The sequence below is a fragment of the Bacillus sp. jun7 genome, from assembly GCF_051034795.1.
In the GTDB taxonomy this organism is placed as follows: domain Bacteria; phylum Bacillota; class Bacilli; order Bacillales; family Bacillaceae; genus Bacillus; species Bacillus velezensis.
The window spans coordinates 1084927-1311804 of record NZ_CP093219.1 but is presented as its reverse complement, the minus strand read 5'-3'; the positions used below and the strand labels follow the sequence as shown (position 1 = coordinate 1311804).

The following is a 226878-nucleotide window of genomic DNA, read 5'->3' as shown; positions in this document are numbered from 1 at the left end:
GATGCTCAAATTACTCATAATATAGTAATTAATGTAAAGGAGTGATCAAAATGGCGAATCAGAAGAAGAAAACCTTGCCGCCGCAGCATCAAAACCGGCAGCCGGGCTTTGAATATGTAATGGACCCACGCCCCGTTTTTGACAAACCGAAAGCGGAGAAAAAACTTGAAGGGAAAACGGCGATCATCACGGGCGGAGACAGCGGGATCGGCCGCGCCGTATCCGTTTTATTCGCAAAGGAAGGCGCTAATGTGGTCATCGTTTACTTTGATGAGCATCAGGATGCCGAAGAGACGAAGCAATATGTAGAAAAAGAAGGGGCGAAGTGTCTGCTGATCGCAGGGGATGTCGGCGACGAAGCCTTTTGCAACGATGTCATCCGCCAGGCGGGCCAAGCCTTTCCTTCCATTGACATCCTGGTCAACAACGCGGGTGAGCAGCACGTGCAGCCGGGGATTGAGAAAATCACGAGCCACCAGCTCATCAGAACGTTTCAGACGAATATTTTTTCAATGTTTTACTTGACGAAAGCCGCGCTCCCTCACCTGAAAAGAGGAAGTTCAATCATTAATACGGCCTCCATTACCGCCTATAAAGGCCACAAAACATTGATTGACTATTCAGCGACAAAAGGGGCGATCGTCACGTTTACAAGATCTCTTTCCCAATCTCTTGTCACTCAGGGCATCAGGGTAAACGCAGTGGCGCCGGGGCCGATCTGGACGCCGCTGATCCCGGCGAGCTTCTCGGCGAAGGAAGTGGAAGTCTTCGGCTCAGACGTGCCGATGCAGCGCCCGGGAGAGCCTGTTGAAGTGGCGCCGAGCTATTTGTACTTAGCAAGCGATGATTCTTCCTATGTCACGGGACAGACGATTCATGTGAACGGCGGCACCATCGTAAACGGATAATGTAAAAAAAGCCAATCCATATGGATTGGCTTATTCACTCTGTTTGAGAGCGGCATATTCTTTTGAAAGCGTGAGGAACGCTTCTTTATTTTTATCATCAAGCGCCTTATTAATCTGCATTGTCAGCATGGCAATCCGGCGTTTATACAAGGATTCATCAAGCACCATTTGAATGTAAATATCGGCCATTGTCACATCGAATTCGTTTGCTTTTTCCGTGTTGCGGGACTTCATGAGCTCAGTGTACGACTTTTTCTCTTTCATAAAGAATCCCCCCAATGCCTTTTTTATAGTATATGGATAACGGCCGGAAAAATCAATTAATTTTTATAATCTTTAGACAACTAATACTTGGAAATATATCGACATATCCTGCAAATTGACGAAAAAACGAAAATGATCATTGTATAAATGAGGTGAAATGAAAAAGAAAAATAATATTTAAATAGTAATTTAAGACTAAATTACAGCTTTAAAAGGTGATTTTTAGCTATATTCAAAAAAAACCTGTCGTTTTCCAATGACAGATGATAGATTATTAGTATAAATTTTCAAGAAAAGGATTGGAGGCTGCACATCATGTGCCAGAAAACACACGCACCCTTAGAAAGCTACGAAGTAAATCGTTCAACCATCGCTGTTTTGCCTGAGGAAATAGACGGTAAAATGGGGTCGAAGGTCATTGAAAAAGACTGCATTCTGTATGTCAGCATGAAGCCGATTCACATCATCGACAGAAGCTGCCGCTACTTTGGCTCCAGCTATGCCGGGAGAAAAGCGGGAACATATGAAGCGATTAAAATTTCTCACAAGCCGCCGATTATGGTGGACCCTTCAAATCACATCTTTTTATTCCCTACACTTTCTTCTGCAAGGCCTCAATGCGGCTGGATATCTCATGTGCACGTTAAAGATTTTCAACCGACGGCATTTGATGACACAGCGGTCACGTTCTCAAACGGCAAAACGATGGAACTGGAAGTATCCTATCATTCTTTTGAAAATCAGGTTTACAGAACCGCCTATCTCAGAACCACTTTTCAGGACAGGATGGGCAGTCATATCCCGAAGCGGCAGGAATTCATGCTGTATCCGAAAGAAGAGCGGACAAGAATGATCTACGACTTTATTTTGCGGGAGCTGGGGGAGAGATATTAGAGAAAGCTGTGATGTGAAGGGACGGGCCCTTTCCTTTTGGGAAGGGCTTCGATTTACATGCCCGGATAGAGTTGTATCGTGTCCGTCTGTTGGCTATGATGATGTAAAGAGTAATGATAATTCATTTTAGGAGAGATGGGCATGGATGTGTTTGCAAAATATGTATCAGAAATCGATAACCCGGATCACCGTCTCAAAGCAGAGGAAATTTTGTCGTGGACGGCTGACCAATTTCCGAACTTAGAAGCGCAGATCAAGTGGAACAAACCGACATTTACCGATCACGGCACCTATATCATTATGTTTGCCGCGGCAAAAAATCATTTGAGCATTTTACCTGAAAAAGAGACGATGGAGCATTTTGCCGATGACATCGCCCAAGCCGGGTACAGCGCTTCTTCACGCCTGTTCAGAATTCGGTGGACTGATCCGGTGCACTATGATCTGCTTAAGAAGATCATCGAATTTAACATCAAAGAAAAAGCTGAAAATCCGGGGTTTTGGCGTTAGCGGACGTGATGTTGAAGGAGGAAGACATGGACGTTTTCAAAGACTATTTATCAAGTATCGACAGCCCTGACCATCGTCTGCGAATGGAGGAAATCCTGTCGTGGACGTCTGAGCAATTCCCGGGTTTAACACCGCAGATCAAGTGGAACACGCCGATGTTTACCGATCACGGCACGTTTATTATCGGCTTTGCGGCAGCAAAGCATCATGTAAGTGTTTCTCCCGAAGAAGCTGGAATTGCGCATTTTGCCGACGACATTGCCCGTGCCGGCTACAGCGCTACTTCCCGTTTGTTCAGAATTCAATGGACTGAACCGGTGTATTATGAGCTGCTTGAACGCATGATTCAATTTAATATCAAGGATAAGGCGGACTGCTCAGCGTTTTGGCGGAAATAATGAAAGAAATGTTAAAAAAACAACCCTGAGGAGGGCTGTTTTTTTATTAAACGTAATCCGAAAAATAAGGGATTTGCGTATCCGGCAGACCCTTACGAAACGCACGATGACAGAAATCGTGCGTTCAAAATTCTTTATTTGACGACAGACATGCTGACGCTGCTGCCTGACACTGTCAATTTGGCAAAATCCTGTGTATCAATCACAGGTGTGACTGCTTTATTGTCGATCGTGATGTTCGTAAAGGCTGTCGAGAAGTTTGATTTGATGTAAGGGCGCTGATCCTCTGATGTGACCGCGACGGTGGCGAGCGCTTTCCATTTTGAGACAGAGCCTACATTGGTTTGGGCGAGTTCTGAGATGATGCGGCCGGTGTATCCGTCATTATTCGTGCCCCAATATGTGGCGCGGGTATTGCCGTTCAGATTTTTGTAAATGGTCAGCTGTACGGTGCTGCCGGGCCGGAAGCCTTTCGTATAAGTGAATTGGCTTTCTCCTTCCAGATACCGGACCTGGCCTTGTCCCTTTGAACCGACTTTCATGATCGGTTTCCATACATGATAGGTGTCACTGTACTGAAGCCCGATATCAGCCTCTGTGCCTCCGGTAAATCCTGAGTAAATATAGGCTGTCCCATTTGACACCTGAATCGAGCTTGGAAGCTGAATTTTCGTGACGAGAACTGAGCCCGTGCTGTTCAGATAGGCCCTTCCGCCGATTCCTTTACTGAGCTGGGACGCCGCTTCCGCCGTATTGGGACTGATCACCCCCGGAATATCCGCCGTACATGCGCCGAATAGAACGGCTGTAGTGAGAACACCCGCAACAAGCCCTTTTTTCATCATCATTTCTCCTCCTATCATCATAGTCAGATAGCGCTATCAATTCATATTATAAAAGGTTTTGGGAAAAATTCCATAAAAGATATACGGGCGGACGTAAATTAAAACTATTTTCCTATTTATCTTGTAAATGGAGATTATTTGAACTATGATATGTTCAGTCATACAACATGATTCAGGAAAGGGGATAGGATAGAAATGAAAAAGACGGCAGCTGTGCTTTTGTCTTTCGGCCTGGTGTTCGGTTGTTCATACGGAGCGGGGCAGACGGCAGAAGCGAAAACAAAGGTAAAAACGTATCAAAACTGTAAGGCGCTGAATAAGGTGTATAAGGGCGGCGTGGCCAAATCGTCGAAAGTGAAAAACAAGGGCGGCAGAACAAAGTACAAGCCGTATGTATCAAAAGCGCTTTATAATGCAAATAAAAGACTTGACCGGGATAAAGACTATATCGCATGTGAGAAATAAAAAAACAAGCCTCTTTAAAGAGGCTTGTTTTTTTAAACGGATTCGGCGGTGACGGCGGTTCCGTATCCGATTAATTCGGATGTGTTCTGTCCTGCGGTCAGTTCGAACCGCAGGCCGACGATGGCGTTCGCTCCGAGCTGCTCCGCCTCTCTGATCAGCCGCTCTTTCACCGCTTTTTTGGAGTCTTCCAGCATTTCGGTATAGCTTTTCAATTCGCCGCCGACGACAGATTTTAAGCCTGCAAGCAAATCTTTTCCGATGTGACGGGACTGGACGATACTGCTTGTCACCAAGCCTTTTACTTCCGTAATCTGTTTTCCGGCGACGGTTTCGGTCGTTGTCATGATCATGCGGCTTTCCCCCTTCATGTGTCTTACCGCTATTTTATCATTAAGCCGCCTTTTCGGCTGCGCTGATTTGTTTTTTTCTGACTGCGGCGCTGACGGCAAACATGACGGCAATGTTCAGAACCAGCGCGATGATGCCTGTATTCATATCCTTAACGATCTGCGGAAGAAACGGAAAGAGGGTTCCGACGGTTGATTCGGTCAGCGTAATGAAGGCCACTGTTCCGACCCCGGCCGTTATGCCGGCAAAAGCGCCGTGGCTTGTGATGAAACGCCGCTTCGGCAGGCTGAATAAGAGGGCGGGGAAAAGCTGGGTGACAAGGCTGTAGCCCATTAAAAGCAAGGTGACGATGGTATTTCCGCCTTTCAGCGTAAAATATACGGAAATCAGCGCGATAACGGGTACGGCGTATTTTGCGAGCCGTGAGACTTTTTCGTCAGTCGTGCCGGGCAGAATGGCTTTGTACACATTTTTGGCGAACAGCGTGCTTGAGGCCATTAATATCATTGAACCGGGTACAAGCGCCGTCAGGATGCCCGCCGATCCGATCAGCCCGACAAACCAGGGATCAAAGGTTTTCACAGACAGCTTTAATAAGGCGAGATCCGTGTCCGCCCCTTTTAAACCGGGCACCTGCAGAATCGCCGCAAATCCGGTAAAGATGACAAACAGCAGGACGAGCTGATAAAGAGGCATGATGATCGCGTTTTTCCGAAACACCCGCGGATGCTCCGCCGAATAGGAAGCGGCAAAGGTATGAGGCCACATATAAAAGCCGAGGGCGGTCAGCAAAACCGTTGAGCTGAACCAGGAAACGCTCTGTCCGGTTTCCGGCAGCGTGAGAAAACCGGGTTTTGCGGCGTCAATTTGTTTGAACATCTCCGTAAACCCGCCGTAATAATGAATGGGCAGATAAATACCTAAATACAGGACGATGCCTAAAATCATGATATCTTTGACGACGGATATCCACGCTGAACCGTGGATTCCTGAAATCATCACATAAATCGTGATGGAGACAGCGCCGATCCAGACAGCGGCGGAGGGCGGAATCTGTCCGTATGACGTTGCTGAAACAATTAATCCGAGCCCTTTCAGCTGCAGGACGAGATAGGGGATGAGGGATGCGATGCCGACGAGCGATACGAGAATGCCGAGGAGCGGGCTGTTGTATTTTGAAATAAAAAAATCTGATTGCGACATCAGTTTGTGTTGTTTGGCGTAAGTCCACACGGCTGGCAGAAGCCAATATGACAAAATGTAGGCAAGACAGCCGTACGCGATAATATAAAAGGCCGGGCCTCCTTTTCCGTAAGCCCATCCGCTTCCGCCGAGGAATGTAAAGGTCGTGTATATTTCTCCCGCCATTAATAAAAAGACAAACATCGTGCCGAAGCCGCGTCCGCCCACCGTCCATTGTTCAAGGTCCATATGTTTTCCTTTTCGGGCCCGGATTCCGAGATATACACAAAACAGGAGCACGGCGGCCATTACGGGAAATGCTGCGTTCATTCCGTCTCACCCGCCTTGTTTTCTTTGTCCAATTTGTAAACGGCGGCCATCAGAACGGAAGTCAGCACCGCCCAGATGACGACATATGCGAGAATGAAAGGCATTCCGAAAACATAAGGCGTCACCCGGTTGGCAAATGGAATGCCGGCGAGAATTCCGAAAAAGGGCAGGGCGGCGAGAACATGAATCAGTTTCATAACATTCCTCCTTTTCATTGAAAACAGCGTGTCCCGATTATAAAGAAAATCATGTCGAATGTATAGTGTGAATAGTCTGAATTTTATTTTTTGAAAAGGAAAAGCAGGCCCGGCTGCTTTTTAAATGGTCGCAAGAGACAGGTAATATTCCAATAAGGCGGTGACCTGTTCCCGTATTCTCGGGTTGAAATAACGGTGTTTTTCTTCATAGCCGTTAATGGTGCATATATAAAGCGTAAATGCTTCGTCTCTTTCCGCTTCGTATATTTTAATTTTACGCTTTCTTAACTCTTTTCGAACATCACTCAAATCCTTTTGTGCTAATTTTAAAGAGCAGCTGATAAGCTGTTTATAGGGTTGTTTTAATTTGAACGGGCACGAATCAAGCGCTTCGAGGTCCCGGTTCAGGATGGCGGCCGCCATGGGAAGAAACAGCCCTTTTTCGATGAGATCGCGGGTGCCGCTCCGAATGTCAGGCATAAATACTCCTTCTTTCTTAAAAAAGAGAACGTTTGTTCTTATTTTATACTCGCTTACACGATATTTCAAGACGGAAAATCTCGTAAACATTTTCGTTTTTTGGAGATAATGTGTAGAATAAGGATAGACAAACTCGTTAAGGAGTATAAACGTTGGAGCATTTTTTATCATATTTGACTGAGGAACAGCTGACGGAATGGTTCCAAAGCTATAGAGCTTTCGGCCCGGCGGCTGCGGCTGCACTGCCTTTTATTGAAGCGTTTCTTCCGTTTTTGCCGCTTGTTGTATTTGTGGTGGCGAATACGAATGCATTTGGTTTGTGGGAAGGTTTTTTTCTGTCGTGGCTCGGGTCTGCGGCAGGATCGATGCTGATGTTTTATGCCGTCCGCCGTTTCGGACAGAAAAGAGCTTTCGGTTTCATCCGCAGGCATCAGACCATAAGGCGGATGATGCTCTGGGTTGAGCGGCACGGTTTCGGTCCGCTGTTTATTTTACTTTGCTTCCCCTTTACGCCGTCCGCTGCGGTTCATATCGTTGCCGGTCTGTCACGGGTGGGGGCGCTGCAGTTTATATCAGCAGCCGCTATGGGGAAAATGGTCATGATCTTTATGATCAGCTTTATCGGGTATGATCTTCACGCACTCATGACACAGCCTTTCAGGATGGCGGGCGCCATAACGGTGATCGCGGTGCTGTGGTATGCCGGAAAGCATATCGAACGGCGTTTACAGACGAGAATCAGTCAGCATGAGAAAGACGGAGGGAGACAGGAATCTTGAAAAAACGATTTTGGTTTATAGCCGGCGTGCTTATCGTTGTTTTGGCCATACAATTAAAGAATGCCATTTTTATTGATTATAAAGTCGAAGGAATCAGCATGAATCCGACCTTTAAACAAGGAAATGAGCTGATGGTCAACAAGTTTTCCCATCGTTACAAAACGATCCGCCGTTTCGATATTGTCCTGTTTAAAGGCCCGCACCGCAAAGTGCTGATCAAACGAGTCATCGGGCTCCCCGGCGAGTCAATCGCATACAGGGAGGATCAGCTGTATGTGAATGGAAAACGGGTGGCGGAACCGTTTTTAAAACCGTTAAAGTCATCATTGTCCGCCGGGAGCCATGTGACCGGTGATTATACGCTGAAGGAAACGACCGGGCGCAAAAGCATACCGAAGGGACAATACTTTGTTATTGGCGACAACCGCATATACAGCCTCGACAGCCGTCATTTCGGTCCGATTAAGGATAAAGACATTGTCGGAGTCATCAGTGAATCAGACGCCAAGTGAACGGCGTCTTTTTTTCGGAAATGATTGTCAAAAAGCAGAGAAAAGACTATAATGAAAATTGTTACGCACGAAACAAAAAAGAGGCGTTTTATTTTTGGTGATATTGTTACGTGTGTAACAAAAAATATGAAAGAGGACTGATGAGATGAAAACACAGACTGCCATTATCGGGGGAGGTCCGGTCGGGCTTATGCTTGCATCAGAACTGGCGCTGGCCGGAGTGAAAACGACTGTCATTGAACGATTGAAGAAGACGGTGCCATATTCCAAAGCGCTTATCATGCATCCGCGCACACTTGAACTTTTTGCCATGAGGGGCATATTGGAACGCTTTTTGGAAAAAGGGACGAAGGTGTCTTCCGGCCATTTTTCCATGCTGGATACACGGCTGGATTTTTCTCGGCTGGATACGAAGCAGAATTATTCGTTAATGCTGCCTCAGGCAGAAACGGAGCGGATTTTGGAGGAGTATGCATCAAGTCTCGGCACAGACATCATCCGCGGGGCGGAAGCGGTGGCTGTCACCCAGACGGATGACGGAGTGGAGACGGTGTTCCGGGACGAAAGCGGTATCCGCACTCTTCACAGCTTTTATGCAGCGGGTACAGACGGAGCGGGGAGCATTGTCAGGAAACAGGCGGGCATCGCTTTTTCGGGCACTGATGCCGACTTAACAGGAACCCTTTGTGATGCCGCTTTGAAACATCCGCCCGAATCTTCCTTTTTGTCAACGTGCCGCCTGGAGGGATCGGTTGTGATTGTCCCTCTTACGGACGGACTTTTCCGCGTCCTGATCGTTTCTCCGCACGCTCCGCAAAAGCGGAAGGAAGAGCCGGTCACTGAAAATGAGCTGAAAGAAGACCTGCGGCGGATATGCGGCACTGATTTCGGATTGAGTGATCCGGTATGGATGTCGCGGTTCGGCAATGCCGAGCGTCAGGCCGAACAATACCGCTCCGGCCGGATTTTTGTGGCCGGGGATGCGGCGCACATTCATTTTCCCGCAGGCGGCCAAGGCCTGAATACGGGGCTTCAGGATGCCTTCAACCTCGGCTGGAAGCTGGCGGCGCAAATGAAGGGAAAAGCGGCGCCTCATCTTCTGGACAGCTATCATCAGGAAAGGCACAGCACAGGAAAAGAAGTGTTGCACAATATAAAAACCCAGATAAAGCTCATGGATTTTACCGAGTCGGGTATGGCATTAAGAGAAACGATGACCGCTTTGCTGGATTTTCAGGAGTCCAACCGTTTATTGGCGGGAAAAGTATCCGCGCTTGATCTGCATTATGAACCGGATGCGGAGCTGCCGCCGCATACCCTGAACGGAAAACGCCTGCCGGATATCGAATTGACCCTTCATGACGGGCGGCCGGCCCGGCTGTATGATTTTCTTCATAAGGGCGCCTTTGTGCTTCTGTCATTAAGAGGGAGCATTCCCGCCGGTATTGATACGGACAGCGTGGCTGCTGTCAGGGCGGAGCTTGCTGAAACACGTGCCGATTGGGATGATGTTCACACCGTTTTAATCCGGCCGGACGGCCACGCGGCATGGGCAGCCGGAGGCTCGGGACGCGAAGCGGAAGAAGCCGTTCTGGCCGGTTTGGAGAGATGGGGGTTCATCTGATACCCTTTTATGCGCCTATGTGATTGTTTCTTGTGTAACAAAACGTTATAGTAAAAGAAACAATCAATACGGAAGGGTGACTCAGCAGTTGGACAGAAGACAGCCAGACCATGCAAAACACATGATTCTTGAAGGGCTGACAGATATTTTTCACGAGCAGGAGAGGTGTCAGGAGGACATCAGGGCGTCGTTGGCCGGACGGATGGACGAACTCCGTGAAGAAAACGGGAAAAAATTACAGCTGACCTTGACGGAAATTCACATTTTGTCGTGTATCGGAGATCATGAACCGATCAATGTCACGTCAATAGCGGAAAAAATGAAGACGACAAAGCCGACCGTGTCGAGAAGCTGCGCGAAGTTTTTGGAAGCCGGCTTTCTGCGCAGAACCCGGCTGAGCGACAATAAAAAAGAAGTCTATTTCCGGCTGACTCCTGCCGGGAAAGAGCTGCATTCCCTTCATCATGAATATCATGAATTGATAAAAAAGCGGCTCTTGGCGTTTTTAGACCGCTATACAGATGAAGAACTGTTATTTGCTGAACGGCTGTTCCGTGATCTTTCAGCAAACTGGCGGTCTGTAAATGGCGGCGGAGAGCTGTTCAAATAAAAAACACGCATATGAGGGACTGACCCCTGTTTTTGAGACAGGGATCAAAACACCTTCATACAGCCAATTGCCGATATTGTATCGGCGATTGGCTGTTTAGTTTCGTTTGAATACGAATATTGTTATAATAATGAATGTATTCTATGGCAGTGCGTTCTACGATGGTCGTCGTAGTTCGATCAATGCTGTTAAGATAGAACGTTTCAGACTTTAGTGAGGAATGAAACGATTCGATGGAGGCATTATCAGCGGGCGTCCCTTTGCGGGACATGCTCATGGTAATGCCTTTTGTTTTAACAGCTTTCTGATACTCATAAGATGTATAAACAGAACCTTGGTCACTATGTAACACGCAGTTCTCTGGCAGTGCGGGCAGCTGATCAAGTGTGTGTAAGACAAAGTCTGTGTCCTGTCTATCGCCAATTGTAAAAGCAATCACTTCTCCATTGTATAAATCCAATATACTGGAAAGATACAATTGTTTCTGCCCATAAGGCAAATATGTGATATCCGTTACTAGCTTTTCCAGAGGGCGTTCAGACTGAAAGTTTCGATCCAATATATTCTCGGCCACGGCATATGGCTGCCCATCTTTCTTGCGCTTTTTCACCTTAACCCGGCATTGCCACTGATTCTTCTGCATAATGCGCTGAACCGTTTTATGATTCACACGCATTCCCTTTTTTAATATGGCTGTGATTTTCCGATAGCCATATCGAAACTTGTGTTCTCGGCACAACGTGCCGATTTGTTTTTCTAAATGGTATTTAGGGTTATCTTTCATCAGATTCTTCTTCCAACGATAATAAGATGCTCGTGAGATACCTAAATGAATACAGATATCCTGTATGGTCATTGTGCCGCGCAATGCTTCTACAAGCTCGACTGGCGTTTCGCTATCAGCTTCCTTTCCAATTCGTTGCACTTTTTTAAAACTTCATTCTGTTGTCTCAGATAACGATTTTCTGCCTGCAGTTTCTCTAATTCGGAAGAATACTCCGGGCCTTTTCCGTAAGTGTATTGCTTTCCGACAGGCTGTTCGAATCGATGTGTATCCCCAGTCTTATGCCATCTAACCCATGTCTGAACCTGTGTCTTATTCTTAATATTCAATTCCTGCATGATCTCTTTCATAGGCACGCCTGCCAATCTCATTTCTACAGCCTTCTGTTTCACTTCAACCGGATAACTCACTCTTGTCCCCATAGAAAAAACACCTCCAAGTCTAATTTCGGCTAACAATCATCCGTTTTCAAACTTGAAGGTGTTTTTTGTTTGTCTCATCTTATGGGGTCAGTCCCATGAATGCGTGTTTTTTTATTCGGATCATGTTCCTCTTTCTGCCCGGCCTCTTTCGCCGTGTGCCCGTTTCAGCTGAGAAAGGTGGTGCAGCAGCCGATAGAAGGGCGGAAGCATGGCGATGACGAGAACGATCCGGATGACCTGAACCGCGACGACGAAAGTCGAGTCTTCGTGCAGGGTGATCGAAGTCGCCGCCATCTCGGCGATCCCTCCGGGAGAAAAGGCGAGAACAGATGTAATCATGGAGATGCCCGTTAATTTAGAAACCGCAACCGCGCTCAGAATCATGGCGGCGATTAATCCGACCGAAGAAATAAATCCGACGGTCAGCACTCTCGTCACGCCGGTGAACATGCTTTTGTACATTTTTGATCCGATTATGGCGCCGAGAAAAATTTGTGACAGCTGGTTCGCTTCCGGCGGCCACCAGGCCAGCATGTCTTTGCCTGCCAAGGCGGACACGCCGATTTCCGCAGCAGCAACGCCGATCATGCTGCCGAGCAGCCAAGGGGCGGGAAATTTCAGCCGTTTTGCGCCTTTGCTTGCAAGCCAGGCAGCCAAAATAAATCCGGCCGTTAACAAGACGGGAATAAGGCCCGGGTGTGAAGCTCCTGCCGAAACGGCTCCGGCTGATGTCTGAGCCGTACCGTTTTGTTTGGTAAATAAGAAAATGACGAGAAACGGTATTGTCATGACGACCAAAAGGACGCGCGTCAGCTGAATAAGGCTTACAATCGCGGTGTTTGCGCCGACTTCCTGGGCGATACCGGGCATGGCGGATAAACCGCCCGGCGCCGTGCCTACAAAGCTTGTCATCATGTCCGTCCGGCTGAACCGAAAGAGCGCATATCCGGAAACAAGCGCCATCACGATAGAGAAAATCAGCATGAAGCCTACCGGAAGCCAATGCTCCCGTAAAACCGACAGAACGGACAGGTTCAGTTTCTGGCCGAGTTCGATGCCGAGGATCATTTGTCCCGCCGCAAGCCATCTGCGGTGAATCCCTCTTCTGTCAGGCGCCATGAACAGCCAGCGGGGCCTCGTCATGGAGAGGATGCAGCCGGCGGCCAGCGTTCCGAGCATCCAGGCGATCGACATCCCTGTAAGCGAAAGAAGAAACCCCCCTGCCGCACTGATGAGAATAAACCAGATATCCGTAAGGAGATGTTTGTCTTTCTTCAATGAAAACCCTTCTTCCTGAAACATTCATATTAAATTGTTAAGCTCGTTAACCTTACTATTACTATAGTATAGATTTTGAGATAAATAAATAATGAATTATTTCTCATAATCCATTCATTTTTCTTATCACAAACATAAAAAAAGCTCCGGAGATGGGTGAGTGCACCCTACTCCGAAACCTCGCCCGCTTTTCCTTTCCACACAAAGGTCAATCCCAGACCGAGAAATAAAACCACACCTGCGAACAGAAACGGGAAGTGAATATTCATATCAAATAAAATACCGCCCAGAGCCGGGCCGAAAATGGTGCCCAAACTCGTGTATGTTGAGTTCATACCGGCAACAAACCCCTGCTGATTTCCTGCGATTTTCGATAAATAAGTAGTCAGTGCCGGGCGCAGTAAATCAAACGCAAGGAAAATGATGCAGGTGACAGCGAGCACGGGCAAAAATCCTGACATCACCGTAGAAACGAAAGCCAGCACAGCGCCGATGATCAGACAAAGCTGAATGACTTTTTTCTCCCCGAGGAAGTTGACAAGTCTGCCGAATGCGAGCACTTGAATGAGGACCGCCACAATGGAGCTGAACGTAATAATAATGGCGATATCCTTTGGAGTGAAGCCGAATTTATGGTTTGTAAATAAGCTGAATACCGTTTCGTACGCCGACAGCCCGAATGCCAAAACAAAGACGATGATAAAGGCGATCAAGTAGCTTGGATGAATCGACTTTTTCAAATCTTTTAAGAAGGTTGATTCTTTGACGCTTTCCATCTGCTTTGCGCGTTCTTCTTTAGTTAACGGCTCTTCCAGCATAAAGACAGAGGAAATCACTGCGATAAATGCAATTCCCGCCGCAAAGAAAAACGGCATTCGAACGCCGTGATCGGCAATAAATCCTCCTATGCCGGGCCCGATGATAAACCCTGTGCTGATGGCGGCAGATACATAGCCCATCGCCTTCGATCTTTCCTGCACCGTCGTAATATCTGCGACATACGCTGTAACAGCGGGCATGATAAAAGCGGCACTGATGCCCCCCAGCACCCTTGCGAAATATAAAATGGAGACATGTGTGCCCAATCCGAAGGTCAGTTCGGATAATGCGAACAAAAACAGTCCGGCGAGAATCATGATTTTTCTGCCGAAGCGGTCAACCCATCTCCCCGCAATGGGGGATGCAATTAATTGCGCGACGGCGAAGGCAGCGACAAGGTATCCCATTGTGCTGCCCGTCAAGTGCATCACATTCATAAACAGCGGCATAACGGGAATGATCAATCCGATGCCTAAAAACGCAATAAATATGTTGCTTAATAAGATGATGAGTACAGCCTTTTGTTCTCTGATCGGTTTTTGCATGTTGTTTCTCCTTTGTCAGCTGTCATTCTGTTTATCAGCGCTGATCGACCCGTGAATAAACGCGGAGATGGCTTCTTTTTGCAATTCGATTCTTTGCTGAATGGTATCGTTTTTATATAGCACATCTAAACCGTAGAAGACGGATAGCAGGATTTTCACTTTTGATTCGACATGATGAATGGACCAGCTGCCGTCTTGATTTCCCTCTTCTAAGATCTCCCTCATCACATCGTCATATTCAATATCAATTTTGTTGAGCCGCTTTACGACCTCCTCTGACGTAAACGCACTCGCATAAAACTCTTCACTTGCTCTCATAAGCGGGTAATTAATGCTCATCCGGCTGAGCAGCTCCGCAAAGCCCGCCAGTTTTTCGGCAGCATCTTTCAGATCAGCTTCCATTTCCCTCCACGTCTCGATCATCACGCGGTGATCCTCTTCCATGATATGAAGAAACAGAAACTCTTTTCCTTTAAAATGGTGATATAGATTGCCTTTACTGATTTCGGCCGCCTCTAAAATATCCCGAATCGATGTTTCTGAATATCCTTTTTTTGCAAATAAGTCACGCGAAGCGGATACGAGCCTGTTCTTCGTCTTTTCGCTCTTTCCGGCACCGCCTTTTGTATTTGTCACTTCACACAGATCCTTTCCGCCTCATTCATATCGTTGTCCCGGCAAAGCGGGGCTCGGTTCGTTTAAAACCGACCAGTTGGTTTATTTTATTATAAAGGGTTTTTGCTGATTATACAATGAAGAAGTTATCCATTGTTTAGAGGGAGTATAAAAACGGCTCGAAAAGTAAACCCCATTCTCTCATGTTGAAAGAACGGGGTTTGTCGTCTATGACTCCCGGCGGGGGAGCGTCTGAATCGTTATTTTCCGGTATTTACCTCGGTGTAGCTTGTGTTCGGCGCGTTTGATACCGGGTGGAAAGGAGAGTGGGCCATATCGTATAAAAACCAGACGGCATGACGCTGCTCGTCAAATGCCGTGCGGGCAAATAACCGTTTCGCTTCCGGATGCACGGCTCTATCGGATGCCTGTAAATAAAAATCATTCGTTTTCTGCTCATCATAAAACGCCGCCCTCAGTCCTTCTCTGTATGTGTGCGGACAATGCTCCGTCTGTTTCGGCGTCAACTGTTTTCCGGTAATTGACGTATACAGTGAAGAGAAAGCGTGCATGTGGCGCACTTCTTCCTCTCTGATATGTTCGATTCGTCTTCTGATTTCTGCGGTCGGCGCTTTTTCGGCTAATATTGAGTAGCAAATCACAGCGCTGTATTCACCGTTTATGGATTTTACCAGATCCTTTATAAGCACAGAATCGTCACTGCAGATGGCTGTATAATGAAAAAAATTCTCGTGCATTGGACTCACCCCCGGATGTTTATAGGGTATTATACGGCGGCAGCCCGTGACATGTGCGGATGTCATTTTTATTCTTGATCCAGCGGCGATGTAATATGGTCGTCGTATGTGTCGACAAAAAGCCGGCCGTTGCTTCCGCGCACAGCGTATACGACGTCTTCCGGTTTGAGGTTTCTCTTATCCAATTCTTCTCTCAGCCATTTTTCCGATACGTGGTTTTCTTCCAGATTTTTCATCACCAGCCGGCCGTCCATAATCAGCTCAACGGCAAAGTTCTTTTCATGTCCGGCAAAGATGCCGAGATCCTGTCTTGTAACGGGCGCAAATTCCGGTTTGACCTCCACTGACATGCTGCCGTTTGTTTCAATGATGGCAGTCTGAACCTGAGAAATGTCAAATACATCATTTTCACGAAGCTGCTGGTTCAAGTAGTCGAGGGTATAGCGCATCTTTTTCATATTATGCTCAAGTATTTTTCCGTTTTGAATGATAATGGTCGGTTTGCCTGCAAAGAAACCCCTGGCAGTTCTGTTTTTCATAGAAAGATATGCGACAAGATAAATGATAACCACAAAAATCGTGTAAGCACTGACAGTAAAATGAATCGGCAGTTTTGTATTAAACGACAGATTGGCTGTGATGGCGCCGAGCGAGATGGCCGCAATGAAATCAAAAAGCGTCATCTGTGAAATGGTTTGTTTTCCGAGTATACGGGCGCCGATAAACAGAATGCTGAACGACAGAATCGTTCGCACAATCACTTCGGGATATTCTGACATCATATTTAATCCTTTTTTTCTTTAATTTGGTCAAAAACGATATGTTTTAAAACAGTCATCCCGTTTTTACCAGCAGATGAGATTGGTCATTTTCGTCAACTTTCGATAAAATGTAGAAAGATAAAAAGAGAGGGGTCTTCTAATTTGGGTGTTGAGTTTTTAGTAGGCAGATCGGGGAGTGGGAAAACGAGGCTGATTATCGACAGCATTCAAGATGAACTGCGCCGGGAGCCGTTCGGGAAACCGATCATTTTTCTAGTCCCGGATCAAATGACGTTTTTAATGGAATATGAGCTTGCTAAAACGCCGGATATCGGAGGCATGATACGCGCTCAAGTGTTCAGTTTTTCGCGTTTGGCGTGGCGCGTGCTTCAGCATACCGGGGGCATGAACCGTCCGTTTGTGACGACGACGGGTGTGCAGATGCTTTTAAGGAAACTGATTGAAGAACATAAGCACGATTTTAAAGTGTATCAAAAAGCGAGTGACAAAGCCGGATTCACTGAGCAGGTGGAACGGATGCTGACAGAGTTTAAGCGATACTGTATTGAGCCTGAAGACGTCCGCCGCATGGCGGAAAGCGGAACGGCGTCAGAGTATCGCGGAGAGCGGATGTTGTCTGAAAAACTTCATGATTTAGGGATTTTATATCAGCAGATGGAAAGAAGCCTCGCCGGACACTATTTGCATTCAGAGGACTATTTGACGCTGCTCGCTCAGCAGATTCCTTTGGCGGACGTTGTAAAAGGCGCCCGTGTTTACGTCGACGGATTCTATCAATTTACGCCGCAGGAATTAAGGGTGCTGGAGCAGCTGATCATGCATGCTGAACATGTCACATTCTCGCTGACGGCGGACAGCCCTTCGGCGGAACAGGCACCGGATGAGCTCGATCTGTTCAGAATGACGGGAAGCACATACTATAAGCTTTATCAGACGGCAAAGGAATTGAATGCCGATATTTCCTGCAAGGAACTGCATGGCACGAAGCGGCATCGGCATGTGCCGGAGCTTGCCTGTATAGAGTCGCAGTACGATGTGCGTCCCGCCGCGGCGTATACCGGCGGACAGGAAGCTTTTACCGTCATGCAGGCGCAAAACAGAAGAGCTGAGCTTGAAGGTATTGCCCGGGAAATTCAATCACTTGTCCGGGACGGAGGATACCGGTACAAAGATATGGCGATTCTCATCCGTCAGCCGGAAGATTATAAAGATTTGCTGAAGGAAGTGTTTGCCGATTACGGGCTTCCTTATTTTATTGACGGAAAAGCTTCTATGCAGCATCACCCGCTTATTGAATTCATCCGTTCAAGCCTGGATGTCGTGAAGGGGAACTGGAGATATGAAGCGGTGTTCCGCTGTGCGAAAACCGAACTGTTATTCCCGCTTGATCAGCCGGAGCAGAAAATAAGAGAGCAGGTTGATCAGCTTGAAAACTACTGTATCGCCTACGGCATTAAAGGGGAGCGCTGGACGAGCGGCGAGCGGTTTGTATACAGGCGCTTCGTATCGCTCGATGAGGATTTCGCGCAGACAGATCAGGAAATAGAGATGGAGCACATGCTGAATGAGACGAAAGAGTGGATGGCCGCGCCCCTTGTCCGGCTTCAAAACCGGATGAAAAAGGCGAAAACGGTTCAAAGCATGGCGGAGGCTCTTTATCTCTTTTTGGAAGATACCGATGTTCCCCTGAAGCTGGACCGAAAAAGGCAGCGGGCCGAAGAGGCCGGAAACATGATCGAAGCGCAGCAGCACGGCCAGGCGTGGGATGCCGTTATCCAGCTTCTCGAGGAGTTTGCCGGCATGATGGGTGAAGATGAAATATCTTTGGCGCTGTTCCAGCAAATGCTTGAAACGGGAACGGAATCGCTTCATTTTTCTTTAATTCCTCCTGCGCTTGACCAAGTATTTGTAGGGAATATGGATCTCTCAAGAATGTACGGCACGTCCTGCACATTCGTCGTCGGGGCCAATGACGGCGTTCTTCCGGCGCGCCCGGATGAAAACGGCGTGCTGTCTGATGATGACCGGGAGTGGCTGAAAGCGGTCGGAGTGGAGCTGTCTTCCGCGGGGCGTGAGCGGCTGCTTGATGAGCATTTTCTCATCTATATGGCGCTGTCGAGTCCGGCTGACCGTCTTTATGTGTCATACCCGATTGCCGATGCGGAAGGAAAAACGCTCCTGCCGTCAATCGTTGTAAACAGGCTTGGCGAGCTGTTTCCCGATCATCAGGAAAAGCTGTCAGCGGCTGATCCCGAGCAGGTAAGCGAAGAAGAGCAGCTTCAGTATCTCGTCAATAAACAGGTGGCTCAGACATATACGGCAAGTCAGCTCAGGCTGTGGACAAGAGAGTACGAGATCAGTGACGTATGGTGGAGCGCATACAATGTGCTGATGAAAGAGTCTGATCACCGGCGTGCGAAAAAGCTGTTTTCAAGCCTGTTTTTCCGCAATGAGGCGAAGCGTCTTGAACGGCCTGTTTCGCGCCAGCTTTACGGCGAGCATATTAAAGGAAGCGTCTCCCGGATGGAGGCGTTTAATGCCTGCCAGTTCTCTCATTTTGCATCTCACGGGCTTCAATTAAAAGAGCGGCAGTTTTTCAAGCTGGAAGCGCCGGATATCGGCCAGCTGTTTCACTCCAGCCTGAAGCTGATTTCAGACCGGCTTCGTGAGCAGAAGCTGGAATGGCGCGATCTGACGAAAGATCAGTGCCGGAATTTCTCCTATGAAGCGGTGGAACGGCTTGCGCCAAAGCTGCAAAAAGAGATTCTGCTCAGCTCAAACAGACACTTTTATGTGAAGGAAAAACTGCAGAAGATCGTCACGCGTGTTTCAGGCATATTAAGCGAGCATGCGAAGGCGAGCGGTTTCGTCCCGGTCGGTCTTGAACTCGGTTTCGGCGGAAGCGGGCCGCTGCCTCCGCTCACTTTCACGCTGAAAAACGGCTGTACGATGGAACTCGTCGGACGGATCGACCGCGTGGATAAAGCGGAAAGCTCAAAAGGCCTGCTGCTGAGAATCGTTGATTATAAATCAAGCGACAGGGGGCTTGATCTGGCTGAGGTGTATTACGGGCTCGCTCTGCAAATGCTCACATATCTTGACTTATCGATTACACATTCCGCGGATTGGCTCGGCATGAAAGCGACACCGGCAGGCGTTTTGTATTTCCATATTCATGATCCGATGATTCAGGCCAGTCTGCCGATGGGGCTTGATGAAATCGAGCAGGAAATTTTCAAGAAATTTAAAATGAAAGGCCTTCTCCTCGGTGACCGGGAGGCGATCAGCCTGATGGACACGACTTTGGAGGAAGGGCGTTCAAATATCGTCAATGCCGGTTTGAAAAAGGACGGGTCTTTAAGATCCGACTCAGCCGCGGTCAGCGAACAGGACTTTCATCTGCTGACAGACCATGTGCGGCGGACATTTGAACAGGCGGGCGAAGCGATAACGGACGGGCTTGTGTCCATTACCCCGTATAAGCTGAAAGATAAGACGCCTTGTACGTATTGTGCGTTTCAATCGGTGTGCCAGTTTGATGAGTCGCTTAAGGAAAATGAATACCGCAGCCTGAAAGCGGAAAAAGACGGCACCATACTGGATTGGCTGAAGAAGGAGGCGGATGATGATGCAAATTCCTAAACCGAAAGACAGCATATGGACGGATGACCAATGGAGCGCCATCGTTTCTTCCGGCCGCGATATTCTGGTCGCTGCCGCAGCCGGATCAGGTAAAACGGCCGTGCTCGTGGAACGGATGATCAGAAAGATAACCGCGGAGGAAGATCCGGTTGATGTTGACAGGCTCCTTGTGGTGACCTTTACAAACGCCTCAGCAGCGGAGATGAAGCATCGGATCGCTGAAGCATTAGAAAAAGAGCTCGCCAAAAATCCGGGATCTCTGCATATCAGACGGCAGCTCTCTCTATTAAACCGGGCGAGCATTTCGACGCTTCACTCTTTCTGTCTGCAAGTGCTTAAAAAATATTATTATATGATTGATCTTGACCCCGGTTTTCGGATGGCTGACCAGACGGAAGGCGAATTGCTCGGAGACGAAGTGCTTGATGAGCTGTTTGAAGATGAATACGCAAAAGGGAATCAGGCGTTTTTTGAGCTTGCGGACAGATATACGACAGACAGGCATGATCTGGATCTTCAAGACCTTGTCAAACGGGTGTACGAGTATTCCCGGTCGCATCCTGACCCGGAAGCGTGGCTGCAAAGCTTTGTCCGCCTGTATGACGTGACGGAAGAAAGCAAAATAGAAGAGCTTCCGTTTTACCAGTATGTGAGAGAAGATGCGGAAATGGCGCTCTTCGGGGCAAAACAAAAGCTTGAGAAGGCGCTTGAACTGACAAAAGCGCCCGGCGGGCCGGCGCCGCGTGCTGATCATTTTCTGGATGACCTTCAGCAGATAGAAGAGCTGATCAGCTGCCGGCATGACTTCGATGCGCTGTATGAACGGGTTCCCGCAGTCTCATTTAAGCGGGCGAAGGCGGTAAAGGGTGATGAATTTGACAAAGCGCTTTTGGACGAAGCGACCGATTTGCGAAACGGCGCGAAGAAACTGATCGAAAAGGTAAAGACAGATTACTTTACAAGAAGTCCGCAAGATCACTTAAAGAGTTTAGCAGATATGAAGTCTGTCATCGAAACGCTCGTTCAGCTCGTGATATCGTACGGAAAACGATTTGAAGCGGCGAAACAAGAAAAATCAATTATTGATTTCTCAGATTTGGAACATTACTGCCTGGCGATTTTAACTGCGGTTGATGAAGAAGGCAGGCGGGTGCCGAGCGAAGCGGCCGTTTATTATCAAGACCAGTTTCATGAAGTTCTGGTTGATGAATATCAAGATACCAATCTTGTGCAGGAGTCTATCCTGCAGCTTGTTAAAAGCGGGGATGAAGAGGCGGGAAATCTGTTTATGGTAGGCGACGTCAAACAATCGATCTACCGTTTCAGACTTGCTGAGCCGCTGCTGTTTCTCGGGAAATATAAAAGGTTCACAGAAAGCGGGGAAGGCGCGGGGCAGAAAATTGACCTGAACCAAAATTTCCGCAGCCGTTCCGATATTTTGGACAGTACGAATTTCTTGTTTAAGCAGCTGATGGGCGGAAAAATCGGCGAAGTGGACTACGATGAACAGGCGGCATTGAAGCTCGGCGCATCGTATCCGCCGAATGACGCGGCAAAAACGGAACTGCTGCTGATTGACAGCGCTGATGACGCAGGCAGCTCCGAGGATGCCGAAGACTTTGAAACCGTGCATTGGGAAGCGAAAGCGATAGCCGGGGAGATCCGAAAGCTTGTCTCATCTCCGTTTAAGGTCTATGACGGGAAAACAAAAACACACCGGAATATCCAGTACCGGGATATCGTGATTTTGCTGCGCTCCATGCCGTGGGCGCCGCAATTAATGGAAGAGCTGAAAAACCAGGGCATTCCGGTGTACGCCAATTTGACGTCGGGTTACTTTGAAGCCGTGGAGGTGGCTGCGGCGCTTTCAGTCTTGAAGGTGATTGATAATCCGTATCAGGATATTCCGCTTGCTTCCGTGCTGCGCTCGCCCATCGTCGGCTGTGACGAAAATGAACTTGCGCTGATACGCCTTGAAAAGAAAAAAGCGCCGTTTTATGAAGCGCTGAAAGCATATATAGCGAACGGTGACAGGCATGATGAACTGTATCAAAAACTGAGAACCTTTTATGACAGTCTGCAAAAGTGGCGGTCATTTTCGACGAATCATTCGGTGTCTGAGCTGATTTGGGAAGTATACCGCGATACCGGATATTTTGACTATGCAGGCGGCATGCCCGGCGGAAAGCAGCGTCAGGCCAATCTGCGCGTCTTGTATGACCGGGCGCGCTCGTACGAAGCGACGGCGTTCCGCGGGTTATTCCGCTTTTTGCGGTTCATTGAACGGATGCAGGAGCGCGGCGATGATCTGGGGACGGCCCGGGCGCTCAGCGAGCAGGAGGATGTCGTTCGGCTGATGACGATCCACAGCAGCAAAGGACTTGAATTCCCCGTCGTTTTCACCGCCGGACTCGGCAGAAGTTTTAATATGATGGATCTCAACAAATCATACCTGCTTGATAAAGAGCTCGGTTTCGGCACGAAGTACATTCATCCGGAACTCAGAATCAGCTATCCGACTCTGCCGCTTGTGGCGATGAAGAAAAAGATGCGCAGAGAGCTCTTATCCGAAGAATTGCGCGTATTGTATGTGGCGCTGACCAGAGCGAAGGAAAAGCTGTTTCTCGTCGGTTCCTGCAAAAAACGGGAAAAACAGCTGGCCAAATGGCAGGCGCAAGCAGACCGGGCCGATTGGCTTCTTTCTGAATTCGACCGCTATCAGGCGTCATCTTATTTGGACTTTATCGGGCCGGCGCTCATCCGCCACCGTGACATGGAGGCGCACAGGACGCCGGGACTTTCATCGTCTGAGGATATCGCGCGCGACCCGTCGCGTTTTCACATCCGGATGCTGCAGCAAAGTGAATTGCTGGAAGAGAATCCAAAAGAACGTGCTGAAGAAAAGAGCAAACGTCTCAAAGCGATTCAGCAGGGCGAGCCGATTCCTGGTTCGTTTTCATTTGATGATCAGGCGCGCCGTCTGCTTGAATGGGAATATCCGTACCGAGAGCTGACGGCTATCAGAACGAAGCAGTCAGTTTCTGAGCTGAAGAGAAAGCAAGAATACGAGGATGAATACAGCGGCCGCTCTCTCATCAAACCGTCAGGAGACACGCTTTTATACAGGCGTCCCGGTTTTATGATGAAAAAAGGGCTGACAGCCGCCGAAAAAGGAACGGCGATGCATACGGTGATGCAGCACATACCGCTGACGCACGTGCCGACTGCCGAAGAAGCGGAGCGGACGGTCCGGATGCTTTACGAAAAAGAGCTGCTGACAGAAGAGCAGCAGGAAGCTATTGATATAGAAGAAATTGTTCAGTTTTTCGGAACTGAAATCGGGAAAGACCTTCTCGGGGCGCTGCGGATTGACCGGGAAGTGCCGTTCAGTATGGCGCTTCCGGCCGGCGAGGTGTACAAGGATGCCGAAACGGCCGGTGAACCGCTGCTCGTGCAGGGGATTATTGACTGCCTCTACGAAACGGCGGACGGTCTCTATTTGCTGGACTATAAAACAGATCGGATAGAGGGGAAATTCCGGAACGGATTTGAAGGCGCGGCTCCGATTCTGCAAAAAAGGTATGAAACACAAATCGAATTGTATACAAAAGCGGTTGAACAAATTACAAAAACGAAAGTGAAAGGGCGTGCGCTCTATTTCTTCGATGGAGGTCACGTTCTTACACTGTAACAAGATCCGAAGCTCCTTTTTGGAGCGGATCTTTTTTTCTATCAAAAAGTGAGGTGAATGCGGTATGCGCATTTTACATACAGCTGACTGGCACCTCGGCAAAACGCTGGAAGGCAGAAGCCGGCTGAGCGAGCAGGCCGAGGTATTGGAAGAGCTGAATACCATTGTCAAGGAAGAAAACATTGATGCGGTCATTATGGCGGGGGATGTATTTGATACGGTCAACCCGCCTGCGCTCGCTGAACAATTGTATTATGAAAGTCTTTCCGCGCTTTCTGACGGCGGAAAACGACCGGTCGTCGTCATTGCCGGAAACCATGACAATCCCGACAGGCTGGCGGCGGCTTCTCCGTTAACAAATGAGCGCGGCATTCATTTAATCGGCTATCCGCGGACAGAACCCGTGCATATTGAGGTGCCGTCGGCGGACGAGCTGTTAGCCGTAGCCGCGCTGGCATATCCGTCAGAGGCGAGATTAAACGAAGTGCTTTCTGATACGTTTGAGGAAAAGCTTCTTCGCGATCATTACGATGTGAAAATCAGAGAGGCGTTTGCTCACATGTGCGGACTGTGCCGGGACGATGCCGTGAAAATCGCGGCGAGCCACATTTATGTCGCGGGGGGAAATCAGACCGATTCAGAGCGTCCGATTGAAGTCGGGGGCGCTTACACAGTTGCCGCTGACAGCCTGCCGGCTGATGCGGCTTACGTGGCTCTCGGCCATCTCCACCGTCCGCAAACGATCAAGCGCGCCAAGACGGCTGCCCGTTATTCAGGCTCTCCGCTCGCATACAGCTTTTCGGAAGCCGGTTATGCCAAATCGGTGACGGTGGTAGAAGCGAAGCCCGGCGGAGAAGCGAAGTGGGAAGAGATTTTCCTGTCTTCCGGTAAACCGCTCGTCAAATGGAAAGCGCAGGGGCTGGGCGAGGTTCACGGCTGGCTTGATGAAGGGCGTGACCGGAATGCCTGGATCGACCTTGATATCCATTTGACGGATCAGCTTTCTCTCGAGGAAATTCATCGGCTGAGAAAGGCGCATCCCGGTTTTATCCATATCAGGCCGGTTTTTGAAGAAAAAGAGACCGAAAATGACCGGATTGAAGTGAAACACACATCAATTGAGGATCGATTTAAGAAGTTTTATGAAAAACAAACGGGCGGCGGCGTGCCGGATGAGGAGATGGTCAAGCTGTTTTTAGAGCTTGCGTCAGCAGATGATGAGGAGGATGCGACATGAAGCCGATTCTGTTAACGATAAAAGGGCTCCACAGCTTCAGGGAGGAACAGACCATTGATTTTGCCGGACTGTCAGGAGCCGGGGTGTTCGGGATTTTCGGGCCGACCGGAAGCGGAAAATCGTCGATCCTTGATGCCATGACACTCGCTTTATACGGAAAAGTGGAGCGCGCCGCAAATAATACGCACGGCATTCTGAATCATGCCGAAGATCAGCTCGCCGTCTCATTTACATTCGCGCTTCAATCCGGCCACCGGGTTTCCTACAAGGTCGAGCGCGTTTTTAAGAGAACGGATGAAACGAAAGTAAAAACCGCCCTCTGCCGGCTGATTGAAATCAAAGATGAACAAACGGTGCTGGCCGATAAAGCGAATGAAGTGAACAAAAAGGTAGAGGAGCTTCTTGGCCTGACCATTGACGACTTTACAAGAGCCGTCGTGCTGCCGCAAGGAAAGTTTGCCGAGTTTCTGTCGCTTAAAGGCGCGGAAAGAAGACATATGCTCCAGCGCCTGTTTAATCTGGAACAGTACGGGGACAGGCTTGTCAAAAAATTGCGGCGGCGGGCGCAGGAAGCGGCAGCGAAAAAAAATGAAATGCTGGCCGAACAATCCGGCCTCGGAGACGCAGGAGAAGATGCGCTGAAGCAGGCTGAACAGCAGTTTCACGAAGCGAACGAACGGCTTGAAGCAGCTGAGAAGAAACGGGTCCGGGCAAAAGAGCGTTTTGAAAATCACCAGGAAATTTGGAACTTGCAGACAGAGAGAGATGAATATGAGCGCCGGGAGAAAAAGCTTGAGGAAAGACGCCCGTACATCACGGATTTGACTGAGCGTCTTAAAGAGGCGGAAACAGCTCTCGCCCTTGAGCCGTACGCAGACCGCTGCACCGAAGCCGTCCGCCGGAAGCAGCGCGCCGAACAGGAACACGAACTGGCCAAACGGAAATCAGAGGCGGAAACCGTTTCATTTACCCGGCAAAATGAAGCCTATGAAGCATGGCGGGCCCATAAGGCCGAACAGGAGCCGAAGCTTGTCAAGGAAGAAGAGCTGTATCAAAGACTTTTAGCCATTGAACAAAAACTGCTTGAAGCGAAAAAAGAAGCGGAAAAAACAAATGCGGAGCACAGCAAAAAAGAGGAAGAATACGAAGCCGCCTCGAAACAGCTGGCCGCAGTGAAAGACCGCCTGACCCGCGGCCAAAACAGGCAGAATGAGCTGAAAGAAGAGCTGAAAGCAGTTCAAGTGACCGCCGATGAACGGAAAAAATGCCAGACCGCAGCACAGCTGGCGGCAGGCTTTCAGCAGACACAGGAACAAATCACGAAAGAACGGGCCAATCTGACAACGCAGCTGAAAAACGTGGAGAAGCTCAACGGAGAAAGCGAGTCGCTCACAGAGAAAGCGAAAACGGAAGAGGAAGACATTACGCGCTCTTATCAAACGCTGCAAACCGTTTACCATATGGTCTGTGAAACGGAACGTTCACTGAAAGCCGCAGCCGAACGGGCTGAAAAAACGCAAGCCGATCTCCGCAGGCGCTCAGAGGAAGCGAGAACGGCTGCATTAACAAAAGAATTATCGGAAAAACTGATCGAAGGAAAGCCTTGTCCTGTATGCGGCTCGACGCAGCATGACCGCCCGCGTTCCGCTCATGAAACATTCTCGCCTGATACCGCTGTGCAGGAACATTTGCAGCAGGTGGAAGCACTGCTTTCTGAGGCGGCGGCTCTTTCTCAGGAAGTGCTGACAGCCAAGGTTGCATTAGAAGAACAGTCGGGGCGTTTTACCGAAGAATGTCCGTTTCTGCAAAGCGCCCGGGTTCCGGAGCTGGAAGCCGCTTCTTCCATCAGCGGACGCCCGCTTGATGAAGCGTTCAGCGCCGTCCGCTTGGAATGGAAACAAATGAAACAGGATATGCTGTCGGTAAAAGAGAAGGTCACAAGACTGATCAGCGCGCATCAGCAGACGGTAAAACAAGCTGAGCAGCTTGCCGAACGAATCCGCTACGAGGAAAAAGAAGCCGACCGTCTCAGACATTCATTAGAAGAGCTTGAATCGCTGTCAGAAAGCCGATTGAATCAGTACAACGAAGTCTGCGGTGATATTCCGCCAAACCGGATTGACGCCTGGCAGGCTTCGATAGATGAGAAGGACAGGCAGGCAGAAGAATGTGAGAAGCGCATTGAAACAAGCATCGCATTCCTCAAGGAACATGAAGAGGAGAAAGAACGCCTGCAGGAGATGAAGCATCGGCTTGAACGGGAACGGCTCGAGCTTCACTATGCGTCTGAGCGCCTGCAGCAGGTGATTGACGGATATGAACAAGAGCTCGGAACAGCAGCTGAAGAAACATCAATTTCCGCAAAGCTTGAAGCGGTGCGGCAGGAATTACAGCTGTTAAAATCAAAAGAACAGTCCCTATTCGATGCGCTGAAGCAGGCGCAGCAATCACTGAATGATGCAAAAGGCAGGGAATCAGGGAGTCTCATGTCACTCAGGGATGCTGAGACCTCCCTTGAGAAAGCGCAAAACGACTGGCGCGTGAGGTCAAAAGACACCGGGTTTACCGAGCCGGACCAAGTTAAAAAAAGTCTGCTTCCGCAAGGGCGTGCAGAGGAAATGAAAAAAGAAATTGATGAGTTTCTGGACACCTCAAAACAGCTATCGGCAAATATCAGCCGTGTTACTGATAAATTAGCCGAGCGCCGGATATCGGAGGAAGAATGGACAGCATCGGTTTCTCTGCTGAAGCAGGCAGAGGCTGAGTCAGGCGCCGCCATGGAGGAAAAAGGGGCACAGGCAAAAGCCTTCGCGGTTATGCAAAAACAGCATAAGCGCTTTAAAGAAATTGAAGCCGAGCTGAAAAGCTGGCAGACACAGATTGACAGGCTTGATAAGCTCCAGTCTGTATGTAAAGGCAATACATTCGTCGAATTTTTAGCGGAAGAACAGCTGGAAAGCGTGGCTCGGGACGCCTCTGCCCGTCTCGGAGCGCTGACAAGGCAGCGGTATGCCATATTAGTCGATTCAGAAGGCGGTTTCGTCATGCGTGATGACGCGAACGGAGGCGTCAAACGGCCCGTATCAAGCCTTTCCGGCGGGGAGACGTTTCTGACATCGCTGTCGCTTGCGCTTGCCTTGTCCGCCCAGATTCAGCTGCGGGGGCAATACCCGCTGCAATTCTTTTTCTTAGATGAAGGATTCGGGACTCTTGACCAAGGGCTCTTAGACACCGTTGTCACAGCGCTCGAAAAGCTGCAATCGGACAACTTATCCGTCGGAGTGATCAGCCATGTGCAGGAGCTGAGAGCGCGTCTGCCGAAAAAATTAATCGTTCATCCGTCCGAACCGGGCGGGAAAGGCACCCGGGTCACATTGGAGATCATGTAGAAAGGAGAAGGAATTATGGCCGATTCTGCCGAGGGCACATGTGAATTATGCGGCCGCCATCATGTGCGGCTGACGGAGCACCACTTAACGCCTAAGGAAGAAGGCGGGACATTCCTTCCGACCGCAATGCTCTGCATCCCTTGTCATAAACAGATTCACGCGCTCTATACGAATCAGGAGCTTGCGGCAAGGCTCGCGGGAATAGAAGAGCTGCGGCGTGACCCGAAACTCGCGCGGTTTGTGAAATGGATCAGAAAACAGCCGCCGGAAAAGCTTGTAAAAACAAAAAAAGCAAATGAACGAAAATAACGCTGAACCAAAAGCAGCCCTCTTCTGAAAGAGCGGCTGCTTTTTAGGCGTTTCCGACCACATTTTGATCGCTGACATCGGGGTCTATATAGTTTGTCGCATTGACAACGTTGTTTAATAACAGGAAATCTCCGGTATTGCCTGCTCCCGAACCGAGCGCAGATTTAGAAGAGCTTTTTGGAGAAAGGTAAAAGGAATCACCAAAGTTTACGACTCCGCCCGATATGGAATTGATAGCTATAGGTCCGGTAATTGCTGGCATAAACGACACCCTTTATAGAAGTCTCACCGTCATTATATGTCAGAGCTGCTGTGATTGTGAGCTTGGCGTGAAGATCTGCCTAATATGTTTCAGCCGCGAATCTCCCAGAACGATCGACGTCGATCCGATTTGAACCACGGACGCTGACGATACCCCTTGAACTTTCACATTCCTTACTCGAATTGAAGGGTTTTCATGGCAGAATGCGCTTTGGACTCCTGTTTCCGGTAACGGCATGACGGCCGGCTGCCGAAAGATCTGGTATTCTTTTTTGTTAAATGAGCCTTCATCATCTCTGTATACAGCAAGACTACGCTGATCGGCCAATACTTTGATCCGCATATTGATTTCATTCGTATCGCCTGCTTGAAAGACACTCGCAATCCCGACTGAATTGATTTTGGCGTTTCGGAGGCGTGAAATGCGCTTTAACATTATTCCGGCGCCAGCGGCACATAAGGCCCGATAATAAGAGATTCCGGAGGCGTGTCAAAGATGGAGGACAGATAGACGGAATCGGTGTCGCCGATTAATAATAAGGAAGAACTGGATACACCGGTAGACCGGATGTCGCCGACTTCAATATTCCGGTTAATCACTGTAAAAATCATGACGGATCATCACCTTTCATTTCACCAGGTATGTGTTTAATAAAGTGCTCGACGGCCCTGACAATATCACGCTTCACATGTTCGGCAATCTGCTCGGCATATTGCGCGGGCGCCGTATTTTCTTCTTTCGGGACATGGGACAGATAATACTGAATCCGGCTGTCCATCTGCTTTCTGATATCTTCAATAATATGATATTTGTTCGCTTCGTCCAGCCTGCTCTCATACTGAGTTTCGAGCTGCTCTAAAAGCGCGGGGATTTCTTCATTCAGGTACATATCGACGTTTTGACGGATTTGCTGCATTTGCTGGCCCGCCTGTTCCTGCTGCATCATTCCGACCTGCGGAGATGTCTGGCCGACTTCGAAGTTTTGCACGGCATTCGGATCAGTCGGATTCAACCCGATATTCAGCGTTCCTTCCAGCCGTTCAATTTTCAGCTGATCAAATTTATACTCGAGCCGATCGATTCTTGTAGATGGCTGCTGCTTCAGCGTTGAAATTTCATTTTGGAATTCTTTCAGCTGCCGTTCGAGCTCCTGAATCTGCTGCGCCTGCTGCTGGACGAAAGAATTTAAATTCTGCAGGTAGGATGAAACGGATTGATCATACATGACATTCACCTCGCGTCTCGTTTCCTTCATTAAAACTACCGGCTTGGCGGCTGGAGCGGTACAAATGATGAGGTGCCGGGACCTCCCCCTGTTGTTACAGCCTGCTGCCCCGCGGTGACAGGCGGCGCCGGCTCAACATAACTCCCTGTGTTGTACAGATTGGAAAGAGATTTAATTGAACCGGCGCTTCCGATTTGCAGTATGGAGGAATTGCTGACAGATTCTACACGCATGTAATTGATATGGATCGACTGATTGACGTAAAAATTCATACGGCGCCTCCTTTATGCGTTTCCTGCCATCGGCTGATCGATTACATCATTATCGTACACATTCGTTGAATTCCTGTAATTCGTCAGTGTGAGATTGTCTCCGGTATTGAAGCTGCCCGCTCCGGCAAATGTCTTAACCTCTGCTTTTGGAGAAATGGTGATGCAGTCGCCAATATGAACGACTCCGCTCGTACCGACGGCATTAATTTTAAACGCTCCGACAATTGCGGGCATACGAGCACATCCTTTTCGTGAAGATTTTCATGACTGCACTCCAGGAGCTTATCTGGGCTGCCTGCCTAAAATAGCTTATGACAAATGCACATTTTTGTGAGCGGAAAAAACTTTAGACGTAAAAACACCGGCGCTTTACGCATGCCGGGTCTTATACATAAATGATACAGATTTATATACATATCACGTTTATGAGAAAGCCTCTTTTTTTTCGCGGCCGTGCTGAATCTGTGCGGCCGGGTTCGGCCCGCTGTCTTTCGTTTGTTGGATGAGCCCGCCCCGGCACCCGTTTAAAAGGCTGTCCAGCTCCTGGCTGCACCTGATGGTCTCCGTCGCATTGATTCCGAATTTTTGCGCTGTCTCGAATAAAGTTAATCTTTTTTCTTCAATTTTGTTCATCGTGTGATCTCCAATTCTCGATTATTTTGGAAAACATAGGATGATAATAGTATAACCCATTTTGGCCAAGAAGGTTTTATTTCGTCAATATGACTAAAAAAGTGACAATTTTTGATACTCTTTTACACTTATTTTCAGCCTGTTTAAAAGAGGGATTTCCCGCCCGGAGGAAGAATACATAAAGGAATGCCAGATTTAAAAATGATGGGGGATTAACATGAAATTTGCGACAGGGGAACTGAACAGCCGGAAATTTGTCGGTCTGATTATTGATGATAACAAAATTTTAGATCTGCAAAAGGCTGAAAAAAAATTGTTTGAACTTGAGACGATTCCGGGTTCGCTGATCGAGTGCATTCAAAAAGGAGATAAGTTTGTCGCGCATGCCGGACAGCTTGCGGAATGGGCGAAAAAACCGAATGACGAATCGGGTTCATTTATGTATGCGCTGTCTGACGTAAAGCTTTGCGCGCCTATTCCGAGACCTTCAAAGAACGTGATCTGCATCGGGAAAAATTATCGTGATCATGCCGTTGAAATGGGGAGTGAGGCGGATATACCGGAGCATCCCATGGTTTTTACGAAAGCCCCGGCTGCCGTTACAGGACACGGAGAAACAGTGAACAGCCACTTGGATGTAACGGAGCAGCTTGATTATGAAGGGGAGCTTGCGGTAATCATATCAAAAAGCGGATCGCACATCTCCAAAGAACATGCGCTTGATCATATATTCGGCTATACAATTGTAAATGATATAACAGCGCGCGATCTGCAGAAAAAACATAAACAGTTTTTTATCGGCAAAAGCCTCGATACGACATGCCCGATGGGCCCGGTCATTGTACATAAGTCGGCCGTCAGCGATCCGCAAAGCCTGAAAGTTGAAACGCGGGTAAACGGTGAACTGCGCCAATCAGGATCAACGGGTGACATGATATTTCCGATAGCTGAATTAATCGAGACGCTGTCAAAAGGAATGACGCTTGAAGCCGGTGACATTATAGCGACGGGGACGCCGTCCGGTGTCGGAAAAGGATTTAAGCCGCCGAAATTTTTAAAGCCGGGGGACCGTATTGACATTACAATTGAACCGATCGGCACGCTGTCGAACCAAATCGGATAATTGTGTGTCTTTCGCACGATTGATAATGCTCCGAGAGGCCTGTTGTGGTACCATAAGTGAGGCAGATTGATCTGATAGGGGGAATTGAACATAATGACACATTGGCATATTACTTCATGGGTCGTTGCGCTTATCCTGGTGTTTGTCAGCTACGGGCTGTACGGTGCCGGAAAAGCGAAGGGCGCAAAAATTACGCATATGATTCTGCGCTTATTCTACATTATTATTATTCTGACCGGAGCTGAGCTTTTTGTCCGTTTTGCGAATTGGAACGGAGAGTACGCCGGAAAAATGCTGCTCGGCATCATTACCATCGGACTGATGGAAATGCTCGTCATCCGTAAGAAAAAAGGCAAATCAACCGGCGGACTGTGGATCGGTTTTATTATCGTGCTCGTCCTGACGGTGCTGCTCGGCCTTCACTTGCCGATCGGCTTTCACGTATTTTAATCAATCGCTTGAAAAACCCGGATGCATCCGGGTTTTTTTAGTTGCGCAACTGTGCCGCTGAATGAGAAATGCCGTGACAAGGGGATGGTGATGAGGCGAAGGAGATGTGAAGGATGCCAAAAGCATCAATCACTCTTGTTGCCGTAAAAGCTACGGCTGTGAAGGGTAAAAGCAAACGCCGGCCGTCAATCAGCGTGAAAAACAAAGCTGAATACATCAGGCGGCACCTATTTAAAAGGTGCCGCCTGTTTGTTACGCGGTGCCGTCTTGTTTTGCCGCAGAATACATAATGGAGCGCCGCCCGTCAGATGCCGTCCATTCAAATCTGTCGTGTTTACCCGGGCTGCCGCGGTGATGCTGCAGGGCGCATTGTGCGTCATCCGCCGAGAAGTAATAAAACGAAACGCCTTCACCGGAAAACAGCGCCTGATTGTAGGAAAATACGCAATCATATACAGACAGGCCGAACCCGTGCAGATGGCTGAGAAACAGCAGAAACGTTTCATCGTCCAGCGAATCGAGCAAGGTTAACAGCGGCCGTTTGACCGCTTTTTCATAACGGATTTCTTCCCCGCCGAGCAGGGGGATGGTGTCTGCGCCGATTTCGGCCGCACCGCCGCAAATCCGTGCCGGCTGCCATCGGCCGCCGCGTTTCATCAATACGGCTGCGTTTCCGAGACTGTCTGCAAGCAGGATATCGCCTTCATCGTTTTCGACGAGGCAGATGCCGTCCTCTATCATCAGTGTGCCGCGCCCCCATTTGTTTTTTTCTGAGAAAAGCTGTTTTCGTTTCATAACCGTGCCGGTCTCCTTTGTTTGTTTCTTCTCTTCCGTTCTTTCCAAATCAGGCTTGTCTCATACAAGTCTTAGTGGGACAAATCAACTATCAGCGTTTCTTTGCATAAACTGGGTAAAGTGCTGATAGAAACGAATTTGAAACCGACAGAAACGGGATTGGAGCTGATATCACATGTGTGGAATTGCGGGTTGGGTCGATTTTCAAAAGCAGCTCGTCCAAGAGAAACATATTATGAACAATATGATAGACACTCTTTCAAAACGAGGGCCTGATGATTCAAACGTCTGGGGAGAGCCCCATGTTTTATTCGGACATAAAAGACTTTCGGTCGTTGACATTGAAGGCGGCCGCCAGCCGATGGCCTGCACGCATCAAGAGGAAACGTACACCATCATTTATAATGGCGAGCTGTATAACACGGAGGAATTGCGGAAGGAGCTTCAGGCGAGGGGCCACCGTTTTGAGAGGACCTCTGATACAGAAGTGCTGCTGCACAGCTATATTGAGTGGCGGGAGGAGTGCGTGGACCGCTTGAACGGTATTTTCGCTTTTGCCATCTGGGATGAAAAGCGCAAGCGGCTGTTCGGGGCAAGAGACCGGCTCGGCGTCAAACCGTTTTTTTATAAAGAACACGGCTCTTCCTTTCTGTTTGGGTCGGAATTGAAAGCCATCCTTGCTCATCCTGATGTGAAAGCCCGCACAGACAGCGGCGGACTTGCGGAAGTATTCGGACTCGGGCCGTCCAGAACTCCGGGCTGCGGGGTGTTTAAAGGAATTTACGAGGTGCGTCCCGCCCATGCGTTCACTTTCTCAAAGGACGGTTTGTCCATATGGCGTTATTGGAATGTAAAGAGCGAAAAGCATACAGACAGCTTCGATGAAACCGCCGCTCACATTCGGTACTTATTTCAGGATGCAGTGACACGCCAGCTCGTATCTGACGTGCCGGTTTGCACGTTTTTATCAGGGGGGCTTGATTCGAGCGCGATAACCGCGATAGCCGCCGCTCATTTTGAGAAACAAGGAAGAGATCCCCTTCATACTTATTCAATTGATTATGAGGAGAACAGCAAATTTTTTAAAGCGAGCGCCTTTCAGCCGAATGATGACGGCCCGTGGATCGATAAAATGACAAATGCATTCGGCACACAGCATCATAAGTGCGTGATTACGCAGGATCAGCTGGTTGAACATCTGGAGGAATCCGTTCTCGTCAGAGACCTGCCGGGCATGGCTGATGTTGATTCATCGCTATTATGGTTCTGCCGGGAAATTAAAAAAGATTTTGTCGTGAGTCTTTCCGGAGAATGCGCGGACGAAATTTTCGGCGGATATCCGTGGTTTCACACCGCGGCAGAAGAAGACGGATTTCCTTGGATGAGGTCGACTGAGGAGAGGATCACGCTCTTGGATGAAAAGTGGCAAAAACGGCTGAATCTTAGAGAATACGTGAATGCGAGATATGAAGAAACCATTGCGGAAACGCCGCTGTTAGACGGTGAGACGGGAACAGATAAAGCGAGACGGCAGCTGTTCTACTTAAATATGCTTTGGTTTATGACCAATCTGCTCGACCGCAAAGACCGCATGAGCATGGGCGCAAGTCTTGAAGTACGGGTGCCGTTCGCCGACCACAGACTTGTGGAATACGTTTGGAATATTCCTTGGGAAATGAAAATGCATGGCAGCCGGGAAAAAGGCATTTTGCGGAAAGCGCTTGAAGGACTGCTTCCTGAAGATATTTTGTACCGCAAAAAAAGCCCTTATCCGAAAACGCATCACCCGAAATACACGCAGGGGGTCACAGAATGGCTGAAAACGATTTTGCAACAGAAAGATTCCGTGCTTCACACCCTGCTTGACAGAAAGAAGCTGGAAATGCTGCTGGAGACAGAAGGTTCATCTTTTCAGGTGCCGTGGTTCGGCCAGCTGATGAAAGGCCCGCAGCTGATCGCCCATCTTGCCCAGATCCATACATGGTTTGAGGCGTACCGTATCGATATAGAAGAATAACAGTGCCGCGACCGGTTTCCGCTGAAGGATATCGGTCTTTTTATTGTGAAACATATGGTACACTAAAAAACAGAGGAGTGATACCATGACCGAATACGAAACATGCGCCCAGCTTGCCGAGGCGCACTTTCCTTTATATAAACGGACTTTCTCATCCCTGCCGCCAAAAAACAGGCGGGCCGCATGGGCGGTGCTTGCTTTGTTTCACGAAGCTGATCGGCTCGATGTGCAGGAACTTGGGGGATTTGAACAGGCGGCACAAGACTTTCTGAACGGGGCACGCGCCGACGGCTTTTTGTGGGAGGCGCTCACCGATGTGCGGCAGCAATTTGCGCTTGAAGAAGAGCCGTTGCGTGAGTTTATCGCCGGCCACATCTCTGACAGAGAAAAAGTAACGTATCAAGAGTTTGATGACCTGCTGATGTACGCGGGCCAAACAGGCGGAGCCCTCGGCCTGCTTCTGCTGCCGGTTTGCGCGCGCCGGAACCAAGAGAAACTCCGCCATGCAGCCGTTTCATTAGGAGCAGCCATTCAGCTGACCCGGGTGCTTCTGGGGGTCCATACGGATGAGCGGGCGAAAAAGCGTCTCCCGCGCCAGGTGATGAAGCAATTCGGCTATACGGAAGAAGAGCTGGAGAGCCGTACCGTCAACAAAGCTTTTATGAATGTATGGGAGTACATCGCATTCGAGGCCGAGGCGTATTTCGAGGAGGCGTCTGAAGAGCTGGAGCTGTTTCCGTTATACTCAAGGCCTGCCGTTACCGGTTTGCTGGCACATTACCGGTCAGAGCTCGGTGACATGAGAAAACGGCTTTCGCAAGCATAAAAAAAACGCCCGGCTTCTTAACGAAGCTTCGGGCGTTTATGCAATCCCTTTTTGAATCCAAATCCGCGACCGCCATCTTCTGTACATAAGAATGCCTCTGACCCATTCATCCGCGATAAATGAAATCCAGATGCCCATAAGCCCCAATCCAAAATGGATGCCGAACAGATAAGCGAGAGGCAGTCCGATACCCCACATGGAAATCATCGCCATGTAGACGGGGAATTTTGCATCTCCGGCAGCCCGCAGCGAGTTGATGATAATGACATTGAATGAACGGCCGGGCTCAAGAATGATCGTCATGGCGATCAGCATGCTCGCCGTCGCAATAATGTCAGGGCTGCTTGTGAAGATTCCGATCAGCTGCTTTGAAAACAAGGTCATGATCACGGATGTCAAAGCGGCAATGCCAAGCGCCCAGTACAGACTTTTCATGCAGCGGTCATAAGCGTCGTCAAACCGTTTGGCGCCGATATATCTGCCGATCAAAATCTGTGTGCCCTGGCTGATCGCCGTTCCGAACAGCAGGATAAACATGGTGATGTTTTGTGTATAAACCTTTGTTGTAAGCGCCTGAGCGCCCATAATGGCGATAAAATAAGTGACAACCATTTGTGAAATGTTGTAAGACAGCTGTTCGCCGGCAGACGGAATCCCGATTTTCAGGAGTTTCCGCAAGTGCTCTTTATGGACGTGAAAAATCTTTTGCCATGTCAGACCGAGTCCGATGCGTTTTTTGACGATCACAATCATCGCGATCAGCCCGATGATCCGCGCAAAGGACGTTGACATCGCAACACCGGCGACGCCTAACACCGGAAGGCCGAGCGGCCCGAAAATGACAAGAAAGTTTCCGGCAATATTTAAAATATTCATCCCGATCGTAACGAACATCGTATCCTTCGTATGACCGTAGCTTTTTAAAATGGCGCTGAACGTCATAATCAAAGCCTGAATGAAGGACAGCCCGCCGACCACCTGCAAAAAGACTTTGGCATCCGGCATCAATTCATTGGAAAGACCCATTACATGAAGCAGCGGAACGGCCGCAAAAAATATGGCGGCGCTGATGGCGAGACTGATGACAAAGTTCGCTCCTATTGATACATAAGCGACTTCCTGCGCCTCTTTTTTCTGTTTAGATCCTAAAAACTGTGAAATCACAATTGTCGTACCCGTTGCGATAAAGCTGAACATCACGATAATTAAATTTAAAATCTGATTGCTGACACCCACGGCCGCCACGCTGTTGTCAGAGTATTGGCTAAGCATAAGAGTGTCGGCGTTTCCCATAAACATATATAATGAAACCTCAATAAATATCGGCCAAGTCAGCGCGTATAATGAGAGTTTGTGATCAGAGGATTGTTTGAATGCAGCCCGTTTTAAAATCGCTTGTTTCATTTCTTATAACCCCTTTCCTGAAAAAATCAACGTTTAAAAGTGTACCTCCATTTTCTTATAATAAAAAGGGAGAGAAACGAAACTTCTTGCAAAAATCCGACTTAAAAAGGAGGGCCGGAAATATGTCCTTTCTCGAGTTCACAGTCCCTCCGTTCCCGGTCTTTATCGCTGCGGGAGAAGGAGTGTTCAAAAAAGGCGAAACCCATGTGAGACGGGTCTTCCCGGTGTTTGATCTGCTGTATGTAAAAGAAGGCGTCCTCTACATTACAGAAGACGAAAACGCCTTTTCCGTTGAAGCGGGAGAATATATTCTGCTTTCTCCCGGGCTTGAACATTACGGAACAAAAGGCAGTGAAGAAACGACATCTTATTCGTGGCTTCATTTTGAAGGAGCGGATTATGAGATGACGGAAACAACCGGGAACAACTGGTCGGAGCTGAGGCGAAAAAAAGGGAGCTTTGAAGAGCCGTCCCGCTACCGCCTGTCCCTGCCGCAAAAAGGGAAGGTGAGACGCCCGCAGTTTATGGCCGGGCAATTCAGTGTGCTGACAGATGACAGCGCCGAGAACTCCGACCTGCCGCTCAGAAAGCAGATTCTGTTTGAAGAGCTGCTGCTCCATCTTCAGAAAGAAGCGTTCCAAATCCCGTCCGCAAAGGAAAGAGTCGCATGGGAGGCCGCCCGGTACCTGCAGGAGCACTATCAGGAGAAAACAACCATCAAAGCGCTCTCTTCGGCTCTTCATTACAACCAAGACTACGTGACCCGCTGCATGCAGCAGGTGCTCGGCGTCACGCCCGGCCAGTATACGAACAAAGTCAGAATGACGGAGGCGAAACGTCTTTTGTCCGCAACCAATGACAAAATGGGGGCGATCGCGGACGCCATCGGCATGGAGGACCCAACCTATTTTTCCAAACTGTTTAAACAGATTGAAGGCATTTCGCCGCTTGAATACCGCAAATTCGTAAGCCGGAAAACGGACTGACCTAATACCAGAGAACAGAAGAGGGATCGGTAAGCATGAAAATGACAATTTACGACGTGGCCGAAAAAGCGGGCGTCTCCATCTCGACCGTCTCGCGGGTCATCAACAATACGGGGAGGATCAGTGACAAAACCCGCCGGATGGTGCTCCGTGTCATGGAGGAGATGGACTATCATCCGAATGTTCACGCATCCGCTTTGACGGGCAAAAAGACGAATATGATCGGCCTGATCACCCCGGACATTTCAAACCCGTTTTTCGGGGAACTGGCGAAAAGCATTGAAGACAGCGCCGGTGTACTTGGGTTTCATATCATTATCTGCAGCACCGATTATCAGCCTGAAAAAGAAACGAAGTATTTTTCGATGCTGCGGCAGAAGCAGGCGGACGGCATTATATTCGCGACGGGACTTGATCATGATGACAGCGTCACGGCGCTTGATGATATTGTGAAATCGGGCATCCCGCTTGCGATGATTACGCAGGATAAACCGCTCGCGCCGATGGACGTCGTCATTATCGATGACTTTCTCGGCGGCTATACGGCGGCTGAGCATCTCATATCTTTAGGCCATGAAAGAATCGCCTGTATCGTCGGAAACGGCTCGACCACGGGTGAAAGAGACAGAATCAAAGGTTTTCAAAAAGCGATGCGGGAAGCGGGGATGACACTAGATGAATCGCTGATCATACCGACGGAATATTCGCTGGAAAGCGGAAAACAGGCAGCGGGCGAGCTGTTTGACAGAGACCTTCCGACCGCCGTTTTCGCCTTTAATGATGTCTTGTCATGCGCGGCGATACAGGCGGCGCGCTCCCGGGGCATTCGAGTGCCGGAAGACTTGTCCGTCATCGGCTTTGACAATACCATTCTCGCTGAAATGACGGCACCGCCGCTCACGACGATTTCTCAGCCCATCCGCCAAATGGGGCGGCGTGTCGTTGAACTTCTCATTGATGAGATTCAAGGGAAGAAAAAAACAAAAAGCAAAATCATTTTATCTCCGGAACTCGTCATCAGGCATTCTACGGCACCGGTAAAAACGCGCCCTCAGCGATAAGGGCGTTTTTTTCTGTGAAAAACATTGTCAAACGAGCGAAAAGCATTGTAAAATTAAAACAGCTTTTGAGAAAGCGCTTGCGCAAATACTGCGGATTGCAAGCAAAGAAAGCCAACAGCTTGAGTTATAAATAAAGCGCTTTCAAAATAATAATTTCTGTTTAATAAGGGAAACCGCTTGCGCCATTGCGGCATGCGGCCTCAAGAAAAAAGGAGCGGTGATAGATGACAGATCAAGTCAGATGTGCGGTGCTGGGATTAGGACGATTAGGGTATTTTCATGCGAAGCATTTAGCCGGCGAAGTTCGGGGAGCCGAGCTTGCGGCCGTCTGTGACCCGATGAAGGGGAAGGCGGAAGCGTGTGCGAAAGAATTAGGAATCGCCAAATGGACGGAGAGCCCGTATGAACTGCTGGAAGATCACACGATTGACGCCGTCATCATTGTCACGCCGACAAGCACACATGCGGAAATGATCATGAAGGCTGCTGAAAACGGCAAGCACATCTTTGTTGAAAAGCCGCTCACCCTGAGTCTTGAGGAATCGATTAAAGTCATGAAAAAAATCGAAGAAACGGACGTCATCTGCCAGGTCGGTTTTATGAGGCGGTTTGATCCGGCATACGCCGACGCGAAAAGAAGAATCGACGCCGGGGAAATCGGCAGACCCATTTATTATAAAGGATTTACAAGAGATCAAGGCGCACCGCCCGCGGAATTTATCAAACATAGCGGAGGGCTTTTCATTGACTGCTCGATTCATGATTACGACATCGCGAGATATCTCATGAATGCCGAGGTTACGTCTGTGAGCGGGCACGGGAGGGTTTTAAAGCACCCGTTCATGGAGGAGTGCGGCGATGTCGATCAGGCATTAACGTATCTTGAGTTTGATTCAGGCGCGGCCGGCGATGTGGAGGCAAGCCGAAATTCTCCGTACGGCCATGACATCCGCGCCGAAATAATCGGGACGGCGGGAAGCATTTTAGTCGGCACGCTGCGGAACAGCCATGTCACCATTTTAACGGAGTCAGGCAGCAGCTACGAAATTATTCCGGATTTTCAAGCCCGCTTTAAAGACGCTTACCGTCTGGAGCTTGAGCACTTTGCCGAATGTGTGAAAAAAGGGGAAACGCCGATTGTGACAGACATCGATGCCGCGATTAACTTAGAAATCGGGATCGCCGCGACGGAATCTTTTAAAACCGGAAGGCCTGTAAAGCTTACACCGGGCGCCCCCAACTATGCCGGATTATGATAGATTCGAAGTGAAAAAGCAAAGGCACGGGAGGCCTTTGCTTTTTTATGATTCGTATGAGAAAAAAATGTAGTCAGTCGGCACGCCTTTATAGCCCATTTGGTGAAGCATCGCACTTATATTGCCGCGATGGTATGTGCCGTGATTCACAATATGCCGGATCACATCGGCATATGTCGTCTGGAGCGTTCCCATGCGCGGATGAGAAATGGAGATCGGGCCTTCCATGTTCTCCAAGTCTCTTAAAAATTCGCTGTATTCTTTGTCCAGTTCAGTCATTCTATGTTCAACCGCCTCAAAATCTCCGTCAAGCTTTTCAAATTGATCAAATTGCGAGACGATTTGTTCGTAAGTTTCTCCGTAAAGCACGTGAAGCCAAATGTAATCCGCCCGGTATATATGCACAAGCACGGCGTTCACAGTCGGAAAAACACTATCCAGTTTCTGCTGTAAGCTTGCCGCGGGCAGGCTCTTCAGATGCTGAATAACTTGCTCATTTGCCCATCTGTGGTAGTGATACAGCTTTAAAATGTCTGACATTCCAATTCCCCCTCTTCCTACCGGTACATTCAACATGACCTGGCCGAATTCCTTTTATCGAAACAAAAGCGCCGCAAAATAAAAAGCAGCACCCCACATCACCAATGCCGAGCATTGATTCAGGATGCCGAGGAGCCGGCCGCCTGTATCCGCCGTTTGGACGAGCCGTCCCGCGAATGCCAGTCCGGCGAACCATACCCAGGAAACCATGATACAAGCACCGGCAAACAGCCATTTATCAATTCCCGGATAGGCGGCGGAGCTTGTGCCGATGACACTGACAGTATCCAAAATCGCATGCGGGTTCAAAAGGGATACCATGGCGGCCGTGACCGCCTGTTTTTTTGCCGTGAAAACTGTTTTTTTCGCCTGTTCGGCCTGCGGTTTGCTTCTCCAAGTCTGCCAGCCTAAAAAACTGAGAAACAAAAAGCCGCCTATAAGCATGACGGTCTGAAAAACGGGAATCTCTGCAATAATCATTGACACGCCTGCGACGGCCGCGCTGATGAGAATCGTATCGCATACCGCCGCGGCAATCACTGCGGGAAACGCCTGCCACACATGTTTTTGCCAGGCTCCCTGCTGAAAAATAAACACGTTTTGCGCGCCCAATGGCAAAATAAGGCCGAAAGCGAGCATCACTCCGTGAAGAATGGCATTCATATCGTAAAACCCTCCAATCGTCAACTACATCTCATTGTAGCCGCACTGTGTGCTGATGTCTCCGGCCATTTGGCTGGTACTTGAACCAGCCAAATGTATAATAAATAAAGAAGGAGGGATGACGTATGAACAGCTGGCGTCCGGATCGGGAGTCGCACATACCGCTTTATCTCCAGATCGAACAGCATATAAAAGAAAAAATACTTCATGGCGAATGGACCATTGGCACGAAAATTCCCTCACAAAGAAAGCTCGCCGAGGAGCTTCAGGTCAACCGAAGCACAGTGACGGCAGCAGTTGATGAGTTAATCGCCCAAGGTCTTCTGGAAGGAAAAAGAGGGGGAGGCACAAAGGTCGTCAACAATACGTGGAGCATCATGGCAGCGGCTAAGCCCCTTGATTGGAGCACGTACGTTACATCGGGGAGTCATCAGCCGAATTCATCCTTGATTCAGGCCATTAATCAAAACGAGCCGCGTCCGGATCTGATCAGGCTGGGGACGGGTGAGCTGAGTCAACAGCTGCTGCCTGAGCAGGAGATGGCCGAACTGTTCCGTGAAGCGGGAACTAACATTTTTGCGCTCGGCTATGAAGAACCGAAGGGCAGCCTGCAGCTTCGGCAAAGCGTCGCGGAACATTTGAAAACAAAGGGGATTCACGCGTCCCCGGCATCCATCGTAATCGTCTCAGGGGCGCTGCAGGCGCTTCAGCTCATTTCAATCGGGCTGCTAAAACCAAACTCCGTCATGCTGGCTGAAAACCCGTCGTATCTCCATTCCCTGCGTGTGTTTCAATCAGCGGGCGTCAGGCTTAAGGGAGTGCCGATGGATGGGAGCGGAATCAAAACGGATCATCTTCCCGCTTACCGTCGGCAATACGAAGCGGGGCTGCTGTACACCATTCCGTCATTCCATAATCCGACCGGAACGGTAATGTCACTCAAGCGGCGGAAGGAACTCATCGCGCTTGCAAGAAATCACCGTCTGCCTGTCATTGAAGATGACGCATACGGTGATATATGGATCGATAAAGAACCGCCGCCTCCGTTAAAATCCATGGACGGTGAGGGGAATGTACTGTATATCGGCACGCTGTCAAAAACCGTAAGCCCGGGTCTGCGCATCGGATGGGTCGTCGCCCCTGAGCCGGTTGCAGACAGGCTCGCCGATATTAAAATGCAGACGGATTACGGCTCCAGCGCTTTATCTCAATGGGCGGCATGTCAATGGCTGTCAAGCGGCCGCTATGAAGAGCGTCTTTTGCGTCTCAGAAAGGAACTCAAAATCAGGAGAGATGCGGCATTGCGTTTTCTTGAAAGATACGCGGGAGATATTGCGGAGTGGCGTGTGCCGGAGGGGGGCTTTTATATTTGGGTCACCTTCCATAAAGCATTCACCGTTCAGACGCTTTTCATCCGTGCCTTGGAGGCCGGCGTGCTGATCAATCCGGGAGCTCTCTATCTTCCCGAAGACCGGCAAAGCCTGCGTCTTTCCTATTCGTACGCATCTTTACCGGACTTGGAAAAAGGCATTCAAACGATAGCGGACATTGCCCGCCGTTTCGTTTAATAAAAGATCACGTCACAATGGCGCCGAGCGCTTCTGCGAATGTAACGGCATGCGCCGGAGAGATGCGGCATCCTTTCAGCTTATCAAGCGAGACATGCAGATGATCAAATGTGCACGTGCTGATATCCATATTAAAAAGAGACGTGCCGATGAAGTTTGCGCCGTTCAAATCACAGACGTCAAGATCTGTGTATTCAAGAACGGCATCATTCCACTCACTTTCTGAAAGGCCGCACGAGTCAAAACGGACATGCTTCATATTGGAATAGCTGAAGGAGCTGTAATTTGCGAGGCAGTCTTCAAACCGTACATGACGCATGGCGGAATCCGCCAGATTCAAGCCGAGAAGTTTTGAATGCTGAAACGCCGTTCTATGGATGATGCTTCCGCTGAAATCAGCGTTTGAGACATCGCATTTGTCAAACAGGACATCCGTACATTCCATATGTCTGAAAGAGATATCCGTAAAAACGATGTTTCTGAAAATGACTTTTTCGGCACGCAGGCCGTCCAGTTTGCCGTTTACGATGCCGTTTTCAATGATGACTTCTTTGAGCTCCTCATCCTGAAGCGCTTCAGTGAAAGAAAGCACCGGCAATTCTTTCGGGATTTTCGGTTTTTGGATCGTATTCATCTCATACTCCCTTTTCTAAACATAATAGCTGAAATCGGCAATTGGCAGATATCGCTTTCTGCCTGCCATCCTTGCTGTTGCGTAATGTACAAAGGGTATTAAAAAAGCGGGAGGGCGTCAATAGTGTCGCATATAAAAGCAGACGTGACATTCAAGGTAATGCCCTTAGAGACATGTCCCCAAGGGCTTTTGTCTGTTTCAGGCGAGTTCTTTATACATGATCACATGCGGGCCGATGCCGGGTATGTCAAAGGGGCTGCCCGTGCTTTTCCAGCCGAGCTTCTCGTAATATCCCTTCACGTGACATCTGGCGTTGCACCAGACAAGCGCCGCCCCCATATCTGCCAGTTTTCGTTCCGCATAGGCGATTAACGTGCTTCCCGCTTTTTGCGTCCGGTATTCTTCAAGCGTCGCCATGCCGCGCAGCTGGTAGGCGGGCGCCGCCTGTAAAGCCTGCTGGTTCTGCGGGTAGAAAGAAGCGATGCTGATCAATGTCCCGTCGTAAAAACCTCCGAGATGAAATGCTCCTTTGACGCTGTCCTGATCATATTTACAATCCTCAATCGTCTGATGGGGGCGCAGCACGCTGTGTCTGATGGCGTATGTGTCTTCTGCGGTGATGGGTTTTACTTCAACCATAAAAAATCCTCCTTTGTTTGATTCTTTTTCTGTATCGTACCATGAAAAAGCCGCCTGTCATATCAGGCGGCCTCTTCCGCGTCAGTGCAAATATACATCAGCCCGCTTTTCATCCTTTTGCTTAATATAAGCTGCAAGCTCTGATGTCAAATCAGAACGGAGAAACGGGGTGATTAAATAAATTCCGTTAAACAGTTCGCACGCCGTGTCGAGAAGCGACTTGGCGATGGCGAGGCCTTCGGCTTTCTGCTTTTGCTTGTCTTCGCCGGCGAGCGCCATTTTTTCCCGGATGCTGTCTGACAGCTTAATGCCCGGGATCTCATGATGAATGAACTCTGCATTGCGGCTGCTCGTTAACGGCATAATTCCGATATACACCGGTGTTTTGAGGTGTTTCGTTTCATGATGAATGTCAATGAGCTGCTGCTCCGAGTAGACAGGCTGGGACACGAAGTAGTCAGCTCCGCACTCGATTTTTTTCTCCAGCCGTTTTACTGCTTTATCAAGATGGCGGACATTCGGATTAAATGCTCCGGCTACGGAAAAGTTCGTTTTCTTGCCGAGCGGTTTCCCTGATAAAGAAATGCCCTCGTTGAATTGCTTAATCAGCCTGATCAAGTCAAAGGACGTTAAATCATAGACGGAGGTAGCCCCCGGAAAGTCGCCGATTTTTGAAGGATCACCCGTGATGGCTAAAATGTCGGTGAGCCCGAGCGTATCCAGCCCCATTAAATGTGACTGAAGGCCGATGATGTTGCGGTCTCTGCATGTAATGTGAACGAGAGAACGGATATCAAGGCGTTCTTTCAGCAATGAACCGCAGGCGGCATTGCTGATCCGCGGTGTCGCCAATGAATTGTCGGCGAGCGTCAGCGCTTCTATGCCGGTTTCTTTTAATTCAGCCGCCGCTTGCAGAAATTTGTCAAAATTCAATTTTTTCGGCGGATCAAGCTCTACGATAATTGACCGTTTTTGAGCGGCGATTTCGTTTAAACCAGGCTCGGTCCGTTCATTCCGGACGGAGATGATTTCTTCTTCCCGTCTGATTTTCACTTCTTTATCAGTGACGGGAGAAAGTCCGCGGACCGCTTCAGCCATGGCTCTGATATGGTTTGGCGTCGTACCGCAGCAGCCGCCGATAATGCGCGCGCCCTGAGTGCGGAACTGTACGGCGCTCTCCCGGAAATAGGCATCGTCCGTATCATAAACAAGCCGGCCTTCTTCTAAAGACGGAAGGCTGCTGTTCGGATAGACCGATAAATAAGCGTCACGGAAAATCGGCACTTCGGTGAGCGCTTCAATCATGTGGTACGGGCCGAGCCTACAATTGATTCCCGTTATGTCAGCGCCGAGATCGGCAATTGACCTGAGGGCTTCCCGAAGCGGCGTTCCGTCCTGCAGCACGCCCTGTTCGTGCATGGATACGTTCAGCATAATCGGAAGTTCCGTTTCTTTTCTCGCTATCTTCAGCACTTCGCGCGCCTCTTCTAAATCATAGTATGTTTCCAGGAGCAGACCGTCCGGCTCTTCGTGAAGCAATAAATAAAGCTGCTCCCGAAAGCTGCGTTTAATCTCCTCCAGGCTGTAGGCGTTTTTGTTAAAGGTGCGGATGCCGCCCATCGTTCCCAATACATAAGCGCCGTCTGAGGAAGCGCGCGCGATTCTGACCGCCTCCTGATTGATTTTTTTCGTTTCATCCTCAAGTCCGTATCTTGAGAGCTTAATAAAATTCGCGCCGTACGTATTTGTCTGGATGATGTCTGCCCCGGCTTCGACGTAAGCCTTATGTATCCGCTTGATTTCCTCGGGCTTTGATACGTTCAGTTCCTCAAAACATCTGTCAATGCCGTAGGAATAGAGGAGAGTGCCCATCGCGCCGTCCCCGATTAAAATCCGTTCTTTTAAGTCTTGTAATAGTCCCATTGTTTGCCTCCTTCGTCACATTCAGCAAGGAAAAAAGAGAAATAAAAAAAGTCTTCTTAAGAAGAAGACTTTGTAATCATTTGTCTCTCTTCTTATCTTCCAAGCTGTTTTTAGCTTGCTGGATTTAGCACCTTGGTCATGGTTTGGGTTAAACCATTACACCGGTTGCTGAAGCGTCGTCGGGCCAGTCCCTCGGCTTCTCTTGATAAGAACGTTCATATAATTGTCATGGGTTTCCAAAACTTAACTGTGAAAATCCCTTTCTCCAAATTTACCGAAAATAGAGACAATAATCAATAGGAATCACATAATTTATCTAAAATTAATAAATTGAACGTCAATCGGCAGGTCTGCCCCGCGGACGGCTGCAATAATCTGCTGCAGATCATCTTTATTTTTTCCGGTGACGCGCACTTGGTCGTCCTGAATCTGCGACTTGACCTTCAAGCCGGAGTTTTTAATCACAGCGTTGATTTTTTTGGCGTTGTCTTTATCAATGCCCTGTACAAGCTTCGCGCGCTGGCGCACCGTGCCCCCTGAGGCATTTTCGATTTTGCCGTATTCAATGTTTTTCGTCGGCACGTCCCGTTTGATCAGCTTGCCGCTCAGCACATCTTTGAGCTGATTCAGTTTAAACTCGTCATCAGAAATCAGGACAAGTTCTTCCTTTTCTAAAGTTACATCGCTTTTCGATCCTTTAAAGTCATAGCGCGTGCCGATTTCTTTCAGCGTCATCTGAATCGCATTCTGCACTTCGGGAAATTCAACTTTGGATACAATATCAAAAGAACTTTCTTTTGCCATGAGAAAACCTCCTATAACATTTCACTTATGAGTTGATTATAGTAGAATAAAGAGAAATGTCCAACAGCATAAAGCATGAATTTATGCATATTGGAAAAAATGAGAAAAACATCAGCCCCATACGGGCGAATCAGGAAGGACGATAACATGAGACCAGGGCAGCAGCTCACGCTTAGTATAGATCACCAAACCGATTTCGGTTATTTTTTAACCGACGGCGAGGATACGGTTCTTTTACATAACAGTGAAATTACAGAGGATATTGAAGACAGAGATGAAGTGGACGTATTTATTTACGTCGATCATCAGGAAAGACTCGCGGCGACGATGAAAAAGCCGCTTATCAGCTTTTATGACTACGGATGGGTGGAAGTGACGGACGCTGTGGAGGATATGGGCGTATTCGTCGACGTCGGTCTGTCAAAAGACGCGCTCGTCGCAACGGAGCACCTGCCTCCGTACAAATCCGTCTGGCCGCAAAAAGGCGACAGACTGTATTGCATGCTGAAGGTGACAAGCCGCGGACGCATGTTTGCCAAGCCGGCGCCTGAGGATATCATCAGTGAATTATTTACGGATGCAGAGGAAGACGTCATGAATAAAGACCTGACAGGCACGGTGTACAGACTGATCGCATCAGGCTCTTTTCTGATAACCGATGAAGGCATCCGCGCGTTTATTCACCCTTCAGAAAGAAAAGAAGAGCCGAGACTCGGCAGCCGCGTGACGGGGCGTGTTATCGAGGTGAAGGAAGACGGCTCCGTCAACATGTCCCTGCTGCCGAGAAAGCAGGATGCGCTTTCGGTTGACGCGGAGGAGATTCTGACCTATCTGAGATCAAGAAACGGCGCGATGCCTTACGGAGACAAAAGCGATCCTGACGATATCCGCGAACGGTTTCATTTAAGCAAAGCCGCCTTTAAGCGGGCGCTCGGGCACCTGATGAAAAACGGCAAAGTGTATCAGAAAGACGGCTGGACATACGAAAAACAATAAATTTTCTGCAAAAACATCGGTGAACCAAAACCGGTGTTTTTTATTTTCTCAAAAGCTCCTATATCCCTCATTTGTTTATCACCCTGCCGAACATACATATTTTATTGAAATAAAATATTCTGACATCCGAACCGATATATAACTATAGAAAAAAACAAAAGGAGAGTTTCAATGAGAAAAATGGCGATATTTGCGGCTGTACTGCTGCTTGCGCTCAGCACGGCGGGATGTGCCGGCAAATCCGAGGAGACGGCGGCCGAAAAAACGAAAACAATCGGCATCATGCTGACAGACAACGGCCTCGGCGACCAATCATTTAATGATTCAGGCTTTCAAGGTTTGATGAAAGCAAGAGACGAGCTCGGCATCACATTTGATTACAGAGAAATAAAAGACACCGGTACGTACGAAAAAGGACTGACCCAGCTTGTCCGGGAAGGCAATGATGTTGTTGTGGGGCTCGGTTACAGCATGCAGGCGGATTTAGAAAAGGTCGCCAAAAAATATCCGAAGCAGCGGTTTGTGCTGATTGATTCCGTATCAGACCTGGATAATGTCACCTCCGTCACGTTTAAAGAGGATGAAGGAAGCTTCTTAGCCGGAGCGCTGGCGGCTATGACGAGCAAAACCGGCACGATCGGATTTATCGGCGGTTCAGATGCCGATGTCATTAAACGGTTTAAGAAAGGCTATCTGAAAGGCGCGGAATCAGTCAAACCGAACATCCGCGTGCTGTCGGAAATCAGCGGTACGTTTGATGATGATAAGCTCGGGAAGCGCATCGCCCAAAACATGATCCGAAAAAAAGCCGATGTCCTGTTTACGGCGGCCGGCTTCACGGGTGTCGGCGCACTGAAAGAAGCGGAGGCGCGAAAAGTATACGCCATCGGTGTTGACAGCGATCAATATTACACCGCCGAGCACGCCGTTATCTCTTCTTTAGTGAAAAACGTCGACCATGTCATCTATGAATTGGCGAAAGATTTAAAAGACAACAAGGAGATCAAAAGCGGTGAGATCGTTTACGGACTGAAGGAAAACGGCATGGACTTAGCCAAGATCAGAGTTGTCAAAAACGCAGGCGGGCTGACGAAAAAGATCACGGATATGAAAAACAGTCTGATTGAAAAAGGAGGCGATCTGAAGTGACATTACGGACAAGGCTGCTCGTTAACGCAGCCGTTACGATGATTTGCTTCGCCGCCGTCATCGGCTTTACCATCGTAAACATGATGAAGATTCAGGCTTCAAATGAAGATGAAGTGGACACGCTGTTAAACGTCCAGGAAGCAAAAGCTGACCTTAATACGTTAAAAGAAAGCATCACCGGCTATTCCTATACGCTCGCAGACGCCCAGAAAGAAGATGTACGAAGCTATATGAAAAGCAGCTCAGACAAACTGGCGGCGCTCAAAAAAACGATGAGGGACGATGCGGACAAAGCCGCTTATGACAAACTCGCCAAAAAATACGAATCATGGCAGGCGGAGGCGGACGCTGCCCTTGATTCGAAAAGCCCGGCTGAAGCGACAAGGACGGCGGCCCGCATCAACGGTCTCCTGAATGATATTTATATGCTGAATCTGAAAAGCCGGGATCACTATGAAGACATGCAGAAGCAGACGGCTGACCAGATTCAGTTTATCGTTTACAGCGCAGCCGTGCTGACCATCGTGATACTTGCCGTCACCGTCATATCTTCCATCAGGCTGACGAAGAGAATTGCAGGGCCGATCCGCCGCATGGCTGAAAATGCCCGCCGTATTGCAGGAGGGAACCTTGCTGTTGAAATGCTTGATTATAAAGGGAAGGACGAACTGAAAGAGCTGAATGACTCATTCGGAATGATGGCTGAACAGCTCCGCACCTTAATTCAGGCGATCGGAGAGGTCGGCCGTGAAGTCGAGACTTTTGCGGAAGGTTTGACGAAGGAAAACCAGACGCTGAAGGACATGACCGAGCAGGTGTCCGTATCGACGGAAGAAATGGCGCAAGGCTCCCAAACCATTTCAGAAGATCTGCAGCATGCGGTGCAATTCATTGAACAAATGGATGATCATTCAAAGGCGAACGCCGAACGTTCAAAACAAACGACGAGAAGCAGCGAAGAGACGATTGCTGCGGTGGCTGCGGGGCGAGGTGCTTTAGCCGAGACCAAGCAAGCCATTGATAAAAGCAATGAGACATCAAAAGAGATTTCCGAAGCCGCCGATCTCTTCATAGAGCATGCGGCAGGCATCAGTATGATGGCGCAGACCGTTTCCGACATTGCGGGCCAGACCAATCTGCTGTCCTTAAACGCCGCAATCGAGGCGGCCAGAGCAGGCGAGGCCGGAAAAGGATTTGCCGTCGTTGCCGAGGAGATAAGGAAGCTCGCAGACGGATCAGCCAAAGCGACCGCGCAGATTTTCGATATGGTAAAGCAAATTGAAGACGGCATCACATCCATTACCGGAGCTGTCACGACCGGCGTCGCTTTGGCGGACAGACAGCAGGAGCTGATGGAGAAAACGTCAGAATCATTCGCCCATATTGAACAAAAAGCCGCCCATATTAAGGCGGAGCTTACTCAATTGGACGGAGGGATCATCGAATCGAAACAGCTTGGTGAGCAAGTGCTGCATCATGCCGAAAGCATCAGCGCCGTCGTTCAGGAAACGGCTGCAGGAAGCGAAGAGATTTCTGCCTCCGCGCTTGAGCAGCTGTCTTCTTTTCATAAAATGGCGGAAAGCGTCAATAATCTGGTGAGCCTGACAGAGCGGTTAAACGATCAGGTCCGCCGGTTTACTTTGTAACGGACATCCGTGCGCAAAAAACAGCCCTCTTTCTTCTAAGACAAGAGGGCTGTTTTGCTTTTACAGATGGTCCGGTTTTTTGGAATTCTGGTTTTTTCCCGCCTGCCGGTTTTTTTCGGCAAGCCGGTTCTTTTTCTGATTTACGGCGTTATTGTCCAACGGTTTTTTGTCATCATCTTTCATGCGGCAAAGCCTCCCTTCTGTCCGTTAGGATGCCCGCCCGCATTGAAATTATGGCTTCAGGAAAAAAATCGCGAGCGTGCCCGGCCCGGAGTGGGCGCCGATCGCAGAGCCGATTGAATGAAGAATGATCTCTTTCGGATGGAACGCTTCTTCAATCATTTCCTTCATCCCAATCGCCGTCTCTTCATTATCTGCATAGCTGATTCCCACGGTTTGATCTGCCCAATCGCCGCCTTCTTCCTTCATCATTTCTATAATCCGTTTAAACAGTTTCTTCTGTCCGCGCAATTTTTCGAGCGGCACGAGCCTGCCGTCATCCACATGCAGAATCGGTTTGATGTTCAAAAGCCCCCCGACAAAAGCGGACGTTTTTGAAATTCTGCCGCCCCGCGCGAGATAGGCGACGTCATCGACCGTAAATATATGTTTCATCCGTGCGCAAAAGTTCTTTACAGACGTTTCGATTTCTTGTATTGTATTCCCGTTAACACAGAGTGTTTGCGCGTGCATCACTGCGAGGCCGCAGCCCAGTGAAGCGCATTTGGAATCTACAATCCGTAAATCAAAATCGGGAAATTCCTCTTTTACTTCATTGGCGATCATTACGGCCGTCTGATAGGTGCCGGAAAGACCTGAGGAAAAGGCGATGTATATCGCCGGTTCTCCCAGTTCCGCGTATTGTAAAAATACTTTTTTTATCGTATCCGGTGATGCCTGGGATGTTTTCGGAACTTTCCCGTCCCGCATCGCTTGAAAGATATGATCCGCCTGAATGGTGACCGCGTCCTCATATTCGTTTCCGTCAAGTGTTACGTGCAGCGGAATGAACCCGATCCGGTTTTCTTCAATATAAGATTTCGGCAGGTCAGAGGCGCTGTCAGCAATAAGGTGAACTGTCATCATAATTCCCTTCTTTCCGGTTGGTGAGAGTATGCCAACTATATCATATAAATTTGGCAAAATAGTGTTCAAAACTTTATTTTAAGGGAAAAGCTAATAATGAAAATGAGCGGAGGAGCAAGCCATGGTACTAGAACAAGTAAAAAAATTAGCAATCGTCGTCATCGGCGCGTTTCTGTATGCGGCGGGACTGAATTTATTCCTGATACCGGCGAATGTATATGCCAGCGGTTTTACCGGTGTCGCCCAGCTGCTGTCAAGCGTCGTTGATCAATACGCCCCCTTTTATATTTCGACAGGAGTTCTCATGTTCCTCTTAAACATTCCCATCGGTGTGTTAGGGTGGCTGAAAGTCGGCAGATCATTCACCGTATACAGCATATTAAGCGTAGCGCTGACGTCCGTCTTTATGGGGATTCTCCCGGAAATGAGACTGTCACACGATATTCTTCTGAATACCGTATTCGGAGGAGTCATCTCAGCTATCGGCATCGGTTTAACGCTGAAATTCGGCGCTTCGACAGGCGGTCTTGATATCGTGTCGATGGTGCTGGCCAAATGGAAGGATAAACCGGTCGGCACATATTTCTTCATTTTGAACGGGATTATCATTTTGACGGCAGGATTATTGCAAGGATGGGAGAAAGCATTATATACCCTTGTCGCTCTGTATGTCACAACAAGGGTGATTGACGCCATTCACACGCGCCACATGAAACTGACCGCCATGATCGTTACAAAAAAAGCTGATGAAATCAAAGAAGCGATTTACGGGAAAATGGTCCGAGGCATTACGACGGTGCCGGCAAAAGGCGCTTACACAAACGAACAGAAAGAAATGATGATCATCGTCATCACGCGGTACGAATTGTATGACCTTGAGAAAATCGTGAAAGAAGTCGACCCGAAAGCCTTCACAAACATCGTGCAAACGACGGGGATCTTTGGTTTCTTCAGAAAAGACTGATAGGAGCGGATAGAATGAAGTGGCTGTTTGGCCTGTTATTACCGGTCATTTTATTGATCGGATGCAGCAGTCAATCCGGGCAGAAGGAGCCCGCTGAGGAGGTATCCGGAGAGATGAATGAACAGCAAGCGGAATTAGCCGTAAATCCTGTGCAGACAGATCAGCAGATCGAATTTCAAATGTCTTTAAAAAACAAAAGCGAAAGCCCGATCGATTTCACATTCAGCTCAGGGCAGAAATTCGAACTGACCGTACATGACCAACATCACAAAGAACTGTACCGCTATTCCAAAGACAAAATGTTTACTCAGGCGTTTCAGACCGTGACCTTAATGCCGAATGAAACGTATGACTTTTCAGATGTGTGGAAGAACGTGCCCGGTCCGGGAACATACACGGTGACGGTGACGTTTTTAGGGAAGTCCGATCAGATCGGAAAAAGACTGAAAACGGTAAAAACATTTGAAGTAAAATAAAAAAGCGGCGCCCTCATCTCAAACGGGGCGCCTTTTTTTATTGCAATTTCTCCAGCTGATCCTGAAATTGGTGCAGCTGCTGACGTTCTGCATCCGTCGAATTGGCGTACGCGGAAGACACGGCATTTTTGGCGCGTGAGACAGCTTTTTCCTGGTCGCCGTCCTCGAAACCGTTAGCAATCATGACGGCCTGCTGGACAAATGACTTGGCTTGAGAAAACAGTTCGTTTCTCATTAAAAGTCAACCTGCCTTTCAGCCGAATCTTTTGCTGCATCATGCTGTGCTTCCTCTAATGTAGACCGATATGGAAATCTTGCGTCATGAAGACTGACAGAGTCCTTGCCTTGCTGAATAAACCGTTTTGATTTGTTTCGTTTACCCATTGCAATGTCCCCCTTCCATATTTAGACGAGATGAGTCGTCTGTTTTAGTATGGGCGGAAGGCTTTGTGTTATGAGCGGGAAAACCTCACAGGGAGAAATAGGATTTTAAAAATTCGGCGATTCCGTCCGCTTCATTTGAACCCGTGACGCGATCGGCGGCCTGTTTGACTTCATCCGTGCCGTTTCCCATCGCTACGCCGCACCCGGCAAATCGGAGCATTTCAAGATCGTTGTCTTCGTCGCCGAACGCGATGATCCGTTCTCTCGGCACTTGGTAATAGTCGCTGATTTTCTTCAGGCCGACCGCTTTATTCATCCCGTGTTTAATAATTTCAATCACATGCCAAGGAGCCGCCCATCTTCTGTGGTCAATGACCTCGGCGTGCACATCAGATAAATGCGCGCGTATGTCCGCGACGTCCTCTTCCTTCGCGTGAATCAATACGGACGTCACATCCTCTTGGACCGTTTCGCGCAGATCGCCGAATGTGACATTCGCCGTATTCATATGAAACGCCTCAATTAAATGCTCATCATGATAGTGGAAGTACACATCATCAATGATCTCAGCGAGCACATTATGTATTTGATAGGTCTCTGTAAGTTCGGCAAGCTGTCTGACCACATCGACAGATAGAGACGTGTGGTAGCGTCCCCATGACTCGTCTTTCGGGTGGTGGACAAACGCTCCGTTAAAATTGACAATCGGCGTTGTCAGCCCAAGCTCGTCATAATACATCGAACTGGAACGGAAAGGGCGGCCGGTTGAGATGCAGACATGATGGCCCGCTTCTTTCAGCGTCTGAATCGTCCGTGCCGTTTCAGGGGAAATGGTTTTATCATCTTTTAATAAGGTTCCATCCAGATCTAAGGCGATGAGGTAAGGTTTTGTCTCCATAAATAACTCCTTTTGTCATATAATTTGCTGTTTTTCTCTTATGTACAGTGTAGCTTTTTACCATCTTTATTGTCTACATGTTACACTTATGATTATGGTTATCCTAAGGAGGGAGTCAACGTGATTCTTATTGATCATCAAACTGTATCAGGCATTCCGTTTTTACATATTGTAAAAGAAGAAAATCGGGACCATCCCGCTCCCCTTGTTTTCTTTATTCACGGTTTTACAAGCGCGAAGGAGCATAATCTTCATTTCGCTTACCTGCTTGCTGAAAAGGGTTTCAGAGCCGTGCTGCCGGAAGCTCTTTACCACGGTGAACGCGCTGAACAGCTGTCAGCAGAAGAGCTCGCCGTCCATTTTTGGGACATTGTCTTAAATGAAATCGAGGAGCTTGACGTGCTGAAAAAGGATTTTGAAGCGCGCGGTCTGATTGAAGACGGGCGGATCGGTCTTGCGGGGACGTCAATGGGCGGAATTACGACATTCGGCGCGATGGCCGCGTATGATTGGGTCAAAGCCGGCGTCAGTCTGATGGGAAGCCCGAACTATACGGCATTTTTTCAGCAGCAGATTGACCACATTCAAAAGCAGGACATCGACATTGACGTCACAAAAGAACAGGTCGACGAACTGTTTGCGCGGCTCAAACCGTTCGATCTCAGTCTGGAACCGGAAAAACTCCGCAGCCGCCCGCTGCTGTTCTGGCACGGCGTTCAAGACAAAGTCGTTCCGTATGCACCGACCCGCGGCTTTTATGAAACGATTAAACCTCATTACAGCAGCCGGCCTGACCATCTTCAGTTTCTGAAAGACGAACGGGCTGATCATAAAGTCCCGAGATACGCCGTTTTAGAAACCGTCGCCTGGTTCGATAAGCATTTATAAAGCACAAAGGTGTTAACAATACCCGCTTTTACGTTATACTGAGGAAAAAGGAGTGATGGAACGTGGAAGAAGCATTAAAAGAAAACATCATGGGCGCCTTGGAGCAGGTTGTTGACCCTGAGCTCGGCGTCGATATCGTCAATCTCGGTCTTGTATACGACGTTGATATGGATGACAACGGCCTGACGCACGTTACGATGACACTGACATCAATGGGGTGCCCGCTCGCTCCGATCATCGTCGACGAGGTGAAAAAAGCGCTCGCCGACATTCCGGATGTAAAAGAGACGGAAGTCCACATCGTCTGGAATCCGCCGTGGACAAGAGACAAAATGTCACGCTACGCAAAAATCGCATTAGGGATTCAGTAATAAGAAAATGCACCTCGGATTTTAGGTACATCCTAAAGTTTGGAGGTGCTTTTCTTTTGTCTGCATATAAGCGACGGTGAGGGCTTGTTTTGGATCGCAAACAAAATCCTCATATATAAAATTTCATATGAGGTTTATCTTTTTTGTAATAGGACAGTCTGTCCTGGAGTGTACCTGTGTGGAATTCAAATTTATGTCCATCGGGATCAGTAAAATAAATTGACTTTTGATCTTGCTTATCCCTAGGACGCCCATTTAATATATTTACATTTAGATTTTTTAACCTTTGATGTATTGCATCAAAATCTTTTGGGTCAATTGTAAAGGCTGTATGCGTATAGGATTTATGTATTTCATTTCTTGGTATATCCGCCTCTAAGTTAAGTGCAAGCCAAAGCCCGTTCAGATCAAAATATGCTGTCTTTTGTCCTTTAACCAGAAGTTGTGCATGAAATACTTTCTCATAAAATTCTATTGATTTTTCCAAATCTGAAACAGAAAAAAGAAGATGATTGATCCCTTTTATGTTCATTTTCCCCACCTCATTTAACATCTTTGTTTTAAACAATCCCTTTGGTAATACATCTGCATATATATCGATTATATACTGACTAAAAATCATTTTTAGGGTTTTCTGTGTATTTTTTATGCCCGGTGTTTTCCGGATGACCGTTTTGAACTGTACTAAACATGATTCTGCCGGGGCCCGTTTTGTCTGCTTTGTCGCTGCAGACCGGCGTGCGGAAAGAAGGGCAAGTCACTAAAAAAACCAAGTTTCCCGCCATTCGGGGGTTTTTGCGGTATCGGGTTAAAAAGGAAAAAAACGGACGGAGGCATGATATAATAGACCGGCTGCATGCGAGGGAGGAACCCATGAAGAAAAAATTACTTCTCATTATCCTTAGCATTCTTGTTTATACGGCGCTGTTCGCTGTTTCCGCCTTTCACAAAGAGCCGGAGCGGCAGGCAGGGACAATGACGGATGTCAGCCGTCTCATGCCCGTGAAAATTAAGCAGACGGTCAAAGGAAAAGAGAAAGAAACATTGGTCGAAACGATTAAGGAAGCAAAGAGAAAGCATCTGAAGATCTCAATCGCAGGCGCCCAGCACTCAATGGGCGGCCAGACGTATTATGAAGACGGTATCGTTCTCGACATGACGGGCTACAACAAAATACTCGGTCTCGACCGAAAGAAAAAAATCATCAGAGTGCAGGCGGGAGCGACGTGGAATGATATTCAGCGCTATGTCAATCCGTACGGGCTCGCGGTAAAAGTCATGCAATCGCAAAACATTTTTACGATCGGGGGCTCACTGAGCGCCAACGCCCACGGCCGGGATATCCGGTACGGTTCGCTGATTGATACGGTCAAATCGTTTCATCTTTTAAAGGCGGACGGCAAAGTCATCACCGTTACTCCGAAAGATGACCTGTTTTCAGCCGTCATCGGCGGCTACGGCCTGTTCGGGGTCATCCTTGACGCGGATATTGAGCTGACGGATGATGAGCTTTATGAAATGAAAACGAAACGCATGAACGCTGATACATACAGTCAATATTTTACGCAGCATGTTCAGCGCAACCCCGCCGTGCGCATGCATCTCGCGCGGATCGCAACAGGGGATAAAGGCTTTTTACACGATATGTATGTGACTGATTACACACTCTCAGACAACCAGAAAGAATTAAAGCGGCACAATGAACTGAAAGAAGATGAGCATCCGGCGCTGACGAAATTCGCGCTCGGCCTCTCCCGCCGGTATGACTGGGGAAGAAATTGGTTCTGGTCCACCCAGCAGTCTTATTTTCTCAGCCAAAACGGCGTGAAAGTCTCCAGGAACAATGTCATGCGGTCAGAATCGAAGTTTTTGGAATATGAAAACACGGACAACACCGACGTGCTTCAAGAATACTTCGTGCCCGTCGGCGAATTTGCGCCGTACATTCATGATTTACGCAAGACGCTGTCACATGAAGAGCTCAATCTCGTAAATATTACGATCCGCTACGTGCAAAAAAATGAAAAAGCCGATCTGTCATACGCAAAGGAAGACATGTTTTCACTCGTTCTTTTAATCAATGAAGGGTTTTCAAAAGACAGCCAGGCGAGTACAGCGCGGATTGTCAGAAAAATGACGGATACGGCATTGTGCCACCGCGGCAGTTATTATCTGCCGTATATGCTGTATCAAACGAAAGAGCAGATGCGCGAGGCATATCCGAAAAGCGATACGTTCTTTCGGAAAAAACACAAATATGATCCCGATGACTTGTTTATGAATTATTTTTATCAGAGGTACAAATCATGAAACACAACCATTTAAAATGGCTGATCCTGTCTCAGAGCAGTGTCTTTTTTGCCGGCAGCCTGATCTTTCCGTTTTATATTTTATTTATTAAAAACATCGGTTCCAGCTACACGCAATTCGGTCTCTCATACGGCTTGTTCGGCCTGAGCGGCGCATTGATTCATCCGCTGCTCGGCCGGCTGTCGGCAAGACTGGATCCCCGCTGGTTCCTGATGGCGAATTCGTGGGGGATGGCGGTGCTTCTTCTGACGCTCCCGCATATTACCGGCGTGCACCAGGTTTATGTTGTGCAGGTGCTTTTGGGCCTCTTCGGCGCCATGCAAAAACACGGCGAGAAAATCATGATCGCCGATTACACCGACGGCGGGGAGCGGGGGAAAAAAGTCGGCAGCTATCATTTCTGGACGGCCGTATTTTCCGCTGCCGCCATTATTCTCGGCGGGTTTCTCGCTGATTTCTTTACGGTTTATATTATTTTTTACGCCAGCTCCGTGCAGTTTTTTATAAGCGGGCTGATGATGCTGAAAAAAACAGACTGATCCGATCAGCCTGTTTTTCTTATGAAACCCCCTCGATCGAGAGGGGGTTTTTTGTCAGCGAAAACCGATGGAAAATGAATGAAAAAATATTAAATATACAATTGAATTAATTTTTATTCATGTTATAATGTTAAATAATTTCACAAAAACCAAGAAGGTGAACCCGTTGAAAATAGGTATTATAGGCGCGACTGGTTATGGAGGCGCCGAACTTGTCAGGATTCTTAACCATCACCCTTATACAGAAGATTGTATATTATATTCATCGAGCGACGAAGGGAAAGAATATGCCGCTTCATATCCGCATTTGAGGAATATAGCGTCACAATCACTTCAGCCGCTTCATATAGAAACGATTCGAAACGAAATTGATGTCATGTTTATAGCCGCGCCGCCCGGCGTTTCCGGAGAGTGGTCGCCCAAGCTGGCGGAGGCGGGCATCCCGGTCATTGATCTATCCGGTGATCTGCGGATTCAAAACCCGGCCGTGTATGAAAAGTGGTATAAGCGGAAGGCCGCGCCGAAAGGAACGCTTCAAAGCGCGGTTTACGGTTTAGCCGAACTGCAAAAAGAAGAGATTCAGACTGCTAAGCTGATTGCCAATCCGGGATGTTTTCCGACGGCTGTGCTGCTCGGGCTCGCCCCGCTGGCGAAAAATAAGCTTTTACAAGATTCATTTCTGATTGTTGATGCGAAAACAGGCGTATCCGGTGCCGGCCGAAAAGCATCCATGGGCACTCATTATTCTGAGCTGAATGATAATTTCAAAATTTATAAGGTTAATGAGCATCAGCATACTCCGGAAATTGAACAGCAATTGGCGGCATGGCAGCCCGGCACAGGCCCGATCACGTTTTCCGCTCATTTGGCGCCGATGACAAGGGGCATTATGGCGACGATGTACACGGAGGCCCCTCCGGGTATGTCTGCTGCACAGGTAAGAGAATTGTATTCCGAATTCTACAAAGATTCATATTTTGTCAGAATCAGGCCGGAAGGTGAATTTCCGGCGACGAAAGAGGTATACGGCAGCAATTTTTGTGATATCAGTGTCACCGTGGATGAGAGAACAAACCGTGCCACCATCGTTTCTGTCATAGATAATCTGATGAAAGGCGCCGCAGGGCAGGCGGTTCAAAATTTAAATATCATGAATGGCTGGCAGGAAGAAACGGGACTTACGATGACGCCAGTCTATCCATAGAACGAAAGAGGGATTCGAAAATATGATTCAGCTGAGTGAGGAAATCACGAAAATAAAAGGCGGCGTATCCTCGCCGAAAGGGTTTGAGGCAAAGGGCGTCCACTGCGGTCTGCGCTATTCAAAAAAAGATCTCGGAGCGATTATCAGCGAAGCGCCTGCAGTCAGTGCGGCGGTATATACGCAGAGCCATTTTCAGGCAGCGCCCTTGAAAGTGACGCAAGAGAGCTTAAAAAAAGAGGCCGTGCTTCAGGCGGTTATCGTCAACAGCGCGATTGCCAATGCCTGTACGGGAGACCAAGGATTAAAGGACGCCTATGAAATGCGGGACGGCTTCGCGAGCCAGCTCGGCATTGAGCCGGAGCTTGTTGCGGTTTCGTCAACCGGGGTGATCGGCGAGCTTTTAGACATGAAAAAAATTCAGGCGGGCATTGAACAGCTCGGTCAAGCGCCGTCAGTGTCCGGAGCATTTGAAGAAGCCATTTTGACGACGGATACAGTGACGAAACAGACGTGTTATGAACTGGTGATCGGCGGAGACATCATCACGATCGGCGGAGCGGCGAAAGGCTCCGGCATGATCCACCCCAACATGGCGACAATGCTCGGCTTTGTCACAACGGACGCGGCCGTGGAAGAACAGGCGCTCAAAAACGCGCTCAGAGAGATTACGGATGTTTCATTTAACCAAATCACCGTTGACGGAGAAACATCGACGAATGACATGGTGCTTGTGATGGCGAACGGCTGCGCGGGGAATGATTGCCTGACGGAGCAGCACCCTGACTGGCCGGCATTTAAAAAGGGGTTAAAGCTTGTATGCGAAGACCTTGCCAAAGATATTGCCAGAGACGGTGAAGGAGCGACGAAATTAATTGAAGCCAGAGTCGAAGGCGCGAAAAATAACCTTGAGGCGAATATTATCGCCAAAAAAATCGTCGGCTCAAGCCTTGTGAAGACCGCCGTTTACGGCACTGACGCCAACTGGGGGCGTATCATCGGCGCCATCGGGCACAGTGCGGCAAGTGTAACGGCCGAACAAGTGGAAGTTTTCCTCGGCGGTCAGTGTCTGTTTAAACACAACGAACCTCAGCCGTTTTCGGAAACTGATGCCAAGGAGTACTTATCAGGTGATGAAATTACGATTGCAGTCCGCCTGCAGGAAGGCTCCGGCAGCGGCCGGGCATGGGGCTGTGACTTAACCTATGATTATATCAAAATCAATGCGAGCTATCGCACATAGCAAAGGGGAGCGGCATGAAGAAAACCATCGTTTTTAAGTGCGGCGGAAGCGTAATCCGCGAGTTATCCGCCGATTTTTTTCAAAATGTAAAAGAGCTTATGCAATCGGGCTGGAACCTTGCCGTCGTGCATGGAGGCGGCCCGGACATTTCAAGAATGCTGAAAACATTGCAGATTGAAACGGAATTTGTCGATGGACAGCGGAAAACGACCAAACCGGTGCTGGAAACAGCGGAAATGGTCTTGTCAGGGACGATCAATAAATTTTTCGTAACCGAACTCGCGAAAAACGGGCTGAAAGCCGCGGGAATATCAGGAAAGGACGGCGGTCTCCTTCAAGCATCTTACCTTAATCAAGACAAATACGGAGAAGTCGGCGAAATACAAAAAACCGATCCGTCAATCATTCACGCATTAATGAATGAAGGCATCATTCCCGTTATCGCTCCGCTTTCCATGACAAGTGATTTCGAAACGCTGAACGTCAATGCAGACGCCGCGGCATCGGCCGTCGCTTCAGCCTTACACGCCGATAAACTTTTATTTGTCACGGATGTCGAAGGAATTATGGACGGAGAGAACAGGCTGGATACTTTGACGCCGCAAGAGATTCAGGCCCTCATCGATGACGGCGTGATTTCAGGAGGGATGATTCCGAAGGTAAACTCGGCATTATCGGCACTGAGTGAAGATGTAGCGGAAGTGATGATCGTAAACGGAAAAGGAGCGTTTTTCACCAATCAAGTCTTCCGAGGAACAAAAATCGTCAAAGAAAAGGAGAGCGTGTCATGAGCAGCCTATTTCAAACCTACAGCCGCTGGCCTATCGATATTAAAAAAGCGAAAGGGACAATCGCAGAGGATGAAAACGGAAAAACGTATCTCGATTTTATTCAGGGCATCGCCGTTTCCAATCTCGGCCATTGTCATGATGCGGTGACAGAAGCGGTGAAAGAACAGCTTGACAGCGTATGGCACGTTTCCAATCTGTTTGAAAATGATCTTCAGGAAAAAGCCGCGGCAAAGCTTGCCGGACATAGCGAGGGGGATCTCGTTTTCTTCTGCAACAGCGGAGCCGAAGCGAATGAAGGCGCCATTAAACTTGCCCGTAAAGCAACGGGAAAGACAAAAATCGTAACATTCCATCAATCCTTTCACGGACGGACCTATGCGGGGATGGCCGCCACCGGACAAGACAAAATCAAGACCGGTTTCGGACCGATGCTTCAAGGCTTTCACTATCTTCCGTTCAATGATCCGTCGGCATTCAGCACGCTTTCAAAAGAGGATGATATCGCCGCCGTCATGCTTGAGACGGTGCAGGGAGAAGGGGGAGTCAATCCCGCCGATCGGGAATTCATCGAAGCCTTACAGACATTTTGCAAAGACAAACAGGCGCTGCTTATCGCAGACGAGATTCAAACCGGAATCGGCCGGACGGGCAAGGCATTCGGCTATGAGCATTTCGGCATTTCCCCGGACATTATCACTGCTGCGAAAGGGCTTGGAAACGGTTTTCCCGTCGGAGCCGTGATCGGCAAAAAGAAGCTTGGCGACGCCTTTACGCCGGGTACGCATGGTACGACTTTCGGCGGCAATAAGCTCGCCATGGCAGCTGTGAAAGCAACTTTGGACATTGTGTTTCAGCCGGACTTTCTCCAGGCGGCGGCAGACAAAGGCTCTTTTTTAAAAGCGCAGCTGAACCGTGAACTGACAGGGCCTTTTGTAAAAGAAATCCGCGGAAAAGGGTTATTAATCGGCATTGAATGCGCAGGTCCCGTGTCCGGCATCATCGGAGATCTGCAGGAACGCGGGCTTCTCGTGCTTCCGGCCGGACCGAATGTCATCAGGCTGCTCCCGCCGCTTACGGTTTCTGAAGAAGAAATGCTGTCGGCCGTCAGTATGCTGAAAGCAGCGATCGAAGCGCATTCGGCAGTGAAACGGTAATTTTTTTCGATATAAAGGTATAAAAATTCATATTTTTAATTAATTAATCATCAAGAGGTGGGCTTTAGATGAAAGGCTATTTAGTATTGGAAGACGGAACATCATTCGGCGGTGAACTTGAAAAAGAGGCCCGCTGTGTTGGCGAAGCTGTTTTTTTCACCGGAATGACGGGCTATCAGGAAGTGCTTACAGACCCGTCATATAAGGGTCAGATCATCGTCTTTACGTATCCGCTGATCGGAAACTACGGAATTAATGAAAAAGACCTTGAAAGTAAAATTCCACAAGTCAAGGCTGTTGCCGTCTATGAAGCGTGTGAACATTTTTCTCACCATGAAGCAGTCTCAAGCTTGAGAGAGTATTTAAATAAATGGAACATCCCGCTCTTAACCGAAGTGGACACACGGGCCGTCGTCAAAGCCATCCGCTCCGGCGGCACGATGAACGCTGCTGTGTCAACAGCAGGAGAAATTCCCGCAGCATCCGGAACACAAAATCCGGCGGAGCTGGCGCAGTCTGAAGACATCACTTCAATGGGGAACGGAGACCGGCATATTGCGCTGATTGATTTCGGTTATAAAAAATCAATCGCCTCGTCACTTGTAAAGCGCGGCTGTAAAGTAACGGTCATTCCGTATCAGCAGATGGATGCCGTTTATGACATTCAGCCTGACGGAATCGTGCTCTCAAACGGCCCGGGCGACCCGAAAGCGATTGCGCCGTACATGAACCGGATTACATCTTTACTCAGTGATTTCCCTGCACTCGGCATTTGCCTCGGGCATCAGCTGATTGCCCTGGCTTTCGGAGGAAATACGTATAAGCTGCCGTTCGGCCACAGGGGTGCCAACCATCCCGTCATTGACCGGAAAACGAAACGGGTGTTTATGACAAGCCAGAACCACAGCTATGTCGTCGATGAAGCGTCAATTGACGAAAACGAACTATCGATCAGATTTCATCATGTCAATGATACATCAGTGGAAGGGCTCATTCATAAGCGCCTTCCCGTATTAAGCGTCCAGTTCCACCCTGAAGCTCACCCCGGACCGGCTGAGAGCGAGTGGATATTTGATGAATTTCTAGAGAAAGTGATACCAGCAAGGAGAGAAATCGCTCATGCCTAAAGATACAACCATTTCCAGCATATTAGTCATCGGCTCCGGCCCCATCATCATCGGCCAGGCGGCAGAATTTGATTATTCAGGAACGCAGGGCTGCATGGCTCTGAAAGAAGAAGGATACCGCGTTATTCTAGTCAATAACAACCCGGCAACAATTATGACGGATGAGGCGTTTGCCGATGAAATATATTTTGAACCGCTCACAACCGACAGCATCGAGGCCATTATTGAAAAAGAAAAACCCGACGGTCTGCTTGCCAATTTGGGCGGCCAGACGGCATTGAATTTAGCCGTTAAGCTTGAAGAAGCAGGCGTGCTGAAGAAGCATCACGTCAAGCTCTTAGGAACATCGGTGGAAACCATTCAAAAAGGCGAAGACCGGGAGCAGTTCCGCGCTCTGATGAAAGAGCTCGACCAGCCCGTTCCGGAAAGCGAAATCGTCGATAACGAAGAAGACGCCCTCCGCTTCGCTGAGTCTATCGGATTTCCGGTTATTCTGAGACCGGCGTACACGTTAGGCGGAAAGGGAGGCGGAATCGCGAAAACGAAAGAAGCGTTTCAGACGCTTATTAAACAGGCGCTGTTAGCAAGCCCGATCAGCCAATGCCTCGTCGAAAAAAGCATCGCCGGATTTAAAGAAATCGAATATGAGGTCATGCGCGACAGCAATCATACATGCATCACCGTCTGCAATATGGAAAACATCGATCCCGTCGGCGTGCATACAGGAGACTCTATCGTCGTCGCACCGTCCCAGACGTTAACGGATGAAGAATATCAGATGCTGCGTTCCGCAAGCCTGGCGATTATTTCGGCGCTGGATGTGGTCGGCGGCTGCAACATTCAATTTGCGCTGGATCCGTTCAGCAAACAGTACTATGTCATTGAAGTGAACCCGCGTGTCAGCCGTTCATCGGCCCTCGCGTCAAAAGCAACCGGCTACCCGATTGCCAAAATGGCGGCGAAACTTGCCGTCGGTTATACGCTCGACGAACTGAAAAATCCGCTGACGGGCTCTACTTATGCAAGCTTTGAACCGGCGCTTGATTATGTCATCGTCAAATTCCCGCGCTGGCCGTTTGATAAATTTAAACATGCCGACCGCACGCTCGGAACGAAGATGAAAGCGACGGGAGAGGTCATGGCGATCGAAAGAAATATGGAAGCGGCCATTCAAAAAGCGGCGGCCTCCCTTGAGCTGAAAACGATCGGCACCCGCCTGCCTGAACTCGGCGGCTGTACGATCAATCAGCTGTGGGAATTAGCGGTAACGCCGGATGACCGGAGATTTTTCGTCGTCATGGAACTGTTAAGCCGCGGTGAAACGATAGAAGATATCCATGCCAAAACGAAAATTGACCCGTTTTTTCTCCATGTATTCCGAAATATCATCACATTGGAAAACAAGCTGATGGAAGAAGGGGATCATCTGTCTGTCCCGCTTTTAAAGCAGGCGAAGGTAAAAGGCTTCACGGATGTCATGATCGCATCTCTCACGGGAAAAACGGAAGAAGACATCCGTGCTCTCAGAAAGAAATCAGGCATCGTCCCGTCGTTTAAAATCGTAGATACATGCGCCGCTGAATTTGATGCCAAGACGAATTATTTCTACTCCACCTACCTTGGGGAAAGCGACGGAGATGTCAGCCGAAAAGAGAAAAAACGCGCTCTCATCATCGGCTCAGGCCCGATCCGCATCGGTCAGGGAGTGGAATTTGATTACAGCGCCGTCCACGGCGTCCTGACCCTGCAAAAGCTGGGGTATGAAACGATTATGATCAATAACAATCCGGAAACAGTAAGCACGGATTATGAAATCGCCGACCGGCTTTACTTTGAACCGCTGACGACAGAACATATTTTAAACGTGGCGGAACATGAAAACATTGATTTTGCCATCGTCCAGTTTGGGGGACAGACCGCGATCAATGCCGCTGAACCGCTGGAAAAAGCGGGCATTCCGCTGCTCGGAACATCCTTTGAAACCCTTGATGCGCTGGAGGATCGGGATCTGTTTTATCAGCTGCTTGATGATCTTGGCCTCAAACATGCCAAAGGCGAAACGGCTTATTCAAAAGAAGAAGCAACGGAAAAAGCAAGCCGAATCGGCTACCCCGTGCTGATCCGTCCGTCTTATGTCATCGGGGGGATGGGCATGATCATCGTTCATTCAGAAGCGCAAATGTCAGAGCTCCTGGAAAAAGAAGCGGGCATGCCGTACCCGATTTTGATTGATCAGTACATTACAGGAAAAGAATTGGAGATCGATCTGATTTCCGACGGACATGAAGTATTCGTGCCGACTTACACAGAGCACATTGAACGGGCCGGCGTCCATTCGGGCGACAGTTTTGCGATTCTTCCGGGTCCGTCTGTCACACCTGATATGCAGCGGAATATAAAAGAGGCCGCCGAAAAAATCGCGGTAAAACTGGCTTTTAAAGGCATTATGAACATTCAGTTTGTCATTGATGACAAAGGGGATATTCTCGTTCTTGAAGTGAATCCCCGGGCAAGCCGCACGGTTCCTGTCGTGTCTAAGGTGATGGGGGTGCCGATGATCCCGCTTGCCGCCAGATTGCTGGCCGGCGCTTCCCTTAAAGACATCAAGCCCGAGGTTCAAAATCAGCACGGAACTGCAGTGAAATTCCCGGTTTTTTCTTCTCACGCCATTCAGGATGTGGACGTAAAGCCCGGGCCGGAAATGAAGTCGACCGGAGAAGGCATGTGTGTCGCGTTTGACGCAGAAAGCGCACTGAAAAAAATCTACGCGCACGTCTGGGAGAAAAAAGGCAGCATCTATCTGGAAGGCTGTGATGCGGAATTGGAACGTCAGGCTCAAGAGGCGGGATTTACCGTATGCAAAGATGCGTTCCCGGCATGGGCAGAGCGAAAGGATAAAGCGGTCCACATCAATTTCAATCACTCTGAAGAAGCGCGTAAACAACGGATTGAAGCCATGACGCACGGTGTGACGGTCTTTACTGAACCGGAAACCGTAAAGGCATTTTTAGCAAGCGGCTCCGGCAAACCTCAGCCTGTATCGCTCAAAGATCTTTATCAAAAGGAAGTGGCATCATGCACACAATAAAAGCGGAACACACATTAACCCATTTGTACGGCAAAGATTTTCTTTCATTAAAAGATATCAGCCCGTCAGACATCAATGCGCTTTTGACAGAAGCTTCATTATTAAAACAACATCCGATACAGCCGATTTTCCAAGGGAAAACATTGGCGATGATTTTTGAAAAATCTTCAACCCGCACACGTGTGTCTTTTGAAGCGGGAATGGCCCAGCTCGGAGGAACGGGACTATTTCTTTCAAGCAGCGACCTGCAGCTTGGGCGGGGGGAGACGGTCGCGGATACGGCGAAGGTGCTGTCCGGCTTCGTTGATGCCATTATGATCCGCACCTTTGAGCATGAAAAAGTCGAAGAGCTTGCTGAGCATGCAGACATTCCCGTCATAAACGGGCTGACCGACCGGTATCACCCGTGTCAGGCACTCGCGGATCTGTTAACGATACAAGAAATAAAAGGAAAATTAAAAGGAGTAAAAGTCGCCTATATTGGTGACGGAAATAATGTCGCGCATTCACTTATGATCGGCTGCGCAAAAATGGGCTGTGACATTGCGGTTGCTTCGCCGAAAGGCTATGAAGCAGAGGAAGAGGCGGTGAATGCCGCGAGAGAAGCGGCGGCTGTTTCCGGAGCGAAAATCACCCTTACCGAAAATCCGCAGGAAGCGGTGCGGGATGCAGACGTGATTTACTCTGACGTCTTCACGAGCATGGGGCAGGAGGAAGAGACGCAGCAGCGGCTGAATGTGTTTGCACCGTATCAAGTCAACGCCTCACTCGTCAGTCTCGCCAAACCCGACTATACATTTTTGCATTGCCTGCCGGCGCATCGGGAAGAAGAGGTCACGTCCGAGATTATCGACGGTCCGAACTCGGCGGTATTCCAGCAGGCGGAAAACCGGCTTCACGCGCAAAAAGCGCTCCTGAAAGCTCTTCTTTACAAACAGGATGAACAAAAAAACCGCTGAATCTCATTCAGCGGTTTTTGATATTTCTCCGCATACAAGCGCATACTACATAAAAAAGAAAAAGGAGGAAATGACGTGGGACAGCAGCATCAATTCCGACCGGGACAAAAAGCGCCGAATAACGGTGTGTACGTTGAAATCGGCGAAACGGGAAGCATGGTCAAAAACCCGCAAAAAATCAAGCTTACGGTGGGAGAAATGTTCCCTGAAACTTCAAACCACAACAGATTGTGGACGTACCAACGAAAACCGTGAACACAAAAAAACCTGCTGAATAGCAGGTTTTTTTATTTAATGCTGGTTTGCATCCTGTTTGACAGGCATGATCTCCGCAAGAACAAAGACTAGCACCGCAATAACCACGGCAATAACGGATGATTGCTTGAAATTGTACGCCGCGCTGTTCATGGAGGCGATCAAATAACAGGCCATATGTGTTAAAAGGAACGTCCAAATAAAACCGATAACTAACCGCACGTTTCCACCTCGTCCTTCATTTTATTCTACGTTGTATCATACCATACATAAAGCGCGGGCGGAAGGTCATTTTCTCATCAAAAAGCGCGCCTGAAACTGACATGTGCCCGCCTGTCCGGCCGTCTGACGGAAAATTCGGTTCCCGTGCTTGGGATAATAGCCAAAACATAGCAGCAAATAGGAGTTTATCCGATCCGTTTTCATTCTTCTTACATATGATAGCCAATAGAGAGATTAGGAGTAAAAGGAGGCGGGCAGGCATGGGGATAACGGAAAGATTTTTCCAATTCGGATCTGAGCTGAACGTCATCCATCTGCCGTATCGGCCGAACGGCTTCTGTGTCTTTATTCTGGGGGACAGAACCCACTTTGTCAGCCGGGACTCAAGCTTTTGGCTCGAACATGAAGGGAGAAACCGGCTGTTAAATACGCTGCTTGACAGAGGGTACACCATTTTCAACAGCAATTTATACGGACGGCATTGGGGTTCGGAAAAAGCCGCCCTTTACGCCAGACAGCTGATTCATTATGTGCTGAAACAAGAAACCCTCAATCCGAAAATACATTTGCTCGCAGAAGGCATGGGCGCCCTCATCGCCGATCAATTGCTGCAGTCTTCACCGGAGCATATCCGTTCAGCCGCAATGTTAGATCCTTGTCTTGATCTTCAAGCCCATTTTGAATCAGAGAAAGAAAATAAGTTTTTTTATAAGCAGTTTCTGAGGGAAACGGCACAAAGCTTCGGTGTTTCTGAAAAAGAGGCAAGCTCACTGAGCTATCAGACCATTACCGGCTGCCGCACCCGCGTGCCGGTACATATATGGCAAAGAACGACCGGAGCGCCGTACCCGTACACCCTGCATGCGAACGCGTATAAAGAAGCCCGGGAAAAGACCGGAAGCAAGACTGATATCACGTATCACCTGCTTGAGAACCCTGCACGTATTTACAGAGCCATCTGCCGGTTTTTCCGCAGTCATGAAAAAGACCTGTAATGAATAGAATACAACAGCCATCTCTTTTCAGAGGGCTGTTTGGCTTGTGTGTGAATGAAAAACCGGAAAGGCGGCAGATGTGATGAAAACAGCGCTGATCATTGGAGCAGATGAATTTCTCGGCCTTTCATTGTGCGAACGGTTGATGGATGAGGGTGTGCACGTTGATGTCATTTTGGCAGAACCGGAGGACAAAACGAGGCAGCTGTATTTAGAAGAACGTTTAATGTGGCTCGCGAGAAACGGGCTTTTTCAAATAATAGATGAAATAGGTGAAAAGGAATACGATCGTATCTGCGTTCAATACGGGAGCGGGTGTCTGCCCGAAGAAAGGGCTGAGCCTTTATATTGGATTGTTTACAGTGAGGATCAAGGAGACTGGGAAAAAAACGGTCAGCGGGATACGGCAAAAGCGATTATCCTTCCTCCCCTTTACGGTCCGTGGACGGAAGAAAAAGAAGATGGCGAAAGCAGGATCTTTTTAGAAGACGCGGTCTGCGGGCTGATGAATAAGCTGGAGGCTGACGGCACAGAAGACGAAATTCAGATTATTACCCTGGAAATAAAAGAAAAAACGCAAAAAACAGAAGCGGAAGAAAAAATTAAAGAATGGAAAAGACAATTTTCATCAATATTCGACATTTTTTAAGAAATACCTTCCATGTTATGTGTATTACCGCTACAATAAACGTATATTAATTATATATGTTATGAGTTTGAAAAGGGGTTGAACATGGCTTGATCACCAGGCTTGTCATGATCTTTTCTGTCCTCCTTTTATTGAGCGGATGCGCACAAACTCCGTTTAAAGGAAAAATTGAGAAGGTCGGAATGCTTTTTCCCGATACCATCAGTGACTTGGTATGGGGTACAAAAGGTTACAAAGGTTTATTAGCGATACAATCTGAATTTAACGTTGACGTTTATTATAAAGAAAATATCAGATCCGATGAAGATATTTTAAAAGCGATAGATGATTTTCATAAAAAAGGAGTCAATCTTTTATACGGGCACGGAAATGAATACGAGGAAATCTTCAATATGATCAGCAAGGATTATCCCGACATGGAATTCGTCGTCGCAAACGGAACGGCGAAAAGCGATAATGTCACAAGCGTTCACCTTATGGGAGAAGCAATGGGCTTTTTCGGGGGAATGACGGCCGCCCATATGTCAAAAACCAATGAGGTAGGTGTCATCGCCTCCTTTCTGTGGCAGCCTGAAGTAGACGGCTTTATCAAAGGGGCGAAATATGAAAAGCCTGATATCACCGTCAATACTGAATTTACGGACCACTGGGATAACGGCAATGAAGCGCTGCATCTTTACGAGAAGTTAAAAGCGGAAGGCACGGATGTTGTATATCCGGCCGGAGACGGGTATAATGTTCCTGTCATTCAGCAAATCAAAAAAGACGGGCTTTACGCCATCGGCTATGTCGCCGAGCAATCGAATCTCGGCAAAAACACGGTGCTGACAAGCACGGTGCAAAACGTAGATAAAGCCTATACATTAATTGCCGAGCAATATAATAAAGGTACGCTCAAGAGCGGAGATCACGACTTTGATTTCAGGGAAGGAGTCGTTGAAATGGGGACGTTCAGCCCGCTGGTGGACAAAGCGTTTCAAGACAAAATCTCAGACCTTGTCAAAACGTATAACCAAACAAATGAACTGCCGTCAAATGAATAGAGGTGGATACACATGCAGCATGAAAAGTCTCTTGAATTTATGCAGATCGCGATGAAATACCTGCCGGAAGCAAAGGCGGAGCTTGAGAAATCCGGCATAGATCTGTCTATGGAAATGATTCAGCCGTTTATGGACCTGTTTACATCGGTCATGGCGGAAGCGTATGAGCTTGGCAGATCTGATGCCGGGGAGCTGAATAAATAAAGAGAGCCACTTTTTCATGAAGTGGCTTTTCACATGATTTTTTTCTTTATGGCGGACACCATCGGCGCAAAGTCTTTAAATACGGGCTTTAATTGATCCAGGGAGTTCATGATGGACCCCAGCTGATTCAACACGTGGTTGTAATCGATCTCTTCTTCGTTTTCAGCCTGAGGCTGCTCCGGGTTTTCTTCCGGCTCTTTATCCCGGTCTCTGGAATCGCCGAACATCATTTTGGAGAAAATATCCATAGTGAAGCCTCCTTTCGTCTTCCTTTTATTCTATGAGGAGCAGCGTCCGATAGTTTAGACGAATATATTGCCAACAGAAAAAAAATAGGGTAGAATTAGTACCTGATACTAATAATTGATCATAACTAATTAGTTTTAAATTCATTATAAAAAAGGAGTCTTTTCCAATGAAAGCTGGAATTCTTGGCGTCGGCCGTTACATCCCGGAAAAAGTGCTGACAAATCATGATCTTGAACAAATGGTAGATACATCGGACGAGTGGATTCGTACGAGAACAGGTATAGAAGAAAGAAGAATTGCCGCGGAAGATATGTATTCATCCGGCATGGCCGCCGAGGCTGCTCAAAAAGCGCTTGATCAGGCCGGCATTTCCGCAGAGGAGCTTGATATGATCCTCGTGGCGACGGTTACTCCTGACCAGTCTTTCCCGACCGTTTCCTGTATGATACAAGAGAAGCTCGGGGCAAAAAAAGCGTGCGCGATGGATATCAGCGCCGCATGTGCGGGTTTTATGTACGGTATCGTAACCGCCAAACAATTCATTGAATCGCAAACATACAAACATGTCCTCGTGGTCGGCGTGGAAAAGCTCTCAAGCATTACCGACTGGGACGACCGTAATACGGCTGTGCTGTTCGGAGACGGAGCCGGAGCGGCGGTCATCGGACCGGTCAGCGACGACAGAGGCATACTGTCATTTGAGCTCGGAGCAGACGGTACAGGCGGTCAGCACTTGTACTTAGATGAAAAAGGGCATACAATCATGCATGGAAGAGAAGTATTCAAATTCGCCGTCCGGCAAATGGGTGAATCGAGTGTAAATGTTATTGAAAAAGCCGGCCTCTCCAAAGAGGACGTAGACTTTTTGATTCCGCATCAGGCAAACATCCGCATCATGGAAGCGGCACGGGAACGTTTGGAGCTTCCGGTTGAAAAGATGTCTAAAACAGTCCATAAATATGGAAACACATCCGCAGCATCCATTCCGATTTCATTAGTAGAGGAACTGGAAGCAGGCAAAATTAAAGACGGCGATGTCATCGTCATGGTCGGTTTCGGCGGAGGATTGACATGGGGCGCCATAGCAATACGCTGGGGACGATAAAAAAAGGTGAGGTGCACACAAGATGAGTAAAAAAAGAGTAGTCGTTACAGGGCTTGGAGCCTTGTCTCCGCTTGGAAACGACGCCGAAACAAGCTGGAAAAATGCAATCGGCGGCGTATCCGGAATCGGACCGATCACACGTGTGGAATCGGACGAGTATCCGGCGAAAGTAGCTGCTGAACTGAAAGATTTCAATATTGAAAATCACATGGATAAAAAAGAAGCGCGAAAAATGGACCGCTTCACGCAATATGCAGTCGTAGCCGCGAAAATGGCCGTTCAAGATGCCGGTCTGAACATCACAGACGAGATCGCGCCGAGAGTCGGCGTTTGGGTCGGATCCGGAATCGGCGGTCTTGAAACGCTTGAATCCCAATTCGAAATCTTCCTGACAAAAGGGCCGAGAAGGGTCAGCCCGTTCTTTGTTCCGATGATGATTCCGGATATGGCGACAGGCCAAATCTCAATCGCTCTCGGAGCAAAAGGAGTCAACTCCTGTACGGTGACGGCATGTGCGACGGGAACGAACTCTATCGGTGACGCGTTTAAAGTCATTCAGCGCGGCGATGCCGATGCGATGATTACGGGCGGAACGGAAGCGCCGCTGACAAGAATGTCATTTGCGGGCTTCAGCGCAAACAAAGCCCTTTCTACAAATCCTGATCCGAAGACGGCAAGCCGCCCGTTTGATAAAAACCGTGACGGCTTTGTCATGGGAGAAGGCGCGGGGATCGTCGTGCTTGAAGAGCTTGAGCATGCCCTTGCCCGCGGTGCGAAAATTTACGGGGAAATTGTCGGCTACGGCTCAACGGGTGACGCCTACCACATTACCGCGCCTGCCCAAGACGGGGAAGGCGGTGCGAGAGCGATGCAGGAAGCAATCAAAGATGCGGGCATCAAGCCTGAAGAAATTGATTACATCAACGCTCACGGCACAAGCACGTACTACAATGATAAATACGAGACAAAAGCCATTAAGACCGTTTTCGGTGATCATGCGTACAAGCTTGCCGTCAGTTCGACAAAATCAATGACGGGTCATTTGTTAGGCGCTGCCGGAGGAATTGAAGCAATCTTCTCCGTCATGGCAATTAAAGACGGCATTATCCCGCCGACGATTAACATTGAAACACCTGATGAAGAGTGTGATTTAGATTATGTACCGGACAAAGCGCGCGAGCAGGATGTCAACATCGTCCTCAGCAACTCGCTCGGTTTCGGCGGACATAATGCCACTTTGATCTTTAAAAAATATCAATAATACAGTTTTTGACCGGCTGCCTGAAAAAGGTGGCCGGTTTTTTTGTGCGTGCATATGATAACAACAAGAGGAGGCGAACCGGTATGAGCGTCAAGCAGACATATCAATGGATGGAAAAGGCGGCATCCGTAAATGACCTGGCCCCGCATCTTTTGCCGCTTTTTTCAGGGGCCGATAAGAAAGAGTGGAAGCCGATACTCGGGATGCTGCAAAACCATGGCATGTTCCGCCATCTGAAGGACGGTGTTAGGACCAGTAAACGGCTGAAAGAAAAAGGATGCTACAGCCATATTCAAAAGGAGGAAGCCTATTTAAAGGAGAAGTGGAACGGGCCGGACGTGCCGATCGTAGTTTTGCCCGTCGATGAACGAAACCGGAAAATCCGTCAGGAATTCGGATCAAAATCCGGTCTGGCCTTTCGGGACAAAATGTTCCTCTTTCTATCGTCGGATAGTTCCAATTCAGCTGTATCCGCCCTTATGACACATGAATATAATCACGTCTGCCGGTTAGAACATGTGACAAAGGACGAAAAAGATGAGACATTTCTTGATACAATCATGATGGAGGGGCTGGCAGAATATGCTGTATATGAGCGGTTCGGCTCAAGTCTTACGGCGGAATGGACGTCCTACTATACGCCTGAGCAGCTTGATTTTTTGTTTGAAAAAAGAGTCAAGCCGAACCTCCGCTTAACGAGAGACAGCAGAATGTTTTCCCAGCTGTTATACGGAAAAGGATACTTCCCCTCAATGCTCGGCTATGCTGTCGGATTCAATATAGTAAAAAAATATTTAACCGATCATCAAAAAACAGTAAAAGAAGCATTGGCCATCCCTTCAAAAACCTTTCTGGAAGCAACGCTTTAATAGATTAAAAGAATGGAAATTATTTAAGGATATTACATTTATCCTAAAAAATTCTTGCTTTTGTAATAATGATGTAATAATATACAACTATAAAATTTTTCGACTATTCTATATTTTGTGATAGCGAAACGTATGTTTCCCTCTGCTTCAGCGGAATGAGAAAGGGGCGTATCATGAGCACACTATTAGAAGTGAATAATTTAAAGACCTATTTTTTCAGAAAGAAACAGCCGATCCCCGCAGTCGACGGGGTTGATTTTCACATTAACAAAGGCGAAACCGTCGCTCTTGTAGGAGAATCCGGCTCGGGCAAAAGCATCACCTCGCTTTCTATTATGGGACTTGTCCAAAGCTCGGGCGGAAAAATTATGGACGGCTCGATTAAGCTGGAAGGCAGGGACCTGGCCTCCTTCACCGAAAACGAATATTGCAAAATCCGCGGAAATGACGTCTCTATGATCTTTCAGGAGCCCATGACTTCCCTGAATCCGGTGCTGACCATCGGCGAACAAATTACCGAAGTGCTCGAATACCATAAAAAAATGAATAAAAGAGAAGCGGCTAAAAAAGCCGTCGAGCTTCTGGAACTCGTCGGATTCTCCAGAGCGGAACAAGTAATGAAAGAATATCCGCACCGTCTTTCCGGAGGGATGAGACAGAGGGTGATGATCGCCATTGCGCTCAGCTGCAATCCGAAGCTTCTGATCGCTGATGAGCCGACGACGGCGCTTGATGTGACGATACAAGCCCAAGTATTGGAGCTGATGAAAGACCTCTGCAAAAAATTCGATACTTCCATTCTGCTGATCACTCATGATTTAGGTGTGGTTTCCGAAGCCGCCGACAGGGTGATCGTTATGTATTGCGGACAAGTCGTAGAGAGTGCGAGTGTGGAGGACTTATTTTTAAACCCTCTTCATCCGTATACCGAAGGGCTGTTAAACTCCATACCGGTGATAGATGGAGAGATTGATACATTAAAAGCGATCAAAGGCAGTGTCCCGACACCGGATAATCTTCCGGAAGGCTGCCGATTCGCCCCGAGGTGTTCAAAAGCGATGGACAAATGCAAAACAGGGCAGCCGGAGCTGATAACGCATGAAAGCGGCCGTTCTGTAAGATGTTTTTTATATGAGGAAGAGGGTGCCCAATCAAAATGACAGCTGCAGGCCAAGAAACGATTTTAGAGCTGAAAGACGTAAAAAAATATTTCCCGATCCGCTCCGGTTTTTTTCAAAGGAAAGTCGGTGATATAAAGGCTGTTGACGGCGTTTCTTTTTCACTGAAGCGCGGGGAGACGCTCGGCATCGTCGGTGAATCAGGATGCGGCAAATCAACGGCGGGAAGGACGATGATCCGTTTATACAAGCCGACAGACGGCCGGATTCTTTTTAAGGGTCAGGATATCTCCGGCTTATCTGAAGAAAAGCTGAGAAAAAGCGTCCGCAAAAACATCCAGATGGTCTTCCAAGATCCCTTCGCATCCCTTAACCCAAGGAAAACGCTGCGTTCCATTATTAAAGAGCCGTTCCAGACTCACCATATGTACAGCATGAGCGAGCGGAACGAGCGAGTGGAGGAGCTGCTGGCGAAAGTCGGCCTTCACCCGAGCTTTGCAAACCGCTATCCGCACGAATTTTCCGGAGGCCAGCGCCAGCGGATCGGGATTGCGCGGGCTCTGACGTTGAATCCCGAGCTGATTATTGCGGATGAACCCGTTTCCGCACTCGATGTCTCCATTCAGGCCCAGGTCATCAATCTGATGGAGGAACTGCAGGATGAATTCAACCTGACCTATTTGTTTATTTCTCATGATTTGAGTGTTGTCCGCCATATCAGCGACAGAGTCGGCGTCATGTATCTGGGAAAAATGATGGAGCTGACCGATAAACACGAGCTGTACGGCAATCCGCTTCACCCTTATACGCAAGCGCTTTTGTCTTCAGTGCCCGTCACGAGAAAAAAAGACGCCGTCAAGCGGGAACGAATCATCCTGAAAGGAGAACTGCCAAGCCCGGCAAACCCGCCGAAAGGCTGCGTGTTCCACACGCGGTGCCCGATGGCCAAACCGATCTGCAAGGAACAAATCCCGGCATTTGAAGAAGCCGCTCCCGGCCATTACGTCGCCTGCCATTTATATGCCTGAAATGACAAGCATCGAGAGGGGGTATGCCGGATTACATAACCAGTTTGCTGCATATATATCACAAAGGGGGAATTGATATGAAATTACGTAAAAGCGCACTGATGATGCTAAGTGTTTTTATGGCGCTCGCCATCTTCCTGTCAGCCTGCTCCGGCTCAAAATCCACAAGCACCGAATCCAAACCGGCAGGAAAACCGCAAAAAGGCGGAGATTTGGTTGTCGGGTCAACCGGGGAACCCACACTTTTTAATCCACTTTATTCTACCGATGTTGCAAGTTCTGATATTGAAGGAATGCTTTACAGCACATTATTAAAAACGGATGAAAAATTAAACGTCAAGCCGTCGCTGGCTGAAAAAGTAACAGAAGCTGACGGGGGATTAACGTATGATGTAAAACTGAAAAAAGGCGTTAAATTCCATGATGGAAAAGAGCTGACGGCCGATGATGTTGTTTTCACTTACAGCATCCCTCTTAACAAGGATTACAACGGTGAGCGTGGCTCGGGTTTTGAGTCCCTTAAATCCGTAACGAAAAAAGGAAAATATGAAATTCAGTTTAAAATGAAGAAAAAAGATGCCTATTTCTATAATGTCGTTCTCGACAGTTACGGCATTTTACCAAAACATATATTGGGTAAGGTGCCGGTTGCAGATCTGGGAGAGAATGAATTTAACCGTAAAAATCCAATCGGCTCCGGTCCGTTTAAGTTTGTTGAGTGGAAAAAAGGCGAGTATGTCAAACTGGAAGCAAATGATGATTACTTTGGCGGCAGACCTTACCTTGATACAGTGACAGTCAAAACAATTCCTGATTCTAACGCGGCCGTGGCCCAGTTAAAAGCGGGAGATATTGATTTCTTCGCTGTTCCGGGCACAGATTTTGATACGGTTAAAACGTTTGGAAACGTGAAGGTCAAATCTGATCTTGGCTTAAACTACAGCTATATCGGCTGGAATGAGAAAAAAGAGCTTTTTAAGGACAAAAAAGTGCGTCAGGCATTGACTTACGCTCTTGACAGGCAGGCAATGGTGGATCAAGTGCTGAACGGAGACGGTAAGGTAGCGGATGTTCCTGAGAGTCCGCTGTCATGGAATTATCCGAAGTCTAAAGTGCCGACATTTGATTATAACCCGAAAAAAGCAAAGCAGCTGCTAAAAGAAGCCGGATGGGAAGACCATGACGGTGACGGCTACCTTGATAAAGACGGAAAAAAATTCTCATTTGAAATTAAAACGAATCAAGGCAATAAAATTCGTGAAGATTTAGCTGTTGTCGTTCAGCAGCAATTAAAAGAAGTGGGAATCGAGGCTAAACCGCGAATTGTTGAATTCAGTGCGTTAATCGAACAGACAAGTGCCCCTAATTGGGATTATGACGCTCTTCTTCTCGGATGGAGTCTTGCAACGTTCCCGGATCAATTCTCTATCTTCCATTCAAGCCAATCGAAAAACGGGCTGAATAATATCTGGTATAAAAACCCGAAAGTCGATAAGCTGCTTGAAGAAGCGAAGACAATTACAGACAGAAAAGAATACCAAAAGAAGTATGAAGAGATATACAAATTGATTGCTGAAGATCAGCCGTACAGCTTCTTATTCTATTACAATTACCACAGAGCGATGCCGAATAATTTACAAGGCTATGTATTCCACCCTAAAAATGACTTGTACAATATTGAAAAATGGTGGCTGGATCAAAAATAGCAAAAGCCCTGGAGAGGGAAGGAGGTTCCTTTCCTCTCTTATCCTATTTAAAAAGGGGACAAGAATATGGTTACATATATTTTACGGCGAACATTAATGTCCTTGCCGATTCTCTTAGGCATTACAATTTTGTCGTTTGCCATCATGAAAGCAGCGCCGGGAGACCCGATGTCACTTATGATGGACCCTACAATCAGTCAAGCGGACAGGGCGAAATTCATTGAAAAATACGGGTTGAATGATCCGGAACCTGTTCAATATGTGAAATGGCTGGGGAATATGCTGCAAGGGGATTTTGGGACTTCTATCGTCAAGAAAGGCACTCCGGTTTCTGAACTTATCTTATCCCGCTTACCGAATACGATTGTGCTTATGCTTTTCTCAACCCTTGTCGCTCTTCTGATTTCTATTCCATTTGGTGTTCTGTCAGCGAAACGTCCTTATTCAAAATTGGATTACGGGATAACTGTTACTTCATTTTTAGGGCTTGCCATTCCGAATTTTTGGTTCGGTTTGATTTTAATCATGGTTTTATCTGTAAATCTGGGGTGGTTTCCCACTGGCGGAGTAAGCACTTTGAATGCTGACTTTAACATATTTGACCGATTGCATCACTTGATTCTGCCTGCTTTTGTGCTCGCCACGGCAGACATGGCAGGGATAACGAGATACACAAGATCCAGTATGCTTGATGTGTTAAAACAGGATTATATAAGAACGGCGCGTGCGAAAGGATTCCGAGATAATAAAGTGATTTTTAAACACGGTTTGAGAAACGGACTTCTTCCTGTCATCACTATTTTTGGTTTGATGATACCGTCATTTATCGGGGGAGCGGTAGTGGTAGAACAGATTTTTACTTGGCCGGGTCTCGGCAAATTGTTTATTGATTCAGCCTTTTCACGGGATTATCCGGTTATCATGGCCATGACGGTCATTTCAGCTGTTTTGGTTGTAGTGGGGAATTTAATTGCGGACATCTTATATGCGCTGGTTGATCCCCGCATTGAATATTAACAAAGAGAGGTGAGAGGTCAAATGTTACAGCCAAATACCGGCACACCCCCCAGCGATGTGAAATTAAAGGAAAATATTCAATCTAAACCGGAAACCATGACGAAGATTTTTTTCGAAAAGTTCTTTCAAAATAAACTAGCTGTAATCGGAGCCGTTATATTAACCATCATTATCTTGTCAGCTTTATTCGCTTCGGTAATCGCTCCTTACTCTCCGGAGAGTCAATCTCTCATCAATCGTTTGAAGCCGCCGAGCTTAAAACATCTAATGGGAACTGATAAATTCGGAAGAGACATCTTTACGAGGGTTCTGTACGGGGCGCGCGTCTCCTTGCTTGTCGGATTCGCTTCTGTGATCGGCGCGATTACAATCGGGACAGTTGTCGGAGCCGTTGCCGGATATTTTAAAGGGTTTGTCGATGCCGTTCTCATGAGAACCGTTGATATCGTATTATCCATACCTGATATATTTTTGCTAATTACACTTGTTACGATTTTTCAGCCCGGAATGGATAAATTAATTTTAATTTTCTCCCTTACAGGCTGGACAACAACGGCACGCCTTGTCCGAGGAGAGTTTTTATCGCTTCGTTCCAGAGAGTTTGTATTAGCTGCAAAGACGATCGGTACAAAAAACCATCACATCATCTTTTCTCATATACTGCCGAATGCGCTCGGACCGATTATCGTCTCAGCCACATTAAAGGTGGGAACGGTTATTTTGGCGGAATCTACATTAAGTTATCTCGGTTTCGGGATTCAGCCGCCGATCGCAAGCTGGGGCAATATGCTTCAGGATGCACAGAACTTTACGCTTATGATACAGGCTTGGTGGTACCCGTTATTCCCGGGTTTGTTGATCCTTCTTACCGTATTGTGCTTCAACTTTGTCGGAGACGGGCTGCGTGATGCGCTTGATCCGAAAAATGTGAAATGATCTCCCGGACGAACGGGAGATTTTTTGTTGCAATGCATTCGGAAATCCAGCTCCGTAAAACGGAAATCTCATATTGAAATGGAATAATTTATCTATCCCTTGCCTATACTGTGGACAACAGTTTTTATAAAGTGAGGGGTCGAATATGTTATTTCTTCATGATGTATGGGTTAATTGGTTTGAAGGGGAAGAAAACGGCTACAATGTATGCCATTTTCACGAATGGCGGAAGGAAGACACGGTTGAGCTTTTGGATCAGACGCCGCTGCTCAGAGTGCCGTCAGTATTATTTCATTACATAGAAAACGACTTATCAGAGCTTCCGAAAGAGCTGCTTGACCAAGTCCACCAGAAGTCATACGTGCGAAAAAATCATGAGCGGACAAAGCTGGAGTACTGTTTTGTCGTGACAGACGGGATCGGCATCATTGCCGTGGATACGATCGGGTATACCATTCCGGTCAGAAAGAGCCGCCTGATTCCGAGACAGGAGCAGCTTGTTTATGAAATGGTAAAGGATGTAGAACCGGAATCGTTTCAATTTGAGCCGTCGCAATTGGAGTCTTCAAAGGAATATCACATTTTGTCATTGGCGCCGGAGCATGTCAGAGGTCTGACGAGAAAAGAGCGGCAGATCAAGCAGCTGATGTTTATGGCGCTCGACCAGCTGAAAGGGCTGAAAAACCGTGCGGAAATTGTGTATTGGTACACGGAATGGAATCCGCATATGTATGAGCAGATCAAACGGATGAGTTTTGAAGAGATCTGGGACATGCTTTACAATGAAACAATTGAAGGCTGGTCGGATAAACATCTTGCGTTCTGTGAAAATTTGATTAAAGGGCAGCCGTTTTTCGAAAAGCTTTGGGAAATGGAACAGGAATCAAAAGTGAACTAAAAAAAGAGGCGGGGATTCTCCCGCCTCTTTTTTTATCTTCTTTTCCGTCCGAGACCCATGGCGTTTTCCATTTTCTTCACCATTTTGCCGGCCGTTTTGTTTGCGCGCGCCGCTCCTTCGTCGAGAATGCGGTCAAGCTCGTCGCTCTCAATTAATTCACGGTAGCGCTCTTGGATCGGTGTCAATGCGCCGATAACGACTTCGGCTAAATCGCTTTTGAATTCACCGTACCCTTTGCCTTCATATTTAGCTTCTAATTCTTCAATTGATGTGTTTCCTAAAATAGAATAGATCGTCAAAAGATTAGAAACGCCCGGTTTGTTTTCTTTATCATACTTTACAATGCCTTCAGAATCAGTCACGGCGCTCTTGATTTTCTTCTCGAGCTGCTTCGGCTCATCAAGCAGCGTGATGAATGCCTTTTGGTTCGGATCTGATTTGCTCATTTTTTTGAGCGGATCAGCCAGTGACATGATGCGCGCGCCTGATTCAGGAATTTTCACCTCAGGAATCGTGAAGATGTCATTGTATTTTTTATTAAAGCGTTCCGCCAGGTTGCGGGTCAGTTCAAGATGCTGTTTTTGGTCTTCTCCGACCGGAACAAGGTCCGTTCCGTACAGTAAAATATCGCCGGCCATCAGCGGCGGATAGGTTAACAGTCCGGACACGACGGCTTCTTTGCCCTTTGACTTATCCTTAAATTGCGTCATCCGCTCAAGCTCGCCGATATATGCGACGCATTGGAGCATCCACCCCGCCTGGGCATGAGCGGGAACTTCCGACTGGATAAAGAGGGTCGCTTTCTCGGGATCAAGTCCGACGGCCAGGTAAAGAGCCGCGAGATTGCGGATGTTCTTCCGCAGTTCAAGCCGATCCTGCGGAACCGTAATCGCATGCTGATCGACAATACAGAAGTAGCCGTTGTAGTCATGCTGCAAATCAACAAATTGCTTCATTGCGCCGATGTAGTTGCCGAGGGTAACGGAACCGCTCGGCTGAATGCCTGAAAAAATCGTTTTCTTCATAGTTCTTACCTCATTTCTTAAAACATAATAAAAAAAGCCCATTCTTCCCGTAGAAAAAAGGGACGAATGAACCGTGGTGCCACCCTGATTATTCCATTACAATGGAATCGCTCGAGACGTTGGTAACGGAGGCTGCTCCGGCTGGGCCTACTAACGTTCGGTCAGCTGCTCAGAAGTCCATTCCACATCGCCCGTTACCTGCTCCCAGCACCGCAGACTCTCTTCAAACGGATGAAAATGTGTACTACTCTTCATCATCGCAATCACAACAAATGTATTTGATTGATCTATTATAAATCAATTATAGCCAAATGTCATCAGAGGAATACAAGCTTATTTCCAGTTTGCTTTAGGGGTGGAAATCCTCAAAAAGAACTGAAAATGCTTAAATGATAACGTATATCAACATTTCGTATAACGAATATTATATGTAAAAAGCAAGATGAACTGGAAATTACATTAAAAAAATTTAGTTAGGTCATGCTTTAAACTATAGAAGTGTATCACCTTTTTGACAGAAAAACTGACCAAATTTAAATATTTTAAATTGAGAAAATAGTATTGCAATAAATTATTCATTTCATTATAATGAACTTGTTCACTCTATTGTTACAGCTTCTTTACATAAAATAATCAGAAAAGACGGAACACAATTAAAGTTTAGAAAAATATTAAGTTATTTTGTCTGATATTTCTGAGTATTTAGTAGTAAAGGCTGAAAAATTTGATTAGGGGGTTAGTGCATGAAAAAGCGTTGGTCTATTGTAGGTTTGATGCTTATCTTCTCGCTTGTATTAAGTGCGTGCGGCGGATTCAGCGGCGGATCAGGCGGCGGTAAAAAAGACACCAAAGGACAGACTTCACTTAATATCAATATTAAAACCGAGCCGTTCTCACTGCATCCGGGTTTAGCGAATGATTCCGTGTCAGGAGGCGTAATCCGACAGACTTTTGAAGGATTGACACGCGTAAACTCCAAAGGTGAGCCTGAAGAAGGAATGGCATCTAAAATTGAAACAAGCAAAGACGGAAAGACCTATACATTTACGATTCGTGACGGTGCGAAATGGTCTAACGGCGACCCGGTGACGGCGCAGGATTTTGAATATGCATGGAAATGGGCGCTTGACCCGAACAACGAATCACAATACGCTTATCAGCTCTACTACATCAAAGGCGCTGAAGCTGCCAATACAGGAAAAGGCAAGATTGATGATGTAGGCGTAAAAGCCGTAAATGACAAAACATTAAAGGTTGAACTGAATAACCCGACACCTTATTTCACGCAATTAACTTCATTCTATACGTATATGCCGATCAACAAGAAAATCGCGGAAAAACATAAAAACTGGAATACAAATGCGGGCGAAAATTATGTGTCAAACGGCCCGTTCAAAATGACGGCCTGGAAACACAGCGGTTCCATCACGCTCGAAAAGAACGATCAATATTGGGATAAAGACGCTGTGAAATTGAAGAAAATCAATATGGTGATGATTAACAATAACAACACCGAACTGAAAAAATTCCAGGCCGGTGAGCTTGACTGGGCAGGAATGCCGCTCGGCCAGCTTCCGACTGAATCTCTGCCGACATTGAAAAAAGACGGATCTCTTCACGTTGAACCGATCGCAGGCGTGTATTGGTACAAATTCAACACAGAAGAGAAACCGCTGAACAATGTCAACATCCGTAAAGCCCTTGCTTATGCGATCGACCGCTCGTCCATCGTGAAAAATGTAACGCAGGGCGAACAAATCCCGGCCATGGCTGCGGTGCCGCCGTCAATGAAGGGATTCAAGGATAACACAAATTGATACGTCTATCATTTTTATCACGCATGATCTCGGCGTTGTCGCCAATGTCGCCGACCGGGTCGCCGTCATGTACGCGGGTCAGGTCGTCGAATCGGGCACGGTGGATGAAATCTTTTATGATCCGCGCCATCCGTATACGTGGGGGCTGCTTGCTTCAATGCCCAGTCTGGACAGCACCGATCAGGAAAAACTGACGGCCATCCCGGGCACGCCGCCTGATCTGACGAATCCTCCGAAAGGGGATGCATTTGCGCTCCGCAGTTCATATGCGATGAAAATTGACTTTGAACAGGAACCGCCGATGTATAAAGTGTCTGATACGCATTTTGTGAAATCGTGGCTTCTGCATCCTGATGCGCCTAAGGTCGAGCTGCCTGAAGCGGTGAAGGCTAAAATCCGTCAGCTTCCGAATACGTATCAACATCCTGTTTTAATGAAGGAAGGTGAAAAAAATGACTGAGAAACTTCTCGAAATCAAACACTTAAAACAGCATTTTTTCACGCAGAAAGGAACGGTAAAAGCCGTAGATGATTTGTCATTTGATATTTATAAAGGTGAAACGCTCGGCCTTGTCGGAGAATCGGGCTGCGGTAAATCAACGACGGGCCGCAGTATTATCCGGCTGTATGAGGCAACCGGAGGGGAAGTTCTCTTTAACGGGGAAAATGTCCATGGGAAAAAATCCCGCAAGAAGCTGCTGGAGTTTAACCGGAAAATGCAGATGATTTTCCAGGATCCGTACGCATCTTTAAATCCGAGAATGACAGTCGCCGACATTATTGCCGAGGGAATAGATATTCACCGCCTGGCAAAAACGAAAAAAGAGCGGATGCAGCGGGTTCACGAACTGCTGGAAACGGTCGGTTTAAATAAAGAGCACGCCAACCGCTACCCGCATGAATTTTCGGGCGGACAGCGGCAGCGTATCGGAATCGCCAGAGCGCTGGCGGTTGATCCGGAGTTTATCATCGCGGATGAACCGATTTCGGCGCTTGATGTCTCTATTCAGGCGCAAGTCGTCAATTTAATGAAAGAATTGCAGAAAGAAAAAGGGCTCACTTACCTGTTTATCGCCCATGATTTATCAATGGTTAAATACATCAGCGACCGCATCGGCGTCATGTATTTCGGAAAATTGGTGGAGCTTGCGCCGGCGGATGAGCTTTACGAAAACCCGCTTCACCCATATACGAAATCATTACTGTCCGCTATCCCGCTTCCTGATCCGGACTATGAAAGAAATCGCGTGCGAAAGAAATACGATCCGGCAGTTCATCAGCTCCAAGAAGGAGAAAAAATGGAATTTAGAGAAGTGAAACCGGGACATTTTGTCATGTGCACAGAAGCTGAATTTAAAACCTATCTATAAACGTATCATCCTCCAAGACTCAGTCTTGGAGGATTTTTTTGCGCACATTCAAGTTTATTAAGCCTGCTCCCGTTTTTCTATAATGGAAAAAAAGGGGGAGATCAGTATGAAAACCATTTTGTGCGCCATTTGTGCGGGACTGTTTATCAGTGCAGCCGCTTATCCGGCCCGCGCCGCTGTGAAAGAGGAGCAGCCGCTTGTAAAAATAGCGCTGGCTGAAAAAGAACTGCCGAAATCAAATGCACGGTTCGCTTATCCGTCAGGGCTGCATTTTTCACATCCTGATAAGGTGCGGGGCATTTACGTCACAGGACATTCAGCGGGAGGAAGCAAATTCGGGGAGCTGACAGACTTTGTGGACAAAACGGAGCTCAATACAATGGTGATTGATGTCAAGGACGACAACGGAAACCTCACCTTTAAGCCGGACGGCCATTCTGAGTATGCCAAAATCGCCAAGCCGTACATCAAAGACCCAAAAAAGATGATGAAAAAGCTGGAGGAAAAAAAGATTTATCCGATCGCGCGTATTGTCGTATTTAAAGACAGCGAACTCGCGAACAAAAAGCCCGAGTGGTCCTTTAAAGAAAAAAACGGAAGTGTCTGGAAAAACGGCCGCGGAGAATCGTTCGTCAATCCGTTTATGAAAGAAGTATGGGATTACAATGTAAAGATTGCAAAACAAGCCGTAAAGATGGGGTTTCAAGAAATTCAGTTTGATTATGTCCGTTTTCCTGAAGGATTTGAAAAACGTGATGACGAACTGACATACGGACACGGCGATTACGGGAAAACAGCAGACAGCAATGTGCAAAAACGCGTTCACGCCGTCACCGATTTTGTCGGTTATGCGAAGAAAAAACTCAAGCCGTACGGCGCGGATGTGTCGGTTGATATTTTCGGCTATTCAGCCACGCTGCCGGAAGCGCCTGGTATCGGCCAGAATTTCAGCAAAATTTCAGACCAGGTCGATGTCATTTCATCCATGATTTATCCGAGCCATTGGACAAGCTATTTCGGCATTGATAAACCGGATCTTGAGCCTTACAATGTCGTCAAAGAATATGCGAAGGTGGAAAATAAAAAGCTGTCTAAGCTGAAACACCGGCCTGTATCGCGTCCGTGGCTTCAGGATTTCACGGCATCATATCTCGGCAGCGGAAATTATCAAAAGTACGGGAAACGCCAGGTGGAAGACCAGGTTAAAGCGCTGCATGATGAAGGAATTGACGAATTTTTATTGTGGGACGCGGCAAACCGTTATACCAAAAACGCCGATTACACACCATTTTAAAAAAATTGAAACCATGTTAAGGGATCACACGTCTTAATAGATGTAAGATTGTTTAAACAATCGGAAATGGGGTATATCTAAAAGTGTGAAGACAACGAACCCATAAGGAGCAAATGAATGAACTGGTACGAAAAGCTGAGTGAATATTTTCCGATTGAAGAAATGAAATCAAAAGCGCATATGGAAGCTCTGTTAAAGGAGCAAAGCGATGTTTATCATAAAGAAGAGGGGCAGTACCACGTGCTGATGTATGCGGAATTTGACTCTTTCATCTTTATTGATTACCTGTTTGTGTCAAAGAAATCCAGAGGACAAGGCCTCGGAAGCAAGCTGATCGGCAGACTGAAAAAGAAGAACAAGCCGATTCTGCTTGAGGTGGAGCCTGTTGACGAGGATGACACGGATACACAGAAACGCTTGCGTTTTTATCAAAGAGAGCATTTCAAGCACGCGCAGTCAATCGGGTATCGGCGCCGGTCATTGGCTACGAATGAAGTGAACAAAATGGAGATTCTGTACTGGTCACCTAAGACGGAATCAGAAGAAGAAATATTTGAAGCGATGAAACAGACATATGAAAACATTCACACTTATAAAGATGAAAAATGGTACGGAGAATCATACGAAAAAACGGATGAAGTTCTCAAAGTCATTGATGAGAAAAAACAAAAAAACATTTTCGATCAGCTGAGCTAATTGAGAATGGGGAAAAATCCGCCATCCGTAAATTTGCCGGATTGACACATTTTTTTCTCAGGAGACTGTTCACACTTACTTTTTTATAGTATAATACCTATAAAGATTCCTTTTTTAAAGTCATTTCAATTTGAGAATACAAACATGTTCATCCTACTAATTAGAGGAGTGAAGATTAATGGTTACATTATACACATCACCTAGCTGTACGTCATGCAGAAAAGCAAGAGCTTGGCTTGAAGAGCACGAGATTCCGTTTGTAGAAAGAAACATTTTCTCCGAGCCGTTATCAATTGATGAGATCAAGCAGATTCTGCGTATGACTGAAGACGGTACGGATGAAATTATCTCTACCCGTTCTAAAGTATTCCAGAAACTGAACGTAAATGTTGAATCTATGCCGCTTCAAGACTTATATACTTTGATCAATGAGCATCCGGGACTGCTCCGCCGTCCGATCATCATTGATGAAAAACGTCTGCAAGTCGGCTATAACGAAGATGAAATCAGACGATTCCTGCCAAGAAAAGTGCGTTCTTTCCAATTAAGAGAAGCACAGCGTCTTGCTAACTGATATAAGCTTACGATAAGCATGGAAAAAGCCCAAAACCATCGCGGTTTGGGCTTTTTGTTATTTTTCAGTCTGCTGGTAAATCATACTGGCGAGGATAACAAAAACGACGGTCAAAATCGGCAGCATCATCTGTATCATGCCGTGTTCTGCCATGAAAAATGACAGCTTGCTGTCTCCGGCAATCATTTCACCGCCGGTAAATGCGAGAAGGCCGCTCCCGGCATACATCAATAAAGGCATTTTTTCCATGGCGGCATGAACGAGCTTACTGCCCCAAATAATAATCGGCACCGAGATGAAGAGACCGATCACTACAAGTGTCAGCTCACCGTGAGAAGCGCCGGCTACTGCGATGACATTGTCAAGCGACATAAAGATATCAGCCAGAACGATTGTGCGGATGGCTTTCCAAAGAGAAGAACTGCTTTTCACATGCTGCGCATCTTTCTTCTCAATCAGAAGCTGATAGCCGAGATACAATAAAAATACCCCGCCTGCGCATTGTAAAAAAGGAACATTCAATAAATAGACCGCAGCGCTCGTCAGAACGATTCTCAAGACGACTGCGATAAATGTTCCGAAGATGATCGCTTGCTGTCTTTGTTTATGGGCCAGATTCCGGCTGGCCATCGCGATGACGACGGCATTGTCACCGCCGAGAATAAGGTCAATCCCGATAATAAGCAGAAGGGACAGCAGGTAATCGTGCGGCATGGTAACACCTCGCTTATAGATCGATTGCTTGTACAGCTAATATATGAAGCAGTGCGCTATTTATGATGGGAACCGGGAGAAAGCCTGTTTTTCAGTGTGAAAATGCTTTTTTATTTCTTTTATAACTGTTTTATCATAAAATAGAAATATAAAGAATTTGCGCTGTCTTCTATAAGGTTAAGATGTGGACGGAATGGGTAAAGTGTAGTAAAGTACTATTCATCGGGAGCTTAGATGTCCCTTCAACATCTTATAAAGAAGGGAAGGTTGGCAAAATGGAAATAGAAAGAATTAATGAGCATACTGTAAAATTTTATATGTCTTATGGTGATATTGAAGATCGCGGTTTTGACAGAGAAGAAATCTGGTACAATCGCGAGCGCAGTGAAGAACTGTTCTGGGAAGTCATGGATGAAGTGCATGATGAAGAGGAATTCGCTGTCGAGGGTCCTCTTTGGATTCAGGTTCAGGCATTGGACAAAGGACTGGAAATAATCGTAACAAAAGCCCAGCTTTCCAAGGACGGACAAAAACTCGAACTGCCGATCCCGGAAGATAAAAAACAAGAGCCGGCAGATGAAAATCTCGATGCTTTACTTGATGATTTCCAGAAAGAAGAGCAGGCCGAGAGCCGGGAAGATAAGGAGCAAAAGCTTCAGTTCACTTTGCGGTTCGATGATTTTGAGGATCTCATCTCGCTATCAAAATTGAATCTTAACGGAATCAAAACGACCTTGTATTCGTTTGAAGACCGATATTATTTATATGCAGATTTTTATGAGCAAACTGATGAAGAGGTTGAAAATCAGCTAAGCATCCTGTTGGAGTACGCGCACGAATCATCAGTCAGCATTCACCGTCTTGAAGAATACGGCAAATTGGTGATCGCTGATCATGCGTTATATACAATAAAAAAACACTTTGCATCATAACAAACCGATTTCTCTCAGCAGAAATCGGTTTTTTTTGTTCTGAATGACAGGATGAACGGCTGAAAACCGTATAACGGCTCTCATCCGCAAACAGGATTATGCCTTCTTCCTGCTGAATACAACAAGATTCAGGAAAGGAGAAGATGCAACATGTTCAGTGCTGTGACTGCCGACGGACGGCTCATTCAGCTGGCCGGAAGCTATTCAAAGGAAAAAGCGGCCGAGCTGAGAAAGAAACGCTGGTTCTGCCCCGTTTGCAAAAGTGAGCTTGATATCAAACTGGGACGGGAGAAACTGCCGCACTTCGCTCATAAAAAAAGCAGGCTGTGTCCCGGGGAATCCGAACCTGAAAGCGAATACCATCTGGAAGGAAAAAGACAGCTTTTTCTCTGGCTGAAGACACAAGGGTGCAGTGTCAGCCTGGAACCGTATCTGACTTCCGCTGGACAGCGGCCTGACTTGACGGCAGAAAGCGGAGAAGAAAGGCTGGCTTTTGAATTTCAATGTGCGAACCTTTCGGCGGACTCTTTAAAGAGCCGGACGGCAGGCCTGAAAAACGCCGGGTACCGGCCGGTCTGGATCATCGGGGCAAAACGGTTAAAACGGATGGCCGCGCAATTTTTCCGGCTTTCTGCTTTTCACTGGCAGTTCTTTGAAGTCAATTCATTTTCCTCCTTAATGTTTTACTGCCCCGACGCCCGCTCCTTTTACAGGCTGCATTCCATCACTCCGTTTTACACCGGCTATTCTTATGCCGGCTTAACCACAATCCCTCTTCACAAAGCAAACCTGAAAGACATTTGTCATCCGGAAGGGCGGCACAGCGTCAGACTTCCCTCGTGGGGGCGTGCCGTTGCCGGCTTCCGCAGCAAAAGCGGGCGGTTTTTATCAGAAGATGCCGGTCTTATCCGGCGTCTTTTTTACGAAAGACATCAGGTTGCATTTCCATTTCTCCCCTCTGAAGTGTTTATTCCCGTTTCAGCGGGCTTTGTGTTTGCAAGTCCCGTTTTTGTGTGGCAGGGCCATTTATACTTGCGGCTTGCGGAACTTTTTGAAAAAGGCGCTCCGATCCGATTATCCGGCATGGTTCATGATTTACGGCAAAAAATCAGGCATAAGGAGATCCGGATGCGGTATGGTTCACAAGACAGCCTTATCGGAATGGCGGTAAAACAATATGCTGATTTCTTATGCTTGCAGGATTTTTTAAGGGAAATTGAGAATGAAGTATATATGCCCTCATCTCAGCAGAAGCGCCCTCAAACGGCAGAAGAGCTGCGCCGGCGGGACCTGCTCTTTTTTGGGGAATGAGAATGCTTCATTTCGTTCACCCTAACGTCAAGGTGGTGGCGAATGTGAGGGGCGTACAAGCATTTTGTTTTCGTTTTTTCACTGTATTATTGGTATGCTCGGTCTTATATGCCGCATATGATTTGACAAAAGGCAGTGAAAAGCCGGAAGATAATCACAACACAAGTTTTTGGAGAAACAATCGTTTTTTCAATTGGCTTGAAGTAAAGAAAACGAGGGGGATCACCATGACTGAGGAAAATAAAGCAGCACAGCTGCCTGACAGAAGTGAAGTAAAGGCAGAGCATACATGGAGACTAGAGGATATTTTTCCTAGTGATGAGGCCTGGAATAAAGAATTTCAAGCAGTTAAAGAATTAATTCCGAATTTATCTTCTTTTAAAGGCACGCTTGCTCATTCGGCTGATAATTTATACGCGGCGCTTACGGCACAGGATGAAGTGACGAACCGCCTTGGGAAACTTTATGCATACGCACATATGCGCTCAGACCAGGATACGGGAAATTCTTTCTACCAAGGGCTGAACGACAAAGCCGCAAGCCTGTATTCTCAGGCTGCCAGCGCGACTGCTTACATTGAACCGGAAATTCTGGCGATTCAGGAGGACAAGCTGCACCAGTTTATTCTGGAAAAAGAGGAGCTTAAGCTTTACTCCCATGCAATTGAGGAAATTACAAAACAGCGTCCGCACGTGCTGAGCGAACAAGAAGAGGCCCTGCTTGCGGAAGCCTCAGAAGCGCTGTCGTCACCTTCCAATACATTCAGCGTTTTAAATAACGCAGATATTACGTTTCCGTCGATTAAGGATGAAAACGGCAAGGAAACTCAAATCACACACGGCAACTTTATTAATTTCCTGGAAAGCAGCAATCGTGAAGTCCGCAAAAACGCATTTGAAGCCGTATATAAAACATACGGACAGTATAAAAACACGATGGCGACTACACTCAGCGGCACTGTGAAAAAAGATAATTTTTACGCCCGTGTGAAAAAATATAAATCAGCACGGGAAGCGGCTTTATCCAATAACAGCATTCCTGAAGAGGTTTACGATAACCTTATCAAAACGATCAATAAACATCTTCCGTTATTACACCGTTACATTGACCTGCGGAAAAAGGTGCTCGGCCTTGATGAAGTCCATATTTATGACCTGTACACACCGCTTGTAAAAGATTCGGGAATGAAGGTCACATATGAGGAAGCGAAAGATTATATGCTCAAAGGACTTGCTCCGCTGGGCGAGGAATACGCGTCTATTTTAAAAGAAGGACTTGAAAACCGCTGGGTCGATGTATACGAAAACAAAGGAAAACGCAGCGGTGCTTATTCGTCCGGTACATACGGCACGAATCCGTACATCTTGATGAACTGGCATGACAATGTCAATAATCTGTTTACGCTCGTTCACGAGTTCGGCCATTCCGTGCACAGCTACTATACGAGAAAATATCAGCCGTATCCGTACGGTAACTACAGCATTTTTGTCGCTGAAGTCGCTTCTACGACTAATGAAGCGCTGCTCGGTGAATATATGCTGAACAGCTTAAAGGATGAAAAACAGCGTCTGTACCTGCTCAACCACATGCTTGAAGGGTTCAGAGGCACAGTGTTCAGACAGACGATGTTCGCTGAATTTGAGCATCTGATTCATACGAAAGCGCAGGAAGGCGAGCCGCTAACGCCTGAACTGCTGAACGAACTTTATTATGATCTGAATAAAAAGTATTTCGGTGACAACATGGTGATTGATAAAGAAATCAGTCTGGAATGGTCAAGAATTCCGCATTTCTATTACAATTATTATGTGTATCAATATGCGACAGGCTACAGTGCGGCCCAAGCGTTGAGCAGCCAGATCTTAAAAGAAGGCAAGCCTGCGGTGGAGCGCTATACCGAATTCTTAAAAGCGGGAAGCTCGGAATATCCGATCGACATACTGAAAAAAGCGGGAGTCGATATGACATCGCCTGAACCGATCGAGGCGGCCTGCAAAATGTTTGAAGAGAAACTGAATGAAATGGAAGAGCTTCTTTCGAAAGTGAACCCTTCGTAATTCAAAAAAGCCTGTGCATTAAATGCGCAGGCTTTTTCTAAAACCCCTTAAACGTTTTTCGGTGATTCAGCCGGTACAGGGCAAACAATATGGACAGAAACAGCAGTGGAGATGTAATGTAAATCGGCAGCATGTGCATCATGGCCAGCAGGTTTAAAAAGAAGAAAAACACAATCATTCCGATGATCAATACGGTGCGGAGCATTGATTTCCCTCCTTGTTTATGATTGATATATTCTATGAAAACAAGCAGTCAGTTATGTTTTGTGACAAAAATATGAACATTAATCTTATGGCTTGTCAAAACTCGACAAGATTTGATATGATAAGGATGTGAAATTGATCACAAACAAACATTACCCCTTTGTTTGACCGTGAAAAATTTCTCCCATCCCCTTTGTTGTCGTTAAGACATATGAAACCGCGCTTATCCCGGCGCGGTTTCTTTATTTGCACAAAAAAAGCCGGCTCCGTAAGGAATCAGCTTTTTTTAATGGTCACAACAGGTGACATCCTCCTGGGTTCCGGCCAGAGATTTCCAAAACAGACCGTGCTTTGCTTCCACTCTGGCGACCTTTTTGGCGAATGCCAGTTTTTTCATTTCTTTTTCAACTTCTTCTAGACTCAAATCATAAACGAGTGCGATTTCTTTCGATGCGACAAACCGGAAATATTCAATGAAACATTCCAAAGGCGGCGTTTCAGAAGGCTTCGGTTCATCCCCGAGCATTTCGAATAAGATCTCTTCGTATACGTCATAAGAATAGTTGCCGGGAACCTTCAGCCCTTCATCATCATGCAGGCTGTTAAAGAACGTCAATGTCGGGTTGACGGTGACGTCCATTTCCGCCGCGATTTTCATATCGCACTGAAGCGCTTTTACCGCGCTTTGCGAATGGAGGTCGCGCTTGAATTCTTCAACATCCAATTTCGTCTTTTCAGCAATTTCTAAAAGAACGTCTTCATCCGTAATATTCTGCTTGGAGACAAACAGGCTTTCCTGCATGCTGCGGAGAAACAGAATGCCCGCTTTTCTTCCCTGCAGTTCGGCCGCTTTTAAAGCGAGTGCGGCAAGGTAGGGCGATGCAAGAGGCTGATCCTGCTCAAGCCAAAGGCTTCCGTCACAGGGCATCCCGGAACGGTTCGCAATTTTTTCCCAAGCTTCGGCAAGAAGGTGTTTTTTCCGCTTTTGCTTATTCAGCGATGTAATGCTCGCGGAAACAATGATCCGCAGGGTGAAAAAACGTCCGTATTTGATTTTTAATTTTTTTATGGCGGGCTCCAGCGACCAGCATTCAGGACATAAAGGGTCGACAAACATGTAAATTTCGAGCGGTTTTTTTGGATGTCCGTGGCAATGGGCGAAGTATTGCTCATGCTGATAATTCGTCAATATGATCGATCCTCCGCTTCTGACTGGTTTACCATATGCCTGGCCGTCAGTTCCAGACGCCCGTACAGAAATTCACGAATATCGCCCTCCAGCCCGACCTGATCCATCGCTTTGCTCATACAGCTTAGCCACGCATCAGCCCTCTCATCCGTAATCGGAAAGGGGAGATGCCTTGCCCTGAGCATGGGATGTCCGTGCTCTTCAGTATAAAGAGGAGGTCCGCCCAAATACTGGGTTAAAAATTGCTTTTGTTTTCTGGCCGTTTCAGTCAAATCACTTGGAAATATCGGCTTCAGCAAGGGATGAGACGAGACACGCTCATAAAAAGTATCAACAAGTTGCGATAGAAGTTCCTCTCCAATCGCTTCATATGGTGCGTTAAACGATTGTCCCATGTTGACTACTCCTTTATATGGCTAATAGGAATCATAATTCCCATTGCGAATTTATCTTTCAGTTTTACTATCTTCAGTTACTGTATATTTTAGCAATAACATTTTATTTCTACAAACAAAGTGCCTTTCTGTCAGGCGCTTGTATTTCATATCATATCACATCGCCTTCATTCATGTGTAAGATTTCACTCCGCAAAAAAACCAGAGGGCGAAGGAAGCCTCTCTGGTTTACGCGTAATACTGCCGGGTTATGTTTTTGACATATTGCTGTGTTTCCTTAAACGGCGGGATGCCTCCGTACCGATCTACGTTGCCGGGGCCTGCGTTGTAGGCGGCTAACGCGAGAGATACATTTCCGTCGTATTTCGTGAGCATCTGCTTTAAGTACTTTGTGCCGCCCTCAGCGTTCTGGACGGGATCAAGCGGGTTTGACACCCCGAGTGATTCTGCCGTGGAAGGCATGAGCTGCATCAGTCCCATTGCCCCCGCACCGCTGACAGCTTTCGGATTAAAGCCTGATTCCTGTTTAATAACCGCGCGGATCAGCTTTTCGTCCACTCCGTATTTTTCGGCTGCTTTCTGAATGGCGCTGTCTATTGAAAAGTTTCCGGTGCTGATGTCAGAAGCCGCATTCGGAGACTTTATGCTCGGGGAAACGGTCTGTGAAGCTGCCGCGGAACCGGATGAAACCGGAATTCTCGGTGAATATGAAGCGTGAGCGGTCCGCACACCGTTTAAAATCCCTGATTCCGGCTGCTGCCGGACGGCTGTGTCCGTATACTGGCTGAGCAGCGCGCTGAAATTGGCAAGCGGGCTTTCTGAAGATTGTCCGCCTGAATCCGTGCTTGTATGAGAGATTGATTGCAGCGCCATTGACTGCAGCTGGAGAAGGGCCGCCCAATTCGTTATATTCACTGTGTCATTCCACCTTTTTTTGTTTCTGTTCATAAAAACGCTGGATTTTATTTTTCGTGATCCGCTCTGGGATGCCGAATTGCTTGAGCAATTGTTCAAACGCCCGTTTTCCTTCATCCCAGTCAGCAGCCTCGAATTCCAATTCAAAGTCTTCTTTCTCTAAATATCGGCTGTGATCTAAAATGATTAAGCCTTTTTCTGATTCTTTTTCCGCGCGTGCGGTCGACAGCGTTCCGAAGCAGCAAATGTGTTCTGAACGGATTCCTAGACCGTCCAGCTGCCGTTTGACGGGGCCATCCGGAATCTTGAAGACGTCAAGATCCGGTGCCGCCGCAAGCTGTTGGTGCGTTTCCAGCAGACCGACCGCGGCAGGTTCTTTTAAAGTCAGAACGAACGAGCCGTCTTTTTCTCGGATGCGGAGTGCTGATTTTTTTTGTTTCAGGGAAAAATCTTTCGTGTCGAAATAATGATTGACCTGCTGTTTAAAATCATGTTTTTTCATGCAGAGTGCTTCACTCAGCTTCAAAAATTCTGATTTTGTCAGCAGGTTTTTGAATTCAATTTCTATTTCTTGGGTCATGACAGTCTTCCTTTCAGGACGAAAAATTGTATAATTCCCATTATCTCTTTAGAGGTTACGTTTATCAATATCGACCTTGATATGATAAAATAAATGCTGTACTTTGTTAAAAAAGGAGAACATTATGCAAAAGAGAATTGAAATCCAGAATGCATCATTAACAGAAGACGCGCTCCGCTTGAAGTGCGGAGAAGACTTAAGCGGAGCGGAACGCAAAGCCTCAGGTCAAATGCTTGTTGATTCCGATCACTTTGCTTTTGTATACATACTTGAATCAGCTGACTCTTTTGAATATGTCATTATAAAAGAACATATCTGGCCGGATCTGAAAGAAGCCTTAGACCAAAGAAAACCGGCGGTCCTTGAGGCCGGCGGAAAAACGGTTGAACTTTCAGGGCTGCATGAAGAACTCGATTATCTTCTTGAAAATATTAAAGATAATGCAAACTACGGAGATATGGAAGAAAAAGTGAAAAGCGTATTTCTTTAGAACAGGTTCGGAATTGGGGGATGTACGATGGATGACAAACAATGGGAGCAATTTCTAGCGCCATACCGCCAGGCTGTTGAAGAATTAAAGGTGAAGCTGAAAGGCGTCAGAACCCTTTATGAGTATGAAGATGACCACTCACCGATTGAGTTTGTGACAGGCCGCGTGAAGCCGGTGGCGAGCATACTTGAAAAAGCGAGACGAAAAAGCATACCGCTTCATCAGATTGAAACGATGCAGGATATCGCGGGGCTGCGTATTATGTGCCAATTTGTCGATGATATCCAGATCGTCAAAAATATGCTGTTTGCCAGAAAAGATTTTACCGTTGTCGATAAGCGGGATTACATAGCAGAGCATAAGGAAAGCGGATATCGGTCTTACCACCTTGTCGTTTTATATCCTTTACAAACAACGTCCGGAGAAAAGCACGTTCTTGTGGAAATACAGATTCGGACGCTTGCCATGAACTTTTGGGCAACCATTGAGCATTCACTGAATTACAAATACAGCGGGAACATTCCCGAAAAAGTGAAGCTGAGGCTGCAGCGGGCCTCAGAAGCCGCATCCCGGCTCGATGAAGAAATGTCAGAAATCCGCGGAGAAATCCAGGAAGCCCAAGCCGCGTTCTCGCGAAAGAAAAAAGCGGGAGACCGCCAGTAGGAAAGGAGGGGAATGGCATGAAATTTGCCGTTTCTTCAAAAGGAGACGAGGTTTCAGATACACTGAAAAGCAAAATACAGGCGTATTTACTCGATTTTGATATGACCTTGGATGAAAAAGAGCCGGAAATCGTTATTTCCGTCGGCGGTGACGGAACGCTTCTTTACGCATTTCACAGGTACAGCGACCGTCTTGATAAAACGGCTTTTGTCGGAGTTCACACGGGGCATTTGGGTTTTTATGCCGATTGGGTTCCGCAGGAGATAGAAAAGCTCGTTCTGGCCATTGCCAAAACGCCGTATCATACCGTGGAGTATCCCCTTCTTGAGGTGATTGTCACTTATCATGATGAAGAGCGTGAGGAGCGGTATCTGGCTTTGAACGAATGTACAATCAAAAGCATAGAAGGCAGTCTCGTCGCGGACGTGGAAATTAAAGGCCAGCTGTTTGAAACGTTCAGGGGAGACGGTTTATGTCTGTCCACGCCTTCCGGAAGCACGGCTTATAATAAGGCGTTAGGCGGCGCGATCATCCACCCTTCCATCAGGGCGATTCAGCTTGCCGAAATGGCATCTATCAACAACAGAGTGTTCAGGACTGTCGGTTCGCCGCTTTTGCTTCCCGATCATCATAACTGTGTCATCAAACCGAGAAACGACGTCGACTTTCAAGTCACAATTGATCATTTAACCTTGCTGCATAAGGATGTCAAGTCCATTCTATGCCGTGTGGCAAATGAAAAAGTCAGATTTGCAAGATTCCGCCCTTTTCCGTTTTGGAAAAGGGTGCAGGATTCCTTTATCGGAAAAGGCGAATAGAAAGAGGAAACGGATTGGACAACTTTTTTATCCAAAAGAACATGACTGCCCGGGAAGCCGGCATGACGGTAAAAGAATATACGGCGCAGCTCGGCATTTCAAAGCGGCTTCTCGCTGACATTAAATTCGGCGGGGGAGACCTGCTTGTGAACGGAGAGCATGTAACCGTCCGCACCGTGTTAGCGGAGGGAGACGTGCTTAAGATTGAATTTCCGAAGGAGCATGTGAGTGAAACGCTTTTGCCTGAGCCGGTTCCGCTTGATATTCTTTATGAAGATGACCATGTGCTTGTGGTCAATAAACAGCCGTATGTCTCCTCAATTCCATCAAGAGAACACCCGTCGGAAAGCATCGCTAACGGAGTGATCAGCCACTACCGAAAAAGCGGCGTGCCATCAACGGTTCATCTTGTCACCCGCCTTGACAGGGATACATCGGGGGCGATGCTCATTGCCAAACATCGGCTTTCCCATTCTCTTTTGTCGGCAGCGCAGAAAAAGGGGCTTGTCAGCAGGCGGTATCTCGCTGTCGTACACGGGATCATGCTGCAGAAGGAAGGAACGGTGGACGCGCCCATTGGAAGAAAACACGACAGTATTATTGAGCGGATGGTAACGCCGGATGGACAACGAGCGGTGACGCATTTTCAAACGGAAAAAGCGGGACATGCGTTTACGCTTGCAGCCCTGCGGCTGGAAACGGGGCGGACGCATCAAATCCGGGTGCACATGAGCTACCTCGGCCATCCGTTAGTCGGTGATACACTGTACGGCGGAAAAAATGAGGGAATTGCCCGGCAGGCTCTTCACAGTGAGCGGCTTTCATTCGTACACCCCATGACCGGAGAAACGCTCGTTTTTCACGCCCCGGTGCCTGACGATATGAAAACATTAATTGAACATATGTAAAGCCCGAACCGTTTATCGGTTTCGGGCCTTTTTCATGCCTGCCTGCCGTGATCCTCGCGAAATCGTGAAGCATCATAGGGCATTGAGCTTTCCACAGAGACGGTTTCATGCTCCGGAAAACGAAAGCCTGTCAGCTGATTGCCGAAGACGCAGCCTGTATCAATGTTGATCGTATGGTTGACGATCCGGGGGCGTTTTACCGGGGTATGGCCGTACACAACCCACGCTTTACCTTCATAGTCGGCAGCCCAGTCTCTTCTGACGGGTCTGCCGTCGGGATGCGTTTCACCCGTAATATCGCCGTACAGAACAAATTCTTTTACCTTACGCGAGTATTTACCGATATCGTCAGCTTTTATGCCGGCGTGAGCGACAACGAGATCGCCATTATGTAAAATATCATAAAGCGGCGCTGACTCATATAATCGGATAAATTGTCTGGAGACTTCCGTTCTGTCGGCGGGAGACAGCTCTTTCAGTTCGGCTGCCGTCGTTTCCAGTCCGTGCATCACTTTTACGGGGTTTCCTTTTAAGTAACGATACAGTTTGTTGCAATGATTTCCCGGGACATAACGGACGGTTCCTTTTTCATATGCTTTTGCCACAAAACGCATCACTTCTACGGATTTTGGGCCTCTGTCCGTTAAATCCCCTGCAAAGACAAGCGTCCTGCCTTCAGAATGGACGGGCGTTCCGTCTTTCACTTCATATCCGAGCTTTTGCATTAAGGCGATCATTTCGTCATAACATCCGTGTATATCGCTGATGATGTCATAAGCCATTCGTGTCAGCCTCCTTATTAACGGTTTTTTATTTATTATGGGGCTAATTCCTATACCTAATTACGCTGTTTTGGTACAAATTAAAAAAAGAATTGAAGAAATAAAGCCTTATCACTTTTTTTTCGCGTTCAGCCTTGTTAGAATATGCGTTATGTTTTTAAAAAAAGTAAGGTTTCGTCCGCTTAAAGCGGGCTTTTATAACCCTTGTTTTAAGGAGGTATTTACAAATGGAACACACATCAGTCGCATCTTTAGTCGTCGTTCTGATCGTCGCTTTTTTGACGCCGCTCCTTTTACATCGGTTTAAGCTCAGCATCCCCGTCGTCGTCGCGGAGATCATCATGGGGCTTATTATCGGAAAAAGCGGCCTGAATCTTGTCGTTCAGGGAGATACATGGCTGGAGACGCTGTCTGTTCTAGGCTTTATCTTTTTAATGTTTTTAAGCGGCTTGGAAATTGATTTTTCTTCATTTGAGAAAGGGAAGAAAAAACAATTCCTTCCGAACGGCAAGGAAGCGCCCAACACGTTTTCTGCCGCACTGATTATCTTTTTCGGCATCTTTATTTTATCATTGCTGCTGTCCTATGCCTTTGTATTAGCCGGTTTTATACAAAACGCATTTTTAATGACGCTTATTATTTCGACGATATCACTCGGTGTGGTGGTCCCGACTTTAAAGGAAGAACGGATCATGAACTCCAATATCGGCCAGATCATCCTGCTTGTCGCCGTTATCGCGGACTTGGCTACGATGATTCTGCTCGCTTTCTTCTCTTCTCTTTACGGAGAAGACAGCGGAAATATGTGGCTTCTGTTGATTCTCTTTGCCGCGGGGGTCGTGCTGTATTTCTTCGGCAGGATCTTTAAACACCGTTCATTTGTGCAGTCGATGTCTAAAGGCACCGTGCAGATCGGCACGAGAGCCATTTTCACACTGATTATCGTGCTTGTCGCTTTATCGGAATCTCTCGGGGCGGAAAATATTCTCGGCGCGTTTTTGGCAGGCGTTCTGGTATCGCTTCTGTCTCCGAATAAAGAAATGGTGGAACAGCTGGATTCCTTCGGCTACGGGTTTTTAATTCCGATCTTTTTCGTCATGGTCGGGGTGAAATTGGACATTTGGACGCTTTTCCAAGATCCGAAAACATTAACGATGATTCCGCTGCTTCTGCTTGCGCTGTTTATCAGCAAAATGTTCCCGGTGTTTTATTTAAAGAAATGGTACGACAAAAGAACCGTGTTTGCTTCGGGCTTTTTGCTGACGTCCACGCTGTCGCTTGTTATCGCGGCGGCTACGATCGGAGAAAGGCTCCACATTATCAGCGCCAATATGTCCGGCGCGCTGACTTTAGTTGCGGTTATTGCCAGCATCATCACGCCGATCGGCTTTAAGAAATTATTCAAACGGCAAAGCGCGCCGCAGGAAAAAAAGCGGATCACATTTATCGGTGCCAACCAAATGACGCTCCCGGTTACGCTGGAATTGCCAGAGGAGGAATATGAAGTACGGGTCGTCCATGTGTATCAGGAAAATGCCGGGGAAACGCTTGCGGAATCCGTTTTTTCGGTTGACACGATTTCTGATTACGAGCCCAGCACGCTTGAGTCGCACGGTATTTTTAAAACGGATATTCTTGTCGTGGCGACGGGAAATGAAGATGTGAACGCTGAAATCGCCTTACTAGCGAAAGAGAAAGGGACTGAGCGTATCATCGCAAGCGTCGGCTCGGTTGAGCATGAAACAAAACTGAAAGAAGAAGGCATCAGTATTTTTTCTATCCTTCTGTCTACAAAAACGCTGCTGCGCGCGTTAATTGAGGCGCCGGGCGTGATGAGCCTCCTGACGAATGAGGAGTCTTCGTTATATCAGATCAATCTGGAAAACCCGGCGTATAACGGCATCATTCTGCGGGAATTTCCGCTGATGGGCGATGTGATTTTCGTCCGGATTTTCAGAGGTGTGGACAGCATCGTTCCGCACGGAGACACGCGGCTGAAAACAGGAGACCGTCTCATCGTCACGGGCTCGCGCAACTACGTGTCGGAACTGAGAAAAATCCTTGAAGCTTGACCAAATTGCAATTCGTGATAATATAGAAGGCATAACAAATAAATCATTAATCGTATGACCACTAGGGGTGTCCTTCATAAGGGCTGAGATAAAAGTGAGACTTTTAGACCCTCATAACTTGAACAGGTTCAGACCTGCGTAGGGAAGTGGAGCGGTATTTTTTTGGGGTTCCTTTTATCCATTTAAATTCCAAACCACTTTTCCGATGCGGGAAAGTGGTTTTTTTATTTTATCAGGGGGGAAGACATGATGACATTTTCTGAAGAATGCAGACAGGCGGCTGCCGAATGGTGGGACGGAAGTTTTGTTCATCCGTTTGTAACGGGAATCGGTGACGGAAGCCTGCCGATTGACCGTTTCAGCTATTACGTGCTGCAAGATTCCTACTATTTGACGCATTTTGCAAAAGTTCAGGCATTCGGCGCCGCATATGCCGAAGACTTGTTTACGACGGGCAGGATGGCGGGCCACGCTCAAGGGACATATGAAGCGGAAATGGCGCTGCACCGCGAGTTTACGGAGCTTTTAGGGATTACGGAAGAAGAGCGTGCGGCATTTAAACCGGCACCGACCGCCTATTCTTATACGTCTCATATGTACAGATCGGTGATGAGCGGCAATTTTGGAGAAATATTAGCTGCGCTTCTGCCCTGTTATTGGCTTTATTATGAAGTCGGCGAACACTTAAAAGAGTGCAAACCGGAGCATCCGATTTATGAAAAATGGATCGGTACATACGGCGGAGACTGGTTCAGACAGCAGGTCGAAGAACAGATCAGCCGTTTTGACGAGATTGCTGAAAACAGCACAGAGGAAATCCGCGCGAAAATGAAAGAGAATTTTGTGATTTCAAGCTATTATGAATATCAATTTTGGGGAATGGCTTATCAAAAAGAAGGCTGGTCCGAGAAGGACGGAAAAGAGGTGGAATCCTTTGGAGCTGCACGCGGTAACTGATAATCGCAAACCCGTTGCCGAGCTGGCCGAGGATATTCTATCGATTCAGCGCGAAGTGAGCTTTATCCATATCCGTGAGCGGGATAAAACAGCGGGAGAGATCATGCAGCTTTTGTCCCTTTTGAAAAAGGGCGGTGCGGATAAGGACAAATTGATCATCAATGACAGGGCGGATATCGCGCTTTTTGCCAACATACACCGTGTTCAGCTTCCGTCCCGCAGCTTTTCCGTAAAGCAGGTGCGAAGCAGATTTCCCCATCTTCATATCGGACGTTCGGTTCATTCGCTGGAAGAAGCCATCCAAGCTGAAAAGGAAGATGCGGATTATGTGGTGTTCGGCCATATATTTGAAACCGAATGTAAACAAGGACTTGAAGCAAGAGGCATCAGCCTGCTTTCAGAGATCAAACGCACGCTTTCCATCCCCGTTATCGCAATCGGCGGAATGACACTGCAGACGATCGGACACACAAAGCAGGCGAAGCCGGACGGAATTGCCGTCATGTCAGGCATTTTCTCAGCTGAAAATCCCGAGGAGGCGGCAAAACGGTATGCACGTGCGGTAAGGGAGGCCGATTATGAAGAAGCACTATGATACGGCGGTGATCGGCGGCGGAATTATCGGGTGTGCCATTTCTTATGAGCTGGCGAAGACGCAGCAGAACGTTGTCTTGTTTGAAGCCGGAGAAGTCGGCCGAAAAACGACAAGCGCTGCCGCGGGAATGCTGGGCGCTCATGCGGAATGTGAAAACCGGGATGCGTTTTTTAATTTTGCCATGCACAGTCAAAGGCTGTATGAAGCGGCGGGGCAAGAGCTTGAGGAAGCTAGCGGCATTGACATCAGGCGCCATAACGGCGGAATGCTTAAACTGGCGTATACCGAAGAAGATATCGCCCGTTTACGGAAGATGGATGATCTGCCTTCCGTCACTTGGCTTTCAGCGGAAGATGCCCTTGAAAAAGAGCCTTACGCTTCAAAAGACATTCTCGGCGCAAGTTTTATAAAAGACGATGTCCATGTCGAACCGTACTATGTTTGCAAAGCGTATGCAAAAGGAGCGCGGCGCTATGGCGCTGACATATGTGAGCATACACAAGTCACTTCCGTAAAACGGGTGAACGGAGAATATTGCATCACAACGTCCGGCGGGGATGTTTATGCTGACAAAGTCGCAGTTGCAAGCGGTGTATGGAGCGGCCGGTTTTTCAGCCGGCTCGGCTTGGGACAGCCTTTTTTTCCTGTGAAAGGAGAATGCCTTTCCGTGTGGAATGACGATACCCCGCTGACCAAAACCCTTTACCATGATCATTGTTATGTCGTCCCGAGAAAAAGCGGCCGGCTTGTCATCGGCGCCACGATGAAACAGGGCGACTGGAGCGATACGCCTGACATCGGAGGAATTGAGGCCGTCATTGCAAAAGCGAAAACCATGCTTCCCGCTATCGAACATATGAAAATAGACCGGTTTTGGGCGGGGCTCAGGCCGGGAACAAGAGACGGCAAGCCGTTTATCGGGCAACACCCTGAAGACAGCGGCATCATCTTCGCCGCCGGCCATTTTCGGAACGGCATCCTGTTGGCGCCGGCAACGGCTGAAATGGTGCGGGATATGATCATGGAAAGACAGATTAAACAGGAATGGGAAGAAGCGTTTCGAATCGATCGCAAGGAGGCTGTTCATATATGATCCTTCAGCTGAACGGAAAACAAATTGATTGGAATCGAAAAGAGGGGACGGTTCAGGATTTGCTTGAATCGTACCAGCTTGACCAAAGAATCGTAGTTGTGGAGAGAAATAAAGAAATCATTGAAAAAAAGAATTATGAAAATACAAGTTTGTGTGACCGCGATGTCATAGAAATTGTCCATTTTGTAGGAGGCGGATGAGGATGTTAACAATAGGCGGAAAACAGTTTCGGTCAAGATTGCTGTTAGGAACGGGAAAATATCCGAGTTTTGAGATTCAGAAAGAGGCGGTGGCCGTCTCGGAATCAGATATTTTAACCTTTGCGGTGCGGCGGATGAACATCTTTGAAGAGTCTCAGCCTAACTTTCTCGAACAGCTTGATTTGTCTAAATACACGCTTCTGCCGAATACGGCCGGCGCCGCAACGGCTGAAGAGGCGGTCCGAATCGCAAGGCTTGCCAAAGCTTCAGGGCTTTGTGACATGATAAAAGTAGAAGTCATCGGATGCAGCCGGTCACTTTTGCCTGATCCGGTTGAAACGCTGAAAGCATCAGAACAGCTGCTCGAAGAGGGATTTATCGTGCTTCCGTATACGTCGGATGATGTCGTGCTCGCAAGACGTCTTGAGGAGCTCGGGGTGCATGCCATTATGCCGGGCGCTTCGCCGATCGGTTCCGGTCAGGGAATTTTAAATCCGCTGAATCTTTCTTTTATCATTGAACAGGCGAAGGTGCCGGTCATTGTCGATGCCGGCGTCGGATCTTCAAAAGACGCCGCCTACGCGATGGAGCTCGGGGCTGACGGCGTGCTGTTAAATACCGCTGTGTCAGGCGCAGATGATCCGGTCAAAATGGCCAGGGCGATGAAGCTTGCCGTAGAAGCGGGCCGTCTTTCTTATGAAGCCGGGAGAATTCCGGTGAAAGATTACGGAACTGCAAGCAGTCCGCGAGACGGTCTTCCGGTATGACGGACAGATATTCCAGACAGGAGCTGTTTCAGCCGATCGGTCCCACCGGCCAAGAGAAGCTCCGGTCGTCTCATGCCGTGATTATCGGCGCGGGTGCGCTTGGGACGGCAAGTGCGGAGATGCTTGTCAGAGCAGGGGTCGGGAAGGTAACGATCGCTGACAGAGATTATGTGGAGTGGAGTAATCTCCAGCGCCAGCAGCTTTATACCGAAGACGATGTCAGACAGGAAATGCCGAAAGCCGCGGCGGCTGAAAAACGGCTTCGGTCTATAAATAGCGATGTAGAGGTCGAGGGATTTGTCATGGATGTCACTGCGGAAAACGCACCCGGATTGATTCGTGATGCCTCCCTCATCGTGGATGCCGCCGACAACTTTGAAACGAGGCTGATTGTGAATGATGCGGCTGTGCAGAAAGGAATTCCCTTTCTGTACGGCGCCTGTGTCGGCAGCTACGGGCTCTCTTTTACCGTCATTCCCGGTGTCACGCCATGCCTTCACTGTCTGCTTGAGACATTGCCTTTAGGCGGTATGACATGCGATACGGCGGGAATCATCAGCCCGGCTGTATTGCAGACGGCCGTTTTTCAGGCAGCAGATGCGCTGAAGCTGTTAACGGGCGGATCTATCGAGCATGTTCTCCGTTCCTTTGATTTATGGAAAAATGAACGGTCAGAAATAAACGTCGCCCGTCTTAAATCGGCTGATTGCCCAAGCTGCGGCACAAACGATTTTCCGTTTTTATCCTATGAAAATCAGACAAAAGCGGCGGTTCTGTGCGGGCGGAACACGGTGCAGATCAGAACGGGGATTTCCGAACAGTTTGATCTGCAAAATCTTGCGGGACAGCTCAGACGGGCAGGGCTTGATGTTTCAGCCAACCCGTATTTAATTTCGTTTTGCACAGACAATTTCAAGATGGTACTGTTTCGTGACGGCAGAGCATTAATACACGGCACAAGTGATATCAGCAGAGCGAAATCTTTTTATCATAAATGGATCGGATAATGTGAAAGGAGCGAAAAACATCATGAGCATATGCAAAGCATTGACGATTGCCGGATCAGATTCAGGAGGCGGCGCCGGTATACAGGCGGATCTCAAAACCTTTCAGGAGCTCGGCGTTTTCGGGATGTCAGCCCTTACAGCGGTAACCGCCCAGAACACGTTGGGCGTTCACGGCATTTATCCGCTCACCCGGGAGGCGCTGGGCAGCCAGATTGACGCGGTGGCGGAAGATTTGCGGCCTGATGCTGTAAAAACAGGAATGCTGTGGAGCGCGGAAATGATTGCGGAAATTGCGGAAAAAACGGATCAGTACGGGCTTGATCATCTCATCACCGATCCCGTCATGATTGCCAAAGGAGGCGCTTCCCTGCTGCGTGAGGAATCTCAGGCCGCGTTAAAAGAGCTGTTAATTCCGCGCAGCTATGCGGTGACGCCGAATGTTCCGGAAGCTGAGGTATTGACGGGGATGGAAATCCGCACGTTTGAGGACCGGAAAAAAGCGGCCGAACGCCTTTGCAAGCTTGGGGCAAAGCATGTCATCATAAAAGGCGGACATCAGCCTGAACAGGGGAGAATCGTTGATTTATTATTTGACGGTTCGTCTTTTACCCAAATCAGCCACGCTTATATTGACACGAAACACACCCACGGAACAGGCTGCACGTTCGCAGCCGCGCTGACGGCAGAAACGGCAAAGGGGAAAAACATTCAGACCGCGTTTGAGACAGCTGTCAATTTTGTGCGGGAAGCCGTGGAACATACACTCGGCATCGGAGCGGGACACGGCCCGACCAATCATTTTGCCTTTAAAAGGAACAGTCTGCAGACGAGATAAAAAAGAGACCGCTTCAACATCCGCGGTCTTTTTCCCATGCTTTCAATCTGGACAAGGTTATGATATGATAAAAATTAAGATCAGGTACTAAAACTATGTCTTTAAGACGATTACAGGAGGCTTTATACATATGAATTTCTCACTTGAAGGCCGCAACATCGTTGTGATGGGCGTTGCCAATAAACGCAGTATCGCATGGGGAATCGCCCGTTCGCTGCATGAAGCCGGAGCGCGCCTCATTTTCACTTACGCGGGAGAGCGCTTGGAAAAATCAGTTCATGACCTTGCGGCTACATTAGAAAGAAATGATTCCATCATCCTTCCGTGTGATGTGACAAATGACGCTGAGATCGAAACTTGCTTTGCAAGCATTAAAGAGCAGGTCGGCGTGATTCACGGCATCGCGCACTGCATCGCGTTCGCAAACAAAGAAGAGCTTGTCGGCGAATATTTAAATACGAACCGCGAAGGATTCCTGCTTGCGCATAACATCAGTTCTTACTCTCTGACAGCGGTCGCAAAAGCGGCGCGCCCGATTATGACTGAAGGCGGAAGCATCGTTACACTCACTTACCTCGGCGGAGAGCGCGTCGTTTCAAACTATAACGTAATGGGTGTGGCAAAAGCGTCTCTTGATGCGAGCGTGAGATATTTAGCCGCTGACTTAGGAAAAGAAAACATCCGCGTCAACAGCATTTCAGCAGGGCCGATCCGTACGCTGTCTGCAAAAGGAATCAGTGATTTCAACTCTATCCTGAAAGAAATTGAAGAGCGCGCGCCGCTGCGCCGCACGACAACACCTGAAGAAGTGGGCGACACGGCTGCATTCTTGTTCAGTGACCTGTCAAGAGGCATCACGGGCGAAAATCTTCATGTTGATTCAGGATTCCATATTACCGCACGTTAAATAACAAGCAGTCCCTTTCAGGGATTGCTTTTTTCTTTCTTCTGATTTTAATCATTCCGTCATATAAATAAAACATGACAGAATCGGAGGGATGAAGATGTCAAAACAAAACAGAAACGCGGAAAAAAAACCGCTCATGTATATTGTTCAGGCGGATTATTCAGACACGCAATCATCAATGCAGGACATATTAATCAAAAAAAGGAAAGCGCCGCAGCCGCCGGAAGAAGAGCCGATGCATGGAAAGCGGGAGGAAGAATGTAAAACTCAGCCTGAAGGAGCAGTGGCTGTCGAACCAGAAAAGCAAGTACCTGAACAGCACAGCCGCTCAGAAGAAGCCGTTCAAGAAGTTCCGGCGCAAGCGGAGCAGGACACTGCCAAGCCTGAAGCCGCTAAAAAAGAGCCTGAAGCCGCTGAAAAAGAGCCTGAAGCGGTTCACAATGCCGCCCCAGAGGAAAAGGTCCCGCCAAAGCGCGTGAAAAAGCCGATGAGCAGAATGTCCATTCTTGAAAAAATTGATTTCTTAACGAAGCTGCCGCATAATATGCCGCGGACCCTTTGTCTGATAGAAGCCAACGGGAAAACCTACAGAGGCGTAATCGTCGGAAGAAAAAATAATGCGATCTTCCTGCGGACGACAAGCAACGGAGCGCCGGCAGAACTCGCAATAGACGATATCACCTCGCTGCATCCGCTTGGATTTTAACCATACAAAAAGCTGCCTGAATTCTTTAATCCGGCAGCTTATTTTTATGCTTTTTGATTTAAGAATGTGTGCGGTTGATCAGTCTCGGGTTCAGGCAATTGATGGCGCAGAAGCTATGGAGATCGACTTCAACGCAATAGTTCGTTTTTTCTAAACGGAATACATCGCAGAGAGAGTCTTTATCTGTAAAATCAAGAATGTGCTTATGCTCGTCAAAAGCAATAAGCAGGCTTAATGTGGCACAGCCGTCACAGACCCTTTCAACTCTGAAAAAAACGGTGTTAAAACACGGACCGTTATCCAACTCGCCGACATTTCCGAATGCGGTAAACGGTGATGATTTAGAAGTGAAAAGTACAAACGGCACTGTATCGCCTAATGAAAAACCCGGCGATAAAAGGTTGGAATAGCATCCGGCCGGGCAATCTTCCTCGACCGCATTTTGCAGGTCTTCAATATTTTCTACCGCTTCACGCACACAGTATGTTGTATGCTTGCTCATAATATCCCTCCTGACTTCACGTTTTATATACCGGATTAAACGATATCGGAGAGTCAGCCGCCCGGAAGTCCGGGCGGGCTGATGATTGCATCTGTAATAGAAGGTTGGAAGGGGATTCTTCTTTAGGAAAGATGCGAATCAATGACTATCCGTGATGCTTTTTCTCTTTGTGCGGCTCAGGCCGGTCAACAAGCTCCGGTGAAAGGCATTGAATGGCGCTGAAGCAGCTCAGATCAACTTCAATGCAAAAATCTGTTTTTTCTAAACCGAAGAAATCCGGGTCACAAGGATGGCAGACGCTGAGGGTGTCGCCGTGCACATCTACGGGGCGCAATACTGAAAGCGTTGCGCAGCAATCACATAGTCTTTCTACACGAAAGAAAATGGACTCAAAGCACTGGCTGTCATCCGCAAATCCTCCGACGTTCCCGAATGTGGAGAACAATCCGCCTTTTTTATCAAATACGAGAAACGGAATGGTGTCTTTACCTGCAATCGTCGGGCTCAAAAGATTCGTATAGCATCCAGTCGGGCATTGTTCTTCAACAGCCTCTTGTTCTGCTAAAATCTTCTCGACTGCATCGCATACACAACTTTCATCTCGGCCATGGTGTTTTCCGCAGCTCATGGATTTCAGCTCCTTCTTTTAGGGTATTTGACTTTTGTCTTTAACAACATATGTACGCGAGCCTCACTTGGTGTGGGTGAACGTCTATATATTCATCATATGCGGAGAAAATAAGAAAAAGCAGAGCATTTTTAGCTCTGCTTTTTCTTTTTAGAGGACGAGGGTGATGACTAAGACAGCAATCAGTAAATTTGTGGCTGTTGAGATCAACACTGCGATATCGGCATCTACTGTTGTCACGTTTACGCCGCGGGAGTTTTCGATGAGCAGTTTTTGACGGTTGATTTGTTTGTTAGCTGTTAGCTGCAATAAGTCTTGTGCGACCAATTCGGCGATGACTCCGTCAGCAATTGAAGTGAGAGTGGCCGTTACGACTGCTGCATTAATCGCTGTCATGACTGAAGCGACTGCTTGAACGTCTGTTGACGTCACGTTAATATCACAAGAGTCTCTGATAATAATCGCTTCTTCAGAAACTTGTTTGTTGAGATTCGCCTGAGCCAGGTCTTGGTCAAGGAAGGCATTATCTTCGCCAAATCCATGTCCGTTACAGCAAACATTACATCTTCTTCCTTCTTTTTCTTCTTTTTCTTCTCGCGGATGTTCGCATTCAGGATCAAGTGCAACCCAAGAGTATGGTCTGCTTTCCATATCTATTCCTCCTTTTCTTTTACTATTATTAAATGAGCCGGCCTCTTATTTTGACTCAGGCATCTATCCTGATAAAAATCACTATTTTTTAGTTATTGACCGGGATTTTGGCGTCTTTGCCGGAGCTGTTCGATTAATTGTTCTCTGCGGGTTTGCGGATTTGTCTGCTGTTCTTGCGCTTTTTCCTGCTCTTTTTTCTGTTTCTGGCTTTCAAGAAAAGCTTCTGTTTTCGCCTGCATGTCTTTGACTAATGCGATCAGCATTTCTTTTTCTTCATCAGGGATATCCCGCATTTTATCCTTTGTCACGCCGTGTTTTTTGAAGACATTGCTGACAAGCACCTTTAAAAGCGGATCCACTTCTGGTAGATTTTCGAGTTCTTTTTTTAATTTTTCGTTATCTGCCATTTGTTCTCACCTCTATTTAAATATTTGAAAAGAAAGGTTAAAGGATGTCTAGTTCAGCAAAAAGTATATTTAATAATTGAAACAAAATTTGTACAAAGGCCATGATATCGTCTGCTGTCAGTGTGATTTTAATATTGCGGCTGTTCAGGACTTGAATGACGGTCCTCTTTTTTATTTGGCAATCATCCAGGATCAGCAGTTCGGTTGCGATTTGGTCGGCTGTGTCTTCATCTGCGATCGCGAGCTGTGTCGCGAGGATAATCGCCGTAGTAACTGAGGCTTGTATAGAAAGAGCGGCCGTTATATGTGTTGTATCTATTGTGACATTTTCGCAATCAATCACTTCGATCGTCTGCTCGAATTCGTTGGATAATTGTTCGTATATTTGCGGTTGCAGTGTTTCGACTTTTTCTTCAAACGACATAACCTTCACTCCTTTCTCATTCATACTCTATATAATGCAAATGAAACGCCGAGCGGAATAAGAAAAACAACTAAACCGCACCTATTTTTTTACCGGACAAGGTGCGATTCATGAAGATCAGGGTTTTCGCATATGTATAAAGAGGTCAAGTTTTGAAAAGGAGTGAACAGGTGGTTATCAATTGGCTTTCATTTATTCTGTTATCGTTTGCCGTTTTCCGGCTGGCCAGGCTTTTCGTATTTGACACCATTATGGCACCGCTTCGGAGCCTTTTTCACGAGGAAAAAACAGAAACCGCACCCGACGGCACGACAGAAACCTACATTGTCATAAAAGGAAAAGGCATCAGGGCATTTATCGGTGAACTTCTCAGCTGCTACTGGTGTACGGGCGTATGGTGCGCCGCCTTTTTAATTGCGGCGCAGATTGTGATCCCCGAGGCCGCGCAATGGCTGATTTTGCTGTTAGCCATAGCCGGCGCGGCCGGGATCATTGAAGCTGCGGTTTCTCGTCTTCTGCAGGAATAAGGCGGTTCCACCAGCAACTTACCGTCACTTTCGGCATAAACTGGCATATATGACATAAGGAAAGGAAGGATCACCATGAATCAATCAAGCAAACCTTCCCAACACTCTCCATACAAATCAACTGTGCATCAGCCTTACGAAAAAAAAAATTAAGAAAAAAGGCTGCGGCTGCGGCCAAAAGAAAAAACCGAAATAGCCGTTTTCTAAAAAACCGGAGCTTCCGGTTTTTTTGTTTTTTGCCGAACGCCGGCCTCTGTCCGGCATAGATCATAGGAGGAGGGGATGTTATGAATATATTTGAATCATTCATAAACGGTAAATACCGCCGGCACAATCAAAATCAGCGGGAGCATGACAACTATATCTTATCTATTGAAAAACAGCTGTCTGAGTTTGATGAAGCGGGATCGCGCTTTGAGGAATGGATAGATGTGTTTGCCGCCGAAACAGAAGCGAAATTGAAGAAAAATGAGCATTCTCAATAAAATGAAATGAAATCCGCACCGGCCCTATGCATTTATCCAAGCCAAACAAGTCGGCTCACATAGAGTATAGAGAGTAAAGGAGGTGCTTAGATATGGGATTCGGATATGGCGGATTCGGCGGCGGCTACGGCGGTTATGGCGGCTGCGGCGGATACGGAGGCGGCTATGTCGGAGGCGGCTACGGCTCAACATTTGTTCTTGTTGTCGTATTGTTCATCCTTCTGATCATTGTCGGTGCATCCTTTTTTGGCTAAACCTTAGCAAGACCTTGGATAAGCGCGGGACCGTTCAGTCCCGTGCTTCCCTGATGTATGAAGGAGTATAGAGACGGGGCACTCGGAATTTTTTCCTTGTCTTACGGGCACATGTTCCGCTCTTTATTCATACAATATCGTATTACTCCACAAAAGGAGGCACACCATGGATAATCAATTTTTCAAAAATATTGAGAAGAAAACAGGCGTCAGCATGAAGGATGTCATGAACCTTGCAGGATCATTGCAAAATGCCAATTTCAAAGATGAAAACACGGTGAGAGGCGTCATTCAGAAGGTGTCCCAGCTGGCTAACAAGCGTGTTCCGAAAGAATTGGAAGATAAAATCGTTCAATCTATTACAAGCGGTAAAGAGAAACTTGATTTTGGCACCATTTCTAAAATGTTGAACAATAAATAGGCGTCAGCCGGCCTTGCTAAAAAGGCCTTTTTATGTGAGAAAAACCCGGCAGATCACTGCCGGGTTCTTTATATCCTGAGTGCGCTCCGTCTGTCCGTCCGAAGAAGGGGCTCGAGAAATCTTGAGCTGCGCGCTGTTTTTCCCCGCCTGTACGCGGGACAAGATACATATAAATGCTGCATGGCCCTTGTCATTGCGACATACAGAAGCCGTCTTTCTTCTTCGAGCGGAGCGGGATCGCCCTGTCTCGCCGTCTCAAGCGCGAAGTCATGGGGGATCGAGCCGTCAGCCGCGCCTAAAATATAGACCGTATTGAATTCAAGACCTTTAGAGCGGTGAATGGTCAGCAGTTCGACGCCGTTTTCATCGGTTTTCAGATTCTCAGCGGCGCGCATATGATCGACATGCGCAAGAAAATCGGGAATGGTTTTGAATTTTTTGGCGGCCACTTTGACATCCCTGAGATCATCAGAGCCTTTTTCCAGTTTGTTTCCCTCATTGCCCCGTTTTTTTAAATACTCGGAAAAACCCATTTTGCTTTCTGCAAAGGTGATGGCTTCAACCGGCTTCATTGTCCGGATGCTTGCGAAAAACGGAACGATCTGCTTGATCTTCCCTATTTGAAAAGGCTTCAGGTCAGGCAGTTTCGTCAGTGCCTTAATCATCGTGCAATCTTCCGTGATTGACAGCGCCTTTAACGTTTGCAGGGCGGATTGCTTTAAAAATAAGGCGGGCAGCAGGTCTTTCACCGCATCCGTATCATCTTCATTCTGACTCGCATATAAGTAGGCGAGGATCTGGCGTACGATTCTGCGGCTGTAGAACGTCTGCACGCCACGGTCGGCATGATAAGGAATCGATGATTGGTGCAGTCTTTCATAAATGGCCCGTCCGGCGCTGTTTGTCCGGTAAAGCACGGCGAAATCGTCAGGGCTCGCCCCGTTTTGAATCTTCTCTTTCATATCCGAAACGATCATGGTCGCTTCTTCTTCTTCATCGTAAGGATAAAATATCACGGGATTGTGAACGCCGTCTTTGACGGCAGAAAGTATTTTTTCATACCGTTTTTTATTTTTCTTTACGACGGCATGAGCGCTTGAGACGATCGGATGCGGCGAGCGGTAATTTGCCGTTAAGTAAATGGTCTTTGCTGCCGGATAATCCTTTTGAAAATCAAGAATGAAAGACGGGCTGCTGCCGCGGAACGCATAAATGGATTGGTCGTCATCACCCACGCAGCACAGGTTATTCTCCGGGCTTGCGATCATTTGCATAATGTTGTACTGGACAGGATTAATATCTTGAAACTCATCAATCAAAATATGAGAAAATCTGTTTTGGTACTGCGCGAGAATATCAGGCCGGCTTTGAAACAGTTCATAACAGCCTTGGGCCATGTCATCAAAATCAAATTGCCGTTTTTCCCGCTTCTGCCGTTCGTAATGTTCGTAGAGCCGGTACACTTTTTTCTCCCAGTCGTCCGCAAGCGGAATGGTCTCATGGGGGAGATACGTGTTTTTCCAGCAGCCGATAAGCTGTAGCGCCTGGTCGACGGGAAACTCTTTTTCATCCAAATTTTCTTCATAAAGCGCCTTTTTCACATATTGCTCTTTTTGCCACTCCATTTTTAAAAGCTGGCTGCCGTTCCATTTTGAAGAATCATAATGATAGAGTATTTTATAGAAAAAACTGTGGAATGTTCCGGTCACGAGACGGGAGACTTTTCCGGCTGCCAGCCCGTACTCATTCGCCATCCGCTCTTTCATTTCGGCGACGGCTTTTGTCGTAAAGGTCACAAGCAGCATATTCTCAGGTGAAATGCCGAGGTGTTCAATCATATGGGCGGCGCGGGCTGTCAGCACCCTCGTTTTTCCGCTTCCCGCTCCGGCGAGCACCAGCAGGGGCCCGTCCGTTTCAGTAACTGCCTTCATCTGTTCGCGGTTCAGGCCGATGCCGGGGAACAAAGATGTATCAGCCGCCTCGGATGTTGGTGAAAACGGTTCGGCCCCAGGCACTTTTTTCGGGCTTTTCCATTCTGAGACGATAGGTTTCGGATTCTCTGAAATCGCTTTTCCTTTCGGCAGGCGGAACATGCCTGCCTCCTTATACTCTTCTTTTTCTTTCTCCGCTTGTGGTTCCTCGGCCGCGCATGCTTTTTCACAGGCGATGAAGTCTCCCTTTTGCCGATGATAAAATGCCGGCTGTTCTAAAATCGAAAGCCGCATCAAGACGGGCTGGTCACAATGTGCGCAAAAAATATTTCCTTTCTGAGCTTCTTCAAAAAGGAATTGGTAATGTTCTCTAGAATATGTATGTAAATGTATCGTTCGGTTATTCAGTCGGGCGCATTTCAAAAAGGGGTCCTCCCATTAAAAGGTGTTCATCCATTTGATAGACAAAGAATATCATAACAAAAGAACCGCGTTTCAAAAAGTAAGATTAAGGGAAATAAAAAGCGAAGGGGAGGGGTACATATGATTTATGCAGGACGGATTCAAAACCAGCAGTATTCTCAATACGCAAACCGGGCAGCAGGTTATAAGCCTGATTACGCCGGTATTACAAAAGCGGCCGCCCTCGCCAATGACAGGGTGTACAGAGAGGTGGAGCGCCGCCAGGAAAACACCGCAGCCCAGCAAAGAAAGTGCATGAAGAAAAACGTAAGCGCTCTCTTTCCCGTCTGCCGCAAATCATGGGAAAAGGCCGGTTGATAAATCAATACGTGTGAAAAAGCCCGGAAATGTCCGGGTTTTTTTGAGCCGTATATATGAAAGATGCGGAAAGGAATGATTCAATTTGAGAAAGCTTTCATTATTAATTGCGGGGTTATTTCTATTCGGCCTCTTTACTGCCGGAATGAAACCGGCACACGCGGCGGAGAGCTCCGCAGCAAAAGATGTCACTCTTACACAGCTGGCGCCGCATGTCTGGATGCATACAAGCATCGGTACGGCAGACGGAAGTCCCGTCCCTGCGAACGGATTGCTTCTTGAAACTTCCAAAGGAATCGTACTGATTGATACTCCGTGGAATGACAGTCTCACAGAGCAATTAATGACAGAAATAAAACAGCGGTTTCCCGGCAAAAGGATGACCGATGCCATTGTGACACACGCCCATGACGATCGCATCGGCGGGCTGAACACACTGTACAAATACGGTGTAAAGGTGCACAGCACGAAGCTGACCGCCGACTTCGCCCGGCAGCAGGGATATCACCGGCCGCTCGGAGATTTGAAAAACGTGACAAAGCTGCAGTTTGGCGATATGAAAATTGAAACGTTTTATCCGGGAAAAGGGCATACGGAAGACAATATTACCGTCTGGCTGCCTGAGGATAAGCTCTTATTCGGCGGTTGTTTAATCAAGGCTTTAGAAACAAAGGAAATCGTGCCAACTCCGGGCTTTTATCCGGATCAGTGGCCGCGCGCCGTCCGCAAAGTCATGAAAAGATATCAGGACATCAGCATTGTCGTTCCGGGCCATGGCAGTCCGGGGGATGACCGTCTGCTGCCGCATACGATAAGCCTTCTGAAAGAAACGTAAAAAAGAAGACCGGCGCTCCCATTACGGAGTGCCGGCTTTTTTTATCTCTTCCTGATTTTCATAAAACTGAGGAAAGCAAGTGCAAGCGCCAAAACGGTATATCCCGCTATCGGCCAAATATGCTGATGAAAGGAAGAATAATCTCCGGATATGACTTCCTGGGCCAGCTCGATCGAGTGAACAAACGGTAAGGCATAAGCGATATGTTTGAATGTGTCACCGAGCAGGCTCACCTCCATCCAAGCTCCGCCCAGAAATTGCACGAGTGTAATATAAATCGTTCCGATACCTGAAATTTGTTTGTCCGTAAACACAGCCCCTAAACATAAACCGAAGAAAACGGACATCATCGCAATCGGCAGCAAGACAGCGATACCTGCGAGAAGATTCATCCACTCGGCGGATAAACCGGCAGCAGCAGCTGCGATAAAACAAATGATGATTTGTAAAATGGCTAACGGCAGCATCGGCATTGCGTAACCGATAACATAATCGGCTGTTTTTAAAGGGGAAGCAAACAAACGGGTCAAAAGGGCGGTCTGTTTGTCTTTTGCGATCAGCAATGCAGAGAACATCGTAAGGAAAGCGAAACCGAAAACAATGAGTCCGGGTGCTAAGTGCTGAATTTTAAAGGTATCAAGTGGCGCATTTTTTTCAATTGCCGTAAACAGAAACAATAGAATAACAGGCAGTGCGATTCCAAGGATAATAGACAGGGGGTCACGAAAAATCTCTTTGCGGTTGCGAATGGCGAAATCAAGCATAAAGACCCGCCTCTCCGTCACAAATCGCTAAAAAGGCATCTTCAAATGTGGCTGAATGAGTTTGTTTTTTCAGATCCTCCGCCGTGCCCAATGCTTTTAGAGTCCCATTTTCTAAAATGCAAATACGGTCTGCCAGGGCTTCAGCCTCTTCTAAATAGTGTGTTGTTAAAATAATCGTCATGTCTCCCTTTAATGTCTCAAGATTTTTCCACAACTCGCGGCGTGTACGGACGTCCAGCCCTAATGTCGGCTCATCTAAGAAATAAATATCCGGTTTTGTAATCATGCCCATTGCGATGCTGAGACGGCGCTGCATTCCTCCTGATAATGTTTTGGTTTTTGCTCTTTCTTTCTCTTTTAATTGAAACAATTCGAGCATCTCATCTGTTCTTTTTTTTGCTTCTTTTTTCGGAATTCCGTAGACTCCGGCTATAAACTCTAAGTTTTCCCGTACGGTTAGATGAGGAGCGATGGCTGTTTCCTGCGGGGACATATTCAATTTCGGTTTTATTTTATCCAAATCAGTCAAAATACTGTGTCCAAGCACTGATGCATCACCCTCATCCGGAGAAAGAAGTCCGCAAAGCATACTGATTAATGTCGTTTTTCCGGCTCCGTTCTCACCGAGTAAAGCGAAAAATTCCCCTTTCTCAACTGAGAACTCAAGACGGTCAACGGCGGCGGTTTCTTTATAATGTTTCGTTAATTGCTTCAGCTCAATCGCGTGCATTTACTCATCCTCGCTATCTGCGTCGATTTGCTTAGCGTTTAAAATATCTTTTGCAAACTCGAAAAAGAGTTCTTGTTTAACAAGTGCGATACCTTGCTGGTCATCCCCAAGCATAAGCAGTGAATCCCCCGGATTTATATCGAAAACATCTCTTGCTTCTTTAGGAATGACAATCTGTCCTTTTGTGCCCACTTTAACAGTCCCGAATATGTGTTTTCCTTTTGGTGCCGTCATGTTTATCCCTCCGAAATATGAATTGTATTTTTTGTATGAATTGTAATACTTAGTATACTAAACATACATTAACCTTCCATAAAATGCAATAAAATTCATGAAATGGTATGATTTTCATAAAAAAAGCACTCCTGCCATATCAACAGGAGTGCTTTTGATTTTATTGTTTGTATTCCTTTATCATTTCCAGATGGGGGATGCCCGCATCGAGAAATTCTTCGCCGGATGTGACGCGGTATCCTTGTTTTTCGTAAAACGGAACCGCCTGCGTCTGCGCATGTAAGATAAAGCTGCCGGCACCCTTGGCTGCAGCCGCTTTTTCAAGCGCCTGCATCATGATGGCCCCGACGCCTAAAGAACGATGGCTTTTCATTACGCAGATGCGCTCTAATTTTCCATGCCCGTCTTTCAAGCGCCATCTGCCGGCTCCGACCGGCTGGCCGCCGTCATATATGACTATATGCTCTGACGTGTCTTCGAATTGATCAATCTCTTCTTCTTCCGGAACGTGCTGTTCTTTCACAAAGACCTCTTTTCTGACGAAAAAAGCGTCGTTCAGCTGTTTTTCAGTTTTTACGATGATGGATTCCAAGCAGTTATTCTCCTCCGCCTAATAAAAATGTTTCGTACACAGTCCATGAGCCGTTATCCAGCTGATAGAGCAGGTGAAAACGGTCGATGACTTCTTCGTGGGAAATGTCTTGCATTTTCAGCTGTCCGAGTACGTCGGAATGTTCATCTGACGACAGCTTCTGGCCGACCGTGACATGCGGAACGAAGCTGTATTCCGGCTCGCCGGATAATGCTCCTGAGTAGCATTTCTCACTCAGAGATTTTAATTCCTCTGTCGGCTCTGCTTTCATATATATCACATTATTCACAGGAGAAAACGAGCTGTATTTTGTGATTTTCAGAACGAGCGGATGCGACTCTTTCGCCGTCTGTCTCAGCTGTGATACGACCTGCTCGATTTCCTGTTCTGTCGCTTCAAACGGATCTCTTACCGTCAGATGCGGCGGAATGAGCGCGTAGCTCGGGTCGTAGCGTTTCCGGTACGAATTTGCGAGATCCTGTAATTTTTTTGATGGAAATAAAACAATACCGTATTTCATGAAAGTTCCCTCCTTAAATGAATGGTTACAGCATTTTTTTCAGCGCCGGCGTGATGAGCGGCTGCCAATAGGTCCATTTATGATCCCCGTCGAAGGTTTCATACGTGTATTCGGACTGTTTGCTTTCCAGCAGCTGTTTGAGCTCTTCGTTCGGCGCGGTGAAATCAAGAACCTGGCCGTCCGTCGTGTGGACGGCGGTTTCTTTTTCTCCGATTTGATGATAAACGGAAATCTGTTTGAGATCCTCCGACTGCCGGACGGCATCCAGCACGTGCCCGTCAACATACGGAGACTGCAGGATGACGTTTCCAAACATGTTCGGATAGTCAATCGCCGTCATGAGCGAAACGGTTCCGCCGAGGGAATCCCCGATCATGGTGCGGCCGTATCCGACTTGATAAGTCGGGTATTCTTTGTCGATAAAAGGAACGAGCTCATTGGCGATAAACCGCTTATATGAGGCGAACTTAGAGCCTTCTGGATGGTATGTGTTTCTTCGCTCCCGCACATTTTTATAAGGGACGCCGATAATGATGCAGCGGTCAATTTCCCCTTTTGACATAAGCTCTTCCGCCTGACGCCCGATTCTCCCTAATCTGAAATAATCATGGCCGTCCTGAGCGATGACCGTATGATATTTATACAGGGGGGAGAAGGTGGCGGGCAGGTAGACCAAAACGGTCATTTCCTCTTCAAGCTCATGGGAGAAAAGTGTTTTCTCATGAATGATTCCGTTTTTTGATGCCACTTCGCATTCCTCCAGGCCGCTTCTTGTCTTGATGGTTTTTTCCTATTGTACCATGAATTATTAGAAATTTCTTTCTTCAGATGCACTTCTTGCGAGAGTTCAGATAAATAAAAAGTTGTTGAAATCCATTTTATAGTGCGTTAATATAGAACAATCAGAAAATACAAAACAATATTCTTATCACGAGAGGTGGAGGGACTGGCCCTTTGAAACCTCAGCAACCGGTTTGCTTTGCCGCGGGAAGGCAAAGTGCCAAGGTGCTAAATCCAGCAAGCGATTCACATGCTTGGAAGATAAGAGGAAGAGAAAAGCTCCTTCTTCTTATGAAGAGGGGGCTTTTTTATTTTTGAAAAAGGATGGTGCTTACTGATGACGCAGCATGTTGAAACAAAATTAGCCCAAATTGGAAATAGAAGCGAAGAAGCAACGGGAACGGTCAGTCCGCCGATTTATCTGTCCACCGCTTACCGCCATAGAGGAATAGGAGAATCTACAGGTTTTGATTACGTGCGCACGAAAAACCCGACACGCCAGCTCGTCGAAGACGCCATCGCCGTGTTGGAAAACGGTGCGAGAGGATTTGCTTTCAGCTCGGGAATGGCAGCCATTCAAACCATTATGGCTTTATTTAAAAGCGGGGATGAATTGATTGTATCCTCCGATTTATACGGAGGCACGTACCGTTTGTTTGAAAACGAATGGAGAAAATACGGCTTAAGCTTTATTTATGATGATTTCAGCGATGAAGACTGTTTACGCTCCAAAATAACGGAAAACACGAAAGCGGTATTTGTTGAAACGCCGACAAACCCGTTAATGCAGGAGGCGGACATTGAAAAAATCGCCCGGATTACGAAAGAAGCCGGCCTGCTTTTAATTGTGGATAATACGTTTTATACTCCGGTGCTCCAGCGCCCGCTTGAACTGGGAGCGGACATCGTCATTCACAGCGCCACAAAATATTTAGCCGGGCACAATGATCTCCTTGCCGGTCTGGCTGTCGTTAAGGATGAAGAGCTCGGCGACATCATGTTTAATCACCAAAATGCGATCGGCGCCGTTCTCCCGCCGTTTGATTCGTGGCTTTTAATGAGAGGGATGAAAACACTCGGACTCAGAATGCGCCGTCATGAAGAAAACGCCCGTGAACTTGCAGAATTTTTAGAACAGGAAGAAGAAATCGCCGACGTGTTATATCCCGGAAAAGGCGGAATGCTGTCTTTCAGGCTGCAAAAAGAGGAATGGGTCAATCCGTTTTTAAAGGCGCTGAAAACGATCTGTTTCGCAGAAAGTCTCGGCGGGGTGGAAAGTTTTATTACATACCCCGCGACACAGACGCACATGGACATTCCGGAAGATATCCGTATCGCAAACGGCGTCTGCAACCGCCTGCTGCGTTTTTCAGTGGGCATTGAACATGCAGAAGATTTGAAGCGGGATGTAAAGCAGGCATTACAGCAAGTAAAAGAGGGGGCCGTGTCATATGAGTAATCACAATTGGACGCTGGAAACCCAGCTCGTGCACAATCCATTTAAAACAGACGGAGCCACCGGAGCCGTCAGCGTGCCGATCCAGCATGCTTCGACATTCCATCAGTCTTCATTTGAAGAATTCGGGACATATGATTACAGCCGCTCCGGCACACCGACAAGAACAGCGCTTGAAGAAACGATCGCAGGTCTTGAAGGCGGAACGAGAGGTTTTGCTTTCAGCTCCGGTATGGCGGCGATTTCGACGGCATTTCTGCTCTTATCCCAAGGCGACCATGTCCTCGTCACGGAGGATGTGTACGGCGGAACATTCCGCATGGTGACTGAGGTATTGTCCCGTTTCGGAATCGAACATACCTTTGTCGATATGACGGACACAGAAGCGGTCGCCCGCGCCATCCGGCCGAACACGAAAGCCATTTATATGGAAACACCGTCAAACCCGACGCTCGGCATCACGGATATTAAGGGCGTCGTCAAACTGGCAAAGGATCACGGCTGTCTGACATACCTTGACAATACATTCATGACGCCTGCTCTGCAGCGTCCGCTTGATCTCGGTGTAGATATCGTGCTCCACAGCGCGACGAAATTTTTAAGCGGCCACAGTGACGTGCTGTCAGGCCTTGCTGCCGTAAAAGATGAAGAGCTCGGCAATCAGCTGTATAAGCTGCAAAACTCGTTTGGAGCGGTGCTCGGCGTTCAGGACTGCTGGCTCGTATTGAGAGGCTTAAAAACATTGCAGGTCAGGCTGGAAAAAGCGAGCCGGACGGCTGAACGGCTGGCTGCCTTTTTTGACGGGCACCCCGCCGTCAAAAACGTTTACTATCCCGGCCTTGCCGGACACCCGGGAGCCGATACCCATAAACGGCAAGCAAGCGGAGCGGGCGCCGTCCTGTCCTTTGAACTGGAAAGCAAAGAAGCCGTCAAAAAGCTGGTCGAAAACGTATCGCTTCCGGTATTTGCCGTCAGCCTCGGCGCTGTCGAGTCCATTCTCTCATACCCTGCAGCCATGTCGCATGCCGCCATGCCGAAAGCAGAGAGGGAGAAACGCGGCATCACAGACGGCCTTCTGCGCCTGAGCGTCGGAGTCGAAAACGCCGAAGATTTAGAACGCGACTTCGAACAGGCATTGAAAAAAATAACCCCCGCCCAAGTGAGATCATAAACGAAAAGGGCGCCGCCAATTGAGCGCCGCCCCTTTTTTTATTTTTGATAAAAAAAGTGTTGACGAACAGCTAAGCAGGATATATAATTATAAATGTCAGAGAGACAACAACATACCCAGCAACACATACATATCATGATTCCGTAGCTCAGCTGGGAGAGCGCTACCTTGACAGGGTAGAGGTCGCTGGTTCGAGCCCAGTCGGAATCATAGCCGAAACCCTTGCGTAGCAAGGGTTTTTTATTTTTTATATTTATTGGTTTTCTCACCACTAATCCATTTTGGGACGAAACTTTTTTGAGCTGATTTTGAAGTACATTCGCTGTATACTGCAAGGGAGATGGACATTGCCTTTAAGGTGGCGGTCTTTGCCGAAAATCGTTCTTCTGTATTGCGAAAGAAGTCTTGTTCATTACAAAGAAATTGGCACAGAAATTCTTTATTAATGAACAGTTAAAGTGACAATGATCAGCAGCTGGTTAATCCGGCTGCTTTTTTGTATTCGAAAAACAGAATATTTAGTTTGTATGATAAATGCAACGAAAGTCCGAAAAACATTCAAAATACAGGAAATGACGCATGCGGCCGCCAATGAAATCAGTTATATGACCGGTAACACTGTATCAAAAGCTATCATTTTGCCGTCGATAATAAAGAAATGATTCAGGGGATTCCGTTGGACCGGAATGCTTGGCATTCTGGCGACGGTACAAATGGAACCGTAAGTCTATCGGCGCTGAAATCTGCTACAGCAAGTCAGGCGGAGGGCGATATCAGGCAGCAGAGGTGATGGCAATTAAGTTTGTGGTTCAGTTACTTAAAGAGCGCGGCTGGGGCGTCGAAAGGATCAGGACTGGAACAGCAAATAATGCCCGCACCGGATTTTGTTTAAGGGACGCTGATCAGGGAAGGCGGCCAGTGCTGCAAGAATTAGAACGATTAAGCGGTGAAAAAGCATCTTCTCCTGCGAAAACAAAAACAAAGGCCAGCGGGGCGACGTACACCGTCAAGAAAGGTGATGCTCTTTCTGTAATTGCACAAAAAATAGGGGTAAGCATGGCGAACTTCCAGAAATGGAATAACATCATGGACCCGAATAAAATTAAAGTGGGTCAAGTGCTGAAGCTTACGGGATCATCCAGCGGCAAGAAATACGTTCGCACTCCTGATTATTCCAATTCGTGACGCGCCTATCTGAATAACAAAGTGCCGGTAAAAGGAAATGAGATCAATTTTCTTCGTCCTAAAAAATTGGCGGCCTTAAATACAAAATTCATGCGAACCCGCAAACGGACGCAACTGTAAAGTAAACTGGAAGAAGCATTGTTAAAATTAGAATAAGAAAAAGCTCCCTTTTTGAGGAGCTTTTCACATTTCACTTTTGTATGAATAAAATGAGGAGTGATATGATATGATATTCATAATAAGTGGAGGTGTTTATTTTGTATAAAAAAATATCTTCTTTATATAAACATATCTCTAATGAATTAAGCATGTTGAATTCTGAGCATAAAGAAAATAAAAAGGAAATTAAGAAATTTTCCCACGATATTCGCTCTTCACTAAATGCCAAGTCAAAGGAATTTGATTTAGCTAAGAGAAAAAGAGATGATCTATTTAAGGTTATTCGAAATAAATAGCAATTGGAGTAACTACAAAATCGCCTGATTCAATTATATTAAAGCTACTTAATAGAATTTCAAGCATTAAATTCGGAACCTCATTTATTTTATCTGGAGATATTGGTGGAAGTCCGCTTAAATTACCAGCATAAACTACATCCTTTTTGTTTATTATTCTTGCTAAGAATTTTACATTTTTACCGTTATTACCTCTGAATGATAACGCTTCTGGAGATTCGCGAAGATATTCTTTTTTTACAAGACCAATGTTTGTTTGTGATTTAATTATTGAATGACCGCCTAGGATTTTAGATGCGTACGAGCTAAGAATGTCAAGAGTTTTGTACATTGTTATTATAGAGCTTAGTTCTTTTCTCTTTTCAACAAGTTTTCGTGCTTCTTGTATTATATCTGGGTCTTGTTTTGTACCTTTGGATTTTTTAATGATTTTTTCTGCTTCTTCAATATTCTCTATTGATTGATTTTCCTCATACAGCATAAAAGTTTCTAATGCATCCGGATTTAATGCATTACTTAATAATTCAAAATCAAAAAATTTAAAAGGTCCCTCACCAAAATAGAGATCACCTTCATTTAGATCCTCTTGGTTACTCACAAGTAATTTTTCAGATTTAAGTTTTTCCAAAAGCAGGACTAAAGAATAATCGTGAAAAGATTTATTAAGAATGTCTTTATGTCCTTCCAACAAAGATTCAGAGTCTAAAAACATTGCATCAGATTTGCCGCCCATCTTACCATTCAGACCTATATTCACACCAGGAAGCCACCCAGTTCCACCACTAAAACTAAACCCTAAACTTCCATTATTGCCAGATGAATCTCTCGTTCCTGACGAAAGAGTTTTTTGAGTATCATCATGGTAAGAATAATCGGTTACTATTCCTTGATCAAGTTGGGCTAAAATTGAGTTCATTAGTTCAGTATCTAAATAAAGTATTTCTTTCATTATAATCCTCCTTTTTCAAGGATAATTATACCATAGGGTTTTTATGGAAGGGGGAGAATATTCAGTTATTAGATTTTGTACATAAAAAAGCCTGTCTCTGGGGGACTGACCCCATAAGATGAGACAAATAAAAACACCTTCAAGTTTGAATACGGATGATTGTTATCCGAAATTAGACTTGGAGGTGTTTTTTCTATGGGGACAAGAGTGAGTTATCCGGTTGAAGTGAAACAGAAGGCTGTAGAAATGAGATTGGCGGGAGTGCCTGTGAAGGAGATCATGCAGGAATTGAATATAAAGAATAAGACGCAGGTGCAGACATGGGTCAGGTGGTATAAAGCTGGGGACACACATCGATTCGAACAACCTGTCGGAAAGCAATATTCTTATGGAAAAGGTCCAGAGTATTCTTCCGAATTAGAGAAACTGCAGGCAGAAAATCGTTATCTGAGACAACAGAATGAAGTGTTAAAAAAGTACAACGAATTGGAAAGGAAGCTGATAGCGAAACGCCAGTCGAGCTTGTAGAAGCATTGCGCAGCACAATGACCATAAAGGATATCTGTATTCATTTAGGTATCTCACGAGCATCTTATTATCGTTGGAAGAAGAATCTGATGAAAGATAACCCTAAATACCATTTAGAAAAACAAATCGGCACGTTGTGCCGAGAACACAAGTATCGATATGGCTATCGGAAAATCACAGCCATATTAAAAAAGGGAATGCGTATGAATCATAAAACGGTTCAGCGCATTATGCAGAAGAATCAGTGGCAATGCCGGGTTAAGGTGAAAAAGCGCAAGAAGAATGGGCAGCCATATGCCGTGGCCGAGAATATATTGGATCGGAACTTTCAGTCTGATCGCCCTCTGGAAAAGCTAGTAACGGATATCACATATTTGCCTTATGGGCAGAAACAATTGTATCTTTCCAGTATATTGGATTTATACAATGGAGAAGTGATTGCTTTTACGATTGGCGATAGACAGGACACAGACTTTGTCTTACACACCCTTGATCAGCTGCCCGCACTGCCAGAGAACTGTGTGTTACATAGTGACCAAGGTTCTGTTTATACATCTTATGAGTATCAGAAAGCTGTTAAAACAAAAGGCATTACCATGAGCATGTCCCGCAAAGGGACGCCCGCTGATAATGCCTCCATCGAATCGTTTCATTCCTCACTAAAGTCTGAAACGTTCTACCTCGACAGGTTGGAAAGCACTTCGACGACCATCGTAGAACAAACTGTCGAAACCTATATACACTATTATAACAACATTCGTATTCAAACGAAACTAAACAACCAGCCGCCGGTCACATACCGACAGCTGGCGCTTAAAGGTGTTTTGATCCCTGTCTCAAAAACGGGGGTCAGTCCCTATAAGAGGGCTCTTTTTCTAACTATGTTGTTTTAAGGTGTTTTTTAATTTGTTCAGTGACTTGCTTAAGCCATTCTAATGGAGTTATATCATCTTCAGGAAAGTATATGCCATCCGCTGCTTCCTCTATAAATTCATTCTTGTCTTCTTCTGAATAATCACTATTTACAAACTCAGTTAGTGCTATTAAATCTCTTTCTTTTAGTTTTTGTGATGCTTCATTTAAATATTCATCAAGTGCATTTGCCGGAGACTCTATATCTTGGTGGAAATGTCCACCGAGAAATCTAAATACAGGATCAGAAACTTTAATTTCAATCATTGCTTACCACCACCAAGAATCGTTATCTTCAAATATAAGAGATGGTAAGTATATTATTCTATATAACTTTCTGCTATATCAATATCATTTGTCATTTTTAGGCCAGGGTATTTTTCATCTAATTTTCTAACAATCAATAAGGTCTTTACTTTGCAAACTTTCAGCTAAATCTTCAAATACCTCACTGACCCAATATAAATCTGCTTTATTACAATTTTCTAGATAGCTGATTGTATTTTCTTCGTTTTCTGAGAGCACTTCAATTATTTCATCCCAACTTTTTTGAATGCCATAGTCATCATTAAGATTAAGTTTTTTTCTTTTAATTAATATATCTTTCATTTTTTTCTCTAAATTCATATTGATTCTCTTAACTAAGAAGGGCTAATATTTTCATATTGCTTTTCCTATTGTTACATCTCCATCATGGAAAAATTCAATAACATAACCAGATTCGCTGAACATGAAGGTATCTGAACCTACAGCAGTTACATCATCAATTACGTTTAAGGCGTTGTCTAAGCTGGTTTTTACAGCTGGATAATCACCGTAAGCCCAAAGGAGAATAACAGTTTTATTATCTATTTTATTCTCAACTAACCATTCATCAATATCTTCAGCGTAATCAATAGATCTGTGATAAGTTACTTCATCCCATTTAATTCTTCCCCATGATGTGAAGGGGAAACTTTCGCCAAGTTGCTCATGATATTTACGTGTCTCAGAAATAGTGAGGACTTCTTTGTTATCTCCAAGAGCTTCTAGACATTCTTCGTATAAGGTCATATTAACACTTCCTATTTATTTAAATGTTTTAAAAGGGATTTATAAGTATCTTCGTTTCCGTTAAAAGGTATATAATATTTCTTTGCCTTATCTCCTTTTCCATTTCTATAATCCTCAACATTTATATGAGGTCCCTTTTCGGGATCATAATCTAATCTCCAAAGGACTTTATTATCTCCAGACATTCGGCCAGTAACTTTACCAAAGCCTGCGCTTTTAGATAAAGTACCTATAAAAGGTTTTGAATCTATTCCTAAATCACCAATTAGATTTAGCGCCTCATTTCTAGCTTGTTCATATGTGTCTACCTTTGGAAGCGCAACTTCTCTTGATTTTTTGGAAAGGCCTTTTTTAACTGTCTTGTTTTTTGATGACTTACCATTGATTGATTTAAAGAGTACACTATCTTTAGTGGAATCGGCTATTCTTTTTAGGAGTGGTGTATTCTTCACATTAATAGTATTCTCAGCATCTTGAAGGATTCCTTCTAATGCAGGAGTATACCGATTGACAGGAGATTTGTAAAACTGTTTTACAGACTTTCCGCCTTTCTTAATTGTGCCACCAGCTTTAGCAAGATCTTTCGAACCTGTTGAGACAGAGGACTTTCCGCCTTTCAATAACAGAAGACTTCCGCCCAGGTAAGTAACATAGTGCATCCGTGTATATGCATCCCCGTGAATCATCTTTTTATCCCAATCATCCTTCAATGTGTCAACCATACTTTGAAGGACACCTAGATAGTCATATTCCAGAACAGTATCCAGAACTTTTTGAGGATCTTTGTTTAAGTTGTCAATTGTCCAACCGATATTCCGTCCGAGTTGAAGTGCTCCTTCACTGGTATCCTTGGCAAGATCGTATAAACCAACAAGCAGACCTTTGGCGCCATCACCTATGATTTGCAATGCTTCTTTTCCGTTATCCATGAAAGCTTTACGCTGTTCCAGAAATGAAACAAATTCAAGCTGTTCAGGGGTGAGATTCTCATAGCCAACCTTTTTGGCGATTTCTAAGTATTCATCCGGGTCGGTTACGCCATCAGTCAGCTTTTTCTTCAGATCCTTGATTTCACGCTCTTTCGCTTCTTCCTTTTTAATCGTCAAATAAGCATCCGAATGTCTTGCGATATCGCCTTTTTTCTTATGGATGTCGCTTTCACGGTACGCTTTGGCGTTGTAGTGAAGCGGCGTGGCGCTTTTTCCTTTGCCCGTGGCATTTTGAAGTTGCTGAAAGTCGGCTTGGATAAACTGTTCGTTCGCTTCGGTTTCTGCGTATTCTTTCGTTAGATCGTGATCAAGCTTGCCGAGTTTATGTATGGTTTCGCTTCTTTTTTTGTCAGCTGAAGAGAGCTTCTGATCCGTGTTTTCGGTTGAAAACAGATCAAGCGAGATGATGTCTTCGATCTCTCCGAGGATGGAGCGCATGTCTTTTTTCTGCTCTTCCATAATCGCCTTTGATTTACTGAGGGCATGGGTGAGCTCGTGCTCTAGAAATGATTCCTCCACATGAGATCCGGAAAGACCTGCGTCTTCCACCTTGCCGGGAAGGCTTGTGAGAAATGCGATTTTCATGTCGATCAGATCAAGCCAGCTGTCTGTGACGCCGGCGTGGTCCTGGAAAAAGGCTTTGATGTTGTCGGCGCCCCGGCCTGAAAAGTCGCTGTCACCGAGGTCAGCCATACCTTGAAACGCTTTTTTTAGATTGACCATCTGGCCGCGCAGTTCTTTGTATTCACTCGCACGCTGTTTAGCAGCGGTCAACAAGCTGTTTGCTTCAAAAACTTTCATGACCATATCCTTTCTTTTGAAATTCTTTAACAAGATATTACCATGGAAGAATGAAGAAAAAGACAAATGAGTATTTCGAAAGAGGAAAATGATTAATATGACCTGAGTCTTTGTTCTTATCTTTGTGTTATTAAGCAATTGAGAAGAGCTTAAAAGTGATAGGCAGGTAGCAGCTTGGAATCACCCAGCGAGGTTGATCACTCTTTTGACTTCAGGAAAGCTCTAACCGGTTAAAAAGGTTGGAACAGTTGCATTGTTTTTGCTTCAACATGTACAAACACTCAAAAAAGAATTAGAAGCTAGTCGGAAAAAATACCGGCCGGCCGTATGATGAGTGAAGCCCTTCTCGTGATGAGGAGGGTTTTGTTTGTCATGCGTTTGCCACTTATTAACGAACGCAAGTTCGTTTTTGGACAAACTGAAACTTATTTGGAATAACATGAGAAAATTCTGACTAAAATGGTTTTAAATAATAATTAAAGCGTGTTTTAATAATTATTTAAAAAAATTTTGTGTGCTCAATGCATGATTTAAACGGTTTTCGTCAGGGTATACACAAAATAGAACAAACATTTCACTTGTAAACTGTAAGTGGCTGTAGTATATTAAGGCAAGATAAGCATAAATTTTCCACCTGTTTTCGATTGTGTTTTGTGGTATAATTTATGTTTTTGCTTGGAGGGATGATTATGGGTGTTAGGAGTTGGTTTGGTTTAGATGAACAGTTTTATCTTGAAAATGAGATAAATCATTGTTTAGATGAACTTTTGAATCAGTATCGACAAGCACTTCATAATTACTTTGGAATCGAACATTCGGAAAGCATCAAACAATTTCAAAGTAAGATTATGGCTAAAAGTTGGGAAAAACATCAAATAATGTTTATTGAATGGTTGTTTGATGAGGGTATCAAAGCTTTTGAAATATTGAATAGAGAAATTACTAATGACCCTCAACTTATTTCTTCTATAAAATATCAACTTTATGTCTTAGAGCCTGAGTTGGATAATGACTATCCTGATGATTTACGGGATTGCTTAATTTCTATACCGGATAGTATAAGCGAGTATTTTAGTTCATACGACGAAATATCGTCTGGTTATGAAACAATAGAAGAGATAAATGTAAAAGTTAAGAAGTTAATTCAAGAGCTTGTTTCAGTGGCAATTACAAATAAAGAACATTCTTACATGCATATTGATAATGTTAAGGCGACAAATATTGAAATATCTTTTAATAAAGAAATTCAACAAGAAAGCTCTCAAATGAAACAAGATTATATTAAGAGAGTGTGCCAACAAAATTATGGTAAAGAATATTTGGGTTCTGCATATCAAAAAGCAGAACCTTTTTTTTGGAGGGAAATAGGTATTTATGAATACAACCACAATTTACAAACAGTATGAGATAGCTTATAACAGTATTCAATTACAAAACGTACAACTCGAATCTCTAAATTGTATTAACCGAGGTATTGAAGAATTTGATGAAAATAGTGAGTTGGATTTGGAATTTTTCCGTAAAGTAGACCTAGAGAACGAAACAAAAGCAAAAATTAGTTTAAAAGCAATAGTAGGTTTTAAAGAAAAAGGTCCTTTCTTAATAGAGATGGTATATAGTGGTGAATGTACTTTACTAGATAATGATGAAATGCTCAATTTTAAAGACTACTGTGACAAACAAGTGGTGCCATTGTTGCTTCCGTACATAAGAGAGAATGTTTCTAATACTCTGATTAGAATGAGTTTGCCTAATTTTACTGTTCCTACAATAGATGTTGTTGCATCTTATATAAAAAATGAAGAGTCTACTAATCTTGATGAGGATTGACTTTGATGATAAAAGTAAAAACGGTTTCTTTCAAAAGAACAGATCATGATATGTCTCCATTTATGATGGATGCAGTAGAAAAGGTGGCAGATCATTTTAGTGTTCAAAGAGATAAAATATATGTTAAAGATTTTTTGCTGATTTTTAAAAGATCAAAGTTTTGGAAAGTTGACAATTTACAAGAAGATTTAAATATGTGGAAGAATAGTTTTATGAGAGATTATAAAGATAGAGTTAAGCTATCAGATATAATTGTAGATTCATTCATTCAATGTAAAACAAAAGATGAAATTGATAAATTACGAGGGGCTTTATTAGAAGCTATATTAATTGGTGCTAAAGGTGGATTCAATGGAATAGATTCTCGATCTGAAATGTCCCGAGGGTGGGGTGCTAGAGTCTTCTTACAAAAAAGTGAAAAAGGAGTAATTTATAACTGCACAGAACATAGAGAAGATACTTGTACTACTAGGTCAACCGTTGATTATGGTCAATGGAATGGATACCATGGTCAATTTTTTGAGTGTAAGGTTAGTCCGAAACGTATAGGTTGTAAAGAAGTAAGATACATGGAATTTCTAAAAAGTCAATTAAAATCTCATGATATTAGTCATGAAATTTTCTTTTTATGTGCAGAATCACAATTTAACGTTAAACTAAAATTAGAAGAGCATGGATTAGGCCCTTTATTTAAACCTTTAGGAAGAGAAGATATTAGTAATATGCTAGCGTAATTAAGTCCATTATTATGGGCTTTTTTATATTACCCACTTTTTCTACAATTTATCCCACTTCAATTCACCTTTTATCAATAAACATCTCACAGCTGCGCGAATATCCTCTTCGCTCTTTCCTGGTTTTCCTTTTCAATTGTTCAATGGAGGGATTTTTCCCAAAGCGGGTCATATTAAAAATAATCCGATACACTTTCCGTTCAAAATCGGTCATTGCAATTCAACTCCTGTAAGGATGATATACGAACGTAGATTCTGTTGTCAAAAAATCTGATTTGGGGACAGTTGGGGACGAATTGGGGACCAACTTGTTCATTTTTAGCCAAAACAGAAGATTTATTATCAGAAAGATTGGTCAGCAAACCTTATAAAATAAGGTTTCAAAATAAAACGTCCGTTCGTATCAGAAGATAATCACTACCTTGACAGGGTAGAGGTCGCTGGTTCGAGCCCAGTCGGAATCATCCACGGCGGTTAGAGGCGTTATATCAACGTTTCTAGCCGTTTTTTATTGCGTTGACTTAGTCGTATTAAGGCGCAGGGTAGCGGTTCTACCAACGACAAGGTAGCGGTTTTTATTTCGGTAACTTAACCGAAATGGAGGCGGTAGTATGTCCGCAAATAGAACAGGAAAACGCCTCAAAAAGGAACGTACTTTACGGAAGACTACGAGTAATCTCGATGTGCTCTACGGACTGAAGACAGTCTATCCTATTGAAAACATAGATAAAGCCCTTCTCATAAGAGAAGGGCTTTCTTTTATCTTGAGGGATTCAATGTGTTGTTTTATTTGTTCTGTAACTTGTTTAAGGCATTAGGAGGTCTACTATCAGGATTAGAGAGCCCTTTTTTTATTTTACTAATGTTTTTTGGATCACTCAGAACAGAACTATACTTTCCGACCTTTTCGGCAAGTGCTGTCTGACATGTTACTCAGATTTCACGCACTATATAAGCCCATCTCTTATGAGAAAGGCTTTCATATTTTGGTCTTCTGGGAAATTTGAATACCGGCTCGTAGAATAATGAATGTACTTAATCTTTGAATATCTCAGGAATTTTATTTCTCCATATTAATAATAGCTCTTTAAATTGGTCTGTTTCTATTGAGTTTTTATAAGGGTCATCGATCAAAAAAGGGTTTTCAACATCGGTAACATCTTTTTTTATCAATACACTTATCCCGTTTAAATCAATTTCAAAATCCTCATGTATCCCCTTTAAAACATTTTGAATGTATTCTATATACTCATCAGTTTGTTCTATTGTTGTAATATTTTCAATGAAGTCAGAGAAAAGACTGATTTCTTCTGGTAAAACTATTTTTATATCACCAAATGGATCTTTATCAAACCTGTATGAATATTTCATGTATCACGTTCACCTTTTAGATTATTTTTTATATAACGGATATGCTGTTGCTATTGTTCCGTCACTATTTAAATACATTTCAATTTTAATTCCTGTTGAAGTGATTCCCCTATACTTATTTGAACGTACTTGTTTTCTAGTATGATAAGCTTCGTCAATTGCTTTTAATACATCAGCGCGGTTCCATTCCCTTGGAAAGAAACTTGAATCCGCTATCTTTTTTACAGACCCGACTTCAACTTTCGCCATATACACTCCATTTTTGTCAGGTTTCTTTTCTGTACCTGGTATAATCTTCCCACCCATCATGCTTTCATGGTGGTAGCCAACTGCTTTACCGCGTTTATTAACTTCTCCATGATAAATATGTTTCATTGTACCGGCGGTATACTTGCTTTTTCCTGTACTAAAATTTGAAGTCACAGATTTACTGAGCTCACTCTCTTTTTGCTCTTCAATAATACTTTTCAACAAAGGCGTATTCTTCACATTGTGAGTATTTTCAATATCCTGTGCTATTCCGGCAAGCGCGGGTTGGTACTTATTTTTCGAAACGGAATTGATATAATTTTTTCCTTTTTCAATCCCGGTTTTTACATGTTTTGCAGCCGCTTTTTCACCGGCTTCCAAGACGTTATCCACTTTGGCGGCACCTGTTTTGGCGAGCTTGCTTGATACTTTTACAGCTGAGCCGGAACCTTTTAGTCCGACGATGCTCCCGATGGCGTAAGTGATGTAATGTGATCTAGAATACGCATCCCCGTTAACCATTTTATCATTCCATGAATCCACCAAGTTTGTCCATATGATTTTTGCGTAGGAGGGCGTGTTCAGCACAGTCGATATGGTTTTAGCGACTTTTTGTTCATCAGAGAGATGGTAAAAATCCCATGCGCCGACAGCGAGATCTTTGACGCCTGTTATGGTGTCTTTTCCCACATCATAAAGGCCGACGCCTATTCCTTTGACGATATCCCAAGCCGTTTCTCCGACTTCTTCTAGCTGTTTTGCTTGTTCGAGCTGCATCACATATTCCACCTGAGCGGGTTCAAGGTTTTCATAGCCGATCTTCTTCGCGATTTCCAAATACTCATCCGGATCGGTTACACCATCGGCCAGCTTTTTCTTCAGATCCTTGATTTCACGCTCTTTCGCCTCTTCCTTTTTAATCGTCAAATAAGCATCCGAATGTCTTGCAATCTCGCCTTTTTTCTTATGGATGTCGCTTTCACGGTATGCCTTGGCGTTGTAGTGAAGCGGCGTGGCGCTTTTTCCTTTGCCCGTGGCGTTTTGGAGCTGCTCAAAGTCGGCTTGGATGAACTGTTCGTTCGCTTCGGTTTCTGCGTATTCTTTCGTTAGATCGTGATCAAGCTTGCCGAGCTTATGTATCGTTTCGCTTCTTTTTTTGTCAGCTGAAGACAGCTTCTGATCTGTGCTTTCCGTTGAAAATAGATCAAGCGAGATGATGTCTTCGATCTCCCTGAGGATGGACCCCATGTCCTTTTTTTGCCCTTCCATAATCGCCTTTGATTTGCTGAGGGCGTGGGTGAGTTCATGCTCCAGAAATGATTCCTCCACATGCGAACTGGAAAGTCCGGCATCTTCGACCTTGCCGGGAAGGCTTGTGAGAAATGCGATTTTCATATCGATCAGATCAAGCCAGCTGTCTGTGACGCCGGCGTGGTCCTGGAAAAAGGCTTTGATGTTGTCGGCGCCCCGGCCTGAAAAGTCGCTGTCACCGAGGTCAGCCATACCTTGAAACGCTTTTTTTAGATTGACCATCTGGCCGCGCAGTTCTTTGTATTCACTCGCACGCTGTTTGGCGGCGGCGAGGAGGGTGGTTGCTTCGAAAACTCTCATGACCATATCCTTTCATACGAAATACTTTAACAAGATATTACCATGGAAGAATGAAGAAAAAGATCGCTGTGCGATTCAAAAGGGAAAAATGAATAGTTTGGCCTGAGTCTTTTTGCTTTTCCCTGAGTAATTAAACATTTAAGTAATGAGGGTTATCAGCTGGTAGCTTGCTTGGAATCACCCGGCAGCGTTTGAGGCCCCCTTGTTACTTTTGGAATGCTCAAGCCGATTAAAAAGGTTGGGACAGTCGCATTGTTTTTGCTCGGACATGTACAAGCTCTTAAAAAAGAATTAGAAGCCGGCCGGAAGAAGTATCGGCCGTATGATGAATGAATCCCTTCTCGTGACGAGGAGGGTTTTTGTTTTTAAGATGTATGGCCTGTCTGCTGGCATTTACGGGCCGAAAACAGCAACGAAACTTAAATCAGCATTGAAATAATAAAAGGCTGTTCTCTTTTGAAAGGAAGTCCTATGTTTGCCACTTAGTAATGAGGAGGTTTTTTAAAAAGATGTAAACATTTTCAAATCTTTCAATATATGATAATATCATCCTACAGAAAAAAAGACATACAGGCAGACCCGTACGTCAAAAAATAATTCATCTGTAGTTTATCATATTGCAGGGAGAAGTAAAATAATTATGTTCTACGGGTTGTCCTGAAAAGGAGGACCAAAATGACTAAAAGACCAGTAACAGTTTTGGGCTATGAATTATGTACACCTAAATTTACAGGAGAAAGTTGGGATGAAGATAGGTTCGATAATGAACTTTTTGAGACATATCTTAATTTAATTCTTGAAGTACCCCTAAAAGAAAGGGCCCTTAAGGTTAAGAAAGAAAATAAAATGATTAACCTTCTATCATTGAATCAGTCAGAAGATGCAGACTTTTTGGAAGGGGTTTTTTCTACAGCGAAATATGGTAAGGAGCAAACAATAATCGATGTACCAAATCAAGAAGAAGCTGGCATAAAAGAAAAAGATCATGGCGTACTAAATGAAGTTTATTTCCTTGTTCATAAAAAAACTGGATTATTTCTTATTGAGAAAGATTCAGAGGGAGTAGCAAGGGCTTCAATGATTAGGAGGTTTTTAAAGTTTCATAAAGAATTAATATATGACTATATCGCTAAATTTAATGCTCAATTCACTCCTATAAAAATCATGAAGTACAGCTTTATTAGAATAAATTCATTGCCGAGTAAAACATTTTTTGAAGAATTAGAAGAGTTTTCCACTATAAAGGATGCTTATTATTATAAAGATTTTGAGGCAGAAACAGGTAAAAAAAATAATGAAGCGGCTGACTTGTTTTATCACTACAAAGTCGCTAAAGAAGAAGGAGTAGAAGACATAACCCGTGTTAAAGTCTCCTTTGAGAATAAAGTTAAAAAGGGTTCTGTAAAACATGTAAAGAGTTTTTTTCAAAAGTTATACGAATCTCAAAATTATGATGGTATTGGTGTTAGTGGTCAACTGCGTTCCGGAAGACAAAGAACTATTGAATTGGAAAATATTCAAAAAGGGTATGACATCAGTGTGGAGCATCATGAAAATGGATCGCCTTCTCTTCAAGATTTATTTAACGAGATGGTTAAAAAATGTAAGAGAGATAATCCGATAGATTATAAGAAAGATATAGAACAATATAAGGGAGTGCTTATAAATGACAATGACACAGAGGAGGATCAGGCGGGTTAAAAAAGATAAAAGTGATAAATTAAACAGAGATTTGTGGGAAATAATTAAAGATTATAAGAGATACACAACAAAAAGCGAATGGAGATTTTATTTTATATCTATTTCTCTGACTTCATTAGTTATGTTTTCATTAATTGCGTGTTTTATTGACACTAATAAAAACCTTTTAAATTCAATTAATGAAATAACTACGGTTTCTCTGACGATTGTTGCAATATTGACAGGATTTAATACAACTTCTTTATCAGTTATTGCTTCAAGTAACAACAAGATTTTAAAATTTCTAAAGAGTAAAACATTAAAAAATAATGTATTAGATTCAAAAGACTCTATTTTAAAACAAATTTTAGTTTTCTTTTCATTTTCAATGATTTATGGACTCTTTATTTTGTTTATTGGAATCTTAATTATCTTGTTATTTAAATACTTATATAGTTTAGAAGAATTTCCGGAGTTTCTTGAGATGATGTTTGTTAAGGTGTCGGTACTATTATTTGGGTTCTTTTGGTTAGCTGCAATACTTTTCGCTTTAGTAACTTCTATAAGAAATGCTAGTTTGTTGTATAGGTATGTTCTTTTTATAGCTGATTATAACGAAGACAACTGATCAATTTTCCGCTGATCGATAACCTTTCGTTAAAATAGTTCATTTCGGTTTCAGTCCAATTGGAGTACGAACGACACGGCTCTTTTTTTAATTAGATTTGGGGACAGATGGGGACGAATTGGGGACCAACTTGTTCATTTTTAGCCAAAACAGAAGATTTATTATCAGAAAGACTGGCCAGCAAACCTCATAAAATAAGGTTTTAAAATAAAACGTCTGTTCGTATCAGAAGATAATCACTACCTTGACAGGGTAGAGGTCGCTGGTTCGAGCCCAGTCGGAATCATAGCCAAAACCCTTGCGTAGCAAGGGTTTTTTACTTTCTCTTAATATAGCCGGTTTATCAAATTCGCAAGTTGTTGGCAAACTGTTGGCGAACTTGATTTTTTGGCTCGAAATTTATTGTCCGTATCTCTTTTTAGGGTCAAAATTGTTGAAAAGTTCAGCTGGTGATGCCGTCAAGTAGATCCAAACCGCACTGTCGGTATTGCATTTCTATCCGGCCACAAACTTCGGTATCAATATAAAAAGGCCCTCTCATAAAATGGGGGCCTTCAGTGTTCTTTTAAATAGCTTCTTTTAGTTGTTCTATTACACTTTTCAACCATTCTATAGGTGGTAAGCCAATTGTCGGGAAATATATTTCTGCATTACACTTTATAATGTCTTCCTTTTCTTCTATAGTTAAATCGCTATTTAGAAACTCTTCGCAATACTTTACTGTAAATAGCAGACCTTCTTTACTAATTTCCTCAATAAATTCCTCTAAGGCATGCTCAGGGGATTGGATATCTTGATGAAATGTTGCACCTAAAAAATTTTCTAATTCATCTAAGAAATCATACCTTTCATCCATGATACTTCCTCTCTTTCTATTTGGTTGGATATCCTGTAAGGATAAAGTTACCGTTATTATCTTTTTTGAGTATAATTTTTGCGTTTGTAACGTTTTCTACTAGATCTGAATTTCTTGATACACTTCTGCCGATTATTTCTCCATCGCCCTTGTATCTTAACATTAATTTAGGTTTTTTAGGATCATCAATCCAATTTTCGATTTTCTTTATATTTTTTGGATCGTTTAAAACTGAATTAGCAATTCTTTCAGCGGTAGCCCTATCTTTAAAAGTAGATGAAGCTGTAATATGTGGGTTAGGATCAGTTTTCAGTCTTTCTATTAATTCTTTATCTGTTTTCCCAACATGTCTTTCTATAAGGTGTCCGCCTTTTGCTTCGTGAGCAGCTAAGCCACCGCCCGGTGCGAGAGGACTGCTGTCTCCTTGTTTAACACTATGTATGCCGTTATTGTCAGAAGTCACAGATTTACTGAGAACACTTTCTTTCTGATCTTCAATAATACTTTTCAATAAAGGCGTATTCTTCACATTGTGAGTATTTTCAATATCCTGTGCTATTCCGGCAAGCGCGGGTTCGTACTTGTTTTTCGAAACGGAATTAATATAGTCTTTTCCTTTTTCAATCCCGGTTTTCACATGTTTTGCAGCCGCTTTTTCACCGGCTTCCAAGACGTTATCCACTTTGGCGGCACCTGTTTTCGCGAGCTTGCTTGATACTTTTACAGCTGAGCCGGAACCTTTTAGTCCGACGATGCTCCCGATGGCGTAAGTGATGTAATGGGATCTTGAATACGCATCCCCGTTAACCATTTTATCATTCCATGAATCCGCCAGGTTTGTCCATATGATTTTTGCGTAGGAGGGCGTGTTCAATACAGCAGATATGGTTTTAGCGACTTTTTGTTCATCAGAGAGATGGTAAAAATCCCATGCGCCGACAGCGAGATCTTTGACGCCTGTTATGGTGTCTTTTCCCACATCATAAAGGCCGACGCCTATTCCTTTGACGATATCCCAAGCTGTTTCTCCGACTTCTTCGAGCTGTTTTGCTTGTTCGAGCTGCATCACATATTGCACCTGAGCGGGTTCAAGGTTTTCATAGCCGATCTTCTTCGCGATTTCCAAATACTCATCCGGATCGGTTACACCATCAGCCAGCTTTTTCTTCAGATCCTTGATTTCACGCTCTTTCGCCTCTTCCTTTTTAATCGTCAAATAAGCATCCGAATGTCTTGCAATCTCGCCTTTTTTCTTATGGATGTCGCTTTCACGGTACGCCTTGGCGTTGTAGTGAAGCGGCGTGGCGCTTTTTCCTTTGCCTGTGGCGTTTTGGAGCTGCTGAAAGTCGGCTTGGATGAACTGTTCGTTTGCTTTGGTTTCTGCGTATTCTTTCGTTAGATCGTGATCAAGCTTGCCGAGCTTATGTATCGTTTCGCTTCTTTTTTTGTCAGCTGAAGAGAGCTTCTGATCCGTGTTTTCGGTTGAAAACAGATCTAGCGAGATGATGTCTTCGATCTCTCCGAGGATGGAGCGCATGTCCTTTTTCTGCTCTTCCATAATCGCCTTTGATTTACTGAGGGCGTGGGTGAGCTCGTGCTCCAGAAATGATTCCTCCACATGCGAATTGGAAAGTCCGGCGTCTTCGACCTTGCCGGGAAGGCTTGTGAGAAATGCGATTTTCATATCGATCAGATCAAGCCAGCTGTCTGTGACGCCGGCGTGGTCCTTGAAAAAAGCTTTGATGTTATTTGCGCCCCGGCCTGAGAAATCATTGTCACCAAGATCAGCCATGCCTTGAAACGCTTTTTTCAGATTAACCATCTGGCCGCGCAGTTTTTTGTATTCACCCGCGCGCTGTTTGGCGGCGGCCAGGAGGGTGGTTGCTTCGAAAACTTTCATGACCATATCCTTTCATGCGAAATACTTCAACAAGATATTACCATGGAAGAATGAAGGAAAAGCCAAATAAGTATTTTGAAAGTGCAAAATGATTAATTTGTCCTGGGTAAATTTACTTATTTTAAGATCGGGAATTGGAGTAGAGTTAGCTTTGGGTTGAATCGGTTGTTAGAACATCATGTGACGCACCTCCTTTGAAAAGCATACACACATATTAGAGGGCTGAAATTCACCCGAATGAATTGGGATACGGCGGCCCAAACGGCTTTCCGCATGGAACCAACCTGGGCAACTGGTCAACAGCTTTAAAAACTTCATCTTAACAGGGAAGTGCGGCGGGCATTGGGAATATAAAGGAATATAGGCTTACAGCAATGAAGGATGTATGAAAATCCGTCAGACGGCGAAGGAAAGGCAATCTCCATGTGTTGTGACAGTTCGAATGCGGGTGTATGGAACTTCCCATTCATCCGAGTTATGTCAGAGGGACGAAAAGACTTTTTTTGAGGAGGAAGCGGAATGATTGAATTTACACGGCCATCGCCTATGAAGAAAACATGCACGATGCACCCGGGAAAGGAATCTGTCAGAGCGGTTTCGTTTACTGATTTTAACGGCAATTCTGTAACAGTAACCCTTTGTCAAATGTGTCTGGCTGAATTAAAAATGAAAGCCGCGACTGAATACAGGAGCATGACAGAGGAGCGGGCCAAACTGAATCGTTTCAAGATTGGTGATCATGTGTATTTAGAGCATTTGGGAGTCGTCAGCGAGATAAAAAACATGGAAGGCGTTCAAGTGGCAAACAGGACAGACGCAGACGGAGTCCGGAAGGCTACCCCTAAGGAAATCGCAGAATACAAAAAACAGGGGAAGCATTAATTAAAAAACTATTCAAGTCAATCATTCTATCAGCAGTACTTACGGAGAGCGGCGGCCGTTGCGCCGTCTGCCCGCCGCATGGTCCAGCTGGCAAAATGAATTCGGGTGGAGCGGCGGGGCGGCTCCGGCAAGAAATCAAACGCTGTATCACATGGGTTCTTCTCGAAATATCTGCCGGAAATTAAAATTTCAGCTGCTTTCCTAACTGTCACGGAAAACATCTCACAGGAAATATATTGACTTTCATCCTGTTTGTAATGTTAATTAGAAGATGTATACAAAAACATTATAATGAGGAGGTCTGGATGTGAAAAATAAAACGAGAATACAAGTTGGACTATGCATTGGACTTTTATGTTTAAGCTTTACCGGTTTCAATCCTTTATTCGGCTCAGCGCATGCTGAAGCGAAGTCTATAGAAAACACAAAAATGACAAGCTGTATAACGGATCAAAAATTTGTTCAGCTTGAGAAAAAATTTGATGCCAGGCTTGGGGTTTATGCGATTGATACGGGGTCAAACAAGACAATCGCCTATCGGCCGAATGAGCGGTTTGCTTACGCATCAACTTATAAAGTTCTGGCCGCGGCTGCTGTTCTGAAGAAAAGCTCAAATGAAAAACTTAATGCCATCATCCGCTACAGCAAAGACGATTTAGTTACATATTCTCCAATCACAGAAAAACACCTGGATACAGGCATGAGCCTGAAAGAAATCTCAGAAGCCGCTGTCCGTTACAGCGATAATACCGCCGGGAACCTATTACTGCAGCAGCTTGGCGGCCCTAAAGGTTTCGAAAAATCACTGAAACAGATTGGGGATCATGTAACGAAAGCGGATCGATTCGAGACGGATCTAAACTCTGCGATTCCCGGGGATCGTCGTGACACAAGCACAGCAAAGGCACTGGCAACCGATCTTAAAGCGTTCACTTTGGGTAACACTCTCACGACTGACAAGCGCACGATCTTAACGGATTGGATGCGGGGCAACGCTACCGGCGATGAACTGATTCGGGCAGGCGCTCCTGCAGGATGGGAAGTCGGCGATAAATCCGGAGCCGGAAGTTACGGGACGCGAAACGACATTGCCATCGTTTGGCCGCCTGACAGAGCTCCGATTGTTTTGGCAATCCTGTCAAACCGATTTACGGAAGATGCCGATTATCATAATGCTCTTATCGCTGAGGCTGCAAAAGTCGCTCTTCATGATCTTAAATAAACATTGCCGTTCATTTTTTATGAACGATTTTTTTATATGTTGAGAATGCGGTATGCCGGTTTCGATGTTATAATGTAAAGCCATAAAATGATGGGAAGAGGGGGAGTTTCGATGCATTACATAACGGCATGCTTAAAAATCATCAGCGATAAAGACCTTAATGAAATAATGAAGGAATTCAAAAAACTTGAGGAAGAAACGAACAAAGAAGAAGGCTGTATTCAGTTCCATGCTCATCCGCTTGAACCATCAGAACGCAAAATTATGCTTTGGGAGATTTGGGAAAACGAAGAAGCTGTTAAAGTCCATTTTACGAAAAAACACACAAAAGACGTTCAAAAACAAGAATTAACGGAAGTAGAATGGTTAATGAAAAGCAATGTGAATAAGTAAAAGGCTTTGTCTGTTGTTGGCCGACTCTGCCGGCAACAATCATCAGTTTCATTCATTAAAACCCTTGCTGCGCAAGGGTTTTTTACTTTGAAAAGTTCTTTATATCGCAGTCTTTTTATGGGTAAGGAACAGACTTGGAATGAAGATGGCCGCAAGGATGATGACGGATACTAAGAATCCGGCATGGTAGCCTTTTAAACTGTTCGGAATCGTTGGCTGCAATCCTTGTATGACAGTTGCGGTAACGGTTGCGATCACAGCTGACCCAAAGCTGGAACCGAGGTTTTCAATCATATGAATACCGACACCTGCTTCCGGAAGCCGTTTGCTGTCAAGACCTGTATAAGCGTCACTCATTAATGGGAGCATAATTCCTCCAAAACTGGTGCCGCGGATAAATAATACGACGGAAATCCAAATCATACTTGTGTTATCGGTGATAAAAATAAGGGGGATAGATCCGATCAGCGAAAGAACAAGACTGACCGTAACCACGTATTTCGCACCGATCTTATCAATCATTTTTCCGATCAGCGGACGAGTCACGAGCATTCCGACTCCTTGAGGGATTAAAGCGAGTGCTGCTCCGACTGCCGTGAACTGACGAATGTTTTGAAAAAACAGCGGAAGTATTAACATCGGCCCCATGATGGCAATATTCGCTAAGAACAACCCAATTGAAGAAGCTAAGAAGCTCTTGTTTGCAAACAAATTCATAGGCAGCACGGTTTGGTTTTTCTTGATCAGATTATATACAAGATAAATGACTGCTGAAACAAGACCGATGCCCGCCCATAAAATGGTGTCGCTATTGTTAAATGATGCATGATCCGCCGCTTTCGTAATACCGTACATCAATGCCGCGCTCATTAATGACAAATTGATAATCCCGAAAATATCGAGTTTACGATCTTTGTTGAATGGTTCAAAGTCTGGAATGGTTTTCATCATAAGCGGTGCGGCAATCAAAGTGATGAACACGTTGATGTAAAAAATCCAATGCCATGAAGCGCCTTGGACGATGAAGCCTCCGATGACAGGTCCTAAGATCGGGCCGAAGATCATAGGGGTGCTGACAATTGCCATCACTTTTCCCAGGTTTTCCGGACCTGCCGTTTTAACCAAGAGTGTTGACATAAGCGGAGTGATAATGCCGGCGCTGAATCCTTGAAGCAAACGGAAGAAGATGAAGCTGGAAACGTCACGGCTCATTCCCGCAAAAACAGAAATGACACCAAAGGCGATGACTGAGCCGATGAAGATTTTCTTACCGTTATATTTATTCATAAGCCAGCCGGATACGGGTACTGCAATCGCAAGTGCTAACATATAGCCTGTAACGGACCACTGAATGGTATCCAATGTTGTGTTGAAGTCTTTGGTCAGTTTGGCGATGGCGATGTTTACCATCGTAGAGTCAAGCATTGGAGCAATTGCTCCCAGTGCAATAGCCCAGGCGGCTGTGAGAACTTCTTTTGGCAGCCGAAGTTCCTTTCTTTTATGTGTTGACATATTATTCCCCTCTCAAAATTGCTGTATTTGTTTCCTTGTCAACAAAATAATAGAGTGATTTTGTTTCTTTGTCAACAATAAGAGGGATATAAAAAGGCAGCCCGTTTTCATGGAGCGGGGCTGCCTATGGTTTTATTCATATTTATTCCGATTTCATGTCTGCACCAAGTTTCTTTATTTCTGAATCCAAATGCCTGCTGTATGTTTCCACGAAGCTCAGCATTGTGTCAAATTGTTCATCGGTTACTTGTTCAAACACGATTTTGTCCCGTTCTTGAAACTCTTTGTGCAATTCCTCGTGAATTTTATAAATGACTTTTCCTTGCTCGGTAAGCCTGAAATAGATTTCTTTCTTGTTAAGCGGCTTCTGATAGCTTTCGATAAGGCCTTTGTTGATAAGCTTCTTCGTTAATTTACTTATAGCGCCTCTTGTCATATAAAGGGACTCCGCAAGTTTTGTCACATTGGCGTCTTCAATTTTTTCGATGAATTCGATGCAATGCACTTCAGAAGGTTTATGCCCCTTAAGGCTTTCTTCCATCTTCAGTCTATTCAGCCACACCATCTTGTTAAAAAAGTCCCTGAAATCCGTGAGGAGCTGTTCTTTTTTGTCCATGGCCCGTCCTCCTGCTTGGTGGTGCTTACACAATATTATAAAATGTTTGTTTCTTTTTCAACAATCGTAAAGTTATTATTTAGGAACTGAGAGATAGTGCGCAGAAATAAGAAGGAGGGGGAACAGAAGAAGTATTCTATTTAAAAAGCGGCTTTTTAACCGAAACGTGGTTTTTCGGGTATGTTTCTTTTCGTATTCGTTACTTGCTCTTTTTCATAACAGGCCAACTCTGCAGCCTTACAAAAAAGCAGGCTGCGAAAAGAGCCTGCTTTAGAATTGCATCAATCATTTTCCTGTTGCGGCGTCATGAAAAGCGTCAATTGCGGTTGTGTATTTCAAGACGTTTTTAGACACTTTGGCGGTTGCGCCTAATGGATACGCGTCTGACAGAACGCTGGAGTGAGCTTCGGGTTCCCAGTAAAATACGCCGGTTCCTTTGCCGTTCGGAACGGCTTTCACCAGTTTTATGGTGTCTTTTATGGTCCAGTAGGAATCTTTCGGATTATTTTCATCTCCGCCCAGTTCAACCACCATGACTTCCTTGTTATAGCGTGAGGCGATGTCATTCAAATTAGATGATAAATGGCCGGTGAGCTCCCAGTACGGCTTACCTTCCCAATAGGGATAGAACGAAACACCGATGATGTCGGTTTTTCCTCCGTTTTTAAAGAATTGATCAAACCACCATCTGAATAGGCTGTTGTCCGTGCCGTGTGCCAAATGGCTGATGACCTTGGTGGCCGGGCTGACGGATTTCACGGCGTCATAGCCTTTGTTCAGTAAGCCGGTCAATTTGCTGAAATCGCTCGTGCTGCCGTCGGGCAGTAAAATTCCTGAATTCATTTCATTTCCTACTTGCACCCAATCAGGGGAGATGCCGTGATTTTTAAGTTCTTTCATGACATCGTACGTATGGTTATACACGGCTGCCTGCAGCTGGCTGTTTGAATAGCCGGTCCATTGGTTCGGCTTGATCTGGTGGCCGGGATCAGCGAACACGTCACTGTAATGGAAGTCAACCATTACTTTCATTCCTAACGCTTTTGCCCTTTTGGCCGCCGCAAGTACGCCCGCTTTGTCACTATAGCCGAGCATGGTCCATGTTGTGCCGTCTTTCAGCCAATAATAGCTGCTTGGCGGATTCACAAACACTCTCAGTCTCACGGCATTTATTCCGTGATCTTTAAGGATCTGCAAGGCATCTTTCTGTTTCCCGCCGTCATCCAGCCAGCGTACACCTTCATCCTCCATTTGTTTCAGCCATCCTATATCAGCGCCATAGGCAAACGGGGCATCCGCTTTTGCTTTAGGAGACTTCTCAAAGAATGTAAAAGCAGTGAAAATGAGAGAAAGACAGATTGCGTTTACAAATACACGTTTCAATCGGTTTTTGAACATCACAATACCTCCTGATAAAAAAGATTGTTGATTGATTTCACTCTGAATGTTTCAGCTGCCATTCTCCAATAACGTCGTGAAACGCTGAAACGCCTGAATTCCTTCGGGTGTCATTTTAAAAACGCCTGCATCGGTCAGCGCGCGTAAAAATACATTCGCGGTTTCTTTTTGTAAAACAGCGGCTGCATTTTCCGGTGTCACGTCTTTATCCGCTTTGATGTTTTCAGCCCACGGAAGATGAATGTCCTTGATGTCATGAGGTTCATTCAGTAAATACTTTTTCACTTCTGCCAGCTCACCTTTCAGGCGGGGAGGTAAAACGGCGAGCCCCATCACTTCAATCAGACCGATATTTTCTTTTTTGATGTGATGGACATCCTGATGCGGGTGAAAAATGCCATCCGGATAATCTTCGGAGGTGCGGTTGTTTCTGAGAGCGAGATCGATTTCAAAATCCGTTCCCCTGCGTCTGGCAATCGGGGTGACGGTATTATGGGGTTCATTTGTCTTCGCGATGATGCTGACGGTTTCGTCTGAATATTCCTGCCACTTTTCAAAAACATACGCAGCGGCATCTGTCAGCAAATCCGGATCTTTTGCGCGAAGGCGGATCACTGATACCGGCCACTTTACGGCTTCGGCCTGAACGTCTGGAAAATGACGCAGATGAAAAGGGTAGAGGGAACCCGCTTTTGCCATCGGAAACTCATGGGCGCCGCCTTGATAATGATCGTGTGAAAGAATGGAACCTCCTACGATCGGCAAGTCTGCGTTTGATCCCGCAAAATAATGTGGGAAGATTTCCGTAATGGCCAGAAGCCTTCTGAAGCTGTCACAGCTGATGTTCATCGGCTTGTGCACGCTTGAAAGAAAGATGGCATGCTCGCTGTAATACGCATAAGGAGAGTATTGAAACCCCCACTGTTCTCCCGCTAAGTCAAGCCTGATGATGCGGTGGTTTGAACGGGCGGGGTGATGCGGTGTTCCGGCGTACCCCTCGTTTTCCATACAGAGCAGGCATTTCGGATACCGGTTTTCCGGACTGTTTTTTACCGCGGCGATGTCTTTGGGGTCTTTTTCCGGTTTTGATAGATTAATGGTGATGTCCAATTCCCCAAAAGGTGTTATTGAGCGGTACACGATATTTTTTCGAATGGCCCGCGTCTTAATATAGTCGTTGTTTTGGCTCAGTCGGTAAAAATAATCTGTTGCTTTTTTCGGGCAATCTGATAACAATTCGCTGAAGGCGGCATTGATCAGAGAAGGGGCCGGTGTGATCACGTCCATGATTCTGCTTCCCAGCATGTCTCTTTCAGCAGGCGTATCGTTTATGATTGACCGTTTTACCGCGTCTTTCACCATTTCGTCCACATAGTGAAGCCTGTTTTGTTTCTTGATATGTTTCGGTTCTGCATAATCCGTCAGTCCGAGCAGATCGAGAAGTCTGTTTCTTGTATAAATCACATCTGTTTCATTTATGTCGCCTAAGACAGTGCTTTCTTTCAGAAACCCTGCCACTGATTCAAAAACGTCAATGACCGCCGCCTCCATTTCATTTGTCCTTGTATCCGTTAGGATGATGCCGATGCCAATTCCATGCTGACGCAATGATTTCCGATATGTCCGTTTGTTTCGGATTCCAGCCGAGAATGTTCCGCGCTTTATCGCCGGAAGCGATGAGGGCGCTTGGATCACCGGGTCTTCTTGCGGCCGCTCTTACTTTTATGTCTCTTTCGGTCACTTGCCGGGCCGCTTCCGCCATTTCTGATACGGAAAACCCGCTGCTTGATCCTAAATTGAAAATGCCGCTGTCTCCGCCGTTTTGCAAATATTCCAGAGCGAGAATATGGGCATCGATTAAATCGGAAACATGAACATAATCGCGGATGCACGTGCCGTCTTTTGTATCATAGTCAGTGCCGAATATCAAAACCTCCTCGCGCTGACCGAGCGCCGTTTGTAAAAGGATAGGGATAAGGTGGGTTTCCGGATGATGATCTTCTCCGATGGAACCGTCCGTTTTCGCGCCGGCAACGTTAAAATACCGGAGCGAGACATATTTTATGCCGCAGGCGGTTTCACACCACTTCAGCATTTTTTCTGCCATGAGTTTTGATTCGCCGTATGCGCTTTCCGGCTTTTCCGGCATGTCTTCTGTGATGGGCGCTTTTTCAGGTTCGCCGTAAACAGCGGCGGATGAAGAAAACACAATGTGTTTCACCCCGAATTCCTGCATGGCCTCCAGCGTAATTTGCGTACCGTACACATTATTATTGAAATATGAAAGAGGGTCTTTCATTGATTCGCCGACAAGGGATTGAGCGGCAAAATGGAGAACGCCCGTTACGTTCTCCTTCGCAAACACAGAGCGAAGAAACGGTTTGTCACGGATATCTCCATGGTAAAAAACGGCTTTTTCATGAACGGCTTTCCGGTGGCCTGTCTGGAGATTATCCACAGCTATCGTTTTAAATCCTTTGTTTACTAATTGATCAACCGCATGAGAACCGATATAGCCGGCTCCGCCGAGAACGAGAATCGCCATGATTTATTTTCCCCTCCATTCAGCCGCGCCATCGCTTATATCCGCGATGTAGAAAGAAGCTTCAAGACCTGTCCTGCTGCGGTAGTGAGATGAAACGGCCCGGATAAAGCCGGCGGTTTCTTCACTTTCCACAATGGCTATGGCGCAGCCGCCGAACCCCGCGCCCGTCATCCGCGCTCCGAGTGCTCCTTCTTTCCAGGCTGCTTCAGCCAGCGCGTCTAATTCGTCACCGGTCACTTCGTAGTCATCACGTAAAGAACGGTGCGACGCATTCATCAGCTCCCCGAACGTTTTCAAATCATTCGATTTGAGAGCTTCCGCCGCTGAGAGGGTCCGCTCGTTTTCATTGACCGCGTGCCGGGCTCTTTTACGCAAAGTTTCACGGGAGAGAAGAGGTTCGAGTTCGTTGAATTCTTCTCCCGTCAATTCCGCAAGTGATGCGATATTTTGATATTGCCGCAGTTCCGTGAGAGCCGCGTCGCATTCGCTGCGGCGTTCATTATACTTTGAAGCCGCCAGCTCCCGGCGCTTGTTCGTATTCATAATGACGATTTTATATCCGTTAAAAGCAGCCGGAATCATTTCGTGCTCAAGCTTATCGCAGTTTAACAGAATGGCCATGTTCTTTTTGCCTTTTTGCACTGCGAATTGATCCATAATCCCTGAATTCACGCCGATAAATTCATTTTCGACTCTTTTTCCGATAAGCGCCAGTTCAGTATCGGAAACATCCAGGCTGAATAACTTTCTTAAAATGGAACCGGTTAACATTTCAATGGAAGCAGAGGAGCTTAAACCGGCTCCGTTTGGAATCGTACCGTGAAAAAGAATATCCATTCCGCTGTCTATTTGGCCGCCGGCTTCAAGAAGGTAATGGACCATCCCCTTCGGATAATTGGCCCAGCCGTCTTCTTTTTTGTATGCAGTGGCGGAAAGATCAAGGCAGACAATGCCGCTGTCAGGAAAGTTTTCTGAGTATAACCGGATCTGGTGATCTTCGCGTTTTGCGCATACGGCATATGTTCCGATCGTGATCGCGCATGGAAGAACGTGACCGCCTATATAATCCGTATGTTCCCCGATCAGGTTGATCCGGCCGGGTGCGAAAAACAGTTCTCCGTTACTTCTCTTGAAAATGTCTTCGAATCTTGATTTCAAAAGTTTGGCATCCATGGTAAACCTCCGATTCTATTTTGAGGTATGCTCCAGTATGAACTGAATGGCTTTTTGTGAATTTCTGGTGAGACTGATATATTCCGCTCCTTTCGTTGCGACGAGTTTCACATGCAGGCGGTCCGCATCTTCTTTAATGTCATCATAATAAGAGCCGACTTGCGGAGCCAAAATGATCATATCGAAGTCTTTCATGATGTCGTAATGGGATCCGTAGGCGCCTGCTGAGGCGGTGATCGGCACGTTGTATTCTTCGGCTCCTTCTGTCAGTGCGTTCGCAAGCATAGCGCTCGTTCCCGCTCCGGCGCACAGCACTAACACATTGGTGCCGTGTTCCAAGGCGGATGAGGATTCCTGAAAATTTGTGCTGATGACGGAAGCCGCGTCTTCTGAGGCGCCGGCTATTACGGGCTGTATCTCCCGGGATTTTTGCGGCGCGGTTTCAGGCTCGGTGTGTTGGGTTTCTTCCGCCGCTAATACTTTGTCATAAGCTTTACAGAATGGCAGGTATATCAGGAAATCGACAATGATTAATACAGCTGTCAGAACAAAAGCCGAGAGCCCCATGCCGGTTCCGAGAATCAAGCCGGCGGGCGCCGGGGTGGCCCACGGAAGAACATACATAAAACTGTTCATTCCGATGACATCCACGAAAAATTTAAACAGACAGACATTCACCATCGGCGTTACAACAAACGGAATGAAAAAATAAGGATTTAAAATGATCGGCGCAGCAAAGAGAAGAGGTTCGTTTACTGCGAAAGACACCGGAACTGCGGATGCTTTTCCGACTGCTTTCAATTGCTTGGATTTTGCGAAAAGCAGAAAGATAAACGGAACAACAAGGGTTGCGCCGGTTCCTCCCATTGTGCCGACGAAGTTCCCGAGTCCGACGGTCAGCACGTTGGACGCCTGCTCACCGGCATTATGAAGCTGCAGGTTCGCCTCCACATTTGCGTAAATAATAGCTGCGATGGCCGGCTCCACAATAGATGGTCCGTGAACGCCGACAAACCAGAACAGCGCCATCATTCCCCAAATGACACAAATCCCGAGATAACCGTCTGCGGCGGTAAAAAACGGCGATAAGAGAGAGGAGAGAGCCTCTGCAAAAGATACGTTCAGCGTATTCCTGATCAATAAATCAACGATCACCATGGCCAAAACGGAAAAAGCGAACGGAAAAACATCTTTAAATGTTTGTGAAATGGTACCCGGCACTTCTTTGGGCATTTTAATCGTAATATTTTTCAGCACGCAGAATCTGTAAACGTTCACCGTTATGAAAGCGGATACAAAAGCGGCTAAAAGACCTTTTGTGCCGAGATATTCCGTGGAGAACCCGCCGTCGATTTGAGTGACGCTTAAAATGAGAAACCCGACGACTGAAGCAAGCATCGCTGAAACGGGGTTGATCCCTTTGTTTTTCGGCATTTTTCGGTTTATTGATTCACTCAGGCACTTCGCACTTGTTGCCGCAACGATCAGGCCGAGGGTGCCCATTGAATAGTTATAAACTTTCCAAAGCCATTCAGAAACACTTTTAGGCCAAGTGAAACCCAACACTTCCGGCACAGCGGCGGTGAGGATGAAAATGCTGGCGAATAAAATAACCGGCATGGCAGTTAAGAAGCCGTCGCGGATCGCGCCTAAATAAATGTTTCTTGAGATTTTTTCAAAAAACGGTTTTCCCTTTTCGATTTGCTTGATGATACCGTTCATTTTTCCACTCCTTATCGGCGGCTTCGGTAGAGTTCTATAAAATCCTGAATAAGATCACGGAGCAAAAGGGTTGTCATCAAGTGGTCCTGACCGTGAACGAAAATAAACCCTAATTCCATGTCCTTGCCGTCAGCTTCTTCAGCTAACATTTTCGTTTGCGCATTGTGGGCGAGGGTTAAATTTTCATCGGCGCTTTTCAATGCTGCTTCCGTGTTTTCGAAGTTTCCGGCACGGACTTCTTTCAGGACTTTCAATAAAGTGCTTCTGGCGTCGCCGGCATAGGCGACGATTTCAAAACCGAGCATCTGCAATTCTTCCTTTGTCATGAAAAAACCTCCTAAAGATGGCACACATGATGAAAAGAGATTCTTTTCACCATGTATGATCGTTAAATGATTGTTTTTGTTTCACTTACAAGTTTGTACCAGTAGGCCGATTCTTTCGGATACCGTTTTTGGGTGTCGAAGTCGACGTAAAAAAGACCGTAACGTTTGTTGTAGCCGTTGGTCCATGAAAATAAATCCATTAAGGACCATAAGAAGTACCCCTTTACATTGACTCCGTCGGTAATCGCTTTACTGACGGCTTCTAAATATACTTTTAAATAGTCGATTCTTGCCTTATCCATAATGATGCCGTCTTCAAACTCATCTTTATAGCCCATGCCGTTTTCGGTAATGTAAATTTTGTTATATTGCGGATAGTCCCGTTTGATGCGCATCAGCATGTCATACATGCCTTCAGGATAAATGAGCCAGTCCCAATCGGTCCGCTTCAGGCCTTCTTTGTAAATTCGTTCGCCGATTCCTTTTACTTTATAGACCGAAGTGCCCTTATCGCCCGTTCCGTTATGGTGAATAACGGTTTCTCCGTCGTACGCTTTGACGAAATGGCATTGATAATGATTGATGCCGAGATAATCATTGCGCGTCGAGGCTTTTTTCATCACGTCAAAGTCACTGTCTGAAAACTCGTATGAAGCGCCGTTTGCCTCACAGATTTCATCCAGAGCACGCATGGTTTCCTCAGAATAATAGCCAAGGTAGGTGGCATCGAGGAGGAATCTCACTGATAACGCGTCATCCAGAAAACAGGCGTGGCGGTCTTCTTCTGTGCCGCTGGCGGGATATTTTGTTTCCAATGAGTGGACGACCCCGATTTCTCCCGGATAACCGCCGTCTTTAAAAAGATTGACGGTCATCGCATGCGCTACCATCATGTGATGGAGGCATTGAATGACTTTTGTGATATCACTTTTAATAGATGGCGGGAAAACCCCGAGTAAATACTGGTTGGTGGCTGTGGGATAAATTTCGTTAAACGTGCTCCAATATCTGATTTCGCTGAATTCTTTAAAGCAAAACTCCGCATAGCTGACGAACGCTTCTATTGCAGCGCGGTTGAGGAAATCTCCCTGATCAAATAATCCTTTCGGTGTATCGAAATGATGCAGCGTGACAAAAGGGGTGACGTTGCGTTTATGGCACTCTGAGAAAATACGATGATAGTAATCCACACCTTCCTGATTGATTTTGCCCGTGCCGTCGGGGAAAATTCTCGTCCAGGCTATAGAAAGGCGGATGCCGTTTATTCCGAATTTTTCACATAGTTTAATATCTTCCGGAAACTGGCGGTAAAAATCACTTGCCGGATCAGGGCTGAATCTTCCCTGTTTTTCAAGAAATTCATCCCAGGCCACAGGCCCTTTGCCGCCTTCTTTTGTGGCGCCTTCCGCTTGATATGCCGCAGTCGCTCCGCCGAAAATAAAGTCATGAGGTAATTTGAGCATTACTGAATCCTCCTTCGCCAATGTGTGAATTGTAGTTTGTTAATGTTTGTAATTGTTATCTTTTGTTTAATAGTAAACGCATACATTTTTGTTGTCAATAGCTTCATAAAGAAATAACATCTGTATTTATAGGGGTTATGTAAGTTTGTCGTTGTTTTTTATGTTGATTGTGTTGTTTATTAGTGTTTGTTTTTGTTGACCGGATTGCCGCAGTATGTTAGATTGTGTGTAAAGTTGAGGGGATGATTGAACATGTTAAAAAAAGAGCGGCTTTTAAAAATCATCGATATTGTAAACTCGCGGGGGTTTATTACGGTGAGTGATATTATCGATGAACTGGAAGTTTCTGATATGACAGTGAGAAGAGATCTGGACGAGCTGGATAAGGCCGGAAAAATCGTACGTATTCACGGAGGCGCACAGAGCATATCTTATTCCATTGATCACGAATTATCGCATAATGAAAAACTGGGTGTTCAAATGGAGGAGAAGGGGAAGATCGCGGAACTCGCAGCTTCCTATGTAAATGACGGCGATACCGTTTTTTTAGGGCCCGGCACGACGATTGAACTTTTAGCGAAACACCTGCTGCATAAGCGAATCAGGATTATCACAAACAACTATCCCGTATTTGATATTTTGAAACATGGCGACATTGCGGATACCATCCTGATTGGAGGCGACTTCCGAAAAAATACCGGTGCCTTCGTCGGCCCCATCGTGAACGGCAATCTGCAGAAATTCAATTTTACGAAGGCTTTCATCAGCGCCAACGGCATACATAATGATGAGATTTCTTCTTACAGCATTGAAGAAGGGGAAGCTCACCAAATCGCGCTGAATAATTCGCGGACGAAATTTTTGCTGGCGGATAATAAAAAATTCAACCGGGAAGATTTTTACGTGTTCTATAACTTGCACGATATGGACTATCTGATTACGGATGATAAAGTCATGAAAGATGTTCAAATTCATTACGAGCAATATGTAGATGTCAAAATCGCAAAAAAATAAAAAAGGCGGGCGGTTCGATGAAAGGGGTTATTTTTGATTTCAACGGCACGATGTTTCAAGATTCGCATCTGCACGAAAAAGCATGGTTTTTCATGGTGAAAAAATACGCGCCGAAAACCATTTCTGATGAAGACATTTTCGTTAACATTCACGGGAGAACAAACAGTGAAATCCTGACGTATTTTATTTCCGGCGATTTAACAAATGAAGAAATCAAGAAGCTGTCTTTTGAAAAAGAAGCCTACTACAGAGAATTATGCCTTGAAAACAAAGACGAGTTAAAGCTGACGAAGGGACTGACCGGCGTATTGAACCATCTGAAAAAATCGGAAACACCGATGACCATCGCCACGGCTACGGTAAAGGAAAATGTCGAGTTTTACTTTGACGTTTTTCATTTGGATCAGTGGTTTGATTTTGACAAAGTCACGTTTGATGACGGGAGCTTCCCGGGAAAACCGGCGCCGGATATTTTTCTCATCGCATCGGAAAAATTAGGCCTCAAACCTGAAGAATGCTTAGTCATTGAAGATGCCTTTTCGGGGCTCACAGCGGCGAAAAAAGCAGGTGCGGGCAAGATTATGGCCATTGACCCGCTCGGAAAAAACCGCGCGTTATTTGAAGAAAAACAGCTGGCGGGTGACGGGATACTGACAGACTTCACCTCGTTTTTTGAGGTGATTGCCGGACATTCGGTTTGAGAGATGCAGTTGGATTGAGAGTGCTTTATGTAAGATCTTTTGATGCTATATCCGAAAATTAGGATGTTAAAAAACGCTCCCTATTCATATATGCAACAGAAACCGAAGTTTTTGATGGGGTATTCTTTAGTTGGCGGTCAAACTAAAGAAGTGGTTCAAGGACATAACAGAAGGAGTGTGCTAAATGAATATATTTAGAATAAGAATCTGATTTGGATAGGTGGAATCGCAAAAAAATTTAGGAGCTTTGCAAAACATTTCAACAGCTGTTCTTAATAATAGGGTTTACAGTGTTGAAGGTAGAAAAAGTCCTATTTAGCAAGCCCTCTTTTTTAAAAAGAGGGCTTTTTTTATGAGGTGTCTATTCTTTTTCAGTTGCGCTTTTGTTTTTGTATAATGATTTTCTCATTGAAGGCGGCATTTTTGGATCAGAAAGGTGTTCGCCTTAATTGAAATATTGGCTGAATTTATAGATTCGCAGAGATAAGGGAGTCGTAAAAGATATGCCGTTTGCGGATTTCAGCCTGTCTTTTGAGAAGGATCATTCTTCAATGACGCTTATTTCCCCCGTGCCGAAAAAAAGTGAAACACGTTCTCCTCGCTTTTCATAGGTTTTGATAAGTCCTTCCTGCCCTTTAAGTTTCCAGCCTTTTTCGGCTATTTCCAATTGGTATAAACCGCTCGGACCTTCTTCTTCTTTTGCGAAACGGTATGTATAGTTTGAAACGTAATTTCCTTTTTCATATTCCTTTGTTTTAGTGTGCATAGCGAATAATGGCACCGGGAAATCAGGGTGAGAAACAGCTGCTTTATATCCTCCCAAAATAAATAAGCTAAATAACAATAATATAAAAAACCACAGAATATATTTCATAAAACCTCCTTATGTCAATTAGTCGGTGCATTTTAAAAAAAGATACACCGCATGATTGGGTTATAAAAGCGGGTAAGAAGATAAGGAAAGGAGAGAGACGGATGGAACTTGATTTTGTGATTCGTCTGGCGGTTGCGGGTCTGCTTGGGGCTCTTATTGGATTGGAGAGAGAATTCAGGGCAAAGGAAGCCGGTTTGAGGACGCATTTTTTAGTGGCCGTCGGCAGCGCCTTGATGATGATCGTTTCCAAATACGGCTTTTTTGATTTGTTATCCAACAGCCATACGTCCTTTGATCCGAGCCGGGTGGCGGCGCAGGTCGTCAGCGGCGTCGGATTTTTAGGAGCCGGCACGATTATTTTGCAGCGGCATGTCGTGCGGGGGCTTACGACGGCCGCGGGGATTTGGGCTACGTCGGGGATCGGGCTGACGATCGGGGCAGGTATGTATGTCATTGGCATCAGCGGCACGATTTTGGCGTTAATCGGGCTTGAACTGTTAAATTTTCTGTTTAAACCGGCGGCGCATTCTTTGTCTGTCAGTTTCAGGATTGAAGAGAAAGCCGTCATGCATGATATTTTAACTTCTCTTGAGGAAAAAGGAATTCTGATTACGTCCTATGAATTGAATAAGGCGGTGCTTGAAGTGAAGGGAAGGGTGAAAAGCAAAAGCGGGAAAGCAGCGGTAATGGAGAAAGTTCAAGCCCTCCCGTATATCCTGTCGGTCAAAGTTGAATAGCAGACAGGGAGAAGCCTCCTGTCTGCAGTCATTTCTTTTCAAACATTAATACCAAGGATAGAACGGGATATACGGCCGCGGATAGTATGGATACGGTCTGGGGAAATAATAAGGCGGCCGCGGGTAGTATGGATATGGTCTAGGGTAATAATAAGGCGGCCGCGGATAATGATATGGCACCCGTTCCTGGCTCTCGGCTGTGTATTCATGATCGAAAGGATCGTACAAGAGGAAAACCTCCTTTTCAAATGTTGGTTCCGTTTACCTTATTCCTGTATGCCCGGTACGGTGTATGTACAATGGGCAAAAAAAAAAGACGCCGGTTATCATCCGACATCTTTTTTACACTTTCACATCAATTGAATGTCCGGCAGTCGGGTGCTGGGACGGCAGCATTTTCACTGTTTCTTCCGCCGCAGTCTGTGCATGGCAGGACCGTTTTTGTTAAAGCGATATTTACATTCTGCGCCAGAGATGCCTGATGCATTGCGATTGATAACGCAGGGATATCCATAGCTTCCACCTCCTTATCCCTTCATATCGGCGGCGTGCTCCGATTATGAAGAGGGCTGGCGGTTTCTTTTTACGGCCCATTCTAAAAGTGCGGCAGCGCATACCCCGAGGGTATAGGCGAAAATGTCACTCCAGACAAATTGCCAGCCGAGGATCAGCCCGCCGAGCGTGCTGCTTCTGACCGCGTCAATCCACGGCGCGTGATACAGCTGGCTGCATTCAATCAGACAGCAAAACGAGAGGCTCAAAATTGCGGCTGTTTCCGTCCGGATGTGCCGAAATAAAAGCCCGAATCCTGTAAAAATCATGGCCGCCCACAAGGCATCTCCTAAATAAGCGTTTATGATGCCGGGTAATAGGGCGGTGATGTATGCGGTTCTGGACAGCAAACCGAGGGCGATGATAAAAACGGTACATATTCCGTATGTCAATGGATGTCTATTCACTTCACACTGTTCCCCTTTTTTTGTACTCCCATGTATTGTAAGGAACGACGGAGAAGCTGTCTATGAAAAAAACGGCCCGGGAGGCCGCTTTTTTGCGTTATCTGGCTTTTAGGTTGACATGATCTGCTCTTTGATCACTGCCGATGACGAAGCGGAGCTCATACTGCCCCGTATGGTAGACGTAATCTGTTTCGCCCGTTTCTGGCACTGTCAGGATTTTGTCAGCGCTGCCGATTTGTTTGCTTAAGACGTCAGGTGTGACGCTGCCGAGGTTTAAGCGCCGCTCGACCCCCGTTCCGCAATAGCGTATTTCCGAGATTTTTCCGTTTTTATGATAGGAAAATCCATACCCGGGGTTTCCCATGTTCCAGCTGTATAAATCAAATGGATTGCGGCTGTCTGCTTTTTGTTCCGGCTCGCCGATTTTATTGTAAACGTCCTGTCTTGTGCTTTGGTTGATTTTCAGGCCTTTCACATTTTGCGGCATTTCCCCTTTAAATGCCGATTGGTAAAGGCTGTTCACCAGTTCTTGTGCACGCTGGTTTTCCGTTTTTGAAGCGGCTGCGGCATGGACGGGCTGTGTATCCGAAAATGCTTCTGCTCCGAAAGCGCATCCCGTGAGCATCACTGCCGATAATCCCGTGACGAGTGTTTTTTTCTTCAACATGTGAACGCCTCCTTTTTACCGCTCATACCCGTATGTTTCCTGAGATAAACGAGATGTTTTAGTGAAAGGCCGGTTGGGAATCATAGAGGATGTATAGAGGGGTACAGAAAGGGGAAAGAAAATGGCTGATACAAAGAAAGTTACAATCAATGGGGTTGAAATGGAAGCGCCGGACGGCCAAACCGTTTTGCAGCTTTTGAACAATAGTTCAATTGACGTGCCGCACGTGTGTTATCACCCGAGTCTCGGGCCGATTGAAACGTGCGATACCTGTATCGTCAATGTTAACGGGGAACTGGTGCGTTCGTGTTCCGCGCAAATAAAGGACGGAGATGTCATTGATACGCTTTCGTCCGATGTAAAAAAAGCGCAGGTTATCGGCATGGACAACATTTTGCACAACCATGAATTGTACTGTACGGTCTGTGATTACAACAATGGGAGCTGCGAAATACATAATACCGTAAAGGAAATGAAAATCAATCATCAAAGCATTCCGTTCGATCAAAAACCGTATCCTAAAGATGAATCAAATCCGTTTTACCGATATGATCCCGATCAGTGCATTTTGTGCGGACGCTGCGTCGAAGCCTGTCAGGACGTACAGGTAACCGAAACCTTAAGCATTGATTGGGAGCGGAAACGCCCGCGGGTCATTTGGGATCAGGATGTGCCGATCAATGAATCATCATGTGTTTCCTGCGGACATTGTTCGACGGTATGTCCGTGCAATGCCATGATGGAAAAAGGCATGGAAGGCGAAGCTGGGTATTTAACAGGCATTAACCAAGAGACGCTTCGGCCGATGATTGATATCACAAAAGGCGTCGAAACCGGATACGGATCAATTTTAGCCATATCGGATATGGAATCGGCCATGCGGGATGAAAGAATCAAAAAAACGAAAACCGTATGCACATACTGCGGTGTCGGCTGCAGTTTTGATATATGGACGAAAGGAAGAGACATTTTAAAGGTCGAGCCTCAGGCTGAGGCGCCCGCAAATGGAATTTCGACGTGTGTGAAAGGGAAATTCGGCTGGGATTTCGTCAATAGTGAAAAGCGCCTTACCAAACCGCTTATCCGGGAAGGAGACTCGTTTCGGGAGGCGGAATGGGATGAAGCGCTGCAGCTGATCGCTGATAAATTTACCGATATAAAAGAACATTTCGGCCCGGACGCGCTTGCTTTTATCACATCTTCCAAGTGCACGAATGAAGAATCATACGTGATGCAGAAGCTTGCAAGAGCCGTTATCGGAACAAATAATGTCGACAACTGCTCACGCTACTGCCAGTCTCCCGCCACGGCCGGATTGTTCAGAACGGTCGGATACGGCGGCGATTCAGGATCAATTACAGATATAGAAAAAGCTGAGCTCGTGCTGATTATCGGTTCAAATACATCTGAGTCTCACCCCGTCTTGTCCACACGCATTAAACGTTCTCATAAGCTGCACGGGCAGAAGCTCGTCGTTGCTGACTTGCGAAAACACGAAATGGCCGAGCGCTCCGACGTGTTTTTCCAGCCGCGTGCCGGATCAGATATTGTCTGGCTGAATGCCGTATCGAAATATCTGCTTGATCACGATTTGGCGGATACTGCATTTCTGAAGGAGAGAGTGAACGGATTAGATGAATTCGTGAAAAGCCTTGAACCTTATACGATGGAATATGCGGAAAAACATACCGGTGTGGACAAGGATACCTTAATTAAAGTGGCCCGGATGATTCATGAAGCCAAAAGTGTATGCGCACTGTGGGCGATGGGGGTCACCCAGCATATCGGAGGAAGTGATACGAGCACGGCCATTTCCAACATGCTTCTTGTGACCGGAAATTACGGCAAGCCCGGCGCAGGCTCATATCCGCTTCGGGGCCATAATAACGTGCAGGGAGCCAGTGATTTCGGCAGTATGCCTGACAGCTTCCCCGGCTATGAAAAAGTAACGGATGAAAAAGCCCGCAAAAAGTATGAACAGGGCTGGGGAACAGACCTGCCGAAAGAAATCGGAATGACAAATCATGAAATGATCGAGGGCATCCACTCGGGAAAACTGAAGTGTATGTATGTAAAAGGGGAAGAAATGGGGCTTGTCGACTCCAATATCAACCATGTTCATGCCGCCTTTGAAAAGCTTGATTTCTTCGTTGTGCAGGATATTTTTCTCTCGCGGACGGCCGAGTTCGCCGATGTGGTGCTCCCGGCAAGCCCGAGTCTTGAAAAAGAAGGGACGTTTACGAATACGGAACGGAGGGTGCAGCGCCTTTACGAAGTGTTTGAACCGCTGGGCGATTCAAAGCCTGATTGGCAGATCATTACGGACATCGCCAACCGGCTGGGCGCTGATTGGCGCTATGAACATCCGGCAGACATTATGGAAGAAGCGGCAATGCTTTCGCCGCTCTACGCAGGCGTCACTTACGAACGTCTCGAAGGCTACAATTCACTGCAATGGCCGGTAGCAGCGGACGGAACCGATTCACCGCTTTTATTTACGGACAAGTTTCCGTTTTCAGACGGCAAAGCGATTCTATATCCCGTTCAGTGGACCGAGCCGAAAGAATTTGATGAAGAATATGATATCCATGTGAATAACGGGCGGCTGCTCGAGCATTTTCACGAAGGGAATCTGACTTACCGATCAAAAGGAATATCCGAAAAAACACCGAGTGTGTTCCTTGAGGTCTCGCCCGAACTCGCCGAAGAAAGAGGGCTGGAAGACGGAACGCTTGTCCGTCTGACATCACCGTACGGAAATGTGAAAGTCAAATGCGTCATCACAGACAGGGTAAAAGGCAAACAAGTCTATCTCCCGATGAACGATTCAAAAGACGCCGCCATTAACCTTTTGACAAGCAGCTATGCGGATAAGGATACCGATACACCGGCATATAAAGAAACATCAGCGAAGATGGAGATTTTGAAAAAAGAAGGCGTTAATCCGCTTCCGAAAATCAATTTCCGTTACGGAAACCCGCAGCCGCAGATCGGTGTCCGGGTTGATCGGAAATGGGCGCGTCAAGATTATGTATTTCCGGGAGACGCCGTAAAAAGGGGGAAACAGCAGAATGGCTAAAGCAATCAGCGGCATCCGAAAACAGACCGTCACAGAAGAAGACAAACGAAAAAAGGACTTAGAAGAGATCGAGACGGCTCTTTTACGAAATAAAGACGCGATTTTGGAATCTCTGCACATTCTTCAGCACATGAACGAGCGCGGCGTTTTGGCGCTTCTGCGCGGGCTCTTCGGCCAAGGAGACAAAGTGATGGATATCCTGGTGAAGAAGGCGAATACGCCGGAAACGGCCAATATGCTGAAAAATCTCCTGCTGTTAAGCGGCGTTCTCGGCATGCTCGATGTAAAACAGCTTGAGCCGTTTATCGTTAAAATCAATGCGGGCGTCACAAAGGCTGTCGAAGAAAAAGACAGCGGCAGGAAGACGGGGTATTTTGATATCGTCCGCGCTTTAAAAGACCCGGAAATCAACAAGGCCGTCACTCTGCTGTTTTCTTTCCTGAAAGGCATGGGCGCTGATACGGACGATATGGAAAGAAATACGCAGCCTCCTGAAGACCAAAAGCAGCACCAGAAACCGCAGACGAATGAGTGAACATTTCTCCCGAGCCTGGCCGAAGGCTCGGGTTTTTTGTGCGCTTCTGCTGTTTTCTTGGGAGAAATTTCACCTCCGGATTCATGACTTTTGTTGTGTTATGTTAATAGTTAAGGTTATGAATAGAAAAAAATTGAAAATATGTGCTAGGATAAAATTCAAGGTGCGTCAACTATTCAAATATGAAACAATCAGGAGTGATGTAACATGAGTAAGCTGAGGAGCACGAGACAAGCCATCCAAAGAACCCTGATGAAAGGAAAAAACGGCCTGGACGTATACAACCCTTTTCCTTGGTATGAAAAAATGAGACGGGAAAGCCCTATATACTTTGATGAAGAAACGAAGGTTTGGAGTGTGTTTTTATACGATGATGTCAAAAAAGTCATCAGTGATAAAGAGACGTTCTCAAGCCGCATGACTGATGTGAAAAGCTCGATTGCAAAGTCCATGCTGAATATGGACCCGCCGAAACATACCCAAATCAGATCTGCCGTCAATCGCGCTTTCACTCCCCGCGTCTTGAAGGAATGGGAGCCGAGAATTAAAGACATTACCGATCATCTCCTGAAACAGGCAAAGAACAAAGGGCGGATTGATATCGTTAAAGATCTCTCTTACCCTTTGCCGGTCATGGTGATTTCAGAATTATTAGGCGTTCCGTCCGAACGTATGGATCAGTTTAAAAAATGGTCGGATATTCTCGTCAGCATGCCGAAAGATGCGAGTCCTGAAGCGGCGGAGAAAAATCAGCAGGAACGTGACCAATGTGAGGCGGAGCTGGCGGCGTTTTTTGCGGGAATAATAGAAAGCAAACGAAAACAGCCCGGCCAAGATATTATTTCTATTTTGATAAAAGAGGAAGAAGAGGGAGAGAAGCTCACGCCAGAAGATCTGATCCCGTTTTGCAATCTGCTTTTAGTGGCGGGAAATGAAACAACGACTAATCTCATTTCAAATGCGGTTTACAGCATATTAGAGACGCCCGGCCTTTATGAAGAGCTGAGACAGGACCCTTCTCTCATCGCGCAAACGGTGGAAGAAACGCTGCGTTTTCGCGCTCCCGCTCCGTTTGTCAGAAGGACGGTCCGGCACGACACTGAGCTGCGCGGACGCCGCTTGAAAAGCGGAGAGATCGTTCTCTGCTATGTTGCATCTGCCAACCGTGATGAAAACAAATTTGAGAAGGCGGGCGTATTTGATATTCATCGCCAATCGAATCCGCACCTTTCCTTTGGATTCGGCGTACACTTCTGCTTAGGCGCTCCGCTTGCCAGACTTGAAGCGGAAGCCGCGCTGGAAGGAATTGTAAAAACCTTTTCACACCTTGAGCCCGTCCGGATTGAGCCGATCCGAAACAGTGTCATGTACGGGCTGGAGTCTTTAGAAGCGGAGATAAACGAAAATGAGGGAGAAGAAAAAAGATGAGAAAAACACACATCGCCATTATTAATGTGGCCGCTCACGGTCATGTCAATCCCACGCTGCCTGTAGCCGAGGAACTTGTCAATCGCGGGTATAAAGTGACATTCGCTACGACTGAGGAATTTGAAGCTTCCGTTGCCAAAACGGGTGCCATTCCCGTTTTATACCGCACAAGCATAAAGGCGGACCCGAAGACGATAAAAGAACGGGTAAACAAAAGTGACGCGTTTGTAATGTTTCTGGAAGAAGCGGTTGAAGTGCTTCCGCAGCTGGAAGAGCTGTACAAAGACGACCTTCCTGACATCGTCCTGTTTGATTTTTTAGCGCTTGCCGGAAAATTGTTTGCGGACAATGGCGGCATCCCGGCCGTAAAGTTCTGCCCGAGCTATGCAATGAATGAGTATTTTCAATTAGGAAGAGACGAAGAAACGATGGAAGCGGCCAAACAGGCGATAGAAGAATATCAGGAGAAAATTGAAAATGAACAAGTGAAACGGATGACAATGGAAGAATTTTTCATGCCTGAAAAATTGAATATCGTCTTTATGCCAAGGGCCTTTCAGCCGAAACAGGAAACCTTTGATGAACGATTCTGTTTTGCGGGTCCGTCTCTTGGAGAACGCACAAATACGGGAAGTCTGGAAATTGATGCAGCCGATGACCGTCCGCTTATGCTCATCTCACTGGGAACGGCGTTTAACGCCTGGCCTGAATTTTACCGGATGTGTATTGACGCGTTTCGGGACTCGGACTGGCGGGTTATTATGTCAGTCGGCACAACAATTGATCCGGAAAGTTTTTCGGATGTGCCCGATCACTTTATCATCCGCCAGCACGTTCCGCAGCTTGATGTGCTGGAGAAAGCAAAGCTGTTCGTATCTCACGGCGGGATGAACAGTACAATGGAGGCGATGAATGCGGGTGTTCCGCTCGTTGTCGTTCCGCAAATGCACGAACAAGAGGTCACCGCAAAGCGTGTGGATGAATTGGGGCTTGGCGTGCATCTGCCGCCGAAAGAAGTCACTGTGGCCCGTCTGCAAAAAGACGTTCAGAACGTATACGGCGATAAAAACATTCTCAGCCGCGTGAAAAGCATGCAGCAGAAAATAAAAGAAACCGGCGGTCCAAAACAGGCTGTTTGCGCCATTGAAGAATTTTTGAAAAAGGCGTCCGTCGAAAATTGATTAGGAAAACAGGCAGCACCGGACGGCTGCCTGTTTTGTTATATATTTTTCTTCATGCCGCATCTCCGGCATTCCCTCAAAAATTTTCCGCCCTTCACTGAACTTTTAAACAGCGTGTAATCGCAATTGTCACATCGGCCGCTGTGAACATCAGGATATTCATTGAACTCATAAATGACCGAAGTATCGTATCCTTTTGTCTCGAACTCTTTTTTTGTTTCCATGATTGAAAGTCCCTCCGCGAATCAAATCGTTCTGCCCGGTTAATGATACAGCAACTGCACGGGGGATTCAACGGGAGCATAGCTTGATTTTCCCGGCTGATTGCGTAACAATAATAGAAATAAATGACGGCCTGCCATAGGGCGCCCGGCATCTGAAGGGAAGAAGAAAACAGCGATGGGAAAAGGATTGAACGGGAAACGGATTGCCATCGGCGGTTCGCGGAAAACAGAAGAGATCACAAAATTAATAGAAAAGCAGGGCGGAACGGCGGTCATCCGTTCCCTCCAAGGAACCGTATACCTGGCGGAGGATCAAATGGAACCCGACGTAAGAACATTTGCCGAGCAAAAAGCCGACTGGGTGATATTCACCACAGGCATCGGTACGGAAACGTTATTGTCGATATCGGAAAAAATCGGTCTGAAAGAAGAATTTTTAGCGGCCGTTCATGAAGCGAAAATCGGCTGCAGAGGCTATAAAACATATGCGGCCTTAAAAAAGCTCGGCATCACGCCGCATGCCTCAGATGAAGACGGTACAACAAGAGGGCTGATCCGCTCCTTGGAACGATTTGACTTTAAAGATAAAAAAGTCATGATACAGCTTCATGGCGAGAAAGCGCCGGTTTTAACGGAGTTCCTTGAGAAAAACGGAGCGGAGGTATTCCCTGTTCTGCCGTATCAGCATATTCCGCCTGAAAGAGAGACGGTCGATAAACTGCTGGGAGAGCTGTTAAACGGAGAGGTCGATGCCGTATGTTTTACGACAGCCATTCAAGTGCGCTCTCTCTTTGATTATGCAAAAGAAAAAGGATCCGCAAAAGAACTGCAGCAGGCATTCGAAAAACACGTGCTTGCCGCCGCAGTCGGCAAAGTGACGGCTGAAGCGATCCGGGATGAAGGGGTAAAGAGGGTCCTTGCTCCGGACATTGAGCGGATGGGAGCGATGATTATTGAATTATCCCGTTACTATGAATCTCTGACCTTGTCATAAACCATCATTCAGCAGGGAAAAAAGCTTACGCTTCCCTGCTGAATTTTTTTAATTGCCGGTGTTCCGTGAAAAGGGAAGGATATGTCAAGGCGCTGAGTATGATACATGTAAGAAGAGCGGAGGCCATCGTTGTAAAAACGATCAGCAGCTGAAAGCGCACCGCCTGTATCGGATCAGCCCCCGCTAAAATCTGCCCCGTCATCATGCCGGGAAGCTGAACGAGACCCAATGTTTTCTGGCTTTCAAGCGTCGGGATCATACTGAGCTTCATACTGGACGTCAATATCTGCCGGACGGCCTGCTTAGGCGTTCCTCCGAGAGAGAGAATCAGCTGGATTTCTTCTTTCCGCAGGTCTGCTTCCGAACTGAGCCGGCTTAAAAACAGACTTGAGAGCACCATGGAGTTTCCGATGACCATGCCGCTTATCGGAATGACATATCTTGAAGTGAACGGAATGATGTGAAGGGTCAGTAAAAGTCCCTGCGTCACGGTTTCCGCGATTGCCAGTGTCAGAAAAACGCGCCAAAATGAGCCGATCCGCATTTTTTTCCGTTTGGCGACATTGTGCGAAGCGGCCGTGAGCATGAGAAGCACCATTAATATGATAAATATCGGGTGATCACCGCGAAAAATCAGCGACAGCACATAGCCGATGATGAGAAGCTGAATGACGGCCCTGACGGTTGCGACGATCATATCCTTTTCGACGCCGGCTTTAAAAGATTTAGACAGGAATAAAGCGATAATGACAAATATACTTGTTAGTAACAGTGAAAGATCATTCATATCAGCACCCGCTCCCTTGTAAAAGCGCCCGGGCCTTTTCGTGTTTCGGTTCCTTAAAGAACGTTTTCGTTTCCGCGGTCTCTAAAAGCCGTCCCTCAGCCATAAACCATACCGTATCGGATAATCGTTCCGCTTGTTCAAGGTTATGGGTGATCCACAGGATTGTCAGCTGTTTTTGCCGATGGAGTTTCGTAATCAGTTTCTCAATGGTGAGAACGGATGAGGGGTCGAGCGCCGAGGTGATTTCATCCAGCAGCAGGATGGAAGGCAGTCCGGCGAGAGTTCGCGCTAATGAGAGCTTCTGCCGCTGACCTCCGGATAATTCTTTTGCATTCCGATCCAGAAGCCCGCGCGGAAGGTCTGTAAAATCTGCGAGCTCTTCAGGGGTATAGTGCTGCGCCCCGTGGAGTTTTTCTGCGAGCAGAAGGTTGTCCCGCACCGTGCCCTCCGTGACGGGAGCTGATTGAAATGCAAGGCCCGCGGTTTTTCTGAGCTCCCTGATATCCCAGCGCCTTATTTCTTTTCCGAATACAAGCACTTCCCCTTCATCAGGTGTATTCATCAGATTGCAAAGTGACAGCAATGTGCTTTTTCCCGCGCCGGAAGGCCCTATCAAGGCCGTGATAGAACCTTTTTGAATATGTCCGGTTACACGGCTCAGGACATCAAAGGACGTATTGTTTTGTTCAAGGCGTTTGCCGGCTGACAGAAAAGATATTGCCGGAATTTCTTCTTTCATTTGGGATGACACCTTTCGTAAAAAATCAGGAACCAGTGAGATTGGCTGACGTTTGCTCCGCCGTTTTCTGGTCTGTCTGCCGGGAAGCGAATGTATGCATGACCATTCCCCCAATAATAATGAACAGTCCGGCAAATGAAAGAAGTGACGGAAACGCTGCGGATAAAAAGACGATTTCGCCGATCAGTGCAAAAAGAACCTCTCCGGACTGTGTCGCTTCAACAGCAGCGAGCTTCTGCGGCTCATTCCTCACCATATCGGTGGCGCGGAAAAATAATACTGTTGCGATAACGCCCGAGCTGAGTGCGACGATAAAGGATTGGAATGTCTGTCCCATTGAGGGAAGCCCGTCTCTATGCCAGCCGAAAGCGGCGATCAAAAGCCAAAACGGAAGGCTTGCGAGCGTCATGCCGAGCACCCGCTGAAACGTATCGAGTTTTCCGCCGTATTGTTCCAGCATTTTGCGGTTGCCGAGCGGATAGGCAAACGCCGCGATGACGACCGGCGCCACGCTGAATAGTATCGTGCGGCCGGACAGAGAACCCGCATGCTGAAGCTGAATCAGCCCGGCTCCGATCAGGATGATGACGGAAGTAACCAGCGAAATCAGCGGGATCTTTTGTCTGACGGAAACCGGGCCCGCCGGTGAATTTTTTGTTTCATAGAAAAACGGCGACAGAAGCACACCCGCGACAATTGTAATCTGCCACGTGCCGGCGATCAGCCAGCCAGGCCCATATGCCGCCGCAAACGTAATCGGGGCATAAAAAAGCACGAACCCGGTAAAACTCCACTTCAGCCAAAAAAACGGTTTTTTCCGGATTTCATGCCAGAGCGGCGCCCATTTTCCTTTCGCATAAACGATCAAAAATAAAAACGGAATCATAAAAAGAAAACGCAGGGAAGAGCTCCACATCCAGCTTCCGCCGGAAAGCTCCATCGCCCTGTTTAAAATAAATGTGACTGCAAAAAACAGAGATGCCAATATTCCGATCACGATGGCTTTCATTAAATCCCTCATTTTGACACATATTTTTTTATACTATACTATTCACCGGCAGGCTTCGCAATGGAATATGAGAAAATAGCGTTTTAATAAATGATGAATGGGAAACAGACATATACGGAGGTGAACACAATGCAGAAAGAGGATATTCAAGTGCTTTATTTCGAAGATGACGGCCGCATTCCGAATAACCCGAATCTTCCGCTTGTTATTTATAAAGCGGTATTTAATGAAGAAACGGTACAGAAAGCAGAGTCCGTCCTCCGCCGGCACGATTGGTCTAACAGCTGGACGGGCGGAGTATTTCCGTATCATCATTTTCACAGCACCACGCACGAAGTTCTTGTCGCGGTAAAAGGAACCGCGGTTTTGAGGTTCGGCGGGGAACAAGGGGCGGACGCCGTTCTTCAAACGGGAGACGCAGCGGTCATTCCGGCCGGCACCGGACATAAAAAACTGTCGGGCAGTTCTGATTTTACCGTGATCGGAGCTTATCCGGGCGGCCGGCAGTACGATACAAAAACGGAGAAAAATGATAGAACTTCAGAAGAAATCAGCCGTGTCCCGCTCCCGGAATGTGACCCCTTTACGGGAAAATCGGGCCCGCTTTTAAAATTGTGGGAAAAATGACAGGGGAAAAGCGGACGGTCTGTAAAAAAATAGCCTAAAAGAAACGTTATTACACCCCCGCCATATAAATAATTTCATAAACGAAACAATTCACGTTCAAATTTTGTTCAAAAAGTGTTATTATATAAGAGTAAATCAAATTGGGGTTTTTTATGTTTGCTATTTTCAGAGAGGAAAAAGAAATTTTGACTTATTCAATTGTTTTTGTTGATATAAAAATAATACTGGATATGGCAAAGTGAAAAACTGGGTAGTAAACATTTATTTTTGTAAATGATTGTGCATGAATTCACAATCTTGCTTTTTCATGCTTTTCTGCATGAAGGGGGAAAGGCTACCCTTTCCAAAAAAATCAGCATACTGCTTATAGTAAAGGAGAATCGGATATGCCAGAAACAATCGATCAAACAAATGCATCTGTCAGCCAAGGCCAACGCGATCTTATTGATCAGCTGCTAAAACCTGAAGTTCAAGAATCACTGACTGTTTTAGTGGATCAGCTTCCAAAACTGACTGAGTTAGTAAATATTTTAACGAAGTCTTATGATTTTGCACAGTCTGTAGCGACAGACGAAGTATTGAAGAGCGATACAGTGGGTGCGCTTACAGAAATTCTTGAGCCGGTGAAAGAAACAGCGAAAGAAGTGGCGGCTACTGCGATCGAAGCAAAAGACCGCGCGGATGCAAGCAATGAAACGATCGGACTTTTCGGCCTGCTGCGCATGCTGAAAGATCCTCAAGCTCAAAAGCTGTTCCGTTTTGCTAACAGCTATCTTGAAATCATGAACGAAAAACAAAAATAATCTCAGATTCAAATTGATATAAAGGACGGAGGATATACGATGTCAAAACATATTGTCATTTTAGGCGCTGGTTACGGCGGAGTTCTTTCTGCTTTAACCGTTCGCAAACATTACAGTAAAGATGAAGCACGCGTAACCGTTGTGAACAAATACCCGACTCACCAAATCATTACGGAACTGCACCGCCTTGCAGCAGGCAACGTGTCTGAACAGGCTGTTGCTATGCCGCTTGAAAAACTTCTGAAAGGAAAAGACGTCGACATTAAAATCGCAGAAGTCAATTCTTTCTCAGTTGATAAGAAAGAAGTTGCCCTTTCTGACGGTTCTAAGCTGACTTATGACGCGCTTGTTGTCGGACTTGGTTCTGTTACGGCTTATTTCGGCATTCCTGGACTTGAAGAAAACAGCATGGTGCTGAAATCTGCTGCTGATGCCAACAAAGTATACAAACACGTGGAAGACCGTGTGCGTGAATACTCTAAAACGAAAAACGAAGCTGATGCAACGATCCTTATCGGCGGCGGCGGCTTAACAGGCGTCGAGCTTGTCGGTGAGCTTGCTGACATCATGCCGAACCTTACGAAAAAATACGGCGTAGATCCGAAAGAAATCAAACTGAAATTAGTAGAAGCAGGTCCGAAAATTCTTCCTGTTCTTCCTGATGACCTTATCGAACGCGCGACAAAAAGCCTTGAAAAACGCGGCGTTGAGTTCTTAACAGGTCTTCCTGTTACAAATGTTGAAGGAAACGTTATTGATCTGAAAGACGGTTCAAAAGTCGTTGCCAACACATTTGTATGGACAGGCGGCGTACAAGGCAACCCGTTAGTCGGCGAATCCGGCCTTGAAGTGAACCGCGGCCGTGCGACGGTTAACGATTTCTTACAATCTACTTCTCACGAAGATGTATTCGTTGTCGGAGACAGCGCTGTATACTTTGCGCCGGACGGCCGTCCGTACCCGCCGACAGCGCAAATCGCTTGGCAGATGGGTGAACTTGTCGGTTACAACCTGTTCGCTTACTTAGAAGGAAAAACGCTTGAAACATTCAAGCCTGTAAACTCTGGTACGCTTGCAAGCCTTGGACGTAAAGACGCAGTTGCCATCATCGGAGCGAACTCTACTCCGCTGAAAGGCCTTCCGGCATCTTTAATGAAAGAAGCAAGTAACGTACGTTATTTAACACATATCAAAGGATTATTCAGCCTCGCTTACTAATCCTTAAGATCACACAGAAGACATTGCCGGACTTTTCTCGGCAATGTCTTTTTTGCATGAAAATGTTAACGGATACAATTTTCTGAAAAATAAAATAAAAATGATTGATATGTGAGAAAGAGGAAGCTAAAATAAAAAAGAACCATTTTGTTAACGTTAACATTTTTTTAAGAGAGAGGATGAGAGTGTGAAAGCTTTTATGGGTGATGACTTTTTACTGGATAGTAAAACGGCCGTAAAGCTGTACCGGGAATACGCAGAAAACATGCCGATCATTGATTATCACTGTCACTTAAGCCCAAAGGAAATCTATGAAAATAAAACCTTCGCAACCATTACGGAGGCATGGCTTTACGGTGACCACTACAAGTGGCGGATCATGAGGGCCAACGGCATTGAAGAGCGCTGCATTACCGGAAACGCTTCAGATGAAGAGAAGTTTTTCGCCTGGGCAAAAACGGTGCCGATGGCGATAGGCAATCCGCTGTACAGCTGGACGCATTTAGAGCTGCAGCGCTGGTTCGGCATTTATGACGTATTGAATGAAAAAACGGCCGCGGCAATTTGGAAAAAAACGAATGAGCTCCTGCAGGGAGACGGGTTTGGCGCAAGGGATCTCATTCTGAAATCAAATGTCAAAGTCATTTGCACAACGGACGATCCTGCCGATGCGCTGACATACCATGAACTGTTAAAAGAAAGTGATTTTCCGGTTCAAGTGCTGCCCGGATTTCGGCCTGACAAAGGACTGGACATCAGCAGCCCGGGTTTTGCCGATTGGGTCCGGTCGCTGGAGAGCGCTTCCGGAATGGCTGTCACCACCTACCAATCGTATTTGGATGCATTGGAATCCCGCGTCCGCTTCTTTCACAGTGCCGGGGGAAGAGTGTCGGATCACGCATTAGATCAAATGGTTTATGCCGAGACGACCGAAGAGGAAGCTGCCCGGATTTTTGCCGCCGGATTAAGCGGAGAGCATGTGTCTTTTGAAGATGAAAAGAAATTCAAAACACGGACGCTGCAATATCTTTGCGGTCTTTACGCCGAACTGGACTGGGCGATGCAGTTCCATATTAACGCGTTAAGAAATACCAATACAAATAAGTTCAGCAGCCTCGGTCCTGATACGGGATATGACTCGATTAATGATGAACGTATCGCAAAACCGCTTGCCCGGCTGTTAGATTCCGCCGAAAAAAAGCGGCAATTGCCTAAAACGATTTTGTATTCTCTGAATCCGAATGACAACTATATTATCGCCAGCATGATCAACAGCTTTCAGGATGGGAAAACACCGGGGAAAATTCAATTCGGCACAGCCTGGTGGTTCAATGACACGAAAGATGGAATGCTTCAACAAATGAAAGCGTTATCAAACACAGGCCTGTTCAGCCGTTTTATCGGGATGCTGACAGATTCAAGAAGTTTCCTGTCCTATCCCCGCCATGAATACTTCAGGCGGCTTGTCTGCACGCTGATCGGCGGCTGGGCGGAACAAGGCGAAGCGCCCTGCGATATGGAGCTTTTAGGGAGGATTGTCGAGGGAATTTGTTACCGGAATGCTGAGGAATATTTCCGCTTTTAAAAAATGGAATGAAAGAGGTGGCCTATGAGTAATGTGCCTGTCGTGACAGCACCTGCCGCAAAAGTGAAGGAGCATAAGCTGAGTCTGAAAGAAAAAGTATCCTATGGTTTCGGAGATTTTGGGAACGGATTTATGTTTGATCTCGGGCAGATCTATTTGCTGAAGTTTTTCACAGATGTCGCAGGCATTCCGGCAGCGTTCGCCGGCAGTATTTTTTTGGTCAGCAAGCTGTTTGCGGCTTTGACTGATCCGATTGTCGGCTCGGCCATTGACTACAGAAAAAAGATCGGACCCCGGGGGAAATTCAGGCCGTACTTATTATTCGGAAGTATTATTCTTGCGGTCATGACCGTATTGATTTTTGTGTCACCGGACGTGAGTGTCACCTGGAAGCTTGTGTACGCCTATGCTTCTTACATGCTGTGGGGGGTCGCTTATTCTTTCGTCAATATTCCGTACGGCTCCCTCGGCGCAGCCATTACACAGGATGCGGAGGACAGAACGGCGCTTTCCGCATTCCGCCAGATCGGCTCTCTCGGCGCGCTGCTCATTACAAGTGTCATCGTCATCCCGATTCTCGTTCATTTTGATAACGTTCACATCGGCTACCCGGCAGTCATGGGAATGATGGCCGTAATCGGAATCGCGGGATTTATGATCTGCTACCGAAACTGCAAAGAAAGAATTATCGTCCGTGAAGCGCCGAAAGAAAAGCTGTCCGTCATGTCGGTTTTCAAATGCTTTATCGGCAACAAACCGCTTCTGACTGTCGTTTTCATGACGATTTTCTCAATATCGGCATATAACATTAAATCCGCTATGCTTGTTTACTTCGCCCAATACAATCTCAACAATGCGGAGCTGATGTCCTACATGAGTTTTATCATCATCGGTTCTTCATTTTTAGGTGTGTTGTTTATGCCGAAACTCGTCAAACGCTTCGGAAAAAAGCAAACAGTGATGATCGGTTTTGCCGTCAGCGCCGCGGCTGATGCGCTGAATTTCTGTCTCCCGTCAAATGTATATATCTTTACGGCGTTAGCGAGCATTGCTTTTATCGGGATCAGCATACCAAACGGCATTACGTGGGCGCTTGTGTCGGACATTATTGATTACGGAGAGTGGAAGACGGGTGAACGGAAGGAGGCGACGACATATTCGCTTTTTAACTTCTCCAGAAAACTCGCCCAATCTTTATCAGGTTTTCTTTCAGGCATCGGGCTGAGCGTTATCGGCTATATCCCGAATGCCTCTCAGACAAAAGGCACGTTAATCGGGATTAAAGGGCTTCTGCTGCTGTACCCGGCTTTCGCTTTAGCGTGCGCCATGCTGATTATCGGTTTAATGTATAAACTGACGGACCGGCAGCATGCCGAGCTCGTTCAGGACTTACATCATGCAAAACCTCAACTTTAGTGATTTTATGGACTGTCCGTTAATGGTACAATAGAAATAAATGCCAGCATACAGAAAGAAAGGAAAAACGATGGTAACCATAAAAGATATCGCAAAACTCGCCAACGTATCCCACACAACCGTATCCCGGGCACTTAACGGCAGTCCCCACATTAAAGAGCATACAAAACAGAAAATATTAGAGCTCGCTTCACAGCTGAATTACACACCGAATGTAAATGCAAAAAGCCTTGCCATGCAAAAGTCCCATACGATCGGACTGTTTTTTACAAGCATCACCAACGGAACCTCACACAGCTTTTTTTCCGATACCATCAAAGGTGTAAACCGCACAATCAGTGAGGAATACATTTTGTTCGTCCGCGCGATTGACGATCTGAAAAGCTTTGAAACCATTACGCCCATGAGATATGACGGAATCATTTTAATGAGCCAAAGCGACAGTGATAATTCATTTATTTATCATATCCGCGAGAAAAACATCCCGCTCGTCGTGCTGAACCGGGACATTGATGACCGGAGCATCACGAATATCCTGTCAAACGATAAAGAAGGCTCCAGACAGGCGGTCGACTGCCTGATCGCAAACGGACACAGAGATATCGCGATCATTGAGGGAAAGGAAGGATTCAGGTCAACTTCTCAGCGGAAAGAAGGCTATTTGACATCTTTAATTGATCATTCTATCCCGATTAAGCATGAATACAGTGTAAAAGGCCGCTATGATATGGAAAGCGGCAGTCAGGCGATGGAAAAACTCTTGGCGCTTCAATCACCGCCTACGGCTGTTTTTTGTTCAAACGATGATATGGCGATCGGGGCGATGAATACCATTTTCGCCAAAGGCCTGAACGTTCCGGAAGATATATCCGTTATCGGGTTTGATGACATCGGCATTTCCCAATACATGACGCCGAGGCTTTCGACAGTAAAACGCCCGGTTGAAAAAATCAGCATACTCGGCGCAGAGAAGATTTTGGCGCTTATCACCGACCCGGATACGGCGGCGGAAAAAATATACGAAAACACCGAGGTGATGATAAGAGACTCAATTAAAAAACTCACATAACAGCCCGTCTGAATATCCGGGTTTTCGTACGGGAAAATGTTAACGTGTGCATAAATGCAGAAGGAGGCGGACAGCTTGCGGCAGCTGAATAAAAAGATGTGCGGTGAATACATTCAATATCCTGAAAAAGTCCTTCAGTTCGGCGAAGGCAACTTTTTGCGGGCCTTCGCTGACTGGCAGATCGATCAATTGAATCAATTGACGGATTTTAACGGAAGCGTTGTCGCCGTACAGCCGAGAGGCTCTGAGAAAATCAAACGTTTAAACGAACAGGACGGTTTGTTTACGCTTTTTTTGCAGGGGATAAAGGATGGAAAACCGGCTGAAGAACACACGATCGTCAAATCCATCAGCCGCGGCATTGATCTTTTTTCTGACTATGATTCCTTTAAACGGCTGGCAGCACAAGAGGATATTCGATTTATCATTTCCAATACGACAGAAGCGGGAATTACGTTTGAGAAAGGCGACCGGCTTGAGGATAGACCTCAAAAAACATTCCCTGGGAAATTAGCGGCGTTCCTTTATTTCCGCTATAAGGCATTTGCGGGTGACGCCGAGAAAGGGTGCATTGTGCTTCCATGTGAACTGGTCGAAGAAAACGGACGGAAACTGAAGGCGGCCGTGCTTCAATATGCTGGGCTGTGGGAGCTGGAGCCTGAGTTTACTCAATGGATTCATGATGCGAACATCTTCTGCAATACCCTCGTGGATCGGATTGTTCCCGGATTTCCTGTTGATACCGCGGAAGAACTTACCGATTTTCTCGGATACGAAGACCGTCTGCTTGTGGTCGGTGAGCATTATTATTTGTGGGTGATAGAAGGGCCGGAACAGCTTCAGAATGAGCTTCCTTTTGCTGATGCCGGGCTGAACGCACTGATCACGTCTGACCTTACGCCTTACAGGACAAAAAAGGTGAGAATCTTAAACGGCGCTCATACGGCATTGGCGCCAGTGGCTTTATTATACGGACTGCAAACCGTCCGGGAAGCGGCTGAGCACGAGGTGACGGGCAGATTCATCGAAGAGCTGATCAATGAAGAAATCCTTCCCGTGCTGCAAATGGAGGGTGTCACCCAGTATGCGGCAGATGTGTTACACCGGTTTAAAAACCCTTATATCCAACATTATCTGCAAAGCATCACCCTTAACGCCGCCGCAAAATTCAAAACAAGAAACCTGCCGACGCTGAAGGCTTATATCGAACAGGAGGGCCGGCTTCCTGAGAGGCTGGTATTTTCATTCAGCGCCATGATCTATTCATACTGGAACGGGCTGAACAAACCGGCAGATGGCGAGGAGGTTCTGAACCGTTTTCAAATGGCGCGGTCCCGTTGCAAAGATAATATGTTTCAAGCGGCATTTTCTATATTAGGAGAAGAGCGATTGTGGGGAAAGAATCTGAACCATCTTCCGGGGCTGACTGAACGAACGGCTTTTTTTCTCTCTGTCATTCATAAGCGGGGGATGAAGCATGCGTTACATGAATGCTGCGGCAATAAGGGGGAAGTGAAATGAAAGAGGTCATAAAAATCCATAAAAACGATAACGTGCTTCTCGCTATGCGCCATTTTAACAAAGGGGAGCGGCTGCATACAGACGGACTGACGATTGAAGTGAAGGACCCTGTAAAGCGGGGGCATAAAATCGCGCTGCAAACCATTGAAGAAAACGGCAGCATCATTAAATACGGTTTTTCGATCGGGCGTGCGACAAGGCGGATTTCGGCCGGCGAGCATATTCATACCCATAATCTGCAAACGAATTTATCCGATGTGCAAGAATACACGTATTCACCGCGCTTCGAGGACAATCCTTTTACAAATGAGAACCGGACATTTCAAGGCTACAAAAGAGAAAACGGTACATCCGGCGTCCGGAATGAACTGTGGATCGTGCCTACAGTCGGCTGCGTAAACGGCGTCGCTGAGAAAATCCTGCAGCGCTTCGTAAAAGAGGCGAAAGACATTGCCCCCTTTGACAATGTGCTGGTTTTAAAGCACCAATACGGCTGCTCCCAGCTTGGCGATGATCATGAGAATACGAAACAAATGCTGATTAACGCCATTCGTCATCCAAACGCGGGCGGTGTGCTGGTTTTAGGGCTGGGCTGTGAAAATAATGAGCTGGCGGCAATTAAGGAAACGCTTTCTGAAGTGAACGGAGATCGGTTGAAATTTCTCGAATCACAGGCTGTCACAGATGAAATTGAAGCGGGGACAGCGCTTCTTAAAGAGATACACCTTGCGGCAAAGGGAGATAAACGTGAGGAGATTCCGCTGTCAGAATTGAGCATCGGATTGAAATGCGGCGGGTCGGACGGTTTTTCCGGCATCACCGCAAACCCTTTATTAGGGAGATTTTCAGATTACTTGATTGCACAGGGAGGGAGCACGGTCTTAACGGAGGTGCCTGAGATGTTCGGCGCTGAGACGATTCTCATGCAGCGTGCGGCGAGCGAAGAAGTGTTTCATAAAACAGTCCGATTGATCAATGATTTCAAGCAATATTTTATGAAGCACGAGCAGCCGATTTATGAAAACCCGTCACCAGGGAATAAGGAAGGCGGCATTTCAACTCTCGAAGACAAGTCGCTCGGCTGCACCCAAAAAGCCGGTCTTGCACCGGTTTCTGATGTGCTGACATACGGTGAAACACTGAAAACAAAGGGATTGACACTGCTCAGTGCGCCCGGCAATGATTTAATCGCTTCTTCAGCGCTCGCCGCGGCTGGCTGTCACATCGTGTTGTTTACAACCGGAAGAGGCACGCCGTTCGGCACATTTGTCCCGACTGTGAAAGTATCAACAAATACCGATTTATTTCAATCAAAGCCTCATTGGATTGATTACAACGCGGGGAGATTGGCGGAAGACGAAACAACAGAAGATCACATTGTAAGAGATTTTATTCAATACATTATTAACGTTGCAAGCGGACAATTCGTCAATAACGAAAAAAACGATTTTCGGGAGCTTGCAATCTTTAAGTCCGGTGTGACGTTATAAGGGAAAAGGCGATCTGACAACAGACCGCCTTTTTTAGATTAATTTTATCCCGCTGATTAAAATAATCGCCGCCATCACAAACTGCAGCGGGCGCGGTGAGAATTTCGGCGAAAAGAAGCTGCCGAGAAGCACACCCGGCACAGAGCCGATCAACAGATTCAATACAAGCAGGTAATCGACGCTTCCGAAGCTTGCGTTTAACAGACCGGCAACAGTTACGAGCAGAAAGGCATGTGCGATATCCGTTCCCACCACTTCTGCCGTTTTCATTCTGAACAGGTATAACATGGCGATCGCAAATAATGAGCCGGACCCAATAGATGTCAGGCCGACGATGAAGCCGAAAATGACGCCGATCAGTATCATGAGTGTCCGCTTTTCTTCAAGTGTTTTTTGCTGCCAGCGGTTCGGCCGCAGTTTTTTATCGAAAAAAAGGCGGGCGATAATGGAAATAGCGACAAGGGTCAGCACGTAGCCGAGCGCCTGTTTGATAATCTGCTCCTGATGCTGGTGAAAAGCGGGAAACAAGTGAAGAATACCGATGGCGGCTGTTGCGCTGGGAATGCTCCCGAGCGCCAAGTAGCCGACAAGTTTAAATTGAACGGTGCGCTGCTTCCAATGAGAAACGACACCGAACAGTTTGGTGATGGAATTATATAAAAGGTCAGTGCCGACGGCGATTGAGGGGTTGATCCCCAAAACGATCAGTAAAGGAGTCAAAAGCGCCGCTCCTCCCACACCCGTCAATCCGACCAGCGTTCCGACAAAGAAACCCATAAACACAATGCTTACAGTCATCTGTGTGCCTCCTGAATAATCCTACTATTTTTATCAGATTATATATGATTAAGAGGCGGTAATCAATTAAATTTTCGGAAAATTTTATACAGAACAAAAAAATCCGCCTGCCTGCTGTTATTTCGCAGATCGGCGGATGATGGCCGGATTATGATTTTTGCTGATAAAACGGAAGTTCCGTGTGGCCCATTTCTCTGACATACACGAAAAGATTGCCTTTATGATGAATTTCATGCTCCATGGCAAGCTGAAGGAGAGCCGCGCCGGTTATTTTTCTGCCGAAAGAGGCAGTCAGGTCAATTTCGCGGTTCAACTGCTCTTCAGTCAGCTGTGACAGGATGTTTATCGTTTTTTCAGTACATGCTTCAGCCAGTTTGACGAGGTCTGTTTCCGCTTCTTCTTTCGGTTTGTTCTGGATAGCTGATCCGTTTCCGTCGTTAATGACGTTTGCAAACATAAGAAAAGAATAAACGATGTGTTTTACAAGTTCCTGAGCGGACATTGATGTCTCTGCCGGCTTGTAGTCGTAATGCTCGCGGCTGATTTTTTCCGCCAGCTCAATCGTCACGTTTCGATGTGACAGAAAGTGGCTGACCAATTGATTTTGTGCTGTCATGTGAAAACCCCCATTTAATACAGAATAAAAGCTGCAAGGATATGCTATATCAACGGCACGGAAGAAACAAGCAATAAGCTTGTGATGGAGATAAATCGTTGCGGATATCCGAAATTCGACAATTGCGGTCTTTTTGCGTTCTTCTTTTTCTAGCAATTATGATAAAATATGACATATCTCGGTCATTCCAAAAGGGGGGATTTATTGAGGATGAAGCAGACTATTCCGTCCTCTTTTGTCGGGCTCAAAATTAATGAATGGTATACCCATATCCGGCAGTTTCACGTCCTTGAGGCGGAGCGCGTCAAACGTGAAGTAGAGAGAGAGATTGAGGATATGGAAGAAGATCAGGATCTGCTGCTGTATTATTCATTAATGGAATTCAGACACCGCGTCATGCTGGATTACATCAAGCCCTTAAAGGAGGACCCTTCTCAGCCTGAGTTTTCAGAATTATTGGAAGACATTGAAGGCAACCAGTATAAACTGACAGGACTGCTTGATTACTACTTTAATTTTTTTCGAGGAATGTACGAATTTAAACAGAAAATGTTCCTAAACGCCATGATGTATTACAAACGGGCTGAAAAAAACCTTGCACTCGTTTCTGATGACATCGAGAAAGCTGAGTTTGCTTTTAAAATGGCCGAGATTTTTTACAACCTGAAACAAACCTACGTCTCCATGAGTTATGCCGTTCAAGCCCTTGAAACGTACCAATCGTATGAGACGTACAACGTCCGCAGAATCCAATGTGAATTCGTTATTGCAGGGAATTATGATGACATGCAGTATCCAGAAAGAGCATTGCCCCACTTAGAACTTGCTTTAGATCTTGCAAAACAAGAAGGCAATCCCCGTCTTATCAGTTCAGCCTTATATAATCTCGGAAACTGTTACGAAAAAATGGGAGACCTCTCTAAAGCAGCCGAATATTTTGAGACATCCGTTTCCATTTGCAGGTCAGAAAAGTTCGATAATCTTCCGCATTCTATTTACTCATTAACACAGGTTCTTTATAAACAGAACACTACAGCCGAAGCAGAGAAGCAATATCGCCTCGGGCTCAGTATCGCCCGCGAATACAATGATGAATTGTTTGTCAATCTGTTCCAATTTTTGCATGCGTTATACGGCAAGGAAATGGATAACGCATCCGTCAGGCACACGTTTGATTTTCTGGAAGAACACATGCTGTATCCGTATGTGGAAGAATTGGCGCATGACGCTGCCAAATTTTACATGAAACACGGACAGCCTGAAAAAGCGCTCACGTTTTATGAAAAAATGGTGCACGCCCAAAAACAAATCCAGAGAGGAGATTGTCTATATGAAATCTAAACTATTGTCAGGATTGCTGCTTGTTGCTGTCGGGTTCAGCTTTACACAGGTGATCGGCCATGAAAGCCATTTGGAAAACCAAGCGGACGGCACATTCCATATTGCCGCGCGCAACCAAACATAACATAAAGACCCTTCTTTGGAAGGGCCTTATTTTTTGCATGCGTATCCATTCCATTTTTATCCGAATGCAGGGTCTATATACTCAGTTATCTGTCCTACGAATGCCACCTATTGATGAAAAAGGCATAAGGAGAGATGAAGAGTGGGGATTGAAGTGAAAAAACGGCTCGTATCGGCTGATAAATATGCGTTAAAATGTCCGAATCCGATGACGCCGGAGTATATTACCATTCATAACACGGCAAACGACGCATCCGCCGCTAATGAAATCAGCTATATGACGGGAAACAGCGAATCAACGAGCTATCATTTTGCGGTTGATGACAAAGAAGTGATCCAGGGAATTCCGTTGGACCGGAATGCCTGGCATTCGGGAGACGGCACGAACGGTACCGGAAACCGAAAGTCGATTGCTATAGAAATCTGTTACAGCAAGTCAGGCGGCGAACGGTACAGAGCCGCAGAAGAACTGGCGATTGCGTTTGCGGCGCAGCTTTTGAAAGAACGGGGCTGGGGGATTGACAGAATCAGAAAGCATCAGGACTGGAACGGAAAGTACTGCCCGCACCGCATTTTGTCTGAAGGCCGCTGGGATGAAGTGAAGGCGAAGATTGAAAAGAAATTAAGCGGAAGTATGCCGGCGAAAAAAGCCTCTATTTCTTCTTCTGCGTCTGAATACCATGTGAAAAAAGGCGACACCTTATCGGAAATCGCCGCATCGCACGGTGTCAGCGTAAAATCGCTGCAAAGCATCAACCATATCACCGATCCGAATCACATTACAGTCGGACAAGTGATCAAGCTCGCTCAGACGGGTTCTTCTTCAAAAAGTCAGGCTGTGTCTTCCTATCCGCTTCCATCCGGTGTGATCAAAGTGACGAAACCGCTGACGAAAGGGACAAACGTAAAACAAGTGCAAAACGCTTTATCCGCTCTTTATTTTTATCCCGATAAAGGAGCAAAAAATCATGGGGCGGACGGCGTTTACGGCCCGAAAACGGCAAATGCCGTAAAACGTTTTCAATCCGTCAGCGGATTAACGGCAGACGGAATTTACGGCCCGAAAACGAAGGCGAAAATTGAAGAAAAACTGTAATCAATAAAACGGAAGCTCCCCGGGCTTCCGTTTACATACAAACTGCGGCAAGGGCCTTTTGAATATCATAAATGCTTTCATCTTTTTTAAACTGCTTTGAGACAGCGGGAAGTTCCGCGCCTGAAATCCAAATTTTCAGCTCTGAATCAAGGTCGAAGCGGCCGGCGGTTTCTACGCTGAATCTGGAAATGCTCTTGTACGGAATGGATTGAATCTCCGTTTTCTTCCCCGTGAGTCCCTGTTTATCAACAAGAATAAGACGCTTATCCGTAAAGACAATGATATCTCGGACAAGCTTAAATGCGGCGTTGACATTCTCGCCTTCCAGCAAAATACGGGCCAGTTCTGCTTTTGCTTCAGCCGTCGATATTGTCGACGCATTGCCCAGCAATCCGTTGATGAACCCCATAATATCTCCCCCTGATACGTATTCTATCAAATCATACTATAAAAAGGTTTCCATTCCCAGATGAGTAGAGTAAACTGGTGCTGACTGGAAAAGGAGAGCATGTTACACATGAAAGACAGATATGACAATTTCGCAGCCCTTTCCGCTGCTGAATCGGAATACAGAATTATTTATGAAGAAAAAGAGGGAAGTAAATGTATCGTCCTCGCACCCCACGGCGGCAGGATTGAGCCGGGTGTCAGTGAGCTGGTGCAGGCATTTTCTGACTCAAGCTCAATTTATATATTTGAAGGGATGAAGCGGTGCGATAACCGTTCTCTCCACTTGACAAGCACACGCTTTGACGAGCCTCTGGCTTTAGAAAAAGTGACCGCCCATCATTACGCATTGGCTTTTCACGGGTATCATGATCTGAAAAAGGCAAATACACTCGTCGGGGGCGCGGATCTGGAAAAAGCAAGACTGATTTGTGATCTGCTGCGTGAAGCGGGATTTGATGCCGAGCTGACAGAGAAGAATGATCGGCTGGCAGGTGTAAATCCCGGCAACATTGTCAATCGGACAAAAAGGAAAATGGGGCTGCAATTGGAAGTGAGCACGGCGCAGAGACACGCGCTGTTCAGCAATTTTGGCTGCCGGGGAGAAAAATATACGCCAACCGATCTGTTTTTTCGGTATGTAGAAACCGTGAAGGCCGGTTTTTATGATAAATGAACAGGGGCCCGTTCTTACATTCACTGGAGCTAGGCGGCGCATGAAGTGCTTGGCGGGCAGCACGGTGATTACAGCGTCATGATGCAAAAACCTTTTCTCCGATGTCAAAATGATGACATTCTGCCGGCTGTGTTCTAAGCCGGCGGAGAATCGCTAATTTTCAATAAAATACGGCGTTTTTTCTTCAGCGGCATGCAAGTGTGTCTGTCCGCTTCCATAATACACATTCGGCCGCTTGTCGGATAACAGACAAGCGAGCCGCTTCTGAAATTGAATACCTGCTTTACGCCGTTCAAACAGCTCGAGCCTTTTTTCCGCAAATGATGCCGTCACCCGGAAAGCGGCTGCGATTAAAATAACGGCGTGGCTCCTCCGCTGGGGAAGCTCCATGTTTAACAGCATAAAGGTCGGTACACAGAAGTGGTACATAAAATGGTTGGCCTGAAATTCCTGCAGTTCCCTGAACAGCTTGTTCATATGAAAATGGTTCCCGGTATGCTTCAGCACATGGCACAGTTCGTGCGCAAAATCCTGCCATTGCTCTTCGGGTGACTTTTTTTGATTCAGGACGATGCTGTACATACCGTCCCGCTTCAGCATCATACTGTGCGTATCTTCAAAATGAATCCAAATGTCAAGCTCCTTGGCAATCATCTGCATATCAATATGGAGAGGGGCGGTCATTCCCATGCGGCAATATAAGTTTTTGACGTATTCCTCAAGATGTGTTAAAAAATCGCCCAATTGAATACACCCTTTCGAACATATGTTCTTTTTTAAGCGAGAAAGAAAAGCCCTGATCGGACTTTGAATCAATTCCCTTTTCTTTTAAAAATAAACATTCAGCTTTTATATCGGCTGAACGTTAAGCAGTTTAAAGGAAAAGAGCGGATTATTTATGTTTCGGCCTGCGGTTTTTCTCTTTTTCTTTTAAATAATTAATGAATTCAATGGCCTGCTGCTTGCTTTCCGGGGAAAAGTCCTGCATGTCCCGATATGCGATCTGCAGGTCGGGATCGGCAAACATGTCTTCATCTGAAGGTTCTTTTCCGGTTAACAAATAATCAGTCGACACTTTGAAATAATCCGCAAGCTTTTGCAGCGTGTCGTAATCGGGTTCAGATCGGCCGTTTTCATAATGAGAATATCTGGCGCGCGAGACACCGATATGATTTGCGACTTCTTCCTGCGTTTTCTTACCTCTGAGACTCTTTAATCTTCCGCCTATCATCCGAAATGACCTCTCTTTTTTCAACACCCTAAGTTACTTATGATTATAGATACAAAATGTATCAAAAGAAAGGGATGATAAAAAAAGTATCAAAAAGGTCTTGATGATACGAAATGTATCGTATATAATCAACATCATAAGGATACAAAATGTATCAAAATACGATAAGAAATTGATCAGGAGGGTGAGAAATGCAGCCGATAATCATCCGTTTCAGCAGCAATCCGGCTGACCAGAGATGTTTAGGAAAAGCAGGCGGTTCGATATCTTTTACCGCTTGCGGACTACCGGTATTCCGATTTGATAACCGATTGCAGTATGAACGCTATATAGGTCTGAAGAAAAATGGAGATGTCCCTTATGAATCGTAAAAGCTACCCGTTTTTCATCTATTCCGGATTATTGAATTCAGAACATTATGACAAAATAGGGTCCGCCATTTGGCTGTTTTTATGGTTCATCAGCTCAACGACAAAGGAACATGTAAAAGACGGCGTAAAGTGGGGGATCGTCCTCGGACATAAGCCCGTAAAAACAAGAGAAATGGCCGATGTATTCGCGGTCAGTGAAAAAACCGTCAGGCGGTGGCTTGAGAGTTTGGAACAGCATGAGTATATCAAAACCGTCCGCGCCCCTTACGGACTCATCGTCTCCGTAAAGCACTCGAAAAGATTCACGCCGAAAAAGACATTGACCCGCCCGGAAGCAACTGACCGGACAATATCGGCGGATCATCGGGACAAAAATGTCCGGAGAGAAATAGATATAACAAAAAATCATACTGCTGAAGAAGCGATTAACGACATTGCCGCCCATTTTATCAGATTAAGGTCTGCACAGGAGGGGCGGAGCGTATACCCGTCGCCCCGGGATTATCAGGCCATCGCCCGTATTGTTTCCCTCGGTGCATCAGCACAAGAAGCAATCAAATGGCTCGGCGAATGCTTTACCGCTTTTGAACAGCGGCGCACCTCTTCAGCTGAAACGATCAAGGCTTTCAGCTATTGCGCCAAGTTTATGGAAGACCGCTTGAATGCACGAATTGCGGGAAGGACAATCACAACAAAAAAAGAGAGGAATACGATACATGACAAAACGAACGATCGAGCAGATACTGGCCGACCTGAAAAACGGAAAACGTCCATTACTGGCGGACAGACCGGAAGAATCAGACAAAAGCCGCTTTGACTGCCCGCTCTGTAAAGATCAGGGCGGTTATCTAAAAAACCAGCTGGGAATGGATGTGTGGGTCAAGTGCCGCTGCGCCGCCGAACGGAAAGTAGAACGCATTCTCGGCGCAAGTGAGATTACAGATGCCTTTCGGAAGCTGGATTTCAAAGGATTTATCACGCGGGGCAAGCCTCAGGCAGTCGTCGACGCATATGAGTGCGCCCTTGAATATGTTGAGAACTTCGACAAGATGAAAAACTGCCGGAAAAACAGCATTGCCCTTTTAGGGCGTCCGGGATCGGGAAAAACCCATCTTTTGACCGCTCTCAGCAATTATGTCATGAGACAGAAGCAGACACCGGTGCTGTATTTTCCTTTTGTGGAGGGCTTTACGGATTTAAAAAATGATTTTGATCTGCTTGATGCAAAGCTTGGCCGTATGAAACAGGCGGATGTGCTTTTTATTGACGATCTGTTCAAACCGCTGAACGGAAAACCCCGGGCGACCGATTGGCAGATTGAACAAATGTACGCCGTCGTGAATTACCGCTATTTAAATCATAAGCCGGTTCTTATCTCGAGCGAGCTGGCCTGTGACGGATTGGTGCAGGTTGATGAAGCCTTGGGCACAAGAATTTATGAGATGTGCAGCGATTATTTAGTCATCATTAATGGCAATTCATTTGACGTAAACCACAGATTAGAGGGGGCGAGATAATGTGTAAGCTGTGCGGGCCGAAGAAGGTCATTGTGACGGAAACGGGTCTCGGCGCTGTCTTTCACCCTTGCCCGAACTGCAAAACAGGCACTGATTTAACGCCGGTCATTAAACGTCTTGAACGAATGGTTCAAGACGCAAAAGCGAGGCTTGATGCACGTGTGTAAATATATCAAATGGCTTTTTTGCCTGCTGTTCAGGGCAAAACGGATAGAAAAGCAAATTGAAGCATGGCATGAGGCTGATGGAAAGTGAGGATCACCATTGCAAGAAAAAAACAGCCCCGCTCCATGGCGGGCCGTACACAGCGGAGAAGAAAAACCCATTTACATTTATTCCGCTTACAGCGAAGCGGATAAAGAGAAGTTCCCTTATTCAAACGGAAGGCTCATCGCGGCCGTTTTCAACTTAAGTTCATACTCACAGCAGATCAACGCGGCATTGATGGCGAAAGCCCCGGAACTCTTTGAGGCGGCCGAAACGGCTCTCCGCCTGCTCCGGGGAGAAAGTTCTGAAGAAAAAGAAGCGTTCATAAATAAGCTCGGAAGCCTCATACATGAAGTGAACATTTTGAAAAAGACGGAGGACGTAAAACATGAATCCTAAAAAACTGACTGACATTGAACATACAACATTAAAAAGCCAGCTGGAAGAAGGCAAGGTTCGGGTGATTATAGTAGACGGACTGAAGAAGGAAGCATGGCTCGCCGAAGCGCCGGAGCACGGCAAAACGCTTGTCGAAACGCGAAAAGGGGATCTGGCCCGGGTCGAATATGAAATCGGCTTTAAATTGAATTAATCGAAAAAAACAGAATACGTCCAAGACGGAAAGCCTGCGGACACTGATCAATCGCGCACATGCTGCGCATTGGTTGGTGTCCTTTTTTTGTTCCGAAAAAGAGGAGGATCTACATGGAAGACTTACTATTTGAATATAAACGCACGCTGAAAGAGACGAAAAAGTGGTACAAGCAGCTGGAGGCAGCCGATGAAACGGTGCTTACTTCAGAAGAACTGAAAGATAAAAAAATCATCAGAACGATTATTACAGATTTGGAGTATGTCATCGAATGGCTTGAAAAAGGCCGGCAGCCCGGCATAAGAAGAGCGATAGACCGCAGAGACGCTTATCAGAGAATGCTCATTAAAGATCCGAGAATCATAGAAACCTATTCGCAGGCGCTGATGTTTGAACCGTCCGCAAATGTGACTGAAGAAGACAGAATCAGACTGCGGGACGCATTAGCCGTTTTAACGGATAGAGAAAAAGAAATGCTGCTGCTCCACAAAGCGGAATGCTTTTCGTATGAACGGATCGCCGCCTTGCTGAATGTAAAGAAATCAACCGTACAAACGACGGTCAAACGGGCGCTTCTAAAAATTCAAAAACAGCAGGAACAAAGAAATCAATCGCCTGCTTCATAAGTTGTCATACGTTTGCCACCTAGAAGTGAATAGTAGATCACAAAAAGCGGCCCGATTAGAAGCCGCTTTTTATTATAGACAATCATGTCGGAGGTGGCGGTGATGCCGTAGCATGAAAAACGCAAAAAGAGAACAGGCATTTACAATCTATCAGTCTCATAAAGGCCGCATCACAAATCGCGCCCTTGCCGGCAAATCAGGCGTATCCGCAAGAACGATCGGCAGATGGAAAAAAGAAGGGCGCTGGGACGAGGCGCTTAATAAGAACGCGGAAAGCGGCGGAAAAAACACCCCGGGCGAAGGTGATGAGTTAAACGAACGCCAGCGGCTGTTTTGTCTTTATTATGTGAAAAGCTTTAACGCCACCCAATCTGCGATAAAAGCCGGGTATTCACCGGAAAGCGCGCATGTGACGGGAAGCAGGCTGTTAAAAAACGAAAAAGTCGCTAAAGAAATCAGCCGCATGAAAAAGGAAATGGTCAATAAAGTGTTTGTCGAAGCGATGGACGTTCTTCAAGTCTATGTGAAAATCGCTTTCGCTGACATTACCGATTATGTAACCTTCGGAAAAAAAGAGGTTCAGGCCTTCGGAAAATCAGGGCCGCTCTTTGACGAAAATGATAATCCGATTATGCAGGAGATCAGCTACGTTGACGTTAAAGATTCGCACCTTCTGGACGGAACCATCGTCACGGAAGCAAAACTCGGGAAAGAAGGCATTGCAATAAAGCTTGCCGACAAGATGAAGGCTCTTGAAAAGCTGTCCTTGTACTTTGACCTTTTCCCCGATCAATTTAAACAAAAAATCGAAAATGAAAAATTAAAGCTGGCTCAGCAGAAGATGGAAAAAACAGAAGACAGCCAAAAGCCGATTGACATTGTCATTACGCGGAAAGAGGAACGGTCATGATTGAAAAAGCGGTCAACCCGCGCTTTGAAGATTATTTGTTCAATTGGAATGAAACGTACCAATTTCTCGTTGGAGGCTACGGCTCGTCAAAAAGCTATCATACCGCGCTGAAAATCATCCTGAAGCTGCTTCGTGAAAAGCGGACGGCCCTTGTCGTGCGGGAAGTATTCGATACGCACAGGGATTCTACTTTTGCCTTGTTTGAAGACATTATCGGGGAGCTTGAGCTGGGACATGCCGTAAAGGCCGTTTCTTCGCCGATGCAGCTGAGATTTTCAAACGGAAGCCGGATTATGTTTAAAGGGATGGACAACCCGGCCAAATTGAAATCCATTCATCATATTTCACTGATTTGGATTGAAGAATGCTCTGAAGTGAAGTATGAAGGCTTTAAGGAGCTGATCGGCCGTCTGCGTCATCCCGAGCTTTCGCTGCATATGATATGCACCACAAATCCCGTCGGCACCTCCAATTGGACGTATCGGCATTTTTTTCGTGATGAGCAAAAAAAACGGTTCGTATTGGATGATCAGACGCTGTATGAAAAAGGCACCGTCGTTAAGGGAGATACGTATTACCACCATTCCACAGCGTGCGATAATCTGTTTTTGCCGAAAAGCTATATTAAGCAGCTGGACAGCTTACGGCATTACGATCCCGATTTATACCGGATCGCCCGCAAAGGACAGTTCGGCGTCAACGGCATCCGCGTGTTTCCGCAGTTTCAGGTCATGGAGCACAACGAAGTAACGGAGCGGATTGCTTCCATCAGGCGCCCCCTGTTTCGGACGGGCATGGATTTCGGTTTTGAAGAGTCATACAATGCGGTCATCCGGCTTGCCGTCGATCCGGATCAAAAAGAGCTTTATATTTTCTGGGAGTATTACAAAAACAAAATGACCGATGATCAGACAGCTGAGGAGCTTCAAGAATTGGCGGATCAAAAAGAGCTGATCAAAGCGGATTCGGCTGAGCCGAAAAGCATCCAATATTTCCGCAGGCAGGGATTTTGCATGGTTGCGGCCAAAAAGTTTCCGGGCTCAAGACTTCAGTATACAAAAAAGCTGAAACGGTTCAGACACATCTATTGCTCAGACAGCTGTGAAAATACGATCCGCGAATTGCAGAACTTAACGTACGCAAAAAACAAAAACGGTGCTCTGCCGGAAGATGAGTTTTCAATTGATCCCCACACACTTTCAGCCATTTGGTATGCGCTGGATGACTATGACGCGGCGGATCTGAAAGATGCATCACAAAAACGGAGACGTCCGAATCGGGAAAGGAGGAGATAGGCGTTGCCTAACTATCAAAACGTTAGAGCCACCGTCTTTAAATCAAAAATGGCCGCGCCGCAGGCAAGGCAGATGAACGAAGATCAATTTGCCGATCTGTACGGCGAAGACATCATTTCACCGCCCTATAATCTCATTGAACTGAAAACAATCGCCGAATACTCGACGATTCTTCAGCAGTGCATTGACGCGTATCGGGTCAATATTACGGGTTTTGGGTTCGATGTGGAATATACATTTGATGTAAATAGCCCAGATTGCTCCCCGTCAAAAAAGGCCCGGGCCGAAAAAAACTGGATGAAGCTGGAGAGCTTTTACAAATGTCTTCATTTTGATGAATCGGCCGAGACGGTCCTCGGATATGCGATAGAAGACCGCGAAAAAACGGGCAACGGTTTCCTCGAAGTGCTTCGGGACGGCGCGGGAAAACCGGCGGGGATTGAATATCTGGATGTAAAACATATGCGCGTCTGCGGTGTGACTGATCCCGTTGAAGTTACATTTTCATATGAAGAAAACGGCGCATCCAAAACGATTAAAAGGCAAAAACGGTTCCGTAAATATGTTCAGATGCTGAACGGACGGAAAGTGTTTTTTAAGGAATACGGCGATCCCCGCATGATGGACATGAGAACCGGCGAATACGTAAAGACCCTGTCTGAAGAATACCGGGCAAATGAAGCCATTCACTTAAAAATCGGCAGCGGTACTTACGGCATTCCGCGCTGGGTCGGCAATATCGTCAATCTGTACGGCGCCCGGAAAGCGGAAGAACTGAATTTTATGTATTTCAAGCAGGGCCGTCACGTGCCGGCCGCCATTACGGTTGAAAACGGCATGCTGTCAGAAACCTCGTACAAAGAGCTTCAGGATTATATGAATGACCTGGAAGGGGTGGAAAACGCCCACAAATTTCTGCTGATTGAGGCGGAAGGCATTGCGAAGGAAAAAGACCTTCACGGAGGCGAAGACATTACGCCCGTGTCTGTGGAAATTAAATCACTTGCGGAAATTCTGCAGGATGATGCGCTGTTTCTTGAATATGACGACAAAAGCAGAAATAAACTCCGTTCCGCTTTCCGTCTCCCGCCGCTTTATACGGGAGAGGCGCAGGAATACAACAAAGCCACAGCCGATACGGCACGGAAAATAACGGAGGAGCAGGTGTTTCAGCCGGAGCGGAAAACGCTGATTAATAAGCTCAACACGTTATTTTTGCCTGAACTGGGTCTCCACGATGTACAGCTCACATTAAAAGGGCCTGATTTTCGCGATCCGCTTGAAATTGCGAAGGTGCTTACGCCATTTATTTCCGCCGGCGCGGTCTCTCCTAATGACCTCCGTGATCTGGCGGGAAGAGTGCTCGGCAAGACGCTTGAGGAATGGCCTGAAGAGTACTACAGCAGGCCGGTGCTGAAAGGGAAAAAGGAGCAATCCTGAAAGGGGGTGAAAACATCTCGTGCCGAGAGAATTGAGAAATGCCGTCATCAGTTTTGTGAGCTATGTCGATAAGGCGGCGAACCAAACGGAATTCTTTTTTACAAAATCAGCCGGAGGCCTTCCGTCATTTGAAAAAAAGGTGCAGGTGTTTACAAAAAACGAATCGGATGAGCAGAAGCTTGTTTACGGCATCGTTTACGAGCCGGATGTCCCCGATGCACATGGCGATTATATGACGGCTGAAGAGATTGAAAAGGCCGCTCACGGTTTTTTGGCGGACGCCCGCAACATCGATACAAATCATAACTTTGAAGGCGGGACCGGCGAGGTGGTGGAGTCGTACGTCGCCCCGGATGACTTTGAAATCGGGAATGCTGTGATCCGGAAAGGATCTTGGGTGCTTGTCACCAAAGCTTCCGATGAAGTATGGGATCAGATTAAAGCCGGTATCATTACGGGCTACAGCATGGCGGGAACCGCTGACGTTTACGAAGAGCCGGCAGAAAAGCAAGCCGGCTTATTCGGCGCGGTCAAGCAATTTCTCGACCGTGACCGCAAATCAAGAAACCGCAAGGGAGAGGACTTGAACAAGATGAGAAAAGAAGACGTAAGAGAATCGATTGAACACGCGCTGCACCCGCTTTTAAAGCGGCTTGACAGTTTGGACCAAAACACGGAAGACAAAGACGGGGCGGCTGCGCCGTCTGATGAAGAAAAGCTGAAAACGCTTGTTGAGGACATGCTGGCGCCGATTATTAAACGCATTGAAGCGCTTGAAAAAGTAAGAGGCGCATCAAAGCAGCCGGAAGAAGAGACGGGCGGGCAAGAGCCTGTTAAAAAATCCATTTGGAGCGGACTGCTTTAAGCCCAGTCAGAAGGAGGAACTGTAGAGTGAGAAATCAAGATATCATCAGAAAGGCGGAAATGTCACTTTCCGCTTTAAAAAGCGGCGGTTTAATGAACCCCGCACAAGCTTCAGCATTTATCCGCATGGTGCAGAACACGCCGACCATTTTCAGCGAATCGCGTGTGATTCAAATGGAAAATGACTCGCAGAAATTTGAAAAAATCGGTTTCGGCCAGCGTATTCTGCGTGCCGCTGAGGAAGGAAAAGCTTTAACTGACGATCAGCTGACCGTCCCGGCAACAAGTACGGTGCAGCTGAATACGAAAGAAGTCATTGCGGAAATTAATATCACCTATGACACGCTTGAAAACAATATTGAAAAAGACGGCCTGCAGCAGACGATCATGCAGATTTTGGCGGAGCGGGCGGCAGTCGATATTGAGGAGCTAGTCGTAAACGGCGATACATCTTCTTCTGATCCGTACTTGGCACAGCTTGACGGAATCCGTAAGCAGACTGTATCTCACGTCATTGACGGAAACGGGGAAGAGCTGTCCAGAGCCACATTTAAAAAAGGCTTAAAAGCCATTCCGGCAAAATATTTGCGACTGCCTCAGGAATTCAGATTTTACACATCTCAAGGCATGGAGATTGAATGGAAAGACCGTGTGGCTGACCGTCAGACCAATCTGGGAGATCTTGCGGTGCAGGGCGGTTTGTCTTCAGCATTCGGCGTTCCGGTCAAAGGAGTGTCCAATCTGCAGCCGTACTCAGTCGGAGAAGGTGATTCCCAGTACGATGCGTCTGACATCATTCTGACTCACCCGAAAAATATCATTCTCGGTTTTTCACGGAATATCCGAATCGAAGTAGATAAAGATATTCGCAGCCGCAAATTTATTATCGTACTGACGGCTAAACTTGACAGCAAATTTGAAGAAGAAGATGCAAGCGCCAAAATCGTAAACGTTAAAGAATAAGACGGAGGTGGCAGTTATGTTAATTCAGCCGTCTGACGTTGTTTCATATTCAGTTTATGATCAAGTCAAAAACAGGCCGGAGCCGCTTCTTATACAGGACATTCTGGAGGCGGAGGCGGAAGCGGCCAGAATGGCGGGGCATTCGTTCACTGACCCTGTTTACTCACCGCTTCCCGAAAAGATTAAGCTTGCGTTATTAAAGCTTTCTCAATATTTTGCGCTGATCAACCAGAATGAAGCAGCCGCTTCCGCCTATCAATCTGAAAAGATAGGCGACTACTCGTATACGGTGGCAGGTGAAGGCGGAATCAGAAAACCGGCGGTGCGCCATCTGCTCTGTGAATATATCGCGCCGGGTTATTCCCCGGTTTCTGCACACGCAAAGGTGAGGCCTTTATGAGCTACGAACGGCTGCTCACTGACAGATGCGATATTTATCATGAGACGGTGTCAGTTCCGAAGGCCGGACGCTTCGGGATTCCCGCCGAAAAGCTCCAGCCTGTCTTTTCTTATCCGGAAGTGCCCGATGCTGAAGACGTGCCGTGTCTGTTTGTTGAAAAACAGCAGCAGCTTATTCAGCTTGAGCCTGATCATAAGGTATATCAGCGGTTTCTCGTTCATTTTCCGAAAGAGGCCGTTGTGCGTGTCAATGACAAAATCATTTGGGAAGGCCAGGCGTATATTCTGGAAATGCCGAAGAAAGCAAGACAGCACCATTGGGAGGTTATCGCTGTGAGAGATGACAGACTATGAACATAAAAAACCTTGAACAATGGAGTCGGTCGCTGCAAAAGGCATCATCCGGAGAATTTGCCCGTCAGGCAGGCGAATGGCTGGAACAGTCAGGAGAGGATTTTCTCGACTTGGTACGGGAGGAGCTTATTCATTCGGGCGGGATTGATACAGAAAGCCTGCTGTCTTCTTTCCGAAAAGGAGCGCAGAATCACGTATGGATCATTGAAAACGGGGGACTGACCCTTGAAATCGGCACCAATGTAGAGTATGCCTCATTCATAAATGACGGACATTGGACCGTCTCAGATGAAAATGTCAGATGGGTGCCCGGGTATTTTCAAGGCTCCCGGTTCATCTATGATCCGTCAGCTTCAACGGGAATGGCGCTCAAAAAACAGTGGATCAGCGGAAATGGGTTTTGGGACAAAGCCCTTCTTTTGTATGAAACACTCTTCGCCGAATCGCTGGATAAGCGTTTCAATCAGTGGCTTAACACGTTGGGGGGAGATATCGGATGAATCGCGAAACCGGTTCAATCGCCGCTTTTTTGTATCAGCAATGCGGCGTGCCCGTATATGAAAATGAACTGCCTGAACAATTTCAGGTGCCGTCACTTTACATCCCGCCCCCGTACGCTTTTGACGAGAATGACACAGTCTCCACCTTTAAGAAGACATACAGTCTGAATGTGAAGCTGTTCCATGCCGACTCGGTGCAGGCGCTCTATGCAGCCGACCGGATCGCCGATGCGGTGAGAGAATCAAGACAGCTGATTCCGCTGCTTACGGAATCAGGGGAGGATACCGGTGATTTCGTCCGCATCAGCCGTATCGAAACAAGAGTCGGAGACAAAGGCGAGGCAGTGATCACCATCCGCTGGACGAGCCGCTACTACTATCAGAAACAAACATCTCCCGCACTGCGGGATGTGGACATTAACAGCGGGGTGAAAGAAAAGTGAAACAATATAAAAAGAAAAACGCCGCAACTGCGGAACGAGCGGTTCTTTATGACACGGCGGATTTAACAAAGCACGCGAAGGAGCTTTTCGGCGTAAAACCCGAGATTCTCCAGGGGGCTTTATTCGGCGTGAAGCAAAAACAAATGACAAAAGCGCAAGCCAAGTCTTACATTGAAGCATTTTTAACCAAGGAGGTCATGCAATAATGAACGGCGGAACATTTACGCAAGGAAAAGAAAAAGAACGTGCCGGGATCTATTTTAACTTTAAAACAACCGCCCAGGAGCGGGTATCGATCGGTGAACGCGGGATTGTCGCCCTTCCCGTCGCATCCGGCTGGGGGGAAGCGAAAACATTCGTTTCCATTTCAAGCGTTGAAGATTTGAATAAAAAAGTGGGGCTCAGTATTGAAGATCCGTCACTGATTCTGCTTCGTGAGGCGAAAAAGAAAGCAAAAACCGTTTTGATGTACCGTCTGACAGAGGGAATCAGAGCGAGCGCAGATCTTTCGCAAGGTGTTAAAGCAACCGCTTTGTACGGGGGTTCAAAAGGAAATGACATCATCATCCGCATCAGTGAAAATGTCCTTGATCAGACCGCTTTCGATGTGACCACTTACATGGATGAAGCGGAAGTTGACAAACAAACGGTGAAAAAAGCCGAAGAATTAAAAGCAAACGGCTATGTCACATTTACGGGAACGGGCGAACTGTCGGCTTCCATCCCGCTGACAGGCACTGAGGAAGAATCCGGGGAAACGTTAAACCCGCAGGCAGGCATCCGTCTCGCGGGAGGAACTGATAAAGCACCGGTCAACTCAGACTATACGGATTTTTTAGCTGCGGCTGAAACGGAGAATTTCGATGTCATCGCTCTTCCTGTCGCGGAAAACGATCAGCTGAAAGCGACATTTGCCGCATTCATTAAACGCCTTCGCGATGCGCAGGGACAGAAAGTGCAAGGGGTGACTGCCCATTACAGCGGAGATTATGAAGGCATTATCAATGTGACTGAAGGTGTGCTGCTGGAAGACGGAACTGAGATTAAAGCTGAAGATGCGACCGCCTGGGTGGCAGGCGCAAGTGCCAGCGCCGCATTTAATCAATCCTTAACATTCGTTGAATACGAAGGCGCCGTCGATGTGCTGCACCGCCTGACTCATGATGAAGTGATCGAACGTCTTTCCAAAGGTGAATTCCTTTTCTCTTATGATGCCCGTGATAAGTCAGTCAGCGTTGAAAAAGATATCAACTCATTGGTGACATTTACGGCAGAGAAAAACAAAAAGTTCGCGAAAAACAAAATCGTCCGTGTGCTTGATGCGGTGAATAACGATTTGACACGTGAACTGAAAGCCTTAATTAAATCGAAAAAAGGCACGGGCAGCGATCTTCCAGCGACAAACGACGGCCTTCAATTCGTCAAAACGATGATTATTCAATATTTGACAACGCTTCAGGATGCGGGCGGCATCGCAAACTTTGATTCAGACAAAGACATTACAATCGGGCTGAATGAAGACCGCGACGGCTTTTTAATCGATCTCGCCGTACAGCCTGTGGATGCGGCAGAAAAATTCTACTTTAACGTGGAGGTAAACTAAGATGGCATTAAAAGCGCAAAACACGATTTCAGGAAAAGAAGGCCGTTTATTTCTCGACGGAGAAGAGATGGCGCATATTAAAACGTTTGAAGCAAACGTGGAAAAAAACAAATCAGAAGTAAACATCATGGGCCGCCGCATGACGGGACATAAAACAACAGGCGCCAACGGAACGGGCACGGCAACATTCTATAAGGTCACATCCAAATTCGCCGTGCTTATGATGGATTACGTGAAAAAAGGCAGCGACCCGTATTTTACGCTGCAAGCCGTTCTTGACGACAAATCATCAGGCCGCGGAACAGAACGCGTCACCCTGTATGACGTCAACTTTGATTCTGCAAAAATCGCCGGACTGGACGTAGACTCAGAAGCCCTCGAAGAAGAAGTGCCGTTTACCTTCGAAGATTTCGATGTGCCGGAAAAGCTTTCTGAAACGTTTTAATCAGAAACATTATGAGTGAAACAGGCCTTTTACAGGCCTGTTTTTTATAAAAAAAGAGTAAGGGAGTTTTCATCATGAGCGAAAAAAACGAACAAGTATATGATCTGTCATTCTTTATGCCGGGTAAAACAGTCGAGGCTGAGGAGATTCGGGTTCCGCTTTCAAAGCGTTTTGTCGATAAAAAAGGAAACATCGTGCCTTTTATTTTTAAAGCCATTACGACTGAGCGCATTGACGAACTGGAGAAGGAAAGCACGACATATAAAAATGTGAAGGGCAGAGGCCGCGTAAAAGACTTAGACAGCCAGCGCTTCTATGCGCGGATCGCGGTTGAATCTACGATTTACCCTGATTTCCGGTCTAAGGAGCTCCGCGACGCTTACAAAACGGCAGATCCGGTCGAGGTGGCAAAACGCGTTCTCTCAGTCGGCGGTGAGTATGCAAATTGGCTGAATAAAGCGATTGAGATCAACGGTTTTGAAGATGAATTAGAAGATCTGGAGCAAGAAGCAAAAAACTGATAAAAGATGGGAATAAGGAAGCCGTGTATCTCTATTACGCGATGCATGAGCTTCATTATTCTCCATCAGAACTGAAAGAGTTATATGAAGCACCGAGACATTTTAAGGCACTGTTGTACGGTTTAATCGGCTACAAGCTGGACATTCTTGAAAAACAAGCGAAGAAAGGGGGAGCGACATCATGGCAAAGCTGACCGCCCGTTTTGAATTGGAAGATCGGGTTTCAAAGAAAATAAGGAAAATCCAAAATGGCTTCAGAGCGCTTGAGAAATACAGGAAAATGACAAAACGCCAAAGTGAAATTGATATACGCAAAGAGAGTAAATCTGTTTTAAGAACAATTGACCGCATCCAGCGCTCTATGAAAAGAAAGCTGGGCGCACAAACGATCTCTATTTCAGCTGAAGACGGAGCCAGTGCCGTCATTCAAAAGGTGCAAGCCCAATTAGCGGGTCTGCCTGCGTCTTTAACCGTTAAAATAGGAGCAAAAGACAGCGCGACAGCGGCATTTGAGAGGTTGCGGGATCTGGCTGCCGGTTTTAAAGGATTTACCGTTTCACTGTATACGTCAGACGAAGTGACTCCTGCCATGGAACGTATCAAACGCTACATGCAATCTGCGTTAAAGAACGGGTACTCTGTCACTATACGCGTCATAGATCACGTCATGAAAACAGTCGGCCGAATTTCAGCGGGGATTGATTCGCTGACGGGGAAAAACAATGTCATTCAATTATCGTTAAACGAAAAGGTGACAGCACAGCTGTCTGCAATGCAAAAGAATATGCCGGACGTCGGAAACGCTTCTGCATCTGCTGCTCCTGCTTCGCCGAAAAATGATTTTTCAATGCTTGACTCCATTGCAGACACCTTCATGAAAAAAGTCAATGACATCGCATCCAAATTTTATCCGGAAACAATCATAGCGGAACTGGATAAATTCGCTGCAAGCTTTATGAAGAAAGCGGACGAAATCGCAAGCAAATTCAGTCCGGCAACGATATTAGCCGAACTGGACAAGTTCACGACCTCATTCATGGGAAAAGTGGACGAGATTGCAAGCAAATTCAGCCCGCAAACGATATTAGCAGAGCTGGACAAGTTCACGACCTCATTCATGGGGAAAGTGGACGAGATTGCGAGCAAATTCAGCCCGGCAACGATATTAGCCGAACTGGACAAGTTCACGACGTCATTCATGGGAAAAGTGGACGAGATTGCAAGCAAATTCAGCCCGGAGACGATATTAGCAGAGCTCGATAAGTTCACGACGTCATTCATGGGAAAAGTGGACGAGATTGCAAGCAAATTCAGCCCGGAGACGATATTAGCAGAGCTCGATAAGTTCACGACCTCATTCATGGGGAAAGCGGACGAAATCGCAAGCAAATTCAGCCCGGAGACGATATTAGCAGAGCTGGACAAGTTCACGACCTCATTCATGGGGAAAGCGGATGAAATCGCGAGCAAATTCAGCCCGGCAACGATATTAGCAGAGCTGGACAAGTTCACGACGTCATTCATGGGAAAAGTGGACGAGATTGCAAGCAAATTCAGCCCGGAGACGATATTAGCAGAGCTGGATAAGTTCACGACCTCATTCATGGGAAAAGTGGACGAGATTGCGAGCAAATTCAGCCCGGCAACGATATTAGCCGAACTGGACAAGTTCACGACGTCATTCATGGGGAAAGCGGACGAAATCGCAAGCAAATTCAGCCCGGAGACGATATTAGCAGAGCTGGACAAATTCGCTGATTCGTTTATGAAAAAGGTAGACGGGGTCGTGAGTAAATTCAGTCCGGAAGCCATATTGAAAGTACTGGATAAATTCACTGATTCATTTATGAAAAAGGTTGATGACGTTGTCAGCAAATTCAGTCCGGAGACCATATTGAAAGAGCTGGATCATTTTACTGATTCGTTTATGAAGAAAGTCGACGACGTTGTCGGTAAATTCAGTCCTGATAAGCTAATCGACCGCGCCGAACAATTTGTAAATGACACGATTGACCGAATTTCTGAGAAATTCGATTTTCTCAATCCGGATAAGATTCTGGAAAAAGTGGAGCAGTTTACATCATCACTGTTCGGAGGCATTGATAAAAAGTTCGGCAAGTTCAGCCCTGATGCGATCATCGAAAAAGCCGAGGCATTTGTTGATAAAATTGTCAGCAAGATTGCCAAGAAATTTGAGAAATTCAGCCCGGACAAAATCATCGAAAAAGCCGGGGAATTAATAGAAAAAATATTTTCAGGAATCGCTGAAAAATTAGGCAAACTCAATGTCGGCGGATTATTAGGAGGCGGCACGAAAAAAGAAAAGAGTAAGGGGAGCCTTTCTGCCGGCGGCACCAACAGCCCGAAGCGTCCTGATCTGACAAAGGGTCCGCAGCGCACGGGACCATCACCGAAATCTTCAGGAAGGTCAGCCAAAAAAACCGGCGGGGCTTTGGGGTGCTGCTGCTGCTGTACCGGAGTGACGAGAGGTAAAAGCAGTAAAGTCGAAGGGCGGAATAAATCTTCGAAAAGAGGTTCCTCCGTAAAGGAAAGCAAACAGGCATCCGTAAACACGCCGAAAACAAAAGGGGCAGGTAAAGGCATCGGCGCGCTTTTGAAAGGCTTAGGGAATTCAAAGGCGCTGAAAGGCGGTATGAAAGGGTTAAAAGGTGCCGCTAAAGGAATTCCCGGCATAGGTGAATTGTTATCACTTACTGATTTAGCCGGCATCAATAAAGATAATGCAGGAGAGAAGGTCGGCTCAGCAGGCGGCGGTCTTGCAGGAGCCGCGGCCGGAGCGGCAATCGGCAGCGTTGTTCCCGGAGTGGGCACATTAATCGGCGGCGCGGTAGGCGGCATCGCCGGCAGTCTAGGCGGTTCCAGCTTGGGAGAGGCCTTTGATTCAGGGGCTTTGAAAGACACATGGAATGATATTTCCGAAGCGGCGCAAAGTGCTTGGACAACAATACAAGATACTTGGGGAAGCGTTTCATCCTGGTTCATGGAAAATGTATGGACGCCGGTTTCATCGGCTGTCGTCGGAGTGGCGACAAGCATTTGGTCAAATATCGTGAATGCGTGGACAACGATTCAAGGGATTTTCAGCACGGTGTCATCCTGGTTCATGGAGAATGTATGGACGCCGGTTTCAACGGCTGTCGTCGGAGTGGCAACAAGCATCTGGTCAAATATCGTGAATGCGTGGACGACGATTCAAGGTGTCTTCAGCACAGTATCCGGCTGGTTTATGAGCACTGTCTGGGAGCCCGTAAAATCGGCTGTCGTCGGAGTAGCGACGTCCATTTGGAGTAAAATCACAGGAGCTTGGGATAAAATTAAATCTGTTTTCAGTACGGTATCCGGCTGGTTCATGGATATTGTCTGGAACCCGGTGAAAAACATGGTGGAAAAAGTCGGAAAAGGAATATCAGACGCTTTCACGACTGCTTTAGATACGGTAAAGGATATATGGAAAGGGTTAAGCGGCTGGTTTGAGAAACATATAAAAGAACCTCTTGTCAAAGTGGGAACAGCCATATCAGATGCTTTTTCTGCAGCATTCGACTGGGTGAAAAAGATTTGGGATAAAACCGGCGGCAAATTGATTTCAGGCGTAATGGACTTCGTCACAGGCGGCGGAGATAAAAAGAAAAAACCGGACAAAAACGCCACGGGCGGCTACATTACAAAGCCGACCATTTCCTGGATCGGTGAAGCCGGAAAAGAATTTGTCATCCCCGTCGACAACAATCGCGGACGCGGAAAGATGCTGCTTTCACAAGCTGCGTCTAAGCTCGGCATGCGTGTTGTCGATGATATGGGTGCGGCTTCGGCTCAGTCTTCCGCTGTGCCGGCGGGAGCGGGCGGTGTTTCTTCTTCTGCATCTGTATCGGCCGCAGCGTCTGTAGAGGCATCCGGACTTGGCGGGACGGCTTCATCACTCGGCAAACAGTTTACTGAAGGCTTTGACAGCGGAATCAGCAATAAATCGGTGGATATGGACGGCTGGAAGGAGAAAAACATCGGAACGCCGTTCAATGCCCTCATTTCGTCTTCACCCGGTTACGGAAAGCAAGTCGCTGCGGGCTATGCCAAAGGTCAGAATACATCGCCGACGGGCACCGATTCGTTTTTAAAAACAAAGGTGAAAACACCTTATCAATCGGCGGTTAATCAATCGTCATCATGGGGCGCCGCCACAGTGAAAGGTTATTCGGCCGGACAGAATGCAAAAGATACGGGAACGTCGCAATACGTAAGCACACATATCAATAAACCGTTTGTGCAATCAAGAGATTCCGCGAACGGCTGGGGATCAGGCCTGATCGGACACTTCGTATCAGGGATGAATGCGAAGGGAAGCGAAGTCAAACAGGCGGCCAAAGATTTGGCCAAAAAAGTCGAGGACGCATTCAGGGAAGAGCTTGATATTCACTCTCCTTCCCGTGTCATGATGAGTCTCGGACGCTTTGCTTCAGTCGGCGTCGTCAAAGGCCTCAGCTCAGTTGACGTGAAAAAATACGCCGAAAAACAGGCAGGCTCGCTTGCAGCAGCCTTTTCCGGCATGGGTGCAGCGGGAGGAAGCGTCAAAGAATGGCTTTTGGCCGCAATGAAAGCAACCAATACGCCGATCAGCTGGCTTCCGGGATTAATGACGATCGCACAGCATGAGTCAGGCGGCAACCCTAATTCCATTAATCTATGGGACAGCAACGCCAAAGCCGGACACCCGTCACAGGGGCTTATGCAGACGATTCCGAGCACCTTTGAAGATCACAAAGCGCCGGGCATGAATGATATCAGAAATCCAATCCACAACGCCGCTGCCGCTATCGGCTATATTAAAAGCCGATACGGCTCGATCAGCAATGTCCCCGGGATTAAAAGTATGGCTCATGGCGGCCCGTACGTCGGTTATGCCAATGGGGGTCTGATTACCAAGGAGCAGATCGCCCGTGTCGGCGAAGGGAACAAACGGGAGTGGATCATCCCTGAAGAGCGGGGCATCCGCGGCCGTTATCTGCTGCAAAAAGCGGCTCAGGCGCTCGGCATGGAAGTGTCCGATCCGTCCCAGACGGAACCGGCGGCGCTTTCAGCCGGCACGGTATCCGCAGCCGTTAAAGGCGGCGGACAAACCGTTCAAAAAACGGGAACAAAAGAAATTAAAATCGAATTCAGCGGCGATCAGCATTTCCATAACGGACAGGACGCCGACAGCCTCGCCGCCAAAATCAAACAGGCGCTGATTGATGAACTGCAAAAAGACATTTATACCGGAGCAAAGGGGGCCGTTGCTTTTGACTAAATCTGTTTACGAATTTTGGCTGTCTCAGGGGAAGGACAAGCTCCGGCTTCCCGTTCTCCCTGAAGCGATTGATATCGCAAACAGCGTGCAGAATGATTCCGTGAAAGTCACCGGACTTGGAGAGGTGACGTTTATCGAAGAACCTGGAGCGAAAGAAATTTCGTTCTCTTCTTTTTTACCGAAACGGTACAGCCCGATTGCCGAATATCAAAGCATCCCTTCGCCGGAAAAAGCCATTTCAGCCATTGAAACATGGATGAAAGCGAAAAAACCCGTTCAGTTTTTGATTACAGGGACAAAAATCAATGTCACATGCAGTATTGAAAGCTTTAATTACAGCGAAGGTGACAATGAAATCGGCGACCGGAATTTTGATATCGTACTGAAAGAATATAAAACCGCTTCGCCAAGAAAAATCAAACAAAAGAAAAAAACGAAAGCGAAGCGCCCGTCCAAAGCTTCACCCAAAACATATACCGTCAAAAAAGGGGATACGCTTTGGGACATCGCCGGCAGGTTTTACGGAAAACACACAGAGTGGCGGAAAATCTGGAACGCGAATAAAACCGCCATGATTAAGCGCAGCAAACGGAATATCCGGCAGCCGGGGCATTGGATCTTCCCGGGGCAGAAGCTGAAGATACCGCAATGAAACGGGTGAAAAGATGATTGAACTATTTGTCATAAAAGAAACGGAGTGGCTTGAGCTTGTCACAGAAAGCGTAACGCTGGAAGGACACAGATATCAGGCGCCCCGCTCCATCGAAGCGACGATTGTCGTAAAGCAGGGCAGCCAGACGTATTACGGCGTATCAGAAGGGGATACGGTTTTGTTCAAATGGAACGGAAAAGAGCTGTTCCGCGGCATTGTTTTTGCAAGAACGCCCGATGAGCATACCGTCGCCTTCACCGCATACGATATGCTCCAATACCTTGTGAAAAACCAGGACGTTTACGTGTTTTCCAACAAGCGCGCCGATCAAATATTAAAAAGGATCGCCAGCGATTTTCAAATTCCCGTCACATCCATTGCCAACACAGGCCATACCATTAAATCACTCGTTTTTAAAAATGATACAAGCCTTTACGATATGATGCTAAAAGCGTTAAAGCAGACAAAAAGCCAGACGGGGCGCAATTATCAGCTCTATTCAGAAAAAGGCAGGCTCGGCTTGCGTGAATGGCCGGAGCCGTCTGACATATGGGTGCTGGAAACAGGAGTTAATATTACAGGGTATCAATACAGCACCTCAATTGATGACACCGCAACCCGTGTCGTCATGCGGCTGCAAAAAGACAATAAAACGATAAAGGCTTCCGCCTCAGACAGCGCCGGCATGAAAACATTCGGCGTTTTGCAGTATACCGAAACGGTTTCTGACGACATTAACGAAGCCCAGCTGAAACAGCGCGCAAAAGTGAAGCAGGCTGAGAAAAAAGGCATTAAGAAAGAGCTGAAAAATATACAGGCGATCGGTATTCCTGGGTTGGAAAGCGGATTGCCCGTCTATATTTCAATTCCGGAAATCGGGCTGAAGAAAACCTATTATGTAGATACGGACCGCCATGAATTCCAAGGAACAAAACATACCATGACGATTGATGTCACGGAGAAAAATTCACTTCCGGAGGGGACATCCTGATGAGATTAAGTGATGTCATTAAACATTTAGCCGTCGGAGCGGTTGACGCCGAAGCGCCGGTGGAGCTGATGCCGGCCGAAGTGACCTCCGTTTCGCCGCTCGAGCTGAAACTGAAAGATCACGACAAACTTTTGATTCCGTCTGATGCACTCATTGTGCCGAAGCGGCTGAGATCCGGGGGAGAGGATCAGCTCCAGGCGGGAGATCGGGTGATGACCGCCGCTTTAACAGGAGGACAGTCTTTCTTTGTACTGGACAAAATTTAACCGGCATCCGGACGGAGATATACGGGAATATCAGCCTATTAAAGCCGCTTCATCTGCCGAAGAGGGCTTTTTTACATGAACAAATCTAAAAGGAGCGGGTGCAATGGCCCTGACACCGGAAATCGAATTTGAAGATTTGGAGGATGCGAGTGAGGCCGTTGAGACTTCACAAACCTACCGAATTGACTTTGAAAACAATCGGATTACCAATGAACTGATAAACGGACTGGACGCAATCAGACAATTCGTCTATATCGCTCTTCACACAGAACGGTATTCATATTCGGTTTTCAGCCATGATATCGGAAACGAACTTCAGGAAGTGCTTTCAGATCAGAACACGACGGATGCTTATAAAAAAATGGAGATTCCAAGACTGATAGAAGAAGCCTTGCTGTATGATGACCGTATTTTGGCCGTTACCAATTTTGAGATTGAGAAAAAAGATGATGCCTTCATCGTCTCTTTTACCGTTGAAACTGATGAGGGCATGCTTGAGATAGAGGAGGTGCTGGGTGAGGATGTTTGAAGCTCAGACGTTTGACGACATTATGGACAGAATGCTGGCGCGCGTTACGGCGGATATTGATACGAGAGAAGGCAGCGTCATTTACAATGCGCTCGCGCCTGCGGCTGCTGAGCTCGCAAAGTCTTATATTTGGCTGGATACCGTGCTGGAGCTCGTGTTTTCCGATACGGCTCAGGGTGAATTTCTGGACAGGCGTGCTGCTGAGGCGGGAATTGAACGAACACCTGCCACTAAAGCGGTCAGAGCCGGAGAATTCACAGCGGGCATCACCATTCCGCCAGGCTCCCGTTTCTTCGTTGATAACCTGTATTTTCAATATACGGGGGATGGAACGCTTGAATGTGAAACAGCCGGTGAAGCGGGCAATGCCGGCATTTCGGGGCAGAACCTGCTGCCGCTTGATACGATACCCGGGCTTGAGAAAGCAGTCATGCGCGATATATTAATTCCCGGCCGTGAGGAAGAAGATGACAACAGCTTAAGGGCGCGCTATTTTACCCGTGTCCGCCGGGAGGCAGTCAGCGCAAATAAACAGCATTATAAACAATGGGCCGAAGAGGTTGACGGCGTCGGCAGGGCAAAAATCTTCCCGCTTTGGAACGGAGACGGAACAGTGAAAGTTGTCATCACAAATGCGAATTTGGAACCGGCATCAGATATTCTGATCAAAAAAGTAAAGGATTATATTGATCCGGACGAAGGGCAGGGAGAAGGACAGGCGCCGATCGGAGCGGCAGTAACGGTGGAAAGCGCAGTATGGAAGGAAATCGAAATCTCCGCTTCCGTGCTGCCTGAGCTGAACAGCTCGATCGATGACGTAAAAGCGGAGATTGAAAAAGGCGTACTGAATTTATTCAAGAAAATGGCCTTTGAAGAAAACACCGTCCGTTTATCACAAATTAACAACATCGTTTATAACTCGGCATCCGTCAGTGACTACGCCGATATTAAAATGAACGGTGCGGCGGAAAACCTCGTGCTCAGTGACGTGGAAATTCCTAAACTCAAAGAGGTGAAAATCCTTGAGCAGACTCGATGAGATGACGGCGTACCTCCCGCCGTTTTTAACCCGATTAAAAGAGATGGCACAACTGCTTATGGCGGAAGCTCCTGAGTTTGAGCGGCAGAATAACGATATTTTCGATTTGACGGATCAGCTCTTTATCACGACGGCGACATGGGGGCTTGACCGCTGGGAAAAAATATTAAAAATACCGCGGGAATCAGGTGACACGGAGGATATGAGACGGCTCAGGCTGATCTCGAAGATGTCGAATATTCCGCCCATCACACATCAAGCGATCGAGCAGGCGCTAAACCGTTTTTTAAAACATCCGTCAGCTTATGTTCGGATGTTTCCGGGGCAGTATCGTTTTTATGCCGATATCGGGCTTGATGACCTGCAGCACATGAACGAGCTGATTGAAACGCTTGAAAAAATCAAACCCGCTCATTTGGCGTATACACTGAGAGCCGCATTAAACGAAACACTGGAAATCAAAGACCGGGTCATTCTCAACAATCGGAGATACCGAAAAGTCAGTGAACTGAAGGTCGGTTATTCCGTCACACTCAACAATAACGAGGTGGTCTTACCATGATATCAGCCGCTTACAGACAGCGTGCCGCAGCCGATCTGAAAAACAGGATCACAAAAGTGCTGTTAAACGGCAAAGAAACTCCGATTGCGGACATTTCCGTAAAAGATGCCGCAGTCACCGTTCTCACACGCAGGGAAGAAGACGTCAAACACATTGAAACCGTGCAGATGCTTGACGAAACAGGAAGCGTCATTACAGAACGAAAAACAAATTTAGATCTCAGCAATAACAGAACGCTTGATTTAAGATTTACCTTTGAGGTGGTGTAACGATGGCTTACGAAGAAAAAACAGACTGGCTTCCGGACGATCCGATTAATGAAGATGACGTCAACCGCTGGGAAAAAGGCATAAAAGACGCCCACACGGATCTGGCGGCCCATAAAAACGACATGAACAACCCGCACAAAACGACAAAGGCGCAAATCGGCCTCGGAAACGTGGACAATGTCCAGCAGGCAGCAAAGAAAGATTTTGACCGGCACAATCAAGATCTGGACCGGCATGTGACGAAAGAAGAGCGCCAGAAGTGGAATAACGGGCAATTGTCTAAAATCACAAAAGATGATGGCTCCGCTTTTATTAATATCTCTGACGGACAGGATTTTCATCAGACCGCTGCCAGCCAGAATAAGACCTTTACTTTCTCAGCAGCTGCAACCGGAATAAATACCCCGCCTAAACCGTCAGAGGGTATATACCTTTATTCTTCAAAGAATAACGGAGAGGCGGCCGCTTTCTCAGATGACGGGGGATTTTGGAGAAAAACGCTGAAAAACGGCATCTGGACGGAATGGATGCCATTTGAAACAGCTGCCGGAGCACAAGCAAAAGTAAATGAGCATGCCGACAAAACAGATCTTCATGTAACCAAGTCTGACAAAGACAAATGGAATGCAGGGCAGTTATTCAATCTGACTGACAATGACGGGAATGCTAAAACGGTAACGGAAACAAACTTAGACAATATAAAAACGTCCGGCATCTACTATATATCAGTTCAGCATACGGAAAATAAGCCTGCGGAATACGGACAATTAATTGTCATGCAAAGAACCCGCGGAGCATCACCGACTTTTGTCCAAATGTTTATAGACACAGTGGCCGCCGGAAATCCCATATACGTCCGAAGTTTCAGCACTAAAGGCGTATGGTCGGAATGGAGCCAACAAGAAACAGATTCAGGCTCTCAAGCAAAAGTAGACGCTCACGCCAATAAAAAAGATATTCATGTCACACAGGCGGATAAAGATATGTGGAACGGCGCACAGCTTTCGAAAATAACAAACGATAACGGCGGCTATCTTCTGACAATTGGTGATGATGATAACTTTCTTGAAAAAATCGTTAAAAACGGCAGGGCGTTCGGCACCTTTTATTCAACCGGCAAAGCGGCAAACAGTCCGAGCAACGCTTCAACCCGCGGCATGTTTCATTTTACCTCTCTTGACAGTGAGGGGAAAGGAACGTTTGGGTATGTCCTTGCCGTCGATTATAAAAATAATATGTTCACGAACTATTTGGATTTGAACTTGGGCTGGCAGGGCTGGCGTCGCCTCGTTACCGAACTTGATACTGAGAATGTACCTTGGATAAATGTTCCTTATAAAAATGGGGCTAAATCAGGAGACAGGCCGCTTCAATACCGCAAAGTGGGAAACACCCTTCACCTGAACGGACACGTTCTTACGGACAGAGAAGTGGTGTTCGGGAGTGTGCCGTCCTCTTGTGCGCCGGCCAAAGGCGTTGTGACTATGGTTGCAGCCAGCGGCACCACCGGTTACAGCAAATTTATTATCTATTCTAATGGAGATATGAAGCTGACGGGAATTATGGCCAATATAGAAAATAACGTGAACGGCTATTATATTGACCTTGTTTTGGCACTCACGTAAAGGAGCGAGAATATGAAATTAATATTTCCGTATGACAATGACAACATTTATACAGGCACTCCGGTTGAGCTTTATCCGGATTCTGAGACAGGAGATTATATGATGCCGCCTAACGCTGCGGACTTTCCGCCGGAAATAAACGGCGAAGGCATGTGGCGCCCATTTTTTGATGAAGAGAAACATGAATGGGTGGAAACCGCTGACGAAGCATATAAAGAGAGCTTAAAAAAAGATACGGCTCCCGATTCAAACCAGCTTGCGGGCCTCGGCGGACAGCTGGCGAATGAGAAATTGGCCAGAAAAGCAGCCGAACAAGCGCAGCAGTCACTCGGCAGGCAATTAGCGTCTTTAAAACTGGAACTCTTACACGTAAAAGGAGAATGAAAAAATGAAAAAGCTTAACTTTTGGGTTTACGCCTTGTTTTATGAGTGGGCCTCAACAGAAATGGTAAAACAGGCTATGGGCTATGATGACTGCTCTGCCGAAGATCTGGCTGAAGGTGTGGCCGCGAAGTATGTCACACCTGAGGAATTTCAAGAAATAACGGGTGAAACATACGAAGACTATAAAAATGCTGTGTCATAAGCCAGACGGCTTTTTTTATTTGTCATTTTTAATAAATGAGAAAAGGAGGACGGCCGATGAAAAAGCATCCATTTGAATTTCCCGCCGATCAACTTGGCAGGCCCGGCGCTGTAAAAGCTTATCGCGGTAACAAAAACGATTATGTCACACCGGTTGCTGATTTGTCCGGAATGGCAGAGCTTCTTACCAATACGCCGCTAGAAGCGATTGAAGTTTACAGTCAATTCGGACAAGACCGTTTAGGAGCCGTCTTAATAAACAGAGCACAGGGGTGGGCTTATTCGGACCGCAGCGGAACTCTTTTTATCGAAGAGAGCGAGGATAACAATTCGTGGACAGCTTCACATTCTGTCGCAGTAAAAGGCGGAGTGCTGACCGCTTCGGGGTGGGTCTGCCTGACAAAAAGATATTACCGGTTCCGTTTTGAAAATGGAAATCAAAAACAGTCCGAATTTGTTTTATACCAATCTGTCGGTTCGGGCGGTGATATGGCGTTTTCATATACTGACGTGATTTTTCATGAAAATGCAGCAGAGGCGGGCGTGGGAAGCATCTTCTCAGCGGGCGCTTGGAAAAAACTTCTCGTCGAAATCACCGGCACGGCTGAGTCGGGCCATGTCGCGTTTTGGGGGAGATCCATCTCGGGAAAAAATGTGCCGATCAGAGGAATCAGGTCTGATGACGGGACATCAGCCGCCGGTACGTCAGGCACAGAAGAAGTGTGGTCGTTTGATATTGCCGGCTTTAAGGAAATCGTCATGGAAATCAAGAGCATTTCCGGCGGGAGCCTTTCTGTCAAAGGCACGGCATTTTCTTAAGAATGAAGCTTCCGAAGGGAGGTGAGAACAATGTAAGAGGGGGGAGCGGAAGTGCTTCTGGATGAACAAGCGGTGCAAAAAGAATTCGCAGGCATCAAAGGTGAACAAAAGGTGCTTGAACAGCGGGTAGCCGCATTAGAGCGGGTATCAGACCGGCAGGATCAGCAAATCATGACGCTGAATGAAAAACTGAACAAAATTGACGAAAACACAACATGGATTAAGCGGACCATTACAGGAGCGATCGTGACAGCAATCTGCACGGGCGTCATTGGCGGAGCCATCGCCATCATGTACAATCTGCTGCAAAAGTAAGGGGGAAACCGATATGAAATTCGCGGACAAAGGCACGGTCGTCAGGACGGTGCTTCTTTTGCTTGCTTTATTGAATCAAACTTTGCTGATGTTCGGCAAATCGCCGCTGAATATTCAGGAGGACCAGGTCAGCCAGCTTGCAGATACGCTGTATGCCGCCGGGTCGGCCGTTTTTACAATCATAACGACTGCCGCCGCCTGGTTTAAAAACAATTATGTTACAGCAAAAGGGAAAAAACAGCAGGCTTTATTAAAAATAAACAATTTATCGAAATAGGAGAGATGAGAATATGGTAAAAATCACACAGGATTTTATCCCGGCAGGAAACAATAACCGCCCAGGCTATGCAATGACACCGATTTACATTACGGTGCACAATACAGCCAATACCGCAGTCGGAGCTAACGCCAAAAGTCACGCAAGCTATGTGAAAAATCCCGATACACCGACAAGCTGGCATTTCACAGTCGATGATACGGAAATTTATCAGCATCTTCCGCTGAACGAAAACGGCTGGCATGCCGGTGACGGAAACGGGGACGGCAACCGTAAATCCATCGGTATTGAAATTTGTGAAAACGCAGACGGCAACTTTTCACAGGCCGTGGCAAACGCCCAATGGCTCATCCGCACATTAATGACGTCGCACGGCATCCCGCTTGCGAATGTCGTTGCGCACAAGCATTGGTCAGGAAAGCTTTGTCCGAGAAGACTGCTGGATACATGGGATGAGTTTAAAGCGGGAATCGGTTCTGAGGAAAGACAGACGTATACCGTCCAAAAAGGAGATACGCTGTCGGCGATCGCGCGGAAATTCGGCGTCAGCGTGGCCGATCTGCAGAAATGGAATAACATCGCTGACCCGAACCTGATTAAAGTCGGACAAGTGCTGATCGTCAGCCCGCCGGTTGAAGCACTGTATTCTCTTCCGGACGAGGTGATCAAGCTGACAGAGCCGTACACGTCCGGTGAAAAGGTATACCAGGTGCAAAACGCGCTCGCAGCGCTTTATTTCTATCCTGAAAAAGGAGCTGTCAATAACGGCATTGACGGTATCTACGGTCCGAAAACGGCAGATGCCGTGGCCCGCTTCCAATCTGTAAACGGACTGACGTCTGACGGCGTCTACGGTCCCGCTGTAAAAGCGAAAATTCTGATGCAGCTTTAACAAAAAAGGCTGAGTCCCGTTCACATTGCGGGATTCAGCCTTTTTTCTTTTTCAACCGGTTCAATAGCCCGAGATTCCTCGCCCGCATCCTCAGCGAATAAGCGGAAAGCCCGAAGCGTCCGTAATCCACAAACTTTACACGCCTGACAATTTTCTTCACATCATCACCTGTCGCATCTCTTTGTTGGTTTTATTATATGAAAGATAAGGAAAAAAGGAATAAGGACAAGAGCCGTGTCTCCTGTCCTTAGTGTAATCAAGCTTTTTTTTGTTTATACTTGTCAATCAGCCGCTCGTTTTCTTTGAAAATTCTGGCGGTATGAGGGCTGACCTGGTAACTTGCGATACTTGTCATTGAACGTTTTTTAAACATTTTGAACGGTTTCGCTCTTTGTTCCGGCTGCCCGTTTTGAAATGCCTGCTCCATTTAACCGTCACCTTCCTCTTCTATTGGCAGCATTAAATCATAAATGCTCGTTAGCGATGTGAAAAGCAAATAATCGAATTCCGTCAACAGGTTTTCCGACGTGAGTTTGATCACGTAATGGCGGTTCTGGACTGTAAACGGAATAAGCACAAGCCTGCCTTTTTGATCATAGTAGACGTCTTTACGGTTAAGACGGGACTGAACGTCCGCCGCATCAGGCATATGCTCCGTCAAGCGGTCCTTATCCGATTGTGCGGAATAGTCGCACAAGGAAGCCGTGACATTCATTTTTTCTCCATAAGCTGCCAGCAGTCTGCTGATGCCTTCCGCATAAGCTTCTGTACTTCCATAATATACATGGATCGGTTCATTTTTCAACAGATATTGATAGGTTTTCAGTTTTTCAAGATAGGAGTGAAGCATTTCGTTATTTTCTTCTAAAATTTCCCGCGTATCCGTCTCTAATTCATTGCCGGCGAGCTTTTTGATATACGCGCTCAAAAAGATAAACGCATCAATAAGGGCAAAGCAGACGGCAACAATCAAATATTGTCTCCATGCGGCAAAGAGCGATTCGGGATCATATGTCCAATAGACCATGGCGCCTACTACAAATAGTAAATACCACGTTTTACGGATGGCAAACATTTTTTCTTTTACCTTTGCCTCATACCGCCAGGATGCGTACACATATAAAATGAGTGCTGCCGCCATCGTCCACACCATGATCTGAAAAAACAAAAGCATGAGCATCCCTCACAATTCGAAAAATGGTCTGCTATGTTCATTCTATGTCATGACATCATTTTCCTGTCACAAAAAAAACCGCTTCTGTAAAGAAGCGGATGTCATCAGAAAAAGAGATCTAAGATGAAAAAGGCGATGGCGCCGAGTGTACCTGCAATCGGCAGGGTGATGACCCATGTAATGAGCATCCGTTTAGCCGTTCCCCAGTTTACGCCTTTTACGCGGTGGGAAGCGCCCACACCGAGAATGGAAGACGAAATGACGTGCGTCGTGCTGACAGGGAGATGAATAAACGTGGCCCCGAAAATAATGGCTGCGCCGGTTAAGTCGGCAGATACGCCGTTTACCGGACGGATTTTCATAATTTTTCCGCCGACGGTTTTAATGATTTTCCAGCCGCCGATGGATGTGCCGAGACCCATTGCCAGGGCACAAGAGAGCTGCACCCAAAAAGGAATGGCATCACTTTTATGTAAATTGGCCGTCATAAGCGCCATCGTAATGATACCCATCGCTTTTTGCGCGTCGTTCGTTCCGTGTGTATAGGACTGAATGGCAGCCGTCAAAATCTGCACTCTGCGGAAGCGTTTATTTGTTTTCGCCAGATTGCTGTCTTTAAAAATCAGCTTCACGATCGAATATACGATAAAGCCGAGAACAAAGGCGATAATCGGCGATAAAATAAGTGCTTCGATAATCTTAATGAACCCTTTATAATTAAGCGTCGCAAAACCTGACGCTGCAATGGCCGCTCCGGCGATCGCTCCGATAATCGCATGTGAAGAGCTGCTCGGAATGCCGAAATACCATGTGATCAAGTTCCAGGCGATTGCGGCGAGTAGAGCCGCCAGAATGACAACTGACCCGTTGTCTAATGTATAAGGATTCACAATGTCCTTCGTAATGGTTTTCGCCACACCGGTAAATGTCATCGCTCCGAGAAAGTTCATGATGGCGGCCATGACGATTGCGTGCCGCGGCTTCAGCGCTTTTGTCGAAACTGAGGTGGCGATTGCGTTTGCGGTATCGTGAAATCCGTTAATGAAGTCAAATACCAAAGCGCATATGACAATTAATATCGTTAAAAGTAATAGAGTATCCATTATAACCCCTCGTTACGCGTTTTTCATAATAATGGTTTCAAGGTTATTGGCAACGCTTTGGCAAGAGTCGGCAATTTCCTCAAGCGTTTCGTAAATCTCGCGGTACTGAATCACTTTAATCGGATCGGTTTCTGTGCCGAACAGATTTTTTAATGATTTACGGTGCAGGTTATCACAGCTGTGCTCGTATTCCTTAATTTTAATGGCGTGAGGGTGAATGTCCTTCAATCGGTTTTCTGCAAGCAGCTCAATCGTGATTAAAATTTCCTTCGCGCACTCTCTGATGTATCCGCTGAACTTATCGATATGCTCATCTGAAGAAGTGATCGAGAAAATTTCCATCATTGCAGAAAAATGTTCGATTCCGTCAAGCACGTCATCGAGGCTGTTTGTCAGCTCAAGGATGTCTTCACGTTCAATGGGAGTGATAAAAGCTTTGTTCAGCTCTTTAATCATGACATGAACATGATTATCTCCTTTTGTTTCAAACTCTTTTAACGTATCGGCAAATTCCTTTAAAGTCGTCTGGTTCGTCACTTTAAAGTTGACAAAGTATTCTGCGGTTTCGTCTATGTTTTTTGCGATTTCTGTTAAAAGGAGTGAGAACTTATCTTTTTTTCTTTTTATCATTAAAAACCCTCCATTGTTTGAATGAGACAATGCACACATCAAATTATTATATAGCCTTTTGTCGAAAAAAAACAGATAAAGTCGAAAAAAACGCCTCTTGATTTTTTCGTAAAAACGTGTCTCATCCTGTTTTTCTTATGTTACCCACTTCGCCAAAAAAACGTAACATACTTCGAATTCAGACATCTTGCTTAAAAAGTATAACAAAAGATGTGAATTTGCTGTCAACTTTTGCACGTGATTTTGCCAGAAAAAAAACGGCTCCCGTAAAAGGAACCGTTTTTGTCAGTTTTTTCTGCCGTTTTTCAGCCAAAAATAAAGCGGCAGCCCGGCGAGGCCGATCAAGAGGGACAGCGCGCAGCTCAGTGTATCTGTAATGATCGTGCTGATCAGCACAAACAGTGAACCCGCGATGGCCAAAACAGGAATGATCGGATACAAAGGCACGCTGTAGGCGCGCGGTTTTCCTCCGCTTTTTTTTCTGAGGATAAACACGGCGAAAAAAGCCATGACGTAAAAAATATAAATCATGAAAATAGAGATTTCAGACAGCTTATCGGGATTGCTGGCGATCATGAAAATAATGGCCAGCGCGATCTGAAATGACACGGCAATCCACGGGGTGCGGAATGTCGGATGCACCCGCGAAATCTGTCCGGCAAACGGCAGCTGTTTCCGTTCCGCCATCGCAAACGAGACACGCGGAAAAGCGAGAATCTTTCCGTTTAAACAGCCGAAGATGCTGACGATGATTCCGACGCTGATCAATTTTCCCCCGATGTCGCCAAACAGCATTCCGGCAGCTGTGCCGGTCGCATTTTCACCGAGTTTGACGATGTCGGTCGCAGGAAGAATGTGCAGCAGCGCAAGGTTAATGAAAAGATAAATGGCGGTGACGACCAAAAGTCCGCCCGTCATCGCTCTCGGGAGCAGCTTTTCCGGATTTTTCATTTCGCCGCCGAGTGCCGCAAGCAGAATCCATCCGTCATAAGCAAACAAGGTGGCCAGTATGGCAGCGCCGAAATTCATTTCCGACATGCTGCTTGTGACGGCTGTGAAAATATGCTGATCGCCTTTCCAAAGGCCGAACACGATCATGCAGATAATCGGAATCAATTTGCCGACAGTCGTAATTCCCTGTACGATGCCGCCATATTTCGTTCCGATAATGTTAATGATGCTTAAAAACAAAACGGCTGAAATCCCGATCAATTTAGACCAGCCGGAATCCCAGCTGAACAGATGGGCCATCAAGGAGCCGAAATACAAGCCGATTGCTCCGATAATGGCGGGGCCGTAAATGATAATTTGAACCCATCCGCACAAAAAGCCCCAAAATTCGCCGTACACTTCTTCGAGATATGTATAAAGTCCGCCCGTTTTCGGAATCTGAGTGCCGATTTCCGCAACGGTCAAGCCGCCGGCAAGCGTCAAAATGCCTCCTAACAGCCACGCGATAAGCGCGGTTTTCGCATCACCGGAGTAGGCAAGCACGGCGCCTGGTTTCATAAATACGCCGGAACCGATGATGGTGCCGATAACAAGTGAGAGGGCGATGGTAAGGCCGATCTCTTTTTTAAGTCCGTTCTCTTCAATCTGCATATCCTTTCCCTCCAGATGTAAAATCGTCATGCTGAAAAAACTATTTTCCATATTGTAAACCCTAATTGCTGAAACACGAATAAAATAAATTTTCTGATTTTGGTGTTTTGCCTAAAAGAGAGAGGTTTCTGCTTTTGAGAAGGAAAAAATTCGGTTTTAAAAGCGAACATTAATGGTTTTTTAATTTCAAAAGTTCGTTATTTTGAGAGCGGCAGTCTGCAGACCGTCTGTGAAGCAGATGGGTTGACTTTACGATCCGGATAACATAAATTGTATATATAAAATATCTCGAAATCGAGATAATTGACTGGAGGATAATATAATGAAAGTTAATGGAATACACCATGTATCAGCATTGACGGCTGATGCGCAGAAAAATTTAGATTTTTATCGAAATATCCTGGGGCTGAAGCTTGTGAAAAAATCGGTAAACCAGGATGAACCGACGATGTATCACTTATTTTACGGTGATGAATCAGCCAATCCGGGATCGGAATTGACGTTTTTCGAGATTCCGCGGATCGCGCCGTTCCATGCGGGGACAAACAGTATTTCTTCAATCGGCCTGCGTGTTCCGGATGCACAAGCGCTTCAATATTGGAAAAAACGATTTGAAGAGCATCAGGTCTCTCACAGTGAGATCGTGAAAATAGCGGGCAGGGACACACTCGCTTTTCAGGATCATGAAGGACAGCGGCTTGTGCTGACAGCTGACGAAAAAGGAAAAGACATCGGTGAAGCGGTGAAGCAAAGCGGCATACCGGAAGAATATTCTTTCCGCGGTCTTGGTCCCGTTGAATTAACCGTCCCGTACGCAGAACCGACGCTGCGTGTGTTAACCGATGTGCTGGGCTTCACTGAAATCGGGAAAGAAACACATGAAGACCGGGGCACGGTTACGGTGCTCGAATCCGGAAACGGTGGCGCGCGTACAGAAGTCCATCTCATTGAAAGAAACGATCTTCCGCGCGAGCGTCCTGGAAAAGGCAGCGTGCACCATGTGGCCTTCCGTGTTCAGAATGAGGAGGAGCTTGCTTTATGGCACCGCATCATTACGAAAGAAGGTTTCAGCAACTCAGGCATTGTAGAGCGTTATTATTTCAAAGCGCTGTACTTCCGGGAACCGAATGGAATTCTGTTTGAATTGTCAACGGACGGTCCGGGATTTATGGTTGATGAAAAACCTGAAGAGCTAGGCAAAACGGTTGCGCTCCCGCCTTATCTCGAACACCGCCGTTCTGAAATAGAAGCGCGGCTGAAACCGATTCAGTAAATCAGAAATAATGAAAGATGCCTTCCGGCTTGACGGGGGCATCTTTTTTTTGCTTTTTTACCCGTTTTGTCATTCTTTTTACCTATTTGTAAACGGCAAAATAATTGTCTTTGTTTATTAATAAATTTTTCACATTTGGTTGTTACACTTGTTCAAAGTTAAACAAAAGGAGTGAAAACACAGGTGAAAATGAAAAAACGCGAGATAGACGCAGTCTTAATCCTCATTTTACTCGCTTCCGCATTCTTGAATATGTACAACATCTGGAATGACGATACGGTGAATCCTTATTATACCGCAGCGGTAACGAGTATGCTTCAAAGCTTTCATAATTTCTTTTACGCTTCATTTGACGCAGCCGGATTTATCACGGTAGATAAACCGCCTGTTACATACCAGATTCAAACGATCAGCGCGCTGATATTCGGTATGCACGGGTGGAGCGTCATCCTGCCTCAGGCATTGGCGGGGGTAGGTTCAGTTCTATTCATGTACTTATTAATAAAGCCGACGTTCGGAAAAACGGCGGCGCGCATCGCTTCGTCTGTCATGGCGTGTACGCCGATTGCTGTAGCCGTAGCGCGCACAAACAATGTCGATGCGTTACTGGTCTTTTTCCTCTTGTTCGCCACATGGCTTCTCTTTAAAGCGATTCGAAAAGGAAAACTGATCTGGCTTTTGGCGGCATTTTTTGTCGTCGGAGTAGGCTTTAACACAAAAATGCTTCAGGCTTATATGATCTTACCGGCCTTCTTGCTGTTCTATATGATGGCGGCAAATACCACGATTAAGAAAAAAATCATTTCACTGGTAAGCGCGCTGGCCGTATTAGCAGCCGTTTCATTGTCATGGCCGCTCATTGTTGACAATATTCCTACAGACAAAAGGCCATATGTCGGAAGCAGCCAGACAAACTCCGTATTGGAATTGGCTTTCGGATATAACGGGATTCAGCGGCTGACGGGGCAAAGTTCCGGCGGCCAGGGCGGGCCCGACGGAAACGCATCGAAAGAGATGTCTTCTTCCGGCGGTTCTTCACAAATGCAAAAACCGCCCGGCCAGTCAGCAAGCGGAGACAAATCACAAACCGGCAGTATGACGGCACCTCCATCTAACGGCCAAATGCCAAGCGGCGGTCAAGGAGGCCCTCCAAGCGGCGGAGATGGCGGCAATGGCGGTCCTGGCGGAGGAAAAAGCGGTACAGGCACCGGCTCGAAAATGCAGTCAGGTTCAGGAATGTTCGGTACGGGAACACCCGGTCCGCTGAGACTCTTCCAACAAGAATTATCAGATCAGATCAGCTGGCTCCTGCCGTTTGCGATTTTTGGATTGGCCGGTTTATTGATCGCCGGGGCGAGAGAAAGAAGAAGATTATCAGCAGAACAGAAGGAAACGATCTTTTGGGCAGCGTGGCTTGTGCCGATTGCCGGATTCTTCAGTGTGGCGGAATTTTTCCACCATTATTATCTCATTATGCTGGCGCCTCCGATTGCTGCTCTTACCGGTGCGGGATGGGTCGCCCTCGTTCATCTGTACCGCGAGCAGACAGGCTGGAAAACTTGGCTTCTGCCGGCCGCTATTTTTGTGACAACCGGATTTGAGCTGTTTATCCTCAGAAACTACAATGATCAAATCGGCGCGGGCTGGAGCATCGGAGCAGGTGTTATCGGCGCAGTGGCTGCAATCGCCCTGTTCGTGTTCAAACAGCGTCAAAAACCGCTCAGTTACTATGTTTCACTTGCAGCCCTTCTCGTCTTGATGGTGATGCCGATTTATTGGGCGAGCACACCGCTTCTGTACGGAGGCAACAGCTCATTGCCTGAAACAGGCCCTCAGCTTGCGTCAGCAAGCGGAAAAGGCATGGGAATGGATAACGCATCTGTCAATACAAAACTGATCAACTATTTAGAGAAACATAACGCCGGAGCAGACTATCTATTTGCTACAACCGATTCCAACACAGCGGCGCCTTACATTATAAAAACGAAAAAAGCGGTCATGGCGATCGGCGGATTCAGCGGGTCTGACCCGGCCATTACGCTGACTCAATTTAAAAAGCTCGTAAAAGAAGGGAAAGTAAAATACTTCTTAACATCCGGAATGGGCAAAGGCGGAAACAACGATATTGTTGAATGGGTTGAGAAAAACGGAAAGAAAGTATCTTCAGACAAATGGCAATCAAGCACAGATCAGAAAACGAAAAATCATGATGCAGCTGATACAAAAAGCAGCAAGGCCGCGGGTAAAAACAGCCGGATGAGCGGCGGGCCGGGCGGAATGAATCAGTCAGCTTCACTATACGAACTTCAATCTGATGAATAGGAGGAAAAAACATGAGCAGACATATTCAATATTCAATAGTCGTCCCGGTTTATAACGAAGAACTCGTCATTCAGACAACCTATCAGCGCCTGAAAGAAGTCATGGATCAAACAAAAGAGCATTATGAATTGATCTTTGTTAATGATGGAAGCAAAGACCGCAGTATTGAGATTTTAAGAGAGCAAAGTCTGATTGATCCGAGAGTGAAAATTATTGATTTTTCCAGAAACTTCGGACATCAGATCGCGATCACAGCGGGCATGGATTATGCAGAGGGGAATGCAATCGCCGTCATTGACGCCGATTTGCAGGATCCGCCTGAATTAATCCTTGATATGATTGAGCAGTGGAAAGAAGGCTACGATGTGGTGTACGCCGTCAGAACGAAACGAAAGGGAGAAACCTTTTTCAAGAAACAGACGGCCTCTCTGTTTTACCGGCTGCTGCGGAGCGTGACTGATATTGATATTCCGCTTGACACCGGAGATTTCCGCCTGCTGGACAGAAAAGTCTGTGATGAGATGAAAAGATTAAAAGAAAAAAACCCTTTTGTCAGAGGACTCGTCAGCTGGGTCGGCTTTAAGCAGACTGCTGTAGAATATGAACGAGATGAGCGGCTTGCGGGGGAAACGAAATACCCGCTTAAAAAAATGCTGAAGCTTTCCATGGACGGGATCACAACGTTCTCTCATAAACCGCTCAAGGCGGCAAGCTATGCGGGAATGCTCATGTCCGGAGCGGGTTTTCTCTATATGTTTATCGTTTTATACATGAAGCTTTTTACAGACAGCACCATTACGGGCTGGTCCTCTCTGATTGTGATACAGCTGTTATTCAGCGGCATCGTTCTATTAATGCTCGGAATGATCGGCGAATATATCGGAAGGATTTATGACGAAGCAAAAGACCGTCCGCTCTATATCGTGCAAAAAGCGTACGGTATGAAAAACGAAAAGATTTATCGGGACCAGCATATGTCTTAACAAACACCCTGTCCGGCCGGCGGACAGGGTGCTTTTATGTAAAATAAAAGCCGCGGGATGACAGAATGTCCCGCGGCTTTTTTCATTCATCTGCGGCCGGTCTGCGTGTGCAGAGCGCGCATGATCAGTCCGGTTCCCGAAAGGTTCAGTAAAATGCTTGCACTAAGCGTCATTCCCCAAGCAGCGTTTTGCTGAGGAAGCTGAATGCTCAGCTGCAGCAAGATCAGGCCGGTAACGACCAGCAAAAGTCCGGTTTGTTTCATGTGTATGTATCCTCCTTTGTACACTGAGTCATACGGCTGATTCAGGCCTAAAGTTTCAGCTGTATATAAAAAAATCCAAGGCGGCTGCCTTGGATTTTTTTTTTAAGAAGATGTTTCTTCTTTTTGAGTCAGTTTCATTTTTTTCGTCATTTCCTTGCCGTTTCTGATAATCTTCACGTCAACGGTGCTGCCGACTTTCGTATTCTTGTAGAGAATATTGCGAAGTTCGCTGCCCGTGTCAGTTTCTTTCCCTTTTAAGCTGATAATGATGTCTTCTGCTTTTAATCCGGCTTTGGCAGCAGGGGATCCCTGCGCCACTTCGCGAATGTAAACCCCTTTATTCAGCTGTTTGCCGAAGAGGCCGAGTGTGCCTTCCTGATAGTTTTGCGGCACTTGTTCCAAGTCGATCATGCTCACGCCGATATAAGGGCGCTCCACCTGTCCTTTCGTGAGAAGCTCTTCGGCGATCGGTTTTACATCGTTGCTCGGAATGGCAAAGCCGATGCCTTCTACATCATTTTCGCTGATTTTCATGCTGTTGATGCCGATGATTTTGCCGTCTGTATTCAAGAGCGGTCCGCCGCTGTTTCCGGGATTGATGGCGGCATCGGTTTGGATGACGTTGATGCTTGACTCACCGGCTGACGTGGAGATCGAGACGGTTCTGTTTAAGCCGCTCACGATGCCCTGTGTGACGGTGCGGGAAAGGTCTTTTCCGAGCGGATCACCTATGGCGATGACGGATTCACCCGTTCTGAGAGCGGATGAGCTGCCGAAGCTTGCCGTTTTTGTTACGTGTTTATCACTGATTTCTAAAACGGCCAAGTCTGTCAGAGAGTCGCTGCCGACGAGTTTAGCTGTTACATCGGTGCCGTCATATAATGACACTTTAAGGGAAGAGGCGCCTTCGACCACGTGGTTATTCGTAATGATATACGCTTTGCCGTTTGCTTTCTTAAAAATAACGCCTGAACCCGATCCCGTTTCCGCATCATCACCCGATGAATTAGAGTTTGAATCTGAGCTTGATCCGAATCCGAATAAATCGGAACTGCTTTGCTGCTTTTGCAGATTAGTGATTCCGACGATCGCCGGTGAAATGTCTTCCACCATATTCGAAATGCTGCTTGAATTTGCCGATGAGCTGTTTGCCGATTTGCCGCTGCCGGATTCAGAAGATGTCTGCTTAGCGGTTACCGATGACGTTTCCTGAGCGGGAGCCGGATTGGAAGTATCTTGAGTCTGATGGTCTCCAAGCGGCGTAAATGTATAGATGCCGAGGGCGAGCCCTCCGCCGATCACTCCGCCGAGAAGCGGTCTGAACCAGCCGAAGCTTCGTTTTTTCTTGTCCTCGTCCGGCGCGGAATATCCGGCCGGCTGCGGGTTTTCTTTTACTAAAAGGACTTCCTGTTCTTTTTGGTCTGTCCGATTTTCATCACGATAGTTATCCATCATGTTCACTCCGTTTCTCTATTTCATCATAGCATGATTTGCCTATTATTACTGACTCCATCTTAAACAAAAAGTGTGGGATAATAATGAAAAGATTGTGGGAAATTGTGAAAAAGACGAAATCGGACGGCGGCGCTTTATATTGACAATTTCCATCGGATTTGAAATAATAAATGAGATATTATGTTCAATCCTTCACATGAAAAGATATGAAAAATTCTGTCAAGCTAATGGGGGAAATCTGTTAGCTTTTTCACTTTGTCAAATAGTAAGAAAGGAGCTGTCAAATGAAAGAAAAACATCACTGGATCATTTCTCTGCTTGCTGTGCTGGCGGTCGGGCCGGGGCTGATGTCGAATACCGCTCTTTCGGCTGTCCAAAGCCTTGTCCGGCAGACGGTCGGCGGGGAAAACTTTGACTCTCTTCATCCGATTATTATCGGTAATATGGCATTTGCCTTATTCGTGCCGGCGGGGCCGTATTTAAGAAAAAGATTCGGCTCCCGGCCTGTCTATATGATTTCGATGGCCGCGGGTGTCATCGGAGCGCTGCTTGCTGCTGTGACAAATGATATTTATCCGCTCGCCGCGGGCCGTTTTTTACAGGGAGCTGCGGCGGGCACTATGCTGATGATTATGATTCCGATGCTGGTGCTTTCGTTTCCGATTGAACGCCGGAATTACGCATTATTTGTGTTAATCGGCGGATTTTACGGGTCCGTCATTATGGGGACCGTTTTAGGCACGGCGGCGGCAAGCGCCGGCCATTGGCATTGGCTGTTCGGCATTTTTGGCCTGCTGTCTTTTTTCGGCCTCATTTTCAGTTATATGTGGCTGCGGGATGACGCTCATAAAAATACTGAAAAATCTCCATTTGACGGCATCGGTTTTCTGTTAGCGGGTGTATCAGCCGTGCTGACCGCCTATACATTTATTCATCTGCCGAAATGGGGCTTTTCATCATGGCAGACATTGGCGGGATTTGGAGGAAGCATCGTCATTCTTCTGATCTTGCTGATCATGCAGTATAGAAACGAACATGCGCTGATTTCGATTAAACTTATGCTGATTCCAAAGCCGATTCTGGGTGTTTTCATGATCGCTGCGGGCAGTATTTCCATAGCGGTCAGTCTTTCTGCATTTCACGGGGAGCTTCAGACCGCATATCACATGTCACAAACTCAACAGATATTCCTATATGCGAGCCTTTTGGGAGGCGTGGCCATCGCCGCTGTTATCAGTGCATTAGCATATGATAAAGTCGGTCCGGGCATGCTCGGCATAACAGGCTCTGTTATACTGGTGTTCGTGAATTTCCAATGGATGACGGCGGATCATCATATACCCCTTATTCTATTTGCGGGGCTTTTCGTGATGCTGGCGGCCGGGACAGGGCTTATCGTAGCAGCCGGACTGATGGGCGCCGCGTTGGGCGGACCGCTTCCGGAACTGGTAAAACGCATGACGGCCGTTCAGTTTTTAAGGCTGTTCATTTATATGGGCGCACCTGTTTTAATAGGGTATTTTACGAAAAGAGATGCTTCCGGCATGCTTCGGGGCGCGCGCGGCACACAATCGCCGCATGACCTGCTGATGGGGACATACAGCGATTTGTTTCTTATTGCTTTCATCTTAAGCTTGCTTTTAGTGTGTTTATCATTTGTCATGAATGCGACCGGCATGGGACATAAGCTGGCGCATAAACCGCATGCCGTCTGTAAGCAGGCGGCTGAAGAGCCTTCGCCGCAGGCTCCTGGACCGGTCAGGCATCAGGTCATTCCCGATCGCGAATACAGAAGTGCGGTCAGACAGTTTCGGGGTCACCCTATAAACAAAAACGGTATGTAACTTTTTCTACCAGCAAACCCTTTTCCCGGTGAAAAGGGTTTGTTTTTTCCCATAATGGCAGAATGGTATATTGCATGTTTCATCCTTTTTTAATATAATTTGTTAGAATATTCATAATTTAATATCGAAATTTTAAGTAAAAAAGGAGGCATTACATGAAACTGTATCTATCTGTGGATATGGAAGGGATTTCCGGACTGCCTGATGAAACATTTGTCAATTCCCGCATGCACAATTATGAGCGCGGCAGGGTTCTGATGACCGAAGAAGCAAACTGGTGCATCGCAGAAGCGTTTAATAACGGATGCACGGAAGTGACCGTGAATGACAGTCACTCAAAGATGAATAATCTGCTCGCGGAAAAACTTCACCCTGAGGCAGAGCTGATTACGGGGGATGTCAAGCCGTTTTCCATGATGCAGGGGCTTGATGAATCGTATTCAGGTGTGATGTTTATCGGCTATCATGCGAGAGCGTCGATGCCGGGCGTCATGTCGCACAGCATGATATTCGGCGTCCGCCACTTTTACATAAATGATAAGCCGGTCGGTGAACTGGGGTTAAATGCCTATCTCGCCGGATTTTACGATGTCCCGG

242 protein-coding genes, 1 tRNA gene, 9 pseudogenes, 3 riboswitches and 1 other annotated feature (1 of these 256 only partly in view) are annotated in these 226878 nt (G+C 46.5%); of the genes and pseudogenes, 157 read left to right on the top strand and 95 right to left on the bottom strand.

Going from position 1 to position 226878, the window contains the following annotated elements; translation table 11 throughout:
• Nucleotides 1-50 precede the first annotated feature (50 nt).
• On the top strand, nucleotides 51-908 hold the full coding sequence (locus MJQ52_RS05900) for an SDR family oxidoreductase (protein ID WP_230639792.1): 858 nt from the start codon (nucleotides 51-53) through the stop codon (nucleotides 906-908).
• Nucleotides 909-938: 30 nt separating this feature from the next.
• On the opposite strand, the gene MJQ52_RS05895 is transcribed toward MJQ52_RS05900, so the two are convergent.
• On the bottom strand, nucleotides 939-1172 hold the full coding sequence (locus MJQ52_RS05895) for an IDEAL domain-containing protein (protein WP_003155181.1): 234 nt from the start codon (nucleotides 1170-1172) through the stop codon (nucleotides 939-941).
• A gap of 315 nt (nucleotides 1173-1487) precedes the next feature.
• Here MJQ52_RS05895 and MJQ52_RS05890 point away from each other — a divergent pair, with 315 nt between their 5' ends.
• The 3 genes from MJQ52_RS05890 to MJQ52_RS05880 all read left to right on the top strand — a co-directional run bounded on the left by MJQ52_RS05890 (nucleotide 1488) and on the right by MJQ52_RS05880 (nucleotide 2974).
• On the top strand, nucleotides 1488-2066 hold the full coding sequence (locus tag MJQ52_RS05890; protein WP_003155179.1) for a competence protein ComK: 579 nt from the start codon (nucleotides 1488-1490) through the stop codon (nucleotides 2064-2066).
• 141 nt (nucleotides 2067-2207) lie between these two features.
• Nucleotides 2208-2576 carry an iron chaperone gene (locus MJQ52_RS05885; RefSeq protein WP_003155175.1) on the top strand — a complete coding sequence of 123 codons (369 nt, stop codon included), beginning with the start codon at nucleotides 2208-2210 and terminating at the stop codon, nucleotides 2574-2576.
• Nucleotides 2577-2602: 26 nt separating this feature from the next.
• Nucleotides 2603-2974, top strand: coding sequence for an iron chaperone (locus MJQ52_RS05880; protein ID WP_003155172.1), 372 nt, complete (start codon nucleotides 2603-2605; stop codon nucleotides 2972-2974).
• 134 nt (nucleotides 2975-3108) lie between these two features.
• Here the strand turns inward: MJQ52_RS05880 and MJQ52_RS05875 are convergent, their stop codons facing one another.
• On the bottom strand, nucleotides 3109-3819 hold the full coding sequence (locus MJQ52_RS05875) for a YrpD family protein (RefSeq protein WP_003155170.1): 711 nt from the start codon (nucleotides 3817-3819) through the stop codon (nucleotides 3109-3111).
• A gap of 195 nt (nucleotides 3820-4014) precedes the next feature.
• On the opposite strand from MJQ52_RS05875, the gene MJQ52_RS05870 reads away from it, so the two are divergent.
• On the top strand, nucleotides 4015-4284 hold the full coding sequence (locus tag MJQ52_RS05870; RefSeq protein WP_003155168.1) for an excalibur calcium-binding domain-containing protein: 270 nt from the start codon (nucleotides 4015-4017) through the stop codon (nucleotides 4282-4284).
• 32 nt (nucleotides 4285-4316) lie between these two features.
• Here the strand turns inward: MJQ52_RS05870 and MJQ52_RS05865 are convergent, their stop codons facing one another.
• The 4 genes from MJQ52_RS05865 to MJQ52_RS05850 all read right to left on the bottom strand — a co-directional run bounded on the left by MJQ52_RS05865 (nucleotide 4317) and on the right by MJQ52_RS05850 (nucleotide 6821).
• A complete protein-coding gene (locus MJQ52_RS05865) occupies nucleotides 4317-4634 on the bottom strand; it encodes a YbjQ family protein (protein WP_058906686.1) in 318 nt (105 codons plus the stop codon).
• Nucleotides 4635-4674: 40 nt separating this feature from the next.
• Complete coding sequence (locus MJQ52_RS05860; protein WP_015388467.1) at nucleotides 4675-6144, bottom strand: sodium:solute symporter family protein; 1470 nt, start codon at nucleotides 6142-6144, stop codon at nucleotides 4675-4677.
• On the bottom strand, nucleotides 6141-6341 hold the full coding sequence (locus MJQ52_RS05855; RefSeq protein WP_003155162.1) for a DUF3311 domain-containing protein: 201 nt from the start codon (nucleotides 6339-6341) through the stop codon (nucleotides 6141-6143). Before MJQ52_RS05855 ends, MJQ52_RS05860 begins: the two co-directional genes overlap by 4 nt.
• A 120-nt stretch (nucleotides 6342-6461) precedes the next feature.
• Nucleotides 6462-6821: a hypothetical protein gene (locus MJQ52_RS05850; protein ID WP_012117241.1), complete on the bottom strand. Its 360-nt coding sequence runs from the start codon at nucleotides 6819-6821 to the stop codon at nucleotides 6462-6464.
• Between the two features lie 152 nt (nucleotides 6822-6973).
• Here MJQ52_RS05850 and MJQ52_RS05845 point away from each other — a divergent pair, with 152 nt between their 5' ends.
• The 4 genes from MJQ52_RS05845 to MJQ52_RS05830 all read left to right on the top strand — a co-directional run bounded on the left by MJQ52_RS05845 (nucleotide 6974) and on the right by MJQ52_RS05830 (nucleotide 10346).
• Nucleotides 6974-7600, top strand: a complete 627-nt coding sequence (locus tag MJQ52_RS05845; RefSeq protein ID WP_025649557.1) for a TVP38/TMEM64 family protein — start codon at nucleotides 6974-6976, stop codon at nucleotides 7598-7600.
• Nucleotides 7597-8112 carry a signal peptidase I gene (lepB, locus tag MJQ52_RS05840; RefSeq protein ID WP_003155158.1) on the top strand — a complete coding sequence of 172 codons (516 nt, stop codon included), beginning with the start codon at nucleotides 7597-7599 and terminating at the stop codon, nucleotides 8110-8112. The genes MJQ52_RS05845 and lepB overlap by 4 nt, the downstream gene beginning before the upstream one ends.
• 145 nt (nucleotides 8113-8257) lie before the next feature.
• A complete protein-coding gene (locus MJQ52_RS05835) occupies nucleotides 8258-9736 on the top strand; it encodes a monooxygenase (protein WP_237586997.1) in 1479 nt (492 codons plus the stop codon).
• An 88-nt stretch (nucleotides 9737-9824) separates the two neighbouring features.
• Nucleotides 9825-10346, top strand: a complete 522-nt coding sequence (locus MJQ52_RS05830; RefSeq protein WP_012117244.1) for a MarR family transcriptional regulator — start codon at nucleotides 9825-9827, stop codon at nucleotides 10344-10346.
• A gap of 55 nt (nucleotides 10347-10401) precedes the next feature.
• Here the strand turns inward: MJQ52_RS05830 and MJQ52_RS05825 are convergent.
• The 6 genes from MJQ52_RS05825 to MJQ52_RS05800 all read right to left on the bottom strand — a co-directional run bounded on the left by MJQ52_RS05825 (nucleotide 10402) and on the right by MJQ52_RS05800 (nucleotide 16349).
• Nucleotides 10402-11552, bottom strand: a protein-coding gene (locus MJQ52_RS05825; RefSeq protein ID WP_099721935.1) for an IS3 family transposase whose coding sequence is annotated in 2 segments (ribosomal slippage) — nucleotides 10402-11279 and nucleotides 11279-11552 — 1152 coding nt in all. Because the reading frame shifts where the segments join, the coding sequence is not laid out codon by codon here.
• Between the two features lie 120 nt (nucleotides 11553-11672).
• Nucleotides 11673-12830, bottom strand: coding sequence for an AbrB family transcriptional regulator (locus tag MJQ52_RS05820; RefSeq protein ID WP_025649559.1), 1158 nt, complete (start codon nucleotides 12828-12830; stop codon nucleotides 11673-11675).
• A 167-nt stretch (nucleotides 12831-12997) separates the two neighbouring features.
• A complete protein-coding gene (locus MJQ52_RS05815; RefSeq protein WP_017417411.1) occupies nucleotides 12998-14194 on the bottom strand; it encodes an MFS transporter in 1197 nt (398 codons plus the stop codon).
• 15 nt (nucleotides 14195-14209) lie between these two features.
• Nucleotides 14210-14830: a TetR/AcrR family transcriptional regulator gene (locus MJQ52_RS05810; protein ID WP_017417412.1), complete on the bottom strand. Its 621-nt coding sequence runs from the start codon at nucleotides 14828-14830 to the stop codon at nucleotides 14210-14212.
• Between the two features lie 239 nt (nucleotides 14831-15069).
• Complete coding sequence (locus MJQ52_RS05805) at nucleotides 15070-15567, bottom strand: ferritin-like domain-containing protein (RefSeq protein WP_063174184.1); 498 nt, start codon at nucleotides 15565-15567, stop codon at nucleotides 15070-15072.
• A gap of 68 nt (nucleotides 15568-15635) precedes the next feature.
• The gene (locus MJQ52_RS05800) at nucleotides 15636-16349 is read right to left on the bottom strand and encodes a DUF421 domain-containing protein (RefSeq protein WP_021734194.1); all 714 of its coding nucleotides are present in this window, start codon (nucleotides 16347-16349) and stop codon (nucleotides 15636-15638) included.
• A 141-nt stretch (nucleotides 16350-16490) separates the two neighbouring features.
• On the opposite strand from MJQ52_RS05800, the gene addB reads away from it, so the two are divergent.
• From addB to MJQ52_RS05775, 5 genes are all read left to right on the top strand, one after another.
• Nucleotides 16491-19991, top strand: a complete 3501-nt coding sequence (gene addB / locus MJQ52_RS05795) for a helicase-exonuclease AddAB subunit AddB (protein WP_434181865.1) — start codon at nucleotides 16491-16493, stop codon at nucleotides 19989-19991.
• Nucleotides 19978-23682, top strand: coding sequence for a helicase-exonuclease AddAB subunit AddA (gene addA, locus MJQ52_RS05790; RefSeq protein WP_434181926.1), 3705 nt, complete (start codon nucleotides 19978-19980; stop codon nucleotides 23680-23682). Before addB ends, addA begins: the two co-directional genes overlap by 14 nt.
• A 64-nt stretch (nucleotides 23683-23746) precedes the next feature.
• Nucleotides 23747-24919, top strand: a complete 1173-nt coding sequence (sbcD, locus tag MJQ52_RS05785) for an exonuclease subunit SbcD (RefSeq protein WP_434181864.1) — start codon at nucleotides 23747-23749, stop codon at nucleotides 24917-24919.
• Nucleotides 24916-28308 (top strand): exonuclease subunit SbcC, encoded by a 3393-nt coding sequence (sbcC, locus tag MJQ52_RS05780; protein ID WP_265210062.1) that lies wholly within the window; start codon nucleotides 24916-24918, stop codon nucleotides 28306-28308. Before sbcD ends, sbcC begins: the two co-directional genes overlap by 4 nt.
• A 15-nt stretch (nucleotides 28309-28323) precedes the next feature.
• Complete coding sequence (locus tag MJQ52_RS05775) at nucleotides 28324-28617, top strand: hypothetical protein (RefSeq protein ID WP_070081602.1); 294 nt, start codon at nucleotides 28324-28326, stop codon at nucleotides 28615-28617.
• 43 nt (nucleotides 28618-28660) lie between these two features.
• Here MJQ52_RS05775 and MJQ52_RS05770 read toward each other — a convergent pair whose 3' ends face one another.
• From MJQ52_RS05770 to MJQ52_RS05740, 7 genes are all read right to left on the bottom strand, one after another.
• Nucleotides 28661-28879 (bottom strand): spore germination protein, encoded by a 219-nt coding sequence (locus MJQ52_RS05770; RefSeq protein WP_003155143.1) that lies wholly within the window; start codon nucleotides 28877-28879, stop codon nucleotides 28661-28663.
• Between the two features lie 39 nt (nucleotides 28880-28918).
• A complete protein-coding gene (locus MJQ52_RS05765) occupies nucleotides 28919-29314 on the bottom strand; it encodes a spore germination protein GerPE (RefSeq protein WP_070081603.1) in 396 nt (131 codons plus the stop codon).
• A complete protein-coding gene (locus tag MJQ52_RS05760) occupies nucleotides 29314-29490 on the bottom strand; it encodes a hypothetical protein (RefSeq protein WP_003155141.1) in 177 nt (58 codons plus the stop codon). Before MJQ52_RS05760 ends, MJQ52_RS05765 begins: the two co-directional genes overlap by 1 nt.
• Nucleotides 29487-30104: a spore germination protein GerPC gene (locus MJQ52_RS05755; RefSeq protein WP_031378472.1), complete on the bottom strand. Its 618-nt coding sequence runs from the start codon at nucleotides 30102-30104 to the stop codon at nucleotides 29487-29489. Before MJQ52_RS05755 ends, MJQ52_RS05760 begins: the two co-directional genes overlap by 4 nt.
• A gap of 35 nt (nucleotides 30105-30139) precedes the next feature.
• Nucleotides 30140-30376: a spore germination protein GerPB gene (locus MJQ52_RS05750; protein ID WP_003155138.1), complete on the bottom strand. Its 237-nt coding sequence runs from the start codon at nucleotides 30374-30376 to the stop codon at nucleotides 30140-30142.
• A gap of 12 nt (nucleotides 30377-30388) precedes the next feature.
• Nucleotides 30389-30610: a spore germination protein gene (locus MJQ52_RS05745; protein WP_003155135.1), complete on the bottom strand. Its 222-nt coding sequence runs from the start codon at nucleotides 30608-30610 to the stop codon at nucleotides 30389-30391.
• A 189-nt stretch (nucleotides 30611-30799) separates the two neighbouring features.
• A complete protein-coding gene (locus MJQ52_RS05740; RefSeq protein ID WP_025649564.1) occupies nucleotides 30800-31009 on the bottom strand; it encodes an aspartyl-phosphate phosphatase Spo0E family protein in 210 nt (69 codons plus the stop codon).
• 217 nt (nucleotides 31010-31226) lie between these two features.
• Between MJQ52_RS05740 and MJQ52_RS05735 the strand changes: the two genes are divergently transcribed.
• Both MJQ52_RS05735 and MJQ52_RS05730 read left to right on the top strand, forming a co-directional pair.
• On the top strand, nucleotides 31227-32132 hold the full coding sequence (locus MJQ52_RS05735) for a fumarylacetoacetate hydrolase family protein (RefSeq protein WP_094247086.1): 906 nt from the start codon (nucleotides 31227-31229) through the stop codon (nucleotides 32130-32132).
• Between the two features lie 93 nt (nucleotides 32133-32225).
• Nucleotides 32226-32582, top strand: a complete 357-nt coding sequence (locus MJQ52_RS05730) for a YisL family protein (protein ID WP_003155128.1) — start codon at nucleotides 32226-32228, stop codon at nucleotides 32580-32582.
• A 252-nt stretch (nucleotides 32583-32834) separates the two neighbouring features.
• Here MJQ52_RS05730 and MJQ52_RS05725 read toward each other — a convergent pair whose 3' ends face one another.
• Nucleotides 32835-33377 (bottom strand): DUF2777 family protein, encoded by a 543-nt coding sequence (locus MJQ52_RS05725; RefSeq protein WP_094247890.1) that lies wholly within the window; start codon nucleotides 33375-33377, stop codon nucleotides 32835-32837.
• Between the two features lie 175 nt (nucleotides 33378-33552).
• Between MJQ52_RS05725 and asnB the strand changes: the two genes are divergently transcribed.
• Both asnB and MJQ52_RS05715 read left to right on the top strand, forming a co-directional pair.
• The gene (gene asnB, locus MJQ52_RS05720; protein ID WP_070081604.1) at nucleotides 33553-35394 is read left to right on the top strand and encodes an asparagine synthase (glutamine-hydrolyzing); all 1842 of its coding nucleotides are present in this window, start codon (nucleotides 33553-33555) and stop codon (nucleotides 35392-35394) included.
• An 85-nt stretch (nucleotides 35395-35479) separates the two neighbouring features.
• Entirely contained in the window at nucleotides 35480-36220 is a 741-nt protein-coding gene (locus tag MJQ52_RS05715) for a squalene/phytoene synthase family protein (RefSeq protein WP_204530429.1), read from the top strand.
• A 36-nt stretch (nucleotides 36221-36256) separates the two neighbouring features.
• Here the strand turns inward: MJQ52_RS05715 and MJQ52_RS05710 are convergent, their stop codons facing one another.
• Entirely contained in the window at nucleotides 36257-37624 is a 1368-nt protein-coding gene (locus MJQ52_RS05710; protein ID WP_003155121.1) for an MATE family efflux transporter, read from the bottom strand.
• A gap of 122 nt (nucleotides 37625-37746) precedes the next feature.
• On the opposite strand from MJQ52_RS05710, the gene MJQ52_RS05705 reads away from it, so the two are divergent.
• From MJQ52_RS05705 to iolG, 3 genes are all read left to right on the top strand, one after another.
• Nucleotides 37747-38610: an AraC family transcriptional regulator gene (locus MJQ52_RS05705; protein WP_060675023.1), complete on the top strand. Its 864-nt coding sequence runs from the start codon at nucleotides 37747-37749 to the stop codon at nucleotides 38608-38610.
• Nucleotides 38611-38645: 35 nt separating this feature from the next.
• Nucleotides 38646-39671 carry a LacI family DNA-binding transcriptional regulator gene (locus tag MJQ52_RS05700; RefSeq protein WP_265210064.1) on the top strand — a complete coding sequence of 342 codons (1026 nt, stop codon included), beginning with the start codon at nucleotides 38646-38648 and terminating at the stop codon, nucleotides 39669-39671.
• A gap of 224 nt (nucleotides 39672-39895) precedes the next feature.
• Nucleotides 39896-40927 (top strand): inositol 2-dehydrogenase, encoded by a 1032-nt coding sequence (gene iolG, locus MJQ52_RS05695; protein WP_156735216.1) that lies wholly within the window; start codon nucleotides 39896-39898, stop codon nucleotides 40925-40927.
• Between the two features lie 45 nt (nucleotides 40928-40972).
• On the opposite strand, the gene MJQ52_RS05690 is transcribed toward iolG, so the two are convergent.
• Both MJQ52_RS05690 and MJQ52_RS05685 read right to left on the bottom strand, forming a co-directional pair.
• A complete protein-coding gene (locus MJQ52_RS05690) occupies nucleotides 40973-41467 on the bottom strand; it encodes a DinB family protein (protein ID WP_182068772.1) in 495 nt (164 codons plus the stop codon).
• 54 nt (nucleotides 41468-41521) lie between these two features.
• Nucleotides 41522-42130: a LysE/ArgO family amino acid transporter gene (locus MJQ52_RS05685; protein ID WP_058906696.1), complete on the bottom strand. Its 609-nt coding sequence runs from the start codon at nucleotides 42128-42130 to the stop codon at nucleotides 41522-41524.
• Nucleotides 42131-42255: 125 nt separating this feature from the next.
• On the opposite strand from MJQ52_RS05685, the gene MJQ52_RS05680 reads away from it, so the two are divergent.
• The gene (locus MJQ52_RS05680; RefSeq protein ID WP_182068773.1) at nucleotides 42256-43698 is read left to right on the top strand and encodes a PLP-dependent aminotransferase family protein; all 1443 of its coding nucleotides are present in this window, start codon (nucleotides 42256-42258) and stop codon (nucleotides 43696-43698) included.
• Between the two features lie 7 nt (nucleotides 43699-43705).
• On the opposite strand, the gene MJQ52_RS05675 is transcribed toward MJQ52_RS05680, so the two are convergent.
• The 4 genes from MJQ52_RS05675 to MJQ52_RS05660 all read right to left on the bottom strand — a co-directional run bounded on the left by MJQ52_RS05675 (nucleotide 43706) and on the right by MJQ52_RS05660 (nucleotide 47698).
• On the bottom strand, nucleotides 43706-44332 hold the full coding sequence (locus tag MJQ52_RS05675) for a pentapeptide repeat-containing protein (RefSeq protein ID WP_071392012.1): 627 nt from the start codon (nucleotides 44330-44332) through the stop codon (nucleotides 43706-43708).
• 198 nt (nucleotides 44333-44530) lie between these two features.
• Nucleotides 44531-44971, bottom strand: a complete 441-nt coding sequence (locus MJQ52_RS05670; RefSeq protein ID WP_007409151.1) for a GNAT family N-acetyltransferase — start codon at nucleotides 44969-44971, stop codon at nucleotides 44531-44533.
• A gap of 81 nt (nucleotides 44972-45052) precedes the next feature.
• Nucleotides 45053-46894 carry a bifunctional homocysteine S-methyltransferase/methylenetetrahydrofolate reductase gene (locus tag MJQ52_RS05665; RefSeq protein WP_070081610.1) on the bottom strand — a complete coding sequence of 614 codons (1842 nt, stop codon included), beginning with the start codon at nucleotides 46892-46894 and terminating at the stop codon, nucleotides 45053-45055.
• Between the two features lie 89 nt (nucleotides 46895-46983).
• Nucleotides 46984-47106, bottom strand: a riboswitch (SAM riboswitch).
• 100 nt (nucleotides 47107-47206) lie between these two features.
• Complete coding sequence (locus tag MJQ52_RS05660) at nucleotides 47207-47698, bottom strand: YajQ family cyclic di-GMP-binding protein (RefSeq protein ID WP_012117263.1); 492 nt, start codon at nucleotides 47696-47698, stop codon at nucleotides 47207-47209.
• A gap of 99 nt (nucleotides 47699-47797) precedes the next feature.
• Between MJQ52_RS05660 and MJQ52_RS05655 the strand changes: the two genes are divergently transcribed.
• The 3 genes from MJQ52_RS05655 to MJQ52_RS05645 all read left to right on the top strand — a co-directional run bounded on the left by MJQ52_RS05655 (nucleotide 47798) and on the right by MJQ52_RS05645 (nucleotide 51489).
• On the top strand, nucleotides 47798-48694 hold the full coding sequence (locus MJQ52_RS05655; RefSeq protein WP_169539338.1) for a CvfB family protein: 897 nt from the start codon (nucleotides 47798-47800) through the stop codon (nucleotides 48692-48694).
• 171 nt (nucleotides 48695-48865) lie between these two features.
• Nucleotides 48866-49843, top strand: a complete 978-nt coding sequence (locus MJQ52_RS05650) for a BMP family lipoprotein (RefSeq protein WP_265210065.1) — start codon at nucleotides 48866-48868, stop codon at nucleotides 49841-49843.
• Nucleotides 49840-51489: a methyl-accepting chemotaxis protein gene (locus tag MJQ52_RS05645; RefSeq protein ID WP_265210066.1), complete on the top strand. Its 1650-nt coding sequence runs from the start codon at nucleotides 49840-49842 to the stop codon at nucleotides 51487-51489. Before MJQ52_RS05650 ends, MJQ52_RS05645 begins: the two co-directional genes overlap by 4 nt.
• A 60-nt stretch (nucleotides 51490-51549) precedes the next feature.
• On the opposite strand, the gene MJQ52_RS05640 is transcribed toward MJQ52_RS05645, so the two are convergent.
• Complete coding sequence (locus tag MJQ52_RS05640; RefSeq protein WP_003155105.1) at nucleotides 51550-51672, bottom strand: hypothetical protein; 123 nt, start codon at nucleotides 51670-51672, stop codon at nucleotides 51550-51552.
• A gap of 48 nt (nucleotides 51673-51720) precedes the next feature.
• Nucleotides 51721-52572: a DegV family protein gene (locus MJQ52_RS05635; RefSeq protein ID WP_014304769.1), complete on the bottom strand. Its 852-nt coding sequence runs from the start codon at nucleotides 52570-52572 to the stop codon at nucleotides 51721-51723.
• A 124-nt stretch (nucleotides 52573-52696) separates the two neighbouring features.
• Between MJQ52_RS05635 and MJQ52_RS05630 the strand changes: the two genes are divergently transcribed.
• Both MJQ52_RS05630 and MJQ52_RS05625 read left to right on the top strand, forming a co-directional pair.
• Nucleotides 52697-53539, top strand: coding sequence for a YitT family protein (locus MJQ52_RS05630; RefSeq protein WP_003155101.1), 843 nt, complete (start codon nucleotides 52697-52699; stop codon nucleotides 53537-53539).
• A gap of 14 nt (nucleotides 53540-53553) precedes the next feature.
• Nucleotides 53554-54015, top strand: coding sequence for a BsuPI-related putative proteinase inhibitor (locus tag MJQ52_RS05625; RefSeq protein ID WP_003155099.1), 462 nt, complete (start codon nucleotides 53554-53556; stop codon nucleotides 54013-54015).
• A gap of 37 nt (nucleotides 54016-54052) precedes the next feature.
• Here the strand turns inward: MJQ52_RS05625 and MJQ52_RS05620 are convergent, their stop codons facing one another.
• The 3 genes from MJQ52_RS05620 to MJQ52_RS05610 form a co-directional block, all read right to left on the bottom strand.
• Entirely contained in the window at nucleotides 54053-54250 is a 198-nt protein-coding gene (locus tag MJQ52_RS05620; protein ID WP_003155097.1) for a DUF3813 domain-containing protein, read from the bottom strand.
• Entirely contained in the window at nucleotides 54250-54399 is a 150-nt protein-coding gene (locus MJQ52_RS05615) for a hypothetical protein (RefSeq protein WP_003155094.1), read from the bottom strand. Before MJQ52_RS05615 ends, MJQ52_RS05620 begins: the two co-directional genes overlap by 1 nt.
• A gap of 85 nt (nucleotides 54400-54484) precedes the next feature.
• On the bottom strand, nucleotides 54485-55297 hold the full coding sequence (locus tag MJQ52_RS05610; protein ID WP_007610550.1) for a Cof-type HAD-IIB family hydrolase: 813 nt from the start codon (nucleotides 55295-55297) through the stop codon (nucleotides 54485-54487).
• A 120-nt stretch (nucleotides 55298-55417) separates the two neighbouring features.
• On the opposite strand from MJQ52_RS05610, the gene MJQ52_RS05605 reads away from it, so the two are divergent.
• Together MJQ52_RS05605 and MJQ52_RS05600 are read left to right on the top strand one after the other, a co-directional pair.
• Nucleotides 55418-56185: a prolyl oligopeptidase family serine peptidase gene (locus MJQ52_RS05605; protein ID WP_094247083.1), complete on the top strand. Its 768-nt coding sequence runs from the start codon at nucleotides 55418-55420 to the stop codon at nucleotides 56183-56185.
• Nucleotides 56186-56247: 62 nt separating this feature from the next.
• On the top strand, nucleotides 56248-56556 hold the full coding sequence (locus MJQ52_RS05600; protein ID WP_094247082.1) for a metal-sulfur cluster assembly factor: 309 nt from the start codon (nucleotides 56248-56250) through the stop codon (nucleotides 56554-56556).
• 109 nt (nucleotides 56557-56665) lie between these two features.
• Here MJQ52_RS05600 and fosM read toward each other — a convergent pair whose 3' ends face one another.
• The gene (gene fosM, locus MJQ52_RS05595) at nucleotides 56666-57088 is read right to left on the bottom strand and encodes a FosM family fosfomycin resistance protein (protein ID WP_094247889.1); all 423 of its coding nucleotides are present in this window, start codon (nucleotides 57086-57088) and stop codon (nucleotides 56666-56668) included.
• A 341-nt stretch (nucleotides 57089-57429) separates the two neighbouring features.
• Between fosM and MJQ52_RS05590 the strand changes: the two genes are divergently transcribed.
• The 10 genes from MJQ52_RS05590 (at nucleotide 57430) to MJQ52_RS05545 (ending at nucleotide 69223) form a co-directional block, all read left to right on the top strand.
• Nucleotides 57430-58866 (top strand): FAD-binding oxidoreductase, encoded by a 1437-nt coding sequence (locus MJQ52_RS05590; protein WP_265210067.1) that lies wholly within the window; start codon nucleotides 57430-57432, stop codon nucleotides 58864-58866.
• The gene (locus MJQ52_RS05585; protein WP_176283246.1) at nucleotides 58863-59405 is read left to right on the top strand and encodes an MFS transporter; all 543 of its coding nucleotides are present in this window, start codon (nucleotides 58863-58865) and stop codon (nucleotides 59403-59405) included. The genes MJQ52_RS05590 and MJQ52_RS05585 overlap by 4 nt, the downstream gene beginning before the upstream one ends.
• A gap of 166 nt (nucleotides 59406-59571) precedes the next feature.
• Nucleotides 59572-60609, top strand: coding sequence for an N-acetyl-gamma-glutamyl-phosphate reductase (gene argC / locus MJQ52_RS05580; protein ID WP_265210068.1), 1038 nt, complete (start codon nucleotides 59572-59574; stop codon nucleotides 60607-60609).
• A 22-nt stretch (nucleotides 60610-60631) separates the two neighbouring features.
• Nucleotides 60632-61849 carry a bifunctional ornithine acetyltransferase/N-acetylglutamate synthase gene (gene argJ / locus MJQ52_RS05575; RefSeq protein ID WP_232213419.1) on the top strand — a complete coding sequence of 406 codons (1218 nt, stop codon included), beginning with the start codon at nucleotides 60632-60634 and terminating at the stop codon, nucleotides 61847-61849.
• A 14-nt stretch (nucleotides 61850-61863) separates the two neighbouring features.
• The gene (gene argB / locus MJQ52_RS05570; protein ID WP_265210069.1) at nucleotides 61864-62640 is read left to right on the top strand and encodes an acetylglutamate kinase; all 777 of its coding nucleotides are present in this window, start codon (nucleotides 61864-61866) and stop codon (nucleotides 62638-62640) included.
• Nucleotides 62637-63794 (top strand): acetylornithine transaminase, encoded by a 1158-nt coding sequence (locus MJQ52_RS05565; protein WP_070081616.1) that lies wholly within the window; start codon nucleotides 62637-62639, stop codon nucleotides 63792-63794. Before argB ends, MJQ52_RS05565 begins: the two co-directional genes overlap by 4 nt.
• A 68-nt stretch (nucleotides 63795-63862) precedes the next feature.
• On the top strand, nucleotides 63863-64921 hold the full coding sequence (locus MJQ52_RS05560; protein WP_077722049.1) for a carbamoyl phosphate synthase small subunit: 1059 nt from the start codon (nucleotides 63863-63865) through the stop codon (nucleotides 64919-64921).
• Complete coding sequence (locus tag MJQ52_RS05555) at nucleotides 64914-68009, top strand: carbamoyl phosphate synthase large subunit (protein ID WP_071392000.1); 3096 nt, start codon at nucleotides 64914-64916, stop codon at nucleotides 68007-68009. The genes MJQ52_RS05560 and MJQ52_RS05555 overlap by 8 nt, the downstream gene beginning before the upstream one ends.
• Entirely contained in the window at nucleotides 67997-68968 is a 972-nt protein-coding gene (gene argF / locus MJQ52_RS05550; protein WP_071391999.1) for an ornithine carbamoyltransferase, read from the top strand. Before MJQ52_RS05555 ends, argF begins: the two co-directional genes overlap by 13 nt.
• A gap of 75 nt (nucleotides 68969-69043) precedes the next feature.
• On the top strand, nucleotides 69044-69223 hold the full coding sequence (locus tag MJQ52_RS05545) for a YjzC family protein (RefSeq protein ID WP_003155070.1): 180 nt from the start codon (nucleotides 69044-69046) through the stop codon (nucleotides 69221-69223).
• Nucleotides 69224-69259: 36 nt separating this feature from the next.
• Here MJQ52_RS05545 and MJQ52_RS05540 read toward each other — a convergent pair whose 3' ends face one another.
• Nucleotides 69260-69445, bottom strand: coding sequence for a YjzD family protein (locus tag MJQ52_RS05540; RefSeq protein WP_032874447.1), 186 nt, complete (start codon nucleotides 69443-69445; stop codon nucleotides 69260-69262).
• Nucleotides 69446-69705: 260 nt separating this feature from the next.
• Here MJQ52_RS05540 and MJQ52_RS05535 point away from each other — a divergent pair, with 260 nt between their 5' ends.
• The 4 genes from MJQ52_RS05535 to MJQ52_RS05520 all read left to right on the top strand — a co-directional run bounded on the left by MJQ52_RS05535 (nucleotide 69706) and on the right by MJQ52_RS05520 (nucleotide 72336).
• A complete protein-coding gene (locus MJQ52_RS05535; protein ID WP_070081619.1) occupies nucleotides 69706-70440 on the top strand; it encodes a hypothetical protein in 735 nt (244 codons plus the stop codon).
• Nucleotides 70441-70522: 82 nt separating this feature from the next.
• Nucleotides 70523-71089: a hypothetical protein gene (locus tag MJQ52_RS05530; RefSeq protein ID WP_094247079.1), complete on the top strand. Its 567-nt coding sequence runs from the start codon at nucleotides 70523-70525 to the stop codon at nucleotides 71087-71089.
• Between the two features lie 89 nt (nucleotides 71090-71178).
• Entirely contained in the window at nucleotides 71179-72132 is a 954-nt protein-coding gene (locus tag MJQ52_RS05525; RefSeq protein ID WP_070081621.1) for a BMP family ABC transporter substrate-binding protein, read from the top strand.
• A 12-nt stretch (nucleotides 72133-72144) separates the two neighbouring features.
• Nucleotides 72145-72336: a ComZ family protein gene (locus MJQ52_RS05520; protein ID WP_003155061.1), complete on the top strand. Its 192-nt coding sequence runs from the start codon at nucleotides 72145-72147 to the stop codon at nucleotides 72334-72336.
• A 29-nt stretch (nucleotides 72337-72365) separates the two neighbouring features.
• Here the strand turns inward: MJQ52_RS05520 and MJQ52_RS05515 are convergent, their stop codons facing one another.
• On the bottom strand, nucleotides 72366-72584 hold the full coding sequence (locus MJQ52_RS05515) for a hypothetical protein (RefSeq protein WP_003155059.1): 219 nt from the start codon (nucleotides 72582-72584) through the stop codon (nucleotides 72366-72368).
• A gap of 167 nt (nucleotides 72585-72751) precedes the next feature.
• Here MJQ52_RS05515 and MJQ52_RS05510 point away from each other — a divergent pair, with 167 nt between their 5' ends.
• The 9 genes from MJQ52_RS05510 to MJQ52_RS05470 all read left to right on the top strand — a co-directional run bounded on the left by MJQ52_RS05510 (nucleotide 72752) and on the right by MJQ52_RS05470 (nucleotide 82523).
• On the top strand, nucleotides 72752-73690 hold the full coding sequence (locus MJQ52_RS05510) for a beta-ketoacyl-ACP synthase III (protein ID WP_007409122.1): 939 nt from the start codon (nucleotides 72752-72754) through the stop codon (nucleotides 73688-73690).
• A gap of 22 nt (nucleotides 73691-73712) precedes the next feature.
• A complete protein-coding gene (gene fabF, locus MJQ52_RS05505; protein WP_003155056.1) occupies nucleotides 73713-74951 on the top strand; it encodes a beta-ketoacyl-ACP synthase II in 1239 nt (412 codons plus the stop codon).
• Between the two features lie 83 nt (nucleotides 74952-75034).
• Nucleotides 75035-75820 carry a DUF2268 domain-containing protein gene (locus tag MJQ52_RS05500; RefSeq protein ID WP_012117278.1) on the top strand — a complete coding sequence of 262 codons (786 nt, stop codon included), beginning with the start codon at nucleotides 75035-75037 and terminating at the stop codon, nucleotides 75818-75820.
• A gap of 173 nt (nucleotides 75821-75993) precedes the next feature.
• Nucleotides 75994-76980 carry an ABC transporter ATP-binding protein gene (locus tag MJQ52_RS05495; RefSeq protein WP_031378493.1) on the top strand — a complete coding sequence of 329 codons (987 nt, stop codon included), beginning with the start codon at nucleotides 75994-75996 and terminating at the stop codon, nucleotides 76978-76980.
• A complete protein-coding gene (locus tag MJQ52_RS05490; protein ID WP_003155053.1) occupies nucleotides 76977-77966 on the top strand; it encodes an ABC transporter ATP-binding protein in 990 nt (329 codons plus the stop codon). The genes MJQ52_RS05495 and MJQ52_RS05490 overlap by 4 nt, the downstream gene beginning before the upstream one ends.
• 77 nt (nucleotides 77967-78043) lie before the next feature.
• Complete coding sequence (locus MJQ52_RS05485) at nucleotides 78044-79672, top strand: peptide-binding protein (protein ID WP_024085120.1); 1629 nt, start codon at nucleotides 78044-78046, stop codon at nucleotides 79670-79672.
• Between the two features lie 66 nt (nucleotides 79673-79738).
• Nucleotides 79739-80689: an ABC transporter permease gene (locus tag MJQ52_RS05480; RefSeq protein ID WP_003155051.1), complete on the top strand. Its 951-nt coding sequence runs from the start codon at nucleotides 79739-79741 to the stop codon at nucleotides 80687-80689.
• A gap of 21 nt (nucleotides 80690-80710) precedes the next feature.
• Nucleotides 80711-81625 (top strand): oligopeptide ABC transporter permease, encoded by a 915-nt coding sequence (opp4C, locus tag MJQ52_RS05475; RefSeq protein ID WP_070081623.1) that lies wholly within the window; start codon nucleotides 80711-80713, stop codon nucleotides 81623-81625.
• A gap of 145 nt (nucleotides 81626-81770) precedes the next feature.
• Nucleotides 81771-82523, top strand: a complete 753-nt coding sequence (locus MJQ52_RS05470; protein ID WP_014304784.1) for a YjbA family protein — start codon at nucleotides 81771-81773, stop codon at nucleotides 82521-82523.
• A 32-nt stretch (nucleotides 82524-82555) separates the two neighbouring features.
• Here MJQ52_RS05470 and trpS read toward each other — a convergent pair whose 3' ends face one another.
• Nucleotides 82556-83548, bottom strand: coding sequence for a tryptophan--tRNA ligase (gene trpS, locus MJQ52_RS05465; protein WP_014304785.1), 993 nt, complete (start codon nucleotides 83546-83548; stop codon nucleotides 82556-82558).
• A gap of 55 nt (nucleotides 83549-83603) precedes the next feature.
• Nucleotides 83604-83815, bottom strand: a binding site (T-box leader).
• A 476-nt stretch (nucleotides 83816-84291) separates the two neighbouring features.
• On the opposite strand from trpS, the pseudogene MJQ52_RS05460 reads away from it, so the two are divergent.
• The 6 genes and pseudogenes from MJQ52_RS05460 to spx form a co-directional block, all read left to right on the top strand.
• Nucleotides 84292-85356: pseudogene (locus tag MJQ52_RS05460) on the top strand (peptide ABC transporter substrate-binding protein); the annotation flags it as partial.
• 1 nt (nucleotide 85357) lies between these two features.
• Nucleotides 85358-85825, top strand: a pseudogene (locus MJQ52_RS05455) (oligopeptide/dipeptide ABC transporter ATP-binding protein); the annotation flags it as partial.
• The gene (gene oppF, locus MJQ52_RS05450; protein ID WP_070081625.1) at nucleotides 85818-86735 is read left to right on the top strand and encodes an oligopeptide ABC transporter ATP-binding protein OppF; all 918 of its coding nucleotides are present in this window, start codon (nucleotides 85818-85820) and stop codon (nucleotides 86733-86735) included. The pseudogene MJQ52_RS05455 and the gene oppF, both read left to right, overlap by 8 nt.
• A 106-nt stretch (nucleotides 86736-86841) precedes the next feature.
• Nucleotides 86842-88029 carry a putative glycoside hydrolase gene (locus tag MJQ52_RS05445; RefSeq protein WP_173612644.1) on the top strand — a complete coding sequence of 396 codons (1188 nt, stop codon included), beginning with the start codon at nucleotides 86842-86844 and terminating at the stop codon, nucleotides 88027-88029.
• A 117-nt stretch (nucleotides 88030-88146) separates the two neighbouring features.
• Nucleotides 88147-88725 carry a GNAT family N-acetyltransferase gene (locus MJQ52_RS05440; RefSeq protein ID WP_003155035.1) on the top strand — a complete coding sequence of 193 codons (579 nt, stop codon included), beginning with the start codon at nucleotides 88147-88149 and terminating at the stop codon, nucleotides 88723-88725.
• A 178-nt stretch (nucleotides 88726-88903) separates the two neighbouring features.
• Nucleotides 88904-89299: a transcriptional regulator Spx gene (spx, locus tag MJQ52_RS05435; protein WP_003155034.1), complete on the top strand. Its 396-nt coding sequence runs from the start codon at nucleotides 88904-88906 to the stop codon at nucleotides 89297-89299.
• Between the two features lie 57 nt (nucleotides 89300-89356).
• On the opposite strand, the gene MJQ52_RS05430 is transcribed toward spx, so the two are convergent.
• On the bottom strand, nucleotides 89357-90013 hold the full coding sequence (locus tag MJQ52_RS05430) for a TerC family protein (RefSeq protein ID WP_003155033.1): 657 nt from the start codon (nucleotides 90011-90013) through the stop codon (nucleotides 89357-89359).
• Nucleotides 90014-90195: 182 nt separating this feature from the next.
• On the opposite strand from MJQ52_RS05430, the pseudogene MJQ52_RS05425 reads away from it, so the two are divergent.
• The 4 genes and pseudogenes from MJQ52_RS05425 to pepF all read left to right on the top strand — a co-directional run.
• Nucleotides 90196-90306: pseudogene (locus MJQ52_RS05425) on the top strand (adaptor protein MecA); the annotation flags it as partial.
• Entirely contained in the window at nucleotides 90289-90945 is a 657-nt protein-coding gene (mecA, locus tag MJQ52_RS05420; RefSeq protein ID WP_003155032.1) for an adaptor protein MecA, read from the top strand. The pseudogene MJQ52_RS05425 and the gene mecA, both read left to right, overlap by 18 nt.
• 150 nt (nucleotides 90946-91095) lie before the next feature.
• Nucleotides 91096-92256, top strand: a complete 1161-nt coding sequence (locus MJQ52_RS05415; protein ID WP_094247076.1) for a competence protein CoiA family protein — start codon at nucleotides 91096-91098, stop codon at nucleotides 92254-92256.
• 227 nt (nucleotides 92257-92483) lie between these two features.
• Nucleotides 92484-94313, top strand: coding sequence for an oligoendopeptidase F (pepF, locus tag MJQ52_RS05410; protein WP_003155028.1), 1830 nt, complete (start codon nucleotides 92484-92486; stop codon nucleotides 94311-94313).
• A 37-nt stretch (nucleotides 94314-94350) separates the two neighbouring features.
• On the opposite strand, the gene MJQ52_RS05405 is transcribed toward pepF, so the two are convergent.
• From MJQ52_RS05405 to MJQ52_RS05385, 5 genes are all read right to left on the bottom strand, one after another.
• Nucleotides 94351-94518, bottom strand: coding sequence for a hypothetical protein (locus MJQ52_RS05405; protein WP_003155026.1), 168 nt, complete (start codon nucleotides 94516-94518; stop codon nucleotides 94351-94353).
• A gap of 285 nt (nucleotides 94519-94803) precedes the next feature.
• Nucleotides 94804-95706, bottom strand: coding sequence for a protease adaptor protein SpxH (gene spxH / locus MJQ52_RS05400; RefSeq protein WP_024085126.1), 903 nt, complete (start codon nucleotides 95704-95706; stop codon nucleotides 94804-94806).
• Nucleotides 95703-96101: a thiol management oxidoreductase gene (locus MJQ52_RS05395; protein ID WP_003155023.1), complete on the bottom strand. Its 399-nt coding sequence runs from the start codon at nucleotides 96099-96101 to the stop codon at nucleotides 95703-95705. The genes spxH and MJQ52_RS05395 overlap by 4 nt, the downstream gene beginning before the upstream one ends.
• A 228-nt stretch (nucleotides 96102-96329) precedes the next feature.
• Nucleotides 96330-97016, bottom strand: a complete 687-nt coding sequence (locus tag MJQ52_RS05390; protein WP_003155022.1) for a lytic transglycosylase domain-containing protein — start codon at nucleotides 97014-97016, stop codon at nucleotides 96330-96332.
• A 4-nt stretch (nucleotides 97017-97020) separates the two neighbouring features.
• On the bottom strand, nucleotides 97021-97596 hold the full coding sequence (locus MJQ52_RS05385; RefSeq protein ID WP_003155021.1) for a CYTH domain-containing protein: 576 nt from the start codon (nucleotides 97594-97596) through the stop codon (nucleotides 97021-97023).
• Between the two features lie 124 nt (nucleotides 97597-97720).
• Between MJQ52_RS05385 and MJQ52_RS05380 the strand changes: the two genes are divergently transcribed.
• From MJQ52_RS05380 to MJQ52_RS05365, 4 genes are read left to right on the top strand one after another with little or no spacing between them, the layout of a single operon-like run.
• On the top strand, nucleotides 97721-98086 hold the full coding sequence (locus MJQ52_RS05380; RefSeq protein ID WP_003155020.1) for a hypothetical protein: 366 nt from the start codon (nucleotides 97721-97723) through the stop codon (nucleotides 98084-98086).
• A gap of 27 nt (nucleotides 98087-98113) precedes the next feature.
• The gene (yjbM, locus tag MJQ52_RS05375; protein ID WP_003155019.1) at nucleotides 98114-98749 is read left to right on the top strand and encodes a GTP diphosphokinase; all 636 of its coding nucleotides are present in this window, start codon (nucleotides 98114-98116) and stop codon (nucleotides 98747-98749) included.
• A 17-nt stretch (nucleotides 98750-98766) separates the two neighbouring features.
• Nucleotides 98767-99567, top strand: a complete 801-nt coding sequence (locus MJQ52_RS05370) for an NAD kinase (protein ID WP_003155018.1) — start codon at nucleotides 98767-98769, stop codon at nucleotides 99565-99567.
• Between the two features lie 14 nt (nucleotides 99568-99581).
• Nucleotides 99582-100475 (top strand): RluA family pseudouridine synthase, encoded by an 894-nt coding sequence (locus tag MJQ52_RS05365; RefSeq protein WP_070081631.1) that lies wholly within the window; start codon nucleotides 99582-99584, stop codon nucleotides 100473-100475.
• Between the two features lie 32 nt (nucleotides 100476-100507).
• Here the strand turns inward: MJQ52_RS05365 and prpE are convergent, their stop codons facing one another.
• Nucleotides 100508-101257, bottom strand: a complete 750-nt coding sequence (gene prpE / locus MJQ52_RS05360; protein ID WP_265210071.1) for a bis(5'-nucleosyl)-tetraphosphatase PrpE — start codon at nucleotides 101255-101257, stop codon at nucleotides 100508-100510.
• A gap of 227 nt (nucleotides 101258-101484) precedes the next feature.
• Between prpE and MJQ52_RS05355 the strand changes: the two genes are divergently transcribed.
• The 10 genes from MJQ52_RS05355 (at nucleotide 101485) to MJQ52_RS05310 (ending at nucleotide 110396) form a co-directional block, all read left to right on the top strand.
• Nucleotides 101485-103329, top strand: coding sequence for a monovalent cation:proton antiporter family protein (locus tag MJQ52_RS05355; protein WP_265210072.1), 1845 nt, complete (start codon nucleotides 101485-101487; stop codon nucleotides 103327-103329).
• Between the two features lie 53 nt (nucleotides 103330-103382).
• Nucleotides 103383-103491: riboswitch (TPP riboswitch) on the top strand.
• Nucleotides 103492-103578: 87 nt separating this feature from the next.
• Nucleotides 103579-104286, top strand: a complete 708-nt coding sequence (tenA, locus tag MJQ52_RS05350; RefSeq protein WP_003155011.1) for a thiaminase II — start codon at nucleotides 103579-103581, stop codon at nucleotides 104284-104286.
• Nucleotides 104264-104881 (top strand): thiazole tautomerase TenI, encoded by a 618-nt coding sequence (gene tenI, locus MJQ52_RS05345; protein ID WP_003155010.1) that lies wholly within the window; start codon nucleotides 104264-104266, stop codon nucleotides 104879-104881. The genes tenA and tenI overlap by 23 nt, the downstream gene beginning before the upstream one ends.
• Nucleotides 104865-105974, top strand: a complete 1110-nt coding sequence (gene thiO, locus MJQ52_RS05340) for a glycine oxidase ThiO (protein ID WP_014304796.1) — start codon at nucleotides 104865-104867, stop codon at nucleotides 105972-105974. Before tenI ends, thiO begins: the two co-directional genes overlap by 17 nt.
• On the top strand, nucleotides 105971-106174 hold the full coding sequence (gene thiS, locus MJQ52_RS05335; RefSeq protein WP_003155008.1) for a sulfur carrier protein ThiS: 204 nt from the start codon (nucleotides 105971-105973) through the stop codon (nucleotides 106172-106174). The genes thiO and thiS overlap by 4 nt, the downstream gene beginning before the upstream one ends.
• A complete protein-coding gene (thiG, locus tag MJQ52_RS05330) occupies nucleotides 106171-106941 on the top strand; it encodes a thiazole synthase (RefSeq protein ID WP_088005363.1) in 771 nt (256 codons plus the stop codon). The genes thiS and thiG overlap by 4 nt, the downstream gene beginning before the upstream one ends.
• Complete coding sequence (gene thiF / locus MJQ52_RS05325; protein WP_003155005.1) at nucleotides 106938-107948, top strand: thiazole biosynthesis adenylyltransferase ThiF; 1011 nt, start codon at nucleotides 106938-106940, stop codon at nucleotides 107946-107948. Before thiG ends, thiF begins: the two co-directional genes overlap by 4 nt.
• Before the next feature lie 22 nt (nucleotides 107949-107970).
• Nucleotides 107971-108783, top strand: a complete 813-nt coding sequence (gene thiD / locus MJQ52_RS05320) for a bifunctional hydroxymethylpyrimidine kinase/phosphomethylpyrimidine kinase (protein WP_003155003.1) — start codon at nucleotides 107971-107973, stop codon at nucleotides 108781-108783.
• Nucleotides 108784-108913: 130 nt separating this feature from the next.
• Nucleotides 108914-109690, top strand: coding sequence for an enoyl-ACP reductase FabI (gene fabI, locus MJQ52_RS05315; RefSeq protein WP_003155001.1), 777 nt, complete (start codon nucleotides 108914-108916; stop codon nucleotides 109688-109690).
• 97 nt (nucleotides 109691-109787) lie between these two features.
• Nucleotides 109788-110396, top strand: coding sequence for a CotO family spore coat protein (locus MJQ52_RS05310; RefSeq protein ID WP_024085133.1), 609 nt, complete (start codon nucleotides 109788-109790; stop codon nucleotides 110394-110396).
• A 58-nt stretch (nucleotides 110397-110454) separates the two neighbouring features.
• On the opposite strand, the gene cotZ is transcribed toward MJQ52_RS05310, so the two are convergent.
• From cotZ to MJQ52_RS05285, 5 genes are all read right to left on the bottom strand, one after another.
• Nucleotides 110455-110898, bottom strand: a complete 444-nt coding sequence (cotZ, locus tag MJQ52_RS05305) for a spore coat protein CotZ (protein WP_003154997.1) — start codon at nucleotides 110896-110898, stop codon at nucleotides 110455-110457.
• 145 nt (nucleotides 110899-111043) lie between these two features.
• On the bottom strand, nucleotides 111044-111526 hold the full coding sequence (gene cotY / locus MJQ52_RS05300; protein WP_265210073.1) for a spore coat protein CotY: 483 nt from the start codon (nucleotides 111524-111526) through the stop codon (nucleotides 111044-111046).
• 150 nt (nucleotides 111527-111676) lie between these two features.
• Complete coding sequence (locus MJQ52_RS05295) at nucleotides 111677-112177, bottom strand: spore coat protein (RefSeq protein ID WP_044802820.1); 501 nt, start codon at nucleotides 112175-112177, stop codon at nucleotides 111677-111679.
• A gap of 92 nt (nucleotides 112178-112269) precedes the next feature.
• Entirely contained in the window at nucleotides 112270-112584 is a 315-nt protein-coding gene (locus MJQ52_RS05290) for a spore coat protein (protein ID WP_070081638.1), read from the bottom strand.
• Between the two features lie 37 nt (nucleotides 112585-112621).
• Nucleotides 112622-113008, bottom strand: a complete 387-nt coding sequence (locus tag MJQ52_RS05285; protein WP_003154992.1) for a spore coat protein — start codon at nucleotides 113006-113008, stop codon at nucleotides 112622-112624.
• Between the two features lie 170 nt (nucleotides 113009-113178).
• On the opposite strand from MJQ52_RS05285, the gene MJQ52_RS05280 reads away from it, so the two are divergent.
• The 4 genes from MJQ52_RS05280 to MJQ52_RS05265 all read left to right on the top strand — a co-directional run bounded on the left by MJQ52_RS05280 (nucleotide 113179) and on the right by MJQ52_RS05265 (nucleotide 114695).
• Nucleotides 113179-113535, top strand: a complete 357-nt coding sequence (locus MJQ52_RS05280) for a DUF1360 domain-containing protein (protein ID WP_015388440.1) — start codon at nucleotides 113179-113181, stop codon at nucleotides 113533-113535.
• 287 nt (nucleotides 113536-113822) lie between these two features.
• A complete protein-coding gene (locus MJQ52_RS05275) occupies nucleotides 113823-114020 on the top strand; it encodes a hypothetical protein (RefSeq protein WP_003154990.1) in 198 nt (65 codons plus the stop codon).
• Between the two features lie 92 nt (nucleotides 114021-114112).
• On the top strand, nucleotides 114113-114274 hold the full coding sequence (locus MJQ52_RS05270) for a YjcZ family sporulation protein (RefSeq protein WP_007610678.1): 162 nt from the start codon (nucleotides 114113-114115) through the stop codon (nucleotides 114272-114274).
• Between the two features lie 166 nt (nucleotides 114275-114440).
• A complete protein-coding gene (locus tag MJQ52_RS05265; RefSeq protein WP_003154986.1) occupies nucleotides 114441-114695 on the top strand; it encodes a stage VI sporulation protein F in 255 nt (84 codons plus the stop codon).
• Nucleotides 114696-114763: 68 nt separating this feature from the next.
• Here MJQ52_RS05265 and MJQ52_RS05260 read toward each other — a convergent pair whose 3' ends face one another.
• Nucleotides 114764-117049: an ATP-dependent helicase gene (locus MJQ52_RS05260; protein WP_434181863.1), complete on the bottom strand. Its 2286-nt coding sequence runs from the start codon at nucleotides 117047-117049 to the stop codon at nucleotides 114764-114766.
• Between the two features lie 120 nt (nucleotides 117050-117169).
• On the opposite strand from MJQ52_RS05260, the pseudogene MJQ52_RS05255 reads away from it, so the two are divergent.
• Both MJQ52_RS05255 and bla (MJQ52_RS05250) read left to right on the top strand, forming a co-directional pair.
• Nucleotides 117170-117423, top strand: a pseudogene (locus MJQ52_RS05255) (hypothetical protein).
• Between the two features lie 68 nt (nucleotides 117424-117491).
• Nucleotides 117492-118241: a subclass B1 metallo-beta-lactamase gene (gene bla / locus MJQ52_RS05250; protein WP_094247070.1), complete on the top strand. Its 750-nt coding sequence runs from the start codon at nucleotides 117492-117494 to the stop codon at nucleotides 118239-118241.
• Nucleotides 118242-118282: 41 nt separating this feature from the next.
• Here the strand turns inward: bla (MJQ52_RS05250) and MJQ52_RS05245 are convergent, their stop codons facing one another.
• From MJQ52_RS05245 to MJQ52_RS05220, 6 genes are all read right to left on the bottom strand, one after another.
• On the bottom strand, nucleotides 118283-119005 hold the full coding sequence (locus tag MJQ52_RS05245; RefSeq protein WP_077722070.1) for an ABC transporter permease: 723 nt from the start codon (nucleotides 119003-119005) through the stop codon (nucleotides 118283-118285).
• Nucleotides 118998-119735: an ABC transporter ATP-binding protein gene (locus tag MJQ52_RS05240; RefSeq protein ID WP_077722071.1), complete on the bottom strand. Its 738-nt coding sequence runs from the start codon at nucleotides 119733-119735 to the stop codon at nucleotides 118998-119000. Before MJQ52_RS05240 ends, MJQ52_RS05245 begins: the two co-directional genes overlap by 8 nt.
• Entirely contained in the window at nucleotides 119736-119969 is a 234-nt protein-coding gene (locus MJQ52_RS05235; RefSeq protein WP_003154973.1) for an AbrB/MazE/SpoVT family DNA-binding domain-containing protein, read from the bottom strand.
• 160 nt (nucleotides 119970-120129) lie between these two features.
• Entirely contained in the window at nucleotides 120130-120561 is a 432-nt protein-coding gene (locus MJQ52_RS05230; protein ID WP_077722072.1) for a GNAT family N-acetyltransferase, read from the bottom strand.
• A 4-nt stretch (nucleotides 120562-120565) separates the two neighbouring features.
• The gene (locus MJQ52_RS05225; RefSeq protein WP_003154969.1) at nucleotides 120566-121081 is read right to left on the bottom strand and encodes a YjcG family protein; all 516 of its coding nucleotides are present in this window, start codon (nucleotides 121079-121081) and stop codon (nucleotides 120566-120568) included.
• Between the two features lie 25 nt (nucleotides 121082-121106).
• Nucleotides 121107-121829: an esterase family protein gene (locus MJQ52_RS05220; RefSeq protein ID WP_094247069.1), complete on the bottom strand. Its 723-nt coding sequence runs from the start codon at nucleotides 121827-121829 to the stop codon at nucleotides 121107-121109.
• Between the two features lie 174 nt (nucleotides 121830-122003).
• Nucleotides 122004-122129: riboswitch (SAM riboswitch) on the top strand.
• A 69-nt stretch (nucleotides 122130-122198) separates the two neighbouring features.
• Here MJQ52_RS05220 and MJQ52_RS05215 point away from each other — a divergent pair.
• From MJQ52_RS05215 to MJQ52_RS05195, 5 genes and pseudogenes are all read left to right on the top strand, one after another.
• Nucleotides 122199-123320 (top strand): methionine biosynthesis PLP-dependent protein, encoded by a 1122-nt coding sequence (locus tag MJQ52_RS05215; protein WP_052585709.1) that lies wholly within the window; start codon nucleotides 122199-122201, stop codon nucleotides 123318-123320.
• A complete protein-coding gene (metC, locus tag MJQ52_RS05210) occupies nucleotides 123313-124488 on the top strand; it encodes a cystathionine beta-lyase (protein ID WP_094247068.1) in 1176 nt (391 codons plus the stop codon). The genes MJQ52_RS05215 and metC overlap by 8 nt, the downstream gene beginning before the upstream one ends.
• 137 nt (nucleotides 124489-124625) lie before the next feature.
• A tRNA-Val gene (locus MJQ52_RS05205) sits at nucleotides 124626-124698 on the top strand.
• A gap of 352 nt (nucleotides 124699-125050) precedes the next feature.
• Nucleotides 125051-125673: pseudogene (locus tag MJQ52_RS05200) on the top strand (LysM peptidoglycan-binding domain-containing protein); the annotation flags it as partial.
• A 257-nt stretch (nucleotides 125674-125930) separates the two neighbouring features.
• Entirely contained in the window at nucleotides 125931-126128 is a 198-nt protein-coding gene (locus MJQ52_RS05195; protein ID WP_096034922.1) for a hypothetical protein, read from the top strand.
• Here the strand turns inward: MJQ52_RS05195 and MJQ52_RS05190 are convergent.
• Nucleotides 126112-127077, bottom strand: a complete 966-nt coding sequence (locus MJQ52_RS05190; RefSeq protein ID WP_096034923.1) for a DUF6414 family protein — start codon at nucleotides 127075-127077, stop codon at nucleotides 126112-126114. The genes MJQ52_RS05195 and MJQ52_RS05190 overlap by 17 nt on opposite strands.
• A gap of 195 nt (nucleotides 127078-127272) precedes the next feature.
• Here MJQ52_RS05190 and MJQ52_RS05185 point away from each other — a divergent pair.
• Nucleotides 127273-128420, top strand: a pseudogene (locus tag MJQ52_RS05185) (IS3 family transposase); the annotation flags it as partial.
• A gap of 64 nt (nucleotides 128421-128484) precedes the next feature.
• On the opposite strand, the gene MJQ52_RS05180 reads toward MJQ52_RS05185, so the two are convergent.
• From MJQ52_RS05180 to MJQ52_RS05165, 4 genes and pseudogenes are all read right to left on the bottom strand, one after another.
• Entirely contained in the window at nucleotides 128485-128784 is a 300-nt protein-coding gene (locus MJQ52_RS05180) for a contact-dependent growth inhibition system immunity protein (RefSeq protein WP_159354022.1), read from the bottom strand.
• A 53-nt stretch (nucleotides 128785-128837) separates the two neighbouring features.
• Nucleotides 128838-129144, bottom strand: a pseudogene (locus MJQ52_RS05175) (hypothetical protein).
• Between the two features lie 33 nt (nucleotides 129145-129177).
• Nucleotides 129178-129570, bottom strand: coding sequence for a CDI toxin immunity protein (locus tag MJQ52_RS05170; protein ID WP_021494070.1), 393 nt, complete (start codon nucleotides 129568-129570; stop codon nucleotides 129178-129180).
• Nucleotides 129571-129581: 11 nt separating this feature from the next.
• On the bottom strand, nucleotides 129582-131360 hold the full coding sequence (locus tag MJQ52_RS05165) for a T7SS effector LXG polymorphic toxin (RefSeq protein ID WP_096034962.1): 1779 nt from the start codon (nucleotides 131358-131360) through the stop codon (nucleotides 129582-129584).
• A gap of 689 nt (nucleotides 131361-132049) precedes the next feature.
• Here MJQ52_RS05165 and MJQ52_RS05160 point away from each other — a divergent pair.
• Genes MJQ52_RS05160 through MJQ52_RS05150 form a run of 3 tightly spaced genes read left to right on the top strand, consistent with a single transcriptional unit; the run spans nucleotide 132050 to nucleotide 133924 of the window.
• Nucleotides 132050-132766, top strand: coding sequence for a hypothetical protein (locus MJQ52_RS05160; RefSeq protein WP_096034924.1), 717 nt, complete (start codon nucleotides 132050-132052; stop codon nucleotides 132764-132766).
• Nucleotides 132735-133190: a protein-export chaperone SecB gene (locus MJQ52_RS05155; RefSeq protein WP_096034925.1), complete on the top strand. Its 456-nt coding sequence runs from the start codon at nucleotides 132735-132737 to the stop codon at nucleotides 133188-133190. Before MJQ52_RS05160 ends, MJQ52_RS05155 begins: the two co-directional genes overlap by 32 nt.
• Nucleotides 133191-133195: 5 nt before the next feature.
• Nucleotides 133196-133924 (top strand): hypothetical protein, encoded by a 729-nt coding sequence (locus MJQ52_RS05150; protein ID WP_145979851.1) that lies wholly within the window; start codon nucleotides 133196-133198, stop codon nucleotides 133922-133924.
• 1035 nt (nucleotides 133925-134959) lie between these two features.
• On the opposite strand, the gene MJQ52_RS05145 is transcribed toward MJQ52_RS05150, so the two are convergent.
• Nucleotides 134960-135295: a tRNA-Val4 gene (locus MJQ52_RS05145; RefSeq protein WP_096034927.1), complete on the bottom strand. Its 336-nt coding sequence runs from the start codon at nucleotides 135293-135295 to the stop codon at nucleotides 134960-134962.
• 21 nt (nucleotides 135296-135316) lie between these two features.
• The gene (locus tag MJQ52_RS05140) at nucleotides 135317-137155 is read right to left on the bottom strand and encodes a T7SS effector LXG polymorphic toxin (RefSeq protein WP_096034928.1); all 1839 of its coding nucleotides are present in this window, start codon (nucleotides 137153-137155) and stop codon (nucleotides 135317-135319) included.
• 675 nt (nucleotides 137156-137830) lie between these two features.
• Between MJQ52_RS05140 and MJQ52_RS05135 the strand changes: the two genes are divergently transcribed.
• On the top strand, nucleotides 137831-138856 hold the full coding sequence (locus tag MJQ52_RS05135) for a hypothetical protein (RefSeq protein WP_096034929.1): 1026 nt from the start codon (nucleotides 137831-137833) through the stop codon (nucleotides 138854-138856).
• Nucleotides 138822-139463 carry a hypothetical protein gene (locus MJQ52_RS05130; protein ID WP_096034930.1) on the top strand — a complete coding sequence of 214 codons (642 nt, stop codon included), beginning with the start codon at nucleotides 138822-138824 and terminating at the stop codon, nucleotides 139461-139463. The genes MJQ52_RS05135 and MJQ52_RS05130 overlap by 35 nt, the downstream gene beginning before the upstream one ends.
• Nucleotides 139464-140028: 565 nt before the next feature.
• Here MJQ52_RS05130 and MJQ52_RS05125 read toward each other — a convergent pair.
• Both MJQ52_RS05125 and MJQ52_RS05120 read right to left on the bottom strand, forming a co-directional pair.
• Nucleotides 140029-140319, bottom strand: a complete 291-nt coding sequence (locus tag MJQ52_RS05125) for a contact-dependent growth inhibition system immunity protein (RefSeq protein ID WP_025851902.1) — start codon at nucleotides 140317-140319, stop codon at nucleotides 140029-140031.
• Between the two features lie 16 nt (nucleotides 140320-140335).
• The gene (locus MJQ52_RS05120) at nucleotides 140336-142219 is read right to left on the bottom strand and encodes a ribonuclease YeeF family protein (protein WP_094247047.1); all 1884 of its coding nucleotides are present in this window, start codon (nucleotides 142217-142219) and stop codon (nucleotides 140336-140338) included.
• Nucleotides 142220-142738: 519 nt separating this feature from the next.
• On the opposite strand from MJQ52_RS05120, the gene MJQ52_RS05115 reads away from it, so the two are divergent.
• The 3 genes from MJQ52_RS05115 (at nucleotide 142739) to MJQ52_RS05105 (ending at nucleotide 144716) form a co-directional block, all read left to right on the top strand.
• Nucleotides 142739-143101, top strand: coding sequence for a hypothetical protein (locus MJQ52_RS05115; RefSeq protein ID WP_094247046.1), 363 nt, complete (start codon nucleotides 142739-142741; stop codon nucleotides 143099-143101).
• Nucleotides 143102-143402: 301 nt separating this feature from the next.
• Complete coding sequence (gene bla / locus MJQ52_RS05110; RefSeq protein ID WP_094247045.1) at nucleotides 143403-144323, top strand: class A beta-lactamase; 921 nt, start codon at nucleotides 143403-143405, stop codon at nucleotides 144321-144323.
• 111 nt (nucleotides 144324-144434) lie between these two features.
• Nucleotides 144435-144716 carry a putative quinol monooxygenase gene (locus tag MJQ52_RS05105; RefSeq protein ID WP_094247044.1) on the top strand — a complete coding sequence of 94 codons (282 nt, stop codon included), beginning with the start codon at nucleotides 144435-144437 and terminating at the stop codon, nucleotides 144714-144716.
• Between the two features lie 99 nt (nucleotides 144717-144815).
• Here the strand turns inward: MJQ52_RS05105 and MJQ52_RS05100 are convergent, their stop codons facing one another.
• From MJQ52_RS05100 to lacG, 9 genes are all read right to left on the bottom strand, one after another.
• Nucleotides 144816-146228: an MDR family MFS transporter gene (locus MJQ52_RS05100; RefSeq protein WP_094247043.1), complete on the bottom strand. Its 1413-nt coding sequence runs from the start codon at nucleotides 146226-146228 to the stop codon at nucleotides 144816-144818.
• Nucleotides 146229-146370: 142 nt separating this feature from the next.
• Nucleotides 146371-146844 (bottom strand): MarR family transcriptional regulator, encoded by a 474-nt coding sequence (locus tag MJQ52_RS05095; RefSeq protein ID WP_003154948.1) that lies wholly within the window; start codon nucleotides 146842-146844, stop codon nucleotides 146371-146373.
• 285 nt (nucleotides 146845-147129) lie between these two features.
• Nucleotides 147130-148242: a glycoside hydrolase family 53 protein gene (locus MJQ52_RS05090; RefSeq protein ID WP_069473341.1), complete on the bottom strand. Its 1113-nt coding sequence runs from the start codon at nucleotides 148240-148242 to the stop codon at nucleotides 147130-147132.
• 51 nt (nucleotides 148243-148293) lie between these two features.
• The gene (gene galT, locus MJQ52_RS05085; protein ID WP_094247042.1) at nucleotides 148294-149793 is read right to left on the bottom strand and encodes a UDP-glucose--hexose-1-phosphate uridylyltransferase; all 1500 of its coding nucleotides are present in this window, start codon (nucleotides 149791-149793) and stop codon (nucleotides 148294-148296) included.
• A 1-nt stretch (nucleotide 149794) separates the two neighbouring features.
• Complete coding sequence (gene galE / locus MJQ52_RS05080) at nucleotides 149795-150787, bottom strand: UDP-glucose 4-epimerase GalE (protein ID WP_094247041.1); 993 nt, start codon at nucleotides 150785-150787, stop codon at nucleotides 149795-149797.
• A 3-nt stretch (nucleotides 150788-150790) separates the two neighbouring features.
• Nucleotides 150791-151960: a galactokinase gene (locus MJQ52_RS05075; protein WP_094247040.1), complete on the bottom strand. Its 1170-nt coding sequence runs from the start codon at nucleotides 151958-151960 to the stop codon at nucleotides 150791-150793.
• A gap of 15 nt (nucleotides 151961-151975) precedes the next feature.
• Nucleotides 151976-153682: a PTS lactose transporter subunit IIBC gene (locus MJQ52_RS05070; RefSeq protein WP_094247039.1), complete on the bottom strand. Its 1707-nt coding sequence runs from the start codon at nucleotides 153680-153682 to the stop codon at nucleotides 151976-151978.
• A gap of 11 nt (nucleotides 153683-153693) precedes the next feature.
• Nucleotides 153694-154008, bottom strand: coding sequence for a PTS lactose/cellobiose transporter subunit IIA (locus MJQ52_RS05065; protein ID WP_007407323.1), 315 nt, complete (start codon nucleotides 154006-154008; stop codon nucleotides 153694-153696).
• Between the two features lie 62 nt (nucleotides 154009-154070).
• Entirely contained in the window at nucleotides 154071-155471 is a 1401-nt protein-coding gene (lacG, locus tag MJQ52_RS05060; RefSeq protein ID WP_057080073.1) for a 6-phospho-beta-galactosidase, read from the bottom strand.
• A 252-nt stretch (nucleotides 155472-155723) separates the two neighbouring features.
• Between lacG and MJQ52_RS05055 the strand changes: the two genes are divergently transcribed.
• Nucleotides 155724-156485 carry a DeoR/GlpR family DNA-binding transcription regulator gene (locus MJQ52_RS05055; protein ID WP_017417571.1) on the top strand — a complete coding sequence of 254 codons (762 nt, stop codon included), beginning with the start codon at nucleotides 155724-155726 and terminating at the stop codon, nucleotides 156483-156485.
• 17 nt (nucleotides 156486-156502) lie between these two features.
• Entirely contained in the window at nucleotides 156503-157186 is a 684-nt protein-coding gene (locus tag MJQ52_RS05050) for an HAD family hydrolase (RefSeq protein ID WP_070081657.1), read from the top strand.
• 541 nt (nucleotides 157187-157727) lie between these two features.
• On the opposite strand, the gene MJQ52_RS05045 is transcribed toward MJQ52_RS05050, so the two are convergent.
• Nucleotides 157728-158060 carry a hypothetical protein gene (locus MJQ52_RS05045; RefSeq protein WP_003154935.1) on the bottom strand — a complete coding sequence of 111 codons (333 nt, stop codon included), beginning with the start codon at nucleotides 158058-158060 and terminating at the stop codon, nucleotides 157728-157730.
• Nucleotides 158061-158161: 101 nt separating this feature from the next.
• Between MJQ52_RS05045 and MJQ52_RS05040 the strand changes: the two are divergent.
• A pseudogene (locus tag MJQ52_RS05040) lies at nucleotides 158162-158558 on the top strand (MgtC/SapB family protein); the annotation flags it as partial.
• 284 nt (nucleotides 158559-158842) lie between these two features.
• Here the strand turns inward: MJQ52_RS05040 and MJQ52_RS05035 are convergent.
• From MJQ52_RS05035 to MJQ52_RS05020, 4 genes and pseudogenes are all read right to left on the bottom strand, one after another.
• Nucleotides 158843-159025 (bottom strand): hypothetical protein, encoded by a 183-nt coding sequence (locus tag MJQ52_RS05035; RefSeq protein ID WP_094247038.1) that lies wholly within the window; start codon nucleotides 159023-159025, stop codon nucleotides 158843-158845.
• Between the two features lie 114 nt (nucleotides 159026-159139).
• Nucleotides 159140-159311: pseudogene (locus MJQ52_RS05030) on the bottom strand (YjfB family protein).
• A 43-nt stretch (nucleotides 159312-159354) separates the two neighbouring features.
• Complete coding sequence (locus tag MJQ52_RS05025; RefSeq protein ID WP_014304825.1) at nucleotides 159355-159756, bottom strand: DUF2809 domain-containing protein; 402 nt, start codon at nucleotides 159754-159756, stop codon at nucleotides 159355-159357.
• A gap of 97 nt (nucleotides 159757-159853) precedes the next feature.
• On the bottom strand, nucleotides 159854-160423 hold the full coding sequence (locus MJQ52_RS05020; protein ID WP_094247037.1) for a YjgB family protein: 570 nt from the start codon (nucleotides 160421-160423) through the stop codon (nucleotides 159854-159856).
• A gap of 121 nt (nucleotides 160424-160544) precedes the next feature.
• On the opposite strand from MJQ52_RS05020, the gene fdhF reads away from it, so the two are divergent.
• From fdhF to MJQ52_RS05000, 4 genes are all read left to right on the top strand, one after another.
• Nucleotides 160545-163502: a formate dehydrogenase subunit alpha gene (fdhF, locus tag MJQ52_RS05015; RefSeq protein WP_003154927.1), complete on the top strand. Its 2958-nt coding sequence runs from the start codon at nucleotides 160545-160547 to the stop codon at nucleotides 163500-163502.
• The gene (locus MJQ52_RS05010) at nucleotides 163495-164037 is read left to right on the top strand and encodes a DUF1641 domain-containing protein (protein WP_012117344.1); all 543 of its coding nucleotides are present in this window, start codon (nucleotides 163495-163497) and stop codon (nucleotides 164035-164037) included. Before fdhF ends, MJQ52_RS05010 begins: the two co-directional genes overlap by 8 nt.
• Before the next feature lie 207 nt (nucleotides 164038-164244).
• A complete protein-coding gene (locus MJQ52_RS05005; RefSeq protein ID WP_094247036.1) occupies nucleotides 164245-165465 on the top strand; it encodes a cytochrome P450 in 1221 nt (406 codons plus the stop codon).
• Nucleotides 165462-166646 (top strand): macrolide family glycosyltransferase, encoded by a 1185-nt coding sequence (locus tag MJQ52_RS05000; RefSeq protein WP_094247035.1) that lies wholly within the window; start codon nucleotides 165462-165464, stop codon nucleotides 166644-166646. Before MJQ52_RS05005 ends, MJQ52_RS05000 begins: the two co-directional genes overlap by 4 nt.
• Nucleotides 166647-166684: 38 nt before the next feature.
• On the opposite strand, the gene MJQ52_RS04995 is transcribed toward MJQ52_RS05000, so the two are convergent.
• Nucleotides 166685-166870, bottom strand: coding sequence for a hypothetical protein (locus MJQ52_RS04995; protein WP_003154919.1), 186 nt, complete (start codon nucleotides 166868-166870; stop codon nucleotides 166685-166687).
• Nucleotides 166871-167045: 175 nt separating this feature from the next.
• On the opposite strand from MJQ52_RS04995, the gene MJQ52_RS04990 reads away from it, so the two are divergent.
• Entirely contained in the window at nucleotides 167046-167864 is an 819-nt protein-coding gene (locus MJQ52_RS04990; protein ID WP_094247034.1) for a uroporphyrinogen-III synthase, read from the top strand.
• Nucleotides 167865-167889: 25 nt separating this feature from the next.
• Here the strand turns inward: MJQ52_RS04990 and MJQ52_RS04985 are convergent, their stop codons facing one another.
• The 3 genes from MJQ52_RS04985 to MJQ52_RS04975 are packed head-to-tail and all read right to left on the bottom strand — an operon-like array spanning nucleotide 167890 to nucleotide 170399.
• On the bottom strand, nucleotides 167890-168651 hold the full coding sequence (locus MJQ52_RS04985; RefSeq protein WP_094247033.1) for an ABC transporter permease: 762 nt from the start codon (nucleotides 168649-168651) through the stop codon (nucleotides 167890-167892).
• A 1-nt stretch (nucleotide 168652) separates the two neighbouring features.
• On the bottom strand, nucleotides 168653-169390 hold the full coding sequence (locus MJQ52_RS04980) for an ABC transporter ATP-binding protein (protein ID WP_077722089.1): 738 nt from the start codon (nucleotides 169388-169390) through the stop codon (nucleotides 168653-168655).
• Between the two features lie 25 nt (nucleotides 169391-169415).
• On the bottom strand, nucleotides 169416-170399 hold the full coding sequence (locus MJQ52_RS04975) for a DMT family transporter (RefSeq protein ID WP_070081663.1): 984 nt from the start codon (nucleotides 170397-170399) through the stop codon (nucleotides 169416-169418).
• A gap of 129 nt (nucleotides 170400-170528) precedes the next feature.
• Between MJQ52_RS04975 and MJQ52_RS04970 the strand changes: the two genes are divergently transcribed.
• The 8 genes from MJQ52_RS04970 (at nucleotide 170529) to MJQ52_RS04935 (ending at nucleotide 180128) form a co-directional block, all read left to right on the top strand.
• Nucleotides 170529-171026: a cupin domain-containing protein gene (locus MJQ52_RS04970; protein ID WP_077722090.1), complete on the top strand. Its 498-nt coding sequence runs from the start codon at nucleotides 170529-170531 to the stop codon at nucleotides 171024-171026.
• Between the two features lie 386 nt (nucleotides 171027-171412).
• On the top strand, nucleotides 171413-171829 hold the full coding sequence (locus tag MJQ52_RS04965; RefSeq protein ID WP_003154908.1) for a DUF1641 domain-containing protein: 417 nt from the start codon (nucleotides 171413-171415) through the stop codon (nucleotides 171827-171829).
• 39 nt (nucleotides 171830-171868) lie between these two features.
• Nucleotides 171869-173047 (top strand): NAD(P)/FAD-dependent oxidoreductase, encoded by a 1179-nt coding sequence (locus MJQ52_RS04960; RefSeq protein WP_003154907.1) that lies wholly within the window; start codon nucleotides 171869-171871, stop codon nucleotides 173045-173047.
• 187 nt (nucleotides 173048-173234) lie between these two features.
• Nucleotides 173235-174632, top strand: a complete 1398-nt coding sequence (gene uxaC, locus MJQ52_RS04955) for a glucuronate isomerase (RefSeq protein ID WP_094247032.1) — start codon at nucleotides 173235-173237, stop codon at nucleotides 174630-174632.
• Nucleotides 174633-174656: 24 nt separating this feature from the next.
• Nucleotides 174657-176048: an MFS transporter gene (locus MJQ52_RS04950; protein WP_049589350.1), complete on the top strand. Its 1392-nt coding sequence runs from the start codon at nucleotides 174657-174659 to the stop codon at nucleotides 176046-176048.
• A gap of 70 nt (nucleotides 176049-176118) precedes the next feature.
• Complete coding sequence (locus MJQ52_RS04945) at nucleotides 176119-177117, top strand: LacI family DNA-binding transcriptional regulator (protein WP_094247031.1); 999 nt, start codon at nucleotides 176119-176121, stop codon at nucleotides 177115-177117.
• Between the two features lie 75 nt (nucleotides 177118-177192).
• A complete protein-coding gene (locus MJQ52_RS04940) occupies nucleotides 177193-178638 on the top strand; it encodes a tagaturonate reductase (protein WP_094247030.1) in 1446 nt (481 codons plus the stop codon).
• Nucleotides 178635-180128: a UxaA family hydrolase gene (locus MJQ52_RS04935; RefSeq protein ID WP_094247029.1), complete on the top strand. Its 1494-nt coding sequence runs from the start codon at nucleotides 178635-178637 to the stop codon at nucleotides 180126-180128. Before MJQ52_RS04940 ends, MJQ52_RS04935 begins: the two co-directional genes overlap by 4 nt.
• Before the next feature lie 33 nt (nucleotides 180129-180161).
• On the opposite strand, the gene MJQ52_RS04930 is transcribed toward MJQ52_RS04935, so the two are convergent.
• Nucleotides 180162-180926, bottom strand: coding sequence for a sulfite exporter TauE/SafE family protein (locus MJQ52_RS04930; RefSeq protein WP_015388360.1), 765 nt, complete (start codon nucleotides 180924-180926; stop codon nucleotides 180162-180164).
• A gap of 148 nt (nucleotides 180927-181074) precedes the next feature.
• A complete protein-coding gene (locus tag MJQ52_RS04925; RefSeq protein ID WP_025851837.1) occupies nucleotides 181075-181542 on the bottom strand; it encodes a DinB family protein in 468 nt (155 codons plus the stop codon).
• A gap of 204 nt (nucleotides 181543-181746) precedes the next feature.
• Between MJQ52_RS04925 and MJQ52_RS04920 the strand changes: the two genes are divergently transcribed.
• From MJQ52_RS04920 to MJQ52_RS04910, 3 genes are all read left to right on the top strand, one after another.
• Nucleotides 181747-182883 carry a Rap family tetratricopeptide repeat protein gene (locus MJQ52_RS04920; protein ID WP_087920760.1) on the top strand — a complete coding sequence of 379 codons (1137 nt, stop codon included), beginning with the start codon at nucleotides 181747-181749 and terminating at the stop codon, nucleotides 182881-182883.
• Complete coding sequence (locus tag MJQ52_RS04915; RefSeq protein WP_003154881.1) at nucleotides 182873-183007, top strand: PhrA family phosphatase inhibitor; 135 nt, start codon at nucleotides 182873-182875, stop codon at nucleotides 183005-183007. The genes MJQ52_RS04920 and MJQ52_RS04915 overlap by 11 nt, the downstream gene beginning before the upstream one ends.
• A 141-nt stretch (nucleotides 183008-183148) precedes the next feature.
• The gene (locus tag MJQ52_RS04910) at nucleotides 183149-184102 is read left to right on the top strand and encodes an N-acetylmuramoyl-L-alanine amidase (protein WP_003154880.1); all 954 of its coding nucleotides are present in this window, start codon (nucleotides 183149-183151) and stop codon (nucleotides 184100-184102) included.
• A gap of 31 nt (nucleotides 184103-184133) precedes the next feature.
• On the opposite strand, the gene MJQ52_RS04905 is transcribed toward MJQ52_RS04910, so the two are convergent.
• Nucleotides 184134-184511 (bottom strand): PH domain-containing protein, encoded by a 378-nt coding sequence (locus MJQ52_RS04905; RefSeq protein ID WP_007610770.1) that lies wholly within the window; start codon nucleotides 184509-184511, stop codon nucleotides 184134-184136.
• A gap of 108 nt (nucleotides 184512-184619) precedes the next feature.
• Between MJQ52_RS04905 and MJQ52_RS04900 the strand changes: the two genes are divergently transcribed.
• Nucleotides 184620-185225, top strand: coding sequence for a poly-gamma-glutamate hydrolase family protein (locus MJQ52_RS04900; RefSeq protein WP_094247028.1), 606 nt, complete (start codon nucleotides 184620-184622; stop codon nucleotides 185223-185225).
• Between the two features lie 153 nt (nucleotides 185226-185378).
• Here the strand turns inward: MJQ52_RS04900 and MJQ52_RS04895 are convergent, their stop codons facing one another.
• Both MJQ52_RS04895 and xre read right to left on the bottom strand, forming a co-directional pair.
• On the bottom strand, nucleotides 185379-185969 hold the full coding sequence (locus MJQ52_RS04895) for an ImmA/IrrE family metallo-endopeptidase (RefSeq protein WP_003154873.1): 591 nt from the start codon (nucleotides 185967-185969) through the stop codon (nucleotides 185379-185381).
• A 148-nt stretch (nucleotides 185970-186117) separates the two neighbouring features.
• The gene (gene xre, locus MJQ52_RS04890) at nucleotides 186118-186456 is read right to left on the bottom strand and encodes an HTH-type transcriptional regulator Xre (protein ID WP_003154871.1); all 339 of its coding nucleotides are present in this window, start codon (nucleotides 186454-186456) and stop codon (nucleotides 186118-186120) included.
• 191 nt (nucleotides 186457-186647) lie between these two features.
• On the opposite strand from xre, the gene MJQ52_RS04885 reads away from it, so the two are divergent.
• From MJQ52_RS04885 to MJQ52_RS04710, 36 genes are all read left to right on the top strand, one after another.
• The gene (locus tag MJQ52_RS04885) at nucleotides 186648-186827 is read left to right on the top strand and encodes a hypothetical protein (protein ID WP_033574556.1); all 180 of its coding nucleotides are present in this window, start codon (nucleotides 186648-186650) and stop codon (nucleotides 186825-186827) included.
• The gene (locus tag MJQ52_RS04880) at nucleotides 186817-187644 is read left to right on the top strand and encodes a FaeA/PapI family transcriptional regulator (RefSeq protein WP_094247027.1); all 828 of its coding nucleotides are present in this window, start codon (nucleotides 186817-186819) and stop codon (nucleotides 187642-187644) included. Before MJQ52_RS04885 ends, MJQ52_RS04880 begins: the two co-directional genes overlap by 11 nt.
• Complete coding sequence (locus MJQ52_RS04875; RefSeq protein ID WP_032861409.1) at nucleotides 187544-188344, top strand: ATP-binding protein; 801 nt, start codon at nucleotides 187544-187546, stop codon at nucleotides 188342-188344. Before MJQ52_RS04880 ends, MJQ52_RS04875 begins: the two co-directional genes overlap by 101 nt.
• Nucleotides 188344-188511 (top strand): hypothetical protein, encoded by a 168-nt coding sequence (locus MJQ52_RS04870; RefSeq protein WP_094247026.1) that lies wholly within the window; start codon nucleotides 188344-188346, stop codon nucleotides 188509-188511. Before MJQ52_RS04875 ends, MJQ52_RS04870 begins: the two co-directional genes overlap by 1 nt.
• Before the next feature lie 97 nt (nucleotides 188512-188608).
• On the top strand, nucleotides 188609-188950 hold the full coding sequence (locus tag MJQ52_RS04865) for a hypothetical protein (protein WP_025851823.1): 342 nt from the start codon (nucleotides 188609-188611) through the stop codon (nucleotides 188948-188950).
• Nucleotides 188940-189143, top strand: coding sequence for an XtrA/YqaO family protein (locus tag MJQ52_RS04860; protein WP_003154859.1), 204 nt, complete (start codon nucleotides 188940-188942; stop codon nucleotides 189141-189143). Before MJQ52_RS04865 ends, MJQ52_RS04860 begins: the two co-directional genes overlap by 11 nt.
• Nucleotides 189144-189256: 113 nt before the next feature.
• Complete coding sequence (locus MJQ52_RS04855; RefSeq protein WP_017417605.1) at nucleotides 189257-189769, top strand: sigma-70 family RNA polymerase sigma factor; 513 nt, start codon at nucleotides 189257-189259, stop codon at nucleotides 189767-189769.
• 112 nt (nucleotides 189770-189881) lie between these two features.
• Nucleotides 189882-190679: a terminase small subunit gene (locus tag MJQ52_RS04850; RefSeq protein WP_025851819.1), complete on the top strand. Its 798-nt coding sequence runs from the start codon at nucleotides 189882-189884 to the stop codon at nucleotides 190677-190679.
• On the top strand, nucleotides 190676-191974 hold the full coding sequence (locus tag MJQ52_RS04845; protein WP_025851817.1) for a PBSX family phage terminase large subunit: 1299 nt from the start codon (nucleotides 190676-190678) through the stop codon (nucleotides 191972-191974). The genes MJQ52_RS04850 and MJQ52_RS04845 overlap by 4 nt, the downstream gene beginning before the upstream one ends.
• A gap of 48 nt (nucleotides 191975-192022) precedes the next feature.
• On the top strand, nucleotides 192023-193414 hold the full coding sequence (locus MJQ52_RS04840) for a phage portal protein (RefSeq protein WP_088005490.1): 1392 nt from the start codon (nucleotides 192023-192025) through the stop codon (nucleotides 193412-193414).
• 19 nt (nucleotides 193415-193433) lie between these two features.
• On the top strand, nucleotides 193434-194279 hold the full coding sequence (locus MJQ52_RS04835; protein ID WP_015417286.1) for an XkdF-like putative serine protease domain-containing protein: 846 nt from the start codon (nucleotides 193434-193436) through the stop codon (nucleotides 194277-194279).
• A 26-nt stretch (nucleotides 194280-194305) separates the two neighbouring features.
• Nucleotides 194306-195241 (top strand): phage major capsid protein, encoded by a 936-nt coding sequence (locus MJQ52_RS04830; protein ID WP_007407274.1) that lies wholly within the window; start codon nucleotides 194306-194308, stop codon nucleotides 195239-195241.
• Between the two features lie 16 nt (nucleotides 195242-195257).
• Nucleotides 195258-195641, top strand: coding sequence for a protein YqbG (gene yqbG, locus MJQ52_RS04825; protein ID WP_094247025.1), 384 nt, complete (start codon nucleotides 195258-195260; stop codon nucleotides 195639-195641).
• Nucleotides 195638-195994: a DUF3599 family protein gene (locus MJQ52_RS04820; protein WP_007610806.1), complete on the top strand. Its 357-nt coding sequence runs from the start codon at nucleotides 195638-195640 to the stop codon at nucleotides 195992-195994. Before yqbG ends, MJQ52_RS04820 begins: the two co-directional genes overlap by 4 nt.
• Nucleotides 195991-196494 (top strand): HK97 gp10 family phage protein, encoded by a 504-nt coding sequence (locus MJQ52_RS04815; RefSeq protein ID WP_069473356.1) that lies wholly within the window; start codon nucleotides 195991-195993, stop codon nucleotides 196492-196494. The genes MJQ52_RS04820 and MJQ52_RS04815 overlap by 4 nt, the downstream gene beginning before the upstream one ends.
• A complete protein-coding gene (locus MJQ52_RS04810; protein ID WP_069473357.1) occupies nucleotides 196491-196937 on the top strand; it encodes a phage portal protein in 447 nt (148 codons plus the stop codon). The genes MJQ52_RS04815 and MJQ52_RS04810 overlap by 4 nt, the downstream gene beginning before the upstream one ends.
• Nucleotides 196934-197143 (top strand): hypothetical protein, encoded by a 210-nt coding sequence (locus MJQ52_RS04805; RefSeq protein WP_003154839.1) that lies wholly within the window; start codon nucleotides 196934-196936, stop codon nucleotides 197141-197143. The genes MJQ52_RS04810 and MJQ52_RS04805 overlap by 4 nt, the downstream gene beginning before the upstream one ends.
• Nucleotides 197143-198540 (top strand): phage tail sheath family protein, encoded by a 1398-nt coding sequence (locus MJQ52_RS04800; RefSeq protein ID WP_044053125.1) that lies wholly within the window; start codon nucleotides 197143-197145, stop codon nucleotides 198538-198540. The genes MJQ52_RS04805 and MJQ52_RS04800 overlap by 1 nt, the downstream gene beginning before the upstream one ends.
• A 1-nt stretch (nucleotide 198541) precedes the next feature.
• Nucleotides 198542-198985, top strand: coding sequence for a phage tail tube protein (locus MJQ52_RS04795; RefSeq protein WP_003154837.1), 444 nt, complete (start codon nucleotides 198542-198544; stop codon nucleotides 198983-198985).
• Between the two features lie 74 nt (nucleotides 198986-199059).
• Nucleotides 199060-199506 (top strand): phage tail assembly chaperone, encoded by a 447-nt coding sequence (locus tag MJQ52_RS04790; RefSeq protein ID WP_003154836.1) that lies wholly within the window; start codon nucleotides 199060-199062, stop codon nucleotides 199504-199506.
• A gap of 41 nt (nucleotides 199507-199547) precedes the next feature.
• Nucleotides 199548-199700 (top strand): hypothetical protein, encoded by a 153-nt coding sequence (locus MJQ52_RS04785; RefSeq protein ID WP_015239684.1) that lies wholly within the window; start codon nucleotides 199548-199550, stop codon nucleotides 199698-199700.
• The gene (locus MJQ52_RS04780; protein ID WP_434181862.1) at nucleotides 199688-204811 is read left to right on the top strand and encodes a transglycosylase SLT domain-containing protein; all 5124 of its coding nucleotides are present in this window, start codon (nucleotides 199688-199690) and stop codon (nucleotides 204809-204811) included. The genes MJQ52_RS04785 and MJQ52_RS04780 overlap by 13 nt, the downstream gene beginning before the upstream one ends.
• Nucleotides 204804-205463 (top strand): LysM peptidoglycan-binding domain-containing protein, encoded by a 660-nt coding sequence (locus MJQ52_RS04775; RefSeq protein ID WP_094247023.1) that lies wholly within the window; start codon nucleotides 204804-204806, stop codon nucleotides 205461-205463. The genes MJQ52_RS04780 and MJQ52_RS04775 overlap by 8 nt, the downstream gene beginning before the upstream one ends.
• A gap of 13 nt (nucleotides 205464-205476) precedes the next feature.
• On the top strand, nucleotides 205477-206454 hold the full coding sequence (locus MJQ52_RS04770) for an XkdQ/YqbQ family protein (RefSeq protein WP_039251762.1): 978 nt from the start codon (nucleotides 205477-205479) through the stop codon (nucleotides 206452-206454).
• Nucleotides 206454-206720: a DUF2577 family protein gene (locus MJQ52_RS04765; RefSeq protein ID WP_094247022.1), complete on the top strand. Its 267-nt coding sequence runs from the start codon at nucleotides 206454-206456 to the stop codon at nucleotides 206718-206720. Before MJQ52_RS04770 ends, MJQ52_RS04765 begins: the two co-directional genes overlap by 1 nt.
• 103 nt (nucleotides 206721-206823) lie before the next feature.
• Nucleotides 206824-207249 carry a DUF2634 domain-containing protein gene (locus tag MJQ52_RS04760; protein WP_003154825.1) on the top strand — a complete coding sequence of 142 codons (426 nt, stop codon included), beginning with the start codon at nucleotides 206824-206826 and terminating at the stop codon, nucleotides 207247-207249.
• Nucleotides 207242-208288 carry a baseplate J/gp47 family protein gene (locus tag MJQ52_RS04755; RefSeq protein WP_003154824.1) on the top strand — a complete coding sequence of 349 codons (1047 nt, stop codon included), beginning with the start codon at nucleotides 207242-207244 and terminating at the stop codon, nucleotides 208286-208288. The genes MJQ52_RS04760 and MJQ52_RS04755 overlap by 8 nt, the downstream gene beginning before the upstream one ends.
• Nucleotides 208272-208850, top strand: a complete 579-nt coding sequence (locus tag MJQ52_RS04750; protein ID WP_003154823.1) for a YmfQ family protein — start codon at nucleotides 208272-208274, stop codon at nucleotides 208848-208850. The genes MJQ52_RS04755 and MJQ52_RS04750 overlap by 17 nt, the downstream gene beginning before the upstream one ends.
• On the top strand, nucleotides 208847-209119 hold the full coding sequence (locus MJQ52_RS04745; RefSeq protein ID WP_003154822.1) for a hypothetical protein: 273 nt from the start codon (nucleotides 208847-208849) through the stop codon (nucleotides 209117-209119). The genes MJQ52_RS04750 and MJQ52_RS04745 overlap by 4 nt, the downstream gene beginning before the upstream one ends.
• Nucleotides 209120-209121: 2 nt before the next feature.
• On the top strand, nucleotides 209122-210744 hold the full coding sequence (locus MJQ52_RS04740; protein ID WP_094247021.1) for a pyocin knob domain-containing protein: 1623 nt from the start codon (nucleotides 209122-209124) through the stop codon (nucleotides 210742-210744).
• 12 nt (nucleotides 210745-210756) lie between these two features.
• Nucleotides 210757-211128, top strand: coding sequence for an XkdW family protein (locus MJQ52_RS04735; RefSeq protein WP_070081681.1), 372 nt, complete (start codon nucleotides 210757-210759; stop codon nucleotides 211126-211128).
• A 4-nt stretch (nucleotides 211129-211132) separates the two neighbouring features.
• Complete coding sequence (locus MJQ52_RS04730) at nucleotides 211133-211330, top strand: XkdX family protein (protein WP_071391956.1); 198 nt, start codon at nucleotides 211133-211135, stop codon at nucleotides 211328-211330.
• Between the two features lie 56 nt (nucleotides 211331-211386).
• Nucleotides 211387-212148: a phage portal protein gene (locus tag MJQ52_RS04725; protein WP_094247020.1), complete on the top strand. Its 762-nt coding sequence runs from the start codon at nucleotides 211387-211389 to the stop codon at nucleotides 212146-212148.
• 51 nt (nucleotides 212149-212199) lie between these two features.
• Entirely contained in the window at nucleotides 212200-212463 is a 264-nt protein-coding gene (locus tag MJQ52_RS04720) for a hemolysin XhlA family protein (protein ID WP_003154815.1), read from the top strand.
• A gap of 13 nt (nucleotides 212464-212476) precedes the next feature.
• Nucleotides 212477-212740 (top strand): phage holin, encoded by a 264-nt coding sequence (locus MJQ52_RS04715; protein WP_003154813.1) that lies wholly within the window; start codon nucleotides 212477-212479, stop codon nucleotides 212738-212740.
• Between the two features lie 13 nt (nucleotides 212741-212753).
• Nucleotides 212754-213632 carry an N-acetylmuramoyl-L-alanine amidase gene (locus MJQ52_RS04710; RefSeq protein WP_024085195.1) on the top strand — a complete coding sequence of 293 codons (879 nt, stop codon included), beginning with the start codon at nucleotides 212754-212756 and terminating at the stop codon, nucleotides 213630-213632.
• 34 nt (nucleotides 213633-213666) lie between these two features.
• Here the strand turns inward: MJQ52_RS04710 and MJQ52_RS04705 are convergent, their stop codons facing one another.
• From MJQ52_RS04705 to MJQ52_RS04680, 6 genes are all read right to left on the bottom strand, one after another.
• Nucleotides 213667-213792, bottom strand: coding sequence for a hypothetical protein (locus MJQ52_RS04705; RefSeq protein ID WP_003154809.1), 126 nt, complete (start codon nucleotides 213790-213792; stop codon nucleotides 213667-213669).
• Between the two features lie 96 nt (nucleotides 213793-213888).
• A complete protein-coding gene (locus MJQ52_RS04700) occupies nucleotides 213889-214059 on the bottom strand; it encodes a type II toxin-antitoxin system SpoIISB family antitoxin (RefSeq protein ID WP_003154807.1) in 171 nt (56 codons plus the stop codon).
• Nucleotides 214060-214806 carry a type II toxin-antitoxin system SpoIISA family toxin gene (locus MJQ52_RS04695; RefSeq protein WP_057079950.1) on the bottom strand — a complete coding sequence of 249 codons (747 nt, stop codon included), beginning with the start codon at nucleotides 214804-214806 and terminating at the stop codon, nucleotides 214060-214062. It abuts the gene before it with no gap.
• Between the two features lie 104 nt (nucleotides 214807-214910).
• Nucleotides 214911-215909, bottom strand: a complete 999-nt coding sequence (locus tag MJQ52_RS04690) for an inorganic phosphate transporter (RefSeq protein ID WP_003154805.1) — start codon at nucleotides 215907-215909, stop codon at nucleotides 214911-214913.
• Between the two features lie 12 nt (nucleotides 215910-215921).
• Nucleotides 215922-216539 (bottom strand): DUF47 domain-containing protein, encoded by a 618-nt coding sequence (locus MJQ52_RS04685; protein ID WP_003154804.1) that lies wholly within the window; start codon nucleotides 216537-216539, stop codon nucleotides 215922-215924.
• 285 nt (nucleotides 216540-216824) lie between these two features.
• Entirely contained in the window at nucleotides 216825-218141 is a 1317-nt protein-coding gene (locus MJQ52_RS04680; protein WP_094247018.1) for an APC family permease, read from the bottom strand.
• Between the two features lie 322 nt (nucleotides 218142-218463).
• Here MJQ52_RS04680 and MJQ52_RS04675 point away from each other — a divergent pair, with 322 nt between their 5' ends.
• The 3 genes from MJQ52_RS04675 (at nucleotide 218464) to MJQ52_RS04665 (ending at nucleotide 222719) form a co-directional block, all read left to right on the top strand.
• Nucleotides 218464-219414 (top strand): ring-cleaving dioxygenase, encoded by a 951-nt coding sequence (locus tag MJQ52_RS04675; protein WP_077722102.1) that lies wholly within the window; start codon nucleotides 218464-218466, stop codon nucleotides 219412-219414.
• A 183-nt stretch (nucleotides 219415-219597) separates the two neighbouring features.
• Nucleotides 219598-221736, top strand: a complete 2139-nt coding sequence (locus MJQ52_RS04670; protein WP_094247017.1) for a glycosyltransferase family 39 protein — start codon at nucleotides 219598-219600, stop codon at nucleotides 221734-221736.
• A gap of 11 nt (nucleotides 221737-221747) precedes the next feature.
• A complete protein-coding gene (locus tag MJQ52_RS04665) occupies nucleotides 221748-222719 on the top strand; it encodes a glycosyltransferase family 2 protein (RefSeq protein ID WP_003154790.1) in 972 nt (323 codons plus the stop codon).
• A gap of 86 nt (nucleotides 222720-222805) precedes the next feature.
• On the opposite strand, the gene MJQ52_RS04660 is transcribed toward MJQ52_RS04665, so the two are convergent.
• Together MJQ52_RS04660 and htrA are read right to left on the bottom strand one after the other, a co-directional pair.
• Entirely contained in the window at nucleotides 222806-222982 is a 177-nt protein-coding gene (locus MJQ52_RS04660; protein ID WP_172424414.1) for a hypothetical protein, read from the bottom strand.
• Nucleotides 222983-223084: 102 nt separating this feature from the next.
• The gene (gene htrA / locus MJQ52_RS04655; protein WP_152036128.1) at nucleotides 223085-224434 is read right to left on the bottom strand and encodes a serine protease HtrA; all 1350 of its coding nucleotides are present in this window, start codon (nucleotides 224432-224434) and stop codon (nucleotides 223085-223087) included.
• A 287-nt stretch (nucleotides 224435-224721) separates the two neighbouring features.
• Between htrA and MJQ52_RS04650 the strand changes: the two genes are divergently transcribed.
• Both MJQ52_RS04650 and MJQ52_RS04645 read left to right on the top strand, forming a co-directional pair.
• Complete coding sequence (locus tag MJQ52_RS04650; protein WP_094247016.1) at nucleotides 224722-226281, top strand: MFS transporter; 1560 nt, start codon at nucleotides 224722-224724, stop codon at nucleotides 226279-226281.
• Between the two features lie 155 nt (nucleotides 226282-226436).
• Nucleotides 226437-226878, top strand: partial view of a M55 family metallopeptidase gene (locus MJQ52_RS04645; RefSeq protein WP_094247015.1) — the 5' portion only. Its footprint extends 383 nt past the window's final position; 442 of the gene's 825 nt are visible here — the first part of the coding sequence; its start codon is at nucleotides 226437-226439; the stop codon falls past the right edge of the window.

Coding starts and splice junctions, on each gene's coding strand:
- MJQ52_RS05900 (WP_230639792.1), top strand. CDS start 51: ATGGCGAATCAGAAGAAGAAAACCTTGCCGCCGCAGCATCAAAACCGG.
- MJQ52_RS05895 (WP_003155181.1), bottom strand. CDS start 1,172: ATGAAAGAGAAAAAGTCGTACACTGAGCTCATGAAGTCCCGCAACACG.
- MJQ52_RS05890 (WP_003155179.1), top strand. CDS start 1,488: ATGTGCCAGAAAACACACGCACCCTTAGAAAGCTACGAAGTAAATCGT.
- MJQ52_RS05885 (WP_003155175.1), top strand. CDS start 2,208: ATGGATGTGTTTGCAAAATATGTATCAGAAATCGATAACCCGGATCAC.
- MJQ52_RS05880 (WP_003155172.1), top strand. CDS start 2,603: ATGGACGTTTTCAAAGACTATTTATCAAGTATCGACAGCCCTGACCAT.
- MJQ52_RS05875 (WP_003155170.1), bottom strand. CDS start 3,819: ATGATGAAAAAAGGGCTTGTTGCGGGTGTTCTCACTACAGCCGTTCTA.
- MJQ52_RS05870 (WP_003155168.1), top strand. CDS start 4,015: ATGAAAAAGACGGCAGCTGTGCTTTTGTCTTTCGGCCTGGTGTTCGGT.
- MJQ52_RS05865 (WP_058906686.1), bottom strand. CDS start 4,634: ATGATCATGACAACGACCGAAACCGTCGCCGGAAAACAGATTACGGAA.
- MJQ52_RS05860 (WP_015388467.1), bottom strand. CDS start 6,144: ATGAACGCAGCATTTCCCGTAATGGCCGCCGTGCTCCTGTTTTGTGTA.
- MJQ52_RS05855 (WP_003155162.1), bottom strand. CDS start 6,341: ATGAAACTGATTCATGTTCTCGCCGCCCTGCCCTTTTTCGGAATTCTC.
- MJQ52_RS05850 (WP_012117241.1), bottom strand. CDS start 6,821: ATGCCTGACATTCGGAGCGGCACCCGCGATCTCATCGAAAAAGGGCTG.
- MJQ52_RS05835 (WP_237586997.1), top strand. CDS start 8,258: ATGAAAACACAGACTGCCATTATCGGGGGAGGTCCGGTCGGGCTTATG.
- MJQ52_RS05815 (WP_017417411.1), bottom strand. CDS start 14,194: ATGCAAAAACCGATCAGAGAACAAAAGGCTGTACTCATCATCTTATTA.
- MJQ52_RS05805 (WP_063174184.1), bottom strand. CDS start 15,567: ATGCACGAGAATTTTTTTCATTATACAGCCATCTGCAGTGACGATTCT.
- MJQ52_RS05800 (WP_021734194.1), bottom strand. CDS start 16,349: ATGATGTCAGAATATCCCGAAGTGATTGTGCGAACGATTCTGTCGTTC.
- addA (WP_434181926.1), top strand. CDS start 19,978: ATGCAAATTCCTAAACCGAAAGACAGCATATGGACGGATGACCAATGG.
- sbcD (WP_434181864.1), top strand. CDS start 23,747: ATGCGCATTTTACATACAGCTGACTGGCACCTCGGCAAAACGCTGGAA.
- sbcC (WP_265210062.1), top strand. CDS start 24,916: ATGAAGCCGATTCTGTTAACGATAAAAGGGCTCCACAGCTTCAGGGAG.
- MJQ52_RS05775 (WP_070081602.1), top strand. CDS start 28,324: ATGGCCGATTCTGCCGAGGGCACATGTGAATTATGCGGCCGCCATCAT.
- MJQ52_RS05770 (WP_003155143.1), bottom strand. CDS start 28,879: ATGCCAGCAATTACCGGACCTATAGCTATCAATTCCATATCGGGCGGA.
- MJQ52_RS05765 (WP_070081603.1), bottom strand. CDS start 29,314: ATGTTAAAGCGCATTTCACGCCTCCGAAACGCCAAAATCAATTCAGTC.
- MJQ52_RS05760 (WP_003155141.1), bottom strand. CDS start 29,490: ATGATTTTTACAGTGATTAACCGGAATATTGAAGTCGGCGACATCCGG.
- MJQ52_RS05755 (WP_031378472.1), bottom strand. CDS start 30,104: ATGTATGATCAATCCGTTTCATCCTACCTGCAGAATTTAAATTCTTTC.
- MJQ52_RS05750 (WP_003155138.1), bottom strand. CDS start 30,376: ATGAATTTTTACGTCAATCAGTCGATCCATATCAATTACATGCGTGTA.
- MJQ52_RS05745 (WP_003155135.1), bottom strand. CDS start 30,610: ATGCCCGCAATTGTCGGAGCGTTTAAAATTAATGCCGTCGGTACGAGC.
- MJQ52_RS05740 (WP_025649564.1), bottom strand. CDS start 31,009: ATGAACAAAATTGAAGAAAAAAGATTAACTTTATTCGAGACAGCGCAA.
- MJQ52_RS05735 (WP_094247086.1), top strand. CDS start 31,227: ATGAAATTTGCGACAGGGGAACTGAACAGCCGGAAATTTGTCGGTCTG.
- MJQ52_RS05730 (WP_003155128.1), top strand. CDS start 32,226: ATGACACATTGGCATATTACTTCATGGGTCGTTGCGCTTATCCTGGTG.
- MJQ52_RS05725 (WP_094247890.1), bottom strand. CDS start 33,377: ATGAAACGAAAACAGCTTTTCTCAGAAAAAAACAAATGGGGGCGCGGC.
- asnB (WP_070081604.1), top strand. CDS start 33,553: ATGTGTGGAATTGCGGGTTGGGTCGATTTTCAAAAGCAGCTCGTCCAA.
- MJQ52_RS05715 (WP_204530429.1), top strand. CDS start 35,480: ATGACCGAATACGAAACATGCGCCCAGCTTGCCGAGGCGCACTTTCCT.
- MJQ52_RS05710 (WP_003155121.1), bottom strand. CDS start 37,624: ATGAAACAAGCGATTTTAAAACGGGCTGCATTCAAACAATCCTCTGAT.
- MJQ52_RS05705 (WP_060675023.1), top strand. CDS start 37,747: ATGTCCTTTCTCGAGTTCACAGTCCCTCCGTTCCCGGTCTTTATCGCT.
- MJQ52_RS05700 (WP_265210064.1), top strand. CDS start 38,646: ATGAAAATGACAATTTACGACGTGGCCGAAAAAGCGGGCGTCTCCATC.
- iolG (WP_156735216.1), top strand. CDS start 39,896: ATGACAGATCAAGTCAGATGTGCGGTGCTGGGATTAGGACGATTAGGG.
- MJQ52_RS05690 (WP_182068772.1), bottom strand. CDS start 41,467: ATGTCAGACATTTTAAAGCTGTATCACTACCACAGATGGGCAAATGAG.
- MJQ52_RS05685 (WP_058906696.1), bottom strand. CDS start 42,130: ATGAATGCCATTCTTCACGGAGTGATGCTCGCTTTCGGCCTTATTTTG.
- MJQ52_RS05680 (WP_182068773.1), top strand. CDS start 42,256: ATGAACAGCTGGCGTCCGGATCGGGAGTCGCACATACCGCTTTATCTC.
- MJQ52_RS05675 (WP_071392012.1), bottom strand. CDS start 44,332: ATGAATACGATCCAAAAACCGAAAATCCCGAAAGAATTGCCGGTGCTT.
- MJQ52_RS05670 (WP_007409151.1), bottom strand. CDS start 44,971: ATGGTTGAAGTAAAACCCATCACCGCAGAAGACACATACGCCATCAGA.
- MJQ52_RS05665 (WP_070081610.1), bottom strand. CDS start 46,894: ATGGGACTATTACAAGACTTAAAAGAACGGATTTTAATCGGGGACGGC.
- MJQ52_RS05660 (WP_012117263.1), bottom strand. CDS start 47,698: ATGGCAAAAGAAAGTTCTTTTGATATTGTATCCAAAGTTGAATTTCCC.
- MJQ52_RS05655 (WP_169539338.1), top strand. CDS start 47,798: ATGAGAAAAACATCAGCCCCATACGGGCGAATCAGGAAGGACGATAAC.
- MJQ52_RS05650 (WP_265210065.1), top strand. CDS start 48,866: ATGAGAAAAATGGCGATATTTGCGGCTGTACTGCTGCTTGCGCTCAGC.
- MJQ52_RS05640 (WP_003155105.1), bottom strand. CDS start 51,672: ATGAAAGATGATGACAAAAAACCGTTGGACAATAACGCCGTAAATCAG.
- MJQ52_RS05635 (WP_014304769.1), bottom strand. CDS start 52,572: ATGACAGTTCACCTTATTGCTGACAGCGCCTCTGACCTGCCGAAATCT.
- MJQ52_RS05630 (WP_003155101.1), top strand. CDS start 52,697: ATGGTACTAGAACAAGTAAAAAAATTAGCAATCGTCGTCATCGGCGCG.
- MJQ52_RS05625 (WP_003155099.1), top strand. CDS start 53,554: ATGAAGTGGCTGTTTGGCCTGTTATTACCGGTCATTTTATTGATCGGA.
- MJQ52_RS05620 (WP_003155097.1), bottom strand. CDS start 54,250: ATGAGAAACGAACTGTTTTCTCAAGCCAAGTCATTTGTCCAGCAGGCC.
- MJQ52_RS05615 (WP_003155094.1), bottom strand. CDS start 54,399: ATGGGTAAACGAAACAAATCAAAACGGTTTATTCAGCAAGGCAAGGAC.
- MJQ52_RS05610 (WP_007610550.1), bottom strand. CDS start 55,297: ATGGAGACAAAACCTTACCTCATCGCCTTAGATCTGGATGGAACCTTA.
- fosM (WP_094247889.1), bottom strand. CDS start 57,088: ATGAACATAAAAGGGATCAATCATCTTCTTTTTTCTGTTTCAGATTTG.
- MJQ52_RS05590 (WP_265210067.1), top strand. CDS start 57,430: ATGAAGAAAAAATTACTTCTCATTATCCTTAGCATTCTTGTTTATACG.
- MJQ52_RS05585 (WP_176283246.1), top strand. CDS start 58,863: ATGAAACACAACCATTTAAAATGGCTGATCCTGTCTCAGAGCAGTGTC.
- argJ (WP_232213419.1), top strand. CDS start 60,632: ATGATTCAGCTGAGTGAGGAAATCACGAAAATAAAAGGCGGCGTATCC.
- argB (WP_265210069.1), top strand. CDS start 61,864: ATGAAGAAAACCATCGTTTTTAAGTGCGGCGGAAGCGTAATCCGCGAG.
- MJQ52_RS05565 (WP_070081616.1), top strand. CDS start 62,637: ATGAGCAGCCTATTTCAAACCTACAGCCGCTGGCCTATCGATATTAAA.
- MJQ52_RS05560 (WP_077722049.1), top strand. CDS start 63,863: ATGAAAGGCTATTTAGTATTGGAAGACGGAACATCATTCGGCGGTGAA.
- MJQ52_RS05555 (WP_071392000.1), top strand. CDS start 64,914: ATGCCTAAAGATACAACCATTTCCAGCATATTAGTCATCGGCTCCGGC.
- argF (WP_071391999.1), top strand. CDS start 67,997: ATGCACACAATAAAAGCGGAACACACATTAACCCATTTGTACGGCAAA.
- MJQ52_RS05535 (WP_070081619.1), top strand. CDS start 69,706: ATGGGGATAACGGAAAGATTTTTCCAATTCGGATCTGAGCTGAACGTC.
- MJQ52_RS05530 (WP_094247079.1), top strand. CDS start 70,523: ATGAAAACAGCGCTGATCATTGGAGCAGATGAATTTCTCGGCCTTTCA.
- MJQ52_RS05520 (WP_003155061.1), top strand. CDS start 72,145: ATGCAGCATGAAAAGTCTCTTGAATTTATGCAGATCGCGATGAAATAC.
- MJQ52_RS05515 (WP_003155059.1), bottom strand. CDS start 72,584: ATGGATATTTTCTCCAAAATGATGTTCGGCGATTCCAGAGACCGGGAT.
- MJQ52_RS05510 (WP_007409122.1), top strand. CDS start 72,752: ATGAAAGCTGGAATTCTTGGCGTCGGCCGTTACATCCCGGAAAAAGTG.
- fabF (WP_003155056.1), top strand. CDS start 73,713: ATGAGTAAAAAAAGAGTAGTCGTTACAGGGCTTGGAGCCTTGTCTCCG.
- MJQ52_RS05500 (WP_012117278.1), top strand. CDS start 75,035: ATGAGCGTCAAGCAGACATATCAATGGATGGAAAAGGCGGCATCCGTA.
- MJQ52_RS05495 (WP_031378493.1), top strand. CDS start 75,994: ATGAGCACACTATTAGAAGTGAATAATTTAAAGACCTATTTTTTCAGA.
- MJQ52_RS05490 (WP_003155053.1), top strand. CDS start 76,977: ATGACAGCTGCAGGCCAAGAAACGATTTTAGAGCTGAAAGACGTAAAA.
- MJQ52_RS05485 (WP_024085120.1), top strand. CDS start 78,044: ATGAAATTACGTAAAAGCGCACTGATGATGCTAAGTGTTTTTATGGCG.
- MJQ52_RS05480 (WP_003155051.1), top strand. CDS start 79,739: ATGGTTACATATATTTTACGGCGAACATTAATGTCCTTGCCGATTCTC.
- opp4C (WP_070081623.1), top strand. CDS start 80,711: ATGTTACAGCCAAATACCGGCACACCCCCCAGCGATGTGAAATTAAAG.
- MJQ52_RS05470 (WP_014304784.1), top strand. CDS start 81,771: ATGTTATTTCTTCATGATGTATGGGTTAATTGGTTTGAAGGGGAAGAA.
- trpS (WP_014304785.1), bottom strand. CDS start 83,548: ATGAAGAAAACGATTTTTTCAGGCATTCAGCCGAGCGGTTCCGTTACC.
- oppF (WP_070081625.1), top strand. CDS start 85,818: ATGACTGAGAAACTTCTCGAAATCAAACACTTAAAACAGCATTTTTTC.
- MJQ52_RS05445 (WP_173612644.1), top strand. CDS start 86,842: ATGAAAACCATTTTGTGCGCCATTTGTGCGGGACTGTTTATCAGTGCA.
- MJQ52_RS05440 (WP_003155035.1), top strand. CDS start 88,147: ATGAACTGGTACGAAAAGCTGAGTGAATATTTTCCGATTGAAGAAATG.
- spx (WP_003155034.1), top strand. CDS start 88,904: ATGGTTACATTATACACATCACCTAGCTGTACGTCATGCAGAAAAGCA.
- MJQ52_RS05430 (WP_003155033.1), bottom strand. CDS start 90,013: ATGCCGCACGATTACCTGCTGTCCCTTCTGCTTATTATCGGGATTGAC.
- mecA (WP_003155032.1), top strand. CDS start 90,289: ATGGAAATAGAAAGAATTAATGAGCATACTGTAAAATTTTATATGTCT.
- MJQ52_RS05415 (WP_094247076.1), top strand. CDS start 91,096: ATGTTCAGTGCTGTGACTGCCGACGGACGGCTCATTCAGCTGGCCGGA.
- pepF (WP_003155028.1), top strand. CDS start 92,484: ATGACTGAGGAAAATAAAGCAGCACAGCTGCCTGACAGAAGTGAAGTA.
- MJQ52_RS05405 (WP_003155026.1), bottom strand. CDS start 94,518: ATGCTCCGCACCGTATTGATCATCGGAATGATTGTGTTTTTCTTCTTT.
- MJQ52_RS05395 (WP_003155023.1), bottom strand. CDS start 96,101: ATGGGACAATCGTTTAACGCACCATATGAAGCGATTGGAGAGGAACTT.
- MJQ52_RS05385 (WP_003155021.1), bottom strand. CDS start 97,596: ATGACCCAAGAAATAGAAATTGAATTCAAAAACCTGCTGACAAAATCA.
- MJQ52_RS05380 (WP_003155020.1), top strand. CDS start 97,721: ATGCAAAAGAGAATTGAAATCCAGAATGCATCATTAACAGAAGACGCG.
- yjbM (WP_003155019.1), top strand. CDS start 98,114: ATGGATGACAAACAATGGGAGCAATTTCTAGCGCCATACCGCCAGGCT.
- MJQ52_RS05370 (WP_003155018.1), top strand. CDS start 98,767: ATGAAATTTGCCGTTTCTTCAAAAGGAGACGAGGTTTCAGATACACTG.
- prpE (WP_265210071.1), bottom strand. CDS start 101,257: ATGGCTTATGACATCATCAGCGATATACACGGATGTTATGACGAAATG.
- MJQ52_RS05355 (WP_265210072.1), top strand. CDS start 101,485: ATGGAACACACATCAGTCGCATCTTTAGTCGTCGTTCTGATCGTCGCT.
- tenA (WP_003155011.1), top strand. CDS start 103,579: ATGACATTTTCTGAAGAATGCAGACAGGCGGCTGCCGAATGGTGGGAC.
- thiO (WP_014304796.1), top strand. CDS start 104,865: ATGAAGAAGCACTATGATACGGCGGTGATCGGCGGCGGAATTATCGGG.
- thiS (WP_003155008.1), top strand. CDS start 105,971: ATGATCCTTCAGCTGAACGGAAAACAAATTGATTGGAATCGAAAAGAG.
- thiG (WP_088005363.1), top strand. CDS start 106,171: ATGAGGATGTTAACAATAGGCGGAAAACAGTTTCGGTCAAGATTGCTG.
- thiF (WP_003155005.1), top strand. CDS start 106,938: ATGACGGACAGATATTCCAGACAGGAGCTGTTTCAGCCGATCGGTCCC.
- thiD (WP_003155003.1), top strand. CDS start 107,971: ATGAGCATATGCAAAGCATTGACGATTGCCGGATCAGATTCAGGAGGC.
- fabI (WP_003155001.1), top strand. CDS start 108,914: ATGAATTTCTCACTTGAAGGCCGCAACATCGTTGTGATGGGCGTTGCC.
- MJQ52_RS05310 (WP_024085133.1), top strand. CDS start 109,788: ATGTCAAAACAAAACAGAAACGCGGAAAAAAAACCGCTCATGTATATT.
- cotZ (WP_003154997.1), bottom strand. CDS start 110,898: ATGAGCAAGCATACAACATACTGTGTGCGTGAAGCGGTAGAAAATATT.
- cotY (WP_265210073.1), bottom strand. CDS start 111,526: ATGAGCTGCGGAAAACACCATGGCCGAGATGAAAGTTGTGTATGCGAT.
- MJQ52_RS05295 (WP_044802820.1), bottom strand. CDS start 112,177: ATGGAAAGCAGACCATACTCTTGGGTTGCACTTGATCCTGAATGCGAA.
- MJQ52_RS05290 (WP_070081638.1), bottom strand. CDS start 112,584: ATGGCAGATAACGAAAAATTAAAAAAAGAACTCGAAAATCTACCAGAA.
- MJQ52_RS05285 (WP_003154992.1), bottom strand. CDS start 113,008: ATGTCGTTTGAAGAAAAAGTCGAAACACTGCAACCGCAAATATACGAA.
- MJQ52_RS05275 (WP_003154990.1), top strand. CDS start 113,823: ATGAATATATTTGAATCATTCATAAACGGTAAATACCGCCGGCACAAT.
- MJQ52_RS05270 (WP_007610678.1), top strand. CDS start 114,113: ATGGGATTCGGATATGGCGGATTCGGCGGCGGCTACGGCGGTTATGGC.
- MJQ52_RS05265 (WP_003154986.1), top strand. CDS start 114,441: ATGGATAATCAATTTTTCAAAAATATTGAGAAGAAAACAGGCGTCAGC.
- MJQ52_RS05245 (WP_077722070.1), bottom strand. CDS start 119,005: ATGCTTGATTTCGCCATTCGCAACCGCAAAGAGATTTTTCGTGACCCC.
- MJQ52_RS05240 (WP_077722071.1), bottom strand. CDS start 119,735: ATGCACGCGATTGAGCTGAAGCAATTAACGAAACATTATAAAGAAACC.
- MJQ52_RS05235 (WP_003154973.1), bottom strand. CDS start 119,969: ATGACGGCACCAAAAGGAAAACACATATTCGGGACTGTTAAAGTGGGC.
- MJQ52_RS05225 (WP_003154969.1), bottom strand. CDS start 121,081: ATGAAATACGGTATTGTTTTATTTCCATCAAAAAAATTACAGGATCTC.
- MJQ52_RS05215 (WP_052585709.1), top strand. CDS start 122,199: ATGACGCAGCATGTTGAAACAAAATTAGCCCAAATTGGAAATAGAAGC.
- metC (WP_094247068.1), top strand. CDS start 123,313: ATGAGTAATCACAATTGGACGCTGGAAACCCAGCTCGTGCACAATCCA.
- MJQ52_RS05190 (WP_096034923.1), bottom strand. CDS start 127,077: ATGAAAGAAATACTTTATTTAGATACTGAACTAATGAACTCAATTTTA.
- MJQ52_RS05180 (WP_159354022.1), bottom strand. CDS start 128,784: ATGATTGAAATTAAAGTTTCTGATCCTGTATTTAGATTTCTCGGTGGA.
- MJQ52_RS05170 (WP_021494070.1), bottom strand. CDS start 129,570: ATGACCTTATACGAAGAATGTCTAGAAGCTCTTGGAGATAACAAAGAA.
- MJQ52_RS05165 (WP_096034962.1), bottom strand. CDS start 131,360: ATGAAAGTTTTTGAAGCAAACAGCTTGTTGACCGCTGCTAAACAGCGT.
- MJQ52_RS05160 (WP_096034924.1), top strand. CDS start 132,050: ATGGGTGTTAGGAGTTGGTTTGGTTTAGATGAACAGTTTTATCTTGAA.
- MJQ52_RS05155 (WP_096034925.1), top strand. CDS start 132,735: ATGAATACAACCACAATTTACAAACAGTATGAGATAGCTTATAACAGT.
- MJQ52_RS05150 (WP_145979851.1), top strand. CDS start 133,196: ATGATAAAAGTAAAAACGGTTTCTTTCAAAAGAACAGATCATGATATG.
- MJQ52_RS05145 (WP_096034927.1), bottom strand. CDS start 135,295: ATGAAATATTCATACAGGTTTGATAAAGATCCATTTGGTGATATAAAA.
- MJQ52_RS05140 (WP_096034928.1), bottom strand. CDS start 137,155: ATGAGAGTTTTCGAAGCAACCACCCTCCTCGCCGCCGCCAAACAGCGT.
- MJQ52_RS05135 (WP_096034929.1), top strand. CDS start 137,831: ATGACTAAAAGACCAGTAACAGTTTTGGGCTATGAATTATGTACACCT.
- MJQ52_RS05130 (WP_096034930.1), top strand. CDS start 138,822: ATGACAATGACACAGAGGAGGATCAGGCGGGTTAAAAAAGATAAAAGT.
- MJQ52_RS05125 (WP_025851902.1), bottom strand. CDS start 140,319: ATGGATGAAAGGTATGATTTCTTAGATGAATTAGAAAATTTTTTAGGT.
- MJQ52_RS05120 (WP_094247047.1), bottom strand. CDS start 142,219: ATGAAAGTTTTCGAAGCAACCACCCTCCTGGCCGCCGCCAAACAGCGC.
- MJQ52_RS05115 (WP_094247046.1), top strand. CDS start 142,739: ATGATTGAATTTACACGGCCATCGCCTATGAAGAAAACATGCACGATG.
- MJQ52_RS05105 (WP_094247044.1), top strand. CDS start 144,435: ATGCATTACATAACGGCATGCTTAAAAATCATCAGCGATAAAGACCTT.
- MJQ52_RS05100 (WP_094247043.1), bottom strand. CDS start 146,228: ATGTCAACACATAAAAGAAAGGAACTTCGGCTGCCAAAAGAAGTTCTC.
- MJQ52_RS05095 (WP_003154948.1), bottom strand. CDS start 146,844: ATGGACAAAAAAGAACAGCTCCTCACGGATTTCAGGGACTTTTTTAAC.
- MJQ52_RS05090 (WP_069473341.1), bottom strand. CDS start 148,242: ATGTTCAAAAACCGATTGAAACGTGTATTTGTAAACGCAATCTGTCTT.
- galT (WP_094247042.1), bottom strand. CDS start 149,793: ATGGAGGCGGCGGTCATTGACGTTTTTGAATCAGTGGCAGGGTTTCTG.
- galE (WP_094247041.1), bottom strand. CDS start 150,787: ATGGCGATTCTCGTTCTCGGCGGAGCCGGCTATATCGGTTCTCATGCG.
- MJQ52_RS05075 (WP_094247040.1), bottom strand. CDS start 151,960: ATGGATGCCAAACTTTTGAAATCAAGATTCGAAGACATTTTCAAGAGA.
- MJQ52_RS05070 (WP_094247039.1), bottom strand. CDS start 153,682: ATGAACGGTATCATCAAGCAAATCGAAAAGGGAAAACCGTTTTTTGAA.
- MJQ52_RS05065 (WP_007407323.1), bottom strand. CDS start 154,008: ATGACAAAGGAAGAATTGCAGATGCTCGGTTTTGAAATCGTCGCCTAT.
- lacG (WP_057080073.1), bottom strand. CDS start 155,471: ATGCTCAAATTACCTCATGACTTTATTTTCGGCGGAGCGACTGCGGCA.
- MJQ52_RS05055 (WP_017417571.1), top strand. CDS start 155,724: ATGTTAAAAAAAGAGCGGCTTTTAAAAATCATCGATATTGTAAACTCG.
- MJQ52_RS05050 (WP_070081657.1), top strand. CDS start 156,503: ATGAAAGGGGTTATTTTTGATTTCAACGGCACGATGTTTCAAGATTCG.
- MJQ52_RS05045 (WP_003154935.1), bottom strand. CDS start 158,060: ATGAAATATATTCTGTGGTTTTTTATATTATTGTTATTTAGCTTATTT.
- MJQ52_RS05020 (WP_094247037.1), bottom strand. CDS start 160,423: ATGTTGAAGAAAAAAACACTCGTCACGGGATTATCGGCAGTGATGCTC.
- fdhF (WP_003154927.1), top strand. CDS start 160,545: ATGGCTGATACAAAGAAAGTTACAATCAATGGGGTTGAAATGGAAGCG.
- MJQ52_RS05010 (WP_012117344.1), top strand. CDS start 163,495: ATGGCTAAAGCAATCAGCGGCATCCGAAAACAGACCGTCACAGAAGAA.
- MJQ52_RS05005 (WP_094247036.1), top strand. CDS start 164,245: ATGAGTAAGCTGAGGAGCACGAGACAAGCCATCCAAAGAACCCTGATG.
- MJQ52_RS05000 (WP_094247035.1), top strand. CDS start 165,462: ATGAGAAAAACACACATCGCCATTATTAATGTGGCCGCTCACGGTCAT.
- MJQ52_RS04995 (WP_003154919.1), bottom strand. CDS start 166,870: ATGGAAACAAAAAAAGAGTTCGAGACAAAAGGATACGATACTTCGGTC.
- MJQ52_RS04990 (WP_094247034.1), top strand. CDS start 167,046: ATGGGAAAAGGATTGAACGGGAAACGGATTGCCATCGGCGGTTCGCGG.
- MJQ52_RS04985 (WP_094247033.1), bottom strand. CDS start 168,651: ATGAATGATCTTTCACTGTTACTAACAAGTATATTTGTCATTATCGCT.
- MJQ52_RS04980 (WP_077722089.1), bottom strand. CDS start 169,390: ATGAAAGAAGAAATTCCGGCAATATCTTTTCTGTCAGCCGGCAAACGC.
- MJQ52_RS04975 (WP_070081663.1), bottom strand. CDS start 170,399: ATGAAAGCCATCGTGATCGGAATATTGGCATCTCTGTTTTTTGCAGTC.
- MJQ52_RS04970 (WP_077722090.1), top strand. CDS start 170,529: ATGCAGAAAGAGGATATTCAAGTGCTTTATTTCGAAGATGACGGCCGC.
- MJQ52_RS04965 (WP_003154908.1), top strand. CDS start 171,413: ATGCCAGAAACAATCGATCAAACAAATGCATCTGTCAGCCAAGGCCAA.
- MJQ52_RS04960 (WP_003154907.1), top strand. CDS start 171,869: ATGTCAAAACATATTGTCATTTTAGGCGCTGGTTACGGCGGAGTTCTT.
- MJQ52_RS04950 (WP_049589350.1), top strand. CDS start 174,657: ATGAGTAATGTGCCTGTCGTGACAGCACCTGCCGCAAAAGTGAAGGAG.
- MJQ52_RS04945 (WP_094247031.1), top strand. CDS start 176,119: ATGGTAACCATAAAAGATATCGCAAAACTCGCCAACGTATCCCACACA.
- MJQ52_RS04935 (WP_094247029.1), top strand. CDS start 178,635: ATGAAAGAGGTCATAAAAATCCATAAAAACGATAACGTGCTTCTCGCT.
- MJQ52_RS04930 (WP_015388360.1), bottom strand. CDS start 180,926: ATGACTGTAAGCATTGTGTTTATGGGTTTCTTTGTCGGAACGCTGGTC.
- MJQ52_RS04925 (WP_025851837.1), bottom strand. CDS start 181,542: ATGACAGCACAAAATCAATTGGTCAGCCACTTTCTGTCACATCGAAAC.
- MJQ52_RS04915 (WP_003154881.1), top strand. CDS start 182,873: ATGAAATCTAAACTATTGTCAGGATTGCTGCTTGTTGCTGTCGGGTTC.
- MJQ52_RS04905 (WP_007610770.1), bottom strand. CDS start 184,511: ATGGGGTTCATCAACGGATTGCTGGGCAATGCGTCGACAATATCGACG.
- MJQ52_RS04900 (WP_094247028.1), top strand. CDS start 184,620: ATGAAAGACAGATATGACAATTTCGCAGCCCTTTCCGCTGCTGAATCG.
- xre (WP_003154871.1), bottom strand. CDS start 186,456: ATGATAGGCGGAAGATTAAAGAGTCTCAGAGGTAAGAAAACGCAGGAA.
- MJQ52_RS04885 (WP_033574556.1), top strand. CDS start 186,648: ATGCAGCCGATAATCATCCGTTTCAGCAGCAATCCGGCTGACCAGAGA.
- MJQ52_RS04880 (WP_094247027.1), top strand. CDS start 186,817: ATGAATCGTAAAAGCTACCCGTTTTTCATCTATTCCGGATTATTGAAT.
- MJQ52_RS04875 (WP_032861409.1), top strand. CDS start 187,544: ATGACAAAACGAACGATCGAGCAGATACTGGCCGACCTGAAAAACGGA.
- MJQ52_RS04870 (WP_094247026.1), top strand. CDS start 188,344: ATGTGTAAGCTGTGCGGGCCGAAGAAGGTCATTGTGACGGAAACGGGT.
- MJQ52_RS04860 (WP_003154859.1), top strand. CDS start 188,940: ATGAATCCTAAAAAACTGACTGACATTGAACATACAACATTAAAAAGC.
- MJQ52_RS04855 (WP_017417605.1), top strand. CDS start 189,257: ATGGAAGACTTACTATTTGAATATAAACGCACGCTGAAAGAGACGAAA.
- MJQ52_RS04850 (WP_025851819.1), top strand. CDS start 189,882: ATGAAAAACGCAAAAAGAGAACAGGCATTTACAATCTATCAGTCTCAT.
- MJQ52_RS04845 (WP_025851817.1), top strand. CDS start 190,676: ATGATTGAAAAAGCGGTCAACCCGCGCTTTGAAGATTATTTGTTCAAT.
- MJQ52_RS04840 (WP_088005490.1), top strand. CDS start 192,023: ATGGCCGCGCCGCAGGCAAGGCAGATGAACGAAGATCAATTTGCCGAT.
- yqbG (WP_094247025.1), top strand. CDS start 195,258: ATGTTAATTCAGCCGTCTGACGTTGTTTCATATTCAGTTTATGATCAA.
- MJQ52_RS04820 (WP_007610806.1), top strand. CDS start 195,638: ATGAGCTACGAACGGCTGCTCACTGACAGATGCGATATTTATCATGAG.
- MJQ52_RS04815 (WP_069473356.1), top strand. CDS start 195,991: ATGAACATAAAAAACCTTGAACAATGGAGTCGGTCGCTGCAAAAGGCA.
- MJQ52_RS04810 (WP_069473357.1), top strand. CDS start 196,491: ATGAATCGCGAAACCGGTTCAATCGCCGCTTTTTTGTATCAGCAATGC.
- MJQ52_RS04800 (WP_044053125.1), top strand. CDS start 197,143: ATGAACGGCGGAACATTTACGCAAGGAAAAGAAAAAGAACGTGCCGGG.
- MJQ52_RS04795 (WP_003154837.1), top strand. CDS start 198,542: ATGGCATTAAAAGCGCAAAACACGATTTCAGGAAAAGAAGGCCGTTTA.
- MJQ52_RS04790 (WP_003154836.1), top strand. CDS start 199,060: ATGAGCGAAAAAAACGAACAAGTATATGATCTGTCATTCTTTATGCCG.
- MJQ52_RS04785 (WP_015239684.1), top strand. CDS start 199,548: ATGCATGAGCTTCATTATTCTCCATCAGAACTGAAAGAGTTATATGAA.
- MJQ52_RS04780 (WP_434181862.1), top strand. CDS start 199,688: ATGGCAAAGCTGACCGCCCGTTTTGAATTGGAAGATCGGGTTTCAAAG.
- MJQ52_RS04770 (WP_039251762.1), top strand. CDS start 205,477: ATGATTGAACTATTTGTCATAAAAGAAACGGAGTGGCTTGAGCTTGTC.
- MJQ52_RS04765 (WP_094247022.1), top strand. CDS start 206,454: ATGAGATTAAGTGATGTCATTAAACATTTAGCCGTCGGAGCGGTTGAC.
- MJQ52_RS04760 (WP_003154825.1), top strand. CDS start 206,824: ATGGCCCTGACACCGGAAATCGAATTTGAAGATTTGGAGGATGCGAGT.
- MJQ52_RS04755 (WP_003154824.1), top strand. CDS start 207,242: ATGTTTGAAGCTCAGACGTTTGACGACATTATGGACAGAATGCTGGCG.
- MJQ52_RS04745 (WP_003154822.1), top strand. CDS start 208,847: ATGATATCAGCCGCTTACAGACAGCGTGCCGCAGCCGATCTGAAAAAC.
- MJQ52_RS04740 (WP_094247021.1), top strand. CDS start 209,122: ATGGCTTACGAAGAAAAAACAGACTGGCTTCCGGACGATCCGATTAAT.
- MJQ52_RS04735 (WP_070081681.1), top strand. CDS start 210,757: ATGAAATTAATATTTCCGTATGACAATGACAACATTTATACAGGCACT.
- MJQ52_RS04730 (WP_071391956.1), top strand. CDS start 211,133: ATGAAAAAGCTTAACTTTTGGGTTTACGCCTTGTTTTATGAGTGGGCC.
- MJQ52_RS04725 (WP_094247020.1), top strand. CDS start 211,387: ATGAAAAAGCATCCATTTGAATTTCCCGCCGATCAACTTGGCAGGCCC.
- MJQ52_RS04715 (WP_003154813.1), top strand. CDS start 212,477: ATGAAATTCGCGGACAAAGGCACGGTCGTCAGGACGGTGCTTCTTTTG.
- MJQ52_RS04710 (WP_024085195.1), top strand. CDS start 212,754: ATGGTAAAAATCACACAGGATTTTATCCCGGCAGGAAACAATAACCGC.
- MJQ52_RS04700 (WP_003154807.1), bottom strand. CDS start 214,059: ATGGAGCAGGCATTTCAAAACGGGCAGCCGGAACAAAGAGCGAAACCG.
- MJQ52_RS04695 (WP_057079950.1), bottom strand. CDS start 214,806: ATGCTTTTGTTTTTTCAGATCATGGTGTGGACGATGGCGGCAGCACTC.
- MJQ52_RS04690 (WP_003154805.1), bottom strand. CDS start 215,909: ATGGATACTCTATTACTTTTAACGATATTAATTGTCATATGCGCTTTG.
- MJQ52_RS04685 (WP_003154804.1), bottom strand. CDS start 216,539: ATGATAAAAAGAAAAAAAGATAAGTTCTCACTCCTTTTAACAGAAATC.
- MJQ52_RS04680 (WP_094247018.1), bottom strand. CDS start 218,141: ATGCAGATTGAAGAGAACGGACTTAAAAAAGAGATCGGCCTTACCATC.
- MJQ52_RS04675 (WP_077722102.1), top strand. CDS start 218,464: ATGAAAGTTAATGGAATACACCATGTATCAGCATTGACGGCTGATGCG.
- MJQ52_RS04665 (WP_003154790.1), top strand. CDS start 221,748: ATGAGCAGACATATTCAATATTCAATAGTCGTCCCGGTTTATAACGAA.
- MJQ52_RS04660 (WP_172424414.1), bottom strand. CDS start 222,982: ATGAAACAAACCGGACTTTTGCTGGTCGTTACCGGCCTGATCTTGCTG.
- htrA (WP_152036128.1), bottom strand. CDS start 224,434: ATGGATAACTATCGTGATGAAAATCGGACAGACCAAAAAGAACAGGAA.
- MJQ52_RS04650 (WP_094247016.1), top strand. CDS start 224,722: ATGAAAGAAAAACATCACTGGATCATTTCTCTGCTTGCTGTGCTGGCG.